Origin of the sequence: Leuconostoc gelidum subsp. gelidum KCTC 3527, assembly GCF_000166715.1 — a bacterium.
GTDB classification, from domain to species: Bacteria; Bacillota; Bacilli; order Lactobacillales; family Lactobacillaceae; genus Leuconostoc; species Leuconostoc gelidum.
In genome coordinates this window covers 57,672-229,187 of sequence record NZ_AEMI01000036.1, presented here as the reverse complement: position 1 = coordinate 229,187, position 171,516 = coordinate 57,672, and the positions used below count along the sequence as shown (strand labels likewise).

The window sequence follows — 171,516 nt, the reverse complement described above, 5'->3', positions numbered from 1 at the left end:
ACGAATGCCCTTTACAGCATCTCCGTTGGTACCAAAGAAATAAATGGTATTAGCATTTGTGCGAACATAATTGTTTTGTATTTGTTTAAAGTCCTGACCATAATATTGCATTTTGCCATTACCATAGTCACGTTCACCTGTCACAGCATGTCCGTCTTTTTCATCAAAATACATATATGTCTGATCAACTTTTAAATAGCCATAATGCATGTGACCATTGTTATCATAATAAACAGTTTTAGATAAAAGATTGGTTAGTCCAACTGAATAATTGCCTTGCTTGTCAAAATTATACCAGTAATTATCAATATTTTTTTCACCGACAACTATTTTACCGTTTTCATAAAATTGATTTGTCCCGTTTTTATTGATCCACCCGTTTTTCACAGGTTCTTGTGTTTGAACCTGTGCGGAACTATCCGTCTTCCCTGATGTTTGAACGGTACTGATCTCTGATGAAGGTGTCACGTTAGTTGCTTTATCATTACTATCAGTGGACAAAACTGTACTTGATGATAAACTACTATTTTTTGCCGTTTCCTTGTCATTACTGACAGTAGCGTCAGTATTTGATGTGGTTTGCTTTTCAGCTTGTACCTTATCTTTATAATTTTGCGTGGTAGTTATGTTATTATCAGGGAGTTTGTTATCAATATTATCAGATGAGTTTTTTGATGAATGCATTGCTATTTGATCTGAATCATTAACAGAACCAAAAGCCGTCGTTGTCTGATTTTCAGATTGGTTAGTATCCGATTTGACAACTGCACTGTCTGAACCAGATACTAGCGTTGTATCTGCACTTGCCGAGTTAATAGCAAAGGTAGTCATGATACCAGTAGTTAAAACAACCCCTGTGACTAACCTCTTACCAACTTTATATAATTTATATCCCTTAATCATTTTGTCCCCCAATTATTCCATTGCAACAGTAATTTAATATCTTAATATTATAACCGGTTTTCCATTCATGTACAATTTAATTTTCATTGCTATTTCTATTAATTTCCGTTTAACTTGATATAACTGTTGTCCAATTAAAGTAAAGCCTATTCCCAGCAAAGCTAAATCACGATAGGTAACGGTTACGAACATGTTAATTCTTTGAGTTTGTTCACTCAAAGCAAACAAAAAAGAACTATCATAAATAAGTATAATAGGCGTTTCCTTTTCAATCTAAAGTATTACAGTCAGTCCTGTGACATGCCTGATTTTTTGCGCAATTTCTGGCAATTTTTCACGATAAATTTCCCCATCTAATCGCGCAATCTGTTGAACTGTTGTGGCATAACCAATCTTATAGTATTGAAAGTAGATATTGATTTGACCAGAATAAATTTGATCCACCAACTTGACTTCATAAATCGTGTTTGGCTTTTTGGTAAATAATTGTTCGATTTCTAAAATAATGTCGTCAATTGTTGTCATGACTTAACCTCACTGCCCACATGTTCTCAAATAAAATATGTTCTGTGCCAATCATGACACCACGATCAGAAAAACCAGCAACTATACCAACAACGTTAGATGACATATGATTTGTTTGGTCTGTGTAATTTTCTTGCACAATAACCAATTCATAATTAATACTGGCATACTGTAAGCGTGACTTCATTTCTGATAAGGACATTTGTGCCATTTTTTTCGTGACATGATGTCTTTGTTGTTTTTCTTGTTTCAGTGACGATGTATGATCAGATAAAAAGTAACCGTTCCACTTGACTTTGCCACGCTCACGATAATCATTTTTGAAGAAGTTGGTCACCAATCGGCTAAAATCATCATTCATAGCTGTTACCCCCATTATGGCCACCCACTAAATTCGCACGGTCAATCGCTGTACCGCCTTCTAGTTTGGACATGGCACGCATAATCGCAGTTGTCCCAAAGCGTTGACGTAACTCATCAACGACTTTATCAATTTTATTAGTGTTAATCTGTTGTTCTGGTTGTCTAAATAAGTCTAGTTGAATACCCATGGCATCAATTAGCCCACTATAATCAATGCCAATATGACGAATAACTTCGCCATGCCAATTTTGCTCAAATAACTGTATCATAATTTCCATTAATTTTCGCGTGTCGTTAGTAGCATCAATCCGTAATTGTTTTCTAAAACCATGACTACTTTGTTTTTCACTTTCTGCATACGAATAACCAATAAATAAACTCACTATAGTTGCCTGTTTTTGATGGAATCGAATACGTGAGGCGACTTGATCCACCATTTCACGAATGACAATTTCAATTTCTTCACGCTTATGATAATCGCGTGGTAATACTTGCGAATTACTATAAGATTTACTTTTAGGGACAATAACCTCTGTTAAATCAGAGCGATCAATGCCCCATGATAGCGCATAAAGTTGTTCGCCGACGATACCCATTTTAGCACGGAAAACATAAGGATCTTGATGAGCCAAATCATACATGGAATTTACGCCCATATTATTTAATTTAAGTGCTGTGCGCTTGCCAATACTCCAAATATCATTTAATTGCGTGATTGGCCACAATTTTTTAGGGACATCTGCGTAATGCCAAACGCCCATAAGATTAGGCGCATGTTTAGCTTCTATATCTAAAGCAATCTTAGCCAAAACTGGTGAATCGCCAATACCAACAGTCAGGTAAATGCCAGTCTCCTTACGGACACGTTCTTGAATTTTTCGCGCCACGATTTCTGGTGAATCGCCAAAGAAAGCCCAAGTATCCGTCACATCTAACAATGACTCATCAATTGAATACGCCAATAATTTTTCTTCTGTGGTATATTCACGATAAATACTGTTAATCCGTAAATTTTCTTGAATATACAGGTTCATTCTAGGATGTACAATAATCAATTTTTTATCTCTAGGTAAATCACGTTGGCGCATGATGTTACTTGCTCCAAGCTTTTTTTTAGCCATAGGTGAAGCTGCTAAAACCAAACCACCATTTGTATTGGCTTGTTCAGACATAACAACTAAAATTGATCGCAGGGGGTTCAAACCAAGCTCAACGCTTTCAACACTGGCATAAAAGCTTTTTGAATCAATCATAAAGAATACGCGTTGTTTTTCATATTTATAATTATAGCTCTGCCCAACCATTTTTTATTGTTCCTTGTCATATAATCTATTTTACCATTATACGAACAAACGTTCTTATATGCAATAGTTTAATATATTAATTTTCTTAATTGTTTTTAGCATGATAAAGTTGTTATTACTTAAATTAGATCCTGTATCTATAAAATTAAATCACGATAAACAAAGATCACAATTATGAATTTTTCAACCAAATTTTGTACGCGCCTTGCTAAGTATTGAATCAAAAAGCACATCACTATACGTCTGTGATATGCTTGTCATATTTTAGTATGTAGTTGCATAAATATCTATAACGTTTTTTGAAATATTGTTAATGTTAAACTAATCATGAAATATTAATATAAAGATGAGGACCAAGATTATGACCGAATTCCCTAATCCCGATAAAATTTATCCTGATGAAAATGTTAAAAGTATTGTCTTTTTAAAAAATGTTGTTACTAAACCTAATATTGAAGTAGGAATATATACATATTTTTCAGACAGAGAACCGACAAAATTTGAAGATCACGTCACTCACCATTATGATTTTATAAATGATAAATTGATTATCGGTAAATTTTGTTCAATTGGAGAAAATATTGAGATTATCATGAATGGTGCTAATCATCTCATGAAAGGAATGACATCTTACCCTTTCTATATCATGGGTCACAACTGGTCTAATCATCTCCCAACATTTGATGATTTGCCAATCAAAGGAGATACTATAATAGAAAACGATGTGTGGATAGGTCAGAATGTAACAATTTTACCAGGAGTTCACATCGAAAATGGCGCAATCATTGGTGCTAACAGTGTTGTAGCTAGTGATATTCCGGCTTACTCAATTGTTGCTGGGAACCCTGCAAAAAAAATTCGAAAGAGATTTCCAGACGCTATCATTGAACGCCTACAAAAACTTGCCTGGTGGGACAAAGATATTACATGGATAACGAAAAATATTGACAATTTAATGACTGCAAATGTTATAGAATCAAAAATAGACGAATTAATTTAATTCATCTATTTAGATCCAATCTAAAATTTTTGAATTAGACTTTTTTTTGATATTTGCAAAATTAATATCTCATTTTATAATTGCTTGTGTAATTAATACTTTTAGTCGTTACTAAAATAAAATTTTCATGTTTTAGCACTAATTTCACTGTATCGATTGCTTCAATAGTTTGTGCCAATGACCGGTTTTCTTTAAAACAGCGGATTCGGAACAATTGATTGCAAAAGCCATTTTTTAATATTTTCTACTGATTACTTTCTTGGTTGTCCTATAAATTGCATCCTATGTCCTAACAACGTAAGCATAATTATTATTGTGCCGACTTGTTGGACAAATATTAGTTTGTAATTGATTTCATGTTAGCATAATTCAAATAAAATAACTTAAAAAATACTATGATTTAGTTATCACAGTATTTTTACTTTGAAGATTCAAGATTTAATAAATATTTTTTTCGTTCGACACCACCTCCGTAACCTCCAAGTTGACCATTACTATTTATCACCCTATGGCAAGGAATAATAATTGCAATTTTGTTTGCACCATTGGCATTACCTACCGCTTGTGATTTGTTTCTGTCGCCAAGTATTGTAGCTATTTCTTTATAGGTCAGTTTATCTCCAGCCTTGCTAGTTAGTAATATATTCCAAACCTTTTTTTGAAATAAAGAACCGTCCAAGTATAATGGTACATTGAATTTTTTTAATTTTTTGTCAAAATATAGATTAATTTGGTAAGCGGTTAATTCACTAATTTTTGTGGCACCATAAATTAGTCTTGCATTTTGCTTATTACGCAACTTAGATATTTCCGTTTCAAGTCCTCTTCTATTTTCAAATTCTAAAAGATATAAAAATTCATCATCTGTTATTGAAATCATTCTACCTATTGGTGTTTCGATAAAATTAGTGTTTAGTAATTTTACTGTCATTCTTGTGGATGGGTTTCCCATTATTTTTGTAAAGGCATCATTAAAACCGCTTGCTGACTCAAAGCCAGCGGAAACTTGCTGATCGATTACTTTACTACCTTGCTGTATCGCTTTGAATGCAATACCAATACGTCGTGATCTTGCATACTGAACAAATGTCATACCATAAATTTTCTTGAACATTCGGCGAGCACTTGCCGAATGTATTCCTAACAATTTAAAATCATAATCTTTCCATTTTTTTCAGGATTTTGTTCAATAGCTTCAACTAATAGTTTTACTTCAGTAGGTAATTCTTGTGGATAGGAAAGCGGATGACACACTTTGCAAGGTCTATAACCTCTTAATAATGCCTCCTCAGCTGATTGATAAAACTCACAGTTTTCGAATTTGGGCTTTCTAGCAGTGCATGATGGATGACAAAATATACCTGTTGTCTTAATTCCAGCGAAAAATACGCCATCAAATTCTGTATCTTTTTTTATCAACGCATTATAGTAAATCTGCTTTTGATTTTCAGACTTAATCAATGATCTACCCCCTTGCTAAGTTAATTAGTTTATTGTTTTCTAAATATGATATTTGATCAATTTTCTGCTTAAAATAGTCTTCAACCGTAAAATTAGTATGATTAAATTCCAGAAAAGTTGAAGGACCAAAACTAATTCTTGAAATCCCTATTGAGAGATATTCTTCCAATTTATCAGATTGAATATCAAGCATAATATTCAAAGGAACTGAAATATTTCGTGCTATTGTACTAATAAATTCTTTGTTTTTTAACCCTGGAATAAAGATACCATCAATGGCATGTTTTTCATACTGATTGATTCTGTCGATTGTTTCCTTAAGTAACTCTTTATTTTGATTTTTAATCATTAAATCACCTGAAAAAAAACTATCAGTCCTAATGTTCACAAACATACTTTTTTCGATATCAGTATGATTGATTAGATTTATTTTTTCTGTAAATTTTTCAATGGCTTGCAGTTCATTTTCTCCAGGTAGTTTATCTTCTAGATTGATTCCACTAATCTTATTTCTAATCAAATATTTGATGTTACTTTGAAGGCTGTTTGAATTATCGGAATACCCGGCTTCAAAATCTAAACTCCTGAACATATCTCCTGTTAGACTGCTAAAAATGCCAACATTTTCATTTAAAGATACCTGTTGTCCATCTTCCTTGTTCTTATCTGCTGCAGAGCCATAGCTACTGCTGGCCACAACTTTTATTTTTTCATGTTGTAATGCTTTTGCACTATCCCTATTCCAGACATTCAGTAACGTTAGCGGTCTGTTAGGGTTATGCATTTTAGCAAAGTCATTGTTATTCATTAGTAAGTTCCTTTTCTTTTATAGGGTATGTACAGTATAAATAATTTTTTTAATTAATACATACGAAAAATGAACAACTATTTTTTTAAACAACAAGGACTCTAACCAGTTACAAGTATCTAGAGGATAGTTTTAAATGACACCCTTAGCCATTCTAATCCATTTCTTCAGAGCGATATATTTCACCACTTTGTACGAATACCTGATGCGAGCATGAATATTCATGTTTAATCGTGTGCGTTTATCAAGGTATGAAAAATATAGTGAATTACCATGAGGCAATTCACGTAGAATCAATGGTAGTGTATATCCCAGTGATCTAGCTTTATCTAATTGAGTCATTTTTTAATATTCAATCATGTGACGTTGATTTTCATTTAAATGTAACCGACGTTTAAATTTTTTGGTGTTTCATCATTCATGAAGAATGCTTTCTTATTTTCATGTTTAGATTAAATTTTCTTGTATTAAATTTATTATTTCACATATATGTTTATTATTTTATTTTTAAAACTGATTTTACTCTGCTAGTCACTTAAAAAATTTGTAATAAAATTTCATTGTATAATATATGCTTATAATAGTAATTACTACATTTCAATTTCAGTGAGGAAATTTCATATGATGAAGATAAAATATACAACAATATTTATTGATCGCGATGGTACCATTGGTGGTAATGGCCATTTCAAGTCGTTGCAAGATTTCAGACTATTTCCCTATACAGTTAACGCCATTAAGAGATTAAAAGCAAATGGTATGCAAGTATTTGGCCTATCCAATCAAACGCATATTGAAGATGGGAAAATGAACTATTATGATTTTTTTAATTCACTACTGTCAATAGGCTTCGATGATGCTTTTATTTGCCCTCACTCTGAAAACACTAACTGCAATTGCCGAAAACCTAAACAAGGATTAATCGAACAGGCCCATGCAAAGTATGATTTCGACAATAGTCAATCAATTATTATTGGTGATCGTTACTCATCTGATATGCAATTGGCTCTAGATTGTAAAATACTGGGAATTCACGTGTCTACAGGAAAATCTGAATTGAATTCTCCATTGAATAACAAAGATATTACCGAAGGCGTTATCAAAGTTAAAAATCTAGAAGCAGCTGTTGATTATATAGTTGCGTAATTAGGACATGCGAAATACTCTTTCAGAAATTCGAATCGATAATTCTTTGCAAAACCAGTATACTTATTTTACAATTACGTAAACTTATGATATTTATTCTCCAATATTGTTTTCATAATCAAAATCTTATTGATCGCATCATGATAACCAGGTAATTTCTCAGCATGACGTTCGTACGATAAATAATTAATACTAACGGTCGATGATTTGAGATTCTTATCTTCCTTAATTTTATTTAAATTTTCAACTACTGTCATATGACTTTTTATCGACATCACGTTTTAGGTTCTTAATCATGTGACCTTGTTTATCATGTACTTTTTTGTTAAAAAAGTTTTTCCGTTTATCAACATTAATTTAGATATGGCAGATTGTAACATTAAATCGAACACTTGCACAAGCAGAGATTTTAATGGTAGTTGTCTAAAACCAGCCATACATAAAAAATCCGCAGCTTATGTCTTCTAGGCCTATAATCTCATGAACGTATTGCCATTGCACGTTTCCTTAATCGCTCACCGGCAACGATTGTCTACAAATCTAACCCTGTCACACTTTATAGCGCCGATATTGCTAATCAGATTGCGAGTCGAAACGGTCAATCACCAAGACAAATCTTTCAGCAACATATGGTGTTCGGTTAATTATTGCAATCTGCCTAATAAAAAATAACAATGGTACTATGATATAACAAAGAGCCATGACGCTTCCTACTAAATCAGTTTTGACAGTAGCTAACAATATTTATTAAAAAATCATTATCTGGTTAAATATAAGTGGGTTACTTTTTCGATTAACAAAACTACGAACTCAAAATACCTAAGATAAATCTATCAAAGGCACCCATGAGTTGTTATGTTATGCTGTACACTTATTCCATTATATTAGTTTTTTTCAGCTAAATTAATTGACTGTTGACTTATGATGATATTTTCTTAGTGCAATAAACGTACGCGTGTGCGCAGTGTGTATTAGTTCAAAAGGTGTTCCTTCAAAAAGCACTTTACCACCATCTTCACCAGCCCCTGGGCCCATATCAATAACCCAATCAGCCTGACTAATAAAGCGTAAATTATGCTCAACTACGATAATTGTGACATGATGCTTCACAACTAATTTTTTAAGTAAATCGATGATTTGCTGGATATTTGACTCGTGTAACCCACTAGTTGGTTCATCTAATACAATAATGCTATTTTTGTCTTTTAATAGATTCTTAGCTAACTTTAAACGCTGTAATTCACCACCAGAAAGCGTATTCAGCGATTGACCAACTCTTATATAATCAAGTCCACAATTTTGAAGGTTTTCCGTTACATGTTCAAACACCGGAAAAACTTGAGATAGCTGAGCCGCAGAAAATTCTAACACTTCGTGAATGTTATAACCATTTACGCTAGCGTTCAGTATTTCGTCAGAGTAGCGTGAGCCTTGACAAGCTTCACAAATAGATATCTCATCACTTAAATAAGCTAGATCTAACTTAACAAATCCCAATCCTTTACAAACCGGACAGGCGCCTTTACCATTGAAAGAAAACAAGGATTCCTTGTATCCGGTAGCATTTGAAAATAGTTTTCTTAGTTTATCAAATTCACCTAAATATGTTAAAACATTGGATCTGGAACTCGTGTGAATAGGTTTCTGATCTAATACTGTGACTGAAGGTTGCGTTTTGATAAATGCATAGAGAAGCGAGCTTTTCCCTGATCCTGCAGGACCTGATATTACTGTTAGCGCATTTTTGGGAATTTTAGCATCAATATCTACTAAATTGTGAAAGTTCAAATGATTCAATCTAATAAATTGTTTTTTTAGTAAATCACTTTTGTTAACTATACCAGGATGTCTTAGTGCTTTGCCAGTAACCGTTGAACTGACAAGTAATTTCTCATATGTGCCCTGAAAAGTCACATATCCTCCTTTTTCACCCGCTTCTTCACCTAAATTAATAATATTATCGGCTATTTTAATGATGTCTGGATCATGATCAACAACTACAACTGTGTTTCCTTTTCGAGTAAGTAATTTAAAAATTTTATTTATGCCAATCAAATCATAAGGGTGAAGGCCAACACTTGGCTCATCAAAAATATATAAAACGCCTGATAAGGCACTATTGAGATGATTAGCTAACTTAATTCGTTGTGCCTCTCCGCCAGAGAGTGTACTTGTGCGACGATCAAGACTTAGATACGAGAGCCCAAGAGTTATTAGACTATTAATCTTCAAATTCAAATCCACCAGTAAAATTTGAGCGTCGCCATCATTTACTCCTGCTAACCATCTTTGAAGGGCAATAAGTGGCAAAGCGCTACAATCTGATATTGTTTTGTGATTTAACTGGGCTGTTCGTGCGTCTTCATTCAGTCGTGTCCCATAACATTCGGGACAAATAATTTTTTGAGTAACATCGTTTAATTCCTTGCTATATTTGCTATTTTCTTGGTTAAAAAAAGATTTTTTCAGTCGCGGTATGATTCCAAGATACTTGGCCGTTTTATGCCATGCAATTGTAGGTGCTTCAGGAATCTGTTCTTCACCATATAACAATAAGCTTAGCGCTTCACTTGTCCACTTTACCAAAGGAAGATTATTATCAAAAAAACCAGATTCAGTGTAGCGTGTTAATCGCCAGCCACCAGGCTGAAATGTTGAAAATTGAATGGCACCCTGATTAAGTGATAAATTTTTATCAAGAAGCTGATTAATATTTATTTCTTGAATATACCCCAATCCTTCACATTTTGGACACATACCGGCCGGATTGTTAAATGAATAAGCCATTGAGTAACCAATAAATGGTCGTGCTTTTCGGGAAAAAAGTAGACGCAACGCAGTATAAATTTCAGTAAAGGTGCCGACAGTCGAGCGTGCGTTACCACTAATACCTTTTTGATTAACAACCACAGAAAAGGGCAAATTTTGAATAGTATCTATATCTGGTTTTGCATATTTAGGTAGAAGTTGTTGAATATAGGCACTATAATTTTTGTTTATTTCTCTCTGACTTTCTGCTGCTAATGTTTCAAATGCTAAAGAAGATTTGCCCGATCCAGAAACACCGGTTAAAACGGTTATTTTGTTTACTGGAATATTAACATCCACATTCTTTAAGTTATTGGTTTTAGCGCCTTTGACAATAATATTACTATGAACCACTGTGTACCCTTCTTTCTCGTAGTTCTAACACAAATTTTTCAGCCAGTTCGGAGAATAATTTCTGTTCATCGCTTGTAAAACAAGCCTTAGCATCAGACAATAATTCATCGTGTTTTTCATCAGTTTCAGAGAGGAAGATAACTCCTATGTCAGTCAACTTAGTAATCATTTCGCGGCGATCAAGTTGAGCTGGTGTTTGATTGATATAACCCAATTCATGTAATGTTGTTAGGTTTTTCGAAAGTTTTGATTTTGTAATACCAAGATGTTTACTCAGTTCTTTTGGCAATAATGGTTTTAACTTCAATAAACTTAAAATATCATATTGTAGCCATGAAATTTCTGCAGGATTGACAAGATTACGTTCCGCCACCAATTCACATTGTAATTGTGATAATATTATTTTAAATTTTTCGTCCATAACAAGTTTTCTCCATAAAAATCAACTGTCTAATGTTAACGTATCAATTAATACGCGTTCGCCATTCATAACACAATGATTCAAATACTAAAATTTTAATCATTATTTATATTTCTACAACTGCTATTTTATTAACCATCTTCATTTCAATATACTAATTAATCGACCACCAGTTCAACTATGCAAGCTACCAACACCTTAAATTTGTGAAAAATCCACACTGTAATGAAATCATAGAAAAAAGGCGTAGTGTTGACTACGTCTTTTAGAAAACCCGTTTCAATGATGTTAATTCATAATTACTGATCATCCTCTTGTCACACAACAATGTATTTTCTTTAAAATAACAGAGCGTCCATAAGATAATAAAACGCAGATTCTTTAGGATTGTTTTAAACAATTACCATCAAAGTCTCTGCATCTTTTTTGTGCAAAGTGTGCCATTTAATTTCGCAATCTGCACTATATTTAAGTCAAGAATAAGAAATTCTCCAATTTTTATTGGTTTTTGTTATTGATTAATTTATTAAATAGAGAATAGATAGTGCTGGGTTGATCTATCATGATATTGTGACCAGCAGAAGAAAGTAATGTTATATCGGCATTTTCTTTTTGTACAAATAATGCAAGTTGTTGTTTATAGCCTACAACATGATCATATCTTCCCAATACGACTTGAATTTTTGTTTCACTACCAAAATGATCTAATTCTTTTTCAAAAGATAGCCCATACCTATTTTTTTGCAATTTTCCTATAAATACCTGATTAGCTTTTTGCAGTCCAGGTAAAATGAGTTCTTGATATGCTAACCAACTTGTTTCATTGATCATAACATTCATTGCTTCAAAGTCAGAAAAAAAAGCATCATTCGTCGTAATCTTCATTTCATCGCCAAATTCATTTTTGTGCTTTTCAGTTATTCTTAAATTATCGTCAGCAATTACTACAGGACAAGTTAAAAACATTGCGCTTACCTGATTCTGGTAGTGATGAGCAATTGCTTGAGCTAAATACCCACCATACGAATGTCCATATACGATAAATGACTTTTCTCCGATGATATGATCGATGAATGCAACTAATTTTTTAAATATTGCGTTAGAAGAAGGCTCTTCAATTATCGCCGAATCACCCATACCTGGAAGATCCAAATATATACGCTTGAAATTACTGATTTGTGAATCTTTTTCAAAAAATATTTGTGTAGAATTTTTATCTAAAAATAAACCATGAAGAAATAAGATTAGCTCTCCTTCACCTAAATCCTGGTATTGAATATCATTATATTGTTTAAGTACCATAAAATTTCCCTATACATGTCATATAAATAATTCAAGTCAAACCGTAGATATGCCTACAATTCTAGAATACACAGCGCGCAAAATCAAAAATTCCGCACAACAATTAAATTTGATCAAACATTTATATAAAAAATCAAACTGATAATGACTTCTTTTCAACTAGATAGCCATAACCTCCAACAAAAACTGCATCAATCATATCATCATGCGTTTTTAAATTAACAATTATTCGCGAAGGGCTATTTAGATTATAGCCTTGCTCAAAAATATATTGTGATTTTTTTTCAACATATTTAAAGAGATAACAAGCTAACGCACAGTTGGAAGTTCCCGTTGCAGATTCTTCATCAATGTCGTAAAGAGGCGCAAAATTTCTACAAATTGCAGTAATGTTGTCCTTTCCTTCTTCCAGAGCAAAGGCATGGACACCAATGACGTTTTGTTCTTTACTCAATTCTGTCATAACATTGAAGTTAGGATCTAATTGTTGTAAATACTTAGTTGATTTTATTGGCACCATAATGTCTCTTAAACCAGTAGATACAATCTGAATTGGTAGTTTATCATTGATTGAGTTAACATCTAAACAGTCATTAAATAAATCTAATGATAATTCATTAAAAAAGTTGGTGTATTTTGCTCCATGAATACCATACCATCTGAATCAACTTTAATAGACAGCACACCCGATTTAGTTTCTATTGTATAATTATTTTTAGATAATTTGTTCAACAAATTCAGAATTGCAAATGTGCCTATTGTGGCGTGACCACAAAGTGGCACTTCTTCAGTGGGTGTAAAATATTCTAAACAAAAATCAGCTACGCTTGAACTTGTTATAAACGCAGTTTCAGCATAGCCTAATTTTTTTGCAATTGCCATTTTTTGAACTGCACTCAAATCAGGTCTATCAAAAACTAGTCCAGCTTTGTTCCCACCAACGTTATCCTTGCTAAAAGCACTTGCAACATAAACGTCAACCATTTTTATTTTCCTCTTTGATTATCTATAAATTTACTTGTTTCAGTGATTATACAGATAAATTTGGATAATTACAACAGATTTAATGAATGAAATTTGAGAACTTGCTTCAATTTTTACGTTAATACAATCTAATCTAATGATTGTAAATTATATCGCTCAACTAAGTTAATGAGCCTGCTAGCATAGGTCGGATCAGTCGCATATCCAGCTGCCTGTAAACCATTTGCCATGTTCACATAATTTTTTGCATTAATCACACCATTGCCAGCATAGCGACTATTCGTCAATAAGAATTTCGTATGGTCCTGAAATGAAGCCATCTGTGAACTATAAGCTCTGAATGGCGCCAAGATCGTCACCCACTTACCGTTTACATACTCAGAAGTTTTCATATTAACAATTGCGCCTTGCCAACCAGTTCCCTGTTTAATGCCAAACAAGTTATAGTAAGGTGCTGAAGTTAAAATTGATTGTCCCCAACCACTTTCAAGAATGGCTTGAGCGACAGTGATAGAAGGTAAAACACCTGTCCCAATTGTCGCAATTTTTGCATCTGCCACAGCCGTTTTCAGCCAAGCAGCTTGATAGATACTCAATCCAGACGTCGAGATATTCCCCGCTGCTGGTGTTGATATCTCAGATGTAACAGGAGTTGCCGTTGATGTCGTTGTCCCAGAAATTTTCAACACTTGCCCAACGTAAATTGTACTTGTCAACTTCAAACCATTTAAAGTCAATAATGTATTAACGTTCATGCCTAATTTTGCAGCGATGCCATACAAGGTTTCTCCAGAATTAATCTTGTAACTACTCGTGGTTGGCTTTGAAGTTGTTGTTGTGCTTGTCGTACTTGATGTCGTTGTATTTGTAACTTGTTGCAATGTTAACTTTTGTCCGGGATAAATAATGGCACCACGTGATAATTTATTCCATGATAATAAGTTTGACAGTGTGACAACATTTTTATTTGCAATTACAGTAAGCGTATCTCCATATTTAACCGCATATGTTGTACTGGTGCTGGTCATTGGCTTAGAAGCCGCCGGTGCTGACTGACTTGTACTAGCGATAGTACTAGAAACTTTTAAAATCTGTCCAATATGAATAGCATTGAGATTAGTAATTTTGTTTAAAACCGCAATTTGAACAAGACTCATATTATGGTTTGCAGCTATTGTGGATAGGGTATCACCTGACTTAACAGTATATGACGCTGTATTCGCCTTAGCTGTTGTTGTCGTAGTAGACTTTACGGGTTGTACTGCACTGCTTGTTCGTGTCACTTTCAATACTTGCCCAACTCGAATCATGTTCACATTTGTTATTTTATTTAACGAAGCCAGTTGTGCTAACGTCATTTTATTTGAACTAGCAATTTTTGATAGCGTATCACTGGATTTCACCGTATAGGTTGCTGTACTTGTGGTGATTTCCGGACTGTTTGTTTTGGCATTGCTTTGATTCGTGGTAATGCTCGTTCCAGATATCTTTAGGACTTGTCCAACACGAAGGACGTTAACATTGCTAATTTGATTCAAAGTAGCAATTTGAGAAAGGCTCATATTATGATTTGAAGCAATTTTTGATAATGTATCACCAGATTTAACGGTATATGTATTATTCGACTTTGTCGTAGTTTTTGTAGATGTGGTCGTACTAGATGATGTTGTTTTGCCTAATACTAGCTTTTGACCAGAATAAATGGTATCGGAGTTCAAGTGATTGGCTAATTTAATCTCACTGACGCTCAAATTATTTTTTAATGCAATGACATACAATGTATCCCCAGGTTTAACATTGTATGTGGTACTCGCAGAAACTTCAACTACCTGCCCACCCACAACTGATGCTGCAACTGCAGTCACTAACAAATATTTTTTCATATATTCTCTCACTTTCAAAATCAACAGATAAGTAAATTATAACATATTTCGTAAGATTGTTAAGAAACACTTAAGAAGATTAAAATAAACTTTTCGATAATATGCCATGATTTAAATTTTTTTGATCCTTTATTAGTTATCCTTTGCAGAATTTTTGCCAAATGATTTAAAATTTCATGTTGGCTGATCATGTTTTCAGTATGACTCACTATACAATCCATCCCCAACTAAATGTCACTCGTTTTTTAGTTAACTTCTGAAAGTCAATTAATTTATGATTTTCAGTGGTAGCATATGAAAAAATAACTACAATCAGATGATTAAATGAACAATTACTACCAGAAAAATTTTGTATCATTTTTAATGATTAAGTATCGACAATTTTTAAAATTATAAAACGCATAGCTGCTACAGCTATGCGTTTTTTTACATTTTTTAAATTATATATTGCGTTTTATTTTTTTGAATAACTGACGCCAATATTGCACAATATAGCCAGTTAACGTGGCAATTAAAAACGTTCCTATGCCAAGCGGTCCACCAAATATAATAGCTAATACAAAAAACAACAAATCTTGAACAGATCTTGTCAGGCGGTAACTGGCCCATTTTTTCTTACTAAACAATGGCGCGATTGCATCGTATGGAGAAACGCCTAGATTGACGCTCGTGTATATGCCAATTCCCAGTGAAAACAGAAGCATGCCAATAACAAATAAAAATATGTTTTCAAAATAAGAAAAATTTCCAAACCAATACATAGTTATACGCGCCAGTTTCGGTGTGAAATAAGCGATAATGTATCCAGGTAAGGACATATTGATTAAAGTGCCAATACCAAATTGCGTTTTATCAAAGAACAGCACGCCTAAAAACAGCAATGCATTAAACGCCAATTGATAATTTCCTAAGTTCCAATGGCATGTATCTGATATACCAACATCTGCTGCCGTAGCGGGATCAATGCCTATGTTCGCCAAACGAAATAAGACAATACCAAATGCAATTATAACAGTTCCGACAATAGATAAAACAAGACGAAGAGAAAACACCCCAAATTTTTTATTGAACAAATTCTTCCCCTTAACTTACTATTTGTAGGTAAATTATAAATGTTGTAATCAGAATTGTCAATAAATTATATCGTTATTGAAAAAGGCTACTTGCCATTTCACAACAGCGTTTAGCCACTTTAGCCTTAAGTTATTCGTCTTTCAGCAGATAAAACAAGTGATTATTTTATGTTGTTGTTGATTGCGTCGACAATTTTTTCAGCATTGTCTGCTCCTAGAATCAAGCGGTTAAATTTTTCGTTGCGCAACTGAATCACGATTGGTTTAGCCCCTTTTTTTATGTTGAAAAAACTTTTTTCACCATTTTTATCATAACTACCAGCCCAGTATCCCGGTAAAGCAGTTCCAAGATTTCGAAATCCCTTATTTTCATTTAATATACCCACATCAATTGAAGCACCAACTACATTTTGCAAAGGAATTTCGAGTTTTGATTTGAACGATGCTATTTTATCTAGACCTTGCGGGATGACAATTAACATTTGATTGGTTATCTCGATTTTATTTTCCATTATCTTTACCTCATTTCATTATTCCACTATTTTTTAACAGCACAAACCCCAGTTGTTTGGCAATTTCTTCGTGCTGGTTGTCTAAATACCACTCTTCAACTATGTCAAAAACTTTTTTATTTCGTGCCGTTACTTCTAGCATCGCTACTATCAGTAATCCCCATTTCAAATCATCTTCTCCTTCTTTTAAACATAGTTCCAGTGTGGCGACAAACATGCCAAGTTTACTTCCGAAAGTCCCATACAGACTTCCTCTGAGAAGACCAGTTTTCTCAACAATGTCATCTAGCGACGTGCCGTTGTACCCTCGACTCACGAATAACTGAGCAATTTTTATTAGAACTTCATCCGTGTTAAAACTTTTATTTTTACCCATAAACAAAGTATATATTTATTTGACTGTTTAGTCAAATAAATATAATTGTGTTTCCCATGATTTGAAAAAATAAAAACTCCCTTATGAAAACAGTTTAAATAATAAACCTGTTTTCATAAGGGAATGTATCAATCGCACATTTTCCATATTCAATGAGTTATGATAGTTAGAATTGACCCCTGAAAGCTTTTGAATCACTTTGACTCATCCTGATGTCAATAATATCGCCAGCGCGTAAAACTAAATCACCTTTCGGTATTAATAAATTATCAGACCTTTTAACCAATGTAATTAAGCTATTAGGCACTAATTTCAAGTCTCGTATTTGTTGATCCTCCATTACTCCACCTGCTAAAACTGATATTTCTATGGTGGTCATGGCAGATGACGTCATCCCTCGCTTGCTTCTTTTCAGTAATCTTTCCAGCAGAGATTCATAGATTGGAGCACCATTGAGTAAATCAACGATTAAATACGAAATCAAACAGACTAATGCTAAAGGCAAGATATGAGTTATACTGCCCACCATTTCAATAATAAGAATGATTGCTGTGAATGGCGCTTTACCAATGCAAGCAAAATAACCAGCCATACCAATAACAACAAAATTCAAAATATAGGACATAGGCATAAGATTAAAATACACAAACAAATCGGCAATCAGCGCACCACTCAATGCGCCTAACGTTAAAATAGGTAAAAATATACCACCTGGTAGCCCAGATCCATAACTAATCATGGAAAAAATAAATCGTACCATCAGCATCACCAAAAGCACTTTAATATTCAGTGGTGTGTCTTTTAGAGATAAAATAAGACTGTTACCACCACCTAGTAGATTTGGCCAAATAATCCCAACTGGCATTAATAAAATGAAAGGTATGATACCATACAAATACTTTGGTATTGTTAGTCTAGCGTACGTTGCCAAACTAAACAACAATATTTTTTGATATAAAAATCCAAACAAACCTAATACTACACCAAATATTAACAGTAACCAGTATAATCTCACGGGGAAAATATTTAAATGACCAACAGCTAAAACTGGTGTTTGGCCAAACATAACTGTTGAAACAAAATCAGCAACTGTTGCGCCAGTCAATGCACCCACCCAAACAAACGGTGATATGCTGTGATAAACTTCCTCTAATACAAACATTACACCGGCTAGTGGTGCATTAAATGCAGCGGATAAACCTGCGGCCGCGCCACTTGCAATCAAACTTTTTGATTTATTGTGGCTTAATTGCCGATATTTAGCAATACCCTGCCCGATTGATGCACCTAATTGAATGGAAGGCCCCTCTCGCCCTAACATTAAACCACTACCAATAGCAAGAATACCTGCCACAAATTTACGCCAAAGCGTAGACCACCAATTGACAGTCAACTCACCCATTAAGAGACCTTCGACTTGCGGTATACCAGAACCAGAAATATTTGGTTCCTTTTTTAACAGCCAGGATACGAAAAATAAACACAACACATTTAATATAATAACAATGATTAACGCTTGAACATTGCCGTGACCAATAGCCACGTATAAAGACTGAAAATATGATAAGGATTTCTCAATCGACAATCTAAATAAACTAACCACTAATCCTGTTAAAAAACCGATAATTGTGCCGTAAAAAACAATGGAAATTTTAGAATTATTAAGATGAAGTCTTTTTTTTAGCATAGCATTAGTTTACAACAAAATGAGACATTACTTCAACTTCATTCTTATATTCGTGCCATTGATCGCTTTCTTGGTCGTTCGCCATCAACAATTGCTCATAAAATTAAACGCACAATACCTTACAATGTCCATATCGTAGACCAGCTAGCGCAACAAAATGCTTAACTTCATGGTCTGATCAAAATAAAGCTATTGTGAGGCGTTGTATTCTAAAATAACGCCAGCTTGAATAAATACTAGCCTACTGAAAAACCTTATTTGGTAATCATCACGAAAAGTCTTTCAACAACACGTCGTGTTTGATTAATTATTGCAATCTACTGCATAAAAAAACTTGTAAAAAATAATTTTAGTGTGTATAATTCATTATATTAAATTTAATTTCATAAAGTAAATAAAAAGGGGCGCTAATGATTGGAAAACTAGTCGGAGAAAACTTGAAAAAGGTACGTATCGAAAAAAATATGACTTTAGATAATGTTGCTGAAATGACCGGTGTCAGTAAACCAACGCTGCATAATATTGAAACTGGCAAAACTTCACCATCAATTGATAATCTTTGGAAAATTTCGAGTGGTCTTGGTATTCCGATTAATTATTTTTTTTCAAAGGCAGGTATTGATTTTGAGCTCGTCACGCAATCCGATTTACATATGATTGATACCGAGAATATAGGTGTCACGATTCAAACAACATTTAATACCTCTGTAAATGATAATTTCGAAACTTTCAAGATTTCACTTAGTAGCCAAGCAGAAAGATATTCAGAACCGCATGTTAACAATACAATTGAAATGTTAATCGTAACAAGGGGTGCATTAACAATCGTTGTTGAAAATGTAAGCCATATGATTCATGTGGGAGAACTAGCTAAATTTAATGCACAAGTTGGACATCAATATATCAATCAAGAATCAGACGACTGTGAATTCTATTGTATTATGCTGTATGAAAATACGCTATAAAGCGAGGTATTTATAATGATTACTAGAGTATTAAAGGCACCTAATTTTATTGGTATTGTGTCGGCATTTTTCTTTTCTTTGACTTTCGTTCTGAATGAATTGATGGCAAAAAGTACTGGATCATGGATTTGGTCTGCAATACTGAGATACTTATGGATGATGCCACTACTCTTACTGATTCGCTTTTTATTTAGTAATAGTTTCTCAATAAACCACGTCATTCGACTCATCAAATCAAACAAAATGAAGTGGTTTATTGGCAGTCATCTGTGCTTCGTTTTGTTTTACGTGCCGCTTTGTTTTGCTAATAGTATATTCCCAGGTTGGCTCACTGCAAGTATGTGGCAAATCACTATCGTGCTAGGTGTTCTTATTTCACCCCTAATTAATACGACAAAAAACAGCGCGTACAGAATTCCTCGACAAAAAATACCGCTATCAATTTTGCCATGGTTATTTTTAATACTTATTGGTGTCGCTTTAACTGTATTAAACTATTTAATGGTTGACGGTGTGATCCCAAACTTCGGTATTGCGCTAGTTATGATGTTTGTCGCTGCTATCAGTTATCCGATGGGTAATAGGATGGTGATGCCTGTCAGTGCTTCTCTAAATGGGTTCGAAAGATTATTTGGTATGCTAGTTTGTACCTACCCCACATGGTTATGCCTATCTGTAGGGACTTATATTAAGTTCGGTGGGCCATCTTTTGGTCAAGTGGAAGCAACATTTCTAGTCGCTCTTTTTTCCGGTGTGATAGCAACAGGCCTATTCTTTCACGCAACTTCACTAGTCATGACTGATATGAAAAAACTAGCCAATATTGAATCGACCCAATCAATGGAAATCATATTTTCAATATTGCTAGGGATTATAATTTTAGGCAATAGTTTGCCAAACTTTGTTATAGTCCTTGGTGTAGTTATTATTATTCTTGGTATTTATGGCGGTAATATGAATCGGTAGCGTAGTAATTAACATTATTTAGCCTTTTTAATTGTTCGGTAGATTGAAAAACAGATAATTCTCATGACTATTTATTAAGCTATACAATACAATCTAAGACGTCAGTAATGTTGAAATAAGATCCCCTCTTATTGGTAAATTAATATGAATAACAGCCAGACAAACAATACATTTTACAAAATACCTTTAATATTCATAATAAAACGCGATCCAAAATATTTTGGATCGCGTTTTGTTTAGAAACTATACTTGTTATCACTAGTTTCTTTAATGTATGTTGACGTTAATCCCCCATCCTCAAGGAATTCACGGAATGGCACTAATTCTTGTGCTTCATATCTTTCTTTATAAGCATTAACAACGTCTTCACTGTACAAGCTTGTATCCACCTTCAATGTTTCTACAGGTATTGGACGATCCTTAGTGATCTTTGCATCAATAACAACAACACGTCCTTGGTTATAGTAGTCGACTGCCTCTTTCATAATATGGTCAATATCTTCAATACGGCTGACAGTCAAACCAATAGCACCCTGTGCTTCAGCAATTTTAGCATAATCAACATCAGTAAAGTCAACGCCAAAATTATACGTATTTGTGTCTTCGTACTTGTTCTTGATGAAACCATATTCGGTATTTGTGAAAACAACGTTGATGACTGGTAAGTCATACCGGACGTTTGTGACAACATCTGGATACGTCATTGAAAAGGCACCATCACCCATTAAGTTCCAAACTTGACGATCTGGATAAGTATTCTTAGCGCCAATACCTCCTGGCAAACCAATACCCATTGTTGCAAACAATGGTGATGTGCGCCACATATTCTTAGGTGTCATGTGCAGGTGACGAATTGACATTTGTGTCACGTTACCAACATCAGTTGAAAAGATAGCATCTTCCGCTGCATACTTGTTAATGGCATTGTAAACTTGATAAGCTTGAAGGTCCCCTTCAGTTTTTTGTTCAAGTTTGTTCATGTAATCACGCCAGTTTTGCACGTTTTTAACGTTAGCCTGCCACCACGCTGATTCTGTAATTGGGGAAACTTTGGCAAGTATTTCATCAATCGCTTCACCCGCATCACCTAGAATAGCAACATCAGTTTGGTGACGTTTGCCTAACATTGCAGGATTATTGTCGATTTGAATAAACTTATCAACATGACGGAATGTACCTTCAACCTCTGAGAATGGGAAATTTGTTCCGACAAACAATACAGTGTCTGCTTCAAGAACAGCTTCGTTAGCTGGCTTCCAACCAACTCGGAATGTCGATCCAGTGAAAGCTTCAAAATCCCATTCGAAAGTCTCGAAGTTCTTACCAGTTGTGATAATTGGTGCCTTAATCTTGTGTGCCAACTCTTGGACTGCTGAACCGTGACCCATCGTGCCGACACCAGCATAAATTACTGGACGCTTTGCTTGGTTCAACAACACAACAGCTTCATCGATGTCTGTTGCGTCAACAGGAGCCGACTTATATTCTTTATACTTCAAACCTGACGAATATAATGGTGATGAATAAATTGAATTAGCATCAATTTCTGAAAATCCAAAATCAGCAGGTACTTCAAGAACGGCAACACCACGTTTCGCAATTGCTGTTCGGATTGCATCATCAACCAAGTGAGGTAATTGTTCCGCAGTAGCCACACGACGATTATAAACGGCAATGTTTTCATACATTGGGTTCTGATTCAACTCTTGGAACGAATCCATATTCAACTCTCGCACTGGCTTTGATCCTAAAATGGCCAATACTGGTGTATTATCCATTGCTGCATCATATAGACCGTTAATCAAATGCGTCGCACCAGGTCCACCTGATCCGACGGCAACACCCAACTTACCGCCAAATTTCCATTGCATGACGGCAGCCATAGCAGCGACTTCTTCATGTTTCACTTGCAAGAATTTGATATTATTTTCAGGATGTCCCATCGCATCCATCAAACCACTCAATGTTCCGGAAGGAATCCCATATATTGTGTGAACACCCCATCCTTCCATAACTTTCAAAGCTGCTAACCCAGCTGATATTTTTTTATCTGACATCTGATATTTCCTCCTAAATGAAAAAGCGCTGTTCATGAAAGCGCTTTCATAGCGATAAATAAAATTTTATCTCAAATAATTCACAAAATCAAGTCACTCAGTTAATTATTTGAATCTGTTATGATTTAAACTACATAAGTCCCATTAATTTAGCAAATGTTGGTACAATTAAATCAACAATTAACCCAATAACCACCATTGATATAGACGCCATAGCACCCTCTACCTCACCAATTTCTATGGCTTTTGCTGAACCAATGGCATGTCCAGCAGTACCAAACGCCAGTCCTAATCCCATCGGATCTTTATCTAATCTAAACCATCTAACAATTTGGCTACCTAAAGCATAGATTACAACAGCATTGACAATAACTGCCATCGCTGTAATTGATGAAGCAGTTGTACCTAATTGACCGCCACCAGCAATGACAGACGAAATTGGTAAGGCGATTGCAGTCGTTGCGGCTTGTGGTAGCATAGCAATTGTTGCAATTTTGGATAACCCAAACAGGCGAGAAATGGCAAAAATAATAAATAATGCTATGGTCAATCCAACGAATAGAGAAGTAAAAATTCGTAACCAATAACGTTTCACCAAATCACGACGTTTGTAAAGTGGAACTGCAAATGCCATAGTTGCTGGACTTAAGAACCAAAAAATTAAATCTCCGCCAACTTTATACTGTTTATAAAGTGACACGATAGGTTGACGCAATAGACCTGATAAACCAATCAAGACTAAAATACCTAGTACCATTCCAATAAACAAAGGTTGAAAGATAAAAATCGGAAATTTCTTGAACAGTTGTTGACCAATCCAATAAACGATAATTGTTAAAAAAATGCCCCAAAACGGTGTGCTTAAAAAAGATAACATATTCTTACTCCTATCCACCTATGATTTATGGTGTAATTTATCATTAATTTTCGCCACTAGTTGTGATGTGTAAGCAATTGACAACAAAAGGACGACAGTTGAAATAATAACGACCACGATAATTTTAATGCCCTCTTGTTTAAATAAATCCAGCGAACTAGCAAGTGAAATACCAGAAGGTACAAATAACAATCCAATTAAACCGATTAAGTTTGTCGATAGGCTTTCTACTTGTTCTAATTTAACAAGTCCACTGACAAGCGCCATGAACAACAATATCAAACCAATTAATGGTGTGGGCACTGGAAATTCAGACCACATTAATGAAATTCCGATTGATAAGATATTGGCTACTAATAAAATAGTGCTAAAAATAAGGAATTGCGTTAATAGTGGCGCAGCTTCTTTTTTGTGATTATTTTCCATAGCAAGATACTCCTGTTCATTATTGTAAGCGTTTACATTATATCTTAATTTTACACTATCACTCGTACATTGCAAATTAGTTTCTGGCGCTAAAGTAGCTCTACCCCTGAAACTATCACATAGATAAAATAAATTAGTGTTCATTATGTCAAAAAAACCTAATAGCTTAGCCAGATTGTTATTCTGTCCAAGCTATTAGATTCTATTCATCATATTAACTACTTTACTGTCTTTAAATTCATTTTTTGGAAAAAGTACATAACTATACCAAAAAAAACACCTTCAATAATGTACACTATCATTGTGTGCCATGATGTTAAATCACTAAAACCTGGAGACGTGATGCCATTAAAAATAAAGGTCAATGTTCCAAAACATACACCTTGTCTAATAGATATATACGCTAAACGTTTCTTTTGGCTTTGAATATCTTTTGCTTCAACTTCATTTTCAATTAAATGTCTTCGCTTGGTTGTAATAATAATATATCCACTGGTGCCGAACACGACAAATAATAGATTGGCCATAATATACCAGGTAATTAGGTCCTCTGAATGTTTATAGTTATCGAGACTAAGAATTAATAAAACAATACAATTACTCAATAGCATATAGCAAAACATTGCCATAAACCCAGTATTACCAATCTTATAAAGTTCTTGCCGCCTATACTCGTCTAATACCCCTTGAACGCCATAAAAGCGTTTTATCATTTTTGTTGCAAATGTTTCCTTAGTTTTCATTTTTTTCCTCCCAGAAAAGTGCATTCAAATCAGTATCAAGCACATGAGCTAATTTTAAACAAAGCGCTAATGAGGGATTATACTTATCATTTTCAATCAAGTTAATAGTCTGTCTCGCCACACCTATTGATTGTGCTAGTTCATACTGTGACATTTTTTTTGCTTTACGATACGTTTTGACATGATTCATGCTAAACTCCAATGTCATTTATATATGACCATATTAACTTTTTTGACTTGTGTCGCTGATTTTAACTTATATTTTACTAATTATCGCCATAACTCACTCCCCCTCGAACAAACTGGCTGATCTAATCACCATCTGAATTCTAGCAAAGAGCAACAACACTTCCCTCAAACGGCACAACTTATGTGCCACTATCAGTACTTATCACATTAGTTTTATGATTTTTTAACATAGTATCGGATATTCCTCTCTGTACCTACGTTTGCTTAATTATTTAAAATATGTTTATTAAAGAAATAAAGATATTTGGAAAGATCCTGTTAATGGCCATGAACCAAACAATTGGCTAGCGGCATTCGGTGGCTCAGCCTGGACTTATGTTCCTGAACGAAATCCGTGCTATTTACACACATTTTCCGAAAGTCAACCAGATATTAACTGGGAAAACCCAGAAGTTTGCGAAGTCGTATTTGATGTTGAACGTTTCTGGTTAAACAAAGGAGTCGATGGTCATTTTACTAAATTAGAACAATATAAAGATATTGAATTACTTAATTTCTATAATAAGCTAGTCAATCAAAAATACCTTGTAAATTCAGAAACAATGTTAAAATATTTAGCAAATCTGTCGCGTGATAACGCTAGAACACCAATTCAATGGAATAAAGAAATTAACGCTGGATTCTCAACAATAACACCTTGATATGCGCCAAATAATAATTACCCCGAAATAAATGCTCAAAAATCTCTATCTGTCAAATCTTCTGTATTTTATCCTATCAAAAGCTAATTCAGCTTCGTCATGATTCAGAAGTCATTAGGTATGGTAATTGGATAACTATATTCCCATTTGTCATCTTATTATATAAATCGAATCACAGCCAACAATAAAACATTCGTAAAGTCTGTATTATCATAATATTTTAACGATACAAGAAATTTTATTAATCATATTAATAAAATAAATGAAAATATGGTAAGATTATTGTAAGTTTAAAATTAATTAAAGAAACGAGATTCAAACAATGATGTCGATTATAATTATCAAAATAATTGTTTCACTTTATGCCTTACTAATGATACTTGCCTCAGTAAAAGAACTCAATTCTAAAAGTCGTTGGGGTAATATATTAAATCTTATCAGTGGATTCACTATATTATTATCAAACTTCATGAACCTAGGATTATTTAAAACAGTAGCGATTATTGGGCTGATAATTTTTGAGCTAACAGCTATTCTAAACGGATTACAAAACAATTCATTTCATATCAAACATCATCTCACAAGATTTCTTATAACATTAATTTTTATTGTTTTAATAATCTTTATCTAAACACTTGAACCACCGGTTTGTTTCTAACTATACTTTTCTTTTATTCTGGTACTCTCTCATTGCGTTTAAAATGCCATATCCGATATTGCCCTTTCCTCAAAAAAACGCTCACAAATGATGTAAGCGTCATCTAAACTATTTACCTATCTTGTTCATTCATTTATAGACTAAAGGTCTATACAATCTACAAATGTTTTTTAGATCATGTCTTTTTTATCAAATCATAGGCATTTATCATGGTTAAATCATCAATTTTGAGCAATGACTGTTTCTACTATTTCACACCATTTTTAAAAAATACGATGGCCATATTTAACATTAGCCAAATAACTTCATAAATGCTGGCACATAACTCATGGTTAAAAAACCTTTGAAATCAAACACTAATAGTTCAAAATTTCACCTTTAGCTGGTAAATAAACATTCAAGCCAACCTCACGCAAAGCTTTAGCCTCTTTTTCTGGCTTAAACGAATGCCACGTCACTGTTTTTTGAGCATTAACATGTTGTGCCAAAGCCACTAAATCATTTGGCGTAGCGTGTCCACTGACACCCAGACTGCGTAATAACACGTTATTGCTAGTTAAGTAATCACTTAGTTCGGCAAAACGTGGATCATATTCACCAAGCGGTTCACCGTTCATATGCAAGTAGACATAATCGCTATTAAACTGATCCAAATCATGTAACTGATTAAAATGATTTTGAACCACATAGTGATCTGGCTGAGCTAAGACGATTGTCCAATCAATTTCTTTGACGTCAGTCATCCCCATCGCACGTAGAATTGTAGCAAATTGATGATCCCAACGCATTTCACGTCCATTAGCATGCGCAGTTTCTTGCAAAGCCACTAAACGATCAATGTTACGTTCGTAGGGATTGATCACAACCAACTGTTCTGAATCCTGTAGTATTTGAGCAAAATTTTGTTGCAATGACATTTCCGTATGACGTTCATGCGAAATATCGTTGTCTTCATCGAAACTAAATTCAGTGCCTTCTAGTAACAACAAATCAATGTTTTCGTCACGTAAAATATCTGCCCAATGATTTACACGTTCTGGATGCGGACCATCTAATCGTACGTCACCACTATGGACAACTGTATGCTCCCCGTTTCGTATACGAATAGCTGCTGCACCACGTGCATCGTGATCTGTTTCAAAGAAAGTTACCTCAAAGTCACCAAAATTAGTGGGTTTTTCAAAATCAATGACTTTAATATTTGCGTAAGGCGCAGATTCGATCCCTAGTTTTGTTAAAACATAGTATAAATCAGCAGATGCTTGGCTCATGTACACATCAGTAGGTTTTGTTAAATATTTCAAAGCGCCCATATGATCTAGATGTAAATGTGAGACAAATATCGTTGTCTCGAATTCACTGTGAGCGTCGGTAAACAAATCAGGTAAAGCTGGTAGTGTGCCATCGGCTAATAGATCACCTGTAGGTATTTCAGATGGTGCAAAATTAACGCCAAAATCCATCACAAGCCTTGTTTTTCCTTGCGTAAACGATACAACATTACCCCCGATTGTATTGAGGCCATTTAAGAATTTTACTTGCATACTCATTATTTGTTCTCTTTCAAAGTCTTCTTTGTTTGATCAGACAATGTTTTCAACGCATCTGACGCTGGTGTTTTTTTTGTCAACATTGAATCGACGGCATTTAATAAGTTTGTATGGTAATCTTGGTAACCTAAGAAAGCTGTATCTGAGAATGCACCTGGCAATGAATCTGAAGCAGCCTGAGCAAGTGGATTCTTTTTCAAATAGGCTTTATAAGCGACTGACTTGGTTGCTTTCTTAGTAATTGGCAAATAACCTGTTGATTCCGCCCACTTTTCAGTTTGCTTGTCAGACATTAAATACTTCATGAAGGCCCATGCACCAGCTTGTTGATTCTTCGTTGCCGTTGCGGTCACCACTAAGCTGTTACCAGCCAAAACCGTTGCTGACTTACCTTTATATGAAGGGAGTGGTGCCGTGCCCCAGTCAAAGTCTTTGGCAGCTGCAGCTTTCGTTGCTGTGATACCGGCAGATGATGAGAATGTCAAGGCTGTTTTACCGTTAACAAAATTTGAGGTGCCATAGATATCAGAACCTGCTGTTTTGGCAGTGCCCTCAGAAACCATGTCTGTAATCAATTTAGCTGCTGCAACAGCTTTTTTGGAATCAACATTGACCTTGTTTTTATTCGTCACCAATGATACACCTGCTGAGCGGGCCATTGAATTCCACTCCATATCAAATGACTTATCAAAACCAACAGTGGCAATACCATCTTTCTTCAAAACTTCAGACATTTTAGCAGTCTCATCCCAAGTTTTTGGTACTGAAAGACTATACTTCTTCAACAGTGTTTTGTTATAAAACATTTCACGTACTGATGCTGAAAAAGGAGCTGAATAGAACTCACCTTTATATTTTGATTGTTGCAAGAAACCTGGATAAATATTGTTTAATTGTTTCTTTGACAAACCATTTTTACCATCAACTTGAGGTTGAAGTGATGTGACGATACCATCTTTAACGTAATCAGGTACCTGTGTGTAAATTGTTTGGGCCATAACAGGCAATGTTTTAGATTTAGCACCAGCCATAATCTTTTGGTTCAAAGTCGTATAATCGCCTTGAGCAGTGGCAACAATCTCATACTTACTTTGTGATTTATTGAAAGCATCAATGCGCTTTTGCAATGCGTCTTTATAAGGGCCAGCCATGGCGTGCCAAAACGTCACTTTCACTGGCTTACTGGCAACAGTATTAGCACTTACTGTTGGTGTGTGAACTGTTGACAAGCCAGCAAAAGATGAACCTGCCATAATTGCGACAGCAGCCAAAGCTGCAAATTTCTTCCCAGTACTCATGTGTACATATTTCCTTTCGTGTTCCCAAAAAATTTTAGCTGCTTTTATAAGCAGTAAAAAGACGCTATTAAACATCACATCTTTTTACCACCCACAAAATGTGGACAGTGAATTAACCTTTAATACCCCCGCCAGAAATACCAGCAACAACATACTTGTTTAAGAATAGATATAAAATTACCATTGGCAAGATGACAAAAGTCGATGCTGCCATCAATTCAGGATAATTAACACCCGAATCAGAACTAAATGCTTGCAAACCAACTGGTAGCGTCCTCATTTTATCTGTGTTAGTTACAATCAATGGCCACATGAATGAATTCCATGAGCCAATAATTTGTAGAAGACCAATGGCAGTAATCGACGATTTAGCATTAGTTACCAAAATTTGCCATAAAAACTTCCAATCAGAAGCCCCGTCAAGTTTGGCAGCGTAATATAGCTGATCAGGTACGCTTGCAAATGACTGACGTAAGGTAAAGACAGCAAAGAAACTGGCTAACCATGGAATAATCAAAGCACCATATGTGTTGACTATGTGAAACTGTGACAAAGTCACAAAGTTAGGGATGATCAACATTTCTCCTGGCACCATCATGGTTGCCAGTAAGATTGTGAAGAGTATTTTTTTACCGTGGAAATTCATTTTGGCAAACGCAAAAGCTGCCATGATTGCTGTAATAATTTGACCAACTGTCGTCATAAGTGATACAATCACCGAATTTAATAGATATGTCGCAAACGGTGCTGCTTTCCAAGCAGAAATCCAATTTGTGATTTGTAGTTTTTTCGGTAGCCATGTTGGTGGCACTTGTAAAGCTTCAAATCCTGTTTTAAATGAAGTTGACACCATCCAAAAGAATGGCAACAACATTGTCAAAGCACCGACTACTAACAGCAAATAAACGATTGTTTTTAATATAGTTTTTTTCATCGTCAACTCCTTTTAGTAATGCACATGCTTTTTGCTAAACCACATTTGCAATAATGTCACAATTAAAATCATGAAAAATAGTACAACACCAGCTGCTGCGGCAATACCGTATTTGTTTTGTTCGTAAAACATCCGGTAAAGATAGAAAACAACACTCATCGCTGCATTGCCAGGTCCTGCTTGCCCGCCAAATAACGAAAAAATCTCATCAAAAACTTTAAATGATCCAATGACTGCATTAATCGTAATCAAAAAGGTCATTGGACTAATCATTGGCACTGTAATATGCCAAAAACGTTGCCACACGCTGGCACCATCTAGAGTCGCCGCACTATATAGGCGTTTATCGACATTGTTTAAGGCAACCAGAAATAACATGATATTAAATCCCAGACTTTTCCAAATGGCAAGAATAATTAGCGCTGGTAATGCCCAATTAGGATCATTTAACCAGTCAATCGAATGAATGCCAACAAAGCTTAAAAAATAGTTCAGTAACCCAGCATCCTTATTATAAATCCACTTCCAAACCATTGAAATGGCAACGATACTCGTCACAAATGGTAAAAAATAAATCGTTCGAAAGAAACCAGCAAGCACTTTAATTTGGTTGAGCAAGACAGCCACCGTTAAAGAAATGACGATTTCCAAAGGGACAACACCAATTACAAAGATCAATGTATTGGACACAGCAGCGTGAAACAACGGATCTTCCCACAAATATTTAAAGTTATCAAACCCAAGTGCCATTACTTGATTGGTGAAAAAATTATATTGCGTATAAAAGCTCATGGCTAAACTTGAAATAATCGGATACAAACTAAAAATTGACACAATGATTAACATTGGCAAAACATACAGCCAGCCTTTTAACGTCTCTTTCCAAGTCGTCTTTTGATTCACCATCATGCACGTTCACCCCGTAGCGGGAGCCTCTGACCATCTTTGTCAAAAGCATAAACCCCACTTAATGCTGCAAAAAGCGTCATTTCTTGATCAATTAGCGCTGACGTAGTCACATCAGTCGCAATTAATTGGTGTTCACCAACAGATATAGTTGCTTGACGATCACGACCAAACGACAAAACCTCATGAACAACCGCTTGCATTTTAATCGCAGGCTCTTTGACTTCATTTGTCAGTGCTTCAGCACGAATACCAATCGTTGCGACATTACCATCAAACAATTGCGTCACTTCCGTACCAAGTTGATGTGCAGATATAACGTTGAGTGCTGGTTCACCAATGAAATTAGCAACAAATTGATTGTTTGGGTTTTCATATAGTGATTGTGGATTATCATATTGTTGAATACGACCATCATTAAGTACCATGATTTTATCAGCCACATGCATGGCTTCACTTTGATCATGAGTAACAAAAATTGTTGTCACACCTGTTTCCTTTTGAATACGGCGAATTTCTTCACGCATTTCTACACGTAAGCGCGCATCAAGGTTAGATAATGGTTCGTCCAAGAGCAAAATATTAGGTGATTTTGCTAAAGCACGGGCAATGGCTACACGTTGTTGCTGACCACCAGATAAATCACTTGGTTTTTTGGTGATTTGATCATCAACTCGAACTAATTTAGCAAGGTCTAAAGCACGTTGTTTTCGTGTTGCCTTATCAATTTTTGCCATTTTCATCGGGAAAATAATGTTATCCAATACTGTCATGTGTGGGTACAATGCGTAATTTTGAAATACCATCCCTACACCGCGCTCTAAAGCGTCTTGCTTTGTCACATCTTTGTCTCCAAAGTAAATATTACCGGTTGTCGCTGACAATAATCCAGAAATCAGATTCAATGTGGTAGATTTACCACCACCAGAGGGTCCCAAAAGCGCAACGAGTTGGCCATCATCGATATCAAAATCCATGTCATGCAAGACTTCGATGCCGTTTGGATAGGTCAAAGTCACGTGATTAAATTTAACTTCCAATGTGCTTCTCTCTTTTCGTTATAAGGTAGTGCTACTGCAATGTTGTTCATATTGCGCAAATCAAATGTGAATAAAGACAACTATTGTCTATGCTTTTAAATATAACAAAACTGAGTCACGATTCTGTAAATATTAGATATAGAGTTTATCGTCATTGTAAATATTAACTTTATTGGATAGATTATAATAATTAACACAGCATCATATCTGGTAAATCAGAAAGCTTCCTTTGAATAAACCGAAACCTATGCGATTAGAAACTGGCTAAAAAGTAAAACCCAGCACATGCAAAGTGGCTTCAGTGCCATGACGTATGTCTTTTTTTGAAACAGATAAAATTATAAAAAATAACATATCTATATACCACATTATTGTCAGGTTAGTTGCTTTTAACAACTAACAGCGATATAATCACTAATGTAAACGTTTACAAAATAAATGGATACTTAGGAGACAACAATATGAATCACGAAAGACATTTATCAACAAATTTTGTCTATTTTTTTGGTGCCCTTGGCGGGCTTTTGTTTGGATACGACACAGGTGTCATATCAGGTGCTATGCTCTTCATAGGAAAGGAATTAGGTATTAAATCAGGTTCTTTTCAAGATGGCTTCATTACGGCATCTGTTCTTCTTGGTGCCATAATTGGTGCTGCCGTTATAGGCCCACTATCTGATAGATTAGGACGTAAAAAACTTTTATTAATTGCCTCAATAATATTTTTAACAGGTGCGTTAGGATCTGGTATAGGAATCAATTACACGATATTAGTCGTGTCACGTGTTATTCTTGGTATTGCTGTAGGAGCAGCCTCAGCTTTGATTCCTACATACTTAGCTGAATTATCACCAGCTGATAAACGCGGTGGTATTGGCACACTATTTCAATTAATGATTATGACAGGTATTTTCTTCGCGTATGTTTCAAATGAATGGCTTTCACCTAACGGATTTTTAGGTCTTAAAGAAAATGTTGGTTGGCATTGGATGCTTGGTTTGGCTGCAATTCCTGCTGCATTATTGTTCTTTGGTGGTCTCAGATTGCCAGAATCGCCACGTTTTCTTGTTCGCAACGGAAAACTTGACGAAGCTAAACGTGTGTTATCGCAAATGAATCCCAATGCGAAATTAGTCGAAGAAGAAATGCACGATATTCAATTACAAGCAAATATTCCATCTGGTGGATTTAAAGAATTATTCGGCGTTATGGCGCGCCCAGTTCTAATAATGGCTCTGGGTTTAGCTATTTTCCAACAAGTCATGGGATGTAATACCGTGTTATACTATGCACCAAAAATTTTTATATCCGCAGGATTTAGCGAACATTTCGCGCTCCAGTCTCATATCGTCATTGGCTTATTCAACGTTGTTGTGACAGCTATTGCCGTCAAAATAATGGATAAAATTGATCGTAAAAAAATGCTCACCTACGGTGCAATAGGTATGGGTGTTTCTTTATTGCTTATGTCAACAGCGATGTTGGTACTTCAGGCTGGTAATGGTAATCTTGGTTCATGGGTCTGCGTTATTTCTCTGACGCTGTATATTGCATTTTTCTCGGCTACATGGGGTCCTGCTATGTGGGTCATGATTGGAGAAGCATTCCCATTAAATATTCGTGGCCTTGGTAACTCATTTGGTGCAGTTATTAATTGGACGGCAAATTTTGCAGTTTCTCAAACTTTTCCTATGCTACTTATTGCATTTACACCGGCCAATGCTGTCAATTCAGAAGGAAAAGGTATTGCTAAATTATTCTTAATATATGGTGCTCTTTGCTTTGTAGCTATTTGGTTTATTGCCAAATTTACAATTGAAACACGTAATCGCTCGTTGGAGTCAATAGAAGCTGGTCTACGTTCAAAAGCTCATGCAAAAATGCCATACAATCACAAAAGTTCACTACTATAAGTGATTAAATCTCCTCTATGACTGGCTTAGTATAGGAAAACAAATAGAAATCAATGCGTTATTTCTAAATTAGAGTCTATGTCAAAATTCGAACAAGAATACTTGTAAAATTGATGCTGAGAATAATTGATTCTCGGCTCTTTTTGACGCATTAGATAAATTATCATTCAGCACGGGTTATATTGCCGTTCAAAATTATTGTAAGATTGAATCCCTTAATTTTCCAAACTGTAAACACAAGATACAGTTTGGAAACATTTGTTCAACCATAGCTTGTACTGCTTTATTTTTGAACAAAAAAGAAGCCTAGCAAAGGGCTTCTTGACATGTAAATTTCGTGCTATGTTTTAAAATTATTTCAAATTTTAATTTAACTAACTTTCTACGTATCTCAATTCTATCTCTATGACACATGATAATAGATTTGTCTCATTCTCTAGACTGTCATTAAATCAATTGTCCTTGCGACGCAGCCATACAGCTACGGTAATTAAACCAATTATTATAAATCCATAAGTAGCAGTCCAAGCAATATTTTCCGAAGCAGTGTTTGGCAAACTAACTGGCTTATGATTTGACTGCCATGGCAATACAGGATTTACAGGATTGTTTGGTGTAATTGGTATGACAGGATCTATAGGTTTATCAGGATTAATAGGTGTGGGAGGCGGCGTTGGCGTGTAATGATTAATCAAATCATAATTAACTATTTCTGTTTCATAACCAGATACCTTATCCTCAGTAATTGTATAAATGATTTTTTTACCATTGTTGTCATACTTTGGCAAGTCAGTAAACTGATATTGCCAATCATCATTTGCTGTGATCGTTTTCGTTTGTACACCCTTACCATTGGCAAGTAAGTTTACCTTTATTGCATCAGGGCGCTTACCATCTTGGTTATTTTGATCATCCCAAGTTTTCGTTCCAGCAATTTTCGTGATATCTGATAATGTGTTAGTAAAATTATACCCGGCTTGAGAAGGCCTATAGTGATCAACAGTCTTTTCCTTAACCGTATAAATATAGGCGTTACCATCAGCATCGAACTTTGGTAAGTCTGTCATCGAATATTTCCAACCAGATTCAGCAGTTACAATCTTTGAATTGATTTTGACACCATTTTGGTAAATATCGATGGTAATTGCATCGGGACGTAGTCCTTCGACGTCATTATCATCTTGCCATGTCTTTGTGCCGTCAATTGTTTCGGTGGTTTCACCGTCACCGCCACCGCCATTGTTAGGTGAATAAACATCAATAGTTTGCTTCTCAATGTTTTCCCCAGTTAATTGACCGGAATTTTCGTATTTTGTTGATGTGCCACCATCGGTGACCTTAGTATCATAATCAACAAGCACCGTATCTGTTAATTCATGTAAATTAACGTGAAATTTCAATGCACTATCTTCAAACACATCAGAACTGGGCACGTCATTTAATTGCGTAAAGTCTGTCCCATCACTATTATATTCAACATGGTAGGCTTGAATTGATCCGGCTACAAGTTTTTGATTCCCACCAACAAAGTCTGTATAAACAGCGTTTTTAATATCAACCTTGGCATAATTCAAACGCACTCGCCAATGAATAATTGTTGGATCATTTGAATCATACCAACCCCACTTGTATAACTCTTCATCAGGATCAGGACCGTCATTTCCTGGATCAATATCAATATCAGTAGAACCACCATTACCCCAGTCAACAGGCACTGTCGTATCTTCTTCAACTTGTGTATGATCCCAATGAACCCAAATATTAAAATTGCCACTAATGCCATTTTTAGCAGATTGCTCAGCATAATCAGTAAATGTAATTGTGACTTTGCCAGTATTATGATCTGCAACTGCATGCCCAATAACATTACCAGCAACATCAGTGATGTCGAATGTGACATCATTAGCCATCGTTAAGACACTGGGTATAGCCACTGTCATCGTGTCACCTGTTTTAATATTGGTACCTGCAGGAATTGTCATATCCCAATGCGCCTGCATATCATCATAAATGTCGAAATTTGTTTGTGGCTTACCATTTTCGTCTTCTAATTCAGCTTTAGTGATAAATTGATCACCCCAATCTTTACTAGCTGTGACGGTTGGCGCACGTGGCTGTATTGTACTTGATTTAATTTTCCCAGCTTGAGTCGTGCTATCTGTTGCTGGCGTGACTTTGGGTAAGTCGGGTGTCATATTTTTACTTACTTCTTGTTTTTCAGTCGATTTTTCAACTGGTCTAATATCAGAATTTGATATTGCGCTAGAGGAAGTCATTGCCGTACTTGCGTTGTCGGTGTTTGATTCTGCCAAGACTGAGACCGGTGTCACAAAAAAAGTACTCATAATAATTAATAAGCTAAAAAAAGTTGCTGTCTTTTTGAACATTTTTATTCTCCCGTTAATATATTTCATGAATATAATTCATCATTTTAATGAATTATCATAAGATAGTCATGCGTCATTAATTATTGCTGTCTATAAATTATTTCCACCTAAACTGATAAAAATATTTGTTAAACCAATGCCTTTACCTGTATATTACTAGCAGTGCCAAAGATGGTCTGTCGATTGCCATGCATATTTTCAAAATCAGTCTGTGTCAGAAATTATCACCTCCCTCGGTAGCAACTGTTGACATAATGGATATTTGTGAGTTAACAATAATTTTATTAACATGTGCTGCCTGTTGTGTTATATTTCCTGAATTTACTTGATATACTACTGGCTGGATAACTATGTGTTGCGCGTTATTTTTAGGACTTGTTACCATGCTTTTTAACAAACGACGTTGTTTTGTTGGTATCGTTTTATAGAAATTAGTATTATTATAACTAACAGTTAATGTTTCAATAATAGTCACTAACATCATCAAAAAAATGCTTGAAATAGCTAACAAATGTAGAAAAAAAACTATTCTTTTAGACACCATTCATTTTTCCTTTCAATATGTGAATTCAATATTTTAATAAGTTAATGTTCAATGTCACTATCTTACTTCCAGCCATTTTTGTAGTTCAGTAAAATTTGAATTCGTAACAATAAATCTAGGCACACGTTTTAAAATATCTGGCATATTATTAGACACAATACCAGGTTCTAAAAGAAATATCGCCGCCATACCATGCGATGACATATATTCTGTCAATGCCTTATTAGGGCTGCCATATGGATAGGCAAAAACTGTTGGATTAATTGACAATTGTTTTTCTAGCTTTTGTTTTGATTTTTGATAGTCTTTTATTATTGCTTTTTTTGACAATGTACCACTGGATAAAATAGGATCATTATCTACCTGATAATGTAAGTCATTTGTATGTAGTCCCACCGTAACGTTTGATTTCACCGCTAACTGCGTAATTTCTGACCAAGAAGCTAGTTGCTCCCCATCTAAGTTTTGCCCAACTTTACCGGTAATAACAAAAAAAGTAAAAGGGATACTAAGATCGGCCAATTTTTGAGAGGCGTTTCTTGGCAGCGTTGTATCAATATCATCAAAAGTAATGACAACGTGTCTACCACGAATCGTATTATTTTTAGTATGTTCAATAAATTGTGACATTGACCAAATACTGATATGATTCTTTTTCAACCAGTTCATTTGCTTGATAAATTCGTCTTGAGACACATTATATTCTTGAAGTTGCGGATTTTTAGATATTTTTTGTGCAAAACTCACAGTCGCATTATTTTTCAATATACGATGATAAGCTAATACGATAACCCCATCTTTAACATTGCTGTTCTTTTCAGCAAAATTTAAATAGGAATAATCCACTTTTTGTGTTACTTTTTGTCGTGCTTTTCCTTGTTGTAGTCCAGAAAAAAACATTAGAATCAAAAGAGCTACCATTGTAAGAATCATATAGAGAACTAAACGCCTCTTTTTCTTAGTCATAACATGCTGCCTCATTTTTTGACAATAATCCAAACAGTGTGGGAATGATAATTAAGGTTAAACAAATCATTATAATATGGATACCTTCGTCCACACTCGTGCTGTTCATACCAAGTAATAATTCTAATACAACAAATCTATCAGAATAAACATGACTTTTAATGGCTAACGTTGAAAATATAATAAATAAATTGAACAACCATGCCATTAGAGTGATCACAAACGTGATTGTGTTACCTATTTTATTACTTCGCCGAATAATTATATTTGGCATTGTTCTACCTCCCACGATCTGGACTACTCCAAGATCCTCTCTGTTTATGAAAAAAGGCAACATTTAATTGTGACATAATGGCTGTTATTAATACCGTAATCCAATAGAATGTACTATAAAACGGTATGACGAATAACTCTGGCACGCCTAATTGTGATTGCCCATGATCTTGTAAAATGCCTTGTAACATCATGCTAAAGAATAAAAGAATATATATCATTATCACAACACCTGGTAACGAAAATGTTTGCGTATCAATCGTGACCACTAAATACTGAATAGAGGTAATAATGACCGTCCATGACCAAATATGACTTAAACATACGTCAACTAATAATAGTTTTTGACGTTTATTAGTGCCTTTGAATGTCCACTTCAAATTTTTCAGTAGCACTTCGATACCACCAACTGACCAGCGAACACGTTGTTTAACATAACCATGAATCGTTTCTGGTGTCAGTATATAAACTAAAGCATGAGGTGTATAGCGAATTCGCCAATTCTTCTTACGTAAACGCCAAGTAATATCAATATCCTCAGTTATGGCTGTGCTATCAAACCCCGCTACTGACATCAACGCCTCACGTCGATAAAGCACAACAACACCTGCTACTGTCATAATGCCACCATATAAAAAGTCTTGCGCACGCTTAATCCGATCGATGATCCCTAAATACTCTAAAGTTTGAAGTTTTGCCAGCAAAGTTGTTCTATTTCTAACAACAGGCTTGCCAGTCACTGCAGCAACTGTTTTATCAGTCACCTGTTTAAGCAATTCTTCAATCACGTCATGTGCTAATATTGCATCAGCATCTGTTACTAATATATATGGTGCATCTATTTGCTTAATCGCTTGATTTAGTGCTGCTGCTTTACCAAGATTTTTAGATAACTCAATTAGACGCACTGGTACGCTGTCATGTTTGTCTAACCAATTTTTGACCAAATTAACTGAGTTATCGGTACTTTTATCGTCAACTACGACAACATCAAAATTAGCATAAGTTAATTGCGTAAAAGATGACAATGTTTCAACTATATGATTTTCTTCATTAAATATTGACATCAGAATTGTTACTTTTTCATTGGTGTTTGGTTCGTTTGATTTTTCATGATTGAAATGAAATGAGGAAAGCCAAGAACCAATAATCCATATCAGTGTCATAAATATAGGATAGTAGGTTGTAAAATCTTGCACCAATCCGGAAATATAGCTCATCATTTTACGCTCTCCTCCTTTGATAAATAAGTGACATCATTTTTTCCAAAATATAAGCTAACAAACTCGCAAGCGTAAATGATAATAAAACAACAACTGGGGCCCACGTAAAGCGCGAGGCAATATTAGGCACCAAGCGATTAAAATAGTGATAGATGAGACTGTCAGTTAAATCCGAAAATAAATAAATAGTTAAAGTCATATTAGATAGTAAAATAAGTAAATTATGAAACTTAGTTGTTTTTTTCGGCTGACCTTTTTTTAAAATCAGTAATGAGATAAGGATAGCGACTAAGAATGGCTGATAGCCCATATAATCATTTGCATCAGTCCAAGCAAAAATTCGGCCATAATTGTCTATCAGAGACAAAAATGAAATCATACCAAAAATTGAGACAGACCATATTAATAATCGCTTAGTACTGATTTTTTTGATTTCTTCTAAGTAAGTTTTAAAATAAAGCCCAACATAGTAGTATCCAATCGGATAAGCATTAGTCCACCAATCAGGTAATATCTTACCTAAGCCATTAAATAGCGATGGCAAAAAGAATAAAATCGTTGAAACCATAATAATATATATATGATACTGTTTACTTAAATCATAGTGCCAAGCTGCGTTTAACAGTGGTATGAGGAGATATAAACCAATATACATTTCAACATACCAAGAATAACTGTCTGTTGAAAAATCAAGTAATCCCAGTAGCGCATCCTGCATAGAAAGGTCATTTTGAAATACAAGCGTTTGAGTTAGCCAATCGATCATTGATACTAAGACATACAATATGATTACTCTTAAAATTTTTGCGATATATTTGTCGCTGAGTTTCTTTGTTCCCATTAAAAATCCTGTTGCAATAATGAATAATGGGACTGATGTTATAAAAATCAATCGCAAAATGATTCCTAAACTGGCAGAAAATGATTGAATGTCAATGTCATAAAATCCTGTATTGAGTAGAAAATGCACTGAAATAACAAAAAAAAATAGCCATAACCTTTAATACATCTATTTGATAAACACGGTTTCCCATATGAGTATTCCCCTAATAAAAATTTTTACAAAAGTGATAAATTAACAATTTAATTATATAGTGACGACTACCATTATTTTTCTTCAAATTTTGAAAAAAATTGAAAACAAAAAAAGCTTAATAAATTAAGCTTTTATCTATCAGAAAAAGTGGTTGTTGTGGCCAAAACTGCTAATACCTTTGTAAAACTACTAATTTTATAATTAAAAGGACTAGGTTGTGTTTGTCGGCTTAGTTTCTTTTCGATTACCGTACCTTGCTCCAGTGTTGTCATATACGTTGCTCTATCTTTTTTTGGATGAGAAATGATACTAGCAGGACTGTTTAATTCAAATTTATAAAACGTTAACTGTTGTTTTCGGGGCGAATCAGACTGATCATCACGAACCTCGGCCATTTCTGGTATTATATTTCCTTGTTCGGGCAGAACAACTGTTTGATCTTGTGGTTCTTGATTCTCGTTATGCTGATCTACTGTCTTATTTGGTGTTTTATTTGGTACTTTATTTGGTGTCTTATTTATGTCAATCGGTTCACTTTTTTGGGATAATTCAATGTTAAAATAGAAATTTTGTTGATCCGTTCTAGGAATTGTAAACGCACCCGGCCATTCATTACGTGTCACTTGATATTTTTTTAAAACTTCTAGCACAGGCATCATAGCATAATTAATTGTCTCACCTGTATCTCCAGAAAATACCTCTTTGCGTAATATGCTATTATTGTATCGAAAATTAACAATGACATGGTGTCGAATTGGTTGATAATAAAAATTAATTTCTGAATCTGTTTCATTAAATACACCCGAACTATTTTGCGATGTATTAGACAGAACGTACCCTGGAATTTTTTCTTCATTTATTTTATAGGTTTCACCAATATTACCAGTAAACTTGGTAGAAGGCAGTATCATATTTTTTCTGTTATCAAAATAGTTTACTGTCACAGATGATGTGAAAGGTTTGTAATTCGTATCATCAATCATAATCTGCTGGACATTATGATTAATGCCTGTTGCTGCTGAAAATACCAAGTACATGGGACCTTGGAATTTTTGCATGCTTTTATAATGCCAAACTTGATTGTTATAAGTAACTGTAAACGCGCCAGACTGACTATTGTATGAAACAATGAGTGATTTAAACTGGTTGTTAAATTTTTCATCAATTGGTTGTGCTTCATCCGTTATTGTATGAATAACCCCTTCATTTTGGGAATCAAAGAATGCGCCGAAACTTTGGCCATCACCTTGCCTATGACCAAACTGAACTGGATCTGCTTCAAAAGAGCCTTCCTCAGGAAAGCGATTAAAATAGGTATCAATTTTAAATCCAAAGATATTTGATAGACCACCTAACCCTAAACTTCCGCCATTTTTTTGATTGACTTTTTTTATTTGATCAGCAGGAACGAAGCTAACAGCCATACCATCTCCGCCATCATGTTGTTGCGACTTATTGCCAATGTTGACGCTTAAATCTAAAGAAACATCATTTGAAAAATTAATGGGTGTTTTAATATAAGCTGTTCCTGATTGCTCAGAATTGTCTGATGTCAGTGTTATTAAGTTGTCATTTACTGAAGATGAACCATTTAATATGAGTTGACTAGCTAGATTGTTTTGATTGCGTAATTGCGACAGCGTAATAGTTTTAGCACTGACGTTATAGTCTGATGTTATCGAACTGACTGATAGCAATATGACAGATACTGTGGTCATATAAAACAAGGGCCTGATTCTAACTTGTTTGTTTTTCATTTTACACTTTTCATTTTTTTAATTTTCACAATTAGTTCACCCAATGCCGTCCAATCACTTAATGTAGGTGGCTTTTTCCAGATCACTTGTTCTCCAAGTACATCATCGTCGATCATATCAGATAAATAAATATCAGCAATTTTATCTGTACATGTGAAGTCTACACTCGCATGATTAATATGATTTTTAAGCATTGTAATCATCATATCATTAGTAATTGGTGTTGCTGAGAAATTAACACTAATATTCACTCTATCAATGCTTGTATTCGTAATATTTCTAAACATGATACCTATAAGATTGAAGCAAAATAGCTCACGCTGATAATTATTGACTATCGTTTCTTGTATGTTAATAATATCAATAAGGTAAGTTATTAATTTAAAAATTGATGGATAGATATCGCGAAAGTAATTTAGATTGACTTCACCTTCATTTGTTACAAACCATTGATTTTTAAATCCAAAACGCAAACTATAAACTGAAATTTTATAACTCAATTGTGCTATTTCATTTTTCGTTGACTGGGAGAAAAAATTTTCTAAGACTGGCATGATGTCATTTTGCAAAAGTACAATCTTATCACTTACATATTGTGAGTACTTATAGTTTTTATTCTCTAATAAAAAGTCAAAAATATCTAACATTTCTAGCAATACTGACAAAATTTTGTCAGAATCATTGCCTATAAAAGAGGTAATAATTATTGGTAGAGATACGACAGTATGAATTGCGACTTCTCTATTTTCAAAAAGTGCTTGATTATTATATAACATTTCAGACACACAAAAGTTGATAAGTAACATTTTTTGCCGCTGATTTAAATCGTTAATGAAATGATTTTCCAATAAAAATTTTAGCATTTCTTGACCAATTACTTTGATACGATCAGAAAATATCGGTTTTTCATCAAAATAATTATAGATAACATAGCCTGCTTGAATAAACTCATAAGAATCATTATCATTCACAAGACCATTTAATATTTTTTTCTGTGAAAAAAAATATGAAGGGCTCCATCCATAATCGTATTGAATCGTTGTATACGTTGGCAGAGAACCCGTTAAAACTCTCGTCTCAAGAAGTGGCTTCAAAGCCGAAAGATTAAAATAGTACTGTGACATTTTATATAAATGGTATCTCGTCACACGATATCTAGGATAAACCAACCCTTTTTGAAGTAATAGCCAATCTGAATCTAAAATATTATGTAAATCTATATTCAAGGAATCTAAGATTTCACGCAACATATAATTAGAAACAGCAAACTCCTGTTCTAAGGTTTTGGTCTCATAAAATTTTTGATCAGTTTCTAAGACATAGTTCATTAATTCAATTTTCAACAAATCATTTTTATTAATGAATGACACTAACGAATTCATAACGCTCCTTGCATATTTTAAATATTTTCATACATTGTCATGTTGTTTTATCATACAATACACTGTCATTTATTTCATTCCTTCTAATTATACTATAGTCGCTAATCTTTATTTTTTTGTGATTTTAAAAAAAATAAAAAATCTAAAAACTAAATCAGCTCGACATTAGATTTATTTTTAAAAAATAATCAACAATCACAATATTTATGGTTTGTTTAAGGTAGGTTGTAAAATGACGCCGAACAACCTGCAAAAAAAGCTGCGGAGCCTTTAATAGTAGTTGTCTAAAACCAACCATAAAGGGTCTGCAGCTTATGTCTTCTAATTTATCATCTCATGAACATGCTGTCATTGAAACACTGCTTCAACCTCATTTTTCTATTCAGGCACCTGTTCATTTTCTCAAACCGTTCTTCTGCAACATGCAGTAATCGATTAATTATGGCAATCTACATAATATAAATATTATTTTGACTCTATGTCCGATCCTAGATCAGCTGATATTAATAATTGAAGCAAATCATTGAACTTATTTTTATCGTCCTTTAGAACCGAAAAGAATTCCTGATCGACTTTTTCAACTATTGGTAACGTCTCATTAATAATGTCTGAACCACTTTGCGTCAATTTTATAATTTTTGATCTCGTGTCTTTTTTTGAAACTTCACGTACAACAAATCCTGATTTTTCTAGGTTTTTTATAATCACAGAGACAGTCATAACATCAATATCAGAATGCTTTGAAATATTGACTTGGTTAACTTCATCATTATGTTGAGTCAAATAAGCTAATGTCGATAATACAATAAATTGAGGATGTGTTAAATTATACTGGCGTAATTTAGTTTTAATTAATGTGTGCCATGAGTTATAAACTTTAATAAAAGAGAACCCTAAGGAATTAGTCGCGTTATCTTTAAATTCTGAATTAAATTTTTGGATCACTAGTAGCAACCTCAATGAGTGAAAAAACGCTTGCTGGAATGTTTTCAAATATCTTAGAAAGAAATTTCAAATCATTAGCTTTTGGTTCCCTGTTTAAAGGCACAAATTCAACAGAATGTCTAATGACTGTTTCTTTATGATTAGTTTCACTCAATTCATGAATAAAATTAATATCTCCCATATTTGGAATAGTTGTTTTATCAATAAAAACTTCCTCGGGAATAACTTTAACGAGTTCAAATGACATAGGTGGCATGTTCGTCAATGTCATACTACCCTTAGTATTAGCTTCAAATAATCCTTCTAAAGAAATTTCCTCTAAATCATTTTCCCAAGTAAACCACTTGTTGACGTTTTCGTACAGCGGCCATACATCTGTAATTGAAGCGTTTGTTTTCTGCTCAAAACTATATTTCATATTCTCTTTTTTCCTTTTTATAAGTGTACATATAATATAAACTATTATTATTTATGTGTCAAGAATTTTTTTGATAACAAAAATACTAAACAGTCATCTCAACAATTTTAAACAACTGCCGTTGCACAAGATAGTAGATTGTAAATTAAACAGCGCACAAAAAAAAGCTGCAGAAATTTTAATGGTCATTGTAAAAATCAACCATAAAGAGTCCACAGCTTATGTTTTCTAATTTATCATCACATGACAGTACTGCCATTGAGACCATACTTCAACTTCATTTTTCTATTCAAGACATAGCGAGCACATCATTAATGTTGCTCATTTATTTTTTTTTGCTGTTCACGAAGTTTTTTAATAATTCTTCTATAAGCAGGGATCATCACGATTAATGAGCCAATCCACGCCAACACATTAGCCAAGCTGGCACCAAAAAAGCCAAAGGGTCCGACCAAAGTAATGGCCGCCACCGTACGCATTATCAATTCTGCAATGCCTGCAAAAGTTGGTGTTTTGGAATCATTTAATCCTTGCAACACATATCGAATAATAAACAGTGCTGATAGAATATAATAAAAAGCACCATTAGCCCAGAAATATTGTTGCGCCAAATCAAGCACACGCTGCTGATCTGCGCCCACAAACAACATGACCGCAAAATCACCAAAGGCAATTTCTAGAATTCCCATAAATAGGCCAAATCCCATGCTCATGAATAACGCCTGTTTCACCCCAATAAGAATACGTTCATATTGTTTAGCCCCATAATTTTGGGCAGCAAAAGTTGCCATTGTAATACCAAACGACATTAACGGTAACGTGGCAACTTGATCAATACGTTGTGCAGCCGTCGTTGCGGCTACTGCATCTGTTCCTAATGTGTTAAGAGCACCCTGTAGTACGAGTGCGCCAATAGCGATTATCGAACTTTGAAAACCCATTGGTAATCCAGCACGTAAATGGATTCTAATATCTACCGGATCCCATTTGAGATCAGAACGATGAACTTGCAGTAAAGGCGAAAAATGATAAATATGCCAAAAACTTAGCACCGTTGATACAAGTTGTGCGATAACTGTCGCCAAAGCAGCACCGGCAACGCCGTAGTTCAAACCGATGATAAACCATAATTCAAGCACAATGTTAATGATCATGCCAACAATAAGATAAACTAATGGTGAGCGCGAATCACCAATAGCACGCAGTGAATTCGCCGTGACATTGTAACCCATCGTAGCAAAAATACCGCCTAAGATAATGGCGATAAAAATAAATGCTTGATTAAAAATTTCTGCAGGCGTTTGCATAATTTTTAGTAATGGATAGACAGCAAGTAAACTCAAAATCGTGACGATAACGGTTGTTAATGCTGAAACAATTAACGTTGAGGCCATACTTTTACGCACACCTGCAATATCACGGGCACCATAACGTTGTGCTGTGATAATGGATAAACCAGCCGTAAATCCTTGCACAAATCCTAAAATCAAAAACATAATGGATCCAGTGGCACCCACAGCTGCCAAAGATTTAACCCCTAATGTTTGTCCAACAATAACGGTATCGGAAAAATTGTAAAGTTGCTGAAAAAGATTACCAATAACCAATGGTATGGTAAAAAATAAAATTTGCTTAGCTGGTGAACCTTGAGTTAAATCGCGCATAATCAATCACATCTCCAAAAATAAGTAGTCGTAAGCTAAATACTTATTCTACCGGAATAACATCTGTTTGACTAGTCTTTGATTTGAATTTTTAGGAAATCTATTTCAGCGTATCTAAAATCAAACTATTTCTTTCTTTTTGTATCTTGACATCAAAACCTTCAGTTCTTTCCTAATGGCATATCACTGAAGGTTTTTAATAATATATCGTTCGTTTAATGTACATCAAATTGCATTTTTGAATAGCCTCAACAAATTACCACGCAAGATATATCAAGCTTTTTTTTCGGCATTTTCATAACGATCAATAACTCGCGTGACATTTTTTTTACCAATATAAATTGCGTATCCAACAGTCAGTATCACTAATATGCCAATCACGCATAACGCTATGCCCGAACCCAAAAACCAGATATTTTTATTTTTGAAAAAATAAATGAATAACACACCAACACCTGTCAATAATGAAAAAATTGATTGCCAATGTTGTAAATTATGAATCATACGTTCTTGAAATAATATTTCTATTTTATAAGCTTTTTCTATACTATCAGTATCTACTGTCATTACCCTCACCTCAACGCTAATTAGTATGTTAACCCTGGATTAAAGAAACCAACTAGTACACCAACGAGTGCAACGACTACCAAAATTAGCATAACTCTAATAGGAGAAATATTTTTTTTGGCCATTAACCACCAGCAGAGAACTATGAACAAGGCAGTCAACAATCCAGGATAAACAGAATCAAGTTGGTTTTGTAACACTAAATATGACTTTCCGGAACCATTTGTGAGCTTAAACGATGTTTTTACAGTCACCCAAGTTGCAGCGACACCACCAACAACCATACCACCAATGGTCGCAATCGCTTTTCTAATTGCTTTTCCCTGCGCGCCAATTAAAATACCGACGGCCTTATCACCTAATTCGTATCCTTTGAAATAAGCAAAACGCATACCGAAATAGCCAAGTAAGTTCCATACAATAATATAAAATATCGCACCTAAAGGTGAGCCACCCGATGACATCCCAAGCGCAATACCTAGGATTACCGGAATTAGTGTTCCAACAACAAGTGAATCTCCAATACCTGCAATGGGACCCATAAGACCTGCACGTAAACCATTAATCGTGGCATCATCTACCTCGCCATCATCAATTCCTTGACTAGCACGTGCTTCTTCTAAACTAGCTGTAATACCTACAATGACAGTCCCAAGTTGTGGTTCTGTATTGAAGAACGCAGTATAAGTTTTCATTGCTTTTTCTTGATCTTCTTTGTTATCATATAGTTCTTCAACAATGGGTAACATAGAAGTTAAGTAACCAAATGTCTGCATATGTTCTTGAGAAAATACTGTCAGATGACCATAGAACCAGTGATGAAAAGATTTATTTAGAGTTTTACGAGAAAGTGTCTTTTTTTCTATATTTGCCATCTTAAATATCCTCCTCTTCCTCATCATCAGTTATTGTGTCATTTGAACCATTCAGTATTGGCTGTCGATTAGTACTAATTGCCATATCCAACTTGTAAAAGATCATTGCAAAAATAAGTGATATAACAGTAACTGAAACTAAGTTTAATTTTAGTGACGCAGCAAACGTAAATCCAACAAAAAACGGTATAAAATCAATTGGACCCTCAACTATTTGTTTTAACAAAATAGCAATACCAACACAAGGCAGTAATGCCCCAACAGTAAATAATGTTTTCATTGGAATACCATCCATAGGTAACGCCGTTCTAAGTGCATGAACAGCACTCGAACCAAAATGTGTCATTAGTACTGTTGGAATGAAGGAGAAAAACAAATGTGAAATCCAAGGATAACCCCAGTCAACCGCGTATAATTTTTTAAACTCACCTTTTTCAACTGCACGCCAGCCTATATGTTGCCAAACTAAATTCATCGTTGCAGTACCATAGAATAATACTGTACCGACAGTACCCACCAACGTGCCCATTGACTTGGCTAAGTCAGCGGCATTACCAGATGTGGCTGCTAAACCTTGTGCATGGATGGCAACCATAGCAAGTGGTATTCCGATGTATGATACCGCTCGCAAATCTGCAGAAACAGTCCCACCCGGCGTTACTAGTGCAATATAAACTAACTGCATGGCCACACCAGCCGCAATACCTGTTTTTAAGTCTCCTAGAACAAGTCCACAGACTAAACCACCAACTAATGGACGTCCTAATGTATAATTACCAATTGTAGATCCTGCCATTCCTGGCATAGACGACAAACTGGCAAAAATACCTAGAATACTTGCTTGTATCCAACTAATTGTCATATTCCTCACCTTTTCTATATCACGTTACAAATTAAATTTTCCTTTAAAATCATTCCAATAGCCAATTGAAACGTCAGGTAATAATTGGAATTTAACCTGATAACCTTGCGCTTGAATTGCTTCAAATGCTACAGCTTCTTCAGGAATGATAGATTGATTATTACCTAATTTGATAGCATGAGGTCGATCATTGGCCGGTCCAACAATGACTTTTTTAACATCTCCTGGTACAAATTCAAAATCAACAAGGATTGTTTTCATGTCTTGTGGTGTTTTTGTTATGAGAAAATACTGACGTTTAGAGGCCAATACTTGCGCCTGTTTTTCCTTAAAGTGTGCCAACGTCCAAACAAACGTCTTTTTTTCAGAAGCACTTATAAAAGCTTCCTTTAAAACTGGATTTGATGCGGCAGCATCGTTTACCGCTATTAAACCATCACAAGGATATTCTTTTGCCCAACGTGTGACTGTTTGTCCATGGATAATTCTATCATCAATACGCACAAATGAAATGCTCATAATCTATTCTCCTTTTCAAATATCATCATCATTTTCATTCGATTTTTCAACTAATGAAAATTGTTTCACTGATGATACTGCCTCTTTCATAATAGCTGTTACTAAATCCTGTTGACTGAGACTATCTTTTAAAATAGCAGCATTCAGCGCCATTGGAAAATTCATGCCACCCAAGATAATGGATTTTTCTAGTTTCCCTTCTTGATTCAAAACGTTAGTTATTGTAGTTAAAGGGCTCCCTCCCATGATATCTCCCAATACAACGAGTTCCGCATCAGCAGTTAATTCAGAAACAAGTTTTTTAAAACGCGTAGCCAAAATTTGTGTGTCTTCACCTGGTTGCAAGCCGATTGCTCGTACTGAATCCATGTTATCACCAACAAACATACCTAGGGCATCTTTCAAACCTTCTGAAAACTTACCATGACTTACCAAAATAAGATATTTCATTTTTTCCTCCCACTTTTAGTGAAATGACTCTTATGTATGTAAGCGCTTACATACCTTAATTAATATTTTACGCTTTTTTTTAGAAAAAAACAACAACGTTCCTCAATAATAAGAAAATAATAAAAAAGCCTGTCTTGATTAAAAAATTTTTTCAAATAGTTAGAAAAAATCTAACAGATTTGGTTAATTTTCGTCATGACTAAGCTTTTGACATATATTTATGAGTTGAAACTGTACTGAATACTAATCTAATATTATGCTTTTGATACTTCATCTTCGGGTACTTTTGGTGTGGTACCATCCGGCAAAGTTTTTTCTGTGGGTTTATCCCAGGATACAAATTCACAATCCGGATAACGAGAACAACCATAAAATGTACGTTGCCGCTTCGTTTTACGCTCAACGATTTGACCTTTATGACATTTTGGACATGGCAAACCAATCTCTTTAATAATTGTTTGTGTGTTGCGACAATCTGGAAATCGAGCACAGGCATAAAATTTGCCATAACGACCCATTTTAACAATCATTGGTGCACCACAAATTTCGCAATTCATACCAGCAAGCTCATCATGCATAATGACTTTTTCTAAAGTAGCTGCTGCTTGCTCAACTTCTTTTGAAAACGGTTTATAAAACGAATCAATCACTGGTACCCAGTGTTTGTCCCCTATTTCTACCTCATCTAGCTCATGCTCTATACTAGCTGTAAAATGTGTATCTGTTATATCTGGGAAACTCTCTTCAACAATTGTTTGTACAATTTCACCCAATTCAGTGGGCACAAATTTACGCGCATCAATCCTAACGTAGTTTCGTCGTTGTATTGTGTCTAACGTTGGTGCATAAGTTGATGGTCGGCCAACACCGTTTTCTTCCAAAGCTTTGATTAACGCAGCTTCAGAGTAGCGCGCCGGTGGTAATGTGAAGTGTTGTTCTGGATTCGTATTCGTTAATTTAACCTTGTCTCCAACTGATAAATCAGGCAAGGTATTATCTTTTTCTTTAGCTGCTGGGTATGCTTTAGTAAACCCTTGAAATTTTGTTTTAGAACCGTTTGCGCGAAAAACAACATTATTTTGCTCAATTGTCACGGCCATGGTATCCAGTATTTCTGGCGTCATTTGACTTGCAACAAAACGCGACCAGATTAGTGAATATAGTTTAAATTGGTCTGGGGTTAATTTATCTTTTATGCTTTCAGGTGTCCTTGTCACATCAGTCGGACGAACAGCTTCGTGTGCATCTTGAGCGCCTTCAGGTAACTTACCTTGAATCGGTTTATGTTGCGAGTATGCCTCTCCCCAAGTATCGTGAATATATAAAGCAGCTGCATTACGAGCCAGAGAAGAAATACGTGTTGAGTCCGTACGCATATACGTAATCAGGCCAGTTTGGCCAATTCCACGCCCTAAATTAACCCCTTCATATAATTGCTGCGCAGCCATCATCGTTTTACGTGTTCTAAAATTTAACTGTGTATTAGCAGTTTGTTGCATCGTTGACGTTGTAAAAGGCTGCTGTGGATTGCGTTTACGTTCTTTAGCCTCAACTTTGACAATATTAAAATCAGCGGATTGATCAATCTGTTTTAAGACATATTGAACGCTATCATTATCCGGTAGTGGCTGTTTTTTACCGTCGAAACCATAGAAAGCAGATTTAAACTTTGAACGAGACTTCTTAAATTCTGAGTCTAATGTCCAATATTCTTCTGGTTCAAATGCCTGAATTTTACGTTCACGCGTGATAATCAGTCCAAGCGCGACTGATTGCACACGTCCTGCAGATAAACCACGTTTGACTGTTTTCCACAAAATGGGCGAAATTGAATAACCGACTAAGCGATCTAAAATACGGCGTGCTTGTTGTGCATCAACAAGATCTTGATTTATCTTGCGCGGTGTCTTAAAGGCGTTTTTAATAGTATCTTTCGTAATCTCATTAAAAACCACACGATTAGGCTCTTCAGGGTTTAAATCTAAAATATGTTGTAAATGCCAAGCAATAGCTTCTCCTTCACGATCCGGATCACTTGCGAGATAAACTTTTTTAGCTGCTTTTGCTTCTTTACGTAATCCCTTAATAACATCCCCTTTACCGCGGATGTTAATATATTTGGGATCGTAATCATTTTCAACATCAACGCCAAGCGTTGATTTTGGTAAATCACGAATATGTCCTAGACTCGCAACGACTTTATATGAGCTTCCGAGATATTTCTCTATTGTCTTTGCCTTCGACGGGCTTTCAACAATGACAAGATTTTTCTTAACCTTAGCTCGCTTACGTTTTGTTGTTTTCTTTGTAACTGATTTTGTTGTTTTATTTTTTGTCTCTACCATTAGATATGCCTTATAATTTACTTCTTAGTATATAGCATATCAGATTGTATCAAGTATTTGGACACTTTCTATAATATCCTGGGATTTTGTGATTAACTTAGCACCTAAACTGAGTAATTCATTCGTACCCTGTGATTCTTCTGAAAAGATAGAGCCTGGAATTGATAATACCTCACGATTATTTTGCAAGGCAGCATTAGCAGTAATTAAACTACCTGATTTTATTTTTGCCTCAACGACTAAAGTGGCTGAGGATAATCCAGCAATGATACGATTTCTTGCCGGAAAATGGGAGCGATGTGGTCCGACACCAGGGCCATACTCACTGACTACTAATCCTTGTTGTATAATTTGCTTTTGCAGTGACGTGTTGCGTCTAGGGTATGCAACGTCCGTACCAGTACCGATAACTGCAATTGGGACACCATTGTTAGCAAAAGTAATTTGATGAGCCATGACGTCTATTCCTTGTGCCAAACCAGAAACAATTGCAATACTAGATTGAATAACTGGTGGTAATAAATGACGCAAACTATTTAGACCATAAACCGTAGCCGAACGTGTCCCTACGACTGATAAACTCGGTAAATTTAAAGCTGCTAATTGCCCTTCATAAAACAACACAAGTGGTGGTTCAAATATTTCTCGCAAACGTTGTGGGTAGCTATCATCAGAATAAGTAATATAGTTACCCTTAAAATTACTTGCGCGTTGTAACGCCGTCGTATAGGTTGCACGAATTCTATCATGGTAAACACGATGCGTTATTTGTAGCAATAAATCTAGCGGCCAAGGATAAATACTTGGTAACAAGTTAGAATTCATAGCTTCAATAAGACGAGACTCAGTCGCAATGCCAATTCCTTGTGTCAAATGAATTGCTAGTAATTGTTGGTTTAAGTTCATATCGTTTTCCTCAGAAAATAATACGTTGTAACATGGTTGGTATCACAAAAAAATCATAATACAGCGTTGATTATAACTGAAACAACCGTTTATTCTAAAACAATTAAAATGAAAATTTAGCCTGCGACAATATCGCTCAAATACTCCCACCGATCCATTTTTTTATCAAGTTCTGCTTCAAGTTTGTCGGATTCTTTTTGCAAATCACCAAGCTTAACATAGTCAGTGCCGTTTTTTGCCATGTCATCTGGTATAGCACCTAATCTAGTTTCTAACTTTGCAATATCATCTTCAATTGTTTCCCATTCTTTTTTTTCATTATAGGTTAATTTCTTCTTTTGTATCGTAACTGGTTTAGATTTTGAAACAGATATCTTTTCCGACACTTTTAGTCGATCATCTGCATGCTCTATTAAATATTGGCTAAATAAACCATCATAACGTTCAACAACGCCCTGACCTTGGAACATATATAATTGATTTGCTATCTTATCTAAAAAGTAACGGTCATGAGAAACAGTAATGACAGCCCCAGAAAATCCTGACAAAAAATCCTCTAACACGGTCAACGTCCCAATATCTAAATCATTTGTTGGTTCATCTAATAATAAAACGTTTGGTTGTTGTAATAAAAGTTTTAAGAGATACAATCGCCTTTTTTCACCACCAGACAACTTACGTATCAGTGTACCGTGCATGAAGGGTGGAAATAAAAATTGCTCTAACAATTCTGAAACACTCACCTGATTACCATTTTTATCCGTCACCGATTCAGCAACATCTGATAAATAGGCAATAACCCTTTTATCATCTGGTATTTCTTCTGTACTTTGCGTATAATAGGCCATCTTGACCGTTTCACCTAATTCAATCACGCCACTTGTTACAGGTAATCGACCTGCGATTGCATTCAAAAAGGTTGACTTGCCGGCACCGTTTTCACCAGTGATGCCAATACGGTCACCTGCTGCTATACGCAAATTAAAATTTTTCAATATGATTTTATCATCAAACTTAATACTAGCATTGTCAATAACAATCACTTTTTTTCCCAAACGCTGCTGTCCTAAATTAACAGCAACATCGTCGTCTAATTTTAAATTACCCATCTGTGACTCTAATTCAGAAAAAGCATTCTCACGGGCTGTTTGTTTCGTTGTTCGCGCGCGTGCTGACTTACGCATCCAAGCCAACTCTTGCTTATAAAGCTGTTGCTGCTTATGATCAGCAACTTTACTTTGTTCAACACGTTGGGATTTACCAATCATATAATCTTGATAATTGCCTTTATATTCATACAGATCACCAAATGATAGTTCGAAAATACGTGTCGTCACTGCATCCAAAAAATAACGATCATGGGTTACTGCCAGTACAACACCTTTATAATTAGCAAGATATTTTTCTAACCAAGCAATTGAATCAAAATCTAGGTGGTTTGTTGGTTCATCTAAAATCAATAGATCAGGCGCTTCAATTAATATTTGCGCTAAACCGACACGTTTACGCTGTCCACCCGATAATTCGCCAATTTGACGTTGCAAGTCAGGCATATGTAATTGCGTTAAAATTGCTTTAACTTGTGCCTCAGTTGTCCACGCTTCGTCACGATCCATTGCATTTTGTGCATCTTCGAAATTTTGCGCAACTTTAATATTAGTCGGCTGTTCGCCAAATTGTTGCAACGCGTACTGGTATTGTCTAATCGTTTTGAAAACTGGTTGGTCACCAGATAAAATAGCATCCATAACTAAAGCATTATCATCTAATGTTGGATTTTGTGTTAGATAACCAATACTATAATCATTTTGTTTGAAAATTTTACCTGAATCGGCCAGATTGACACCAGAAATAGCATTGAGTAGGGAAGTTTTTCCAGACCCATTAACACCAATCAGACCAATGCGGTCACCTTCTGTCATTAAAAATGAGATATCATTAAATAATACCTTCTCACCATATGTACTTTTTAAATTGTCTACTCTAAATTGTTTCATATTATTATTATACCCAACATTGCTCCTTTTTATCGTGTTATTTTTTTGTTATACTTAGATAAACATTTCACGAGAAAATCATATAAGTCAGAGGAAACCAATTATGCAACTCACAGCCGATATTCAAAACTACCATTTTAATCACATTTTACTTAACGCTGCTGGTGTCATGTGTCAAACTAGCACGGAGTTAGATGCTGTTCTAGCTTCTGAATATACTGGAGCAGTTGTCACTAAATCTGCCACACCCTTGGTACGCCCTGGTAATCCTGCACCACGTTATTATGAATTAAATAATGGTTTAGGGACTATTAATTCAATGGGATTACCAAATGAAGGCTTTGACTATTACATGAACTATGTCTCCGCTAAAGAAACATATAAACCAATTTTCTTTTCAATTGCTGGTTTATCCAAACAAGAAAACATTGCTATGTTACACCAATTACAAGATGCTGATTTTGATGGTCTCATTGAATTAAATCTGTCATGCCCAAATGTTCCTGGTAAGCCTCAAACAGGTTATGATTTTGAAGCCACAGAACAAATACTAACTGAAGCCTTTGCTTTCTTTAAAAAGCCCTTAGGAGTCAAATTACCACCCTATTTTGACATTGTTCATTTTGATGATATTGCTGCGATCCTAAATAAATTTCCTTTAGCTTTTGTTAATACGATTAATTCAATTGGCAACGGATTAGTCATTGATCAAAACACTGATACGGTCGTTATTAAACCTAAAGCAGGTTTTGGTGGTATTGGTGGCACATTGGTCAAAGCAACAGCGTTAGCCAATGTTCGTGCACTACGAGACAGATTAAATACAAATATTAAAATCATTGGCACAGGTGGCGTTACAACTGGTCGTGATGTCTATGACCATCTATTATGTGGTGCTGATTTAATTGAAGTTGGTTCGCAACTTGCTATTGAAGGCATTACTGTCTTTGAACGATTAGAGAAAGAACTAACCGAAATACTCACAAAAAAAGGCTACCATTCTTTGGATGACGTACGTGGACAATTAAAAATCATAGCATAAGTCATAAAGGAGGGTGATATTTTAAAAATATCACCCTCCTTTATAGGTCCTAACAACAAAATAAAAGCAAGCTGATTATAGACAGCTTGCTTCTAAAATATAATGACTTCATTTTTTTAACGTAATGATTCCACATCACGCGCAATCATTAATTCTTCATTAGTTGGGATCAATAATCCAGCAACAGTTGAATCTTCAGTAGTCAAAATAGCTTCTTTACCACGGACATTATTAGCATCAGTATCTATTTTAACGCCAGCAAATGCCAATGATTCCAAAACTTTTGCACGTGTTACGGCATCATTTTCACCAATACCAGCAGTGAAGATAACCGCATCAACACGTCCCAATTCAGCAAAGTATTGTCCAGCATAACGAATAACACGATCATAGAACATATCAAGCGCTAATTTAGCATGTGTATTAGTTTCTTGAACTTCTTCTAAATCACGCATATCGCTTGAAATTGTTGAAATACCCAGTAAACCAGATTTTTTGTTTAATACTGACAACATTTCTTCATTTGACAGACCTTCACGCTCTTGAATATAGTAAACTAATGATGGATCAACATCCCCAGAACGTGTTGCCATCGTCAATCCTGCTAACGGCGTGAATCCCATTGATGTATCATATGATTTACCATTCTTAATTGCTGTAATTGAAGCGCCCGCACCTAAATGAAATGAAATTGCATTAAATTCATCAAGTGGGATACCTAATTTTTTAGCTGCACGTTCAGTCACATAGCGATGCGATGTGCCATGCGCACCATATTTACGGGCGCCGTATCGTGCATAATATTCATAAGGAATACTATAGAGATAATTTTTTTCAGGCATTGTTTGGTGAAAAGAAGTGTCAAATACTGCCACAGACAATGCATTCGGTAACAATTTTTGAAAAGCACGAATACCCATAGCATTGGCTGGATTGTGTAATGGTGCATAATCTGCCAAACGATCAATTTTTGTCAAAACTTCTTCAGTTACAACAACAGAATGATTAAACCATTCACCACCAGCAACAACACGGTGTCCGACACCTGTAATTTCATTGAAATCTTTGACAATACCAAGATCTGTCATTTTTTGTAACAAGATATCAATTGCCTGATCATGATCCTTAATTGCCATTTCATGTTCAAACTTTTGACCACCATTTTTTGTCAGTGTGATATGACCTTCTTCAGTACCAATCAAACGCTTTGGTTCAATGTTTTGACCATATTTAATGGTAATTTCAGCATTTTCCTGACCAATGCGCTCAATAATTCCCTGCATTAATACTTTTTCTTCAGGCATTTCTAGCAATTGAAATTTAAGTGATGAACTACCGGCGTTGACCGCCATTACTTTTGACATAATGTTTTCCTTTTTACCTTTAAGTTTCAGTATACCTTCACAACATGCGCCGCTTGATATGTCATAGAATTATTGTAACATTTTTTGAAAGTAAAGGACACGTTGATATGTGTTACAATATTGATACATATAAATTGACTCACGTAGGTATAAAATGATTAAAAAATGGCTCTTAAGTAATTTAATTGGCATTGTAATAACTGCCCTTGTATTAATAACAACATTTGGTCTGATTCTCTCTCTTGTTAATAAAGATAAAACAACAACACAACCCAATAACGTACAATTTCGTACTGGACCTGGCCGAACATATACATCTACAGCATCTTTGAAAAGTGGTACAGACCTCATCATTTTAAAAAAGACACGCGGTTGGTACAAAGTTCGACGTACCGACAATGAGAAAGTTGGCTGGGTCGCTGGCTGGGTTGCTGAATCAAAAACATTGCGCACAGCCACACCGATTAGTGAGGCTACAATTGTTTTAGATCCGGGTCATGGTGGTAATCCAGACAAAAAATACGACGGTTTATCCGGCGATAATGGTTCAGCATCCGTTAACGGTAAATTTTTTGAAAAGACGTATACATTACGTACAGCGCGACAAATGCGCTCAGCACTACAAAAAACTGGTGCCCGTGTGTTTATGACACGTGATAAAGACGTTCTTGTCCCATTACTCCATATTCCACGTCTAGCCGAACACTATCAAGCAGATGCCCAAATTTCAATTCACTTTGATCACGATGGCAATGAGGATAGTGCAACAACAGCAAGTGGCGTTTCTCAATTCTATTATCATCAAAATAGTTACGCATTGGTTACTGCGCTTAAAAATGCGCTCGATGGCTTACCCATTAACAATCGTGGTATTGATAGAACGCAGTACCTTGTATTAGACCATGTTACTCGGCCCGCCGTACTACTCGAACTGGGCTACATCAATAACCCAGAAAATTTTAAAAAAATTCGTACAGAAAAATATCAACAACAAATTGCGACTTTAGTCACCCACGGATTAACTACTTACTTTAAACAAAATACGGAGATAAAATAATGGCTTTATTTAAAAAAACAAAACAAGCGTTTGAAGACAACATTGCCAATCAAACAACAGAGCAAGTAGAAGAACATTTAGACGGTATGATTGTTCAACCCTTTGCCTATAAAAAACTATTAATTATCTATCGTATTGAAGAATATCCAAGTACGAGTAATCATATTGATAATAAAATTCTAACTTTTGACAAAAAAGAACCATTATCAGAACATCGTTACAATGACATCATCTCACGTTTAAAAAATGATGATAGTGATCGCATTTCTATTGTTAATATTTTGCCATTAGTTGATTAAAAATCATATAGCAACAAAAACGACACGATCCTTTTTAAAAGATCGTGTCGTTTTTTGTCGTTATACTTTAATATCATTTTTCAAAAAAGGAAATTTTTGACGTAAATAAGGTGTAACCCAATGATCTAAACCAATTTTTCCAGAGTTATAGCCACCAATCAACAAAAGCGCACCGATAACTATAAACGTCGGATTAACTGACACAACACCAGCGCCGAGATAAGAAAAATTCATGACTAATCCAAAAAAGGCTGCAGCTAGTGTTAACGTGCCAAAAATCAAACCTAATCCCACCAATAACTCGCCCCAAGACACAAGGAATGAAAAAATTGCCGTATTTTTGCCATGGCTTGTTGTGACATTCAAAAACCAATCATACCATGGAAATGCCTTCGTCTTATCTGGTGTTAATACAGGGTTTTTGATCGCACCTATAATTAGCCCAGAAGCATCAAATCCACCGCTAGTTGTTATTTTTTCCCAACCATCCAAGGTCCACTGATAGCCCAGATACACGCGTAAAATTGTTAAAATCCACATTGCGACTGGTGAGTTACGAAGCCATGTTATCATGATCTATTCTCCTTATACTATGCATATTCATCTTAATTTCTATTACAAATAGTAAGTATATAGAGTGACTTGTGAAAAGTCAAACAATTTGATTTGAATAACACGACTTTAAAATAACCAATATTTTATTATCTTCGACAGAAAACTGCGAAGTATCTATATTTCCCAGAGGTTAGGGTTAGGGATATTATTATTTACTTTGAATCAAAACATGATCAACTTTTTGATCGTGTCTCTCTATTGGTAGAGATGTCACAAGTTGCACATCCAGAACCAATGATACAGTATCACCACTAAATAGTGATAGAAAGCGATCATAATAGCCAGCGCCAAAACCTAACCGCTCCCCATGTGTAGTAAACGCTAAACCCGGAACAATTGCTAAATCAATCAAAGTAATATCGAAAACAGTACTATCTATTGGTTCTTTAATATTCATTTTGCCTAAACGAAAGCTAGAACCAGACGTTATTTCAACAAATACCATTTGCTTATTAATAATTTTAGGTACAACCGTTCGTTTATTTTCTGACCATGCACGAGCAATAATTGGTTGTGTATTGATTTCTGTGGCGGTACTCAAAAAAACAGCAATTATTTGGGCTTTTTGCCATTGATTGCTGCGAAATAATAACTTTCGTAATGCCATTTCTTCTTGCATGCGCTGAGATCCAACGTAATTAGCTAAATGCCGCTTTTGCACAGTGCGCACTATTTTCTTATCTAACATACCTTTATTCAAACAAATGTGTCATAGCTAAAATTTCAGTATCTTTTTTAACTTCTTTTAGTACTTTTGGATCATCATAGTTATGAATAGCTGTTACAATTAACTCGGCAACTTGTCGCGCATCAGCCTCGTTAAAGCCCCGTGTTGTCATCGCAGGTGTGCCAATTCGAATACCAGATGTTACAAATGGACTCAAAGTTTCATTTGGTAACGCTTCTTTGTTTGTGGTAATCGAAACAGTATCTAACAATTCTTGTGTTTGCTTACCGTTTAAACCGGTTTTTGTCAAATCCAAGTTAAACAAATGATTATCTGTCCCACCAGCCACAACACGAATGTCTTCAGTACGATTAAAGACATCAGCCATTGCTTGTGCATTTTTAATGACTTGTTCAGCATATACTTTAAATTCAGGTTGTAAGGCTTCACCAAATGCAATGGCCTTACCGGCTATCACGTGCTCCAAGGGGCCACCTTGTGAACCTGGGAAAATTGCGGAATTAAGTTTCTTAGCATATTGTTCTTGTGATAAGATAACACCGCCACGGGGTCCACGTAAAGTTTTGTGTGTCGTTGAAGTTACCACATCAGCAATACCGACTGGATTCGGATGCAATCCCGCAGCAACAAGGCCAGCAATATGTGCCATATCAACCATCAAATAAGCACCAACTTCATCAGCAATTTCACGGAACTTTGTAAAATCAATGATACGTGAATAAGCAGAGGCGCCAGCGACAATTAATTGCGGCTTTACTTCTCGTGCCTGTTTTGCAATGGCCTCATAATCTAGTCGTTCTGTCTCAGAATTCAATCCATAGGTATAAGAATCATATATCTTACCTGAAAATGACACCTTGGCACCATGTGTCAGGTGTCCACCTGCATCTAAATTCATCCCTAAAATCTTGTCACCTGGTTTCAAAAATGCCATATAAGCTGCAGCATTGGCCTGTGAGCCTGAATGAGGTTGCACATTGGCATATTCTGCACCAAAAAGTTCTTTTAATCGATCAATAGCCAGTTGTTCAATGACATCAACATATTCTGTTCCACCATAGTATCGTTTATACGGGTACCCTTCAGCGTACTTATTAGTTAAAACAGAACCTTGCGCCGCACGGACACCTTTTGAGGCAAAGTTTTCTGAAGCAATTAATTCAATCGTGCGATTTTGACGCGCACCTTCTTGTTGAATTGCGCTCCAAACCTCGGGATCTCGTTCTTTAAATGACATGTTATTCTCCTAATCGATTAATAATCTAATTATAACGTATTTTACGTTATTTTTAAGTTTAATAGTCCGGATAAATCCGAATTATTAAACTTAAAAAATAAAATAGTTCGTGTTTAAAAAATTTCATGCCTGAGAGTAGCTAAAATTTGTTTTGAATCTATTACCTGTTTATGTCGCACTGGCTTATTAAATAATGTTGCAATTTGAACAGGAATTTCAGTTTCTGTTATTTTTGACAATTGGGCAAGTGCGGCTTGTCCTGACACCGGCGCCATGTTAAGTGCCCGTAGTACAGTTTCTGAAAACTTATAAGGGCTTGCTGTTGCAGCAATTAACGTTGGTCCTGTCACACCAGTTTGCTCATAGACATAACGACCAACGGCTGTATGAGGATCAATTGTATAGTTTGTCGTGTTAGCAATTTTGTTAATTGTTTTAGATACTTGATCTTGTGTCGCAAACGCAGCAACAAATTTATTTAAGTTGGCACGTGTATCAGGTTTGACAACATATTCCCCATTTGCCTGTAATGCTGTCATATATGCTTGAATTTCATCACCATTTTGACCGCTAGCAAAGTATAATAAACGTTCTAAATTACTAGATACAAGGATATCCATTGCTGGTGCGTTTGTCACTCTGAACTGACGTTTACTATCATATTTACCCGTTGTAAAGAAATCTGTTAACACATTGTTTTCGTTTGAAGCGACAATAAACTGTTTCACTGGTAATCCGATTTGACTCGCATAGTAGGCTGCCAAAACATTGCCAAAGTTACCGGTTGGCACAACAATATTAATTTCATCTCCAGCCTGAATTTTTTCGTCTTTAATCAGCTGAGCATAGGCATATATATAATAAACAATTTGTGGCACAAGACGTCCAATATTAATCGAATTTGCGGATGAAAATCGCAAACCTTCCGCCTTTAAATCTTTTGCTAATGATTCATCAGCAAGTAAAATCTTAACTGCCTTTTGAGCGTCATCAAAATTACCAGTAATTGCAATGACATGGGCATTATCAGCTGTCTCTGTTTGCATTTGCTGCCTTTGAATCTCACTGACACCTTCTTCTGGATAAAAAACAATTATTTCTGTTTGAGAAACATCTCCAAAACCACTCATAGCAGCTGTGCCTGTGTCCCCTGATGTGGCAGTGAGGATAACAATTTTATCACTCATAGCCTGTTTTTTTGCAGCAGTAGTCATTAAATGTGGTAGTGCCTGTAAAGCAACGTCTTTAAATGCAAGCGTTGGGCCATGAAATAACTCAACGTATGTTAAATCGTTTTCTTCGTGGAATGATACCACATTGTCTTTTTTCCATTGTTTGCCATAAGCTTTCTTAACAATATAATCGATTTCAGAGACACTAAAGTCATCAAAAAAGGCATCAAATATTAATGTTGCCAAATCGGAATAAGTTTGCGTTTTTAAGACCGACCAGTCGAGTGGTATTTCAGGCCATTTTTCCGGTACGTATAACCCGCCATCTGGTGAAATACCATTCAAAATAGCTTGACTTGCTGTTACTGCCGGTGCTTGCCCACGTGTGGAAACATATTTCATCATGTGAAACTTCCTTTTATCTGATTTATTAAATTATAACAAATAACTACATAATTATGAATAAAAATGATAGAATTATAAGAATAACAAATAAAGGGATGGATTATGGATATTGGAATTGGCCTTTTTGGCTTAGGAACAGTTGGCCGTGGCGTCGTTAAAATTTTACAAGAAAACGCAGAACAAATTACAAAACGCACGGGCTCTCGATTAATTGTCAAGCATGCCGTCATTCATAATTTGACAAAAGAACGTACCGGTTTTGTTAAAAATTTCCCTATTACAAATCAAGCAACAGACATTTTAGACAACCCAGATATTCAAATTGTTGTTGAAGTCATGGGAACATTAGATCAAGCCTATGACATTATCAAACGATCATTAAATGCCAAAAAGCATGTTGTGACAGCAAACAAAGATTTAATTGCAAGTCGTGGACAAGAACTAGTAGCCATCGCTGAAATAAACGGTGTTGATCTATTTTTCGAGGCTGCGGTTGCAGGTGGTGTACCAATACTACGTACACTATCGACTAGTTTCACTGCCGATGAAATTTCGCGCGTAGCAGGCATCATTAATGGTACAAGTAACTTTATTTTAACTCAGATGGCAAGTAATAACTTGTCCTATGCTGATGCACTAAAATTAGCTCAAAATAAAGGTTTTGCAGAATCAGATCCAACAAATGATGTTGAAGGATTTGATGCCGCGTACAAGTTAATTATTTTGTCAAACTTTGCTTTTGGCGTACAACCTGTCTTAGGTGATTTGTCAATTACCGGCATTTCTAATGTCACCGATGCTGACATAGCTGATGCGAATACTTTCGGTTATGTTATTAAATTACTCGGTGTGGCGCAAGTGGTTGGTAGTGCAAAAGAAGCCATCAGCATCGAAGTTTCCCCACAGCTCGTGCCTTTCACGCATCCACTTGCAACTGTTCATAACGAAAATAACGCGGTACTCGTCAATGGTGAATCTGTTGGTGAAGTCATGCTGTATGGCCCTGGTGCTGGCGAAATGCCTACAGCTAATTCTGTTTTAAGTGACTTGACAAATGTTGCGACAGATTTAGCTTTAAATACACCGGGACATCCTTTTAATTCATTCAACCAAGATCTTGATTTAGCTAAACCTTCACAACGTATTGCACGCCGATTTATCGTTGTTGAGGTCGATGATACTCCTGGTGCTATGTACTCTGTTACGGGTATGTTTGCTGCAGCCAAGATGAGTTTCACTGATTTGAAACAAACACCTGCAGCCAATGGTACTGCTCGCCTAGTTGCCCTAACACATCCGGCAAGCGATGCGCAACTAAACGTCATTCGCACCACACTGCGTAATGCAGATGGTATTAACTTAGCCGCGGAGTATAAAATATTCTCATGATAACAATCAAAGTACCCGCAACAAGTGCAAATATCGGCCCCGGATTTGATTCACTTGGTGTCGCCTTACAACTTTACTTAACATTAGAAATTCACGAAGAAACGCCCACTTGGATTGTTGATCATGATTTTTCAGATGCCATGCCACATGATGAAAAACACTTTATTGTACAAACAGCACTTTCCTTATCTGCTAATATAAAACCACATCATATCATTGTTACATCTGATATTCCCCTAGCCCGAGGTTTAGGATCATCGTCATCTGCACTAATAGCTGGATTAGCAATGGCCAACATTTTGTCTGACTTGAATTTATCCAATGATGCACTATTGTACAGTGCATCATTGCTAGAAGGTCATCCTGATAATGTGGCACCTGCACTATTAGGCGGTGGTGTTGCCGCGTATTATGATGGTTCACGTGTTTTCCATGCACCGTTAAAAATGCCAAAAAATGTTGACTTTGTGACATTTATTCCTAATTATAAGTTGCTAACATCTGCAGCACGATCAGCGCTACCTGACAGTTTATCATTTCATGAGAGTGTGGCAGCAAGCGCTATTAGTAATACACTAGTCGCTGCTTTAAACGCCAATGATTTTGCAATCGCTGGCGAATTGATTGAACAAGATCATTTTCACGAAAATGCCCGTGCCACGCTGGTTCCTCATTTAGCAGTCATTCGTCAAATTGCTCACAAATTAAACATTGTTGGTACTTATTTATCTGGTGCTGGACCAACAGTCATGACAATTGTCGCTAAAGACCAAACCGATATTTTATTATCGGCATTGTTGGCGGCGCATCTACCAGGTCAAGTCAAAATTCTCAAACAAGATCTTATGGGTCTAACAATCATGAAAGAAGAAAACTAGCATGAAAGTCTCAAAATTTGGCGGTTCTTCCCTAGCTGATGGGCGTCAATTACAACGTGTTTTTGATATCATCCAATCAGATGAAAATCGCAAAGTTATTGTTGTATCCGCGCCAGGAAAACGTTTTAAAGACGATACAAAAGTAACTGACTTGCTACTCTCGTATGCAAAAGCAACCGTTGAAGATACAGATGCAACAGAAATTATCGAAACAATTAAAAATCGTTATCATGCCATTGGTGATCATTTCAAACTACCGGCGTATGAACTAGCAGATATCGATGAACAAATTGATCATCTTTCAACAAAACATTACCGTTCGTTCGATTATCTTTATGCTGCTTTCGCAGCACATGGTGAGTATTTAAATGCACAACTTATCGCTAAAGTTTTTAGTCATCTCGGCATTCCCGCCCGCTTTATTGACCCACAAGAAATTGGGTTACAAGTAGATGATAATGCACGTTCTGCAACATTCGATGTGAAATCATATACATCAATTGCTAAACTTGACTTAAATACAAGTGAACGTCTCATTATACCTGGCTTTTTTGGTTATACGAAAAATGGTGACATGGCTACCTTTTCACGAGGCGGTTCCGACATCACTGGCGCCATTATGGCTCGTGGCTTAAGTGCCGATTTGTATGAAAACTTTACAGATGTGAGTGCTATCTATGCTGTTAACCCAACAATTATCAATCAACCAGCAGCCATTGAGCAAATGACTTATGATGAAATGCGCGAACTGTCTTATGCTGGTTTTGCTGTTTTCCATGATGAAGCCATTATTCCAGCCATTCAAGGTGGTATTCGAATCAATATCAAAAATACTAATGAACCAGATGCACCTGGCACATTTATTGTACCACCCACCGAAGTACAGCAAACACGGCCTGTGACAGGTATTGCAAATTCAAATCGTTTTGCGGCTTTATATTTACACCGCTACCTTCTAAACAAAGAAGTGGGTTTTACCTTACGAATTTTAGAAATATTAAAACGTCATAATATTTCCTATGAACATATGCCTTCAGGAATCGATGACTTAACAATTATTTTTGATAAAACAAGCCTATCACAAGAGCAAGTTGACAACATGTTAGCAGACATAGCTTCTGATATTAAACCAGATACACTAAAATGGATCCCTAGCTATGGCATTATCATGATTGTTGGTGAAGGCATGCGCAATCGTATTGGTGCGTTAACGGAAATTGTTACCCCTTTGAAAGAACATGGTATAAGTTTACAGATGGTCAATCAAGGTGCTAGTGAAATTTCAATTATGCTTGGCATTCAACCTGATTTAGCTGATCGTGCTGTAAAAGCCATTTATGACAATATCTTCAAAGCCTAAAAAATCGTATATTTGAAAAAGAAACCTTACTAGATACTCTAGTAAGGTTTCTTTTTCAGGCTGTCAAACATACTGAATCACTTATAAATTTCACCAAAATCATACGATAATCCAGACGCTTTTTTAATTAACTGACATTTTTTTGAAAGATAGCAGTCTTTGTGACTCAAATTGTGCAACATACACTTCAGGCATAGCCATTTTTTCCCAATCTTCAAAAGTGAACTGGCCGTCAGTTAAAGCATAGAATAGCACAGACAATGCTGTGCCATGACTCGAAATAATAAAATCACCAGTTTCTGAAGATAAAATCGTATTGAATGCAGCTACAACACGATTAGAAACTGACATTAAGCTTTCTTCCCCAGGCCACGATAAGTTAAAGTCAGTCCATAAGAACTTTAAATGATCTTCCCAATTTTGACAAGGTACAGTGCGACGTTCACGAAAATCATCAATTTTTATAATAGGTAATTTAAGTAATGAGGCTGTTGGTTGAATTGTTTGAAGCGTACGACTATATGGTGATGAATAGATAGCGGTTATCTGTAATTCTTTAAACAAAGCGGTCAAACCATCCGCCAACAAACGGCCCTCATTTGTCAACGGTGCTAACATATCGTTTTGGATAGCCGTATTCCGAATACTATGTCGGATAAAATAAACGTTTGTTATCATTTTCATAATTGATGCAAATAATCATGCAAATCATGATTATTGAGTTGATTATCTAGGCCAATTAATAATTTTAAACGTGCTTTTTGACCATTAATACTAGTGGCAAAAATAACACCATCTCTTTCTAATTGCACACCGCCACCCAAATAATCATATACTGGCTCAGCAACGCCATTAAAACTTCTTGATACAATAACAACAGGAATATTTCGTGATAAAAGGTAATGCACACCAGTTGCTGCTTCTTTAGATAAATTACCAGCACCTAGTGCTTCAATAACTATACCATCAATATTTGCCGCTGCCAATAATTCTAATAATTGCCCATCCATTCCTGCGTAAGCCTTCAAAACTGGAATGCTTTTTTGTACATGAGCCACCGGTAATACCCGACGTTTTGGTAAATCATAAAAAAAGATAATTTGACGTTTTGTTAAGAGCCCCATTGTGCCACTGATTGGCGAACCAAACGTTGCAACATTAGTTGTATGAGTCTTTGTCACAAAACGCGCTGCATGTATTTCATCATTCATAACCACTAAAACACCACGATTGCGCGAATTTTCATGAGATGCAACACGTAAAGCAGAATGGTAGTTATATAAGCCATCGGATCCTAATTCATTTGAAGAGCGCATCGCCCCTGTCATAACAATTGGAAAATCTACGGACAACGTACTATCCAAAAAAAAGGACGTTTCTTCTAGGGTGTCAGTACCATGCGTAATAACGACCCCATCGAATTCATTCTCTGCTGCCAAAATACGACGTTGAAGCTGCAGCATATGCTCCGGGCCAATGTGCTCACTTGGTAAGTTAAAAATACTTTCAACTGTTAAATCAACATTTGGTATTGCCATTTTGACATCAATCAAGGGATTATTCAATCCAGTTTCAACATCACCGTCTTGATCTTCATGCATTGAAATTGTGCCGCCCGTATGAAGCACCAAAATTTTTTTTATGGTCATGATGTACCTTCTTTTTTTTGTCTGAAATTTTTCAGTGTGCTTTGCCACGCATGCATTTGTTCAATAAATTTTTTAGCACGAGGTTTTAAACCCAATTGATTATCATAAATATAGTCAATGACACGTTGTAAGCCACGTTTTGTAGTCGTCGAAATTTTAATTTGATGAATTTGTCTCAAATCTATGACACTAAATTGTCTCAAATAAAACATTGTTTTTTGATCTATCATTAAACGATGTTCATCTAGTCCATAATGGCTTTCCGAAATAATACCATTGTATTTTTCAGAATAATCAAAACGTCCTGTCGTTTGCCCACTAATTGGATCAGCTCGCCAGTTTGGTGCCACGCCTAAGGGCACTAATAATTGAATTTCAAAAATATTAGCAATAATTTGTGGATCTAATCCTTCGTCAAGTTTTAAAAGCGCCAATAGTAATTGATTATACCATCGGGTAATGACTTCACCTTCTTCAAATGTTTCGTCGATAAGACTAGCAATCAAAGCAGCATAGGCATTTGCTTCAATATCATCAACAAGTCGTCTATGATAGGTAGCCTGCTGAATATCGTTAATATAACCTAAACCGGCAGTTTTTTTTGAAAAAGCACCTTCAAATATAACTACCGTATACGGCTGCATAGCTGCACTTAAATGAGATTTTTGCTTTTTTGCACCACGCGCCAAAAAAGTTCGCAACCCACGTGTTTCTGTGAGCATACGAACTAACAAATCATTATCTTTATATTGTCTTGTGTACAACACAATACCTTTGATTATTGACATCGATCACCTTCATGAATGCACAAAAAATACTACTTTTGATTAATTACTGTTAATAGTCATCTTCACTATATCCCAATGTTTGTAATGCTTGCGGCCGCTCACGCCAACGAGGCTCTACCTTAACCCATGTCTCAAGAAATACTTTATCCCCCATCAAACGTTCAATATCTTTACGTGCTCGTGTCCCAATTTCTTTAATCATTGCCCCTTGTTTACCGATAATAATATTTTTTTGTGTTGGCCGTTCAACAACAATAGAGGCTTGAATATGGATTTTTTCTTCGCTTTCACGTGAAATTTTATCAATAACAACAGCAACTGAATGGGGTACTTCTTGTCTTGTTAATTGTAATACTTTTTCCCGAATCAGCTCGCCAATGACAAAACGTTCAGGATGATCTGTTAGTTGATCGGCATCAAAATATTGTGGTCCTTCGTCAAGGCCAGCAACAACATTGTCTAGTAACTCGGATACATTATCACCTTCACGTGCTGAAATTGGAAACACTTCTGCCCACTCTGGCGCATCTTCTTGATAACTTGCAATAATATTTAATAGGTCTTTAGGTGCTAGTAAATCTACTTTATTAATTAATAAATAAATTGCTGTGTTTTTAATTTCCTTTAACCGGTTAATGATAAAATCATCACCACGGCCACGTGGCATTGAAGCGTCCACAACAAACCAAATCGCATCTGCACCGTGTAGAGCAGAGAAAGCTGATTTGACCATAAAATCACCTAATGAGTTTTGTGGTTTATGTATGCCCGGTGTATCGATAAATACAACCTGTGCCGAATCTGTCGTATAAATACCCTGTATTTTATTACGTGTTGTCTGTGCTTTATCTGACATTATGGCAATTTTTTCGCCAACAATGCAATTAAGTAACGTTGATTTTCCAACGTTTGGTCGACCAATAATGGTGACAAATCCTGATTTAAACGGTATTTCTGTCATAAATAAATGCGACGCCTAGGTCGACTTTCTCCTGTTATATACTTGAGCACATTGCCCAACGTTATATTCTAATATTATAGATATATCATTCCACATTCATACCATGATTTATTACTGAAACCGGTGTAATAAATCCGAAAAATTAGTTACAATACCAAATTGACGCCATACATATGGTTGAAAAATCAGCAACAAAATAATGATTTCAACCCCTACAGCTACTAGTACTGCACCAGCTGCAACATCTTTGGCAAGTTTAGCAAGGGGATGATATTTTTTCTCAACAACTAAGTCTACCACAGCTTCAATAATTGTGTTTAAAAATTCACTAAAAATTACAATAAAAATAGCCATTGTAACCCATAACCAGTCTGCACGGTATAAACCGTAGTGTAGACCTGCAACTAAAATCAGAAAAGCTAGAACGACATGAATTCGCATGTTTCGTTCACGGACTAAAATCATCCAAATACCATTCAGTGAGTTACGCATCGCTTTAAAAAAACTACCATTACGCACTGTTTGTCGCTTTTCATGTTCTGGTAAACCCTCTAGTTCTGTTCGCTCGTTATCTCTTGAGGCCATAATCATCCAAAATCTTTCGTTGTAAATCAAACATTTCTTTTTCTTCAGCATCACCTAGCATATGATCATAACCATTTAAATGCAAGAAACCGTGAACGACCAAAAACCCAAGTTCACGTTCATAACTATGACCTAAATAGTCAGCTTGTGTGGCAATAATGTCAACTGACACTAAAATATCGCCAATATTTTTAGCGATATCATCTGCCCAATCACCTTCAGGGGATAAATCAAATGTGTCATCCCCTTCTTCTAACGCGAAGCTAATAACGTCTGTTGGTTTATCTACGCCACGGTACTCGCGATTATAACGTTGAATTTCATCACTATTAACAAATGTTACTGACATTTCTGTGTTATCTGGTAACTCTAAAGCCGTTCCAGCAAAATTTAAAATCATATAAACTAAATCTTTGTGGTATTGTGTCACACTATTTTTTGTCTGATCAATTATTGCTAAATCCATTAGCATTTTGCTCCTTTTTTAACGCTGCCAATTTGGTTTCTGCTGCTTCATACGCATTAACTATCAAACCAACCACTGGATGACGTACAACATCAGCACTACTAAAATTGATAAACATGATACGGTTAACATCTTTTAAAATGTGTTGTGCTGAAATTAATCCAGACTGTGCACCACGTGGTAAGTCTATTTGAGAAATGTCACCGTTGACAATCATTTTTGAACCAAACCCTAGACGCGTTAAAAACATTTTCATTTGTTGGTTTGTTGTATTTTGTGCCTCATCCAAAATAATAAAGGCATCATCTAATGTACGACCACGCATATAAGCTAAAGGTGCAATTTCTATCACACCACGATCCATTAAACGCTGTGTATGTTCTGCGCCAATGATGCCATTCATGGCATCATAAATTGGACGTAAATATGGATCAACTTTTTCTTTCAAATCGCCAGGTAAAAACCCGAGTGATTCACCGGCTTCAACGGCAGGACGTGTAATAATAATACGTTCCACGTCGCCGCGTTTGAGCGAGGCAATTGCCATCACAACTGCTAGATAGGTTTTTCCTGTTCCTGCAGGACCAATACCAAATGTGATATCACTCTTTCGTATAGCCTGTACATATTGTCGTTGTCCAAAATTTTTAACGCGTACTGCACGTCCTTTGTTGTCTTTGATCAATGTTTCAGAGTACAAATCACTAAAATAGTCCAATGTCCCACGCTGTGCCATTGTGACTGCGCTAACAACATCAGTTGGTGAAATATTAATTTGATGTTTGATTAAACTAGTTAATTCATGCACTACAGCATTAGCTAGCGCTACTTTATCTTCATCACCGTTAATAGTCATTTGATCGCCACGTGCATGTAACTTGACTGCCAAACCTTCTTCTATTAGACGCAGAAAATTATCATTAACACCAATTAATTTTGCTTGTTGTTCTGCATTTTCAAATGTAAAAATTTGCTGTATTTGTATTGACAAATGACAGATCCCCTTTATATGTTTTCTTTTAATTTTAACACAAAAAAAGGGCTAATGCCCATCATTCAAGTGTTAAATCATGAAGAATATTATCATACCCTTGTGCCTCTTCAGATGCTGTCAACCGAAGAGGTGCCGCAATAAATTCAGTAATTTTTGCCAAAATGAATGTCCCAATTGCTGCAAAAGCTATGGTAAACAAAATTGCGACAAGTTGTTTCCAAAGCAATGATACGTCACCATTGATAACGCCGGCCACACCGCCAATACTTTTATCAGCAAACACGGCAGTCAAAATTGCGCCCACTGCACCACCAATGCCATGAATACCAAAAGCATCTAATGTATCATCATAACCAAAACTATTTTTTACAAACGTAATGCCAGCAAAACCAATAAATCCAGCTACTAATCCCATAATTACTGCAGCCCAGGGTGCAACAAATCCTGCAGCAGGTGTGATGGCTACTAATCCTGCCACGCCACCACTTGTAATACCAGCCAAGGTTGCGCGACCATGTCGTTTATACTCGGCTATACCCCAAGTTAAAACACTTACCGCAGAAGCAAGCCACGTATTAACTAAAGCCAATACAGCTGTACCATTGGCAGCCAAAGCTGATCCTGAGTTAAATCCAAACCAGCCAACCCAAAGTAACGCACCACCAATTAAAACATATGATGGTCTAACAGGAATATGTTTGTCATGATGACGATGACCAATCATTAGCGCTAGCACTAAGCCAGTTACACCACTTGAAATATGAACTACTGTGCCACCAGCAAAATCAATCGCACCTAATTGTGCTAACAAGCCACCACCCCAGACCATATGTGCCAAAGGTGAATAAATAAAAATCAACCACAATGTAATGAATACAATCATCGCTTTAATACGCACACGACCAATAACAGATCCAGTGATAATTGCTGCTGTGATAATCGGGAACATGCCTTGAAATAAAGCAAAAGCCCCATCTGGAATTGTTAAATTTTTAGTTGACTTTGTAAATGATACGTTAGTCATAAACATGTGGTTAAAATTACCTATCACATTACCCGATCCCCCAAAAGCCAACGAATATCCCACAACAAACCAGACTAATGTGGCAATACCAATTATTAGAATTGGTACAAACATTGTGTGGAGTAGATTACGTTTTTCACCTAAACCGCCATAAAAAAGGGCTAATCCTGGTGTCATTAACCACACCAATGCTGAAGATATTAAAACCCAAGCCAAATCACCTGTATTCATAAAAAACTCCTCTATCTATCGTTGTTATAATCATAACAGGTAGACCAATTATAACGGTTTGATTATGACAGGTTTTATAACATCTACTATTTTTTAGATTAATATAAAAAGCAATAGTTTCAGCTGAAACTATCGCTTTTTTGATTTATTAAACCCATATATGCTAAATTAGGCCTATACAATATTTATTATATATGTGATTTATACTGTTTGAACAGTAATCATGTTTGTTGTACCAGACTGTGACATTGGTACGCCAGCTGCGATAACAATTGTATCACCTGAGTTAGCCAAGCCTTGTTCTTTAACCGCTGTCTTTGCCAAGGCAATCATTTCATCAATTGTTGATGGTGCCTCGTAAACAACAGGTACAACACCATAGTTCAAAGTCAAACCACGTTGTACACGTTCTGAATACGTCACTGCCAACACATTGACATCAGGACGGTGCTTTGAAACCATGCGTGCTGTGTAACCTGAGTTTGTTGATACAACAACAGCTTTAGCATTAACGCTGCGTGAAATACGAGTCACAGCAGATGCTACAGACTCTGTTGCACTAGATTCGTCAAACAAAATTTCTTGGTGACGACCATTTTCACGTAATGAAGTTTCAGCTTTTTCGTTAATTGCAGCCATTGTAGCAACAGATTCAACTGGGTAATCACCATTAGCTGATTCACCAGATAGCATTGTTGCATCTGTGCCATCAAATACAGCGTTAGCAACATCGGAAGCTTCAGCACGTGTAGGACGTGGATTTTCTTCCATTGAATCAAGCATTTGTGTTGCTGTAATAACAGGCAAACCAAATTTATTCATCTTACGAATCATGTCTTTTTGAACCAAAGGCACATTTTCCGCAGGAATTTCAACACCCATGTCACCACGTGGTACCATCAATGCATCCGAAACTTCCAGAATAGCATCAAGATTATCGATACCTTCTTGAGATTCAATCTTAGGAATAATTTGTACATGTTCCATGTTCTTTTCCTTCAATAATGCACGAATTTCAAGTACATCCTCAGGCTTACGAACAAATGAAGCAGCGATATAGTTAATCTCATGATCCAAACCAAAACGAATATCGTCAGCATCTTTTTCAGTGATACCAGGTAAATTAATTGCAACACCAGGTGCGTTAACACCCTTACGTGAACCTAAAATACCATCGTTATCTATACGAACAACAAGCTCGCGATTAGCCATGTCTTTTTCAAGAACTGTTGTACCAAGCAAGCCGTCATCGAACAAAACTTGCCCGCCAACATTAACATCATCAAATAAGCCGGCATAAGTAACCGCAATTTTGTCCTTTGTGCCTTCAAGATTTTCATCCATTGCAATACGTAATGTATCGCCTGTATGGAATTCAATTTTACCAGCAGCTTGTTTTGTTGTACGGATTTCTGCACCCTTTGTATCCAACAAAATACCAACTGTTATACCAGTGATTTTTTCAGCTTCATGAACTGCATTCATACGACCCAAATGTTCTTCATGATCGCCGTGTGAGAAGTTAAAACGGAATACATTGGCACCCGCTTGGATTAACTTTACGATTGTTTCGACATCAGATGATGACGGACCAAGTGTTGAGACGATTTTCGTCTTTTTCATGGTTAAATAGCTCCTTAGTTATCTTGGTTGTTGCTTGTGCAACTCTACCCAAACTCTATTTTATACATTATTAAGTGTTTACACAAGACACAATATTATTGACTTCTTCTAAACACAACATTTTTATAGCCTAATAAAGTTGATAATTCAACAATGATAACGGTTTCATCACTCATCCAAAATTTTGCATCGAGTGTTTGCTTTTGTTCCGTATTTTGCCAATATATCACAACTGGGTTATCGCCATGGTTTTTTTTGAGTATTTCAACCACGTCATGACGATTTTCAACCGTATCATGTTCATCATCAAATTGTAAAAACCAAGTACCAGATACCTTTCCCAATGGTTCTAAATCGGGCGCATGATGTATTTGATTTGCAATAATTGATAGTTTGTCATTATAACTATCTACTTTTCCAGTAATTTCAATCATTGCCCCTGCTTTTAATAGATCACTTGTTTTAGTCAACACTTGACTAAACACTGTTATACCAATTGTTCCGGTTATATCAGAAACAGTCATGAACGCCATTTCTTCACCTTTTTTTGTACGCGTTTTACGAACACTATCAATAATCACTATGCCTTTTATTTTTTGATCTTTTTTTATCATATCGGCAATTTGTTCGAATTTTTTACTGATAATTAATGCTGAGTAAGCATCTAATGGATGTCCCGATAAATTAACTCCTATTACTTCTTTTTCATGTGCTAACTTATCAGTCAACGTTAAATCATCACTTTTCTTTATTTTTGTTTCACTTAAAATAAAGTCACCAAACCCAGCTGCCTCAATTAAGTCAGCCAAAGCAGTTATTAATTCTGACCGATTATAACCAAATGCATCCAACGCCCCAGCATAAACAAGTTGTATCAAAGTGTCTTGCTTACGCAATTTATCGGGCAAACGACGAATAAACGACTGAATTGATTTAAAACGTCCATTCTCTCGTCGTTCTTCTAATACAGCAGACACAAAGTCAGTTCGCACACCTCGAATATTATTTAAACCCATTTGCAATTTTTGATCATCTGCTGTCCAAAAACGTTGTGATTGGTTGATATTCGGTGGGCTAACTTCTATATTACGTGACTTTGCTTCCATAATGTAGCTTCGTATTTTTTCAGGCGATCCAAGATTAGCATTTAATAATGCTGTAAAAAAAGCAACCGGATAATGTGCTTTCATATAGGCTAATTCAAAAGATAATTTACTGTATGCAACAGCATGTGATCTGTTAAAGCCGTAATTTGCAAACTCATCGATATAAGCAAAAATCTGCTCAGCTTGTTCACTATCATGACCCAAATCAATTGCCCCTTGCACAAATTTTTCCTGCATTGCTGTCATTTTTTCTATTTTTTTCTTTGACATAGCACTTCGCAAAAGATCAGCTTCACCTAAGGTGAAGCCTGCAAAAGTTTCTGCAACTAGCATGACTTGTTCTTGGTAGACAATAATGCCAAAAGTTGGCGCCAAAATTGTTTTAAGACTTGAATCAAGTATTGTGACTTTTTCGCGACCATGGCGTCGCTGAATAAACGCTTGTATATTCCGACTTGGGCCTGGTCGATAAAGCGCATTAACCGCCACAATATGTTCAAAAGTTGTTGGTTTTAATTGGCGCAACACATTTTTAATGCCTGAAGATTCAAACTGAAAGACCCCGTTCGTATCACCCTTAGCATATAAAGCCAAAGTTTTTGAATCATCAAGTGGTATTTTACTAATATCAAAATGATCTGGTAACTGTTTTTTTGCATCATATAACGTTTGCGCTAAAATAGATAAATTGGATAGGCCAAGGATATCTATTTTAAGTAATCCTAGTGCTTCAACTGGATTTTTTTCAAATTGTGTCAATAATCGATCATCTGATCCTGATTGTACTGGTAAGGTCTTAATCAATGACTCTGAGCTTAATACTACACCAGCAGCATGAGTTGAGTAATTACGTGGTAGTCCCTCAATATGTTGTGCTACTTTAAGTAGTAAATCCCCATTGTCAACATCAGATAAAACAGTCCGCAAAACATTAGACTCATTTAAAGTATCTTGAATTAATACTTTACGCCCTTGTTTACCCTGAGGTACAGCATTACTAATGCGACTCATCATTTGCTGGGATAAACCAAACACCCGGGCAGTATCTCTTAATGCCTGCTTGGCTGCTAAAGTGCCAAAAGTCAATATTTGCGCAAAATTACGTTGCCCATATTTATCATGTAGATAGTTTAATATTAAATCACGTTTATTATCTGGCCAATCAATATCAATATCTGGCATTTGGATACGTTGTGGATTCAAGAAACGTTCAAATAATAAGCCAAACTGTATCGGATCGACATCAGTAATTCTCAAAGCATAGGCAACTAAGGAACCTGCCGCAGACCCACGCCCAGCACCCATTTGAATATTTTTTTGATGAGCAAAATTAACAATATCCCAGACAATTAAAAAATAATCGTTAAACGCTAAATTATTGATGATTTGCAATTCGTGTTGCAAGCGTTTCTCATACTGATCTAAAGCCACTTGTCGTCCGTTTATTCGTTCTAATAAACCTTTTTCTGCAATATAACGCAAATAATTTTCTGAAGTCTGATTTTCGTTTGGTAAATGAAATTTTGGTAATGTTGCTGTTTGCTTAAATATGATTTCAACGTGGCTCTTTGATACTAGTAATTCATTGTTCAAGTAAGCTATTTTTAATGCATCATTAGCCAAATAAGCTATCTGAACTTCATTAAAATCTTGCAATACATGGGTTCCAACCTGCTGTGCGAGCAATTTAATATCATCTAGCTTGGTATTTGTCTCAATTGCCTTTAAAACTTGTGTTGTGAATGCATCATCGGGATTGAGATAGTCAACCGTATCCAACGCAATCAGCTTTGCTTGATTCTTTTCACTAAATGTCACTAATCGTTCTTGAATTTGTGGCGCTAATTGCGGATTAATGCCTAAATATAATTTTTTTGGATCAATTTTTGTACTAAGCTGTTGCCAATAATCAACTGATTGTGTATATTCAGAAGCGATAAACTGCGAAATTTCACTATCATTAGGAAAAATGACGTTGATACCTGCCAAATGCCCAGTAATAACATCTAGTGTCATTTCACTGACTTTGGTAGTCATTTTAGCTGAAGAAATCCACATCAAATTCTGATAGCCTGTTTGATTTTCGGCGATGAGTACTATCGGAAAAACAGTCGCAGTATTGACCAAGCCATTAACTTGTAAAGTCACACCAAATAACGGCTTGATATTATTTTCTTTTGCAACTTGATAAAATTTAACAGCGCCATACATCACATTGATATCGGTTAAAGCAATAGCCTGATAATGACGTTTTTTGGCAGTTTCAATAATCTGTTCAATTGTATTAGGATTTTTTAATAAGCTATAAGCACTCAAAATCTGTAAAGGTGCGTACATTAGGCCTCCACTACGCTTACTATGTTGATACGAAAATTTGTTCCCTTTAATTATACACGAAACGCATCAAAAAAGGTTGCGCTTTTTTTTAAAGAGCGTATGATAGTTTTGTAAAGAGGTGGACATTATGAAGTTTATTACTGTTGCTATTTGGTCAGCAATTTTTGGTGAAATTTTAGGCTATATTGTTTCTCAACTATCTGAGGGAACCTATTCATTCACAACAGTTGCAATTATTGCCGTTATTGTTGGTGAAATTGCAATCATCGCAATCCCTGCAATTTCGGGATCAGCTGCATCAAAGAAAATTACCGCCGAAGAATAAAAAAAGACGTGAATAATTCACGTCTTTTTTTATTCTTGCCATTCTTGAACAAGATCGTTAACTGTTAACTGACCTGGCGCACTGACTCGTGTCCCGTCGAGTACAGCAAATGTCATTTCTGAACCGTAATGATAACCTTCTATTCGTGAACGTTTACCAAATTCACCCATACTCATAGTAATCAATGGCTGACTAACACTACCCACAGCACTTTTGGTTACATCTAGTAAATATTGTGTGTCTTTTTCAGATTGTGACATTACTGCTAATTTAATAATATCTGCTGGTTGTTTTGACATATCCAATATGATCTCTGTACTATTTTTTGGCGTCATATTAAAATCATGATATGACAATATAACAGGGACACTTACTTCATGTGCCACATCAATAATCTTTTGACGTAAAAGTTCTTCTAATGAATATTCCACATCAACAGCTGCAAATGGGTAACCTGCATAAAGTGCATTAACCAAAAAAGTCGTGTACTCAACAGGTGACATCTCTCCTTGCCCACCCTGAGATGTCGTCCGATACGTCAAAATAACCGGGAAACCACCAATACTATTAAATACAGTTCCAACTAATTCTTTGGTAATTTGCTGATTCATTACAGGCCAATTGGCAGTGAACTCTTGCTTCGCGTTGTCTATTTCAGCTAACATCTTTGCTTCAGTCATCACTGACACATTTTTTTGTGCGAGTTCATTTTGTGCCCCTAATTTAACTTGTTGCCACATCACAGCTTGACTAAAGTTATCTACTATATAATCTGCTCGCCATTCAACTGCGTCTGGATTTTGTTGCTGCAATTTTTGTGTGAATGGCCCAAACTTATCGGAAGGCCCTAAGGTTAAAGGCACCGTGATAACCGGTTTATCATTGGTGCTTGGCAGATGTAATAATTCTCTTAGTGTCATAATATTTTGTAGACGACCCATATCATTTGAGGCTTTAAAACTTGCCTAATTCGATATTTTTCATCACTGCTTTCTGGAATTTTTTTGAATTGTTCTTCTGAAATAATTGTAAACCGATTTCGGTTTTTTATAAAGTCCTGTAATGCTACAATTTTACTTGGTGCAAATACAATTGATGGTCCAGCAGCATTATTCAACGCTATTTTTGTTAAATAACGCTTCATTAAACCTTCAGTAGCGGCATGAATTAACGCGATATTTCGTTGATACTGTGTGTTTTCAACAAGACTCATTGTCATTAAAGGCAATGAAAATGTTGATTCAATCTCAAGATTCATCCAATTCAAATAGTTAAACTCTGCCCAGTCTATGCCAGCCAATTTATTAGACTTGAATGCAACTGGCATCAATATTTTATCGCCACGATAATTGTGAAAATTCATGATTATTTCTTCAAAACTTGTATGCAAAATTAAAGTTTCATGTGTTAAATAATGCTGTGCTGCACGATCTGAATCAGTCCCAGTAGGACCAAGTGTATGTATATTCATAACTCACCTATTCAATTGTTTTACTTCTTTATCAATCGCTGCCTGCATTAAAATGGTCATAATATTATCAATCATGTCATCAGTGATGTCTTTATTTGCATAAAAATCACTTTTCAGAGCTATTCGCTGCTGAATCATACGATTATTTTGTATTGTTGCTATACCAAATTTTTCTTTGTAGCGCGCAATATCTTCAACTACTTGAAAGCGTTCAGCAATTGTTTGAAAAATTTGACGATCAAAAGCATCAATTTGTGATCGCAGCTGTAATAATGCCAATTCATCCTGATTGGCACTAAATAATGCAATAATTTCAGCAGCAATACGTGAAGGTTTTTTACCAACCGTTTCTACAGTGAAATTAGCTATTTGTTGATATTTTGGATCACGTTTTTGCCACAAGGCAAAAAATTCTGCTGTAGACTTTTCTTGCAATAATGGTCGTTGTCCTTCCAATATTAACCGACCAATTGTACTTTCCAAGTTACCATGTAAGTAGATAACCGTCGCTGGCGAATGTTGTAACACCTCTAAATTTTCTTGTCGTTCTACGACGCCACCACCTGTTGCAACAATGCCTTTAAATGTTTGCACATCATTTAAAACCTCAGTCTCCAATTGACGAAACCCAACTTCACCGCGCGTTTCAAAAATCTCACTGATAGTTTGTCCAGCAACACGCTCAATTTCAGAATCAATATCAAGAAATTTAGAATGATGCTGACGGGCTATTTCTTTGCCTACAGTTGTTTTTCCTGCACCCATAAAACCAATAAGCATCAATGTATCTGGTTCTTTAATCATTATTTTCTCACTTTAATTATAAATTTTCTCTTGATTGTCGTGCATCAGAAATAAGTGTTATCAGTGCATCTTCATCATTATTTTCGATTGCCTGTGAAAAGAAGTTTAATTGTTTTATCAGTTGCTTTTGACTTTCTAACACAGCTTGTTTATTACTCAATAAAACATCTGCCCAAAGTTTAGAATCACTCGCTGCAATACGTGTTGTATCTTTAAACCCGCCAGCAACATATTGACCAAACAGTGTTGCTGGTCCTAACTGTGCTGTTGCCGTATTCATTAATGCAAAAGCAACAATATGTGGTACGTCACTAATTATTGCCATTAACGCATCATGTTTGACAATATCAATGGTGATAAATTTAGCATCCAATGGTTTAAATACTGTTTGTAATCTACGACTGTCACTCATAGAACTTGGCACTAAAAAATACGTCACGTGTTTGTATAGGTGTTTATTAGCGTAAGTCACGCCACTTTGATGCGTGCCAGCCATTGCGTGTCCACCAATGAATGTGATATTAATTGGTGTTAATACTTCTTCGGCCACTGCCATGATATCTCGTTTTGTTGACCCTGTATCAGTTATAATAACGTTTTCTTTCAACACCATTTTTGCTAATTGATGCATATTTTTTTCAATACTAGTTACCGGTGTGGCTAAAACAATGACATCAGCTTGTGGTGCAACATCACGCAATTGAGAACTAGTTGCTGAAACAAGATTATTCTCTATCGCATAACGCAAAGACTGTTCATTAATATCCACCCCGACAACATAATTGTTAGATTGCGTATTTAAAATTTCAGCCAATGATGCGCCCATTTCACCAAGTCCCACAACAACTATATTTATCATAATTTTTCTCTCATTACAGCTGTCAAATCAGCCAAAAATCCAGGATATGAAACGCTCATTGCGTCTTCGCCTGTTAAAATAACATTTCCCTCAGTAATTAATGCAGCAACGGCATTCATCATTCCAATACGATGGTCGCCATGCGAATCAAGTAATGCAGAATCCTGCATTGTACGCAGCGGTGTGCCGCCATGAATAATCATGCCGTCTTGTTTTTCTTCAATATCGGCACCAAGTTTTGTGAGTTCACTGATCACCGTTGCAATACGATCGGTTTCTTTTACCCGCAATTCTGCAGCACCACTAATCACAGTATCTCCAATTGCTTGTGTTGCGGCTAATGCTAAAATTGGTAGCTCGTCAACAGCACTTGGAATATCATTCGCCACAATATTAATGCCATGTAAAGACTGCGATTTAATGACAATGTCTGCAAGTGCTTCGCCGTCTGAAAGAATTGGCTCTTGCTTAATCTTTGCGCCCATACGTTCAAGTAATTTAATCACACCAACACGCGTTGGATTAACACCAACCTTTTTTAAGGTTAACTCAGAATTTGGCGTAATTAAGCCCGCCACCATAAAGAATGCCGCACTTGAAATATCTGAAGGGACTAGCACATGTTGTCCACGTAATTGCGGCTGTTGTTGTACAGTGATTACCCCATTATTTGTTGTAATGACCCCTCCAAATTGGCGTAGCATACGTTCCGTATGATCTCTTGAAGTCACTTTTTCAATAATAATGGTTTCACCTTCTGCCTGTATGCCAGCCAATAAAATAGCACTTTTAACCTGTGCCGATGCAACGGGCATTTCGTAGGTAATACCCTGCAATCTATTATTTGCTCGAATCGTTCCCGGTAAAAAATTATCACCTGTTAGATCAACCTTAGCATTCATTAATGATAATGGCCCTGCAACGCGACGCAACGGCCTATTGCTCAATGATTCATCACCGAAAAAAGGAATATCAAAAGGCTGTTTACTTAACAAGCCCATTAAAAGGCGCGTTGATGTCCCAGAATTTCCCATATTAAGTGCATGTTCTGGTTTTGTAAAGCTATCCAATCCTTTTCCTATCACTTTTATTTGTGAACCTACTTGACTCACATCCACACCAAGTTCACGAAATACAGTCATTGTGCGCATCACATCATCTGACATTAAAAAATTGTCAATGAGCGTATCACCAGTCGCAATAGCCGCAAACATTAATGCCCGGTGTGAAATTGATTTGTCCCCTGGCACGGTAATTTCACCATGCAGACCTGATTTTGGTGCTTTGATAAGTTTGATCATAAGTACTCTACCTTTTTAAGTATGTACGTAGCCAAGGCTACTTAGTTAAAATGTACGAATTTCTTCACGATATGCTGCTACCTGTTCTTTCATGCGCTCAATATTATCCGCATCAAATTTATCCAAAACAGCTATTGCAAGTTCAATAGCTACCATAGACTCGGCAATAACCGCTGCTGCTGTAACAGCAGTTGTATCTGAACGTTCAATAGAGGCTTTATGTTCTTGATGTGTGTCAATATCGACCGATTTCATCGGCCGATATAAGGTTGGGATTGGTTTCACAACGCCACGAACAGTAATCGCTTCACCAGTTGTCATACCACCTTCAAAGCCACCCAAATTATCAGTACCACGGTAAAATCCTTTTTCTGAATCCCAAAAAATTTCGTCCATAATTTGATCGCCATATTTTTCAGAATTATCAAATCCACCGCCAAACTGTACCCCTTTGAAAGCATTGATACCAACAATTGCACGCGCAATCTTGCCATCTAACTTTTCATCAGCTGATACATATGACCCAAGTCCAACAGGCATACCTGTTGCGATAACTTGTACCTGACCACCAACTGTATTTGCATCACGCTTCGTCTTGTCAATCACTTGACGAATAGCTTCATCAGCTTCAGCTGTTAAGGCTCGCGTTGCAAAGCTTTCAGTCACCGCACGTAATTCTTGCAAATTTTTATACTGTGTTAAGACATTTAAATCTGATTTTGCAGGACCTACATTGACAACAAATCCGTGAACATCAACGTTAATTTCTCGTAATAATTTTTTTGCTACTGCACCTACAGCAACGCGCATGGTTGTTTCGCGAGCTGATGATCGTTCCAACACATTGCGCAAATCATTATGATGTCGATATTTCATACCACCTACTAAATCAGCATGGCCAGGACGTGGTCGTAAAACTTTTCGTAAGGTATTTTCTGGTGTCGCAGGATCATTTGGTGCCATAATTTTAGACCAGCTATTGTGATCATCATTGTGTACATTTAGTGTTATGGGTGATCCTAATGTGATTTGATGCCGCACGCCAGTTAGAAAAGTCACAGTGTCTGTTTCAATTTGTTGCCGTTCACCACGACCATAACCATGTTGACGACGCGCTAATTCTTCATTAATATCTTCTTGAGTAATATGTAATCCTGCTGGTATGCCCTCAATGATAGCAATTTCTTCTGGCCCATGGCTTTCACCTGCTGTTGTATAGCGCATAATTATTTATTGTATGAAGTGTATAATAACTATTCCTCACACATTCCTTTCAGAGTTTTATTTAATAAAATCTGGCATATCTGCCAATTTTTTTTGGACAATCACAGGACTGCCAATTTTTTTGAGTGCCACAAGATTTAGAATGCCACCACGATTTTTTTTATCATTAATCAAATGATCAAAAAATTCAGACGTGCCTATTAAATTTGAGCTTGTTGGTAACCCTACCGCCTCTAAACGTGCTTTGAGAGCGTTAGTCAAATCATCAGATGACACACCATCACGAGCCATCCGTTCAGTCATCGCTATCATACCAATCGCGACAGCCTCACCATGTCGCAGATTCCCATGTGCTAATAACTCAATTGCATGTCCTATTGTGTGCCCAAAGTTAAGGTATTGCCGTTGGCCTGATTCCTTTTCATCATGCATCACAATTTTTGCTTTATAGGCAATAGCCAATTGTGACAGTTTCTGTGCATGCATGCGAATATCTTGAATTGATTGTATAGTCCCAGTGAAGTCAAAGAATTCTTGACTATCAAGCGCCGAAGTTTTAACAACTTCTCCATAGCCTTCAACTAAATCACGATCTGTTAATGTATTTAAATATGTGCTATCAACCAAAACTAAATCTGGTTGATAAAAGGTGCCCGCAATATTTTTAGTATCGCCCAAATTAACGGCCGTTTTGCCACCAACTGACGAGTCAACTTGTGCTGTGAGAGATGTTGCAATTTGAATAAAGCTAATACCCCGCATATAAAGAGAAGCCACAACACCACCTAAATCGCCAACAACACCACCACCTAAAGCAATTAGGCCATCTCCTCGCGTAAATCCAGCTGCAGCCATTTTGGCGATCAATTCACCAGCCACTGTTAATGACTTGGATTGTTCACCGGCCGGCACTTGTAAGGGTAACACATCAAATCCTGCAGCTTCAAGCTGCTGTTGTGTTGTCGTCAAGTAAAGCGGTCCAACATGACTGTCAGTCAGCAAGGCGATTTTACGAAGCGACCAAACAGCTAAAATTTCTGATCCGATTTGAGTATGTGCTGTATTATTAATTTTAACGGCATACGCTTTTTGATCAAAAGATACATGTACGGTTGACATAACTATCCTTTCTAACTAATTATTAGTATTCTAAGTTATCGTGTGCAACAATATCATGAATTTTTCTCACTTTGTCAGCAAGTTGAGAAAAGGCTTCCGGTGTCAATGCTTGTGCGCCATCTACAAATGCGTGTGCCGGATCATCGTGTATTTCCGTCATGAGTCCTTGACTACCAGCTGCAGTAGCCGCCAACGCCAATGGTGTCACAAATTTTGCAACTCCAGCTGCATGTGATGCATCCGCAATAACTGGATAATGCGTTAAACTTTGTAAAACAGGAATAGCTGAAACATCAATCGTATTGCGTGTGTACTTATTGTCGTACGTTCGAATGCCACGCTCCATTAGCATGATTTGCATGTTACCACCTGCTGCAATATATTCTGCGGCATTTAATAAATCATCAATCGTTGCGGACATCCCACGTTTTAAGACAACTGGCTTGCGCTTTTGGCCTAGAGCCTTCAACAAAGCAAAATTTTGCATATTTCGCGTGCCAACCTGAAAAATATCCGTATACGAGTCAACTAAATCAACATCTCGTGTATCTAAAATTTCAGTAATCATATCCATACCAAGTTCATCTGCGGCTGCACGATGAGCTTTCAGTCCCACTTCGCCATTACCTTGAAAAGAGTAAGGTGAAGTTCGTGGCTTGAAAGCGCCGCCACGCAAAATTGTTGCGCCGGCCGCTTTAACTTGACGACCCATTTCAAGCACATGTTCTGCACTTTCAATCGAATCTGGACCAGCCATAAAGATAAAATGATTTCCCCCAATGATTGAATGGTTGGTCTTTATTATTGAATCATTTGGGTGGAAATCTCGAGAAGAAACAATCGCTGGATGGTGATTTGTGATTGTTTCAACAATATATTGTGAAATTTCATTCAAAGTACTGTCAGGCAAGTTTTTTACCCCTGCCAACGCCACGCGATTTTCATGCACGAACACTGGTTTAATGGGATTATTAGTGTCTAATTTTTGGGCAATCTCTTGTGCTTTATCATTGCTTTTTGTAATTAAAATCATCTTATTTTCCTTCTATAGCTTGCGCCATTAACTGTCGATCAGCAGGTTGATTGAACCAGAATTCGAAGCTTAGCGCCCCCTGACCCACTAACATTGGTAAGCCATTTTGTGTGAGTAATTGATGCTTTTTGGCTGCTTTTAGTAATCCTGTTTGTTGGTTACGATAAACCATATCGACTACCAATGCATGTTGTGGTAGCAAACCGACTTGGTAATCTGTTAATAATGTTCTCGCATCATTCATACCCACAGTTGTTGCATTGATCAATAAATCCGCCTGTTGTAAGGCATTTGTCAATGCACGATTATCAGATAAATCTGCTAATTGACCAATACCTTGACTAAGATACGCAACAGCAGTTTCACGTTGGGACCACCCTGAATGTGGCCGATTAAATGCCGTCAAGTGGCGAACACCATACTGCTGTGCTGCAGCAATAACAGCTCTTGCTGCACCACCAGTCCCAAGGATCACAACATTTTCATGTGGTTGATTAGGGTTCATGCTTTGCCAAAATCCGTCGCCATCAGTACTTGTACCAATCAAACGACCATTAACATTTTTGACTGTATTTACCGCCTGTAAACGGTTTGCTGATGGTGTTAACTCATCTAAATACTGTATAATATCTTCTTTATATGGCGTAGAAACATTAAACCCACCACAATTTAAAAGTCGTAATCCTTTGATAGCCATTGCTAAATTCTCGGGTTGAACATCAAATTTATGATAATACGCATCAATCTGTCGTTGAAAAATCATTTTATTTTGCATAACAGGTGATCGTGAATGTCCTGCCGGATGTGCTATTAAACCGTATACTGCCATTTTATTTCTCCAAATATTGTGCAATTTTTTTAACAATTGTACTTGCGTTCAAACCATATTCATCTAACATCATTTGAGGTGCAGCGCTCATACCAAATTGATCAATACCAAATATAAGCCCAGTATCACCGGTTAATACTTGCAAGCCAAGTGTTGTTCCTGCTTCTATTATCACATTTTCTGCAGCCGCTTTGGGAATAATTTGTGTTTGATCTTTCAAATCAAGAGACAAAAACTGCTTCAAATTAGGCATTGAAATCACACGGCTAGGAACGCTCAATTTCTGGCTAACCGTCAGAGCTAATTGTACTTCTGATCCTGAAGCAATTAAATTTATGACAGCTTTGGGTTGCGTCGCAATATTAACTGCCCCATTTTCGATGGCCGACTTTGCTTGTTGTACTGTTCCTTGAGATCCAATGGGACCACGACTCAAAATTAAAACTGTTGGTCGATTAACAGACATAAGTGCTTTTTGCCACGCTGCTGTAATTTCTTCGGCTGTTCCAGGTCGTAAAACATCAATGCCCGGAATCAATCTTAAACTCATAATTTGTTCAATTGGTTGGTGCGTCGGCCCATCTTCTCCAACTGTAATGCTATCATGTGTGAACACATAAATAACTGGTAGTTTTTGTAAAGCACTCAAACGAATAGCTGCCTTCATATAATCTGAAAACACTAGAAATGTGGCGCCAAAAATTTTAGTGCCACCATGTAATGCAATCCCATTCATGACAGCCCCCATACCAAATTCTCTGACGCCAAAAGCAATATTTCGTCCTGAACGATTATCCGAGTTAAATAGTGATGTTTCAACAATTTCGGCATTAGTTGAAGCGACTAAGTCTGCTGATCCACCCCATAACTGCGGTAACTGTTTTGAAAATGCTTGTATAGCAAATTTGGAAATTTTACGGCCAGCTTGGGATTTAATGGATTCTGTCAATTTTGGTGTCGTAGTCACTTGATGTTGCGTAAAAAATTTGTAGGCTGTTAATTCATCAATATCCGTTACCTGTTGATGAGTCAAACGGTCATGAATACGTTGGCGTATATCTTGAAGAACGTCAATATCTATTTCAAAATCACTTATTTCCGTATTTAAATTAGTCGCCAACGCATCAAGTTGTGTTTGAGTTAACGGCGTACCATGGGCTTTATTGGTGCCAGAGTAAGGACCGTAATTTCCAATGATTGTTTTAACTGAAATAAATGTTGGCTTTGAGTTTATTTTAGCTTTATCAATCGCATGATGAATGGCAGAAACATCATTACCATCAGGTACTTCAAGTACATGCCAACCGTAACTTGCAAAGCGTGCCATATTATCTGAAATATCTGATCTATTTTTGTCACCATCAAGGCTAATACTGTTATCATCATGTATAACAATTAATTTCGATAAACCTTGTTTACCAGCTAATGACGCAGCTTCATGACTGACGCCTTCCATAAGATCACCATCTCCAACGAGGACATATGTATAATGATCTACCACATTTGGAAATTGATCATGTAATTTCGCTTCTGCCATTGCCATGCCGACAGCCATGCCTAGTCCCTGACCCAAGGGTCCTGTTGTTGCTTCAACACCAGGGGTTATGCCAACTTCTGGATGACCAGGTGTTTTTGAGTGTGGTGATCTAAAATGTGCCAAGTCAGCAGATGATAGGTCAAAACCAGCGGCATACAACGTGGTGTAAAGCAACGCAGCGCCATGTCCAGCTGACAATACAAAACGATCGCGATTAATCATATCTGGATTATCAGGATCAACCACTAACTGGTTTGCATATAACTCATATAAAATCGGCGCAGCACCAAGCGCAATACCAGGATGTCCAGATCCAGCCTTTGAAATCATTTGATTAGCAATTAATCGCATGCTATTAATTAATTTTAATGACTCAGTAGGTAGCGCTAATGTTTCATTCATAATTCTCTCCTAATAAAAAACCGTACTAGTGTCGTTCACCTAGTACGGTTTATTAAAACAGTTATACGCTGCCAAATAAAAAGTCACTAAGTGTTGAAATTCCACTTAGTGACTGAACCTTGAAAAGCTCCTGGTCGCTAAGTGCGTCGAAAACCGACGCACTTAGCGACGGTTCTACATAAACCAGAAGTAATAATAACTATTATTTTTTCTTTTCAAAATTTGCTTATCCATCATTTTATTCTCTTATCATTATTTAATATATTAATTATACTTCCTAATATTGAATTTGTCAAATTCTCATTATTTTACAACATTATTGCATACGATGGTTTTCCAAAAAATTAGCGTATGCAATGTATAAATAATTTTAAACGAACCATTTATATTGATTCAACACTACTGTGTCACTTGCTTTATAGTTCTATGTAACTAGCTGTAATCATTATCAGTATATAGGCAAATAAAAAACTAGCAGGTATAGTGTAAAAATTTTGCATTTGGAAGAATGAGAATTTAAAAGAAGTCAACCTGCTAAGTTTATGTCTTTAATTATGCCTGAGCCAGATTATTTAAATATTAAAGTATCATCGACATTTTTTAATGTGATACCACACATCACTTAAACTTATCTTACGAATAAAAAGGAACTAACAAATGTCAGTTCCTTTTAACTTTATAGTTTAAATTACTTTTTGCTATCTTTTTTTAAATCTGCAATAGTATCTTTAACGTTATCCTTAACATCTGTGATTGTATCTTTCACTTTGCCTAGAACACCTTGTGCTTTACCCTCTGCTTCGCGATTTTTGTCACCGGTAACCTTGCCTTCTACTTCTTTTGCCTTGCCAGCAATCTTGTCCTTGGCGCTATCAAACTTTTCTTCAATTGACATAATGTTATTCTCCTTGATTCTTATTTGATGTTACAAGTATATTGTAACGTCATTATTAAATTATTTCAAAATATATGCTCATGCTGGCATTGGCACAAAATATTTAAAGTCAGCCGCACTATCATTATTCTGGGTCGTTCACTGCCTGCTGGTTACCACTTCGAGGCGTACATATACGTGCACTGAATCTCGTTAAAAACATGACCAGTGATGACTATGAAAAATGTTTTATTAATCTCCTACTTTATCGGACTACAAATCAATTTCAACAATTTATAACGAATCAAAATGTTTCAATTAAAGATATCTTCTCTATTGGGTGCTGCAAATAAAATTGAAGAATAGACAGAATGTATGGACACAAGATACAAAACATTATTTAATTTAACCTATCATGTTGACACATTAGATATTGCAAATTCGAACCATATTACATTACGAAATAAAATACATACCCGCCTTTTCTAGGATGGCGCCCACAAGAAGTTAATAAACCTGTATTTCTCAAAACTGATGTGCTCCCTTAATTTTTTCCTGATCAATTTTTTAAACCAATCTGATACTAACGTATTAATTTTGATAAATATTTACAATATCAAAAATTTGAGCACAATAAAACCCAAACATAGTTTGGGTTTTATTGTGCTCAACGTGCATGGTACAAAATAGCCAATGCACCAACACCAGTATGAGTTGATATGATAGGCCCTGTTGTCATCACTTCAATTTTAATATCTGGCCAAATTTTGTTTAAGCGTACTGCCATTTTCTCAGCAACCTCTGGAACACCTGCATGTGAGACGCCAATTGCTAATATGTCAGAATATGCTTGCATCTTAGCAATCACGCCATCATTAAATTTACTAAGTGCCTTCATACCACGACCTTTTGTAATGACTTCAACTGACCCTGTTTTGTCGACACCAGCACCAACTTTAATGTTAAGTAGGTTGCCAATAAGCCCAGATGTTTTACTAAGACGTCCACCAGCAACCATATTATCGAGTGATGTGAAACTTAAAAACGTGTGAGAATTCTCACGTATTTTTTTAATTTCAATCAAAATTTCAGACATCGTGGCGCCATCTTGTGCCATTTTAGCCGCAGCTAAAACACAAAAAGCTTGTGCACGATCGGCATTTAACGTATCAAAGGTGGTAATTTTAGCAGCTGTCAGTGCTGCTGCCTGATCAGCTGCATGTACCGTACCAGATAAACCTGAAGATATATGTAAACTCAAAATTTCAGTATCTGGATTTTTTTCATGAATAGCCTCATAAACTGCTTGAAATTTACCAATTGATGGTTGAGAAGTTTGCGGTAAGCTATGGCTTGTTGTCATTTTTTCTAAAAATTCATCGCGTTGAATAGTTACACCATCTTCATACACGACACCATCAATTTGGACGGTCAGCGGTATAACTGTTATATCATATTGTTTTATTTCTTCTGGAGTTAAGGCAACCGCTGAATCTGTAACAATTTTAATATTAGACATTTTCTCCTCAATTCTTACGCTGATAACGTTCTACAACAAAGGCATATTCATTCTTATCATCTTTTTCATGTAGCTGTTGACTAATTAACTCAAACTGCGTTAAATCGATTTCATCCACAAAGGTATCACCATTAATCACAGCGTCAATACGTGTCACGATTAAATCAGTCGCATATGGCATAAAAGTACGATAAATCGACGCGCCACCCACAATAGAGACATCTCTTGAATCATTCTTAATAAACGATAACACGTCATCAGAAGAATGTGCAATCAAAACATCGTCAAAATCGGTTTGCCATGTCGGTTGTCTCGTTAACACTAAACTTGTTCTATTTGGCAAGGGTCGGCCAATACTTAACCATGTTGTACGCCCCATAATCATTAATGTATCCGTTGTCTCTTCGCGAAATAATTTCAAATCAGCGGGTATATGCCAAGGTAATTTTCCATCTTTACCAATAGCATGCTGCTGATCTTCTGCCCACACCATTTTAATTTTTGTCATCGGACTTCAACCCCTTTATATATGTTAATAGTACATCAGGTGTGTTTTCAAGTTGACCAAGCACAACTGCCTTTTCCATCATTCTTAATGTGCGCCCCATTTCAGGCCCAGGTTTTACTAAACCAGTCATTATTAAATCAGCCCCATTAATTGCCAGATCAGCGCTTTTAGAGATTGGTAAAGTTGCAAATATAGTGTTTATCTGTTGCACTGTTTCATCGGGCACTCTCATCAAACATAACACCTCAAACAATATGTCACGATATGCATAGACTTGATAGAGCTGAAATTTACGAACAGCTTCAATATGACGTACCAAAGGTGCAATAAGGGCAGTCACTTTTATATCTTCACGGCTCATTTTCCATATGCGCATAAATTGCGTTATTTTTTTTTCATTTAAATCTGAACGGGCCAATAAATGGGTCCAAGCTACTTGTGCGGTATTAGCTTGATTAGATTCAAGATCTAATATTACCCTTGATAAGTCCCACGTGACAATGTCACCAGGTAAATATGCCATCATCTGATCACGGATTGCTATTTGGAGACTCTCCGATGCTTGTGATCCCATTAATAATTTTTCAAATTCCACTCGAATGCGTTCAACAGCAATTTTTTCAAGATTAGGCGCTAACTTACGCAGTGCCTGTTGCGTATTAAAATCAATAGCAAACTCAAGTTGGGCACTAAATCGTAAGGCTCTCATCATGCGCAAAGCGTCTTCTGTAAACCGTACTTCCGCGTCTCCAACAGCTCGCACAATACCATTTTTTAAATCGCTTAACCCGTCAAATAGATCCACCATATCACCAGAATAATTCATGGCTAGTGCATTGATCGTGAAGTCTCGCCTTTTTAAATCTTCTTTCAGACTACGAACGAATGTTACCTTATCAGGTCTACGAAAGTCTGTATAGGTTGATTCAGTTCTAAATGTTGTTATTTCATAACCCGCACCATGATCTAACACCATGACCGTCCCATGCTGAATACCAGTATCTATCGTTTTATCAAACAACAATTTAACTTCTTCAGGAAAAGCAGAGGTCGCAATATCCACATCATGTATCGGTTTATTTAAAAGCATGTCACGCACTGCCCCGCCAACAAAATAAGCTTCAAATCCAGCATTTTCAAGTGTCTTCAAAACAGGTTGCGCGTCAATAAATTCTTGTGGCAGTGTATTAATTTTCATCGTTAAAAGTCCTTAATCAAATTATACCAAAAAACATACAATTAATACGTTTAAACTTGAGGTTCTTTTTAAAATTAAAATTCATACAAAACATTTGTAGTTGATCATTTATTCAATTACAGATAAGTTAATGATTTGGTCATTTAAAAAACTAAATCTTCCAATCGTATCTGCATATCCGCATCGTTTGGTTCCAAAAATAAGTACTGTTTCATAGCAGAAATTTCCGCATCACGAATACCTTGTTGATGGTACCATTCTATGATATCTAACATGAACGTGGCATTTTCTTGAAACAAAGGTTCTGATTGTTCCCAATATTCTTGCGCCTTATCATCATTACCTGTAACCTGATAAGCGCGTGCTAAATACCAATAAAATTGTGGATCCGAAATATCCTCAGCCAAGTATTGTGTTAACATATTAATCATTTCATCAAATTTATGCTGGGTTATTAATAGTTCAGACAACGCAATAATTGTCATGACATCAGCATCATCAATTTTCAAAGCTTTATGGTAGTATCCCTTTGCTGTCGTTTTATCTCCTGTTTTTTCAGCCGCTAAGCCCGCCAAACGATATAAACGTACATTTGTCTCATCTTGTGCTAAACCAGCCTGATATGTACGATAAGCATCATCTAGTTGTTGCTGCTTTTCATAAGCAAGACCTAGTAATGGATAAACAGATGTATATTTTGGATCAATTTCCAAAATATCATTAAAGATACGAATTGCTTCTTCTTCACGATTATTTTCTTGATATAAAATTGCTAACTGAAAACGCGTATCTGTTGTCATTTTATTCAACTTAATTTGTTCTAAATAGCCAATAGCATTTTCATAATTACCTATCTGTGCGTAAGCAACACCAATACGAGCAACGATATCTACACGACTAATCTCGCGTTGCCCTTTTAGCAATAAAGCACGATAACGTATGATTGCTTTTTTAAAGGCCTGATTAGCATAGTAAAATTCCGCCAAAGCAAATTGAATAACATCCTCATCTGGCGCAATTTTTTCAGCTTGTAACAAACTATATTCGGCGGACTCATTCAACCCTTCGCTCTGGTAAATATCAGCTTTTACAAGTAATGAACGTAAATAAGACTCTGAACTTGGTTGAATTTGGGCTAAATAATTTTGTGCTTCATCAATCTCACCGTCTTCAATTGCTATATCTGCCAATGCCGTACGAATTTCATCCTCTTTCGGATATTTTTCTAATAATTTTTTATAAGCTCTTCGTGATTGATTTAAAAAACCAAGTGCATATAACTCTTCGGCTAAACTATATATTAAATCGTCATTATCATGTCGTAAAGATTGCGTAAATAAACGTTGCGCGCCTTCTAGTTGCCCACTCGATAAAGCATCTAACATTTGTTGTGCATAATTCGTTTCCATAAATTGCTCCCTTAAAAGTGCACTTTTAACATGCTAAATAATATTAATACACGTTATTTAAATGATCATGTTTTCTTGTCTAACTGTGCATTTCTAATAACATATTATTTTAACATAAAAAAAGCTATGAACACTATGTCCGATTTTTTAATTTACGCAATTGCTGATTCAACTACCAACCTACCCTAATCTTAAATAAAAATCGTTATCCTTTAGGATAACGATTTATAATAATATGGACTACTTTTTGAGGTTGTCAACGCCATCTTTTACTGCTTCAAAAGCGTCTTCTGCTTTATCTTTTACTGCCTCGGTAGCATCTACAACTTTATCCTTAGCTTTACCAAAGAAACTTTGTGCCTTACCTTCTGCTTCGCGACTTTTGTCACCGGTAACCTTACCTTCTACTTCTTTTGCCTTACCAGCAATTTTGTCCTTGGCGTTATCAAACTTTTCTTCAACTGTCATAATTAATTCTCCTTGAAATTTTATTTGATGTTACAAACTGATTTTATCATAATTGAGACTTATTGTATAATAATAAGTCTCAATTATGATACTAATAAAAAAAGTAACCCTTTTTAAGAGTTACTTTTTGTGTGTTGAAGTGTGTTAAAATAAGAAATTTATTCTAACATGTTTCAAAAACTATTTTAAATATGTTTTTAAACGATTATTTATTTAACAGCTTCCTTCAAAGCCTTACCAGGCTTGAAAGCTGGTACTTTTGATGCTGGAATTTCAATTTCTGCACCTGTTTGTGGATTACGGCCCTTACGAGCTGCGCGATCACGAACTTCAAAGTTACCAAAACCAATCAATTGAACTTTTTCGCCATTCTTCAAAGCTGCTTCAATTGAGGCAAATACTGCATCAACTGATGCAGTAGCATCTTTCTTTGTCAAACCAGTTGCTTTTGCAACTGAATCTACTAATTCTTGCTTGTTAGCCATTTTTGCTTCTCCTGGGAGTATTTATTAACCGTCGAGCGGTTTTCTTGAAATGTGTCGAAACATTATTTCATGTAACTAGAATACCATAAGAAAGCCTGAATGTGTAGTATTTACGCGGGTTTTCGCTGTTTCGTAATCTTTTTGTTACATAAAAATCATGTTTATGCAAAAAAGTATCCTGACGATACCCATTTTGATAAAACTACTCATCATTTACGTGCGCGCACAATTAATTTAATAGGTGTTCCTGTGAAGTCAAAGGCTTCACGAATTTTATTTTCCAAGAAACGTTCATATGAAAAGTGCATCAATTCAACATCGTTAACAAAAATAACAAACGTTGGCGGTTGAATTGCTACTTGTGTCGCATAATAAACACGTAAACGGCGACCATTGTCAGATGGTGTTGGATTAATAGCAATTGCATCCATAATAACATCATTCAAAGTAGAAGATGAAATTCGTTTGCGATGATTATTATCAACGTCTTTCACTAATTGTGGTAAGCGATCTAAACGTTGACCAGTTTTTGCAGAAACAAAGGTAATTGGCGCATAATCTAAAAACTTGAACTCAGAACGAATCAAGTTTTCAAATTCTTTCATCGTGTGATCATCTTTTTCAACTGCATCCCATTTATTAACAACAATAATCATAGCTCGTCCGGCTTCATGTGCAAAACCAGCTACGTGCTTGTCTTGCTCCCGAATACCCGCTTCAGCATCAATAACCATCAAAATAACATTACTGTTATCAATTGCTTTCAATGCACGCATAACAGAATATTTTTCAGTATTCTCATATACCTTACCACGTTTGCGCATACCCGCTGTATCAACCATGATAAACTCATCACCTTCAGGTGTTACAAAACGAGAATCGATAGCATCTCTTGTCGTACCTTCAATGTTAGAAACAATGACACGATCTTCACCAAGCATGGCATTAACAATAGACGATTTTCCAACGTTTGGTCGGCCAATAATACTAAATTTAATCGCCCCTTCGTCTTCTTGTTCAGCTGCTTCATCTGGAAAATGTTTAACGACTTCATCCAATAAATCACCTAAACCAAGTCCATGTGATCCAGAGACTGGGAACGGATCGCCTAGCCCAAGCGAATAAAAATCATAAATATCTTGTCGCATTTCAGGGTTATCGACTTTATTAATTGCTAACACTACTGGTTTATCAGTTTTATATAACATTTTTGCAACAACTTCATCCGCTGACGTTACACCTTCACGACCAGACGTAATCATGACAATCACATCAGCTTCATCTATTGCCAACTCTACTTGTGCCCGAATCTCAGCTAAAAACGGTGCATCCCCAAGTTCAATACCACCGGTATCAATCATTCGAAATTCATAATTCAACCATTCTGCTGGTGCGTACAACCGGTCACGTGTAACCCCTGGTTGATCTTCAACTATCGCAATACGCTCGCCTGCCATACGATTAAATATTGTTGACTTACCAACGTTTGGTCGTCCCACAATTGCTACTACTGGTGCTGCCATAATGACACCTCCTTATTTTCTTACCGTGTGCTGCCAATAATGCACACTCAAATTTTCTTCAAAAATAAAAGAACTGGAAATCCAGCTCTTTTTTAGCTCATATTACAACTTATCACCGAAAATGTCGCCCAATGTCGCACCTGAGTCATCCCCATGTTGCTTATAAGCAGCAATATCTGCACGTGAAGCTGCGCCATCGTTTCCACGACGATCTTCACGTTGTGGCTTTTCTTCCAATGCTTTCATTGATAATGAAATACGTTCTTCTGCTGGTTTAATATCCAACACTTTAACTTGTACCGTGTCACCTGACTTCAAAACTTCTGAAGGGTTTTCAATACGCTTGTTTGAAATTTGTGATACGTGGACAAGTCCTTCAATACCAGGCAAAATTTCAACAAAGGCACCAAAATCTTTTACGCGCTTAACTGTACCTTCAAGAACTGCACCAGCAGCAATTTGTTCTGCTGCTTCATCCCAAGGTCCACGTTGTGTTGCTTTAATTGACAACGAAATACGACCCTTTTCAGTATCCAAAGCCAAAATTTTAACATTGACTTTATCACCCTTTGTCAAAACATCTGCAGGGTTTTTGACACGATCATGTGAGATTTCTGAAACGTGAACCAAACCATCTACACCACCTAAATCAACAAAGGCACCAAAGTCTGTCAAACGTGCAACAGTTCCTTCAACAACTTCGCCAACTGACAACTTACTGAATATTTCAGCCAACTGTGCAGCACGTTCTTGAGCTGCAACAGCCTTACGTGACAAAATCAATCGTGCATTAGCAGGATCAATTTCGATAACTTGTGCTTTAATATCTTTATTTCGGAACTGGTTTAAATCAGAAACAAAGCGTTCTGCAACCATTGATGCTGGCACAAAACCACGAACACCATTTACATCGACAATCAAACCACCACGAACGGCGTTGATAACTTTGGCATCAACTGTATCGCCTTCGCCGAAGCTCAAGTTTTCCCATGCCTTTCGCGCATCTAAACGCTTCTTTGATAACAAATAGGCCACGCCTTCTTTGTCACTTGTCACATTAGAAATAACGACAGCTTCAATACTGTCACCAATTTTCAATTCGTCTGCCAGGTTGATGTTACGATCGTCTGAGTACTCACGTGCTGGCACAACTCCTTCTTCACCGGTAGGCAAACCAACTACTGCTTGGTTATCGTTGTCAATGGCTAGAAGTTCACCTATAACAACATCTCCCACCTTAATTTGATCTGCTGCGCTTTCGAGAGCTGCTAAGAACTCGTTGTTTGTTTCACTCATGACGTCTAACGTCCTCCTACAATTTACACTATGAATATAGTTTACCAGAATAGTCCGCTCTTGTATAGTAAAAAACAGCGTTTTCACGCTGTAAATTATTGATATTGATTATTCTTAATGATTTTAGTGATTTCAGATACAACATCTTCAATTTTTTGACCCGTTGTATCAACCAAAATTGCATCTTTAGCTTGTACTAATGGGCTAATTTTACGATGAGAATCTTTGTAATCACGCAATTCAATATCTGCCTTTAAATCTGCTAAATTTGTCGTCATACCTTTAGCAATATTTTCTTTATACCGTCGTTCGGCTCGTTCTGATACGCTAGCAACTAAAAATATTTTAACCTGGGCATTAGGTAATACTGTGGTACCAATATCTCGCCCGTCCATAATGACATTTTGACTATCTGCGATGTTTCGTTGCCTTTTGACTAAATCTTCACGAATAGCCGCATATGATGAAACCAATGAGACATTATTAGTGATCTCAGTTGATCGAATATCATCAGTAACTTCTTCATCGTTCAAAAAAACACGTTGCATAAATGGATCAGGTTCAAATCGGATAGTTATTTTGGGCAATAATGCTATGATTTTTTTCTCATCTTCATAAGCTAACCCTGCTTTATTGGCTGCTAACGTAATAGTACGATACATTGCACCAGTGTCAACGTAGACATATTTAAAGTCCGTTGCCAATATTTTAGCAATTGTTGACTTACCTGCTGATGCTGGTCCATCAATTGCTACTTGAAAATTTTCTGTCATAGTTTCCTCTAAATTATTGAATATTAAGATCTCTTCCTGAGTATTGTGTGTAATTGCCAACTGTCAATCCAGGGTTTAGTGCAACGACTTGATCTGTCGTCATACCATGGGTAATAGCAAAATTATACAATGTCTGGCTAGCGCCAAGCACTGCTGTCTGTCCTGCCACACTAGAGGCAGTATCTGCTGCACTACTACTTACTGCTTCACTAGATGACGGTGTCGAACTAACTTCAGAACTCGGTTCAGTACTACTTGATACTGTTTCCGAACTTGAGGGTTCTTCAGATTGACTTTCTGAAGAGGTTGTTGCTTTCACAACGGTTGATGACATTTTACGACTCACAGAAGTTGCCGTCTGCTTCTGTGGTTCTTTTTTATTAGCCCAAGAACCATACACAGGGACACTAGCCAAAATAGCGAATGCTAATATGATCAAAACTATTCGCAAACCTTTATGCTCACTTGTTTTTTTCTCTGTTTCACGGGCAAATTTTGGTTCTATTTTTTTCTTTTTATTCTTAGCCACTCGGCTCATGTTACTCGGATCAAAATCGTTCATTATATAACGACCTCCACTATAGTATATTCACTTAAAATTTTACCACAATGAACTCTTCCGTGTTTATAATGTTTTATTAAGAAGTCAATTTATTTTGAAGTGGTTTTACTATTGATAATACAATTAAGCTCACACCTCCCCAAACAATACCTTGTATCAAATTAAACGGTAACACCATAGCAATAAAGTAGCGGCTCAATCCAATGATTTTTGCAATGTTGAAATTCGCAAATTGTGCATACAGTGGTACTGCAACAAACCAGTTCATTATAACTGCTGATCCTGTCATACCTATTGTTGCCAATAAAATTGCTAATAGGCTTCTGCCAATATTTTTCGATGAGACATACGGCATTACCCACAGCATAATAACAGAAAAAACAACCACAGCAACTAAGTTAACTGGTAGTCCTAAGTAGGTGTTGACCCCTTCATTTGCCAAAATTAATTTTAATAGTGTTCGCAAAACAACTGTCCACATGGCTGCCGAAATATCAATCCAATAACCAGCAATAATGATCGGAACAATCGAAAAGTCTAACTTTAAAAAACTGGCACCAGGAATAATTGGCACTTGTGGAAATAACATTAAGCCAAATGATATCGCACTTAATATCGCAATCAATGTTAATTTCTGTGTTCGTGTTGTTGTAGCTGTAGACATATTTTAAACCTCAAAAAAACTGCACAATTTGTCAGGGTAGCACAAAAAGGCAGTTTCAACTTTCTTTTTTTTAACTTCTTTATACCCGACTTTACGGTCGGCTCCGGATTTTGACCAGATCAACTGCTTTCGCAGGTCGCGGGCTTACCATGTCATGCATGTCTCACCGCCGGTTGGGATTTACACCCGACCCTGAAGTTTATTCAATTTTTATTATTGTATCAAATATATAAATTAAAAACAACTAATTACTTTCTACGATAATTTTTATAATCTTCTGCTTTTAATCGTCTCACTTCAGCACCTGTCAATTTGCGATATTCACCAGATTGCAAGCCGGTTAAATCAAAAAAAGCGTACTGTTCACGCGTCAGTTTGACAACTGGCAGATGAACCTTTTGTAACATGTTTTTAATTTGATGGTTACGACCTTCATGAATAATGACACGAACCATACTTGTTTTTTTATCCTTGTCAACCCGTTCAATTGCTACCCGTGCGGGTGCTGTTTTACGACCTTTAATGACTACGCCATGCTTCAACGGCGCTAATTTTTCGTCTGTAGCTATACCTTCAACTTTAGCCAAATAGACCTTATCTACACGTGATTTTGGGTGCATTAATTGATTAGCGACTACGCCATCGTTGGTCAATAACAAAGCGCCAGTTGTATCATAGTCTAAACGGCCAATAGGATAAACACGTTGACTAACATCACCCAAAAGATCTATCACTGTCTGACGTCCTTTTTCATCATTGTTAGTTGTTACAACACCACGCGGTTTATTTAATAAATAATAAACCAATTTTTCACGGCCCTCAATTGGTGAACCATCTACTTCAACATGGTCGCTTGGTTCAACCTTCATACCAAGTTCAGTAACCGTCTGCCCATTAACTTGCACACGCCCTTTGGCAATTAATTCTTCTGCGCCGCGCCGTGATGCTAACCCAGCTTGTGCAATGATTTTTTGTAAACGTTGTGCTTCTTCAGACATGTTTATTCTCTTCTTCCGTTTCTGCCACGCGTGCTTCAAACGCGCTGGTAAATAACTCGCCACCCTCATCGCCAATTTCCAATGTGTCAAAATCTGGTAAGGGTGGTAACTCTGCTAGTTTTTTTAGCCCAAAATAGTCTAAAAATTCAGTCGTCGTACCATACATGATTGGTCTACCTGGTTCATCTTTTCGCCCCGTCGCTACAATTAATTGGCGTAGTGCTAATTTTTGTAATGTTCCAGAAGACTGCACGCCACGGATTTGATCAATTTCAACACGCGTTATAGGCTGTTTATAGGCAACAATTACTAGTGTTTCTAATTGTGCTTGCGACAAGGTAGCATTTAGCGGTGCATCAAAATAGCCTTTCACAGTGGCACCAAGTTCTGGCTTTGTGACTAAGCGATAAGCCCCATCTGATTCTCGAATCTCTAAAGCACTATTTAAATTGTTAGCATAATTTGTTGCTAACTCATCAATCAAAGTAATCACAGCTGACTTATCAAATTGTGTCATCTGACAGATATCTTCAATTTTAATACCTTCATCTCCTGCTACAAATAACAAGGCCTCTACTTGAGCTAGATTATTCATTATCGTCCAACTTTTCAATTTTTAAAAATATTTCTGACTGTGCATCTTCTTGATGTAATGATACTTTATCTTCTTTAGCCATTTCAAGTAAAGCTAAAAAAGTCATTACCAACGGCTCACGATCATAAACATGATCAAACAATGAATCAAAGGTCATCATGTCCCCGATTTTTTGAGCTAAAAAGCGTTGTCTTATGTTCTTAATGGCTATCGCCATAGTATATTTTTCACTGATAACGCGCCGACTAATAGGTTTTTGTTGCTTTTTTTTCTTTAATAAATGCGCAAAAGCAGTTTGTAGATCAATTAATCCAAGCCCAGGTGCTAACTTTGTTTCTAATTTGATATCATTTGGTGGTAACAAAGGTAATCTAGCAAATGATTGCTGATGCTGTTTCTCGCGTTCACGCAATTGATCACTGGCTACTTGAAACTGCTTATAAGTCAGCAATTGCGCCATTAGTTCTTCACGCGGATCAAAATATGATTCTTCAACGAAATTTTCTTCAAAAGTTTCTTGAGGTAACAAGTCAGCCGACTTGATTTGCACTAGGGTCGCTGCCATGACAAGATACTCACTTGCAACATCTAATTGCATTTTTTTTTGTTCATGAATAAATACTAAGTATTGTTCCGTAATTTTGGCAATCTGTAAATCAAAAATATCCATCTCTGATTTCTTAATTAAATGTAGCAGTAGATCCAGTGGCCCTTCAAAATCACTTAATTTAATTGTTAAACTATGTGTTCCGATGACGACTTTCTCCATTTATTAATTAATTTTTGATTATCCAACGTCCCCATAACAAATGCCGTTTGATTTTGGTTTTGAAATTCTGATAACATCGCAAAATAATTTGCGGCTGTTCGAGATTCCGGTGTTAAGGCCACGTGTCGGATCAGGGCAATTTCTTGTGGTAATAGTTCAACCCCTAAAACGCCTTGCACACGGCTATCGCTTTGCCAAATATACAAAAGGCGTGTGTCACGATCATTGTACCAAGCAATTTCTGCGTTCAAATGAGATAATTCTCGCAGTCCTGGTAACAATGACAAAATACCCATAACTGTTTTCTGATTGTCGTTTCTAACCTGTGTTAGCATTGTTTCTCCTGCATTTTCGTCGTGAAAATTATGCGCGTGGATGAAAATTATCATACACTTCACTCAGCCTTTTTTTGGAAATATGTGTGTAAATTTGTGTCGTCGAAATATCTGCATGTCCCAACAATTCTTGCACAATTCGTAAATCCGCACCATTTTCCAAGATATGCGTAGCAAACGAATGACGTAATGTGTGCGGCGAAACATCTTTATTAATACCTGCTAACAAAACTAATTTTTTAATAATTTTCCAAACACCCTGTCGACTCAGTTGGTTACCACGATCATTTAAAAAAACAAAAGGTGACTCACCACCTTTTAATAACAACAATCGGCTATTAGAAAAATATTTTCCTAACCAATCAGCAGCAACTTCGCCAATTGGAATAATACGTTCTTTGTCGCCCTTTCCAATTGTTTGAATTAAACCAAGTTGCAGATGTAAATCACTCATCTTTAAATTTACCAGTTCGCTCACACGTAAGCCAGTAGCATACAGTACTTCAATCAGGGTTCGATTACGCACGCCCAAAGGTGTTGTTTCAGTTGGTACCGCTAACAAAGCATCAATTTCTGCAACAGTTAACACAGATGGTAAGTGTTCAGCTTTTTTGGGTGGTCTAACATCTGTCATTGGATTGTGCAAAATAAGTCCTTCTTGCAATAAATAACCAAAGAATTTACGTAATGACGTCACCATACGAATAACTGAGTTATTTGACTTACCCTGCTCGCGTAAATTGTTCAACCAAGTCAATATGACAATATGGTCAATATCATTTAATTGTAATTTTTGGGTTGTCACATAAAACGCAAATTGCTGTAGATCTTGGTGGTAGCTTTTAATCGTATTATCTGATAGTCCACGCTCAATGCGTATGTAATGTAAATAATCAGCAATCGCATTATCTATTTTATGTGTCATTATTCCTCAATTAATTTAATGCCATCATCAACTTGTTCTATGACACGGCCTTTATATAAATGTCCCAATGCTCTTTTAAATTGACTTTTGCTAAATCCAAATTGCTTTTTAATCGCTTCTGGGTTACTTTTATCATTAAATGGCAAAAAATGGTCAGCGCGACGTTGCAATTGCAATAACAAAAATTGTGCATCTTCGTCCATCGTTTTATATGCCAAAGGCTTTAACGACAAATTAAGCGCCCCATCCTCACGTACACCAATGACACGCGCGTCAACAACTTGTCCCAAACGTGGCTCATCATCACGTTGCGAGGGATGAATAAACCCAAGATAATACTCGTCTGTTATGACTAACGTACCCGCTATTTTGTTACGATAAACAGTTGCTTTGACTGTTTTTGATTTCAATTCTTGAGGTGCACGACGAGAAACAGCATCAATAATTTGTTGCTGTGCAATTTCACCCCATAGTCGTCCCTTATTGTCTTCTTTCATAGCCAACATTAGTTTATCACCTTTTTGTGGCCACAAAGTTGAAATTGTTGGTAAATCATCTAATGATACAACTAAGTCTTTATTGGGCAAGCCGATAGCTACAAAAACGCCTAAGTCATGACGATTAGCGACAACCGTTCCCCAACCATAGACATCTTTTTGTACCGTAGGCAGTTGCTTTGTTATCTGAAACTTATGATTTTCATTTTCATAAGCAAATCCTGTTACGAAACCACCTATTTTTAATGATTTTTCAAGTTCTAACTTATCAATTTCATAGGTATGACCATCCACTTGAGCAAAAAAATAACGATCATTTTCATCTGTCACATTTGCCTTTATAATTGTTCCAACTGTTGGGTTTATCATTGTTTTTTCCTTTGACACGCAACTTCACGTGTTTTTTCTTTAGTATTCTAGTTTACCACGGATAAGTTAACATAATCTATAAAAACGAGCCGTCTTTTATGATAATGCTGTCTTTACAAGATCAGCCACTAACTTACCATCAGCTTTACCCTTCACTTGTGGTGTCACGATTCCCATAACTTTGCCCATATCTTTTAATGTTGCTGCGCTCGTTTTTAGAACAGCGGCATTAACAATTGCTTGAACTTCTTCTTCAGTTAATTGTTTAGGCAGATATTTTGCTAAAATATCTAATTCTGAACGAATCCCTGCTGCTAAATCTTCACGGTTTCCTTTTTCAAATTCCGACAAAGATTCGTTACGTTGCTTTACCTCACGTGATAAGACTGTCAATTCTTCATCTGACGTTAAATCATGTCCCAAACTAATTTGCTCATTCATAACAGTTGATTTAACCATACGAATGACTGACAAAGCACCTTTATTTTTGTCTTTCATAGCTTGCTTCATATCAGAGTTAAGTGTTTCTAGTAATGTCATTTGTTCGCTTCTTTCTTTATGATTATTTTTGAGCTCTATACGGATAATTCATGCAATTATTACATTCAATATTCTAACTATTACTGAATATTGTAACACAAATGGCCTTCTTCTTTTTAGGGGGCATTTATTATAATGTCTACATTATAATTTTTTTATTTATAACTAGAGAATTTTTATTATATCCCTCTGTGATATATTCAATGCGAAATTCTATAAGCCAAACTGACAATCATTTTTTCGAAACAGCATGATTCTCCCGCTTTAGTTCGACTTTTTTAGAAACTACTAAACTAAGGAAAAAGCATTTCTCAAAATTGCATTCTAAGTTTAAAAAGCATTCAATAAAAAATAAGTTGTAAGGAACCTATCATTCCTTTACAACTTACATCTCAATTTTATCACAAAAGAAAAACGTCACCGAAATGACGTTTAGAACCGCTTAACGGCCCTTCTTCTTATTACGCTTTTGTGCTGCTTCAGACTTCAATTTACGAGCAACTGAAGGCTTAACATAGTATTCGCGCTTACGGTATTCTTGGAGAGTACCGTCTTTTGAAACACCGCGCTTAAAGCGACGCAATGCATCATCCAAAGATTCGCTCTTACGTACGATGACCTTTGCCATATGATAACCCTCCTTTCTCGCATTTTATTTCGTTTTAACGACATGCTGTAAATACTTAATAAGTCTACCAGAATTAGGCGTTAGTGTCAATATATGATTATCAAAAATATGACAATATCATTTAAACGTCACTTCTAATTTATAATATTTTGAGTACCTTAAAATACTCAGTAACAATTAAATCTTGCGGCATAAATGACTGACCTATCTCTTGGGCAACCTCAGTAAAGAATGGTTCGTGAGCCTGTCGCCAATAAATTAAATCTCGGGTTCCTTCACCCTCCAAAAAAGCAATATCATCCCCAATTTGATCGTAGGGTTGTAGCGTGACTTTCGTATTAACTGTCAGCACTGTGGGCGCCAGTTTATCGTCTAATATTAAATTTAAATGTCCAACTGATGGTACTGATTCTTTGTCAAAAGCATAGGCAGGAAAGTAGCTTGATGTCGCAGTTTTTTGGCCAGTAGTTACCAAATCTACTAATTGAGATGGGGCAGCTCCAAATTGCCATTCAGATCTCGGAGAATTAGAAAAAATCGTGAACTCTTTTAATAAAGGCGCCCACACCTGTTCGTAGCTCATAACACACGCTTTCTAATATTTTTTATAAACCATAAGCATTCTCGTATATTTCAGTGATAAAGTCTAACCAATATTGTGGATTAAGAGTTTCGCCTGTCACTTCTTCTAAAATTTTATTGGGATCAACTGCCCCACCATGACGCCAAATATTTTCTTTACGCCAATTAAAGATTGGTGAATAGTCACCTGAATTAAAGATGGCTTTGAAATCCAAAGTTTTGATCATGGTTGCTCTAAATTGAGCGGCATATAGATGGCCTAGCGCATAGCTTGGAAAATAGCCAAATGAGCCACCAGCCCAATGAATATCTTGCAGGATACCTGTTAAATCATCGGGAACATCCAGCCCAAGATATTCTTTGTATTTGGCTTGCCAAAGTGCCGGTAGTTCAGCTAAATCAATATTGTCATTAAAAATTGCTTTTTCAATTTCATAACGGATAATAATATGCAATGGATATGTCAAAGGATCAGCTTCAGTACGAATTAATGTGGGCTCAGTTTTTAGCCAACCACTATAGAAAGTATCAAAATCAATATCATCTAATACTGGCGAAATTTCTGCCTGTAACTTAGGATATTCAGCTGTCCAAAATTCCTTTGAACGGCCTATCATGACCTCATTGAATAATGACTGTGACTCATGAATACTCATGCTAATCGGGAGCACAGCACGTGCATTATCATACTTACTATCAACATTTTGTTCAAATAATCCGTGCCCTGCTTCATGTAAAATACCAAGCACTGCCATCTGAAAGTTATTTTCATCCCAACGCGTAGTAATCCGTGCATCATCTCTATTTAGTGCTTCCATAAAAGGATGAATCGTATCATCTAATCGCCCTTTGTCCAAACTATAACCTAGACGTTGAGCTGCTGCCATTGAATAGTTACTCTGTTGTTGTTTTGTTACCCGTCGATGCAAAAAAGTCTCATCTGGTATGTTGCCAGATTCTGCCAATCGTTGACGTAGCGTAGTCACACCTTTTTTTACTTGTTCAAAAACGTGATCCAACTTAGCTACTGTCAACCCAGGTTCATATTGATTCAGCAAAACATCATACGGTGTTTTTTCATTTGTTTGCCAAAGTGGCATAAATTGTTTTAAATAACCAATAATCTTTTCCACATAGGGTTTAAATATCTGATAGTCATTGGCTTCCCGCGCTTGTGCCCAAAAATCCTGTGCTTGTGACAATGTTTTTTGAAAAGCAACAAAATCCTCTTCTGATATTTTACCTGTTAAATCAAAATCTTTGCGCGCTTTTTCAAGGACAAGTTGACCTAAATCATCAAGTGTCGATCCGTCTGCCTCTAAATTTATTAATAACTTTTCTCTTTTAGCCCCGGTAGATAACTGAAAGGTCTTTTCAGCTAAATAAGCATCCACCTCCGCTCGAAAGTGTCCTGCATCTTTTGGCATGCCTGTTAGAGCATCCCAACCAGAAAGTGCTGACAGTTGCAACAGTAATGTCTGTTCCTTAACTGATTCAAATAAATCTTGTTGTGTCGTCATACTTACTCCTAATAAAATTAAATATTTGCTTATAATTATCTTATCATTTATTCATCTAATTTAGAAGTATGTTTTGTATCTGTCATTCGCCAATAAACGACTAAACTAATCGCGATTACCAACGTTACATAAATAAAAAACCAATTTTCATGATTTATTTTTTTTAAGTATAAAGCGACATACTCAACAGTTCCACCAAAGATAGCAACCGTTAGACCATAAGGGAGGCCAACGCCAAGTGCCCTAATTTCTGTGGGAAACATCTCTGCTTTAACAATAGCATTTATTGATGTATAGCCTGTGACAATAATTAGTCCGGCCATCATCAAGCCAAAAGCTGCCCACCCGCTTTTAACATGCGATAATAACGTTAAGATTGGTATCGTCAATACAGTTCCTAACCCACCAAACCAAAATAGTAAGGGCTTACGGCCTATCTTATCGGAAAGTGCTCCTGCAAATGGTTGTAAAATCATAAATATAAATAGTGCTGCAAAATTAATCCAAGCAACTTGTTGTTTTGGCAAACCAACAGAATTAATCATAAATTTTTGTAGATAAGTTGTATAAGTATAAAAAGCAATCGTGCCACCTAATGTGAGACCAACCACTGTTAAAACTGCCTTCGGATAGCGCATTAGATCACGTAAACGCCCTTTTGCTTTCTTGCTTTGGGCAATAAACTGATCGGACTCCTCCATACTCAACCGTAATATTAGAACTACAAGTGCCCCCAAAGCGCCAATAAAGAATGGTATACGCCATCCCCATGACGTCAATGCTGTTTCAGTCATCGTCATTTGCAAAATGATTTGAACACCTAGAGCAATCAGTTGACCACTAATCAAAGTGACATACTGAAATGATGCATAAAATCCACGATGCCCTGCACTAGCCATTTCAGACAGATAAGTGGCGGATGTCCCATACTCACCACCTAAAGATAAGCCTTGAAACAGACGTGCTAAAATTAAAATAGCTGGTGCAAAGATACCTATTTGAGCGTAACTTGGCGTTAACGCAATAATAAATGATCCGCTTGCCATAATAAGTACTGACAACGTTAATGCGGCGCGTCGGCCATGTTGATCAGCATATTTTCCTAAAACCAAACTGCCTAACGGGCGCATCAAAAAACCAATTGCAAACACAGCAGCTGTGCTAAGTAACTCAGCTGTTTTATCATGCGCTGGGAAAAACGATGGTGCAAAGTAAATTGCAAAAGATGCATAAACATACCAATCAAACCACTCAATTAAATTTCCCAGTGATCCTTTTAAAACGTTACTAATAATCTTCTTTTCTGATCGCATAGTCAATCCTCCTAAAAACTTGTTATGACGTAATTTAACATGGTATCGCATAAACGTCTTCATACGTATTGCACAACATTTTCTTATCCCTTGTGCACAATAGACAAATACGGTAAAATAGCAATAAAATGATGAGGTTAAAAAATAATGAAATTAAATGACATATTAGAACATCCCTCACTTCACAGCATCCAAGTGGCTGCAGGTGCTAATGGCTTATATCGTAATGTCTCACAAGTCGGCATGATAGACGCACCTGATATTAATGATTTTCTTTTTGAAGGTCAATTATTAGTGACTTCAGGTTTTCATTTTACTAAAAATCCTCATTTATTACACGATCTCATCATTGGTATGCATGACATAAATGCAAGTGGCATTGCTATTAAATTAGACCGTTACATCTATGAACTACCAACAGACATCATCATTTTAGCAGACAAATTAGCAATTCCTATACTTTGGACACCCGCAGATGATTTTTTATCATTAACAGTTAAACGTCTCACCGCCGTCATCTTAGAAACACAAAATACCGAGCTAAGACAAATTATCGCCATTAATCAACAATTATCAAATCTAAATGCTCAAAATATTACCTATCAACATTTACTTGATCAAAGTGCCAAAGTATTAAAAACGCCGCTTGCCTTATTAGACTCTCATTTTACAGCAATATATGCCAGTAGTGAATGGGTTGCCCAGCGTGAGTTTTTAACACATTATTTGCGGCATGAATCGGGCATCGATTATCTTAATTTATCAGCATCCACTCGTATTGCATTTAATCACCAAATCATTGATATCTTACCAATTTTTTCAGCACTAAATGAAAATAAAGCATTTGCTGCATTTGTAGTCAATGAATCAGAACCATCAGATTTTCAAATGTTACGGCAGCAACAAGTCATGAATACTTTAGGCCTCGCCAATTCTCGGACAGATTTATTAAACGAGACTGACTTTCGTAACCGTTCTGGTTTTTTCTTGAATGTCATGCAAGGTGGCCTAAGTGATCCAGCCATAGATAATTATTTACACGATGAAAATATTGATAACAAACAATGTTTTCGTGTGGCTATAATAGATTTTGTCCAACAAAATACAATCATTGAATCGCACCAATTTGAAATTCGACAGCAACTCACTCGTTGGTTTATTTCAGAGCACCATCTACCTGTTTTAACATTTTCGCATAGTCAGCAACTTGTACTACTTATTAATGAAGATATTGACACCCGGCAATTTTTGAATCAATTGTTTCAATTTTTAAACACACAAAAAAAATTGAATTACCCTTTTACAATGGGCTTCTCAAGAATTTCAAAATCTATTCATAAATTATCTGAATTATATGGTCAAGCTAATAATGCTTTAAAATTAACATCCAGCCAACATCCAATTATGCGTTTTCGACCAAAAAATGCGCAAGAACTCCTGGACCTATTACCAAAACAAGAAAGTGATATTTTTGTAGAGAAAACGCTAGGTAATATTTTAAAGAACACAGAATTATTGGAAACTCTAAAAAGCTATGTATTTTTGCATCAAAATGTGACTGCAGTTGCAACAGCATTATTTGTTCACAGAAACACCATCAATTATCGACTAAAACGTATTAGTGACTTATTAGGCGTTGACTTAGAAATGCCAGATGTTCTTGTAGATATTCAATTAGCGCTATTATTAATCTGATTTGTGCATGATGCACAAATCAGATTAATTTTTTTGTAATTATTAAATGAGTAAATAATGATTAAAATGATAATATGGTTTCAACGACTATTTTCATAGCCCGTTACAAATTGGGAGGTTCATTTATATGATGGTACATACAAATATAACAACAAACGCAGACGGTACCAAACGTGGTCTTAAAAAGAAGCATGTTCAAATGATCGCCATTGGCGGTACAATCGGAACGGGACTTTTCTTAGGTGCTGGTAATTCTATTGCTCGTACTGGCCCTTCAATTTTAATTGTTTATGCTGTTCTAGGCGCTTTTTTCTTCCTCATGATGCGTGGTATCGGAGAAATGTTATATGCGGATCCTTCACAGCACACTTTCGTTTCTTTCATCAGCAAGTATGTTAGCCCTGGCGCTGGTTATTTCGCAGGTTGGTCATATTGGATTGGTTTAGTTTTCGTCGCCATGGCCGAGTTAACAGCTGTTTCAACCTATGTTAAATTTTGGTTCCCACATTGGCAAACTTGGATTATACAAATTGCTTTTTTAGCAATTTTAACCTTAATTAATTTGATTTCTGTTAAATATTTTGGTGAAACAGAATACTGGTTTGCAATGATTAAAATTATTGCCATTGTTGCCATGATTGTGACTGGCTTAGTTTTGATTTTTACTGGTTTTCAAGCACCCGCCTCAGGTGGTCACACCATAGCCTCATTTAGCAATATCACACATCATTTTTCAATGTTTCCTAATGGTGTAGGTATGTTCATTTCTGCCTTTCCTATGGTTTTCTTCGCCTTTCAAGGTATGGAATTCGTTGGCATCACAACAGCTGAAACACAAAATCCACGTGCCGTTTTGCCACAAGCTATTAATACAATAATTATTCGTATTTTAATTTTTTATTTAGGCGCGATGACCATTATTATGTCAATTATCAACTGGCACGTCATTGCAAAAACACCAGATCAAAGTCCATTCGTTATGGTATTTCAACTAGCAGGTCTACGGGCTGCAGCTGTCATCATTAACTTCGTTGTCTTGACTTCTGCTGCCTCAGCTTTGAATTCGGCAATATATTCTGCAGGTCGACATTTTTACCAACTGGCGGAAGATTCTAATACTCCAATCATGTCGCACTTCAAAAAAATTTCAACGCATGGTGTTCCTGCCAACGCTATTCTACTAACCGCTATTTTAGTCCTGCTATCCCCCGTTATTAACGCTATACCACAAATCACTTCAGCTTTCGGATTCATTACAGCGATCTCTTCAAACATGTATATTATTGTTTACACTATGACAATGTATGCGCATAGAAAATTTCGCGAATCCTCCAATTATCTACCAGATGGTTTTACAATGCCGGGATATAAATTTACAAGTCCATTGACACTACTTTTCTTTTTCGCTATCTACCTCAGTTTATTCTTCCAATCAGATTCTCGCGTATCTGCTATTGGTGCTGTTATATTTACCATTGTTTTTGGATACTTAGCTCACCGAAAGTTTGCAAACGTAGCAACTGATGTGTAGTATTGCACTTTAACTTATGGCAAACCGTTTACCCGAAATGTTATATATCATTTCGGGTGTTTTTATACGGTGAATTTACAATACAAGTACAACAGAATAATGGCATTAAAAAGCCAATCACCAATTCAATTTCAGAAATTGGCTAAACTATATAAGTGTTACTTTCCCTGACTTAATTAAAAAGAAGCAGACTTATGGATAATTTTTATTTATTAATCGTGTATTAGCAACACATAAAATTTTTATCCACAATTAGATAAGCTATGACTTAATTAATATTTATGCCACATCATCTTATAATCAGATAAAAGCTTATTTTAAATTGTGCATTGTTTTAAACAAGATATTGAACTGGCCTCTAAAAGACATCGCTTGTTCAAATAAATCTTCGCCATCATTTAACATTTTAACAGTTGTCCAGCCCAAGGCCTCAGTGATGGATACGGCCACAGAAGCATTAATTGCGGCTCCTGTGACAGTCCCAACAGCAGGAACAAATTTAATGATATTACCAATAGCACTTCTACCTAAGCCAACTACTACAAGCTCTTTCGATAAACTCTTTCCAACACTGGCCGACCAGGATTGACCAAACAATTTGTGTAATCGCGACATCATTGTGAGCTGTATAGGGACAAGCAAAAAGGCATCCGAAAATGGTATTGGTGAACAGCCTACAATTGCTGCACTTAGCGCTGCTGCATGAATAATTTGATGGCATTTTGTTTTGGTTTGATTATCTACACCATCTAAAAATTCTGAAAAACGGCGCTCAACTTGATGTCTACTATTAAACACTATTTTTTCAGCTTTAACTCTAGATTCATTAAGGGTCTGTTGAATCATTTTTGCTGTTCTCACTGGCATTTGTTTTAATACATCTGAAAAAAATGATTCAAAAACTGCTTCATCTGAGTTAACTTCATCTTGATTTTTTTGATGATTTTTAGTCATACAATACCTGCTCTCTTTAAATGATCAATAACAAAAAATGACCTGTTTCAACGTTAAATTTACCACATTTGATACAATAATCTCAACATTTTTGTTTTAAATGACTGCTTATTTTTGTATGACTAATAACATCTGATTAATTGGATGACACAATATTTGTGTTTACTTTCCTACGTTAGCATAAACTAGATCAGGTTCAAAGGGACAAAAATACATCATCTCAGTCATTATGACACCCCTAGTGATTATTATTCAATTCTTCCTGTCACCCATTATTTATGCAATAAAAAAGCATTTTCCTCATACGAGAGAAAATGCTACATAACAAATCATTAGTGTCGCACTCGCCTACGCCAGCATAATTTGGTTCAGGTTCAAAGAGTTCTTCTCAGCCAATATCGACGCCCCTAATGCAAAAACTATTGCAACATATCATATTATTTTTTAGTGCATCAATCACAGTAACCGCATTATTTTCTAAATAGCTTATGAATCCTATTAGTTAGGCGTTGTGAGAGAAAATATAATTGTCGTGACTGTTTTATTTTGCGATAACGCACTTTATTTTTTTTATAAAAATCTTGGTGAAAATTTTCAGCCGGCCAAAATGTTGTTGCGCTTTCTATTGCTACAACAATCGGTTTTGAGTAACGATGTGACGCAATAACAGCTTCTTTAGATTGCTCAGCAATTTGCCGTTGTTTCTCATCATTTACAAAAATAACAGGTCGATAATTCTCACCACGATCATCAACTTGACCTAAATCATCAGTCGGATCAATCAATTGCCAATAAATGTCCACTAACTGTTGGTATGTTATCAATCGTGTATCAAATAGTATTTCAACCGCTTCAACATGCCCAGTATATTGCCCAACAACCTGATCATATGTTGGTTGTTTCCAATTACTGCCAGTATAGCCAGAAATAACAGCAACTATACCAGGACGCGTATCAAACGGCTCCACCATACACCAAAAGCAGCCACCAGCAAAGATTGCGCGCTCTTGATAAGGTGGATTTGATGCAGCATGCAATGCTAGTTTATCTCGTGAATCTGTTTGTGGCTGTCCATTGATTTTTAAATAAAAATCCATCACATCTGGGGTTAAATTATTTCTTGTAGCTAAGGGTTTGAGACCATTATTAAGTATGTCAAGGTGTTCCTTAAAACTGACATCAGATTGCCCATTTTTTGCCTGTACTAGCAATTCACGTTCCCATTCTCTTGTGGCTGGGTTCAGAATTAAATTAAAGATTTCTTGTTGTATTTCATCTGGATTTAAACGCATTTGTCACACCACCTGTATACTAATTTTTAATATATTTAATCGTTCAAACGACAATTATTTTCAAACTAGTTTGATCAATACCATAATTATTTTTATAATTCTGGTTCATAGAAGCGGCCAACTGTATGTTCAATTTTCCAAGTTGATGAGAAAGCATGATCGTCAACAGACTTAATCGCTTCTCGTAATTCAAAACGTTCTTGTTGCGTAATAACAGTTAATAACACCGCACGATCTTCACCAGTGTAACCACCATGTGCATCGTTGATAATCGTCACACCTCGACGCATTTTGTCATAAATACCTTGCACCATTTCCTCAGGTTTTGTCGTGATAATCATAACCTGCATCTGCTGTTGTCGTGTAAAGAATGCATCAATCATCCGCGAACTCACAATAACACCGACAATAGAGTAAAGTGCATATTTCCAACCATAAGTTAAACCGGCGCCAATCATAATTAGCGCGTTAAAACCTAGGTTGACTGGTCCCATTTTAAGGCCAAACCTTTTTTTAACTAGAAGCCCGATGACATCAAGACCACCAGTACCTACACCGTATCTTAATGCTGTACCAACTGCCATACCATTTAAAGCACCACCAAACAGTGCATTAATTAACGGATCAGGTGTTAATATACGCGTGGTATCAAACAATGGCATTAGCGCCGCACTTAATAATACAGCTAACGTTGTAAAGGTTGCAAAACGCCATGATAATTGCCACCAAGCAATTATTAACATAGGTAAATTAACCAATGCCAGCGCTAACGCAACAGGAATCTTGTCACCTGTCAATGTTGAAACTAATTGCGCAAATCCTGTAAAACCAGACGAATAAATGTGCCCTGGTCGCCAAAAATAGTTCATAGCAACGGCAACAATCACAGCATAAAATATTGCGCCACCAACACGGCCCGTATAACGATGTTTCATAAAATTATGGAAAAATTTTTGCATGATTTTTGTACTTACTCGTACATTCCCTTTAAATAACGTATTTTGAACTGTTTAATATATTGGCGATAGAAACATAAAATTATAATTTATAACACATCGATTATATTATTATAACATTTTTATATTTTACTGATTAATTTTCTGGCACAAATAATCCAAGATCATTCAATTGTTTGCCGTCCACACGCGTAGGTGCTTGCGTCATAGGTTCGGTAGCACGTGAGTTTTTAGGAAAGGCAATGACTTCACGAATATTTTCTTGTCCGGCTAGTAACATGGCTAAACGATCTAATCCAAGGGCAATGCCGCCCATTGGTGGAAAACCAAAATCCATGCCTTCTAGTAGGAAACCAAAAGCCTCATGAGCCGCTTCAGGCGTAAATCCAAGCGCTTTGAGCATCTTTTCTTGGATAGACATACTATTAATACGAATTGAACCAGATCCTAGTTCATAGCCATTCAAAACTAAATCATAACTTTGCGCATGCGCTTGGTGTGGGTCCTCACCTTCGTCCAAATAATGAAGATCTTCTTCGTTTGGCATTGTAAATGGATGATGTGCTGCGATCCAACGATCAAAATCTTCAGAATACTCAAATAATGGCCAGTCAACAATCCAAGCAAAAGCCCATGGATTTTCTTGATTAACTAATTCTAAATCTTTAGCCGTTTGACGACGTAAATAATCCAATGTCGCCGCAACAATATCCGTACGACCTGCACCAAACAATAATAAATCACCAACTTTTGCGCCAGTTGCATGAATTAAATCATTTCCCTCTGGGAAAAACTTTGCAATTGGTCCTTTAAGTCCTTCGTCAGTCACTTTTAACCAAGCTAAACCTTTGGCCCCAAAGCGTTCAATGTAATGTGCTAATTTGTCAATGTCTTTGCGTGAATATTTGTCTGCACCACCTGGGACAGCTATGGCTTTGACAACCCCACCTGCTTTGATTGCATTGGTAAAGACGCCAAAATCTGATGTTTTAACAATTGATGATAGATCTTTTAATTCATACGCAATGCGTAGATCAGGTTTGTCGGTTCCAAATCTATCCATTGATTCTTGCCAAGTCAACGTTGGGATTTTTGCTGTATCAAGGTCAAAGTTCACAACATCATACATCATAGTTTTAACCCATGCATTTACTAAAGTACGAATTTCGTCTGCCGACATAAACGATGTCTCGACATCCATTTGCGTGAATTCTGGTTGACGATCACCTCTTAAATCTTCATCACGGAAAGCGCGTGCAATTTGAAAATAACGATCAAATCCAGCACCCATTAAAAGCTGTTTAAATAACTGTGGTGATTGTGGTAAAGCATAGAATGAGCCAGGAAATATTCTTGAAGGCACAAGGTAGTCTCGTGCACCTTCAGGTGTTGATTTAGCTAAAATTGGCGTTTCAATGTTAATAAAGTCATTTTGGTCCATAAAGTGCATAGCACTTGACATAATTTTTGAGCGAATGCGTAAATTCTGTTGCATTTCTGGACGTCGTAAGTCTAAGTAACGGTATTTTAATTTCAATTCTTCGTTCGCATTGACACCATTTTCAATATAAAATGGTGGTGTTTTTGAGGTAGCTAAAATTTTTGCATCAGTGACATTAATTTCAATTTTTCCTGACTGAATTTTATTGTTAACTTGATCATCATTTCGATTAACAACCAGACCAGTAATCGATATGACATACTCACTACGCATCTCTTCTGCCACTGATAATGCGATCTGATTAGTCGCGCTAAAAGTCAATTGCACTATGCCTTCACGATCACGTAAATCAACAAAAATGAGATCCCCAAAATCACGACGCTTTTGTACCCATCCCGACAAAGTAACTGTTTGTCCAAGGTATTTTTCATCTATTAGCCCTGCATATGTTGTTCGTTTCATTATCTATCTCCCTTTGAAGCAATGATTGTAGGTAAGTTTGTATACAAATCTGCTAATTTAACAGTTTGTTGCTGACCAGTTGCCATTTTTTTGATATTAGCAGTATGATCAACTAATTCTTGGTCACCAATGGTTACAACATATTTGCTATGGTTACGGTCCGCACTTTTAAACTGTGCCTTTGCAGAACGACCAAGATAATCACGTTCTGCAACATAACCAAATGATCGAATAGCTTGCACAGTTTGCATAGCCACAACATCAGTACCATCCCCAATGTTAACCACATAAAAATCTAACTTGTCATCAACTATTGGTGCGATATTTTGCGCATTAAGTAACCCTATCAAGCGTTCCATACCAATACCAAATCCCACACCAGGTGTTTCTGGCCCACCAAACTCTGCCACTAATCCTGAATAACGGCCACCACCAGCAATTGTGGCAGCCCCTTTCAAGTTGTCATCAAGCGTCATAATTTCAAATATTGTATCATTATAATAATCCAAACCGCGGACCATTGTTGCATCGATTTCATAATTAATGTTTAACGCATGCAACATTGTCTGTACTTGCTGCCAATGTTTAGTTGCTTCCTCTGATAAATAATCTAGTATTGAGGGCGCATCAGCGACAAATATTTTATCGCGGGGATCTTTTGAGTCCAAAACACGCAGTGGGTTTTGTTCTAGTCGATTTTGTGAATCAGTAGATAATTCATTAACATATGGTTTTAAATAATCAATCAATGCTTGACGATAAGCTGCTCGTGATGACTGATCACCCAAAGTATTAATGGCTACTTTCAAATTTTTAAGACCTAATGTCTGAAATAAATCGACAGCCATTGCAATAATTTCAACATCTAAAGCAGGTGATTTTGATCCAAATGCTTCAACGCCAATTTGATGAAATTGACGAAAACGGCCGGCTTGCGGCCGCTCGTAACGAAACATTGGGCCCATATAATAAGCCTTGTAAGGTTTGTCAAATTCTGGTCCAAATAATTTATTTTCAACATATGCTCGTACAACACCTGCTGTGCCCTCAGGGCGTAGTGCAATATGACGATCTCCCTTATCATGAAAGTCGTACATTTCTTTTGTCACAACATCGGATGTATCTCCTGCTGATCGTGAAAAGACATCAAAGTTTTCAAATAGTGGTGTCCGTATCTCTTTAAAATTATAATCGCCAAATAATAAACGTGCGATACTCTCGACATGTTGCCATTGTAATGTATTATCCGGTAATAGGTCAGCCGTTCCCTTTGGTCGTTGAAATGTTGGTTTTGCCATTTTTTTAATTGTTGCTATGGTAAATTGTACTAGAATAGCAACATATTCTCCTTTGAAATTTTAATATTTAACCTGAAAAAAGCGCCCTTAACGACTTCTCGTTAAGGGCGTTTTTACGCGGTACCACCTTAAATTTCGATACAAATTCATGTATCGCTTGGTCTGCTTATCGCGCAACCACGCACTGTCTTAAACAACAATGACCTCCAAGGTGTCGCAAATCATGTTATCGTTTTGCTTGCATCATCCGCAAAATTTCTACTTGTCCAAACTATGATTTTTCCAATTCATCGGCTTTAATATTGTTTTAATCATAGCTTTAATTAACGATAAAGTCAAGTTAACTATGATTCATTTAAACGATTTCGACATTAAAAATAATAAACTTTTGACTCATAAGGCCGTAATAGTTCGCCTTGATCATCATCATAATTACTAATCAACACCGTTGCTTGTTTTGGTACGTCAAACTGACGTGTTAATTTTTGATCTGTGAAATTATTGATAACTAGTAATTGCTCACCCTCCCCAAGTCGCCGGTAAGCATACACTTGATCATCTTTTGAATCCAGCAACTCATAATCACCTGTCGTAATAATTGGCATCTCATGGCGTAATTGTATTAATTTTTGATAATAATAAAAAATCGAATGGCTATCTGATAAGGCTTGCTTCACATTTATTTCTTGATAATTATCGTTTAACTTTAACCATGGTGTACTGGTGGTAAATCCAGCATTTTTGGTCTCATCCCACTGCATCGGCGTGCGTGCGTTATCTCGTCCCTTAGCATGTACATAAGATAGCATAGTTTCCTCATCAATCAAATGATCTTTATCAACTAAATACTCAAAAGCATTTTTTATCTCAATATCATCAAAATCAGAGCGCTTTAAATTATACGCATTTGTCATTCCAATTTCTTCACCTTGATAAATATAAGGAGTTCCTTGCATAAAATGCAATAGTGTCGCTACCATTTTAGCTGATACTTCACGATATTCTGGCCTATCGTTACCATATCGACTAACGGCACGTGGTTGATCATGATTATCCCAATACAATGAATTCCATGCTTTTCCAGCCAATTTGTTTTGCCATTTGGATAGATTTTCTTTTAAATCAATTAACGAAACTTTTTTATCATACCATTTACCAAGTGCTGAATTAGGATTATTATCTAACCCCATATGTTCAAATTGAAAGACCATATTCAATTCAGAAGCATTATTATCAGCGTACTTAATCGCGTTACTGATATCGACCCCTGACGCCTCACCAACTGTCATCATATCAGCACGATTTAATACTTTTTGACGCATTTCTTGTAAATAATCATGAACACGAGGACCATTTGCTACTGCTCTATCAGAATTGCCATATGTCCCATCTGCAGGGACGTCACCATCTGGTAAACCATCAGGTTTTGAAATTAAGGAGATAACATCCATTCGGAAGCCATCAATTCCCTTATCAACCCAGAAATTCATCATGTCAAAAACAGATTGACGCACCTTCGTATTAGCCCAATTTAAATCAGGTTGCCCTTCAGCAAATAAATGAAGATAATATTGACCTGTGCTCTCATCGTATTTCCAAGCAGGACCTGAAAAGAAGGATCCCCAATTGTTTGGTTCGTGGCCTTCAACAGGATCACGCCAAATATAAAAATCTCGTTTATCATTATCTTTAGATGATCGACTTTCAATAAACCATTGATGCTGATCAGAAGTGTGATTAACTACTAAATCCATTAAAATTTTAATCCCTTTAGTATGCGCCTTACTAAGTAATCGATCAAAATCTGCCATCGTACCAAATTTCGCATTAATATCTTCATAATCGGAAATATCATAACCGTTATCTTTGTCAGGTGACGCATATACTGGATTCAACCAAATAACGTCTGCTCCTAATTTTTCGATATAATCTAAGCGCTGCTCAATCCCTTGTAAATCACCAATACCATCCCCATTTGCATCTTGAAATGAGCGCGGATAAACTTGATACACCACTGCTTTTTGCCACCATTTAATATTCTTTGTCATGATTTATATTCCTTTTTTTATTCTGTCCGTCTGTGAATCATCTTCTTTAACTATCCAAATTAAGCATCCACCAATTATTAAAGTCACACCAGCAATAGCCAACATATGCGCCATTGACTGGCCAACAAGTGGAAAAATAGCAAAACTTGCAATTGAAGCAACTATTTGGGGAATGCATATGAAACAATTAAATAATCCTAAATAGATGCCATCATGTCTGCCATTTAAAGCATTGGTCAATATCGTAAAGGGTATGGAAATAATAGCAATCCACCCAATACCTATTAATATAAATCCAAATAATGATGACATATGTGTATGTCCATATGCGACAACTATAAAGCCAATTCCACCAGCTATTAAACTGAAGAAAAAAGCCCATTTACGTGTCTTTTTATTGAGATGTTGAAAAAAAATACCAACTAATATCGCCACTACTGAATAGACTGCCTGTAATATACCAAACCAATTTCCAGCTGCTTGATATCCAGCAGACGCCGGGTCTGACACGTGCCAAATATTTTCTGATAAAGCTCCGGTAGAGTAGGTCCACATATATGGAATGCCAAACCAAACAAAGAATTCTACGATGCCTAGTGTCCAAAATACCTTAGGTGCATGTTTTAAGATATCGACAAACGAATCACGCTTTTCGTTATTAGCTGTGATACCGTGGTAATAAGCCAGTGTCTCTGGATCATATTCTTTCACATTGATAACAGTAAATATTGTAGATAGCAGTAAAATGGCTGCTGCAACATAAAATGATATCTTGACCGAATCAGGTACAACGCCACGAGCCGCCGTATTAGAAATACCAAAAACCGTTAAAACAAATGGAAATATAAAGGCAATAACACCACCTAAACTCCCCCACATATTCTGTAGTGTCCATGCTTTATCTGTTTGCTGCTCACTAACCATATCTGGAATGATCATTTTAAATGGTTGCATAGACACATTTGCAGATAAATCCATAAATAATACAGTGACTGCACCAAACCATAAAGCTGTCATCGAACCATAACCAAAGCCAAACGAACCTGTATTTGGCAATAATAATAGCACCACAATCGATACTGCGCAACCACCAATCAGGTAAGGTATGCGCCGTCCTAATTTTGGGAGCCATGTTTTATCTGAAAACAAACCAATTAACGGTTGTGTTATCATGCCAGCTAATGGTGGCAGAATGAAGAAAAATCCCAACTTAGTTGGATCAGTTCCTAACGTTTGAAATATTCGACCCATATTACCAGTCTGAACTGAAAAAGCAACTTGTACACCAGCATAACCAAATGTCATTAAAAACAATTGCATACTTGTGAGCCTTGGCAGCTGACCTTTTGTTTGTATGTTGTTATTCAAAATACTCACTCTCTTTCGTTAAGTGATTAACACGTAATCACCTTTTAAAGTAACCGCTTACATTTCAATCAAATAAACTTTCGTTTCATAAGCTCTTAAAATGTCCCCTGCATCATCTCTATAATTACCAATGAGCAATGACGTGATCGTGCCGAAGTTATAATGTCGTATTTGCGGTTGATCTGAAAAATTACTGATTACCAGTAATTGAGAATCTTTGCCGATTCGTCTGTAGGCATAAACAAATTCATCCTCTAAATCTAATACTTCATAACGGCCGGTCGTTATAATCGGTAACTGTTGTCTTAGAGCAATCAATTTTTTATAAAAATAAAAAATTGATTCCCTGTCAGAAAACGTATCAGATACATTTATCGTTTGATAATTAGAATTAACTGGTAACCAAGGACTACCAGTAGTAAAACCAGCATTTTTGGTGTTTTCCCATTGCATTGGTGTGCGCGCATTATCACGGGACGCGTGATGAATGTAAGCCATCATTTGCTCAGGCGTCACACGTTTTTTTTGAACAACCAGATCGTCATAAGCGTTTAACGTATCAATATCTTGATATTGATCAATCGATGATAATGCAATATTTGTCATCCCAATTTCTTCGCCTTGATAGATATATGGGGTACCTTGCATAAAATGAAGTGTTGCTGCCAACATTTTAGCTGATTGCACACGATACGCCTCTGAATCATTGCCAAATCTCGATACTACCCGTGGTCGATCATGATTATTCCAATACAAACTATTCCAAGCATGACCATATAAATGAGTTTGCCATTTAGATAAGCTACGTTTCAAATCCACCAAATTAACCCGATCATTACTCCACTTGCCCAAGCCTTCATGACTATTATCAAGTTCTGTATGTTCAAACTGAAACACCATTTGCAGTTCGTGGCGGTCAAATCCAGCATATTTTACCGCATCATCCGTTGTTACACCAGGTGTTTCACCGACAGTGATGATATCATGTTTCGATAATACTAGTTTGTTCATCTCTTGCAAATATTGATGCACATTTGGCCCATTTGCTACAAATACCATTGATGACCCATGACTATCATGATCAACTTTTGGATCATCTGGGAACCCTGATTGCTTAGAAATTAAATTAATGACATCCATACGGAAACCATCAATGCCCTGGATCAACCACCACTGCATCATTGTGTAAATTTCTTGTCGTAGTTTTGGATCATCCCAATTTAAATCTGGTTGTTTTTTAGAAAAAAGATGTAAATAATATTGTGCTGTTTTAGCATCATATTCCCACGCTGACCCACCAAAATCAGATAACCAATTATTCGGCGCATGTCCATTGACTGGATTTCGCCAGATATAATAATCACGGTACACGTTATTCTTAGATTGACGACTTTTTTGAAACCAAAAATGTTCATCAGATGTATGATTAACAACTAAATCCATCATTACTTTCAAACCAAGTTCATGTGCAACTAACAGCATCTCTCTAACATCAGCAATCGTGCCAAATTCTGGCAAAATTTTCTGATAATCACTAATGTCGTAACCATTATCATCATTTGGTGATTGATATATCGGACTTAGCCAAATGACTTGCACGCCCAATTCTTTCAAATACGGTAAGCGTTGAATGATACCTGGAATATCGCCAATACCATCACCATTGCTATCCTGAAAACTTCGCGGATAAATTTGATAGACAACCGCCTTTTGCCACCACTTTGTCTGTGTCATTATCATTTCCTCACTGTGCCTAGCATTCTTATTTGCGTAAACGTTTACGCAAATATTATTGTAACCGCTTACACCATGTTTGTCAACAGATTTTAGGTTATAATATGGAGTATGACTATCACAATTAAAGACATCGCAAATAAGGCTGGTCTTTCACCAGCATCTGTATCTCGCATTTTAACTAATCGTGGCCGTTTTAACGCAGAAACAGCTCAAAAAGTACGTGATCTCGCTGAATCAATGGGGTATTTTAAAAACCAATCAGCAGCTGATTTATCACAAAAAGAAAGTCGCGTTATCGGTGTTCTTGTCCCCAGTTCACACACAAACTTCGCCGACGAAATTATTAAGGGTATGCAGTCAAAAGCTTACGAACTCAACTATGAACTCATAGTTGCTTTTGTTGAGAGCGATATTCAACAACAGATTCAAACCGTAAAGTCCTTACTGTCACGAAATTTACTAGCAATCGCTATGCTTGCCATCGATATCGATGACACTGTTTTGGCCGTTTTATTGGATACTAACGTGCAACTAATTAGTGTCTCGAACCAACTGAATAATAAAATTCCATCGATATCATCAAATAATTATGACACAGTGCACGACATCGTTGATTATCTCTATGATAACGGTCATAGAGATATCGCACTTATTGGTTCTTCAAGGCCAGAACCAATTGTCGCCAATCTTAGACGTCAAGGCTTTATTAACGCCTTATCAGAGCATGGTATAACATACAATCCTGATTTTATTTGGGGTGTAGAAAACACTTATCAAACTGGCCTTGATGCTATTAAACATTTTGGTGTACCATTACCATTTAGCGCTGCTATTGGGTCTGCGGATATCATCAGTATTGGCCTACTTAATGGGGCAAAAGATGCGCAATTATCGATACCAGAGGACTTATCCATTGTCACAATTGACGGTACAGATCTTACTCAACTCACACGACCAATTTTGACGTCTACCAAACAAAATTTTCAATTAATGGGTCAACTAGCTATAAAAAGCCTCGCTGAAAAAAAATTATCCCCACATACTATTATCTTTACTGATACCACGCTAGTTCTTGGTGGCACCGTCGCGTCACCTCTTCAACGTGGTAAAGAAAATTGAACAACAGTCATAATCAAAAAGCAACACCTACCTTATTTTTGAATAGGCAGGTGTTGCTTTTTGATTATGACTACTAATATTATCTAAATATGACTTATCTATTATTTTGTCAAAATAATATCTTTCCCTAATAAATCAATTACCAATGTTTCACCTGAAATCAAATCAACATGAGTGCCTTGTGCATTTACTGATACTTCAAGGACGTGATCGCGAAATACCAAACGAAATGCATATTTAGTCCAATTTTTTGGTAAAAATGGTTTCAAGTGAAGTTTATCATCACGTATACGCATACCCGCAAATCCTTGCACAATTGCTAACCATGAACCCGTCATCGCCGTAATGTGTAATCCATCAGAAGTGTCATTATTATAATTGTCCAAATCCAAACGCGCAGCACGCTCGTACATTTCAACTGCTTTATCTGCCATTTGCAAATCAGCTGCCAAAATTGAATGAACAGATGGTGACAATGATGACTCGTGCACCGTCAATGGTTCGTAAAATTCAAAGTTGTTGCGCTTTTCTTCTTCTGTAAAAGAATCTGGGAAGTAAAACATCGCATGCAACGTATCAGACTGCTTGATATAAGGTGAACGTAAGATACGATCCCATGACCAATTTTGGTTAATTGGTCGAATATCTTGTGGCATATCAGCAATTGGCGTCAAATCTTTATCCAAGAAAGTATCATGTTGTACAAAGATATGCTTTTTGCCAGTCTTAGTTTCGACATCAGCCTCAGGCAAATACATTTTATCCACAATCTTTTGCCACTTTGCTAGTTCGTCATCTGTCAACGCCAACTTAGCTTTTTCATCATCATTAATTTCGTCGTAGTGTTCAAGTGAATATTGCAAAACCCACTTAGCCATCCAGTTTGTATAGAAGTTATTATTCACATTATTTTCGTACTCGTTGGGACCAGTAACACCATGAATCATGTATTTATCATTTCGTGCAGAATAGTGAACACGATCAGCCCAAAAACGTGCAATATTATACAAAACTTGCGCGCCGTCATCATCTAGCCATGAGTGATCGCCTGTGATGTTAGTATAATTGTAAATCGCATAAGCAATCGTAGAATTACGGTGAATTTCTTCAAAAGTAATTTCCCACTCGTTGTGTGATTCAATACCATCAAAGGTAACCATTGGATACAAAGCACCTTTTAGCCCTTGCTCTTTGGCGTTATGGAAAGCCCCATCTAGTTGGTCAAAACGATACTGAAGCAATGAACGTGTGACTGACGGATCAGCAACACCAAGATAAACAGGAATCGCAAAAGCTTCTGTGTCCCAATAAGTTGCACCACCATACTTTTCTCCAGTAAAGCCTTTTGGTCCAATATTCAAACGAGGGTCGTTACCATAATAGGTTGAAAATAGTTGAAATAAATTGAAGCGAATACCTTGTTGGGCCGCGTTATCTCCTTCAATTTGAACATCAGCTTTTCCCCATCGTTTGGCCCATTCTTGCGCATGAGCACTGTAAATAACATCGTATGATTTCGTAGCAATTTCTGCTGTTAATATGTCACCTGCAGCAATTACTTTTTCTAAACTATCATAATCACGAGAAGTTGTGACAATCACACGTTTTTCAAAGGTCACTGCGCCCTTAGCTGGTACTTTGATATCAAAGTTATCAGTGACTTCTTTTTCAGAACAGTTCATGCCGTGTTTTTCACCACCAACAAAACTTTGCCGAGCAACGACCGTAAATTGCGGTACACCGAATGGATTTTCAATCGTTTGGGTGGCGATAAATGATGAATCTGTTTCATTACCAGCGTCCAAAACTTGCCAGAACTTTTCATCATAATTTGAATCTTCGTTGACAACATCAGCATCAATACTAGCATCAAAGTGAATTTGGTGCGTTTGACCATCAGCAGATGACAAGTCATAATGAATATCTGCCAATTCCTTTACTGCTGCTGAAACTAAGCGCGTGATTTTAAATGTCACGCCAAATACAGTGAATGTGCGCTTCAAAACACCAGTTTTCATATCCAATGATACTTCAAAATCAGTCACATCGTTTTTGGCTAAATCAACTTGATTACCATCTACGTAAATGTCTGCTTTGACATAGTTTAAAGCATTGATGGCTTTTCCAAAGTAAAGTGGGTACCCATTTTTCCACCAACCAACACGTGTTTTGTCAGGAAACCAAACACCGCCAATGTAAATACCTTGATGCGTGTCACCGGAGTACACTTCTTCAAACATGCCACGCATGCCCATATACTCGTTGCCTAAACTTGTCATAGATTCTTGTAGACGTTTATCTTCAAGATTCAAATCATGTGATGTGACTTTCCAAGGATCAACTTCAAAAATTCGTTTCATAAGACTTTCTACCTCTTCAGTTTTTCTAATGCTTAGCTTCAGCGCTAATATCTGCGACTGCTAACCGCACACATTAACGCCGAAGCGTTGAGCATTACTTTGTATCAACAGGGTTACTGTGCATTTCGTTGATAAATTCCACACTAACAGCCCCAATGCACATTAAGATACCAGAAACTAATATCATTAATGGCAAATGTGATCCCAGTACTGGGAATAATGTCAAACTAGCGGTTGAGGTGGAAATTAGGGCAGGCAAATTGAACCATCAAACAATCCCAAGTACCTACCCATGTGATCGTCAGTAATAGCGATGAAATTGTTTCATCTTCATTAAAAATGAAACATACAAATTGGATCAACACCGATGTAACCGCTTACATTTTATAGCATAAAACATTTTTGGATTTAATGGAAGCGTTTGCACAATGGATTAATGATAACTGTTAGTAAACCCATCGATTCTCGAACGATTATTCTTGTCATAATACTGTGAATTTTTACCATTATAGTACTTTTGGGCTCAAATTGTAAAATAGTTTATTCATCATTTTTATGATCAAATAAGGGCAAGCGGTTGTCTATAAACTAAGAAGAAAATGGTCGATAAGTACACCGTCAAATACAATATCACCACAATCACTAAGAGTTTTATAGACAATCTGTAACATGCTAAGTGAAATACAAATCGATTGCACAGACAATCGCTGTTGGTAATTGAAAATGATACATTAAATTTTCATCAGACAAATATGAATGAGTCTCTGTTTGGGAAACCTTTACTTTGAGATAACAAAGCACGAGCCTCTTAATTAGGGATGATCGACTATTTTAATTGTATCTTCAACAATCGTTATCAGTTCGTGCGACACTTGATCAGAAATGGTTAATTACCCGACTAGCTATTATTTTAGAAATATGAGCCATTCGCACGACAGTATTCAAATTTCCAATGTGCCGATCCCCATTTTAGGCAAACGATAAGGCACAATCACACTTGTTGCCTTTGTTTGCTCAAGTAGCGAACGTTGATCATTAAATAATAATCGAACCGCTTCGCTACCCAAACTGCGAGGTAACATATCGACTGAGTAGAAATCCTTACCCCCTAGTCGCGCATATTCCGATCGATTAAAGGCAATAGTCGGTAATTTAGGGTGTGTTTGGAGATGTGCTTGTGCTTGATTACGTGACAAATAACCAATTTTGTCATCACTGGCAATTAAACCATCAATCTCGTGATGCGCATCAAAATAGTTTTCCAACACCTGTTTTTGTGCTTGAAAAGCTACGGGCAACGATAAGACTTGAGCATCTGGCTGCGCGGCACGAAACCCTATTTCACGATTTCGTTCGTAGCGCCAATCCGCCAACGTGCGAACAAACAACGGTGCTTTGAGATCAAACTGTTCGACTAACAGACGTGTTGCTTCTTCGCCTGCCCGTCGATTATCATTATCCACGTACAATACGTCATTTGACTGTTCAGGTTCACCAGTTACCACCACACGTGCGCTATTTTCCCGCAGCAGCTCAGAAATCGGGTCATTTTCAACCGTATAGAGCAAAATGAAGCGACGCACCTGCCCAGCATCAACCATCATTTTAACCGCATTATACACTTCTGACCAGTTACTACCAGTTGCTGTGGTCAATAAATATTGACGCGCCACTAATTGTGAATTAATGCCAAATAATAATTGCATCGCAAAGTCGTTTTCTGTGCTATCTGATGCCTGCGGCTGAAACACGACACCGACCGTGTTACTTTCACTTTGCGTTAAGTTACGTGCGGCAAAATTTGGTGTATAACCCATTTCTTGAGCAATTTTTTTGATGCGTTCCTTCGTTTTGACGCTAATTTTTGGTGAATTTGCTAACGCGCGTGAAACAGTTGAAATAGCAACTCCAGATTTATTAGCAATATCTTGTATTGTAACCATACCGACCTCCTGTACACGTTATTTTAACATGAAAAAGATTGGGACTGACACCCCAATCTTTTTTAGCCTTTCACTGAACCACTTGTCACACCTGACACGTAGAAACGTTGTAAAAGTATAAATAATATAGTAATTGGAATGGCAATGATAACAGCACCGGCAGCAAAGCTCATGAATAATGAGTTAGCCGTTTCTTTGGTCATCATAGAATATAAACCAATGGCAACCGTATAATTTTTCACATTATCACCCATAATCACTTGTGCAAAAATAAAATCCATCCAAGGTCCAGTAAAAGCTGTTAAAGCTGTAAAAACAATGATCGGTTTTGATAAAGGCAAAGTTATTTTGGTGAAAATTTCCCATTTTGTCGCACCATCAAGCATCGCGCTTTCATCCAATGAATACGGAATTGTATCGAAAAAGCCTTTTTGAATATAAAATGCAAGTCCAGCGCCTGAGACATATACTAAAATCAAAGCAAACAAACTCTGTGTCAAACCGGCTGCCTTCAAGATATAATAAATTGCAAACATCGCCATAAAACCAGGAAACATGTTCAAAACCAAAGCAATTTTCAAGAAGGGCCCCTTGATTTTGAACTTTAAGCGACTTAAAGAATAAGCCATTGACAATACGAGCATAGTGGAAATAATGCCACTAATAATAGAAACAAACAACGTATTTAAGAACCAGCGCCCAAACGGATATTGACTGTTGGTGAACAGCTGTACGTAATTGTGAAATGTATAAGTTTTTGGCCAAAAATAATTCACAAAAGCACCACCTTCACCGCGAAAGCTCGTGAGGACAATCCATATAATTGGAATCACCCATATAAATGCCATAATAGACAAAGTAATGTACAAAATTATCTTATTTCGCCGTTTTACGCCTCTAATGCTATGCATAATTAGACCTCCATTCCCGAGTTCGACACTTTCTTATAGGCAATCAGTGAGAAGACTGCAGACAAGATAAAGATCAAAATACCAATAACTGACGCTAAATTATAATCCGCTGTATTCAAAGTCAAGTTATACAGCCACGTAATTAACAAATCCGTTGAACCCGCGCCGTAGTAATTTGAATTAGCAGGTCCACCACCAGTTAATAAGTAAATAACGTTAAAGTTATTGACATTACCAATAAATTGTTGAATCAAACTAGGTGCCATCACAAAGACGATTTGTGGAAACGTAATTGATTTGAATATTTGAAATTTGTTAGCACCATCAATTTGTGCTGCTTCGATTTGATCTTCAGATTGATTTTGTAAAATACCAGTCGTAACCAACATTGTTGCTGGAATACCAATCCACAAATTTACAATAATGATTGTAAATTTTGCGAATAAAGGATTTGTAAAAAACGGCAGATTTGTTTTAGTTAAACCAGAATTAATCAACAACGTATTCACCAGTCCACCATCGGCAAACATATTATTCATGATCAACAATGATATAAATGCTGGAATGGCCATTGTTAAAATAAAAATCGTTCGGAAGAATTTTTTGCCTTTAATTCCTTTAGCATTGATCATCATTGCTAAGATTACGCCAAAGAAAAATGAAGAAACTGTTGCCGCAACTGCCCAAATCAAAGTCCATGCAAGCACTGGGAAAAATGTATGAGCCATTTGGCCAGAAATAACGTTACCAAAATTAGTCAATCCGACCCATTCAAACAAATTTTTTGGTGGCAAATGATTATGATCATAGGACGTGAAAGCAATTGCTATCATGTAGATTAATGGTAAAATCGTGAAAAATAAGACACCTGTCATTGGTACGGCCATTAAAGTAATGTGCATTTTTTCATCAAGTAGAGATGCTAAATCTTCACGCAATGTTGGCAATTTAACACCTTCTTGCTTCAACTCCCAAATATGCCGCGCTGACTGTAAGTTTATGCGATACAACCAGATAAACAAAACAGTAATAATGACTGACAACATCCCCCACAATAGTAGAAGCATCGAATTATCACCGGCTTGCAAAATTGAAATACCTAACGATTTATCATAAACTAAACCTTGTGCATGTGTTCCCAAGGTAAACATATTATGATACGCTTTTAAACCAACCGTAAACAACCAGGCAAGCCAACTTATTTCTAAAATTAGAAATACCAATCCCTTAAGGAATTGCTTATTTGCAAAGTTTGCCGACCCCATAATAAGATATGATGTTTTCGTCACACTGTCCGCTTGACCAAATAGTTTAATGAGTGAGATATGCTCCTCATGTGTTGAATGTTTCTTTTTTTTAAACATCTTTCATTCCAACTTTCATTAGTTATGTACGCAGAGAGAGGAATGCTCTCTGCTAAAAACATGCTTACTCTGATTAATTCACACTTTTAGATGCATTTTTAACTAATGTTTTCAACTTTGGCAACATTTGTTGTTCTGAAATTTTGCCTTTGTAGGTATCATTGAATAACGCATCCGATGATGCCCAAAAATTAGCCATTGCTGGAGACTTAGGCATTGGTGTTGAAAAACCAGTTTCTGACATTTTAACAACTGCTTTTGCTAAATCATCGTTTTTAATATCAGTCGATGCCTGCACTGCTTTTGATGATGGAATGTAGTGAGAATTCTTGAAACCTAATTCTTGAACTTTATCACTAGACAAGTAGTTTGCTAACTTCATTGCGGCTAATGGTTCTTTTGTTGCTTGTTTAACACCAAACAATTTCACTCCCAAGAATGCCTGCATTTGCTTTTCACCGTTACCCATATTGACTGTTGGATATGGCGCAATACCTAAATCATCGCCTAATGCTTTTTTATAATCATTGTAAGACCAAGGACCAGATATCGTGGCTGAAATCTTTTTTGACTGTAACAGATTTAATGTGTTTGTACTAGCTTGTACAAAACCAGGGTTACTTTTCTGGGCCTTTATCCAAGACAAAACGGCTACACCGTTTTCATTGTCAATATTTGTCCCTTTTGATTGTTCCCCATTTTCGCCATACAACGTATCGCCTTCCGTATAAAAAAGCGGCGAGAAGATATAGTTAGCGCCAGCGGCCCCTAAATTAGATCCCATCTTCCCTTTACTTGTAATTTCTGTCCAAGTTTTGATATCATTATCATTTAATTGTGTCTTGTTGTAATACAACACTTGTGATTCTATCGCGTAAGGATAGCCATATGTTTTTCCTTGATAGGTGGCTCCAGCCATAGCATTTGAAATCTGCGTGGCCTTTAAATTTTTAGCATACTTTGTGCTTTGATAAATCAAACCTTGAGAAGCTAATGAACCAATTTGATCATGTGGGAACATGAAGACATCGGCCGCAGCAGATGGATCTTTTTGCAAATTTTTTAAGGCATCTGTCGAATTAGTATACTTGATTGTAATTTTAACTTTGGGGTTAAGCTTTTCAAAATTCTTAACCGCTGTGACATATATTGGTTTCGTAGCAGTATCAACCCACAATTTCAGATTTTGAGTTTTTGATGTTTGATTCTGAGCTGACGTATGCATTTTTACTGCTGTGACCCCGCCTGCAGCCAATACTATAACAACCGCTGCAGCCGCACCAATTTTTACCGTTGTACTAGTCATGATAATATCCTCCAAGATATTCTCTTTGTTTTATTGTTCGAGTTCATCATAAAACAAACACGCACTTTATGCAAGCGCTTTCATTATTTTTTAAAAAATATTGGTCTAGACATTTATAATCATTGCTATTGTGTTCATGCAGCTTAGTGTATAGGATAAAACATTGTTCTCCCTATGTTAATAATCAATTATTTTTTTTGGAAAAATAAATGGTATAGCTATTTTTAAGAAAACGCTTGCATTATATTTAGCGTGTTATATAATAAATTTGTGAAAGCGCTTACACGTTTTTTGATTATCTCCCTGATATACTAGTGGGCTAATAATTTATCGTTAAAACTATTCAGAAAATCCGAGGATATTAAAATGGCAGAAATACGTTTAGAGCACATCAAAAAAACTTATCCACATATGGATACGCCGTCGGTTACGGACTATAATTTAGCAATACATGACAAAGAATTTATCGTTTTTGTCGGTCCTTCTGGATCAGGAAAATCAACAGTTTTGCGCATGATCGCTGGTCTCGAAGAAATTTCAGGTGGGGAATTCTATATTGATAACAAACTCATGAATGATGTTTCACCCAAGGATCGCGATATTGCTATGGTTTTTCAAAATTATGCACTGTATCCTCACATGACTGTTTACGATAATATCGGGTTTGGTTTAAAACTGCGTAAAATGCCAAAAGATGACATTGAAAAACGTGTGCACAACGCGGCAAAGATATTGGGCATTGAAGATTACTTAGATCGCAAACCAGCAGATTTATCAGGAGGTCAACGACAACGTGTTGCCATGGGCCGCGCAATTGTTCGTGATGCAAAAGTATTGCTAATGGACGAGCCACTTTCAAATTTAGATGCTAAACTACGTGTCGAAATTCGTGCAGAGATTACAAAAATCCACAAAAAAATTAACGCTACAACGATTTATGTGACACATGATCAAACCGAGGCTATGACATTAGCCGATCGTATCGTCATTATTGATCGTGGTGACATTCAACAAGTGGGTACACCGCAAGAATTATATAATGAACCAATAAATATTTTTGTAGCAACCTTTATTGGTATGCCCTCTATGAACCTCATCACAGGTAAATATGAAGCAGGCATGCTGACAACTGCAGATGGCCTAAGATTTGTGATACCAGATGGTATGTCTAAAGTACTCTCATCTAATCATTACTCTGGGAAAAGTGTTGTATTTGGTATCCGGTCAGAAGATGTGCTCTCCGAACAAGTGGCTTTGGATACATACTCCAACAATGTAGTCACGGCAAAAGTAAACATCGCTGAACTCATGGGTGCAGATTCAATGCTTTATACTGAAATTGGCACACACGAATTAATTGCCCGGGTCAACACGCGTGACTACCACCAACCTGGTGAAGAAATAAAACTTGCATTAAACATGAATAAGGGGCATTTTTTTGACCCAGAAACAACAAATCGAATTTTATAATTATAACAGTTTGATAATAATCGTTAACATTAACCAGCTATCTATTAATAATTTTATCTGTCTTACGGAGGACTAATTATGAACAAAGCAGCAATTTATCATCGTCCAGAGTCTGAATACGCTTATCTTTACACCAAAAAAGAAATGCGGGTTCGTCTGAGAACTGCTCTCGATGATATTAAAACTGTCACAATTGTTTCTGGTGATCCCTATAATTGGACTGATGGGACATGGCAAAAATATGCCGACATAAGTATGAAAAAAACTTTAGCAACTGATACACACCAATACTGGGAAACTAAATTATCTGCTGCTACTTATCGTCTAAATTACGGATTCCTTATCACTGATACCGATGAACAAACCTTGTTTTTTGGAGACCGAGGATTTGAAAGTATCACAAAGTCTGCAGATGAAAATGATGGATTAATGGGTGCTAGTAACTATTTCAAAATGCCCTATTTTCAAGAAATTGACCGATTTAAGGCACCCGACTGGGTGAAATCCACGATCTGGTACCAGATTTTTCCTGAGCGATTTGCCAATGGTGATCACACTAATGATAACCAGAATACTTTACCTTGGGATTCTGAAAGACACCCAACCCGAACAGACTTTTATGGCGGCGACTTGCGTGGCATTATTAATCATCTAGACCACTTAATTGATTTAGGAATTAATGGTATCTATTTCACACCCATTTTTAAATCACCAACAAATCATAAATATGATACACAAGATTATTTAACAATTGATCCACAATTTGGCACTAAAAAGGATTTTAAAGAGTTGGTCAAAAAAGCACACGATCATGGTATCAAAATTATGTTGGATGCTGTTTTCAACCATATTGGCGATAAAAGTCCGCAATGGCAAGATGTTCTTAAAAATGGTCAAAATTCTAAATACGCTGACTGGTTTCATGTTCGTTCTTGGCCTGCAACATACACAGCCACTAATAATTTTGAAGAAACAAAAGATGCGACTTATGACACTTTTGCATTCACACCACACATGCCTAAGCTAAACACCGCCAATATTGAAGTACAAGATTATTTGTTAAACATTGCAACTTACTGGATAAAAGAATTCAATATTGATGCATGGCGCTTAGATGTTGCTAACGAAGTTGATCATCATTTCTGGAAACGTTTCAAACAAGCTACTACAGCTATCAAACCTGATTTTTATATTATTGGTGAAATTTGGACAAGCGCTCAATCTTGGCTGCAAGGTGATGAGTTTACTGGGGTCATGAACTACGCATTTACTAGTGCCATTAGTGATTTTTTTGCCAAAAAACAAATTACCGCTACACAAATGATTAATCAATTAAATAATCAGCTCCTACTCAACCGTGATCAAACTAATCAAATGATGTTTAATTTGTTAGATTCACATGATGCACCTCGCATTTTATCTGTCGCTAAAAATAACAAAAATATTGTCAAACAAATGTTTACTTTTATGTTTTTACAGCAAGGTACACCGGATATTTATTATGGCACAGAATATGGCATGACTGGTGATCAAGATCCCGATAATCGCAAGCCAATGGTTTGGAACAAACATCTACAAGATCACGAAATGTATGATTATTTCAAAAAATTAATCAAATTACGCCGAAATTATCAAATAATATTAACAGATGGTAACCTCTCTTGGTCTAACGAAGATAGCATCGTTGGTTTAAATCGTACATTAAAAAATATGACTATAACAGCACTTTTCAATACGACTGATTCTGATTATACTGTCGTGAAGCAACCAAATTCATATCCTATTTTTTTTAATCAATATCAACATGAAACACTATCACCAGATGGTTTTGTAGTTTTTATCCATCAATTATAAATTACACAAAGATTAATGGTATTTTTTCTTTGCTTTTAAACGCTATTATCAACTTCTAAAAATTCATTACTACAATCATGTTATATATTCTATAGTATGAAAAATATTTTGAAGGAGTATATTTATGGAACTTAGTGAGACTTCATCTCTTCCTTGGTGGAAAACAGCGATCGGCTATCAAATTTATCCGCGATCTTTTCAAGATTCAAATAATGATGGAATTGGTGATATAAAAGGTATCATAAATCATTTGACGTACCTTAAATGGCTTGGTATTGACTTTATTTGGATTAACCCTATATATAAATCTCCCAATATTGATAATGGTTATGATATTTCTGACTTTCAAGATATTTCGGAAGATTATGGCACTATTGAAGATTTCAAAAGGCTCTTAGATGAAGCCCATAAATTAAATATTCGCGTTATTATGGATTTAGTTGTTAATCATACTTCCGACCAACATCACTGGTTTCAAGAAGCACGCAAATCTAAAGATAACCCCTACCACAATTTCTATATTTGGCAGGATAATATTAATGACACCCGTCCAAATGACTGGAAAAATTTCACAAATGATCCTGTTTGGGAATTAAACGAAGCAACAAATGAATGGTATTTTCATTTGTTTTCCCCTCAACAACCAGATTTAAATTGGGAGAACTCAAAAGTACAACACAAAATTATTGACATGATTAACTGGTGGGCCGATCAAAGTATCGATGGCTTTCGTTTAGATGCACTAAGCCATCTGAAAAAGAGTAACTTTAATGTATTTCAACCTATCGGAAATGACAAATTCAGCATTTTCTCAAACAATCAAGGCATTGATGAATACCTTGATTTATTGCATCAAACATTCGCCAAACGTAATCTAATGACTGTCGGTGAGGCCGGTGGCGTACACTCAGATACAGCTCGTATTTGGACTGGGCAAGTAGGATTTATCGACATGATTTTTGAACTTGAACATCAAGTCAGACAGTCTACAATACCACCACGTGCCGAACGCGAGTCTTTTTTAACTATTTTAGCAAATTGGCAAGAAGCTTTAAATAAACAAGGTTGGTTAGGACTATATGTTGAAAATCATGACCAACCACGTGCGATTACAGTGTATGGTGCTAATACACAAGCAGCCGGAAAATCTCTAGCAACACTACTTCTAACTTTACGTGGTACACCTTTTATTTACCAGGGGCAAGAGTTAGGGATGACAAATATTCATTTTCCCTCCCCAGATGACATTAATGATGTAGCCACACAAGATAATTATGAACGTTTAGTTCTCAAAGGATTATCCGTAAAAAAGGCCTTAACTGAAGCAACAAGTTGGTCTCGTGATAATGCTCGAACACCAATGCAATGGTCAAAGTTCGGTTTTTCACAATCTAATGAAGCCCAAAAAGAATCATGGATTCTTACAAATACTAACAGCGCTAGTATTAATTTACACGATGAACTGCTAGATGATCAGTCGATTTTACATTATTATCGGCAACTCATTCATTTGCGGCGTCATGATGCTGTTTTACAAACTGGTGATTTTAAATTGATACGAACGGAAATTGAAAACATTTTAATTTTTATTCGTCAAATAGCTGATCAAAAACGTTTAATAATGATCAATTTAGACGATAAACCTTTGTCCATTGTTTTGCCAGATTCAATTTTTTTAGAAACTTGGTGGCCGATAATATGCTCCTCTGGTCCATTTACAGAGATTAACCCCAAAATGACATTATTGCCTTATCAAGCCATGATTTGGAAAAATTGAGTATATGCGTTATACTTATGTTTCAGGCTATAAAGGAGGTATACTATGGGACGTTATCAAATTGATTTTAAACAAAAACAAGCAAATGCCAATTACAAGTCAGGTCAACAAACACAATTGACCAAAGCAGAACAAGTGGCGGCGTTAAAAGCGAAGTTTACACAAACAAAAAACAAGTAGGAAACCTCAACAATGGTTTTCTACTTGTTTTTAATTTAACAACGTCAAACAGTTTATGACTTAAACAACTTAAAACGGTCTTCATCCACTACAAACGTTTTATCGTCCGCTGGCGACTCAATGGAACCAAAAGGCATTTGTGCCCGTAAACGCCATGCTGATGGCACGTTAAAAATTTCTGCCACTTTTTCATCAATCAATGGATTATAATGTTGCAATGACGCACCAAGGCCAATCTCTGTTAGCGCCAGCCATGTCGCATATTCAGCAATACCATGTCCTTGTTCTGACCAGTCATAAAAATTTTCTGCATATAACGGCACATTTTCTTCAAAAGATTTAACAACAGACGTATCTGTAAAAAATAGAATAGTCCCATACCCAGTCTTAAATGCACTATTAAGCTTGGCAAGTGTATTATTATAGGCTGTCTTATCTGACACTTCTGTTTTTAAGCGATCCGCTGTTAATTGCCATAACTTTTCATGAAAGTCACCTGTTAGTAAAATTATACGTACAGTTTGATTATTAAATGCTGTCGGTGCATATTTAACAGCAGATTTCACAATTTCAAAAATCTCTTCTGGCGTTTGCGTTATTTTTTTACCCAAAGTGTATGTCGTTCGACGTTGTTTTTGTAAATCTGTAAATGTCATAATTATTTTTCTGTATGCTACCCACTATTTGACATATGAGTTAAATATTTGGTGTTACACAGGTTCTCTCCTTAAGTATACTTTTTTATTCAAATAAATTAATACACTTATCATAACAGCTTACTTTTAATAAGTAAATAGTAAATGGCGCTATGCTAACAATAATTGATATGCCCATCGTATACTACTATCACCGCCTTCATTAATGCGTATAATACCTTGTCTAGTAAAGCCATTGTCTCGTATAACAGCTTGCATCGCCATATTTTCAGGGTGCGTGTCAATTCTAAAATCAATCACCTGCTGCTCAAAAAAATAGGTTAAAATAGCTGTCATAAATCGCTGTGTCAATTTTTGTCCCCTATAGAGCGGTGACAATGCAAATCGATGAATAGACACATAGTCAGTCGCTTTGTTTAACCAATGACCAGATTCAATTTTTGTATAATTTGGCTCTTCTCCTGGTACAATTGCAGCGTAGCCAGCTACTTGATCCTCGGCAATAAGTACATAGCCATTTTTTTGATTTAAATCATTTAAAATAGTTTCTTGATTTGGATAACCCAATTGCCACTGATTAATCCCTTGCTGTTTAAGATAAAACCGTGCAGCCTCAATAATAGCAACGATAGCAACTAAATCGTTATTTTGCGCTTGACGCATATATACTAGCATATTCATATTTGATTACGACAACTGTAATCACTCCTTTATACAAATTATTTATTTTACCATACGCAAAAGCCGTTTTCAGAACAAAAATCTAACGCATTGCATTAACTGATACGCCATTTGAATTTCATTTTTTAAAATTACGCAATAACAATAATAATTTTTAATATTTTAAATGTGTACTCAAAGAAAAAAGTTTTAATGCATGATGCATCAAAACTTCCTCTTTTTACTTGATACGTTTGCCCCAGTACTGGAAATAATCGACACGCATTGCACCGTTATATAATTTACGGCGTTTTGTTGCCTTTTCGCCATAAGATGTTTCAAACTCCAAATCACTTGTCAAAATGTATTTACTCCAACTTGGCAGTTGACGATAAACATCCCCCATCTCTACGTATAGCTCTTGGGCTGCTTCTAACTCACCTAATCTTTCACCATATGGTGGGTTAGAAACTAGCACACCATTGACCTTATCAGTTTGCCAATCTTTAGCTGCTAAATGTGTGAAAACAATGTCTTTACTAAGACCCGCATGTTTTGCATTTTCAATCGCAATTTCAATCATATTTTCATCGTTATCAAACGCTTCTATATCAAGATCACGATCATAATCCGCTTGTGCCTCAGCTTCATCACGAACTGTTTCAGATAATGATTTGTCAAACCAATCCATTTGTTCAACGTCAAAATCACGAATTAATCCAGGTGCAATATTTCGACCAATCAAAGCTGCTTCAATAGCAATCGTACCAGAACCAGTCGTTGGATCTACAAAAGGTCTGTCCGGATGCCAATTAGTTAATAAAACCAATGCAGCTGCAAAGTTTTCTTTTAATGGTGCACCACCTTTATTAACACGGTACCCACGTTTGAACAATGAGGGTCCAGTTGTATCAAGTGTAATAATCACATGATCTTTATCAATCATAACTTCTAACTGCGCAAAATAACCGTTTTCAGGCAAGCGTGTATGAATATGATAGGCATCCTGCAAGCGACTAACAATCGCTTTTTTTGTAATTGCTTGGACATCAGGTACACTAAACAATTCTGATTTCTTTGATCGACCAGCAACTGGAAATTCTGAATCGTAATTTAAATATTCTTCCCAAGGTAATGCTTTCACACCCTCAAACAGATCATCAAATGTTGTTGCTTCAAATTCACCAACAATAATTTTAATGCGATCTGCAGTACGTAACCACACATTCGTATTCAAAATATCTCGGGCCGTTCCATCAAACCGGACACGGTAATTTTCAACTTGATGTTCATAATTCAAACGTTCAAGTTCTTTCCCAACAAGCGACTCAAGTCCCGCTGCTGCTGTTGCCATTAAATGATATGTTTTTTCCATTAGTTTTCCTTTATAATAATATTTAGTAAAACATTGTTTAATTAATCTATATTCTAATATGGTGGTTTATATGAAATTAATAGACTTCGAAAATCTAACGCAATATATGTCACCAAAAAGTTTGTTGTTTTATCAAGAAGCTGATACAAATTTGGCATTCTCACAAATACGCTACATTCCTAATTCCCCCAACTTACAAATCGTTACCGGGGGAAAGCCAATGACACTCTCTCAACTAACCGCACGTTTACATGATATGAGTGGTGAAACCCAATTGTTATCTACCAAGCAACAACCCATTTTTGGATTTCATTTGTCCTTAAATGATACTGTCCCTCATATTATATTAAAATAAATTGTCGTAGGTGTAGGTTACACCTCGTCTTTTTTGCTTGGCAATTTGAGCTTGTGCGGGTGTCTTAATACTGTCACGTTGCCAGTTGACTAATATTGTTTCAATATATCTTAAACTACGCGCATTATTAGCAACAGCCTCTTGTATCGCTAGTAACATCAAATCAGGTTCAAAATGATCTTGATCAAACCAATGACTAATTGTTTGCATTTCCATTGGTGTTAACGGTCGACCAAATTCTGCTTCTATTGTTTGAAATATTTCTCTTCGTGCTGACTTACCGTCAGAAATAATAGGTTTCTCAGAGACCTGTTTTCCTTGTAACAATTTTTCAATCATCGGCGTGAAATCATAGGTTTCAACTTGCTTGGTTGCAGACGCAATAATCATCAATTCACGCGTAATTAAACTTTTAAGACGTGCAACAATAACACTTTCAGTCAAATGTAAAACGCGAGCTAAAGTAGTTGGATTTGCTGAATCTCCTTGATTTTGAATACGTGTCACTTGTAAATAAATAGCTAAATCATCATTATCCATGCCAATTTCTTGATAGTGTAGTAATAAATCATTACTAATGCTTAATTGACCTGCATGAATATATTGTTGTAAACGCTTATCTAACGCCATATTCCTACCACTTTCACTCTGTTGCGATATCGTTTTAAAAACGTCCAAGCCTTACCTGGACGTTTTTCCATCTTATTATAGTCTAACATGTTTTTTAAATAATCGTTTCAAAAAGACAGTTTTAAAATTTTAAGTTAAGGTCGCAAACGATTAGTCATACGAGGAAATGGAATTGCTTCACGAATATGTTCTTCACCAGTCACAAACGTTACCAACCGTTCCAAACCAAGACCAAATCCCGCATGTGGTACGGAACCATATTGGCGCAAATCTAGATACCAACCGTATTCTTCAAGACTCAACCCTTCTTCTTCGATCCGTTGCTTCAGGTAGTCATAGTCCGTGTCACGCTCTGAACCACCAATAATTTCCCCATAGCCCTCTGGTGCCAACAAATCTGCCGACACAACAACGTCTTCACGTGTAGCATGACGTTTCATGTAAAATGCCTTAATTGCTTTAGGGAAGTTCACAATAAATACTGGTTTAGCAAAATGATTGGCTAAAAACGTTTCTTCAGGTGAACCAAAGTCAACACCCCATTCAACATCAAATCCATTATCTTGTAGTAACTTTATCGCATCATCATAGCTCACACGTGGATAAGGTAATTCAGTATATGATTGAAGTAGGCCTTTATCACGTTCTAAAATATCTAATTCCTGCTCATTTTTCTCCAAAACTTTTGAAATTAGAAATGAAATATAACGTTCTTGAATAACCAAACTTTCTTCTTGATGCATGAAAGCCATCTCTGGTTCAATCATCCAAAACTCTGTCAAATGACGACGTGTTTTAGACTTTTCAGCACGAAATGTTGGTCCAAATGTAAAGACTTTACCAAATGCCATCGCCCCTGCTTCAGCATATAACTGCCCAGTTTGTGACAAAAACGCAGGTTCTCCAAAATAGTCGGTTTCAAATAGGTCAGTAGTACCTTCAGGAGCTGATCCAGTCAACAAAGGAGAATCTAATTTTGTAAATCCTTCATTATTGAAAAATTCATAAGTTGCTGCAATTAGTGTGTTACGTATTTTTAATGTCGCAAAAGGCTTTAAATGACGTAAATACAAGTGCCGTTCATCAAACAAAAAATCTGTGCCATGTTCTTTTGGTGTAATCGGATAATCATGGCTTTCACCAATGATCTCAATGTTTGAAACAGCCATTTCATAGCCAAATGAAGACCGTGCATCTTCATGAATTTTACCAGTCACATATAGGCTTGTTTCTTGTTTCAAATTCTTCGCTAATTCAAAAAGTGCTTCTGAAATATCTGCCTTTACAACCACAGCTTGAAAGAAAGCAGAACCATCACGCAACTGCAAAAAAGCCAATTTTCCTGACCCGCGTTTTTGACGTAACCAAGCGCCAATCTTAACTGTTTGACCGACATAATTTTTAGCGTCAATTATTTGTATTGTGGGAATTTCTTGTACCATGGATATATCTTTTACATGTCTACAAGAATTAAAATAATCAGTTGATCTCATATGACCATGTCAGTCACACATCATCCAAAATTACTTAACAATTGCAGACACATTTCTCCTAATTTTTAATTAAATATATTGTTGAAAAAACACAGTCAATCGTCTTACTGCTTCGTTTAGTACTTCTTGCTCTTTGGCATAGCCCATACGTAAATAGCCTGCCATACCAAAACCTTCACCAGAGGGCATGGCAACGTGTGCTTCTTCTAAAATTTTCATTGATAATTCACTTGTGTTAGCTACACCCGCAGCTAACAATATTTCCGCTGATACTTTTGGAAACAAATAAAACGCGCCTTGTGGCTTAGTAGACACCTGTAAACCAGGCACAGTATTTAATAAATTAAACGTTGTATTCAATCTTTTTTCAAAGGCTAAGCGCATTGTTTCAACACTACTTTGATTGCCATTTAGTGCAGCGATTGCTGCATATTGTGCGACCGCCGTGGGATTTGATGTTATATGATCAAGCAGCTTATTCATGACAGTGATGATTTCAGAAGAAGCCAAAGTCCACCCAATACGCCATCCTGTCATCGCATAAGCTTTTGAAACACCATCAACAATAATCATACGACTATTTTCAAGTGTTTTAATTTGTAACCCTGAGGTGAATACCGCACCATTATAAACAAGTTGACCATAAATTTCGTCTAAAATAATATATGTATCATGTTTTTTAGCCCAATCTAATAGTTCTACCAATTCTTGACGTGAATAAACCTGGCCAGTCGGGTTTGTTGGTGAATTGACAATAATTAACTTGACATGGTCGGCTAATTTTTCTAGATCATCAACGGTTAGTTTTAGTTCATCATTCTTTGGCTGAATAGTTCGTACTATCCCACCCGCTAGTTTAATTTGTTCAATATAACTTACCCATAACGGTGCCGCTGCAACAACAATATCATTTGGGTTTAAAAGTGTTTGCATTAAGACATATAATGATAATTTAGCACCTGTTGTCACCGTAACATTTTTCAATTCAATACTAGCTTGATAGCGTTGCGCAACCTGATTAACAATGGCCTGTTTTAATTCTTTCACCCCACTAGTTGGCGTATAAAAACTAGTTTTATTTGATTCAATAGCTGAAATTGCTGCTTCTGCAATATATTTTGGCGTTTGAAAATCAGATTCACCAACACCTAGGTTGATAACATCAATGCCCTCTGCTTGCATATCTTTAGCTAATTTGCTCATTGCTAACGTTGCTGCAGGTTGAACCGCCTTCGCTTTTTCTGAAATCATTTTTTCTCCTTAAAATTCTTCTCTAGAGACCATTAATAACACGATAGGACTTCCCTGTTTTGAAATCCAAGGTGACATAATTCAAAGCATTATTTTGCCCCTTATAGCTCACTTCCCAAACTAATGTTTGTTTATACTCACTAATATTGGCCGAATAGATTTTTTTAGGTTTGTAGTTTGTTAAAATTAATTGACGTAATTGCTTATCTGTTAAGCCATCACTACGATTATACGTTTTAGCATGACTCATTTTGCTATTAACAATAGCAATTTTTTCTTGACCAGAAGCTGTTGTCCCAATAATCGCGTAAGTCGTTTTCTGACGATGGTCCACACTTATTTGTTGTACAGTAGCGATATTTGTTTCTTTTTTTACAAAACGTTGTAAACGTACCTCGTCATTTCGCATAGGGGATAGTGAAACATAAAAATAACCTAATCCTAAAGCACACAACAAGATACCAACGCCCACTATAATGAACCAAAAATGCGCCCAGTGAACATGTTTTTGACGATGACGGATCCGAATATCATCTTTAAATTGCATCATAATGTCATTTCCCCCAACATACTCACTAATATTATATCAAACATCTTTTAAAATTTGGCTATACTGTTGTATTAAATTATTCTTGACATCAAAATGAGGCACAATTTTAATTTGAGCTTTAAAACGATTGCGTTGCATGGCATTTAATTGCGTAATAAGTAATGGCGCCTGATGTTTTTGCATTTGCGTCAAAACTAAGGCTAACCGTGATACCGGTTGCCACACCAAACGCTCTGGTACAATAACTACAGCTGGTACTTCTTGATCACGTAGCCACATAGTGCTAAATATTTTAGCTGTTACAATGACAATGTTAGCCTGTTCAGGATGACTTTGTCGTTGTATTTTTTCCAAAGATCCTGTAACGCTCTCAGCAACAATACTATACTGCGTTGTTACTGTACGTTTTATTTTTTGGTACCAATGATTTACGCGTTCAATATCTGGCAAAATGAGCAGTATTTCACCAACATTTTGTTGTGTAATTGCTTGTAAGTGTACAATTGGCGAAGATTTTTGCATTTGTATAATACGAACTGGTATTGCCTTGTTATGAATGAAATCACGTTCCGCTGTGATATTTTTTGGCGCATCACGTAGAAATTCACTTACCTGATTGTCTAAATATTCACTCACAATTAACAATTTGTGGATGTGAACAATAAATTTTTCTTGATAGATACGTCTATCTAGCACATCAAAAGATACAACAACTTGTTGCTGCTCATTAATATTTTGAATTTCAACACTACTGATAACATCAGATTGTTGCTGTAATCGTTTTACTTTAATTAATTGCCCTTTTCCTTGGATTAGTTCAGACGGTACTTGCGTGCCGCCAATTTTAATAATGTCTGTTAAATGAGCCATAATTGTTAATAATCGTTCGATACGCTTTAAATTAGGTACCTTACTGTCTGCATGATTAATTTGCTTAATTAATTTAAACGATTCACTCAAACTCTGTTTAATAAACACACGCTGTTTATGTGATAAGCCAACAATCTCTTGATGACTTAAATTTTTCAACACATTTTGAACTTGCGTCAAATTTAAATCTACATGAAAATAATTTTGTAAATTAGTCACAAATTGGCTTGGTGTTTCCATCACGACAACTGGCCACTTTTCAATTTTCCGAGTCGCTCGTAAGTATTGTTCCTGATTAAAATACGATTCAAAATTCATAATGATGACATCCGAAACGTTTGCATTAGCCTGAGCTTGTTTAAAATACTGACTCTCCGTGTCCCCTTGAATATCTGAGAGCATATCAATATTTTGTGTACCAACTTGTATTTCACGTAATAAACCTGTTTTAGTCTGTGTTAGCCAAACAAGTATCCGTGCCTTAAAAAACTGTGTTTGACTTGCATCCGTTGATATATTCAAAACATCAACAAATCGATTAAGATCAATATACTCTGCTGGATCATATAAAATAGCCGTGTTTAACTTAATATCCAAAAGCTTTGTTAGTTTTTGCACCAATGCCAATTGTTGGCTTTGAAGACTACTATCGTTGGTCAATAGAACAACTGGTCTAGATTTTTCATCTAATAGTAATGGCACAAGATAGCCTAGTGTTTTACCAATTTTTGGTGCTGTTAGTACTGTTAAAATACCATCAGATCTTTTCACTATGAATTCATTAACACGATTCATTAAACTATTTTGTGCATCATTTGCAGTTAACCAATGGCCAAATACATATGCTTTTTCCTGAGTTGATGTTGGGTAATTAGGAAAATTTTGTTGACTAGAAGATACAGTAGCCTGTAATGGTTGCCTAATCGCAACATTTTTTAACAACTTAATATCTTCTCGCTGACCTTTTGCTTTGATTAATTTCAGAAAAGTTTGTGTCTGCCTCAAAAACGGCCACTGACCATCTTGAAGTTGCTTCAAAACGATAACAGGTAGTTGTTCAGCTCGTTGCCATAATTTCAAAAACAAGAGCGCTGTGGCATGTGCATCAGCATTTGCACGATGCGCATTGTTCAGTGTAATATCTAGATAGGTTGTCAAATCTAATAACCGATATCCAGGCGCCGTTGGTAACAAAATTTGTGCCAGTTGCACAGTATCAATTGCAGAGGCAGTCAGTTCAGGAAAACCTGTTCGTTTAAATTCATCATTTAAATAAGGGTAGTCAAAATTAACGTTATGCGCGATAATAATTGTATTATTTAATAAATTTTGTAGCATTGGTGCTAATTCTTCAAAATAAGGAGCATTTTTAACATCTTTTTGAGCGATATGTGTTAATTGTTGGATGTTGCGATCGATTAATTGGCCAGGATTAACGAAAGATTCAAAATGATCAACTATCTGACGTTGCTTAATAAAAGTCATACCAATTTGTATAATACGGCCACCTCTAGTGACACTCTGCCCCGTTGTTTCCAGATCGACAACTACAAAGGTTTCGTTGGCGTTCATAACAAACACCTTTCTGTGATTTATTTTTGAATTACGTTGTTAACTTTACCTTAAACATTAAATTTACGACAAACTTAACAACGTAATTCTCTTATTATTTTACACTATTTAACGCGATGCGGTACAATAGTATAGGATATTTGGAGAAAAAACATGATTAATCAAATGATCGGCGTTGGGATTGCCCACGCTAAAATAATTTTAATTGGCGAACATGCTGTTGTGTATGGCCAACCAGCTATCGCAATTCCATTAACAAACTTAACTGTTACGACGACCATACGTCCCGCTTTTCGAGCACAGACCATTGAAAGCAGCACATTTCATGGCGATTTAGACGAACTTGGTGCTAATGTTGAAGGTTTGCGTCAATTAATTTTGCGTCTGCTAACTAAATTCAAACTAACTGATGTCCCATTTACACTTGCAATTGACACAAATATTCCTCAAGAGCGTGGATTTGGTGCCTCAGCGGCTTTTGCCACTTCAATCACTAAAGCTTTTTTTGATTTTGTTGACGTGCCACTACTTACCGAAGAATTAAAATATTTCACCGATATTGAGGAAACAATTTCTCATGGTTCAGCATCTGGATTAGATGCAGCTACTGTTGGTTCAAACGATCCAATTTGGTTTGTAAAGCATCAAGAGTTAACACCTTTTACCCTGTCGCTTACAGGCACCTTAGTCGTTGCTGATACAGGCATACATGGTCAGACAATGCATGCTATTAATATTGTTAAAAGTCAGCTTGACGTCGATTACGAACTCACTTGGCAAAAAATTGTACATCTTGGTCAAATAGCAACTAAAGTGCGCACTGATTTGACTAGCAATAATCCAGAGCATGCAGGATTATTATTTACAGCTGCTCATCATGAACTGCAATCATTGGGTATCTCTCATCCAAAACTAGATAACCTTGTTAATGCTGCCATTCACGCCGGTGCATTGGGCGCTAAATTAACTGGGGCTGGCATAGGTGGTGCGATGTTTGCTTTAGCTAGAAATAATGACGATGCCATTACAATCGCTAACGCGTTAACCAAATCTGGGGCACAAAACACTTGGATTCAACCATTATGAATACTGTTATAACTAATAAATGACGCCACGGAAGTTGGATTAGATCTAACTTCCGTGGCGTCATTTATTAAAAAAAGGCACGTCAGACTATTCCAGTCAAAACACCAATTAATTTTGGGCACCTTTATCGCCATTTGCACCTTCTTCTATCCCGGGATTCCACCAGTTAACACGTGCATTCGTATGACGTACATTCAAATTAAATTCACTGACATATTTCGCAGGTGCCTGAGCCCAAGTATATGTTTTTTGCAATTTTGCATGTGTAATAATACGGTATTGCGTTGATGGAAACAAACAGCTGATAATAGTTAATTCAACATTTTTTGTCGGATTTAAAATCGATACCTCTGTTGCTGAAACTGTTGACTGTCCAGAAATGATATATCGGTAAATACCTTTTTGGTTAGCTAGCAAAACATCTTGACCATTTAACCATGACGAACCTTTCAACTGACCGTTGACTAAATATGGTTCATTACGATTTGTTGATTCTTGTAGTGCACTAAATCCAGTATGACCATCATTAAAATTATGTGCTGCCAATCCGTAATTACTATGACCCATGACTGGTTTTTCTTGACCAGTCGGATCAACTTCTGAACGATTAGCGTAATCAGCTCCTGCATTTAAACCTTTATCAGAATAGGCATCATTATAAATTGGCAATAAAATATTTTGACTCGGAATAGAAACAAATCCTTGTTTTTCTAAGCCTTTCGCTGCATTACGCATAACCATTTGAGAAATCACAGATCGCTTTGTATGATCGTTTGTACTTTTTTTGTTAAGTATTGTACGTTCACGCTTTTGAAAATACTTGCGGGTTATATCATTGATGCCAAATATATTGCTCTGATAAGCATATAGTCCACCGATTGCCACCACTGTGACAATGCACGCAGCTATAATACTATTATAAAACGAAAAATTATGCAGTTTCCGCCTATAGTTCACAATCAACTGACCAAGAATAAAGATAACAAACGTAGCCAAAAAAACGAGTCCAAATAAAATTATTTGGCTCTCATTTTGTGAAGGTAGAATTGATGCTTTAAGTAGTATGATTGAAATCACATTGCGTCCTTGTCATTTTTAATTATGATTTGTATATCAGAATCCGTCCACTAATTAACGATTCATTTTGTAAAACGCGTTAATATTGCATTTAAATAACTTTATTTTTCTAAAATATTTTGAATGCGCTCAAGCTCATCATCACTAAACAACATATTATCACTAAATGATAAATTATCCAATAAATGGTCAATCTTGCTAGCACCAATTACAACACTCGGCACACGATCATCTTTTAATAACCAAGCAAGTGCCATTTGTGACAATTTTTGACCACGTGCCATTGCAATTGTATTTAACGCATTTAATTTGGCAATCAATGCTGTTTTTCCTGATTCAAATAAAAATTCATTTGTTCGATGAATTGGATAGTCATTTGGTATATCAGCCAAATAACGATCCGTCAGTAATCCTTCTGCCAACGGTCCATAAGCAATTAAGCCAGCATGGTTCTTATCTAGTACTTCAAGTAATCCATCTTTTTCAGCAGTACGATTCAACATGTTATATGATACTTGATTTCCTATAAATGGAGTGCCTAACTTATTAAATATTTTGGCAATAGCCTCAGTTTGCTCTGCCGTATAATTTGACACACCGATATACAACGCTTTGCCTTGCTTAACTAACAAATCTAAAGCCAACGCTGTTTCTTCTAATCGTGTGTTCGGATCCCATCGGTGTGCATAAAAAATGTCGACATAATCAAGACCCATACGTTGTAGACTGAGATCTAATGCAGCAGTCAGTGTTTTCTTGCCAGAAAATTCACCTAACGGTCCCGGCCACATATGATAACCAGCTTTAGTTGTTATGATTAGTTCATCGCGATATGGCTTTAAATCACTTCGAAAAACTTGCCCAAACGTTTCTTCAGCTGTCCCATTACTTGGCCCATAATTAGAGGCATTATCGAAACTAAAAATCCCATTATCAAAGGCTTTTAAGATAACTTTTTTAGAATTATCAAGTGGCATTTGGTCGCCCAAATTACGCCACAATCCAAAAGACACGGCCGGTAAAATCAGTCCAGAATCACTTACCCGACGATAGGGTAACTTCTCATAACGTTGTTCGTCTGCTGCATAAACCATGGTTAAAGTCCTCTCAAAATATGCTCAGCAATTTGCTTATGTTCGCTACTTAATGGATGTACTTTTAGATTTGGCACTATCCAATTATCTGTTGCCATAATTATAAAATTATCAAATCGTTTTACTTCTGTCTGATAAATATCTTTAAATGCACCGTTAAAAGGTATCATCAAAATTATTTTAGCAGAATGAAAGCGTTTTATCAATTCTAATAAATAAATTCGTAAGCCAAATGTGAAAGATTCTGGTGTTGCATCATAATTAAAATCATTAGTTCCGTAGTTCACAATAACAAGATCTGTTAAGACACGTTGACGTTCAATGTTGTCAGCCACTTGCCACAAAGCAGAAATTGCCGTAGGATCTTGAAATGGTGCACTTGCTGTTAATCCCGTGCCACCATAGGCGATGCGGTTGAGTGGCTTCCCCAATGCTTCAGCAACTAATAAAGGATAACTCAACTCTGGGTGATTACCATCTAGAGCCATTTCCTCCCCAGCTGTAATTGAATCCCCAACAAATGTTACATAGGGTTCATCATACAAAACTGGTGCTACCTGACCACTATCAATCAACATGGTAGATAAGATAATTTTCTGCTGCCACAACGCCATGCTGCTAGAATCAACTGAACGTAACATGATTCGTATATGCGCTAGTTTGGTTGGTATTGTCAATACTAATTGCTGTTCTACTAAAGGTAACGTTCGCCACGCTTCTTCATTCATTTTTACAGCGAAAGATACTCTCTGACCACTTGTTTTAAAATTTAATTGTATTTTCGCAACACCGATAGTTTTCAATTCGATGCATGCTCCAAATTGCGTAGTTACAAACGTTTCACCAAAAATACTCCACTCTGGTGAAACGAGTGGCTTAATATTAATGTTTTTCATAACATCACATCCAAGTTATCTGGGCTCTTCATAATATCTTCTATGCTTTCAAATGCATTAACGCGACGAATAGTTTCCGCAAATGGTGATGCCACAGATATTTGTATTAATTTACCAAACTGCTTGGCGACTGGAACTTCAATAGTATTTGTTATAATTACTTGTTGAATGGCTGATTCAATAAGTCTGTTAGTCGCTTGATCTGAAAAGACAGCATGTGGCGCAACAGCGTAAATTTTTGTAACACCTGCAGCAACTAAAGCCTCACTGGCTACTACCATGCTCGTTCCAGTATCAATAATATCATCCACCAATATGGCTCTTTTACCAATAACATTACCTGTCACAGCATACGACTTATTAGATGCTAAGTTATCAACACGACGATCAACAACTGCCCACTCTGCGTGCAATAATTCCGCAAATTTACGCGCACGACCAACACTAGAATGATCAGGTGCAACGACAACGAGATCATCTCCTAATAAATCATTTTCATAAAAATAGTGCCCCAATGCAGGCATAGAAAGTAAATGATCCACTGGTATATCAAAGAAACCCTGCACTTGATCTGCATGAAGATCCATTGTTATAACACGCTTTACACCCTGAGACTCTAACATATTAGCAATTAATCGAGCTGAAATAGGTTCCCGTGAACGTGCCTTGCGATCTGCACGTGCATATCCAAAATAAGGTAACACAACATTGATCGTGTTTGCTGACGCACGTCTCGCTGCGTCAATAAAAATCATCAATTTCATAAAATTATCATTCACTGGATCTGAAATACCTTGAATGACATATAAATCACGTCCTCGCACAGTTTGTTCAATACGTTCGTAGATTTCATTGTCAGCAAACTGTCGCGTATCTATTGCAGATAACTTGGTCCCTAAAATTTTAGCAATTTCATTGCCTAATTTTGGATTGCTGCCAAGGCTAAATATTTGATATTCAGGGGTCGTCATGATTTATACTCCATTTATTTTCTCACTTTATTATAACAGGCCATGTTTTAATTTGGCATAAAATCATATGGTGTGACACCATTTAATCCAATTAAGGGCTCAATTGTATCTGAATGAATCATTTCAAATGTTAATACTTTTTTTAAAATGACGCGTTCTGTTTTTTTGTCATGACTATTTTTAAGTTGACTGACTGCTTCATCTTTCAATCGCTCTTTTAGAAAAGTTGCTCGAAATGCGACTGCAGTCTGAGCAGCACGACTAAATGCTTCATATTCACCAACCAAAATTAAGGCTTCTTTTGCGCGTGTAATACCTGTGTAGAGTAAGTTTCTATTGAGCATCAGTCCAAATCGTGTGGTCAGCGCAACAATTACAAGTTTGAACTCATTTCCTTGTGCCTTATGTACCGTGGTTGCGTAAGCAAGTGATAATTGATTTAAATTTTTCTTAGGATAAAATAATTCTTTACCGTCAAAATCAACCAGTAATCGATCCTCATGATCATCATTACTTTTATCATTTTTATATTGCACAGCAATAATTTTACCCATATCCCCATTATACACGTCACGCTCACTATCATTTTCTAATTGCAAAATTTTATCTCCTTTACGGAAGATTGTTGTACCAAATTGCAATGATTTTTGAGCTGGCTTGATTGGATTAAACAATTCTTGCGCCATTGTATTCAATGCATTCACACCAGCAGTTGTTTTATAAATGGGCGTCAGAATTTGTAAATCATCCTGAGTATATCCTTTTTTTATAGCAGCTTGGACCACTTGTTTAATTGCCAAATCAGTTTGATCATGTGACACCATAAACGTTGATCTATCACGTTGATTTTGCATAAAATCTTCCGGTAATTGGCCATTTTTGATATGTTGCGCTAACTTGGTAATACTACTTCCTCGACCTTGTCGATAAATTGTATCAAGCTCCACATGCGTAATTTTTTCGCTACCAACCAAATCTGCTAATACATTACCAGGTCCAACTGAAGGTAATTGATCTGAATCACCAACAATAATTAGTTTCATGCCATTTGGTACTGCGGCAAGTAGTTTAGCCGTTAATTCAATATCCAGCATCGATGCTTCATCAATAATGAGCAGACCGCCTGAAATCGGATTGTCTGCTGTAAACTCTGGTTCGCCTAAATCAGCAATGCCAAGTAAACGGTGTATTGTTGTTGCATCATATCCAGTTACCTCAGTCATACGTTTAGCTGCTCGACCAGTTGGCGATGCCATTTTAACTGAATACATTTTCAAAAAATCCTGTGCCTGATCCGAATATTTAGCACGGCTTTGAAGGATTTTTTGCCATGTTGCAACAATTGAACGTACGATGGTTGTCTTCCCTGTTCCAGGCCCACCAGTCAGTAAAAATACCTGCGCGTTTAATCCTGCTTTAACTGCTGCAATTTGTGTCCTATCCAGCTCTAATTGACCCGGCGTGATAAAAGCCGCATCGATATCTTCAACTGACATCTCAAATGGTTGATTTGCCTGCAATAAACGTTTCAAGTCATGAGCTACTTGTGTTTCCGCATCATATAAAGCTGCTGCATATAATTTATCGTCATCAGTCACTAGAACATGGGTTGCCAATAATTTGGTAATTGCTTGATCTAAATCATCCTCTAGTGCCTCATCACGCAATAATTGTGCCGTTGATTGCAACAACTGTTGACGCGTTAAATATGTATGCCCATATTGAAAACTAACAGTCATTATCGCAGCATAGACTGCTGCCTGTAGCCGTCTATCATCCAACTGATCAATGCCAGATTTTTGTCCAATCTGATCTGCAGTTTTAAACGATATACCATCGAACTCAAACACTAAACGATAAGGATCTTGAATCAAAATATCCTGTGCTTCACTACCATATTGATCATACAGTCGCCCAGCAATATCTGCACCAATGCCAAATCGGTTCCCAACTTGAAATAAGCGTTCTAAGCCTAAATTCAATTGCAAACTATGGACGAGTTTTTTTGCAGTAGCTTCCTTGATGATACCATCTAATACATGTACATCATCCAAAATTAAATTAACAGCATTTAAGCCCAAGTGATCAACAATTTTTTCAGCTGTTTTTTGACCAATACCTGAAAATTGCCCACTCACAAAATATTTGATGAGACCTTCTTCATCAGGAGGCAATTCATTTTCATAGCGCATGACTTTAAGTTGCTGTCCATATTTCGGGTGCCGCACAACATTACCATAAAAAGCGTATACACTGCCTTCTTGAACATCAGCAAATGTGCCAGTTGCAATAATTTCAGGTTCTTGCCAGCTTTCAAGCGTTGATTCTTCAATCAGAATGGACAAGATTTTAAAGTAGGAATCAGACGACGCAAATATAACATTTTGTAACGTACCAGTAATTTTTTCGAGTTGTTGTTCTTGATAAGCCATTTAATATTCTGTCCAGATCGTCTTTTCGTCATAGTAATACACAGTTTTTAAATCGTAGTTGATGCATTCTGTTTTTTATTCAGATATGTTGTGTTATTCCAGTCATCGACTGTAAAATGTTGCCCATCGCTAGTGGACAAAACAGTGGTCGACGTGTTACTTAATCCGCCTCGTTGGCGAATAGTCATTCGTGGTTGTTCAAGCAAACCATTAATACCAAAAGATAATGCCATACCATGTGAAACAATTAATATATTATCATTCGGATATTGATTAGCAATATTTTTGACGAAGCGGACAAAACGTTTTTCCGCCTTCGTGTAACCTTCGCCTTCAAACTCCTTGCCTTCAAATTTATCTAAATCCTCACGGTAGTTTTTGAACGACTCTGCGTAATTAATTGTGACATTTGATACTAGTTCGCCTTCCCATTTACCAAGACCAACTTCAGCAATGTTTGATCGCAATGACAAACGTCCATGATAATTTAAGTGCTTTACAATATTAATAGCGGTGATTCGGGCACGTTTTAATGGTGAAGCAAATACACGCGCAAAATCCACCTCGTTAAGAAACTGGCCGACTTTTGCCATATCATCGTAACTCGATGGTAATAAATTAGAATCACCATGTCCGCCTTGAAAACGACGTTCAAGATTCCATTCAGTTTGTCCATGACGGACGAAATAAAATTTGGTCATATTAAATCTTTTCCAGCACATTGCGCGCCACCAACTCTGCCATAAAGAAATGATACAATTTAACCATTTCTTCAGCGTTATTATTTTTAAATATATTAACGCGAACGACATCACCAGCAGACAATGTGCTTATTTTAAATCCAGTCAATTCTTGGTTAACTGATATTTTTAACTGAATCGCATTTACTAATGATTTTTCTGGTTCTAAAGCACGATGCAAAACATGCACACCAGCATTGTTGGTAATAAATCCAAGATCACCCAGTGTATATTTTTTTATGTTATCACTTAATTTATAAGTAGCATCATCCGGAACCGTTACTATTTTGTTAAAAGCCATTTTATTATTGTGTGTTTATTCTCTATCATAATAATAGATAACAAACACACTTCCTCCTAAAACATACTCCTATCATTATAACAAAAAAAGCGTCCCTAATCGTGACGCTTCTCAACTTTATTATTTATCATAACTTGTAGTGACCCTTAAGCCACAAATCACATTTAAAATTTTTGGTCAAATTGTGATCCCTTTGGGTGATTTGGAACCTTTATTGTGCCATTAATAATTGCCTTCTGTGCTTTTTTAACTGCCGCTGTTTCTGCTGCTGTTAATTCTGAATCTGTTAAGTAAACGCCATTTTCTTTCAAGCCATAAGCTATCGTCTTACCGCCAGGGAAAGTTTTATTTTTATTGTACGTCTCAGCAATATTTTTAACACCATCTCCAACCGACGTGATTGAAGAAGCTAGTGTTGATGTTTCTTTCTTACCATCTTTTGACGTATACGCACCATCTGATTTTTGGTCACGATCAACGCCAATAATATATAGACGATCTTTTGAATCAGCTAGCAACTTAGAATTTTCAGCTTTTGCTTCTGAAAATGCACCATTACCCACAAATCCCGCTGCAGCAAAAATAGTTTTAATTCCTGATGCATACATAGCCGCAGCAATGGTTTTCCCTTTAGCAGAATCAGTAAATGAATTTGCGTATTGCTTTTCAACTGTCAACGAAGGATCAGTTGCTTTAACACCTGCCTCAAAACCCGCATCAAACGCATCAATAATGTTACCATGAATGCCACCAATGAAACCAATTTTTTTCTCATTGTTTTTTTGGGCTTTAGTAGCTGCTGCGACACCGGCTAGATATGATGATTGTTCTGAACGAAACATAACTGAGGCAACGTTAGAACGGTTTGTGACAATATCATCAACTAAAACAAATTTTTGTTTTGGATTTAACTTAGCTGATTTTGTAATTGGTTGGTTTAACGAATAACCAATACCATAAACAATTTTATATTGTTTATTTTTCGTTGCTAAATTAAAATTTTGGTCTAAATCTGAATGATCCGATGCAGTAAAGTAAGTTACAGGTTTATTTTGTCCAGCCTGCAACTGATTTACCTTTGCATACTGCTTAGCACCCTCCCAAGCCGACTGGTTAAATGAGTGGTCATCGACACCGCCAACATCCAAAACTAAACCGAGTTTTGCTGCTGCATTTGCTTGATTTACTGTGCTTGATTTATGTGCCGTTGCTGCATAAATGCCAACACCCACAACCGCTACAGTGGCTATACCAATAATTATTTTAGTTGATTTATTCACGATTCTTATTCTCCCTTTTTGAGATGATCTAAAAATATAAATTTCATTATTTTTAATATCGTCAGCTCTTAATTCATGCGTCCAAAACATTATTATACGTTATCTGTTAAGGAGAACAAGGCCTCATTATGTCCTTGACAAACAAAAAAAGCCTACCGGCTTCTAATACATATCATCCTCTAATAAATCGGAATGTGTTTGCTTAACCATAAAACGTAATCCCTTTGGAAAGAAATTTTTAATTTGTCCATCAACATAACGACCCCAACCAGCACCATTACCGTTAGCAACCATCAATACCCAACCTTTTTTAAGTGACGTACCACTATCTGGGCGAATAACATCTCCATGAACAAACTTAGCCCAATCATTGGTAGTCATATCATAATTTTGCACAAACTCATCTGGATGCATTGCCAGTGCCAAGGCATGCGCCGGTTCAAAACGATTCTTTTTGAAAGTGCCCATTTCAATACCTAAACGTAAAATTTTCATCCCTGAAATATCAGGTGTTCCAATAGGTGCTAAGTATAACCGTTCGCCGAATAAAGTGAACTGGCGCTTATCTAACCGAAATGAAACAAAAGATTCACTGATAAATAAAGTCATTAATTTTTGTTGTTCAGGATTCAATTCAATTGGTTTGAGTGGTTTAACAATGTGATCACTTAAAGGTACATTTGGTGATTTTTCAAGTTTGGCCACAAAATGGCCTTCTCCATTCAATCGTTGTGGCCACAAGCGTGCCGTCTTTTTAAGTACCTCTTGATCAGTTGTTTTACTCTGATCTATTTGACCATCTGTAAACTGCTTATCTGCCCAGGCAGGCTGCCCATCGCTAATATGTGTATCTTGTGGTTTATTAATTGTTTTTAGGGTAAATTCAGGATATTCAGACATCAACCATCCAATCATTTGTTCATCTTCTTCCGGTGAAAATGTACACGTCGAATAGATAATTTGACCACCAGGGCGCAACATTTTCACCGCTTCATGCAAAATTTCACGTTGAAGTCCAGCTAGTTCTTGTGGAAAATCTTTATGCCATTGTTTTATTGCAGTGCTATTTTTTCGAAACATGCCTTCTCCCGAACAAGGCGCATCAAGTAAAATTTTATCAAAATATTGTGGTAACTTAGCACTAAGTTCCGCCGGTGTATGTGAACTCACAACACTATTTTGCAAGCCCATGCGTTCCACATTTTCACTTAATATTTTAGCACGATTCAAAAAAATTTCATTGGACCACAAAAGTCCCTTTTGTTGCATAAATGCTGCTAAATGAGTTGTTTTGCCACCAGGAGCCGCTGCCAAATCCAAAATACGTTCCCCAGGTTCTGGCCGCACAATTTCGCCGACAAACTGTGCTGAAGGTTCTTGAGAATAAACGACACCCGTCACATGTGATATAGAGTGGCCCGAAACCGCACCAAAAAACCCCCATTGACCATATGGTACTTGCCCGTCATTTGGTGTGTCCAGTAAATTAGTGTTCGCTTTTAAGGGATTAATACGATAAGCCTTTTGCACGGGACCTTCGAATGCGTTAAAGAAATCAGTTGACTCGTTACCTAACAAGCGTGTATATTTACTTATAAAATCTTCTGGTAAAGTTGACATTAGAACGCATCGACCTCATCACGTGTCGGAATCGATGGAATAGCACCGGCACGTGTGACAGCAATCGCACTCGCAATACTTGCCCTTTTCACAGCTTCATCCAAGTTATTAAAATCGGCATCAATCACACTGGCTAGCGTACCGATGAAAGTATCACCAGCACCTGTCGTATCGACAGCATCAACGTTGTTGGGCTTGGCCCACCAACGTTGATCCCTATCCGCTACAAAAGAACCCGCATCACCTAATGTAATAATACTACGTGATACACCTTTGGCTAGAATTGCATTGCTCACACGATTCAAAACTACTTCATCATTCTCAATGGCAATACCCGTCAATAATTGTGCCTCAGTTTCATTTGGTAAAATAATATCTGTCACATGCATTAATTCTGGTGTTAAATCGTATACTGCTGGTGCAGGATTTAAAATAGTTTGCACATTATTTGCCTTAGCAATTTTAAAGGCTGCAACGATAACTTCTAATGGTACTTCAAATTGTGCAATTAGTGTATCTGCTTTTGCAATAACATTTTTATCTAAATCAGCAACTGTGAGTGCTTGATTCGCACCACCATGAATCAAAATTGTATTCGCACCATTTTCTTGCAGCATAATGTAAGCTGATCCGGTAGGTACTTCACTATTTGTTGTCACAGCATTGACGTTAACCCCATTTGTAAGTAATGTGGCACGCATAAATTGGCCATTACTATCATTCCCAACAGAACCAATAAATGAGACATTAGCTCCTTGACGTGCAGCGGCTACCGCTTGGTTCGCTCCCTTGCCACCGGGTGCTGTTGTCACATCAGTTAGTGCCATAGTTTCACCGACTAGTGGCATGCGTGGCATTTTCATAATGTTATCGACATTTAGACTGCCAAGTACAACAATATTTTTAGTCATGGTTTATAGTATCCAGTCATAAGTACTTTCATTTCGTTTACCATCGTTTGTTCATATCAACTTTATTATAAATGACAAGCGATCATGACTGAACACATTCCCTCCGTTAATTTTTATAATATCTATCATCATACCATGATTGTCAGTATCAAAAAAGTACGTTAATGGTTACTAATCATGTATTCCACAAAAAATTTAGACAACATGCTACTTAACATTAAAAAAATGAAAGGACAGCCTATACTTTAAACAAATTTAGTCAAAAAATCTCTGTAAAATTGGTTTCCTAGTACCAATCTCACAGAGATTTTTTAATATGAGTAAGTTACTATTATCATTTTATCTTTTTTTCTCTAAAAAAACGATAAATTGTCAATGCAACAACTAGTAAACAAATTGAAATTGCTAATAATAGTGTTTTCGTGGTTTGATCATGATATACCAAAATAGCACGAATAAGCGCGGTTACACCAATATACAAAAAACTTTCCATACTAATATGTGCGTCTTTAATGAAATATTCGCGCACTAGACTCATAAACTCAAAAAATAAGAATACTGCCAACGTTGCCTCTGTTATTTCATTAAAATGTGCTCGCATATCGTTAATCGTAATCAATAGGTGTGCTAAATTATAAATCTCGCGTAATAAAAATCCAAAAATCACAAAGCCAATACAAATCATCACTATATTTAGCACATATTCAAAACAATTTGCAATCTTCTGGTGCCACTCATGTCTCATAACTTGACTCCTGTTTTTATGTCGTTTACCATTACTAATTCACATGTTATACGCTTACCTTGCCATAAGTTAGATTCATCTATTAAAAATCAAACAAGCTTAACTGATTTTCATCGGGCATACCATCTAGTACAGAATTTTGTGTTAAATAGTCAATAACTGTTTGTGATACCTTACCACGTTTTTTCAGATCTTCTTTACTTAAGAAGGGCTTATCTTGTCGTGCAACAATAATTTGTTTAGCAACGTTCTCTCCTAAACTAGGGACTGCTGAAAAGGGTGGGATTAATGTGTCGCCATCAATAACCCATTCATTGGCCTCTGATTTGTACAAATCCACCATCGAAAAAGTTGTCCCTCGTTCAAGCGCTTCATTAGCCATTTCAAGTACAGTTAGTAAATTTTTATCACCAACAGTCGCATCGTTTCCAAGTACTCGTAAACGTTTCAAAGCCTCTTTCGTTGCGTTCTTTCCACGACTCATCGCCACAATATCAAATTGATCTGCACGGACAGAGAAGTATGTCGCGTAGTAAATCATTGGGAAATATACTTTAAAGTATGCAATTCTCAAGGCCATTAATACATAGGCTGCCGCATGAGCACGCGGAAACATATACTTAATTTTTAGCATTGATTGAATATACCATTCTGGAATTTTCGCTTCACGTAACTGCGCTTGATAGTCATCCGTTATTCCCTTGCCTTTACGCACTTTTTCCATAACGTTAAATGCATCAGCTGCTGGAAATCCCCAATTAATCAAATCAGTCATAATTTTGTCACGTGTTCCAATAACCGTACCGATTGTTGCTGTGCCATTTTCAATTAATTCGTTCGCATTTCCTAACCACACATCAGTGCCATGTGATAAACCAGAAATTTGTAACAATTCCGAATAATTATGTGGTTGTGTTTCTTCCAACATGCCACGCACAAAATTTGTGCCAAATTCTGGTAAACCAAGCGTACCAGTCTTTGAAAAAATTTGTTCTTCCGTCACACCTAACGCTTTTGGTGATGTAAACAGACTCAAAACACCGGGATCATTGGCTGGAATTGATTGTGGATCAATGCCTGACATATCTTTTAAAGTACGAACCATAGTCGGATCATCATGCCCCAATATATCCATTTTGAGTAAGTTATCATGAATAGCGTGATAATCCATGTGAGTCGTTTGCCACAAAGATTTTTGATCATCCGCTGGATATTGTACCGGTGTAAAGTCATATACCTCATACTCTCGTGGCACAATCAAAATACCACCTGGATGCTGGCCAGTTGTCCGCTTAACCCCAGTTACACCTTGCGCTAAACGTTCTACCTCTGCGCCACGATATTGCTTCTCATGATCTCTTTCATAACCCTTAACGTAACCGAATGCCGTTTTCTCTGCGACAGTTGCTATTGTTCCTGCACGGTAAACATTATGTTCACCGAACAATACCTTCATATAGTTGTGTGCAATGGGTTGATAATCACCAGAAAAATTCAAATCAATATCTGGCACCTTATCTCCCTTAAAGCCCATGAACGTTTCAAACGGAATATTTTGGCCATCCCCAATTAACATTTCATTTGGATGATTAGGATCAGCTTTGTCAGGAAGATCATAACCCGATTCATAAATTTTAGGATCTGCCAATTCAAAATAATCGCCATGTGCGCTACGATAATGCGGTGCAAAAGGATTAACCTCTGTTATACCTGACATTGTGGCAACAAAGGAAGAACCAACCGAGCCACGTGAACCCACTAAATAACCATCTTTGTTTGACTTTTCAACTAATCGCTGCGCGATAATATAGTGTGGCGCAAAACCATTGCCAATAATTGCAGTTAATTCTTGATCAATTCGTGACTGAATAACATCTGGCACCGGATCACCATACCATTTTTTGGCTGTTGCAAGTGTGCGTTTGGTAAGTTCATCACCAGCACTAGGTATATTAGGCGGATACGAGCCACTTTTTAGCGGCGAAATTGTTTCCAACATATTAGCAACAGCATGTGTGTTGTCAATAATTAATTTTTTGGCCAAATCTTCGCCCATAAAAGCATAATCATCCAATAAATCCTGAGTTGTACGAAAATGTAATTTGGGTAACGCTGTCCTGTTTTGTGGATTACCTGGTTGCGTGGCAATTAAAATATCACGATAAATTTTATCTTCCGGATTTGTATATTTAACATCCCCTGTAACAACGACAGGCTTTTTTAACTGATCACCAATTGACACCATCTCTTGTAAAATAGCGTGTAACTTTTCTGTGTCTGCGATCAACTCTGATTCAAGCATTGGATCGTAATTCGCAGTTGGTTGAATTTCAATATAATCATAGTACTGAGCCTTTTTAAGGGCTTCAGCTCGTCCCTTTTCAATCAATGTCATAATGACATCACCACTTGTATCACCAGTGCCAATAACTAATCCTTCACGATACTGATCTAAAACTGAGCGTGGGATACGTGGCACACGGGCAAAAAAATTAATATTAGATTGAGAGACCAATTTATATAGATTTTTCAAGCCAATATCATTTTGAACAAGTAGTGTGGCATGAACTGGACGTCCGTGTTTCCAAGCATCACCTTCTGTCATATGATCATTTAATTGATCATGTCGAACTAATTCATAACGTAAATTGGCCTCTTTAATCAGACGCCAAGCAATATGCCCAGTAGTTTCTGCATCAAATATTGCGCGATGCGCTTGTTCCAGATTAATATTAAAACGCTTGGCAATCGTGCCTAATCGATAAGACTTATAATCAGGGTACAACCACCGCGTAAATGGTAATGTATCAATCACTGGATTTGTAATAGTTGCCTGACTATATCTTGCGTAAGCGGCATTCATGAAACCAACATCGAAAGTCACATTATGTCCAATTAAAACAGCCTCACCAGCCCATTGTCTAAACCGTTTAATAATATTTTCTTCAGTATCAGTATGAGCAACCATTGTGTCTGTTATCGAAGTTAATTTTGTTGTAAAATCAGATAGCGGGAATCCAGGATTAATATATTCTGAAAACTTTTCAATGACATTACCAAGCTGCATTTTAACGGCTGACAATTCAATAATCTTATCTGTGACAGCGGATAGTCCAGTTGTTTCTAAATCAAATGCTACATAAATTGTATTCTTATCAAGTAACGTAACTGGTGATAAATTAAACCCAATTGGTTCCCCATCTTCAACAAGGTTGGCTTCCATACCATAAATCATTTTTAAATCGTTTTTCTGTCCGGCAGCTACTGCTTCTGGAAAACCCTGCACGTTAGCTGTATCAATGATTGCTAGTGCCTCTTGTCCCCAATTCTTAGCTAGTTTTGCCACAGCAGCATAATCGGTTACCGCATCCATTGATGACATAGTAGAGTGGACCTGTAGTTCAATACGTTTTTTATCACCTTGATATTTTTCTTGACGACCTTCATGATCAATAACTTGCAAATCATAAATGTTTAACACCAATTCACGCGCATAAGTATCTTCTTGGACATTACCAGACATGCGTACCCACATACCAGTTTTCAAGTTTTCAAACACGGCCTCATCAGATTCATTGTTTGAAAACTTTTTCGCAGCTATGGCACTTGAATAGTCTGTTACTTTAAGTGTCATGAGTTTACGTCCTGAACGTAGTTCACGAACCTCACTAGCAAATATATATCCTTCAACAACAACACGATTTTCTTCATTATCAATTGTTTCTAGCCGTGTTATCTCGGCATCATTTGCAATTTTACGTCCTAATGTTAATTTCACACCTGTTATTGATGATTTTGGTTTAGCTTGTTCACTAGCTTTAATCGCCTTTTGCAAATCTTCATTCACCTTGGCATGATGTTGCGCAACACTATCTTCAATTTGTTGCGCTAAGACATCATCTTTGCTTGGTGTCAAAATGACTTTAGGAAAACCAAGATTTTGATAAGCAGTCACAATTGAATCTAATGCAGATTCATTTAAAGAACTGTATAATAGCTGAGCACCCACGGCAACACTATAGTGATTCTGGTCTATTCTTTTTAGCATCGTGTTACTAGCCATTTGTTGAATTATGGCATGATTGAGATTGGATTCTGCAAGTGCAATATGCCAATATTGATTAATTAGCTCTTCACTAATCACTTGAACTGGTGTTTTAATAATTACTACAGTTCTTGCAATATTAGTAAATGCCTTGTGTAGATTTTGACGAAGTTGCATCAATACATTAACGGGTAATATTTTATCTAAGGTTAATTGAAAAGTCCAAGTTTTTGAATTTTTCGAAACAACAACCTGTGTTAATTCACCATTACTAAAAAAGCCCTGTATTTCTTTTGGTAACTGAATATGATTCAGTAAATGCTGTAATTGTTCTTGTTGGGTTAATACCATATTTCCCTCTAATTTATTGATTAAAAAAACCGAAAGATTCGGTTTTTTGTCTTATTTATCACCGCTCAGCAATACTGAAACAGAATCAACGACCTCACTTAGGCGCATCTCAATATTTGTATTACTTGCACGCACTTTAACTTCGACGATATCTTCACTGGCTTTTTTACCGACCGTAATTCGAATTGGTAAGCCTATAAGATCCGCGTCAGCAAACTTAACGCCAGCACGTTCTTTTCGATCATCAACTAATACTTCTAATCCTTGTGTTGTCAATAACGCTTCTAATTGTCCTGCCACACGTACTTGATCGGCATCTTTTATATTGACTGGCACAATGTGTACATCAAATGGCGCAACATTTGCAGGCCATACAAGACCATCTTCGTCAGCTTTTTGTTCAACAATAGCACTCAGAAGACGCGACACACCGATGCCATAAGACCCCATAATCATGTCTGTTTGACGCCCATTCTCATTCAACACTTGCGCGCCTAACACTTTTGAATAACGCGTACCGAGTTTAAATATATGCCCGATCTCAATTCCTGGCGTAAATACTAACTTACCTTTACCGTCAACTGCAGTATCTCCCTCACGTGCTGTGCGGAAATCACCAATATTTTCTTCAAGCAGTTTAACATCACGTTGCCAATTAATATTTCGATAATGTTTGCCATCTTCGTTCGCACCAGCAACAAAATTTACCATATCAGCAGCACGTTCATCAACCAACAATTGCACTTCTTCAGGTAGATTAACCGGCCCTAATGACCCAAATCCAGCTCCCAATAGGTCGCGTACCTGATTTTCTTCTGCAACTTCAAGCGTATCAACCTTCAAGAAATTTTGCACCTTCACAGTGTTAACTTCAAAATCACCGGACGTTACAACTGCCACTAATTTATCATCAGCCATAAACATAATTGTCTTTGCAATCATTGTCGCTTCAACTGATAAGAAATTTGAAATTTCTGTAATCGTTTTTTCATTCGGCGTATCAATTAATGTTAATTCTTGAGCTTCTGTAGTTAGATTTTGTCGTTCGTAAAAATCTTTCGCCATCTCTAAGTTAGCCGCGTAATCTGTTGCATCAGAGTAGGCAATAATATCTTCTCCGGCAGCAGCAGGGGCTGAAAATTCTTTTGAATCTGATCCGCCCATCGCGCCGGCATCACCAACAATGGCACGATATGACAACCCAATACGATCAAAAATTTTAATATAGGCAGTTTCCATATTATGAAATGCTTGATCTAATCCTGCGTGGTCTGCACTAAATGAATAGGCATCTTTCATAATAAACTCACGTGTACGTAAGAGCCCAAAACGTGGTCTATTTTCATCACGAAATTTTGGCTGAATTTGATAAACAACCAACGGCAATTTCTTATAAGATTTAATGTCATCAGACATGAGTTGTGTAAATGTTTCTTCATGTGTCGGACCTAAAATAAAATCACGATCCTGACGGTTTTTAAACTTATACAATGCGGGTCCATATGTTTCATACCTGCCCGATTTTTCCCAAAGTTCAGCGGGTAAAATTTCTGGTACCAGCATTTCATTAGCATCAATAGCATTCATTTCTTCGCGAATGATATTTTCAATTTTATTTAATACACGCTTAGCCATTGGTAAATATGAGAACATGCCTGCTGCTACAGGACGAATAAATCCAGCTTTAAGTAATAACTGATGACTTTTAACTTCTGCATCAGCAGGTATTTCTCGTAAAGTTGGCATTAACAATTTAGATTGTTTCATAGTAATCCTCGCTCAATTTTTTTTGAATAGTATATGACGTTTATTATCTAACGATTCATCGCAATAAATCGTTTATTGTTACAGCAATCATCAAAACAAACATGAAAATAGCACCGCCAATCGTCACTACATTTTCAATCGATGCTGGTAATGGTCTACGAAGAACAGCTTCTATAGCATTTAAAACCAATTTACCGCCGTCCAAAGCTGGTATTGGAACCAAATTCATGATACCTAAATTTAAAGATAGCATAGCCATAAAGGCCAAAATACCCAAAAATCCTGTTTTGGCTACCGTGGATGTTTGTTTAGCGATAGATACCGGACCGCCCAGTTTATCTAAACTAAATCCACCAGAAAAGAGATGACTCAAAGCGTACCAAATTCTTTGTATCGTCGTGCTTGTTGTTAAAACACCGTATTTAATGCGTGAACCAAAATCCGTATATGTCCGTGCTGTTATACCTACTAATGATCTGTTAACACCATCTATTTTAACAGTTTTCGCGGTCATGTTTAATTTAATTTTATTTCCATTTCGCAGTACTGAAAAAACAAACTTATTGGTTGGTGTATTACTAATGGTGGTCGCCACCTGTTCCCAAGTGGACATTTTTTGATTATTAATAGCAATAATTTGATCATCAGCCCTTAAACCAGCTTTTCTTGCGGGCATATTATTTTGGACAGTACCAACAATTGGTTCGTTTAGCGTCACTTCTGGTAAGGCAAATGCCAATCCAGAAAATACGATCAGCGCTAAAATAAAATTCATTGCTGGTCCCGCAATATTAATTAGCGCGCGTTTATAAACTTTAGCACTTTGAATCCACGTATCTCGCGGTGCAATTTGAATTTCTGTCCCATTATTTTCAACAATAGTCGCATCGTGATGAACTGCTAATGTTTTTGATAACTCATCGCCATTTAGAAAACCGGTTAAAGTTAAGTCATCACTTAAATCAAATGTATCTACTTGAAATGGTACCCCGTCGCCAAATTCATGAATACGCTTATCAATTTTTACAATGTTTTTTTGATCGTCAAATATTAAGCGTACCCGTTGCCCAGAATCTAAGTCGGCTTCTTCATCTAATCCTGCCATGCGAACATAGCCACCTACTGGCAATATACGAACCGTATACGCTGTATGATTACGATGCCAACTTAACAACTTTGGCCCCATACCAATTGCGAATTCACGCACCAGTACCCCCGCTTTTTTAGCGACAAAAAAATGACCGAATTCATGTACTGCTACCAATACACCAAAAACAAATATAAATGCAATAATTGCGGTTAAATTCATATGGTTTTTATCCTAACATACCTAAAATAGCCATCAACGGCATTACGATGAGCATTGAGTCAAAACGGTCTAAAATACCGCCATGACCTGGCAATATATTTCCTGAATCTTTAACACCATAATGTCTTTTAAATCCTGATTCAATTAGATCTCCCAATTGTCCTGCAATTGACAAAATAATTGCAAACACCAGCAATTCAAGTAACCCATAATTTGGCAACCATTTAAACATACTAAAAAGTATCGGAATAATGACAATAGCAACTACACTACCACCAATCGATCCCTCCCATGTTTTATTAGGGCTAATTTTAGGCGCCAATTTATGTTTCCCCATTGCCCGTCCAAACATGTATGCGCCGGAATCAGTTATCCAAACAATCAACATACCGAAAAAAACTGTTGGCAACCCAACACTCGCTGCTTGAAAAAAATAATGAAAGCCCGTACCAATGTATAACATAGCCAATGTCAATGCCCCTGCATCATCAAAATTAAAATGATTACGAGCTAGTACTGTATTTAATAGCATTAAGAATGCCAAGATGTAAAACACAATATGAGCACTTTGAATAAACGGGATGTCATGCCAAAAGCTGTTAGGCAAGGTAATTGCGATGACCCCCACAAAACTAATGAGCGCCTCGGTTGATACCAAAATAATATGCTTCATCCGTAAGATTTCACTCATCGCAATAACCCCCATTATCAATGTTAAAATCAATAATGGCAACTTACCTATAATCAGAAGTGGTACAAAGATGAGTAAAGCCACAACGGCAGTTATAACACGCACTTTCATTTATTAAGTCTCGCTTTCGTATTTGTCGTTTAAACCGCCAAATCGACGATCACGTGAGGTAAATGATGTAATAGCTTCAACTAAATTATCTGCAGTATAGTCTGGCCATAGGACATCAGTGAAATATAGTTCTGTATAAGCTGCTTGATAAGGCATAAAATTGCTCAAACGCAATTCTCCCGAGGTTCGTATCATTAAATCAGGTGCAGCCAAATCACCTAGGTTGCCTGTCTGTAATGCCTTCGAAAAAAGGGTAGCATTAATGTCACTTGGCAAAATCTCACCACTGGCTACCTGCTGAGCTAAGGTTTTAGCTGCCTCAACGATCTCTACTTGCCCACCATAATTCAAGGCAAAATTCAAAATCATTCCCGTCCCCTGAGCAGTCTGACTGATGGCATTTTTCACTGCTATTTGTGTTCTTTTTGGGAGGCCATCAATATTTCCCATTATTTGAACTTGAATATTATTTTTAACCAAATCTGGCACAAAATCATTAAAAAAATCAATTGGCAATTGCATTAAAAAGTTAACTTCATCCTTTGGACGCGACCAATTTTCAGTTGAAAAAGCATATAAAGTTAATACTTTAACGCCTAAATCACTTGCCGCTGTAGCTATTTTTTTGACTGTATTCATTGCCGTTTTGTGACCAGCAATTCTTGGCATAAGACGTTGTTTCGCCCATCGACCATTACCATCCATAATAATAGCAACATGATCGGGTATTTTCAATTGTGCCTGTACAGTACTAATATTCGTTTTCGTTTTAAAAAGCGCCAAGATGGCCCCCTCCTTGATGCGCAACATGCGCAATGGTATCTAATTCATTTTACCAGATGTCACGCTCAGGCACAAAAAAACGTGATAAGAATTTTCTTATCACGTCCAAATTTTATTGTACTGTGACGGATTTCGCCAAATTTCTAGGACGATCAACGTCAAGATTACGATCTAATGTTGCATAGTAGGCAATTAATTGAGCAGGTATGACTGTTAACAATGGCATTAATAATTCATTAACATCTGGTAAAATATAAGCATCGCCTTTTTTGGCAAGGGCTTTGCCTGAAATAATAATTGTATTAGCACCTCGGGCTGCTACTTGTGCAATTTCACCACGCACTAACCCTGCGGTCTTTGACTGTGTTAACAAGGCAAAAACCGGTGTGCCTTCTTCAATTAATGAAATTGTACCGTGTTTTAATTCACCAGCAGCAAATCCTTCTGTTTGAATATAAGAAATCTCTTTTAACTTCAAGGCAGCTTCAACAGCTACTGCAGCATCCAAACCACGACCAATGTAAAACGCTGATTTTTGTCCTCGTAACGCTTGTTCAGCAATTGTTTTAAATTCATCTTTTTGATCAATAATAACTTGCATTTCAACAGCAGTTTTCGCTAATTCATTTTTCAAATCAATTTGGCTATCACCCACTGCATGCGCCAAAATTGCTTCGACAATAATTTGTGCTGTGTAGGCTTTTGTAGAAGCCACCGCAATTTCTGGACCAGCCAGCAATGGTAGCGCAAAGTTTGCTTCACGTGTTAAAGTTGAATTCATAACGTTTGCTAAAGTCAAAGAGGGATAACCTTGCTTAACTACGTTATCAAGAACTTCACGGGAATCGGCTGTTTCTCCTGATTGGCTCAAGAAAATAAAGAATGGCCGTTGGCTTAACAATGGTTGATCGTAAGCAAATTCCGAAGAAATATGTACTTCTGTCGGAATGCCAGTCCATTGTTCAAAATACCGTTTTCCCACAAGTCCCGCGTGATAGGATGTACCGGCAGCAACAATATAAAGGCGATCAGCTGCTTTAATTGCTGCAATAATG

Annotated in this window: 150 protein-coding genes, 5 pseudogenes and 3 riboswitches (1 of these 158 cut by a window edge); of the genes and pseudogenes, 22 read left to right on the top strand and 133 right to left on the bottom strand. The window is 36.4% G+C overall.

Annotated features, from left to right (window positions below; all coding sequences use genetic code 11):
- The 4 genes from EUI_RS0108890 to EUI_RS0108870 all read right to left on the bottom strand — a co-directional run.
- Positions 1-903 (bottom strand): KxYKxGKxW signal peptide domain-containing protein (locus EUI_RS0108890; protein WP_010687830.1); only part of this gene is annotated, 903 nt, incomplete at its 3' end.
- A gap of 273 nt (positions 904-1,176) precedes the next feature.
- Positions 1,177-1,428 (bottom strand): hypothetical protein, encoded by a 252-nt coding sequence (locus tag EUI_RS0108880; RefSeq protein WP_010687829.1) that lies wholly within the window; start codon positions 1,426-1,428, stop codon positions 1,177-1,179.
- Positions 1,415-1,789, bottom strand: coding sequence for a hypothetical protein (locus EUI_RS0108875; RefSeq protein ID WP_010687828.1), 375 nt, complete (start codon positions 1,787-1,789; stop codon positions 1,415-1,417). Before EUI_RS0108875 ends, EUI_RS0108880 begins: the two co-directional genes overlap by 14 nt.
- Positions 1,782-3,095, bottom strand: a complete 1,314-nt coding sequence (locus tag EUI_RS0108870; protein ID WP_010687827.1) for a Y-family DNA polymerase — start codon at positions 3,093-3,095, stop codon at positions 1,782-1,784. The genes EUI_RS0108875 and EUI_RS0108870 overlap by 8 nt, the downstream gene beginning before the upstream one ends.
- Before the next feature lie 361 nt (positions 3,096-3,456).
- On the opposite strand from EUI_RS0108870, the gene EUI_RS0108865 reads away from it, so the two are divergent.
- Positions 3,457-4,095, top strand: a complete 639-nt coding sequence (locus EUI_RS0108865) for a CatB-related O-acetyltransferase (protein ID WP_010687826.1) — start codon at positions 3,457-3,459, stop codon at positions 4,093-4,095.
- 418 nt (positions 4,096-4,513) lie between these two features.
- Here the strand turns inward: EUI_RS0108865 and EUI_RS10170 are convergent.
- From EUI_RS10170 to EUI_RS10525, 3 genes and pseudogenes are all read right to left on the bottom strand, one after another.
- Positions 4,514-5,556 (bottom strand): annotated as a pseudogene (locus EUI_RS10170) (bifunctional transcriptional activator/DNA repair enzyme AdaA).
- A gap of 4 nt (positions 5,557-5,560) precedes the next feature.
- Positions 5,561-6,364: an isocitrate lyase/phosphoenolpyruvate mutase family protein gene (locus EUI_RS0108855; protein WP_010687825.1), complete on the bottom strand. Its 804-nt coding sequence runs from the start codon at positions 6,362-6,364 to the stop codon at positions 5,561-5,563.
- 141 nt (positions 6,365-6,505) lie between these two features.
- Positions 6,506-6,786 (bottom strand): annotated as a pseudogene (locus tag EUI_RS10525) (IS30 family transposase); the annotation flags it as partial.
- Positions 6,787-6,985: 199 nt separating this feature from the next.
- Between EUI_RS10525 and EUI_RS0108850 the strand changes: the two are divergent.
- Entirely contained in the window at positions 6,986-7,510 is a 525-nt protein-coding gene (locus EUI_RS0108850; protein ID WP_010687824.1) for an HAD-IIIA family hydrolase, read from the top strand.
- Between the two features lie 74 nt (positions 7,511-7,584).
- Here the strand turns inward: EUI_RS0108850 and EUI_RS0108845 are convergent, their stop codons facing one another.
- The 10 genes and pseudogenes from EUI_RS0108845 to EUI_RS0108800 form a co-directional block, all read right to left on the bottom strand.
- Complete coding sequence (locus tag EUI_RS0108845; RefSeq protein ID WP_224147596.1) at positions 7,585-7,767, bottom strand: hypothetical protein; 183 nt, start codon at positions 7,765-7,767, stop codon at positions 7,585-7,587.
- A gap of 646 nt (positions 7,768-8,413) precedes the next feature.
- Positions 8,414-10,672 (bottom strand): ATP-binding cassette domain-containing protein, encoded by a 2,259-nt coding sequence (locus tag EUI_RS0108840; RefSeq protein ID WP_010687822.1) that lies wholly within the window; start codon positions 10,670-10,672, stop codon positions 8,414-8,416.
- The gene (locus EUI_RS0108835; protein ID WP_010687821.1) at positions 10,662-11,093 is read right to left on the bottom strand and encodes a MarR family winged helix-turn-helix transcriptional regulator; all 432 of its coding nucleotides are present in this window, start codon (positions 11,091-11,093) and stop codon (positions 10,662-10,664) included. Before EUI_RS0108835 ends, EUI_RS0108840 begins: the two co-directional genes overlap by 11 nt.
- A 498-nt stretch (positions 11,094-11,591) precedes the next feature.
- The gene (locus EUI_RS0108830; RefSeq protein ID WP_010687820.1) at positions 11,592-12,395 is read right to left on the bottom strand and encodes an alpha/beta fold hydrolase; all 804 of its coding nucleotides are present in this window, start codon (positions 12,393-12,395) and stop codon (positions 11,592-11,594) included.
- Between the two features lie 133 nt (positions 12,396-12,528).
- A pseudogene (locus tag EUI_RS10165) lies at positions 12,529-13,379 on the bottom strand (PhzF family phenazine biosynthesis protein).
- A 128-nt stretch (positions 13,380-13,507) separates the two neighbouring features.
- A complete protein-coding gene (locus tag EUI_RS0108820; RefSeq protein ID WP_010687819.1) occupies positions 13,508-15,262 on the bottom strand; it encodes a LysM peptidoglycan-binding domain-containing protein in 1,755 nt (584 codons plus the stop codon).
- 440 nt (positions 15,263-15,702) lie between these two features.
- Positions 15,703-16,335, bottom strand: coding sequence for a YczE/YyaS/YitT family protein (locus EUI_RS0108815; protein ID WP_010687818.1), 633 nt, complete (start codon positions 16,333-16,335; stop codon positions 15,703-15,705).
- Positions 16,336-16,496: 161 nt separating this feature from the next.
- Complete coding sequence (locus tag EUI_RS0108810) at positions 16,497-16,847, bottom strand: hypothetical protein (RefSeq protein WP_010687817.1); 351 nt, start codon at positions 16,845-16,847, stop codon at positions 16,497-16,499.
- Positions 16,848-16,857: 10 nt separating this feature from the next.
- Positions 16,858-17,223 (bottom strand): TetR/AcrR family transcriptional regulator, encoded by a 366-nt coding sequence (locus tag EUI_RS0108805; RefSeq protein ID WP_010687816.1) that lies wholly within the window; start codon positions 17,221-17,223, stop codon positions 16,858-16,860.
- A 166-nt stretch (positions 17,224-17,389) separates the two neighbouring features.
- Positions 17,390-18,910, bottom strand: a complete 1,521-nt coding sequence (locus tag EUI_RS0108800) for a ClC family H(+)/Cl(-) exchange transporter (protein WP_010687815.1) — start codon at positions 18,908-18,910, stop codon at positions 17,390-17,392.
- A 410-nt stretch (positions 18,911-19,320) separates the two neighbouring features.
- Here EUI_RS0108800 and EUI_RS0108795 point away from each other — a divergent pair, with 410 nt between their 5' ends.
- Together EUI_RS0108795 and EUI_RS0108790 are read left to right on the top strand one after the other, a co-directional pair.
- The gene (locus EUI_RS0108795; protein WP_010687814.1) at positions 19,321-19,875 is read left to right on the top strand and encodes a helix-turn-helix domain-containing protein; all 555 of its coding nucleotides are present in this window, start codon (positions 19,321-19,323) and stop codon (positions 19,873-19,875) included.
- A gap of 15 nt (positions 19,876-19,890) precedes the next feature.
- Positions 19,891-20,841, top strand: a complete 951-nt coding sequence (locus tag EUI_RS0108790; RefSeq protein WP_010687813.1) for a multidrug resistance efflux transporter family protein — start codon at positions 19,891-19,893, stop codon at positions 20,839-20,841.
- Positions 20,842-21,077: 236 nt separating this feature from the next.
- On the opposite strand, the gene spxB is transcribed toward EUI_RS0108790, so the two are convergent.
- The 5 genes from spxB to EUI_RS0108765 form a co-directional block, all read right to left on the bottom strand.
- On the bottom strand, positions 21,078-22,898 hold the full coding sequence (spxB, locus tag EUI_RS0108785) for a pyruvate oxidase (protein ID WP_010687812.1): 1,821 nt from the start codon (positions 22,896-22,898) through the stop codon (positions 21,078-21,080).
- Positions 22,899-23,028: 130 nt separating this feature from the next.
- Entirely contained in the window at positions 23,029-23,775 is a 747-nt protein-coding gene (locus EUI_RS0108780) for an LrgB family protein (RefSeq protein WP_010687811.1), read from the bottom strand.
- Positions 23,776-23,793: 18 nt separating this feature from the next.
- Complete coding sequence (locus tag EUI_RS0108775) at positions 23,794-24,201, bottom strand: CidA/LrgA family protein (protein WP_010687810.1); 408 nt, start codon at positions 24,199-24,201, stop codon at positions 23,794-23,796.
- 218 nt (positions 24,202-24,419) lie between these two features.
- Positions 24,420-24,944 (bottom strand): DUF3278 domain-containing protein, encoded by a 525-nt coding sequence (locus tag EUI_RS0108770; RefSeq protein ID WP_010687809.1) that lies wholly within the window; start codon positions 24,942-24,944, stop codon positions 24,420-24,422.
- Positions 24,934-25,134, bottom strand: coding sequence for a helix-turn-helix transcriptional regulator (locus tag EUI_RS0108765; protein WP_010687808.1), 201 nt, complete (start codon positions 25,132-25,134; stop codon positions 24,934-24,936). Before EUI_RS0108765 ends, EUI_RS0108770 begins: the two co-directional genes overlap by 11 nt.
- A gap of 301 nt (positions 25,135-25,435) precedes the next feature.
- Here EUI_RS0108765 and EUI_RS10430 point away from each other — a divergent pair.
- Positions 25,436-25,980: pseudogene (locus EUI_RS10430) on the top strand (alpha-amylase family glycosyl hydrolase); the annotation flags it as partial.
- Between the two features lie 868 nt (positions 25,981-26,848).
- On the opposite strand, the gene EUI_RS0108755 reads toward EUI_RS10430, so the two are convergent.
- The 5 genes from EUI_RS0108755 to EUI_RS0108735 form a co-directional block, all read right to left on the bottom strand.
- The gene (locus EUI_RS0108755; RefSeq protein WP_010687806.1) at positions 26,849-28,042 is read right to left on the bottom strand and encodes an MBL fold metallo-hydrolase; all 1,194 of its coding nucleotides are present in this window, start codon (positions 28,040-28,042) and stop codon (positions 26,849-26,851) included.
- Positions 28,042-29,340: an ABC transporter substrate-binding protein gene (locus tag EUI_RS0108750; protein ID WP_010687805.1), complete on the bottom strand. Its 1,299-nt coding sequence runs from the start codon at positions 29,338-29,340 to the stop codon at positions 28,042-28,044. The genes EUI_RS0108755 and EUI_RS0108750 overlap by 1 nt, the downstream gene beginning before the upstream one ends.
- 112 nt (positions 29,341-29,452) lie before the next feature.
- Positions 29,453-30,274, bottom strand: a complete 822-nt coding sequence (locus EUI_RS0108745; protein WP_010687804.1) for a carbohydrate ABC transporter permease — start codon at positions 30,272-30,274, stop codon at positions 29,453-29,455.
- Between the two features lie 12 nt (positions 30,275-30,286).
- Positions 30,287-31,180: a carbohydrate ABC transporter permease gene (locus EUI_RS0108740; RefSeq protein ID WP_010687803.1), complete on the bottom strand. Its 894-nt coding sequence runs from the start codon at positions 31,178-31,180 to the stop codon at positions 30,287-30,289.
- On the bottom strand, positions 31,180-32,220 hold the full coding sequence (locus EUI_RS0108735) for an ABC transporter ATP-binding protein (RefSeq protein ID WP_010687802.1): 1,041 nt from the start codon (positions 32,218-32,220) through the stop codon (positions 31,180-31,182). Before EUI_RS0108735 ends, EUI_RS0108740 begins: the two co-directional genes overlap by 1 nt.
- A 461-nt stretch (positions 32,221-32,681) precedes the next feature.
- On the opposite strand from EUI_RS0108735, the gene EUI_RS0108730 reads away from it, so the two are divergent.
- On the top strand, positions 32,682-34,133 hold the full coding sequence (locus EUI_RS0108730) for a sugar porter family MFS transporter (protein WP_010687801.1): 1,452 nt from the start codon (positions 32,682-32,684) through the stop codon (positions 34,131-34,133).
- Positions 34,134-34,585: 452 nt separating this feature from the next.
- Here EUI_RS0108730 and EUI_RS0108725 read toward each other — a convergent pair whose 3' ends face one another.
- The 19 genes from EUI_RS0108725 to EUI_RS0108635 form a co-directional block, all read right to left on the bottom strand.
- Positions 34,586-36,520 carry a Cna B-type domain-containing protein gene (locus tag EUI_RS0108725; RefSeq protein ID WP_010687800.1) on the bottom strand — a complete coding sequence of 645 codons (1,935 nt, stop codon included), beginning with the start codon at positions 36,518-36,520 and terminating at the stop codon, positions 34,586-34,588.
- Between the two features lie 214 nt (positions 36,521-36,734).
- Complete coding sequence (locus EUI_RS0108720; protein WP_010687799.1) at positions 36,735-37,064, bottom strand: hypothetical protein; 330 nt, start codon at positions 37,062-37,064, stop codon at positions 36,735-36,737.
- A 57-nt stretch (positions 37,065-37,121) separates the two neighbouring features.
- Entirely contained in the window at positions 37,122-38,030 is a 909-nt protein-coding gene (locus EUI_RS0108715; protein ID WP_010687798.1) for a polysaccharide deacetylase family protein, read from the bottom strand.
- Entirely contained in the window at positions 38,023-38,304 is a 282-nt protein-coding gene (locus EUI_RS0108710; protein WP_010687797.1) for a hypothetical protein, read from the bottom strand. Before EUI_RS0108710 ends, EUI_RS0108715 begins: the two co-directional genes overlap by 8 nt.
- A 4-nt stretch (positions 38,305-38,308) precedes the next feature.
- Entirely contained in the window at positions 38,309-39,526 is a 1,218-nt protein-coding gene (locus EUI_RS0108705) for a glycosyltransferase family 2 protein (RefSeq protein WP_010687796.1), read from the bottom strand.
- A 1-nt stretch (position 39,527) separates the two neighbouring features.
- Entirely contained in the window at positions 39,528-40,496 is a 969-nt protein-coding gene (locus EUI_RS10160) for an acyltransferase (RefSeq protein ID WP_238524886.1), read from the bottom strand.
- Between the two features lie 197 nt (positions 40,497-40,693).
- Positions 40,694-42,319 (bottom strand): lectin-like domain-containing protein, encoded by a 1,626-nt coding sequence (locus tag EUI_RS0108695; RefSeq protein WP_010687794.1) that lies wholly within the window; start codon positions 42,317-42,319, stop codon positions 40,694-40,696.
- The gene (locus EUI_RS0108690; RefSeq protein WP_010687793.1) at positions 42,316-43,701 is read right to left on the bottom strand and encodes a hypothetical protein; all 1,386 of its coding nucleotides are present in this window, start codon (positions 43,699-43,701) and stop codon (positions 42,316-42,318) included. Before EUI_RS0108690 ends, EUI_RS0108695 begins: the two co-directional genes overlap by 4 nt.
- 465 nt (positions 43,702-44,166) lie before the next feature.
- Positions 44,167-44,646 (bottom strand): MarR family winged helix-turn-helix transcriptional regulator, encoded by a 480-nt coding sequence (locus EUI_RS0108685; protein ID WP_010687792.1) that lies wholly within the window; start codon positions 44,644-44,646, stop codon positions 44,167-44,169.
- Complete coding sequence (locus EUI_RS0108680; RefSeq protein WP_010687791.1) at positions 44,630-45,064, bottom strand: SRPBCC family protein; 435 nt, start codon at positions 45,062-45,064, stop codon at positions 44,630-44,632. Before EUI_RS0108680 ends, EUI_RS0108685 begins: the two co-directional genes overlap by 17 nt.
- Positions 45,065-45,375: 311 nt before the next feature.
- Positions 45,376-46,728, bottom strand: coding sequence for an MATE family efflux transporter (locus EUI_RS0108675; protein WP_010687790.1), 1,353 nt, complete (start codon positions 46,726-46,728; stop codon positions 45,376-45,378).
- Positions 46,729-47,001: 273 nt separating this feature from the next.
- Entirely contained in the window at positions 47,002-47,295 is a 294-nt protein-coding gene (locus EUI_RS0108670; RefSeq protein WP_010687789.1) for a hypothetical protein, read from the bottom strand.
- Between the two features lie 20 nt (positions 47,296-47,315).
- Positions 47,316-48,170: a PTS system mannose/fructose/sorbose family transporter subunit IID gene (locus EUI_RS0108665; RefSeq protein WP_010687788.1), complete on the bottom strand. Its 855-nt coding sequence runs from the start codon at positions 48,168-48,170 to the stop codon at positions 47,316-47,318.
- 1 nt (position 48,171) lies between these two features.
- Entirely contained in the window at positions 48,172-49,032 is an 861-nt protein-coding gene (locus tag EUI_RS0108660; protein ID WP_010687787.1) for a PTS mannose/fructose/sorbose/N-acetylgalactosamine transporter subunit IIC, read from the bottom strand.
- A gap of 24 nt (positions 49,033-49,056) precedes the next feature.
- A complete protein-coding gene (locus tag EUI_RS0108655; protein ID WP_010687786.1) occupies positions 49,057-49,551 on the bottom strand; it encodes a PTS system mannose/fructose/N-acetylgalactosamine-transporter subunit IIB in 495 nt (164 codons plus the stop codon).
- A 15-nt stretch (positions 49,552-49,566) separates the two neighbouring features.
- Positions 49,567-50,001, bottom strand: coding sequence for a PTS sugar transporter subunit IIA (locus EUI_RS0108650; protein WP_010687785.1), 435 nt, complete (start codon positions 49,999-50,001; stop codon positions 49,567-49,569).
- 254 nt (positions 50,002-50,255) lie between these two features.
- Positions 50,256-52,346 (bottom strand): type I DNA topoisomerase, encoded by a 2,091-nt coding sequence (gene topA / locus EUI_RS0108645; protein ID WP_010687784.1) that lies wholly within the window; start codon positions 52,344-52,346, stop codon positions 50,256-50,258.
- A gap of 39 nt (positions 52,347-52,385) precedes the next feature.
- A complete protein-coding gene (gene dprA, locus EUI_RS0108640) occupies positions 52,386-53,252 on the bottom strand; it encodes a DNA-processing protein DprA (protein ID WP_010687783.1) in 867 nt (288 codons plus the stop codon).
- Between the two features lie 116 nt (positions 53,253-53,368).
- Positions 53,369-55,249: an ABC-F family ATP-binding cassette domain-containing protein gene (locus EUI_RS0108635; RefSeq protein ID WP_010687782.1), complete on the bottom strand. Its 1,881-nt coding sequence runs from the start codon at positions 55,247-55,249 to the stop codon at positions 53,369-53,371.
- A gap of 103 nt (positions 55,250-55,352) precedes the next feature.
- Here EUI_RS0108635 and EUI_RS0108630 point away from each other — a divergent pair, with 103 nt between their 5' ends.
- Positions 55,353-56,291 carry a dihydroorotate oxidase gene (locus tag EUI_RS0108630; RefSeq protein WP_010687781.1) on the top strand — a complete coding sequence of 313 codons (939 nt, stop codon included), beginning with the start codon at positions 55,353-55,355 and terminating at the stop codon, positions 56,289-56,291.
- A gap of 116 nt (positions 56,292-56,407) precedes the next feature.
- On the opposite strand, the gene EUI_RS0108625 is transcribed toward EUI_RS0108630, so the two are convergent.
- Positions 56,408-57,655: an acetate/propionate family kinase gene (locus tag EUI_RS0108625; protein WP_010687780.1), complete on the bottom strand. Its 1,248-nt coding sequence runs from the start codon at positions 57,653-57,655 to the stop codon at positions 56,408-56,410.
- A gap of 154 nt (positions 57,656-57,809) precedes the next feature.
- On the opposite strand from EUI_RS0108625, the gene EUI_RS0108620 reads away from it, so the two are divergent.
- Together EUI_RS0108620 and EUI_RS0108615 are read left to right on the top strand one after the other, a co-directional pair.
- Positions 57,810-58,712, top strand: a complete 903-nt coding sequence (locus EUI_RS0108620; RefSeq protein WP_010687779.1) for an N-acetylmuramoyl-L-alanine amidase — start codon at positions 57,810-57,812, stop codon at positions 58,710-58,712.
- Positions 58,712-59,011: a hypothetical protein gene (locus tag EUI_RS0108615; RefSeq protein ID WP_010687778.1), complete on the top strand. Its 300-nt coding sequence runs from the start codon at positions 58,712-58,714 to the stop codon at positions 59,009-59,011. Before EUI_RS0108620 ends, EUI_RS0108615 begins: the two co-directional genes overlap by 1 nt.
- Before the next feature lie 60 nt (positions 59,012-59,071).
- Here EUI_RS0108615 and EUI_RS0108610 read toward each other — a convergent pair whose 3' ends face one another.
- The 4 genes from EUI_RS0108610 to thrC form a co-directional block, all read right to left on the bottom strand.
- Positions 59,072-59,584, bottom strand: a complete 513-nt coding sequence (locus EUI_RS0108610; RefSeq protein ID WP_010687777.1) for a DoxX family membrane protein — start codon at positions 59,582-59,584, stop codon at positions 59,072-59,074.
- Positions 59,585-59,774: 190 nt separating this feature from the next.
- The gene (locus EUI_RS0108605) at positions 59,775-60,314 is read right to left on the bottom strand and encodes a 5-formyltetrahydrofolate cyclo-ligase (protein ID WP_029508550.1); all 540 of its coding nucleotides are present in this window, start codon (positions 60,312-60,314) and stop codon (positions 59,775-59,777) included.
- Between the two features lie 4 nt (positions 60,315-60,318).
- Positions 60,319-61,551, bottom strand: a complete 1,233-nt coding sequence (gene glyA, locus EUI_RS0108600) for a serine hydroxymethyltransferase (RefSeq protein ID WP_010687775.1) — start codon at positions 61,549-61,551, stop codon at positions 60,319-60,321.
- A gap of 113 nt (positions 61,552-61,664) precedes the next feature.
- Positions 61,665-63,125, bottom strand: coding sequence for a threonine synthase (gene thrC / locus EUI_RS0108595; protein ID WP_010687774.1), 1,461 nt, complete (start codon positions 63,123-63,125; stop codon positions 61,665-61,667).
- 105 nt (positions 63,126-63,230) lie between these two features.
- Between thrC and EUI_RS0108590 the strand changes: the two genes are divergently transcribed.
- From EUI_RS0108590 to EUI_RS0108580, 3 genes are read left to right on the top strand one after another with little or no spacing between them, the layout of a single operon-like run.
- Positions 63,231-64,517: a homoserine dehydrogenase gene (locus tag EUI_RS0108590; protein WP_010687773.1), complete on the top strand. Its 1,287-nt coding sequence runs from the start codon at positions 63,231-63,233 to the stop codon at positions 64,515-64,517.
- Positions 64,514-65,395, top strand: coding sequence for a homoserine kinase (gene thrB / locus EUI_RS0108585; protein ID WP_010687772.1), 882 nt, complete (start codon positions 64,514-64,516; stop codon positions 65,393-65,395). The genes EUI_RS0108590 and thrB overlap by 4 nt, the downstream gene beginning before the upstream one ends.
- 1 nt (position 65,396) lies before the next feature.
- Positions 65,397-66,755 carry an aspartate kinase gene (locus EUI_RS0108580; protein WP_010687771.1) on the top strand — a complete coding sequence of 453 codons (1,359 nt, stop codon included), beginning with the start codon at positions 65,397-65,399 and terminating at the stop codon, positions 66,753-66,755.
- A 123-nt stretch (positions 66,756-66,878) separates the two neighbouring features.
- Here the strand turns inward: EUI_RS0108580 and EUI_RS0108575 are convergent, their stop codons facing one another.
- The 10 genes from EUI_RS0108575 to EUI_RS0108530 form a co-directional block, all read right to left on the bottom strand.
- Positions 66,879-67,439 (bottom strand): histidine phosphatase family protein, encoded by a 561-nt coding sequence (locus tag EUI_RS0108575; RefSeq protein WP_010687770.1) that lies wholly within the window; start codon positions 67,437-67,439, stop codon positions 66,879-66,881.
- Positions 67,436-68,404: an asparaginase gene (locus tag EUI_RS0108570; protein WP_010687769.1), complete on the bottom strand. Its 969-nt coding sequence runs from the start codon at positions 68,402-68,404 to the stop codon at positions 67,436-67,438. Before EUI_RS0108570 ends, EUI_RS0108575 begins: the two co-directional genes overlap by 4 nt.
- Positions 68,401-69,192 carry a DNA repair protein RecO gene (gene recO / locus EUI_RS0108565; RefSeq protein WP_010687768.1) on the bottom strand — a complete coding sequence of 264 codons (792 nt, stop codon included), beginning with the start codon at positions 69,190-69,192 and terminating at the stop codon, positions 68,401-68,403. The genes EUI_RS0108570 and recO overlap by 4 nt, the downstream gene beginning before the upstream one ends.
- A 49-nt stretch (positions 69,193-69,241) precedes the next feature.
- Positions 69,242-70,153 carry a GTPase Era gene (gene era / locus EUI_RS0108560; RefSeq protein ID WP_010687767.1) on the bottom strand — a complete coding sequence of 304 codons (912 nt, stop codon included), beginning with the start codon at positions 70,151-70,153 and terminating at the stop codon, positions 69,242-69,244.
- 111 nt (positions 70,154-70,264) lie between these two features.
- Complete coding sequence (locus EUI_RS0108555; protein WP_029508547.1) at positions 70,265-70,738, bottom strand: diacylglycerol kinase family protein; 474 nt, start codon at positions 70,736-70,738, stop codon at positions 70,265-70,267.
- The gene (ybeY, locus tag EUI_RS0108550) at positions 70,722-71,204 is read right to left on the bottom strand and encodes an rRNA maturation RNase YbeY (protein ID WP_010687765.1); all 483 of its coding nucleotides are present in this window, start codon (positions 71,202-71,204) and stop codon (positions 70,722-70,724) included. The genes EUI_RS0108555 and ybeY overlap by 17 nt, the downstream gene beginning before the upstream one ends.
- The gene (locus tag EUI_RS0108545; protein WP_010687764.1) at positions 71,185-72,195 is read right to left on the bottom strand and encodes a PhoH family protein; all 1,011 of its coding nucleotides are present in this window, start codon (positions 72,193-72,195) and stop codon (positions 71,185-71,187) included. Before EUI_RS0108545 ends, ybeY begins: the two co-directional genes overlap by 20 nt.
- Before the next feature lie 61 nt (positions 72,196-72,256).
- The gene (locus tag EUI_RS0108540; RefSeq protein ID WP_010687763.1) at positions 72,257-73,453 is read right to left on the bottom strand and encodes an ammonium transporter; all 1,197 of its coding nucleotides are present in this window, start codon (positions 73,451-73,453) and stop codon (positions 72,257-72,259) included.
- A 201-nt stretch (positions 73,454-73,654) separates the two neighbouring features.
- Entirely contained in the window at positions 73,655-75,076 is a 1,422-nt protein-coding gene (pyk, locus tag EUI_RS0108535) for a pyruvate kinase (RefSeq protein WP_010687762.1), read from the bottom strand.
- A gap of 95 nt (positions 75,077-75,171) precedes the next feature.
- The gene (locus EUI_RS0108530) at positions 75,172-78,519 is read right to left on the bottom strand and encodes a DNA polymerase III subunit alpha (RefSeq protein ID WP_010687761.1); all 3,348 of its coding nucleotides are present in this window, start codon (positions 78,517-78,519) and stop codon (positions 75,172-75,174) included.
- Between the two features lie 127 nt (positions 78,520-78,646).
- Between EUI_RS0108530 and EUI_RS0108525 the strand changes: the two genes are divergently transcribed.
- Positions 78,647-78,844 carry a YjzD family protein gene (locus EUI_RS0108525; RefSeq protein WP_010687760.1) on the top strand — a complete coding sequence of 66 codons (198 nt, stop codon included), beginning with the start codon at positions 78,647-78,649 and terminating at the stop codon, positions 78,842-78,844.
- A 29-nt stretch (positions 78,845-78,873) separates the two neighbouring features.
- Here EUI_RS0108525 and EUI_RS0108520 read toward each other — a convergent pair whose 3' ends face one another.
- From EUI_RS0108520 to EUI_RS0108360, 33 genes are all read right to left on the bottom strand, one after another.
- Positions 78,874-79,764 carry a type I 3-dehydroquinate dehydratase gene (locus tag EUI_RS0108520; RefSeq protein WP_014947614.1) on the bottom strand — a complete coding sequence of 297 codons (891 nt, stop codon included), beginning with the start codon at positions 79,762-79,764 and terminating at the stop codon, positions 78,874-78,876.
- Complete coding sequence (locus tag EUI_RS0108515) at positions 79,761-80,315, bottom strand: hypothetical protein (RefSeq protein ID WP_010687757.1); 555 nt, start codon at positions 80,313-80,315, stop codon at positions 79,761-79,763. Before EUI_RS0108515 ends, EUI_RS0108520 begins: the two co-directional genes overlap by 4 nt.
- A 3-nt stretch (positions 80,316-80,318) precedes the next feature.
- A complete protein-coding gene (locus EUI_RS0108510) occupies positions 80,319-81,119 on the bottom strand; it encodes a shikimate kinase (RefSeq protein WP_010687756.1) in 801 nt (266 codons plus the stop codon).
- A 16-nt stretch (positions 81,120-81,135) separates the two neighbouring features.
- Positions 81,136-81,978: a prephenate dehydrogenase gene (locus EUI_RS0108505; protein ID WP_010687755.1), complete on the bottom strand. Its 843-nt coding sequence runs from the start codon at positions 81,976-81,978 to the stop codon at positions 81,136-81,138.
- Positions 81,975-83,279, bottom strand: coding sequence for a 3-phosphoshikimate 1-carboxyvinyltransferase (aroA, locus tag EUI_RS0108500; protein ID WP_010687754.1), 1,305 nt, complete (start codon positions 83,277-83,279; stop codon positions 81,975-81,977). Before aroA ends, EUI_RS0108505 begins: the two co-directional genes overlap by 4 nt.
- A 45-nt stretch (positions 83,280-83,324) precedes the next feature.
- A complete protein-coding gene (gene aroC / locus EUI_RS0108495; protein WP_010687753.1) occupies positions 83,325-84,503 on the bottom strand; it encodes a chorismate synthase in 1,179 nt (392 codons plus the stop codon).
- Between the two features lie 57 nt (positions 84,504-84,560).
- Positions 84,561-85,622, bottom strand: coding sequence for a 3-dehydroquinate synthase (gene aroB / locus EUI_RS0108490; RefSeq protein WP_010687752.1), 1,062 nt, complete (start codon positions 85,620-85,622; stop codon positions 84,561-84,563).
- A 22-nt stretch (positions 85,623-85,644) separates the two neighbouring features.
- Positions 85,645-86,655, bottom strand: coding sequence for a 3-deoxy-7-phosphoheptulonate synthase (gene aroF / locus EUI_RS0108485; protein WP_010687751.1), 1,011 nt, complete (start codon positions 86,653-86,655; stop codon positions 85,645-85,647).
- Between the two features lies 1 nt (position 86,656).
- On the bottom strand, positions 86,657-87,484 hold the full coding sequence (locus tag EUI_RS0108480) for a shikimate dehydrogenase family protein (protein ID WP_010687750.1): 828 nt from the start codon (positions 87,482-87,484) through the stop codon (positions 86,657-86,659).
- A gap of 1 nt (position 87,485) precedes the next feature.
- On the bottom strand, positions 87,486-89,423 hold the full coding sequence (locus EUI_RS0108475; RefSeq protein WP_010687749.1) for a transketolase family protein: 1,938 nt from the start codon (positions 89,421-89,423) through the stop codon (positions 87,486-87,488).
- Between the two features lie 688 nt (positions 89,424-90,111).
- Positions 90,112-90,318: a CsbD family protein gene (locus EUI_RS0108470; RefSeq protein WP_010687748.1), complete on the bottom strand. Its 207-nt coding sequence runs from the start codon at positions 90,316-90,318 to the stop codon at positions 90,112-90,114.
- A 646-nt stretch (positions 90,319-90,964) separates the two neighbouring features.
- Positions 90,965-91,816, bottom strand: coding sequence for a DegV family protein (locus EUI_RS0108465; RefSeq protein WP_010687747.1), 852 nt, complete (start codon positions 91,814-91,816; stop codon positions 90,965-90,967).
- Between the two features lie 7 nt (positions 91,817-91,823).
- On the bottom strand, positions 91,824-92,324 hold the full coding sequence (locus EUI_RS0108460; protein WP_010687746.1) for a dihydrofolate reductase: 501 nt from the start codon (positions 92,322-92,324) through the stop codon (positions 91,824-91,826).
- On the bottom strand, positions 92,311-93,522 hold the full coding sequence (locus tag EUI_RS0108455; RefSeq protein ID WP_010687745.1) for a CCA tRNA nucleotidyltransferase: 1,212 nt from the start codon (positions 93,520-93,522) through the stop codon (positions 92,311-92,313). Before EUI_RS0108455 ends, EUI_RS0108460 begins: the two co-directional genes overlap by 14 nt.
- Positions 93,523-93,665: 143 nt before the next feature.
- Positions 93,666-94,931: a tetratricopeptide repeat protein gene (locus EUI_RS0108450; protein WP_010687744.1), complete on the bottom strand. Its 1,266-nt coding sequence runs from the start codon at positions 94,929-94,931 to the stop codon at positions 93,666-93,668.
- Positions 94,932-95,171: 240 nt separating this feature from the next.
- Entirely contained in the window at positions 95,172-95,399 is a 228-nt protein-coding gene (locus EUI_RS0108445; protein WP_010687743.1) for a CsbD family protein, read from the bottom strand.
- Between the two features lie 209 nt (positions 95,400-95,608).
- Complete coding sequence (locus EUI_RS0108440; RefSeq protein WP_010385704.1) at positions 95,609-95,884, bottom strand: HU family DNA-binding protein; 276 nt, start codon at positions 95,882-95,884, stop codon at positions 95,609-95,611.
- A 209-nt stretch (positions 95,885-96,093) separates the two neighbouring features.
- Positions 96,094-97,407: a ribosome biogenesis GTPase Der gene (der, locus tag EUI_RS0108435; RefSeq protein WP_010687742.1), complete on the bottom strand. Its 1,314-nt coding sequence runs from the start codon at positions 97,405-97,407 to the stop codon at positions 96,094-96,096.
- 102 nt (positions 97,408-97,509) lie between these two features.
- On the bottom strand, positions 97,510-98,703 hold the full coding sequence (rpsA, locus tag EUI_RS0108430) for a 30S ribosomal protein S1 (protein ID WP_010385706.1): 1,194 nt from the start codon (positions 98,701-98,703) through the stop codon (positions 97,510-97,512).
- A 95-nt stretch (positions 98,704-98,798) separates the two neighbouring features.
- Positions 98,799-99,476, bottom strand: a complete 678-nt coding sequence (gene cmk / locus EUI_RS0108425; protein ID WP_010687741.1) for a (d)CMP kinase — start codon at positions 99,474-99,476, stop codon at positions 98,799-98,801.
- Between the two features lie 13 nt (positions 99,477-99,489).
- The gene (locus EUI_RS0108420) at positions 99,490-100,038 is read right to left on the bottom strand and encodes a hypothetical protein (protein WP_010017436.1); all 549 of its coding nucleotides are present in this window, start codon (positions 100,036-100,038) and stop codon (positions 99,490-99,492) included.
- Between the two features lie 76 nt (positions 100,039-100,114).
- Positions 100,115-100,702, bottom strand: coding sequence for an ECF transporter S component (locus tag EUI_RS0108415; RefSeq protein WP_010017435.1), 588 nt, complete (start codon positions 100,700-100,702; stop codon positions 100,115-100,117).
- A gap of 68 nt (positions 100,703-100,770) precedes the next feature.
- Positions 100,771-100,906, bottom strand: a riboswitch (FMN riboswitch).
- A gap of 44 nt (positions 100,907-100,950) precedes the next feature.
- The gene (locus EUI_RS0108410) at positions 100,951-101,700 is read right to left on the bottom strand and encodes a pseudouridine synthase (protein WP_010017433.1); all 750 of its coding nucleotides are present in this window, start codon (positions 101,698-101,700) and stop codon (positions 100,951-100,953) included.
- A complete protein-coding gene (scpB, locus tag EUI_RS0108405; RefSeq protein WP_010017430.1) occupies positions 101,693-102,295 on the bottom strand; it encodes an SMC-Scp complex subunit ScpB in 603 nt (200 codons plus the stop codon). Before scpB ends, EUI_RS0108410 begins: the two co-directional genes overlap by 8 nt.
- The gene (locus tag EUI_RS0108400; protein WP_010017429.1) at positions 102,288-103,064 is read right to left on the bottom strand and encodes a segregation and condensation protein A; all 777 of its coding nucleotides are present in this window, start codon (positions 103,062-103,064) and stop codon (positions 102,288-102,290) included. The genes scpB and EUI_RS0108400 overlap by 8 nt, the downstream gene beginning before the upstream one ends.
- Positions 103,031-103,399: a hypothetical protein gene (locus EUI_RS0108395; protein ID WP_010017428.1), complete on the bottom strand. Its 369-nt coding sequence runs from the start codon at positions 103,397-103,399 to the stop codon at positions 103,031-103,033. The genes EUI_RS0108400 and EUI_RS0108395 overlap by 34 nt, the downstream gene beginning before the upstream one ends.
- Positions 103,400-103,427: 28 nt before the next feature.
- On the bottom strand, positions 103,428-104,324 hold the full coding sequence (gene xerD, locus EUI_RS0108390) for a site-specific tyrosine recombinase XerD (protein ID WP_010017427.1): 897 nt from the start codon (positions 104,322-104,324) through the stop codon (positions 103,428-103,430).
- Positions 104,324-105,190 carry a CvfB family protein gene (locus EUI_RS0108385; RefSeq protein ID WP_010017426.1) on the bottom strand — a complete coding sequence of 289 codons (867 nt, stop codon included), beginning with the start codon at positions 105,188-105,190 and terminating at the stop codon, positions 104,324-104,326. Before EUI_RS0108385 ends, xerD begins: the two co-directional genes overlap by 1 nt.
- A 96-nt stretch (positions 105,191-105,286) precedes the next feature.
- Positions 105,287-105,730 carry a GatB/YqeY domain-containing protein gene (locus tag EUI_RS0108380; protein WP_010017425.1) on the bottom strand — a complete coding sequence of 148 codons (444 nt, stop codon included), beginning with the start codon at positions 105,728-105,730 and terminating at the stop codon, positions 105,287-105,289.
- A 442-nt stretch (positions 105,731-106,172) separates the two neighbouring features.
- The gene (gene rpsU, locus EUI_RS0108375) at positions 106,173-106,358 is read right to left on the bottom strand and encodes a 30S ribosomal protein S21 (RefSeq protein WP_010017424.1); all 186 of its coding nucleotides are present in this window, start codon (positions 106,356-106,358) and stop codon (positions 106,173-106,175) included.
- 139 nt (positions 106,359-106,497) lie between these two features.
- A complete protein-coding gene (locus EUI_RS0108370; protein ID WP_010017423.1) occupies positions 106,498-106,941 on the bottom strand; it encodes an ASCH domain-containing protein in 444 nt (147 codons plus the stop codon).
- A gap of 22 nt (positions 106,942-106,963) precedes the next feature.
- Positions 106,964-108,460 carry a carboxypeptidase M32 gene (locus EUI_RS0108365; RefSeq protein WP_010017421.1) on the bottom strand — a complete coding sequence of 499 codons (1,497 nt, stop codon included), beginning with the start codon at positions 108,458-108,460 and terminating at the stop codon, positions 106,964-106,966.
- A gap of 47 nt (positions 108,461-108,507) precedes the next feature.
- Complete coding sequence (locus EUI_RS0108360) at positions 108,508-109,773, bottom strand: MFS transporter (protein WP_010017419.1); 1,266 nt, start codon at positions 109,771-109,773, stop codon at positions 108,508-108,510.
- A 147-nt stretch (positions 109,774-109,920) separates the two neighbouring features.
- On the opposite strand from EUI_RS0108360, the gene EUI_RS0108355 reads away from it, so the two are divergent.
- Both EUI_RS0108355 and EUI_RS0108350 read left to right on the top strand, forming a co-directional pair.
- Positions 109,921-111,468, top strand: a complete 1,548-nt coding sequence (locus EUI_RS0108355) for a PucR family transcriptional regulator (RefSeq protein WP_010017417.1) — start codon at positions 109,921-109,923, stop codon at positions 111,466-111,468.
- A 127-nt stretch (positions 111,469-111,595) separates the two neighbouring features.
- Positions 111,596-112,999 (top strand): amino acid permease, encoded by a 1,404-nt coding sequence (locus EUI_RS0108350; protein WP_010017416.1) that lies wholly within the window; start codon positions 111,596-111,598, stop codon positions 112,997-112,999.
- A gap of 312 nt (positions 113,000-113,311) precedes the next feature.
- Here the strand turns inward: EUI_RS0108350 and EUI_RS0108345 are convergent, their stop codons facing one another.
- The 8 genes from EUI_RS0108345 to EUI_RS0108310 form a co-directional block, all read right to left on the bottom strand.
- Positions 113,312-113,953 carry a YcjF family protein gene (locus tag EUI_RS0108345; RefSeq protein ID WP_010017415.1) on the bottom strand — a complete coding sequence of 214 codons (642 nt, stop codon included), beginning with the start codon at positions 113,951-113,953 and terminating at the stop codon, positions 113,312-113,314.
- 150 nt (positions 113,954-114,103) lie between these two features.
- Positions 114,104-114,203, bottom strand: a riboswitch (TPP riboswitch).
- A 78-nt stretch (positions 114,204-114,281) separates the two neighbouring features.
- Positions 114,282-114,372, bottom strand: a riboswitch (TPP riboswitch).
- Positions 114,373-114,423: 51 nt separating this feature from the next.
- The gene (gene msrA, locus EUI_RS0108340) at positions 114,424-115,245 is read right to left on the bottom strand and encodes a peptide-methionine (S)-S-oxide reductase MsrA (RefSeq protein WP_010017414.1); all 822 of its coding nucleotides are present in this window, start codon (positions 115,243-115,245) and stop codon (positions 114,424-114,426) included.
- A 92-nt stretch (positions 115,246-115,337) separates the two neighbouring features.
- Positions 115,338-116,204 (bottom strand): YitT family protein, encoded by an 867-nt coding sequence (locus tag EUI_RS0108335; protein WP_010017412.1) that lies wholly within the window; start codon positions 116,202-116,204, stop codon positions 115,338-115,340.
- A gap of 133 nt (positions 116,205-116,337) precedes the next feature.
- Complete coding sequence (gene aspS, locus EUI_RS0108330; protein ID WP_010017411.1) at positions 116,338-118,104, bottom strand: aspartate--tRNA ligase; 1,767 nt, start codon at positions 118,102-118,104, stop codon at positions 116,338-116,340.
- Positions 118,104-119,402 carry a histidine--tRNA ligase gene (hisS, locus tag EUI_RS0108325; protein WP_010017410.1) on the bottom strand — a complete coding sequence of 433 codons (1,299 nt, stop codon included), beginning with the start codon at positions 119,400-119,402 and terminating at the stop codon, positions 118,104-118,106. Before hisS ends, aspS begins: the two co-directional genes overlap by 1 nt.
- A gap of 371 nt (positions 119,403-119,773) precedes the next feature.
- A complete protein-coding gene (locus EUI_RS0108320) occupies positions 119,774-121,450 on the bottom strand; it encodes a glycoside hydrolase family 13 protein (RefSeq protein ID WP_010017409.1) in 1,677 nt (558 codons plus the stop codon).
- Positions 121,451-121,453: 3 nt separating this feature from the next.
- A complete protein-coding gene (locus tag EUI_RS0108315) occupies positions 121,454-122,770 on the bottom strand; it encodes an SLC45 family MFS transporter (RefSeq protein WP_263431523.1) in 1,317 nt (438 codons plus the stop codon).
- A gap of 105 nt (positions 122,771-122,875) precedes the next feature.
- Entirely contained in the window at positions 122,876-124,552 is a 1,677-nt protein-coding gene (locus EUI_RS0108310; protein WP_010017406.1) for a glycoside hydrolase family 13 protein, read from the bottom strand.
- A gap of 111 nt (positions 124,553-124,663) precedes the next feature.
- Here EUI_RS0108310 and EUI_RS0108305 point away from each other — a divergent pair, with 111 nt between their 5' ends.
- Positions 124,664-125,674, top strand: coding sequence for a LacI family DNA-binding transcriptional regulator (locus EUI_RS0108305; RefSeq protein WP_010017405.1), 1,011 nt, complete (start codon positions 124,664-124,666; stop codon positions 125,672-125,674).
- 101 nt (positions 125,675-125,775) lie between these two features.
- On the opposite strand, the gene EUI_RS0108300 is transcribed toward EUI_RS0108305, so the two are convergent.
- The 6 genes and pseudogenes from EUI_RS0108300 to EUI_RS0108280 all read right to left on the bottom strand — a co-directional run bounded on the left by EUI_RS0108300 (position 125,776) and on the right by EUI_RS0108280 (position 133,558).
- A complete protein-coding gene (locus tag EUI_RS0108300; protein WP_010017404.1) occupies positions 125,776-128,034 on the bottom strand; it encodes a glycoside hydrolase family 65 protein in 2,259 nt (752 codons plus the stop codon).
- A 94-nt stretch (positions 128,035-128,128) separates the two neighbouring features.
- Positions 128,129-128,346, bottom strand: a pseudogene (locus tag EUI_RS10840) (MFS transporter); the annotation flags it as partial.
- 629 nt (positions 128,347-128,975) lie between these two features.
- Positions 128,976-129,977, bottom strand: a complete 1,002-nt coding sequence (locus EUI_RS0108295) for a LacI family DNA-binding transcriptional regulator (RefSeq protein WP_010017403.1) — start codon at positions 129,975-129,977, stop codon at positions 128,976-128,978.
- Positions 129,978-130,039: 62 nt separating this feature from the next.
- Positions 130,040-130,888: a sugar ABC transporter permease gene (locus EUI_RS0108290; protein WP_010017402.1), complete on the bottom strand. Its 849-nt coding sequence runs from the start codon at positions 130,886-130,888 to the stop codon at positions 130,040-130,042.
- Positions 130,889-130,890: 2 nt separating this feature from the next.
- Entirely contained in the window at positions 130,891-132,252 is a 1,362-nt protein-coding gene (locus tag EUI_RS0108285) for a carbohydrate ABC transporter permease (protein WP_010017400.1), read from the bottom strand.
- 73 nt (positions 132,253-132,325) lie between these two features.
- On the bottom strand, positions 132,326-133,558 hold the full coding sequence (locus EUI_RS0108280) for an extracellular solute-binding protein (RefSeq protein ID WP_010017399.1): 1,233 nt from the start codon (positions 133,556-133,558) through the stop codon (positions 132,326-132,328).
- Between the two features lie 366 nt (positions 133,559-133,924).
- Between EUI_RS0108280 and EUI_RS0108275 the strand changes: the two genes are divergently transcribed.
- The 4 genes from EUI_RS0108275 to EUI_RS10910 all read left to right on the top strand — a co-directional run bounded on the left by EUI_RS0108275 (position 133,925) and on the right by EUI_RS10910 (position 138,839).
- A complete protein-coding gene (locus tag EUI_RS0108275; protein ID WP_010017398.1) occupies positions 133,925-135,028 on the top strand; it encodes an ABC transporter ATP-binding protein in 1,104 nt (367 codons plus the stop codon).
- Positions 135,029-135,106: 78 nt separating this feature from the next.
- The gene (locus EUI_RS0108270; RefSeq protein WP_010017397.1) at positions 135,107-136,882 is read left to right on the top strand and encodes a glycoside hydrolase family 13 protein; all 1,776 of its coding nucleotides are present in this window, start codon (positions 135,107-135,109) and stop codon (positions 136,880-136,882) included.
- Between the two features lie 124 nt (positions 136,883-137,006).
- On the top strand, positions 137,007-138,659 hold the full coding sequence (locus EUI_RS0108265; RefSeq protein ID WP_010017396.1) for a glycoside hydrolase family 13 protein: 1,653 nt from the start codon (positions 137,007-137,009) through the stop codon (positions 138,657-138,659).
- Between the two features lie 45 nt (positions 138,660-138,704).
- Positions 138,705-138,839, top strand: a complete 135-nt coding sequence (locus tag EUI_RS10910; protein ID WP_010017395.1) for a hypothetical protein — start codon at positions 138,705-138,707, stop codon at positions 138,837-138,839.
- Positions 138,840-138,892: 53 nt separating this feature from the next.
- Here the strand turns inward: EUI_RS10910 and EUI_RS0108255 are convergent, their stop codons facing one another.
- The 3 genes from EUI_RS0108255 to EUI_RS0108245 form a co-directional block, all read right to left on the bottom strand.
- Positions 138,893-139,495 carry a nitroreductase family protein gene (locus EUI_RS0108255; RefSeq protein ID WP_010017394.1) on the bottom strand — a complete coding sequence of 201 codons (603 nt, stop codon included), beginning with the start codon at positions 139,493-139,495 and terminating at the stop codon, positions 138,893-138,895.
- Between the two features lie 150 nt (positions 139,496-139,645).
- Entirely contained in the window at positions 139,646-140,176 is a 531-nt protein-coding gene (locus EUI_RS0108250) for a GNAT family N-acetyltransferase (protein ID WP_224154474.1), read from the bottom strand.
- 220 nt (positions 140,177-140,396) lie between these two features.
- A complete protein-coding gene (locus EUI_RS0108245; protein ID WP_010017392.1) occupies positions 140,397-141,530 on the bottom strand; it encodes a THUMP domain-containing class I SAM-dependent RNA methyltransferase in 1,134 nt (377 codons plus the stop codon).
- Positions 141,531-141,600: 70 nt separating this feature from the next.
- Here EUI_RS0108245 and EUI_RS0108240 point away from each other — a divergent pair, with 70 nt between their 5' ends.
- Positions 141,601-141,885 carry a hypothetical protein gene (locus tag EUI_RS0108240; protein WP_010017390.1) on the top strand — a complete coding sequence of 95 codons (285 nt, stop codon included), beginning with the start codon at positions 141,601-141,603 and terminating at the stop codon, positions 141,883-141,885.
- On the opposite strand, the gene EUI_RS0108235 is transcribed toward EUI_RS0108240, so the two are convergent.
- The 5 genes from EUI_RS0108235 to EUI_RS0108215 form a co-directional block, all read right to left on the bottom strand.
- Positions 141,877-142,515, bottom strand: a complete 639-nt coding sequence (locus EUI_RS0108235; RefSeq protein WP_010017389.1) for a DnaD domain-containing protein — start codon at positions 142,513-142,515, stop codon at positions 141,877-141,879. The two genes, EUI_RS0108240 and EUI_RS0108235, sit on opposite strands and share 9 nt — an antisense overlap.
- Before the next feature lie 134 nt (positions 142,516-142,649).
- Positions 142,650-143,957 carry an asparagine--tRNA ligase gene (asnS, locus tag EUI_RS0108230; protein ID WP_010017388.1) on the bottom strand — a complete coding sequence of 436 codons (1,308 nt, stop codon included), beginning with the start codon at positions 143,955-143,957 and terminating at the stop codon, positions 142,650-142,652.
- A 120-nt stretch (positions 143,958-144,077) separates the two neighbouring features.
- The gene (locus EUI_RS0108225; protein WP_010017387.1) at positions 144,078-145,259 is read right to left on the bottom strand and encodes a pyridoxal phosphate-dependent aminotransferase; all 1,182 of its coding nucleotides are present in this window, start codon (positions 145,257-145,259) and stop codon (positions 144,078-144,080) included.
- 22 nt (positions 145,260-145,281) lie between these two features.
- Positions 145,282-145,809 carry a cell wall elongation regulator TseB-like domain-containing protein gene (locus tag EUI_RS0108220; protein ID WP_010017385.1) on the bottom strand — a complete coding sequence of 176 codons (528 nt, stop codon included), beginning with the start codon at positions 145,807-145,809 and terminating at the stop codon, positions 145,282-145,284.
- A 36-nt stretch (positions 145,810-145,845) separates the two neighbouring features.
- A complete protein-coding gene (locus EUI_RS0108215; protein WP_010017383.1) occupies positions 145,846-148,251 on the bottom strand; it encodes an exonuclease domain-containing protein in 2,406 nt (801 codons plus the stop codon).
- 153 nt (positions 148,252-148,404) lie between these two features.
- Here EUI_RS0108215 and mvk point away from each other — a divergent pair, with 153 nt between their 5' ends.
- A complete protein-coding gene (mvk, locus tag EUI_RS0108210; protein ID WP_010017382.1) occupies positions 148,405-149,337 on the top strand; it encodes a mevalonate kinase in 933 nt (310 codons plus the stop codon).
- Positions 149,338-149,445: 108 nt separating this feature from the next.
- On the opposite strand, the gene EUI_RS0108205 is transcribed toward mvk, so the two are convergent.
- From EUI_RS0108205 to glmS, 17 genes are all read right to left on the bottom strand, one after another.
- Positions 149,446-150,414, bottom strand: a complete 969-nt coding sequence (locus tag EUI_RS0108205; RefSeq protein ID WP_010017381.1) for a class A sortase — start codon at positions 150,412-150,414, stop codon at positions 149,446-149,448.
- A 101-nt stretch (positions 150,415-150,515) separates the two neighbouring features.
- Positions 150,516-151,508, bottom strand: a complete 993-nt coding sequence (locus EUI_RS0108200; protein WP_010017380.1) for an aldo/keto reductase — start codon at positions 151,506-151,508, stop codon at positions 150,516-150,518.
- A gap of 2 nt (positions 151,509-151,510) precedes the next feature.
- Positions 151,511-152,404, bottom strand: a complete 894-nt coding sequence (locus EUI_RS0108195) for a GDSL-type esterase/lipase family protein (RefSeq protein WP_010017379.1) — start codon at positions 152,402-152,404, stop codon at positions 151,511-151,513.
- On the bottom strand, positions 152,401-153,375 hold the full coding sequence (locus EUI_RS0108190; protein ID WP_010017378.1) for a ribose-phosphate diphosphokinase: 975 nt from the start codon (positions 153,373-153,375) through the stop codon (positions 152,401-152,403). The genes EUI_RS0108195 and EUI_RS0108190 overlap by 4 nt, the downstream gene beginning before the upstream one ends.
- A 47-nt stretch (positions 153,376-153,422) precedes the next feature.
- Positions 153,423-155,807, bottom strand: coding sequence for an SF1B family DNA helicase RecD2 (gene recD2, locus EUI_RS0108185; RefSeq protein ID WP_010017376.1), 2,385 nt, complete (start codon positions 155,805-155,807; stop codon positions 153,423-153,425).
- Positions 155,808-155,854: 47 nt separating this feature from the next.
- The gene (locus EUI_RS0108180; RefSeq protein WP_010017375.1) at positions 155,855-156,508 is read right to left on the bottom strand and encodes a histidine phosphatase family protein; all 654 of its coding nucleotides are present in this window, start codon (positions 156,506-156,508) and stop codon (positions 155,855-155,857) included.
- A gap of 1 nt (position 156,509) precedes the next feature.
- Entirely contained in the window at positions 156,510-156,848 is a 339-nt protein-coding gene (locus EUI_RS0108175; RefSeq protein ID WP_010017373.1) for a cysteine desulfurase, read from the bottom strand.
- Positions 156,849-157,012: 164 nt separating this feature from the next.
- A complete protein-coding gene (locus tag EUI_RS0108170) occupies positions 157,013-158,128 on the bottom strand; it encodes a BMP family lipoprotein (protein WP_010017372.1) in 1,116 nt (371 codons plus the stop codon).
- Positions 158,129-158,290: 162 nt separating this feature from the next.
- Positions 158,291-159,748 carry an RsmB/NOP family class I SAM-dependent RNA methyltransferase gene (locus tag EUI_RS0108165; RefSeq protein WP_010017371.1) on the bottom strand — a complete coding sequence of 486 codons (1,458 nt, stop codon included), beginning with the start codon at positions 159,746-159,748 and terminating at the stop codon, positions 158,291-158,293.
- Positions 159,748-160,659: a ribokinase gene (gene rbsK / locus EUI_RS0108160; protein ID WP_010017370.1), complete on the bottom strand. Its 912-nt coding sequence runs from the start codon at positions 160,657-160,659 to the stop codon at positions 159,748-159,750. The genes EUI_RS0108165 and rbsK overlap by 1 nt, the downstream gene beginning before the upstream one ends.
- Positions 160,660-160,993: 334 nt before the next feature.
- Positions 160,994-161,404, bottom strand: a complete 411-nt coding sequence (locus tag EUI_RS0108155; protein WP_010017368.1) for a phosphate-starvation-inducible protein PsiE — start codon at positions 161,402-161,404, stop codon at positions 160,994-160,996.
- A gap of 82 nt (positions 161,405-161,486) precedes the next feature.
- Positions 161,487-165,800, bottom strand: a complete 4,314-nt coding sequence (locus EUI_RS0108150) for a PolC-type DNA polymerase III (RefSeq protein WP_010017367.1) — start codon at positions 165,798-165,800, stop codon at positions 161,487-161,489.
- Positions 165,801-165,851: 51 nt separating this feature from the next.
- Positions 165,852-167,567: a proline--tRNA ligase gene (locus EUI_RS0108145; protein ID WP_010017366.1), complete on the bottom strand. Its 1,716-nt coding sequence runs from the start codon at positions 167,565-167,567 to the stop codon at positions 165,852-165,854.
- Between the two features lie 55 nt (positions 167,568-167,622).
- Positions 167,623-168,876, bottom strand: a complete 1,254-nt coding sequence (rseP, locus tag EUI_RS0108140) for an RIP metalloprotease RseP (protein ID WP_010017365.1) — start codon at positions 168,874-168,876, stop codon at positions 167,623-167,625.
- A gap of 7 nt (positions 168,877-168,883) precedes the next feature.
- Positions 168,884-169,678, bottom strand: a complete 795-nt coding sequence (locus EUI_RS0108135; RefSeq protein ID WP_010017364.1) for a phosphatidate cytidylyltransferase — start codon at positions 169,676-169,678, stop codon at positions 168,884-168,886.
- 3 nt (positions 169,679-169,681) lie between these two features.
- Complete coding sequence (locus EUI_RS0108130) at positions 169,682-170,461, bottom strand: isoprenyl transferase (protein WP_010017363.1); 780 nt, start codon at positions 170,459-170,461, stop codon at positions 169,682-169,684.
- Between the two features lie 112 nt (positions 170,462-170,573).
- A protein-coding gene (gene glmS, locus EUI_RS0108125) for a glutamine--fructose-6-phosphate transaminase (isomerizing) (protein ID WP_010017362.1) crosses the window boundary here: on the bottom strand, positions 170,574-171,516 show its 3' portion. It continues 863 nt past the right edge of the window; only the last 943 of its 1,806 coding nucleotides appear in the window; the start codon falls outside the window, past its right edge; its stop codon occupies positions 170,574-170,576.

Bases quoted from the DNA above. Each gene is read 5' to 3' on its own strand.
- EUI_RS0108240 (WP_010017390.1), top strand. From the start codon at position 141,601: ATGAAATTAATAGACTTCGAAAATCTAACGCAATATATGTCACCAAAA.
- EUI_RS0108300 (WP_010017404.1), bottom strand. From the start codon at position 128,034: ATGAAACGAATTTTTGAAGTTGATCCTTGGAAAGTCACATCACATGAT.
- EUI_RS0108255 (WP_010017394.1), bottom strand. From the start codon at position 139,495: ATGACATTTACAGATTTACAAAAACAACGTCGAACGACATACACTTTG.
- EUI_RS0108195 (WP_010017379.1), bottom strand. From the start codon at position 152,404: ATGAAAAACATTAATATTAAGCCACTCGTTTCACCAGAGTGGAGTATT.
- EUI_RS0108800 (WP_010687815.1), bottom strand. From the start codon at position 18,910: ATGCTAAAAAAAAGACTTCATCTTAATAATTCTAAAATTTCCATTGTT.
- rbsK (WP_010017370.1), bottom strand. From the start codon at position 160,659: ATGACTAAAAATATTGTTGTACTTGGCAGTCTAAATGTCGATAACATT.
- EUI_RS0108400 (WP_010017429.1), bottom strand. From the start codon at position 103,064: ATGGAGAAAGTCGTCATCGGAACACATAGTTTAACAATTAAATTAAGT.
- EUI_RS0108830 (WP_010687820.1), bottom strand. From the start codon at position 12,395: ATGGTACTTAAACAATATAATGATATTCAATACCAGGATTTAGGTGAA.
- aroF (WP_010687751.1), bottom strand. From the start codon at position 86,655: ATGATTTTAATTACAAAAAGCAATGATAAAGCACAAGAGATTGCCCAA.
- EUI_RS0108835 (WP_010687821.1), bottom strand. From the start codon at position 11,093: ATGGACGAAAAATTTAAAATAATATTATCACAATTACAATGTGAATTG.
- EUI_RS0108450 (WP_010687744.1), bottom strand. From the start codon at position 94,931: ATGGAAACGAATTATGCACAACAAATGTTAGATGCTTTATCGAGTGGG.
- EUI_RS0108135 (WP_010017364.1), bottom strand. From the start codon at position 169,678: ATGAAAGTGCGTGTTATAACTGCCGTTGTGGCTTTACTCATCTTTGTA.
- aspS (WP_010017411.1), bottom strand. From the start codon at position 118,104: ATGAAACGAACAACATATGCAGGGCTAATAGATGAAAAATACCTTGGA.
- EUI_RS0108365 (WP_010017421.1), bottom strand. From the start codon at position 108,460: ATGACGACACAACAAGATTTATTTGAATCAGTTAAGGAACAGACATTA.
- EUI_RS0108745 (WP_010687804.1), bottom strand. From the start codon at position 30,274: ATGAAAAAAACTATATTAAAAACAATCGTTTATTTGCTGTTAGTAGTC.
- mvk (WP_010017382.1), top strand. From the start codon at position 148,405: ATGATTAATCAAATGATCGGCGTTGGGATTGCCCACGCTAAAATAATT.
- EUI_RS0108730 (WP_010687801.1), top strand. From the start codon at position 32,682: ATGAATCACGAAAGACATTTATCAACAAATTTTGTCTATTTTTTTGGT.
- EUI_RS0108575 (WP_010687770.1), bottom strand. From the start codon at position 67,439: ATGAAAATGATAACAAACGTTTATTTTATCCGACATAGTATTCGGAAT.
- EUI_RS0108290 (WP_010017402.1), bottom strand. From the start codon at position 130,888: ATGCATAGCATTAGAGGCGTAAAACGGCGAAATAAGATAATTTTGTAC.
- EUI_RS0108775 (WP_010687810.1), bottom strand. From the start codon at position 24,201: ATGGAAAATAATCACAAAAAAGAAGCTGCGCCACTATTAACGCAATTC.
- ybeY (WP_010687765.1), bottom strand. From the start codon at position 71,204: ATGGATTTAGCAATAATTGATCAGACAAAAAATAGTGTGACACAATAC.
- EUI_RS0108865 (WP_010687826.1), top strand. From the start codon at position 3,457: ATGACCGAATTCCCTAATCCCGATAAAATTTATCCTGATGAAAATGTT.
- era (WP_010687767.1), bottom strand. From the start codon at position 70,153: ATGACAGAAATACCGTTTAAATCAGGATTTGTCACCATTATTGGTCGA.
- aroB (WP_010687752.1), bottom strand. From the start codon at position 85,622: ATGTCAACCGTACATGTATCTTTTGATCAAAAAGCGTATGCCGTTAAA.
- EUI_RS0108520 (WP_014947614.1), bottom strand. From the start codon at position 79,764: ATGACACTAAGAGAATTATTACATCTGCCAAGCACCAATGATAAACCG.
- EUI_RS0108765 (WP_010687808.1), bottom strand. From the start codon at position 25,134: ATGAATCATGTCAAAACGTATCGTAAAGCAAAAAAAATGTCACAGTAT.
- EUI_RS0108770 (WP_010687809.1), bottom strand. From the start codon at position 24,944: ATGAAAACTAAGGAAACATTTGCAACAAAAATGATAAAACGCTTTTAT.
- EUI_RS0108605 (WP_029508550.1), bottom strand. From the start codon at position 60,314: ATGTTAGATAAGAAAATAGTGCGCACTGTGCAAAAGCGGCATTTAGCT.
- EUI_RS0108410 (WP_010017433.1), bottom strand. From the start codon at position 101,700: ATGTCTGAAGAAGCACAACGTTTACAAAAAATCATTGCACAAGCTGGG.
- EUI_RS0108510 (WP_010687756.1), bottom strand. From the start codon at position 81,119: ATGATTAAAGAACCAGATACATTGATGCTTATTGGTTTTATGGGTGCA.
- EUI_RS0108670 (WP_010687789.1), bottom strand. From the start codon at position 47,295: ATGACAGTAGATACTGATAGTATAGAAAAAGCTTATAAAATAGAAATA.
- EUI_RS0108590 (WP_010687773.1), top strand. From the start codon at position 63,231: ATGGATATTGGAATTGGCCTTTTTGGCTTAGGAACAGTTGGCCGTGGC.
- EUI_RS0108580 (WP_010687771.1), top strand. From the start codon at position 65,397: ATGAAAGTCTCAAAATTTGGCGGTTCTTCCCTAGCTGATGGGCGTCAA.
- EUI_RS0108625 (WP_010687780.1), bottom strand. From the start codon at position 57,655: ATGTCAAAAGTAATGGCGGTCAACGCCGGTAGTTCATCACTTAAATTT.
- EUI_RS0108820 (WP_010687819.1), bottom strand. From the start codon at position 15,262: ATGAAAAAATATTTGTTAGTGACTGCAGTTGCAGCATCAGTTGTGGGT.
- EUI_RS0108370 (WP_010017423.1), bottom strand. From the start codon at position 106,941: ATGAGCTACGAACAGGTGTGGGCGCCTTTATTAAAAGAGTTCACGATT.
- xerD (WP_010017427.1), bottom strand. From the start codon at position 104,324: ATGACACATAAAATAGATAATGCGATTGCTGATTATTTACATTACATA.
- EUI_RS0108480 (WP_010687750.1), bottom strand. From the start codon at position 87,484: ATGGCAGTATACGGTTTAATAGCACATCCGGCAGGACATTCACGATCA.
- EUI_RS0108855 (WP_010687825.1), bottom strand. From the start codon at position 6,364: ATGAATAACAATGACTTTGCTAAAATGCATAACCCTAACAGACCGCTA.
- EUI_RS0108725 (WP_010687800.1), bottom strand. From the start codon at position 36,520: ATGTTCAAAAAGACAGCAACTTTTTTTAGCTTATTAATTATTATGAGT.
- rseP (WP_010017365.1), bottom strand. From the start codon at position 168,876: ATGAATTTAACCGCAATTATTGCATTTATATTTGTTTTTGGTGTATTG.
- spxB (WP_010687812.1), bottom strand. From the start codon at position 22,898: ATGTCAGATAAAAAAATATCAGCTGGGTTAGCAGCTTTGAAAGTTATG.
- EUI_RS0108215 (WP_010017383.1), bottom strand. From the start codon at position 148,251: ATGAACGCCAACGAAACCTTTGTAGTTGTCGATCTGGAAACAACGGGG.
- EUI_RS0108630 (WP_010687781.1), top strand. From the start codon at position 55,353: ATGCAACTCACAGCCGATATTCAAAACTACCATTTTAATCACATTTTA.
- EUI_RS0108190 (WP_010017378.1), bottom strand. From the start codon at position 153,375: ATGACGACCCCTGAATATCAAATATTTAGCCTTGGCAGCAATCCAAAA.
- EUI_RS0108650 (WP_010687785.1), bottom strand. From the start codon at position 50,001: ATGAAATATCTTATTTTGGTAAGTCATGGTAAGTTTTCAGAAGGTTTG.
- EUI_RS0108305 (WP_010017405.1), top strand. From the start codon at position 124,664: ATGACTATCACAATTAAAGACATCGCAAATAAGGCTGGTCTTTCACCA.
- EUI_RS0108530 (WP_010687761.1), bottom strand. From the start codon at position 78,519: ATGTACGCACCTTTACAGATTTTGAGTGCTTATAGCTTATTAAAAAAT.
- EUI_RS0108460 (WP_010687746.1), bottom strand. From the start codon at position 92,324: ATGACAAAAATTAAAATGGTGTGGGCAGAAGATCAGCAGCATGCTATT.
- EUI_RS0108610 (WP_010687777.1), bottom strand. From the start codon at position 59,584: ATGATAACATGGCTTCGTAACTCACCAGTCGCAATGTGGATTTTAACA.
- EUI_RS0108475 (WP_010687749.1), bottom strand. From the start codon at position 89,423: ATGAATGAAACATTAGCGCTACCTACTGAGTCATTAAAATTAATTAAT.
- EUI_RS0108350 (WP_010017416.1), top strand. From the start codon at position 111,596: ATGATGGTACATACAAATATAACAACAAACGCAGACGGTACCAAACGT.
- aroA (WP_010687754.1), bottom strand. From the start codon at position 83,279: ATGATCAAACTTATCAAAGCACCAAAATCAGGTCTGCATGGTGAAATT.
- EUI_RS0108740 (WP_010687803.1), bottom strand. From the start codon at position 31,180: ATGGTGAATCAAAAGACGACTTGGAAAGAGACGTTAAAAGGCTGGCTG.
- EUI_RS0108690 (WP_010687793.1), bottom strand. From the start codon at position 43,701: ATGAATTCGTTAGTGTCATTCATTAATAAAAATGATTTGTTGAAAATT.
- EUI_RS0108200 (WP_010017380.1), bottom strand. From the start codon at position 151,508: ATGGTTTATGCAGCAGACGAACAACGTTATGAGAAGTTACCCTATCGT.
- EUI_RS0108360 (WP_010017419.1), bottom strand. From the start codon at position 109,773: ATGCGATCAGAAAAGAAGATTATTAGTAACGTTTTAAAAGGATCACTG.
- EUI_RS0108750 (WP_010687805.1), bottom strand. From the start codon at position 29,340: ATGAGTACTGGGAAGAAATTTGCAGCTTTGGCTGCTGTCGCAATTATG.
- EUI_RS0108420 (WP_010017436.1), bottom strand. From the start codon at position 100,038: ATGAACGATTTTGATCCGAGTAACATGAGCCGAGTGGCTAAGAATAAA.
- EUI_RS0108355 (WP_010017417.1), top strand. From the start codon at position 109,921: ATGAAATTAAATGACATATTAGAACATCCCTCACTTCACAGCATCCAA.
- cmk (WP_010687741.1), bottom strand. From the start codon at position 99,476: ATGACAGAAAATTTTCAAGTAGCAATTGATGGACCAGCATCAGCAGGT.
- EUI_RS0108635 (WP_010687782.1), bottom strand. From the start codon at position 55,249: ATGAAACAATTTAGAGTAGACAATTTAAAAAGTACATATGGTGAGAAG.
- dprA (WP_010687783.1), bottom strand. From the start codon at position 53,252: ATGAACTTAAACCAACAATTACTAGCAATTCATTTGACACAAGGAATT.
- topA (WP_010687784.1), bottom strand. From the start codon at position 52,346: ATGGTAGAGACAAAAAATAAAACAACAAAATCAGTTACAAAGAAAACA.
- EUI_RS0108790 (WP_010687813.1), top strand. From the start codon at position 19,891: ATGATTACTAGAGTATTAAAGGCACCTAATTTTATTGGTATTGTGTCG.
- asnS (WP_010017388.1), bottom strand. From the start codon at position 143,957: ATGGTACAAGAAATTCCCACAATACAAATAATTGACGCTAAAAATTAT.
- EUI_RS0108235 (WP_010017389.1), bottom strand. From the start codon at position 142,515: ATGGCGTTAGATAAGCGTTTACAACAATATATTCATGCAGGTCAATTA.
- EUI_RS0108335 (WP_010017412.1), bottom strand. From the start codon at position 116,204: ATGCAAAAATTTTTCCATAATTTTATGAAACATCGTTATACGGGCCGT.
- scpB (WP_010017430.1), bottom strand. From the start codon at position 102,295: ATGAATAATCTAGCTCAAGTAGAGGCCTTGTTATTTGTAGCAGGAGAT.
- EUI_RS0108285 (WP_010017400.1), bottom strand. From the start codon at position 132,252: ATGTTTAAAAAAAAGAAACATTCAACACATGAGGAGCATATCTCACTC.
- EUI_RS0108245 (WP_010017392.1), bottom strand. From the start codon at position 141,530: ATGGAAAAAACATATCATTTAATGGCAACAGCAGCAGCGGGACTTGAG.
- EUI_RS0108720 (WP_010687799.1), bottom strand. From the start codon at position 37,064: ATGGTGTCTAAAAGAATAGTTTTTTTTCTACATTTGTTAGCTATTTCA.
- thrC (WP_010687774.1), bottom strand. From the start codon at position 63,125: ATGAAATATGTTTCCACACGTGGGCAAGCACCGGCAGTAACAGCAAGT.
- glyA (WP_010687775.1), bottom strand. From the start codon at position 61,551: ATGTCATTTAAAGAACGAGATCCCGAGGTTTGGAGCGCAATTCAACAA.
- EUI_RS0108880 (WP_010687829.1), bottom strand. From the start codon at position 1,428: ATGACAACAATTGACGACATTATTTTAGAAATCGAACAATTATTTACC.
- EUI_RS0108505 (WP_010687755.1), bottom strand. From the start codon at position 81,978: ATGATAAATATAGTTGTTGTGGGACTTGGTGAAATGGGCGCATCATTG.
- EUI_RS0108415 (WP_010017435.1), bottom strand. From the start codon at position 100,702: ATGTCTACAGCTACAACAACACGAACACAGAAATTAACATTGATTGCG.
- der (WP_010687742.1), bottom strand. From the start codon at position 97,407: ATGGCAGCACCAGTAGTAGCAATTGTGGGACGACCAAACGTTGGTAAG.
- EUI_RS0108710 (WP_010687797.1), bottom strand. From the start codon at position 38,304: ATGCCAAATATAATTATTCGGCGAAGTAATAAAATAGGTAACACAATC.
- EUI_RS0108445 (WP_010687743.1), bottom strand. From the start codon at position 95,399: ATGACAGTTGAAGAAAAGTTTGATAACGCCAAGGACAAAATTGCTGGT.
- EUI_RS0108295 (WP_010017403.1), bottom strand. From the start codon at position 129,977: ATGGTTACAATACAAGATATTGCTAATAAATCTGGAGTTGCTATTTCA.
- EUI_RS0108660 (WP_010687787.1), bottom strand. From the start codon at position 49,032: ATGACAATTAGTTGGATACAAGCAAGTATTCTAGGTATTTTTGCCAGT.
- EUI_RS0108705 (WP_010687796.1), bottom strand. From the start codon at position 39,526: ATGATGAGCTATATTTCCGGATTGGTGCAAGATTTTACAACCTACTAT.
- EUI_RS0108655 (WP_010687786.1), bottom strand. From the start codon at position 49,551: ATGAGCATTTCATTTGTGCGTATTGATGATAGAATTATCCATGGACAA.
- EUI_RS0108275 (WP_010017398.1), top strand. From the start codon at position 133,925: ATGGCAGAAATACGTTTAGAGCACATCAAAAAAACTTATCCACATATG.
- EUI_RS0108525 (WP_010687760.1), top strand. From the start codon at position 78,647: ATGAAGTTTATTACTGTTGCTATTTGGTCAGCAATTTTTGGTGAAATT.
- EUI_RS0108345 (WP_010017415.1), bottom strand. From the start codon at position 113,953: ATGACTAAAAATCATCAAAAAAATCAAGATGAAGTTAACTCAGATGAA.
- recD2 (WP_010017376.1), bottom strand. From the start codon at position 155,807: ATGGCTTATCAAGAACAACAACTCGAAAAAATTACTGGTACGTTACAA.
- EUI_RS0108570 (WP_010687769.1), bottom strand. From the start codon at position 68,404: ATGACCATAAAAAAAATTTTGGTGCTTCATACGGGCGGCACAATTTCA.
- aroC (WP_010687753.1), bottom strand. From the start codon at position 84,503: ATGCGCTATACAACAGCAGGTGAAAGCCATGGGCCAGAAGAAATTGCT.
- EUI_RS0108810 (WP_010687817.1), bottom strand. From the start codon at position 16,847: ATGGAAAATAAAATCGAGATAACCAATCAAATGTTAATTGTCATCCCG.
- recO (WP_010687768.1), bottom strand. From the start codon at position 69,192: ATGTCAATAATCAAAGGTATTGTGTTGTACACAAGACAATATAAAGAT.
- EUI_RS0108715 (WP_010687798.1), bottom strand. From the start codon at position 38,030: ATGACTAAGAAAAAGAGGCGTTTAGTTCTCTATATGATTCTTACAATG.
- EUI_RS0108540 (WP_010687763.1), bottom strand. From the start codon at position 73,453: ATGAATACAGGTGATTTGGCTTGGGTTTTAATATCTTCAGCATTGGTG.
- EUI_RS0108220 (WP_010017385.1), bottom strand. From the start codon at position 145,809: ATGATGCAATTTAAAGATGATATTCGGATCCGTCATCGTCAAAAACAT.
- EUI_RS0108695 (WP_010687794.1), bottom strand. From the start codon at position 42,319: ATGAAAAACAAACAAGTTAGAATCAGGCCCTTGTTTTATATGACCACA.
- EUI_RS0108310 (WP_010017406.1), bottom strand. From the start codon at position 124,552: ATGACACAGACAAAGTGGTGGCAAAAGGCGGTTGTCTATCAAATTTAT.
- EUI_RS0108280 (WP_010017399.1), bottom strand. From the start codon at position 133,558: ATGACTAGTACAACGGTAAAAATTGGTGCGGCTGCAGCGGTTGTTATA.
- EUI_RS0108180 (WP_010017375.1), bottom strand. From the start codon at position 156,508: ATGACCAAATTTTATTTCGTCCGTCATGGACAAACTGAATGGAATCTT.
- EUI_RS0108850 (WP_010687824.1), top strand. From the start codon at position 6,986: ATGATGAAGATAAAATATACAACAATATTTATTGATCGCGATGGTACC.
- EUI_RS0108465 (WP_010687747.1), bottom strand. From the start codon at position 91,816: ATGTCTAATATTAAAATTGTTACAGATTCAGCGGTTGCCTTAACTCCA.
- EUI_RS0108780 (WP_010687811.1), bottom strand. From the start codon at position 23,775: ATGTTATCTTTTTTAAGCACACCGTTTTGGGGCATTTTTTTAACAATT.
- EUI_RS0108470 (WP_010687748.1), bottom strand. From the start codon at position 90,318: ATGTCAATTGAAGAAAAGTTTGATAGCGCCAAGGACAAGATTGCTGGC.
- thrB (WP_010687772.1), top strand. From the start codon at position 64,514: ATGATAACAATCAAAGTACCCGCAACAAGTGCAAATATCGGCCCCGGA.
- EUI_RS0108155 (WP_010017368.1), bottom strand. From the start codon at position 161,404: ATGAGACATGAGTGGCACCAGAAGATTGCAAATTGTTTTGAATATGTG.
- EUI_RS0108145 (WP_010017366.1), bottom strand. From the start codon at position 167,567: ATGAAACAATCTAAATTGTTAATGCCAACTTTACGAGAAATACCTGCT.
- EUI_RS0108845 (WP_224147596.1), bottom strand. From the start codon at position 7,767: ATGACAGTAGTTGAAAATTTAAATAAAATTAAGGAAGATAAGAATCTC.
- hisS (WP_010017410.1), bottom strand. From the start codon at position 119,402: ATGGCAAAACCAACATTTCAACGACCAAAGGGAACGGCTGACCTATTA.
- EUI_RS0108225 (WP_010017387.1), bottom strand. From the start codon at position 145,259: ATGATTTCAGAAAAAGCGAAGGCGGTTCAACCTGCAGCAACGTTAGCA.
- EUI_RS0108320 (WP_010017409.1), bottom strand. From the start codon at position 121,450: ATGACAAAGAATATTAAATGGTGGCAAAAAGCAGTGGTGTATCAAGTT.
- EUI_RS0108515 (WP_010687757.1), bottom strand. From the start codon at position 80,315: ATGAATATACATACACTTGGTCCTACTGGGACTGATTCAGATCGTGCA.
- EUI_RS0108555 (WP_029508547.1), bottom strand. From the start codon at position 70,738: ATGGCCTCAAGAGATAACGAGCGAACAGAACTAGAGGGTTTACCAGAA.
- EUI_RS0108315 (WP_263431523.1), bottom strand. From the start codon at position 122,770: ATGCAATTGTTTTTAATGACATTTGGTTATGCTGGTGTACAAGTTGCT.
- EUI_RS0108680 (WP_010687791.1), bottom strand. From the start codon at position 45,064: ATGAAATATAGTTTTGAGCAGAAAACAAACGCTTCAATTACAGATGTA.
- EUI_RS0108380 (WP_010017425.1), bottom strand. From the start codon at position 105,730: ATGACATTACTAGAAACACTTAACTCTGATATGAAGCAAGCTATGAAA.
- EUI_RS0108795 (WP_010687814.1), top strand. From the start codon at position 19,321: ATGATTGGAAAACTAGTCGGAGAAAACTTGAAAAAGGTACGTATCGAA.
- EUI_RS0108265 (WP_010017396.1), top strand. From the start codon at position 137,007: ATGGAACTTAGTGAGACTTCATCTCTTCCTTGGTGGAAAACAGCGATC.
- pyk (WP_010687762.1), bottom strand. From the start codon at position 75,076: ATGAAAAAGACGAAAATCGTCTCAACACTTGGTCCGTCATCATCTGAT.
- EUI_RS0108175 (WP_010017373.1), bottom strand. From the start codon at position 156,848: ATGGCTTTTAACAAAATAGTAACGGTTCCGGATGATGCTACTTATAAA.
- EUI_RS10910 (WP_010017395.1), top strand. From the start codon at position 138,705: ATGGGACGTTATCAAATTGATTTTAAACAAAAACAAGCAAATGCCAAT.
- EUI_RS0108165 (WP_010017371.1), bottom strand. From the start codon at position 159,748: ATGTCAACTTTACCAGAAGATTTTATAAGTAAATATACACGCTTGTTA.
- EUI_RS0108250 (WP_224154474.1), bottom strand. From the start codon at position 140,176: ATGAATATGCTAGTATATATGCGTCAAGCGCAAAATAACGATTTAGTT.
- EUI_RS0108620 (WP_010687779.1), top strand. From the start codon at position 57,810: ATGATTAAAAAATGGCTCTTAAGTAATTTAATTGGCATTGTAATAACT.
- EUI_RS0108270 (WP_010017397.1), top strand. From the start codon at position 135,107: ATGAACAAAGCAGCAATTTATCATCGTCCAGAGTCTGAATACGCTTAT.
- EUI_RS0108150 (WP_010017367.1), bottom strand. From the start codon at position 165,800: ATGGTATTAACCCAACAAGAACAATTACAGCATTTACTGAATCATATT.
- EUI_RS0108395 (WP_010017428.1), bottom strand. From the start codon at position 103,399: ATGCTAACACAGGTTAGAAACGACAATCAGAAAACAGTTATGGGTATT.
- EUI_RS0108875 (WP_010687828.1), bottom strand. From the start codon at position 1,789: ATGAATGATGATTTTAGCCGATTGGTGACCAACTTCTTCAAAAATGAT.
- EUI_RS0108755 (WP_010687806.1), bottom strand. From the start codon at position 28,042: ATGAGTATGCAAGTAAAATTCTTAAATGGCCTCAATACAATCGGGGGT.
- msrA (WP_010017414.1), bottom strand. From the start codon at position 115,245: ATGCGTTTAAATCCAGATGAAATACAACAAGAAATCTTTAATTTAATT.
- rpsA (WP_010385706.1), bottom strand. From the start codon at position 98,703: ATGAGTGAAACAAACAACGAGTTCTTAGCAGCTCTCGAAAGCGCAGCA.
- rpsU (WP_010017424.1), bottom strand. From the start codon at position 106,358: ATGGCAAAGGTCATCGTACGTAAGAGCGAATCTTTGGATGATGCATTG.
- EUI_RS0108665 (WP_010687788.1), bottom strand. From the start codon at position 48,170: ATGGCAAATATAGAAAAAAAGACACTTTCTCGTAAAACTCTAAATAAA.
- EUI_RS0108805 (WP_010687816.1), bottom strand. From the start codon at position 17,223: ATGGGTAAAAATAAAAGTTTTAACACGGATGAAGTTCTAATAAAAATT.
- EUI_RS0108675 (WP_010687790.1), bottom strand. From the start codon at position 46,728: ATGCGCGATTTAACTCAAGGTTCACCAGCTAAGCAAATTTTATTTTTT.
- EUI_RS0108870 (WP_010687827.1), bottom strand. From the start codon at position 3,095: ATGGTTGGGCAGAGCTATAATTATAAATATGAAAAACAACGCGTATTC.
- EUI_RS0108440 (WP_010385704.1), bottom strand. From the start codon at position 95,884: ATGGCTAACAAGCAAGAATTAGTAGATTCAGTTGCAAAAGCAACTGGT.
- EUI_RS0108615 (WP_010687778.1), top strand. From the start codon at position 58,712: ATGGCTTTATTTAAAAAAACAAAACAAGCGTTTGAAGACAACATTGCC.
- EUI_RS0108455 (WP_010687745.1), bottom strand. From the start codon at position 93,522: ATGAAAATTAATACACTGCCACAAGAATTTATTGACGCGCAACCTGTT.
- EUI_RS0108385 (WP_010017426.1), bottom strand. From the start codon at position 105,190: ATGATAAACCCAACAGTTGGAACAATTATAAAGGCAAATGTGACAGAT.